We start from the raw sequence: 193805 nt of genomic DNA on the forward strand, positions 1-193805 counted from the left end.
GGCCAAAAACCGGGAATAGCCTAGCTCCCCTTATGGTCCCAAGGCCGGCCGGGAAGGTTCGTAGAACCTCACCTGCACCCGGGTGCCCGGAGCAACCTCCGTACCCGGTACCGGACTCTGCTCGGCTGCCTGGCCGCTACCCTCGGGTACCAGGGTCAGCCCGTAAGCCTCCAGTACTTCGGCCGCCTCGGGGATACGGAGGCCCGTCACATCGGGAACCTGCGGTTTACCGGGTTCTCCCTGAAGGTAGAGGATCACCCTGGTGCCCTGAGATACCACCACCCCGGCCTTGGGTACCTGGGCCACCACCACGCCGCCCTCTCCTTCTACCCGGCTGTCCAGTCCGGCGGCCTGCAGCCGGGACTTGGCCTCTTCCAAGGTCAGCCCCACCAGTTCGGGCACTTCCACGGCCTTCTTTTCTTCCGCCTGCTCCGAAGAGGAATACTGGGGGGCCACCTCGAGATAGCGCAAAGTATCGGCCACTACCCTCTGGAAGATAGGCGCGGCCACCGTCCCCCCATAGTAAGGATAGCCCTGGGGTTCGTCCACTACCACCAGCGCCAGAACCCGGGGATTGTCGGCCGGCGCAAAGCCGACAAAGGAAGCCACATAGCGCCCTTCCATGTAGCCGCCCGGGCCCGCCTTCTGGGCCGTTCCCGTCTTGCCGGCCACCCGGTAGCCGGGTATGTAGGCATTCCGCCCGGTCCCTTCACTTACCACTCCCTCCAGAAGCTTCCTCAGGGTTTCGGCCGTGCCCGGAGAGATCACCTGGCGCTCCACCTTGGGCTCCTGGCGCCATACGGTGTTACCTTCGGAATCCAAAACTTCCTTAACCAGATAAGGCCGGACCAGCTTACCGCCGTTGGCCACCGCCGCCACCGCGGTAGCCAGTTGGATAGGAGTGACGGCTATACCTTGACCCATGCTAATAGTAGCCACGTTAATGGGCTTTAACTCCTCCCGGGGGATTAAAATCCCCGTCGCCTCTCCCGTAAGATCGATACCCGTCGGGCTGCCGAAGCCGAAGGCCTCTATATAATCATAAAAAGTACCCGGCTTCTTCTCCTCCAGGCGCAGCGCGATGCTTACAAAAACAGGATTGCAGGAATTCTTTACCCCCTCCGCAAAAGTTTCACTGCCGTGGCCCATGGGCCAGGCCCAGCACCGGACCGTGTCCGGGCCCACCTTTATATATCCCGGATCATAGAACTTCTCCTCAGTCCGGACGACTCCCTCCTCCAGGGCAGCGGCGGCCGTAATGATTTTGAAGGTGGATCCCGGTTCATAGGCGTCCCGCACCAGCGGGTTGCCCCACGTCTCCTGGGGGTAAGCCGCAAAATTATTGGGATCAAAGGCCGGGCGGCTGGCCATAGCCAGGATTTCCCCGCTCTGGGGATCCATAAGCAAGATGCTTGCCTTGCGGGGGCTGGTAGGACTCGCCATTAGCTGGTCCAGTTCACGTTCGGCCATAAACTGGATGGTCTGGTCGATGGTCAAAACAAGGCTATGACCGTCTTGGGGTGGTACATACCGGTGAGTAGCCTGGGGAATCTCGTGGCCCAGGGCATCGAATTCCCGTACGATCTGACCGCGAATCCCGCTCAATTCCTTATCGTACATGGCCTCCAGCCCTTCGAGGCCCTGGTTATCAACGCCGGCAAAGCCCAGAACGTGGGCCGCCAGCAAACCGTGGGGATAATAACGGCGGTTCTCCGGTACGACTACTATGCCGGGCAGCTTCAGCTCCCTGATCTTTTGCGCCCGGGCAAAGTCCACCTTGCGGGCAATATATTCAAACCCCGTAGGGCGATTAAGCTTCTCCAGGATATCTTCCACCGGAAGGCCCAAGATTGAAGCCAGCTGGTGAGCAACCTCTTCCTGACGGCCCGAATCCCTTACTTCGGGTGGAAAGGCTCCTATGTAGTCGGCCGTTATATTTACGGCCAGCTCCCGTCTATTACGGTCATAAATTATACCCCGCTGGGCCGGTACCGGCACCGGTGCCAGCCTGTTTTCCAAAGCCTTTTGCTGCAGCTCCTCTCCTCGTACCAGCTGTAGCCAGGCCAGCCTGAAAAGGATAACGCCCAGCCCGGCCGACAAGATTAAAAAGATCAATACCAGCCTCTTTTTAATATTAATATTGCCGTACATGCCTTCCGCCCCTCGGTAGGTACCACGGTACCACCCGCTTATCTGCCGGAAGCGGCCCCCTTCAAGCCCCCCTTACCTGAACCACCATCCCCACGTTTTAGCTAGGCGTCATTGAGGTCCCCCTCGGCTCAAGTCGCTCCTTTACGAGCTAAGTCGCCCTCTTAAAAAGGGGGATACATCGGCCCCCTTACCGCTGGGCAGCTTGGGCCGGGTTGATTCCCAGCCAGTGCTGGATGGCCTGGGCGACTCCACGCCACAGAGGATGGTGATTCACGGAAGGTTCTGGAGGAGCCTGGTGCTCCTGGGCTACTTGGAGGGGCTCCTCCTCACTAGACGGCAAGAACCGGATGTCCTGAGAGGTGGGCTTGACCATCCCTAGTCTGGTGGTGGCCACTTGGGCCACGTGCTCCGGAGACTTGAGCCGGGCTACCTCTAATTGTAATCTTTCATTGGCCTGTTGCAAAGTGCTTATCTCTTTTTTCAGCCGGTTCAACTCGTATCCCTTTAAAACCAGGCCGATGGACTGGGACGTCCACAAAAGGCCGAGGACAAAGGCCGCCAGGATCAGCGATACGGTAACCACCTTGCCGCGCCTTAAGGCCTTCTTCCTTTTCGGCCGAGTTTCCGGCGCCGTGGGCTGAGGGGGCAAGTAAAGCTTTTCCCTCGCTTCTACTATCACAGCTTATTCACCCACCCTTTCTTTTAGAACCCGCCGGGCAGCCCGTAACTTGGCGCTCCGAGCCCTCGGATTCCGGGCTATCTCTTCCGGGGCCGCCACCACCGGTTTGGGCGTCAAAATTTCCAGCACCTGAGGACTTAAACTCTTGAAGGCTTCCTTTACCAGCCGGTCTTCCAGTGAATGAAAAGATATAACCGCCACCCGTCCCCCGGGCCGCAGTACCTTCGGCAGCCGGGACAGAAGGCGCTGCAACTCTCCGAGTTCATCATTGATAGCAATCCGGAGCGCTTGGAAGGTCCGCTTGGCGGGATGGGGTCCGGACCTCCTCGCCCTGGCCGGAATTGCATCCTTAATTATCTCAACGAGCTCTCCCGTAGAAGTTATGGGCCCGCGCCTGCGGGCTCTGATTATGAAGCGGGCGATACGAAAAGCCCAACGCTCTTCACCGTACTCCCTTATAATGCGGGCCAGTTCCTCTTCAGGCCAGGTGTTGACGATGTCAGCCGCCGTTAAGCCTTCCTCCCGGCTCATACGCATGTCCAGGGGCCCGTCCACCTGATAGCTGAAGCCGCGTTCGGGGTTTTCCAACTGGTAAGAGGACACTCCCAGATCCAGGAGGAGGCCGTCTATTCCCTCTAATCCCTCTTGAGCCAGAAGGTCGGGAAGCCGGCTGAAGGAGGCCCGGACGAGCTTTACCGCCGCCCCGAAAGGCCGGAGTCTCCAGGCAGCAGCCGCCAGGGCCTCCTCGTCCCGGTCCAAACCCAGCAGCAGGCCGCCCGGCAGCAACCTTTCCAGGAGGGCAAAGGCATGCCCTCCTCCGCCTACCGTGCCGTCGGCAAAAACCTCACCTGGTTTGGGGTCCAGGAACTCCACTACCTGGGGTAAAAGGACCGGTTCGTGTTGAAATTCCAAAGGAGGCACCTCGGTCTAGATGTTGAGATCCACCATTTTCTCGGCCAGCGCCTCGTATTCCGCGGCCGTTGCAGCCAAGTACTGCTCCCAGAGTTCCCGGCTCCAGATCTCTACCCGGGAAGAAACGCCGGCAATGACCACATCCTTTTCCAGCCGGGCATATTCCCTTAAATTGGCCGGCACCAGTATTCTCCCCTGGCGGTCCAGCTCACATTCCGTAGCTCCGGAAAAGAAAAAGCGCACGAAGGCGCGGACATCGGCCCGGGTAAAGGGCAGGCTCTTCAGTTTTTGTTCCATCTCTTCCCAACCACGGAGGGGGTAGACAAAGAGGCAGTTATCCAGGCCCCTGGTAACGATGAACCTTTCTCCCAGTTCCTCCCGGAAGCGGGCCGGCATAATGAGGCGACCCTTATCATCAATGACATGGTGGTATTCTCCGATAAACAACGGGCCCTGGCCCCACTTTCTACCCCTTATGTACCACTATTCACCACTTCCTACCACCATATATTCTCCGTGGGAGATAAAATTCCTGCTATATACAAAAGAAACTCCTCCCTTTTCGGGGAGGAGTTTCCTCCGGGTGCTAATCAGTTGGCGCCTCAGACGATCTGTTGCATATTTGCGGCCACTTCCGCCGTCAGGCGGTATATATGTTTTGCCAGGGGCTCCGCCAGGGTTCCGGTGCCGCAGGAGGGAGTTACCAGGCCCTGGCGATAGAGTCGCTCCCGGTCTACTCCCCTCCGGACCATCTCCTCAAGACAGCCTTGCAACCGGTCCCGTAGGCTACTGCCCGTCTCCTGCCATGCTCCCTCATAGGTCGGGACGATGCCCCAGGCCAGTATCCCTCCCCCGGCCAGGAATTCGTCTACTTCTCGGGGGAATACCTGGAGAGAAGTAAAGTAATTGTAAGCATCGAAACTCACCACCCGGAAACCCGCCTCAAAGAAAATGGGCCATTCCACCCCGCTGCAGGAGTGGGCTCCGGGGATACCGCCTTCCTTCTCTATCTCCTCGGCCACCGCGGCCAGGGCCTCTACCACTGCCTCCCGCCCGAGGGCCACATGGGCCGAACTTCCATAGGCGGACGCGGCAGGGTCGTCCACGAAAATCATCACGGGAAGACCGAAGCTGCCCAAAACCCGGGCCTGCCAGCGGGCCTGCAAGGCCGTAGTCTTTACAATTAGATCCCTCAGTTGGGGTTCGTAAAAGGCGTAATGTCCCGCCGCGTCCGTCAAATAAAGACCGGCCGTCAAGGGGCCTGCTACCTGCCCCTTGAGAAAGCGGGCCCCACCCGCCCCCCCTTCCTCCAGCCAGCCCTTAAAGGCGTAAAACCCCACGCCGGCTTCGGGAGGGATGGCGAAGGCTGCGAGGGCCTCCCCTTCACCTTCCGCCGCCCGTAAAAACAGGGTATAAAAGGCGGTCAGCTTCTCCGCCCAGTCCGGCGAATCGGTGGCAAAATAGGCCGTAGCACCGGGTGGTTCCTGGATGAGCCCCAGCTTTACCAGGGGAACCAGGCTCTGGTAGAGAAAGTGTTCCACGTGTCCCCGCCGGGGCAGCTGGGGCCAGTGGGGTATCTGGGGCAGCGTGGCGACAATGAGTTCCAAGGCCGCCTGCGGGTCCAAGTGGGGTAGGCTGCCGATACCGCAGGCCAAGAAGTTGCCCGGCAACTGTACTTGTGTACGGTCTCCCGTCACTTATCCAACTCCTCTCCGGTAAACATTAAAGGCACCTCGGCCAAGACACCTCAGCCGGAGTCAGGCCCCTGGAGGGTGCAGGGCCGAATAGGCCGCCCCTATAAATCCGGCATCGTTGCCCAGTTGGGCCGCCAGGATGGGTACGGGGTTAACCTGCCAGGCCCCCAGGGCTTCGGCGAAAGCCTCCCGGATAGGTGTCAGTACGACGTCACCGGCTTGGGCCACCCCGCCTCCTATTATGATAACGGCCGGCCCCACCAGGAGGGCAGCGTTGGCCAGGGCCGTCCCCAAATAGTGAGCTGCCGCATTCAAAACCTCCCGGCTCAAAACATCTCCTTTAGCCGCCCCTTCCACAATCTCCCTGGCCTCCAGACGCGTGCGGCCCGACAATAGGGAGGGATATCCCCTCTCCAGTTCGCATCCGGCCAGGCTTACCATAGCCGTAGCCGAGGCCAGGGTTTCGAGGCATCCGCGGCCTCCGCAGCGGCAAAGGGGTCCGTCTTTTAGCACCTTTACATGTCCCATTTCAGCCCCGTAGCCGAAAACGCCGCGGTGTACAGCGCCGTTGAGGATCAGAGCCGATCCAATGCCCGTACCCAGGGTAATCATAAGTATATCCCGGTATCCCCTGCCAGCCCCCTGCCACATTTCTCCCAGGGCGGCCATATGGGCATCGTTATCGACGATCACCGGCACCTTAAGGAGATCTTGCAATTTCTCCCGCAGGGGAACATCCCTCCACCCTAGGTTGGGTGCCAGGCGCACGAGCCCCCGGTCCACCTCCACCGACCCCGGTACGCCTACCCCCGCGGCGGCCAGCGGCAGGCCGTCCGGGCCAGCCTGGGACCTGAGGGCGTCCACCAACTTCGTTACACGGTCCAGTACACCGGCAACTCCCGCTTCCTTGGCCGTGGGGATTTGGGACTTGGCCAGGACCCGGCCTTCCCGGCTCACGATGCCTGCCTTAATGCTGGTACCTCCTATATCGATGCCCAAAAAACCCAACTTTGCTTCTCCTTTCCATGGGGGGAGGAATCTTTGGATTGCATCACGAAGTTATTATTAAGCCTACATGAAAACGTCGGGTAGGGGGAAGAATATCATTCCAAAACGACCCGTATGTTAGGAGGAAGGCTCCCATGAAAATCGCCCTGGTTGCCCCGGCGTGGCACGACCCCCTGTGGGAAAGCGAGCAGGAGAAAGCCATTTTCCCACCCTTAAATCTCATTACCCTCGCCGCTCTAACCCCCGCGGAGCACGAAGTAGTGGTCCTGGATGAGAGCTTGACCAGCATTGACTTCGACGAAAAATACGATCTGGTGGGGATTTCGGCCATGACGGCCCTGGCCCCCCGGGCTTATGAGATAGCCGACGCCTTCCGCCGTCGCGGCGTACCAGTCGTCCTGGGCGGTATGCATCCTTCAGCCCTGCCCGAAGAAGCTAAAGCCCACGCCGACGCCGTCGTCATCGGTGAGGCCGAGGGCCAGTGGCCCCGCGTCCTGGAAGACCTGAAAAGCGGAAACCTGAAACCGTTCTATCGCCACACAGAGGTCCCCCCCTTGGAGAATATGGCCGTTCCCCGCCGCGACCTACTCTGCCGCAGCCGCTATCTCGTACCGGACACCGTCCAGACCACCCGGGGCTGTCCCTTTGCCTGTTCCTTCTGCACGGTCAGCCAGTTCTTCGGCCATAAGTTCCGCTTCCGGCCGGTGGAAGAGGTATTGCGGGAAGTCCAGGCCCTGGAGGGAGAAGTCATCGCCTTTGTAGATGATAACATTATCGGCAATCCCGTCTACGCCAAGCGCCTCTTCCAAGCCCTGGCCCCCCTGAAGATAAAATGGTTCAGCCAGGGTTCCCTCAACATCGCCCGGGACGAAGAGCTCCTCCGCCTGGCCGCCGCCAGCGGCTGCATCGGCCTCTTCATCGGCTTTGAGTCCCTTTCTCCCTCTAATTTAAAGGCCGTAGGTAAGGCCGTAAACCGGGTAGAAGAATACAGGGCGGCCATCAAGAAAATACACGATTTCGGCATTGCCATCGAAGGCGCCTTCATTTTTGGCTTTGATGATGACGATGAGGGTATCTTCGAGCGCACCGTAAAATTCGCCCAGGAAAACCGTCTGGAGGCGGCCCAGTTCGGCATCCTTACTCCCTTTCCCGGGACCCCCCTGCGCGCCCAGTTGGAGAAGGAGGGCCGCATCATCAACAGCGACTGGCGGGAGTACACCATCAACAAGGTGGTTTTCGAACCCAAAAGAATGAGTCCCCGCACCCTGCAGGAAGGTTTCAACTGGGCGTGGCAGGAGTTCTACTCCTTGGGCTCCATATCCCGTCGCCTGGGCCTGGTGAAAAAGCATGCTTCCATCCTCTGGGCCCTGAACTTAAATATCCGCAAGCGCTTCAATCATTTCGCCGAACGCCTCCGCACCGCAGGCTTATCTTTTCCGTCCCCTTCCCCCCTTAAACAATGAGTTCTCGGGGTAGGCAGGGTTTTTATCCCTTCTTTTCCAGGGCTCCCGGGGAAGCTCCCTCCCGGACGTCTGTTTTATCATCTTTCTCCGGCCTTTATCCATTGCCCCCGGAAGGAGGATTTTCTGCTTTCTTCATTTCCTCGGCCTGCTCGATGAACTCCCGTACCTGGTCGGCCAGCTCAGGTTCGGGGTTGTTCTTTAGAATCTCCTGCCACTGGGCAATGGCGCCGTCATAGTCCGATTTGGCCATGGCCAAGAACATGGCGTAGGACATGCGGGCATTGTTGTCGGCCGGATCGGCGGCTACAGCCTGGCGGTAGTTGGCCTCTGCCCGATCGTTATCTCCCAAGAAAACCGCAGTATTGGCTATACGCAGATATACACCCTTCTCTGCCGGGTCAAGTTTCTGAACCTTCTCGTAACTCTCCAGAGCGGCCTCAAAAGCCCCTTCGGCCTTGGCCCCGTCGCTTTCCGTCAATAGATAGAGGGAACCCAACGCATAGCGGGTATCTCCCAGCTTAAGCCATAGGTCGGCATCCTGGGGCTTATCTTCCAGTTGCTTTTCTAACTCCGCAATTTCGGCTTCCCGCTGGCTTATCTGGTCCCGGACTGCCTTCTGCCACTCCTCCACCTGTTTGGCCGGATCGACCTGTCCTTGCGACTGGGGGGATATACCGGCAGGGGGCGTCCAGACGGCATAGCCGGCCAGTAACCCCACCACCAGGACAATGGTTAGGCCTATCCCCAATGCCGGCCGTCGGCGTCCGAGGCGCCGCAGGGAGCTCATGAAACCCATAAAAACAACTCCTTCCCCTTCGCAACTACCAAGCATTGTACAACTTATCAGGGCAAATAGCAAGGCATAATAAAAAAGCCCCCTTCTTTCCCCAGGGGCACCCTTAATTATAGTGTCGCGAGGGCCACCGGCTCCCGATTCCTAGCCTCAGCTAAACCGGCTGCCGGCAGGGGAAGCACACCCTCCACCGCTGCTCCCTCCGGCCAGGATCGTTATTCCCGTGAAAAGCTGCTGTAACCGCCGCCCTCCGCAGGAAGGGCAGGTGGCCTTGTCCTTCTCCTGCCAAGAAAGCCGCACGGTAAAACGATTCCCGCAGTCCTGACAACGGAACTCGTAGGTCGGCACCCTATCACCTCCTGAGGTTTTTACCGCATCTTCCGCCGTCTCCTATTTTACTATCTACATCTTTCGCTGTCAATAAAAATGACCGGTCTGGACCGACCTCCCTTTAGCCAGGCGCGATTAAGCTCACGTCCTCACCCCTGACCTCATGGATCAAGAGTGAACAGCTCATCCGCCTTCCGAGCCTCAGGAGGGAAAACAAAATAAAAAAACCCCAAAGGCCGGGGCCAGGGCTACACCTACAAGCCTAACCCTGTTCTTCTACCTTTTCTACCGTGATGCCCAGCCACTGCAACCGTTCCAGCCAGGCCTCTTGGGATAGATCGCTATAGCTACCCATTTCCCTGTCGTGATTCATCCTTCACCCTCCTGAACCGGACGTCGTGTGTGATTTACTGCTTATTATTCTATAATCCCTTACAAGGTTTTCGCAAGAGCTTTAGTTTAAAAGGTAGTTTAACAGGCCCGGGCAGTCGGTTGGCGGGGCTAAAAGGCCTAAATCCAGGCTTTGAGCTGTTCGGGATCCACGATGGTAATCCGCTGTCTCTCCATCCTAATGGCCCCCAGGCGGCGGAACTCGCCTAAAATACGGGCCACCGTCTCCCTTGAGGTTCCTATGAGGTTGGCCATCTCCTGCTGGCTGAGGGTCAGGTCGATTACTATTTTACCCCCCTTCTCCCTGCCGTATTCTTCGGCAAGCTGCAGCAGGGCGCTGGCCATGCGACCGTAGGCCCCCCTCAGGGCCAGATCTCGAATATGACTCTGGGCCTGTCTCAGGCGGCGGCCCATAACCTTCAGGATTTTCACCGCTATTTCGCCGTTGCGGCGCAGCAGCTCCTCCATGTCCCGGTTGCGAATGCAGCCTACTTCCGTGTCCTCCAGGGTTTCGGCGGTGGCGGGGTACGGCCCGCCGTCAAAGAGGACGACCTCGGCAAAAATTTCCCCCTCCCGGACAAAGTGCAGAATCTTTTCCCGCCCGTCCTCCAGAACCTGAAACAGCTTGATGGCCCCTGACTTTACAAAATAGAAGGCCGTCCCTGGCTCGCCCTCCAGGAAGATGTACATGTTCTTGCGGTAGCGCTTGGTTATGGCCAAATCGGCGATCTTTTTCAGTTCTTCTTCGGTCAGGTCCGCAAAGAGGGGAATCTGGCGGAGATAAGTCCAGGCTTCTTGCACGCGCCGGGTAACCTCCTTAGCCCATGGCTCCTCGTCTAAAAAGTACCTAAAGTTATTTCACCTTCGCTGCTAAGGTAAGCCATAACCCGATGCTCTTCCCCGTCGATCTGGCGTATCCGCCTGCCTATCTGCAGCACACAGTTAGGCCACAGCTTGCCCACCTTGATGGTTCTCCCCTCCGCCACCCTGACAACCGTCCTAGCGCCCCCGCTGGAACCCATTTCCTGGATGAACACATTCCCCTCGGCATAAAGATTTCCGGCCCGGAAAACGCCGTTAATTTCCACATTGCCGCCCGCCACTATTTCCGTGTTAAAGCAGCCGCGCCCCACAATCTTGACGTCGCCCTGGGCTTGGATTTTGGTGTTCAAGGCGTAATTAACCGTGACGTGGCCGTTATCTTCGGGCACCTCGCGACAGTACAGGGCCATCTCCTCCACGGCAGCTGCCATTTCCTTTAAAGAAAGGAGGGTCAGACTCTGGCGAGAGGCAGGCGAGCGGAAGGATTGTCTCAGGGTCTGGATGAGCTTTAGCAGCCTTTCCGCCTCTCCATCTCTTCGGGTATTAATATTTTTGGATGCAGCGTCCAGTTTGATTATCAATTCCGGTACCCTTTTAAACTTGTTTTCAATCAGCACGTTTATTACATACCCATCCCGGGATTCCACGAGATTCTCTAGCTGGGTTAAGGCTTGCACAAGGCGGGCCAGCTGTTCGCTCAGGTCGGACAGCAGGGGGGCCATTTTGACCAGGAGGGACCCCGTATCACCGGCCACTAGAGTGCTCCCAATGGCGTTACGGCGCACAAGGATGGATCCCCCCGCCTGGACTGTAGCCTGGGTAACATCTCCGTTGACCTCCACGTCTCGCGTGGCCACCACCGTCATAGTCTCGGTGATGCTGCCGCTGATAACGATATTGCCTTTAAATTTAAGGTTCCCGGAGGCCAAATTCACATCTCCCTGGTGTACCAGGACGGGGGTTACTTCTACGATTACCTTCGAACCTCGCCTGATGGCCACCGGGCGCCCCTCGGCAGTGGCCACGCAGCGCCCGCCGTCATCGCTCAAGGCAGTTCCTCGCCCGGCCACCAGGACCTGTTCCTTGGGGGGACGCGGCAGGATAGGTTGGCCGGTCACCGTAACGCCCGCCTCTCCCGGCTGACCGGGGTGCCAGATAGCCAAGACATCCCCCGCCTGCACCGAAGAACGCACCACCAGCTCGCGGTAATCGACCCTTTCCTCTTCCCCTACTTCCCTCCGGCTGGTTTCCCTTAAATCGAAGAAGTACTCTATCCAGGCGTCCTGCGGGGGAAGGGCTGGCTTCCCCCGGGCTATAACCACTTCCCCGGGGTCTACCCGCCGGCAAACTTCCTGCAGGGCCTCATAATCCAGGCCGTACACTATATTCTGCCGCTGGAGTTCTTGCTGCAATTGCTCCCACGTCACGGGGGGCAAGAGCTCCTCGGAAGCCTTACCCTTTAATTCCAGTCTCCGGGAGGGAGGTTGGTCCACAAGCTTCCAGACGCGCTTGCGGGTGGGAAAAAGGGAGACAACGGCCACCAGCCCTTCCTCCCGAACGGCTATCTGCCACTTGCCTTGCTCCCATTCCTCTTTCCCTTTAATCTCGACGGCATCCCCGGCGGTCACCTGGGCCTCCCCTTCCACCAGCTGTCCATTAACATAAAGCTCGAAATGGGGATTGGAGACCAAGACCACCGGAGCTCCGCCTTCCAGCAGTAGCCGCCCATCCTCTATCCGGCCGTATCCCTGGGCTTCCTCCTCGCGTTCCGGCAAACCCTGCTGATCCTCTCCTCCTTCGCCCTTTTCCTGCTCCTCTTCCTTCACCTTGAGCCAGGCGCGTATCACTGCGGGCCGGCGTCCCAGGCCCCAGAACCCCCTGGCGCCCTCGTCAAGAACTTCCACTTCCAAATCCTCCCGGGAAGCACCCAGCAAGTCCGTGGCCCGCCTCAAGGCCTCTTCTACCGTAGGAGCCTCTACCCTAACCGGTGTTCGCGCCACAGCCCGCCCCCCCTATTTGCTCCTCCTATCGTCTATTCTTGGTCAACTGCGCCATCCCTTAATCCCCCGGTCACCATCACGCCATTTTGTTTTTCTGGCAGCGAGGGCATAAACCGTAAAATTCCAACCTATGATAGAATACCTCGCCTGCGCCCGCTTCCTCAGCCCTCTCTTCCAGTTCCGGCAGCGCCGGCATATCCACGTCATGGACGGCGCCGCAATTTACGCAGACGAAATGGTAGTGGTTCCGCGGATTGCCGTCGTAGCGGCTGTAGGTGCTGCCGTAATTCAGCTCCATAATCTCGCCGTCTTCCTTTAAGACGTGGAGATTCCGGTATACGGTGCCCAAGCTGATGTCCGGCAAGACTTTTCGCGCCTGGGCATAGATCCAGTCGGCCGTGGGGTGCGATGTGGTGCTGCGGAGTATTTCTAAAATGGTCTTTTTCTGCTTAGTCATGCGCCTGGCCGCCCGTTTTACATGGCTTTCGCGCTCCACTTTATTTCACCTTGCTCCCTTTTCAATTAACAATAGTTATTGTTTAGTTTGCTTATTTTACCCCCTTTTGAGTACCGGTGTCAATGCCCACGGGTCCTGGCGTATTCCCACTTTTTGGCCGGGCGTGATTTAGCTCCCGCTCGCTCCCTGAGCCTCGCGGACCAGGACTGACGCTCAATTTTCGGACGCCCCAAAGGTAGGGATGTGCCCGCCGTGTCCCCTGCTGGTTTCGTCTGCTCCCGTTTCCGAGTCCCGGCTCCTCTTTAAAATATTCGCTAAATATTTCCTTTTTCCTGCATAAAACGGGTTATTCCGCCATACGCCTGTTCTGCTATCTGTCATCAAGGTTACTCGTACCTCGCCTATTCTGGGTGCACAACATTAAGGGAAGCATATAGGAGCTTCCCTTATAAGAATAATCTCTGTTTTTAATACCTCTGGTGTATAACGCAATTTTTAATCCTTCGCCTTGTTCCCAGCTCCTTCTCTTATGTAGCGACCGAGTTGGAAGCGAGCCCTACCGGGCCTCATCACATCGTAAACGCTGAGGTTCCTGTCTTCCAAATGGTCAAAGGACTGCAAGCTGGTCATGCCGCCGTAAATATACTTCAGGGCATCCCTTTTCAGTGTGGCGTAGATTATCTCTTCGGCGCACCGCCCCTGGGCGAGCTTCCAGCCGTTGGGTGCTATGATCATGCTGTGGCCGAAGTAATAATTACCGCCTGCGTCGCCCCCGACGGCGTTCACGGCAATCATATAGACGTGATTGTCATATGCCCTGGCGAAGTTGGTAGCCCACCAGTGCTCGTATGTGCGAAGCAGCGCCGAGGGGCGTACTATCACCTCTGCTCCCTTCAGGGCCAACGTGGTAGAAAGATCCGGGAAGTCGCCATCGTAGCAGATGATTATGCCAATGGTACCCAGATCAGTCTCAAATACGTCAGCCTTATCGCCAGACGTTGTCCAACCGCCGTACTGCACCATCTCTTTTCCAAAAGGATGGGTCTTCCTATATGCACCTATAATCTTACCATCTCTTCCGATTAAGAAAGCGCTGTTATAGAGTACGCCCCTCTCCTCCCCACGCTCATAAGTAGGCCACACGACGTAGACCCTATGTTTAGCTGCTGCTTCTTGGATCTTCTCCGTGGTCTTGCCAGGTACAAAGTCCACCAAATCCCACAGCTCTTCCTTGGACAACCCGGTCTCAAAGCCTGTCGTCGTTGTTTCTGGAAAAATAACAAGTTCGGCACCAAGGTCAACAGCTTTAGGAAGCCACACCAGGGCTTTGTCCAAGTTGGCTTCCACGTTATTACTGACGGGGGCGAGCTGGATACCTGCGGCAATAAATTCCCTCACGCCAATCCCTCCTATTTAGTTCTCAATTAGTTTTAGTTATCAATGTTACATTATTCCTAATATGCCATTCCTTCCCTCAGGCTTTGGCAATTCTCCCCCACCGATAGACTGGCACTTTCTCACCGGAGGTAGGTATACTCTGGTGGATAAAATGGCATAGACGTCTCCGGTGGCCATAAGGATTGTTCTAACTTTTTATCGAGCCTGGCTCCTATTCTAAAGGGCATTCGCTTAAGCATAGCATCAGGTGGAGGCAAACTTAAGGCGGGGTGAAGACCCCGCCTATTTTAGTGGGTACTCCTTATCTCGGTGCTTCCTGATTGGCTATCTTTAACAGCAGGTATTTCTTCATTTAGGAAACCAAGGCTGTTAAATAAATAAGCCACCAGGCTTATAACAATGCCCACAACTGCGGCCAAGGCCATGCCTTTCAGCTCCACAGTGCCCAGCATCACCTTGGCCCCGCTAACGCCGAAAGTAAAGACTACGGCCGAAAGGACCAGGTTAAAATTCCGGGAATAATCTACCGCTTGCTCCACTAACATCCGGATACCGGCTGCCGCTATCACACCGAACAGCAAGATACATATACCACCCATAACCGGTGCAGGTATAGCCTGGATAAGCGCCGCCAGCTTACCAACTAGCGAAAGGAGTATAGCTATAATAGCTGCACCCCGGATTACCCAAACAGAATATACTCTCGTGATGGCCATTACCCCGATATTCTCTCCGTACGTAGTATTGGGAGGCGAACCAGTAAAGCCAGAAAGCATATTAGAAAGGCCATCGCCTAACAGTGATAAGTGCAAGCCGGGGTCTTTAACCAAGTCACGCTCTGTAATATTAGCTGTTACAATGAGATGCCCGATATGCTCGGCCAGGACTACCAGGGCCGCAGGGAAAACTATAGCAATAGCATTAAGGTTAAATACGGGCGCATGGAAAGTAGGTATCTTAAACCATGGAGCATTAGCTATAATACTTACGTCTACCATTCCCCAAGCAAAAGCTAAAATGTAACCTGCAATCACCGCGATAAGGACGGGGATGACCTGAAGAAAGCCTCGAAATATCAGAGATCCGAATACTCCTACCCCTAAAGTAAACAGGGAAACAGTTATGGCCTTAGGATCTACCTTGTCGCCCACTAAGCCAGCCATCTGGGCGGCCACGGGCGCTAGCTCCAAACCTATTACCGCCACTACCGCCCCCATAACAGGAGGTGGAAGTACCATATCTATCCACTTGGTCCCTGCCCACCGGACAATAAATGAAACAATAACGAAGAATAGGCCAAAGAATATATAACCGGACTGGGCAGCATTATAACCGTATTTGGACATTATCAAAAAAGTAGGTGCAATAAAGGCGAAACTAGAACCTAGGTAAGCCGGTATTTTACCCTTGGTAACAAAACTATAAATCAAAGTTCCTATTCCGTTCATAAGGAGCGCAATAGCCGGATCGAGCTTGAACAAGAAGGGTACGAGGACAGTGGCACCAAACATAGCGAGCAAGTGCTGGAGAGAAAGGGGGATGGTCTCTACAATAGGCAATTTTTCCTCGATCTGGATAATGCGTCGTGCCATCCTTCAATTCCTCCTTGCGTTTTATTCTTTTTTTAAATTGTGGAGGTAAACACAGTTTCTAAAAGGTTGTCTCCCCCCCTTTTTGTCCCCCCTTACTCACTGGTAAGATTCTAGATTAATCAAGGAACACGGTGGGAGTTAAAAGTTTCCCAACCCACCGTGTTCCCCAATGATTACTGGTTCTCCTTTTCTTGCCAGGCAAGATAAACCTTCTCAGCAGTTAAAGGCCCCTCTAGCATCTCGAGCCCAATGGCACTGGCCAGGGCATTGGCTACGGCTGGTGCAACAGAGATCATGGGGTGCTCCGCCACGCCTCTCGCCCCGTAGGGGCCATCAAGTTGAGGAGTCTCCACAAAGTACGCTTCCATTCTGTGCGGCAAATCCTTAACAGTAGGTATCTTATAGTCCACCAGGTTCCTTGTTAGAAGCCCACCCTGTTCATCATAGATTAGATGTTCGGAAAAGACGGTCCCTAATCCCTGGACAATACCGCCAATGACCTGCCCCCTTACCAGGGTTTCATTCAAGACTTTCCCAACATCAAAGGCAGAGACTACTTTAAGCACCTCAATATCGCCAGTGTTGATGTCCACTTCAATTTCTACCGCATGGGCGCCGTAGGTCCAATCCAGTGCAGGTAGACCCTGTCCGGTCTCCGGGTCGAGAAAAGTTAGCCCCTGGGCTATATATTTGCCTCTCCCGATAAGGGGGCCACCCACGGCGTTCCCGTTCTCATACGTGTAACCGATGGCTAGTTGACGGTAAGTCAGTCGCTTTTCCGGGTGGTGTCTTAAGAATATTTCTTCCTGGCCGAACTCTAGCTCGTCCTCGCTACAGCGTAATATAGAAGCTCCCAGGCTCCGCATTTGGGCCAGTAGATCATCGCAAGCCCGGATAAGGGCATTCCCAGCCATAACGGTCAGCCGGCTGGCCACCGTCTGCCAGTCATAGGGCGCTGTCTCTGTGCTAGTTTCCCAGACCATATGGACTTTCTCCAAGGAAAGATGCAACCGTTCCGCTACAATCTGGGCCAAAGTAGTGTAAGTGCCCTGCCCGTAGTCAATGCCGCCTACTAGGACGTGTACCGAACCATCTTCGTTCATCTTTACTATGGCAGAAGAAGCTGTCGATGGAGGCATGGCCGGCGCTTTATGCAATACCGCTACACCTATACCCCGGTATTTGCCTGTCTCCTTTTCCTTAAGTTTTTCTTCTTCTGATTTAACCAGCGGCCAACCTATTTTTTCCGCCACCAAGCCTAGGCACTTATCCACCCGGCCTGTATTTTCGTGAATTTTCTCTCCGGTGATAGTCACTGAACCTGGCTTAAGCAAATTTTTCATACGGAATTCAACAGGATCCATACCCAGTTCCTTAGCAATGAGATCCCGCTGGCGTTCTATCGCCCATAAAAACTCAGCATGCCCGAAGCCTCGATAAGCCGTACCGAAGACGTGGTTAGTATAGATGGTGTAGGAATCTATCTTCACGTTCTCCACTTCATAAGGCCCTACACCTGAGTATCCAGCTGCCCGCCCGATGTTTACGCCATAATCAGCGTAGGCTCCAGCATCCCACAGGTATTCGATCTCCTCCGCTATAATCCGGCCATCTTTAGTAACACCCGTCTTTATCCTCGCTACCAGACCCTGGCGGCAGGGTAGCGAAGAGCACTCTTCCTCCCTAGTGGCCGTGAGCTTAACAGGCCGGCCGCCGGTTGCTTTAGAAAGGCAAGCCACCAAGGCCTCTAAATGAATCCCCGCCTTCCCTCCGAAACCGCCACCTACATAAGGCACAATAACTTCAATTTTATTCCGGGGAATACCCAAAGCTATACTCATCAAGTCCCGCACAGCGAAAGGGGACTGGGCGCTGGTCCACACCTTTATGCGATCCCCTGCCGACCACTTGGCTATGGTTACATGGGTCTCTAAGGGAACATGGAAGACCTGGGGTTGGCAAAATTTGTTTTCCACTATCAAATCTGACTTGGCAAATCCTGCCTCAATATCTCCTTTACGAACTTTAAAATGATTGGCTATATTAGTTCCCGGCTTAGGAAAATAAACGCCTTTAATCCAAGAATAGGTCCCCAAGTCTTCATGGACTAAAGGAGCACCCTCTTTTATGGCTTCCTCTACATCTAATACAGCAGGTAAGGGCTCATACTCTACTTCAATAAGGTCTACCGCTTCTTGGGCCGTATCTAAGTCCACCGCAGCCACCGCCGCTACCGGTTCGCCAAAATAACGCACCTTGCCCACAGCCAGGACAGGGCGATCGATCATATAAAGCCCTAATTTGTAGGGAACGTCCTGACCGGTAAGGACCGCTTTCACGCCAGGTAGAGCTTGGGCTTTACTAGTATCTATACGTTTAATGCGCGCGTGGGCATAGGGGCTGGTCTTTAGCTTGGCATAGAGCATCCCTTGGATCTTGAGATCATGCACATAAAGGGCTTCTCCCGTTACCTTTTCTACTCCGTCGATCCTAGGGACCCCAGCTCCAATTAAGCTTTGGCAGGTCATTTTCTCGCCTCCCTTGCGGCAGCAGCTTTAATGGCTTCTACAATGGGTACATATCCAGTACACCGGCATAAATTTCCTTCAATAGCTTCTTTGATCTCTTCCTCTGTAGGATTAGGGTTGCGGTTGAGGAGCGCCCTTGCGGCCATAATCATGCCCGGTGTACAAAAACCGCACTGTAAAGCGTTATGCTCAATAAAGGCCTTTTGCAACTCAGAAAGTTGACCGTCCTTAGCTTCGCCCTCGATGGTATATACTTCGGCTCCATCGGCTTCTACAGCCAGCACCAGGCAGGAATTTACTGCTTTCCCGTTAAAAATTACTGTACAGGCACCGCACTCCCCGGCGCCGCATCCCTCTTTTGTCCCCGTTAAATTTAACCCTTCGCGTAGGAGCCATAAAAGAGTCTTGTCAGGTTCCACCCCTACAGTAACTTCTTCCCCATTAACTTTAAGCGTAATAAGTCTCTTCATAAACTTAAAACCTCCTCGCTGAGCATCGCCAGCGCCTGGCGCAGCAAATACCTGGCCATGGCCAGCCGGTATTCCCTGGAAGCCCTCTGGTCACTAATGGGATCCACTTGCGCCATGACCTGCTCAATGATGGCCTGGGCTTTTTCTTCCTGTTGCAAATCTTCCCGACGGTAAATATCTAAGCCCCGGGCCAATACCGGCGTAGGAGCCATGGCTCCAAGGGCTAAACGCAAGTCACCCTCCTGGCTCAAAAAACCAGCTACCCCTACTTGTGCCAGGTCATGGCCTTTGATACGGGATTTTTTAAGATAAATACCTTTCCCTTTAACAGGAGGTATTTCCACCCTCACCACCAGCTCGTCCGGTTTTAAGGCATTCTGTTTAACACCGGTAAAGAATTGGTCTACCGGTATCTCCCGCCATCCTGCTTGAGATGCAACGACCACCCGAGCTCTCAGGACTAGGCTTGCCGGAGCCATATCAGCAGCCGGAGAAGCGTTACAGAGATTGCCCACTAAGGTCGCCCGGTTACGTATTAACGTGTTGGCTAGGGTTTTACCCGCCTGTGCCAAGACAGGATAATGATTTACTACAGGCTTAGCCTCCAAAAGTTGATTGATAGTTACTGCCCCGCCAATGATTAGCCCCCTTGCAGGGGTGTAGCTTAACTCTTGCATCTCCGGAATCTTCTTAATATCTATCAAATACTTGACCTGCAAGACCTTATCCCTTAAATTCACAATGATATCTGTACCACCAGCGATTATCCTGGCCTCATTCCCGTACTTATACTTAAGCTCAATAGCCTCTTCCAGGCTGGTAGGCCCAAAATATTCTATCCCGGCCAATTTTCGCACCCCCTGTCTATCAAGGCCAGTTGCTCAAATTGTTATTTCTTCTTTAGGTGCAAGACAACCTTCATAATAATCAACAAAAATGCTAATCGTAGAACTAGATATTTTCACCAACAGTAGGTAAAAAGAAAAAAGCCCCCTATAGTTTTAAAAATGGGGGGCTTGTGGGCCCTGAACAAAAGGAAAGAACGAAGTCAAAAGTTAAGTGCTACTTAATAGAACCCGCTCCCTATTTTCTCGACTTCTCCTCCGCTTCTACTCCGTTTTTGCCCTCAATTTCACAATTAAGTATGATTTAAATGCGACACCACATGAGCCAAAACCCGGAGATTACTTCTGACCGGTAAATGCCGCTGTGTCGGGTACTATACTTTTATCTCCTAAACGATAAAACTCTGCCTGTTGCCGGCCGGGTCAATAAGCCAATACTCTCTGACACCAGCAGCTTCGCCCCCCATACTTTTCTCCCTTCCCCCAAATAAAAAGCCCCCTCTCTATGTACGACAGGGGGCTGCACCTTTTCTATCTAAGGAGGGGGTCTTTTAACACGAAGAGTTAGTATGAGGGGTTACTCTCATTTTACTTCTCGTCAAAGGCTACAATCCGGCAGATAGAGGACTCGCCACCCACAAACCTCCAGGGGAAACAGCCAATGATGACTCTCTTATTCAAAATCTGGTCGATGTCTCCCCCTACATTTTCGGCATGGATTATATCATAGGGGAAAAGGGCGATATGCATGACTTGGTAATCTTCCGGCGGGAAGAAGTCGTCCAAGCCCTTGCCGTATTTCTCCCGCAGGTATTTGTCCGCTTCCCGGGCCTGCACAGGCATCCACTCGCGGATTTTGGTGTTCATAGGATGGTCGGCCGAGCCGCAATCCACCCCCAGCCACTTGATTTTCATCTTTAAACACCACTCGGCAAACTCCCGCGTAGGACCCGGGTGCTTGATCATATAGCGCACTTCATCGGCTTCCGGCTGGTCCCAGGCATAATGGTGGTATCCTGTATGGATGATCAAGATATCCCCTTCTCGTACTTCCACCCGGTCCATGATATCCTTAGAAGTATAGATCCCGTAGTCCTCGGCTATGTCGCTCAAATCTACCACTACCCCCGGCCCTACCAGGAAATCTAAAGGTAGGCTGGCGATGTCCTTGCCGTGGGTGCAGAAATGCAACGGCCCATCCAGATGAGTACCCACATGGTTGGAAGTGGTAATGAGCTGTCCGTTGGCCCCATTAGGGGCTAACCGCTTGAAAAACTTGATCTGCAGTGGTTCATAAGTTGGCCAAGGCGGAGTAAGATGGCTCAAAGGCTGGGTTAGATCATACATCTTTACCTTGTCCCAGAAGGAAAGCATAAGGTTAACCCTCCTTAGGATGTTTATTTAACGTAGTCCCTACAAGAGCCTTATAGCTTTTGCTAAAGCCTCCGGCCCCCATAGTAACCAAAAGCAAACCTCAAGAGAAACTCTCCCTCCAAAGCGTTGGGGTCCCTCTACAATAACCGAAATTAGTTTAAGCATACAGGCCTTTCTTACTTCGATTCTGCTTAGGCCTTCCCCAACCACCCGAAATTTTTAAGATAGCTTTAAGTGTACTGTTCGGCAAAAGCCAATAAAGCCTTCTCAAAACATTCCCAGGGTGGATTCACTAGCCCCGCCCCCACCTGGCCTATGCCCGGTTCCTTATGGGCGATCCCGGTATTGATCTGGGGCAGGATGCCCGTCTCTACCACCTTACGTATATCTATCCCGGTGGCCGTACCCCGGAAACCTAGTACGGGAAGAGTAAAGAACCTGTTTTCCCCTGCCGTGATACTATACATCCTGCGGGAAAACTCCAGAGCATCTTCTGGAGTGCCGCCTACAAACTGTACTATAGGAATGGCCGCCGCCATGGCGAAGCCACCCAAACCTGCCGTCTCCGTAATGGCAGAATCTCCGATGTCAGGGTTAGCCTCCTCCTCGGTAAAACCTGGGAAATAAAGCCCCTTAACCCTTTGAGCAGGCCCCGTAAACCACCGGTCGCCTAATCCACTAACCTTGATTCCGAATTCTGTACCGTTGCGGGACATGACCGTGACTATGGTGCTCTTGGGGATCCCATGAGCTGCCTCCAGCATAGCCTTGGCTGCTGGCATGGAAAGATTAAGGAAGAAGTGGTCGTTCCCGTTCATAAACTCTAGAACCCGCCGGAGATCGGAAAGGGGGTAACCTGTCTCCAGAATATACGGAGCGATGGCGCGAATAAACAAAGAGGTGGCTGCTTTGTTACGGTTATGCACTTCATCCCCCATGTAGAGGGCCTGGGCGATAAGGGACTTTAGATCCACCCCCCCAGCTAGTTCTATGGCTTTACCGAGTACAGGGGCCAAAACATCACCCATCCATTTAAGCCTCTCCAAAACCTCAGGACTATAGGCCCCATAACGGAGAACCTTCCCGAGACCCTCGTTCAGGGGACAGTAGGCGCGGTTACCATGGGTCTTATTTTCGACTATAAACACAGGCATGGAGGGTGAGACCACACCGGCCATGGGACCGACACTAGCATGCTCATGGCAGGGCGAATATTCTATCTCCCTAGAAGCTAGCCTTTCCGCTTCCTGCGGAGTTTTAGCCCATCCTTCAAAGAGGATGGCTCCTATTATAGCTCCCCTTAAAGGCCCTGACATCCTATCCCAGGTTATGGGGGGGCCGGCATGGAGGAGCATATGTTCCTTAAGGCCCGGTATAACCTCTCTTGCCCAACCGATGCCTATGAGCACCGGTTGGGCGGCATGGTAGCGCTCTAAGGCTTGGCGGTTAGCCTCCTCAATATCCTCCCGTCCAATTAGCCTGTCTAAAATCTTTATAAGTTCCACCTTGCCCCGGGCCGGCGGCTCCCACCTCACTTGGTAGACAGTCGCTCCCTGTTGGCGCATAGACCTGGCAAATACTTCACTGCCCAGGTTAATCACTTTAAGCGCCGGCGGCCAATTGGCTAGGTATGCCATTTTTTGTGTGCCTCCCCAAGACAGTACGTTGCTTTGTTGCACTTTCGTCTAAGAAAAACATTTACGCAAAAAAGGATTTGAGGTGATTGATGTCCCATAGGTTTAGCCTGACAAGGAGCCCTGGATAAGTCTTGCTACTAATTGGGCTGCCGCATAGTTAGAATAGAGTACAGTGGCACCCGCTTCGCGCAATACTTTTTCCTGCTCCCGCAAACCCTGCGGATCTCCTTCCGTCCCTACCAGGACAGCTATCTGGATAAGCTGCCGTCCCGCTTGCCTGGCTATTCTCGCAGCCTCCCGTACAGCCTCTGCGGTTACTCCCGCTGGGTCAGGATGACATCCAAAGCCTAAGACTACATCGAATAGGAGTATAGCTACTTCCTCGTCCTGGGCCTCCTTAAGATAACGCGGCACCCTTAGACCAGGCTCCAGCATAGGATGGGGTCGGCCACGGGTAAAATAATCATCTCCCAAATCCAGGCAGGAGTGGGCCCGGCTTTCTTCTGGACTTTTAAGCAGAAGTTCTGGCTCCCAAGCTACATTGGAGTAGACCGGGATCCCTTTATGAGCTAAAAAGGTCAGGGTCTCATCACACAAAGTACCCCCGCAGTACAGGCCCCGCAGATACCCCCGTACTGGCCGGCCACCGGTAAGTTCCCGCGCTAGTTCCTCAATATCCTTTTCTTGGTAATATAAACTGCCTTCCTTCCCGGAAACTATAGAGCAGGCCAGAACTGCTGCCTCCTCTAGGCTCCCGGCAAACTTAACTTTACCTCTATCCTCGCCACCCATCTCGCCCATAAAGCATACAACCGCGGGCTTAGTCCCTTCCTCCAGGGCTCGGACCACCTTTTCCCGCACCTCAGGCGCCGGTGGCTTAGAAATAACTACTTTAACCTTGGTATTCTCATCCTGCTCTAGCATTTCCAGGGCGAGTGAAGTTGTTATACCGCCCACTTCCTGCCGGAGATCGCGGCCGCCGGTACCTATGGCATGGGTAACCCCTTCGCCCAGCCGATCTATTACTGTTAAAACCTGCTGGAGCCCTGTCCCCGCGGCAGCCACGATCCCTATGTGACCGGCCCTGACTTTATTAGCAAATCCTAAGCCCAGTCCTCCTATAACTGCCGTCCCGCAGTCGGGGCCCATAACGAGAAGCCCTTTTTCTTGGGCCAGCTTCTTCACCATTACCTCCTCTTCCAAGGAAACGTTATCGCTAAACAGGAACACATGGAGCCCATGTTCCAGTGCCTTTCTCGCTTCACGCGCGGCATAGACCCCGGGGACGGAGATAGCTGCTATGCCCGCCCCTTCTAGTACGGCTTCTTCCAGGGAATTATATATCTCCGCCTGTCCCGCGGCCCGGGACCGAACCCTTGGGGACAACTTCTCCTCAATCAATTCTTCCGCTTCATATAAAGCTTCTTCGCTTTCTGCCCCTAAGGCGATAAGAAGGTCTGTGGCCGCAGCCTTCTCTACCTCGGGGGTATAAAATCCCATCCCCTTTAAACTCTCTTTATTAAGATCTGTAGCCATGCCCACCAGGGCTTCCCGGATGCCAGGCAATTTCTGTATTTCCTGGGTCAGGCTCATTAAGGTTACGGAATCATAATAACTGTTGTAGCGAACCGTTATTCGTTTAAACACCAGTTGTCCCTCCTCTGCCACTCAAGGCCGAAGTACACTCCTAAGGCCATATCAAAGCCCGAACTTCCTCCTACCCCTAAAAGCTTTTTAACTGCTTCTCCCATCTCCCTGGGAGTTTCCCCCACCGCGCAGGCCAGAACCTTTTCAATAAATTCGTGTCCCCGTCCTTGCAGGGCCTCCTTTAGAAAAAAAGCGCTTAAAGGTAACGTGCGTCCCAATAAAGAAGCCACCTTCTTTTCCCATATTCCTTCCTGCAACCCGTAAGCTTTTCGCCAGATGGCCCGGGTAAGGCTTAAGCCTAAAACAAAATCATCTCCGCTGGGTGTAAGCCCAGGGCCCCAGCCTATCAGTTCCTCTAACGCTTCTTCTACACCTGCGGGGCCTTGCAGCAATAGAGAGGACTCCCATTTGCGTATTAACAGTGCTGGCTGGCCTCTGGCTTCTTCCAACATTAATTTAGATGGTGAAGCCACAGCGCTTGCCTTTAATGCCGCCCACAGTAACTTCAGGGCTTCTTCATCTATAGTTAAAGGCGCCTTAATTCCCTTTAAGGGGCTCTCCCAAGGGAGGCTAAAGCTAAAGTCAACTAAAACTTTAGGGGCGAGCCTTACCCGGTACCCCTTCTCTACCTCCACCTGGTAACCTGGAAAAAGGCCCAAGCCGGTAAGGAAAATGTTCCTGGATATAGCTAGGGTAGCGTAGCCCTCACCGCCACCTCGTTCCTGGGGCAACAGCCCAAGGAAATGTTCACCGCTGAACAGGTTTATAGCTCGGTCAAAGAGGCTATGAATATAAAAGGGTTGTTTACCCTCTAAGAGAAGGAAAAAGTCTTTTCCCCGGCGAACAACCGGCAGATAATGAAGTATGCCCCTATCTTCACTGCACAATAGCCGTCCCTGCCTGCCCCTGCAGATCTTCCCGGGCTTCTTCCAGAAGGCCCACGCCTAACGCCACTAACACCGTCTCCATTTTCTTCCCCCACTCTTGAAACGGAAGTTTCCTAGAACTGATATAATTTCTTCGAGAGGACCCAGCTGAAACCTTTGTAGAAGAGCTATAAATTTTATGCGTTGCCTATTATTAAAAGATAAAACCCCTCGCCCGCCAGGGAACGAGGGGAGAACTTTAACTTTACTGCTTCTACTTTAGAAAGATGATTCTTTGTTAAACATCTTGAACAGCCTTAAAGCCGCTTGCAGAGTAAGCCTTTGTTCGGGATCATCCGGATCAAAGCCGGTGATCTGCTTAATTTTAGTTAACCTATATAGAACAGTGTTATAATGGGTAAACAACAGCCCTGCGGTACGCTTAATGTTGCAATTTGTCTGGATATACACCTCTAACGTCTTTAAAAGTTCCCCACCTTTAGAGGTGTCATATTCGTACAACGGCCCTATGATTCTTAAAGCGAAAGATTTCTGCTCTTCTGGCCCTGGCTGGGCAAGAAGAAGGCCGTAGATCCCCAGGTTGTCATAGTAGATATCTTCCCCCGCTCCAAATATAACCTGGCCTAGCTCAAGGGCTACCCTGGCCTCGTAATAACTTTTTTTGAGTCCAACAATACCCTTGCCCGGCCGACCTATACCGATGGTGACCGACCAATGGGAGAGGTTTTGACGTAACTTTTTAACTATCTCTTGGGTCCAAGAGGCACTCTCCCTCGGGTCCCCACCTTGAGGGTTCAGGCCAAGGAGGATACCCGAAGAATGGCTAGCTAAAATATGTTTTAAATTATTCCTCCGGCAAAAGTCCTCAATCAAAGTAATCGCCCTGCTTTTTACTAGCTGGGATATCCTTTCATTTTGCGTCAGATCTTTCGTTTTTTTTACAGGTGTTACATTAAGCAATAAAACTATATATTTCAGGGTAAGGTCCCAGCCAAAGATTTTGCCTCGGGTGATGAAGCCATCTTCATCCGAGATATTTTCACTCATAAGCAACTGATCCAAAAACTCTGTTTTATATTTTTGCTCCACCTGGGCAATATCATGGTAGCGGATTATGTCCAAAGCTATAAAGAAGCATACCCGGTCTAAGTTCAAAAGGTCTAGAAAAGAAAAACTATCGTCGAACTTAAGCGCTCTTATACAACCGTAATGCTCGTTGCTTACTACCAAAGGTACCCTTATCAGTTCGGCTTGATGTCCTTCCGCTTCTATCCGTCCCCTCTCGAAAATCATTACCAGGCCTTCTATCTTATCTTTCAAGGTTTCGGTCACGGACAGATCCGTTTGTCTTTCAAGAAGACTTAAGGCCAGGTTTTCTGCCCCTTTAACCCAATTTAGCCCTGCAAGTTCCCGCCGTAAGTTTAAAGCGTCTTCCACAAGGACCAACGCCTTAAGGAGTTTAGCCAAAGCATTCCCCATCTGCTTCAGAGAGCCGCCTCCTAAAATCAGGTTGGCAAATTGCCGGTGGACTCCCATGCTCCGCCTTAAGAAGCGAGCCTGGCGGTTGACGATCTGGGCTAAGACAGCGGACATGAGATCCGAAAAGCTAGCTTCATACGGTAGTTCTAAAAGGGGCAAACCACAACTGTTAGCCGCCTCCACCATATGGGAGGGTACCGTGTCTATATACCGTTTCGGTTTAAAGGCTAAGGCTGCCAAGCCCTTGGCAGCAAGTTTAGGCACGAGTTCCTGCTGGGCGTTGAGATTATCCCGAATAGCATAGCCCGTAGTTAGCAGAAGATCCCCTTCCCTCACCCAATCTAGGATGTCAGGTACTTCCATAACATTGACATTGGTCACCACGCGGTGCAGTCCTTGTCTTCCGCCTGCTACTTTGACATTTTTAAATTCCGTAAGGCTAAGGATTTCTTCCACGGTAATACCTACTTCGTGGAACATAGGAATAACACCCGATTTCCCCTAATTTTAGGGCCTTAATCTTAGGGTCTCAGGGTGGCCACGCCACGGGCCGACCCCTTAATTTGGGACATCGTCTGCCCCCCTAACTTTAATCTACCAGACTCAAGTCTTCTTGTCCAAAGTAGTTAGTTCTCCCTGAAAAAAATCAGGGTTAGAAGCCATAGTGTCTGAGAAAACCGGAGGATATTTAACAAAAGGGAAGGAGTTACCATCCTCTGGATCGACCCCTGCAAGTACGAGCAAAAAAGAGAAGCCAGAAGAAGGAACTCCTATACCTAACATGCACCAACCCCTTCCCTTCCTGCGGGTTATCCCAGGTTAAGGTTCAGGGGTGGGCTGGTCACCCTGCGGGATGCCCCGTTGCCAACTGACCTGAAAGTTTTTGCGGTTCGGGGAACAACAACTAATGCAGTCCCCTCGGGTAAAGGACGTAAACTTGCCCCGGTAATGGATTTTCCCACCCTTCCCTCCGCCGGGCCGGCCCGCTCCTTACCTGCCACCCCTCCTTATAAAGTTGATGCCGGGGATTATCCGTCCAGGGGAACGGGTATCAACTGCCGGCCCTTGAAAGTGGCCAGATGGGTATAGCCCACCCCCCGCACCAAGGCGAGGCCCTCCTCCCGCGCCCGGCCCACCTCCTCGGGGCTGTGGGCGTCGGAGCTAACCGTTACCGGGATACCCAGGGCAAAGCAGCGCTCCAGGAGGTCCCGGGAGGGGTAGATTTCTCCCACCGGTTTAAACAGGCCTGCCGTGTTCACCTCCACTGCTGCTCCGGCCTCCGCTATGGCCCTTAAAGCAGGTTCGGCCAGCTCCACCACCGGCCGGGTCGGCCGGTGGCCGTAGATCTTTATGAGGTCCAGGTGCCCTATAATCTGAAAAAAACCGGTCCGGGCTGCCCGGGCCACCAGGTCAAAATAGCTAAGGTAAAGTTCGTCCGGGTCCCACTCATCAAAGCGGGCTTCTTCCCCCGGGGCATCGAAGGCCCAATTGCCGATATGGTGAACAGAGCCGATGAGGTAGTCCCAAGGTAGGGCCGCGATATGCCGCAGGTCCGACCTGGTCGGGTGGAAATCGATCTCGATCCCCTGGCGCACTGGCAACGGCGCAAGGCGCCTCAGCTCGGCAAAAACACCGAATTCCAGGCCGTTAAGATAGCGGTCGTGTTCGGCAAAGCCCATCTCGTCCAGGCCGGCCTTCCGGGCCGCCTCTACATAAGGCCACAGCTTCTCCACTGTATGAGGCGGACCTCCATGGGCCAGGCCATGGAGGTGATAGTCCGCCCCTTTCCCCCCTCCCACTTGCTCCGGTCCCCCCTCCCTATTCGCTAGTGAGCTTCCGGTAGCTCTCGGCATCTAGCAGGTTGTCTACTTCGGAGGGGTCGCTCATCTCGATCTCGATCAGCCACCCCTTGCCGTAGGGATCACTGTTTATAAGCTGCGGGCTGTCCAGTAGCGCCTCGTTTACGGCCACCACTTTGCCGGAAACAGGGGTGTAGACATCGGAAGCCGACTTAACGGACTCCACTACCCCAAAGCTGTCCTGGGCCGTCAGCTCGTCTCCTACCTGGGGAAGCTCCACAAAAACAATATCTCCCAGGGACTGCTGGGCATAATCAGTAATACCTATGCGGGCACGGTTGCCTTCCACTTCCACCCATTCGTGGTCCTTGGAATAACGCAAGTGAACGGGGATCTCCATTTTCTCCGCCCTCCTCCTCAATATTCGTTGGGCATTTCCTTCAGTTGGGCCAGGGTAAAGACCGGCCCGTCTAAACAGACGTAGCGGCTGCCCAGATTACACCTTCCACACTTGCCTATGCCGCACTTCATGCGCATCTCAAGGGTAGTAACGATCTGGTCATCCCTGAACCCCAGCTTCTCCAGAGACTGGAGGACGAACTTGATCATAATGGGGGGGCCGCAGGTCACGGCTACCTTGCCTTCGGGTGACGGGTTTAGCTTTTCCACAAAAGCCGGTACGAATCCTTCGTGACCCTTCCAACTCTCGTCACCCTTGTCCACCGTAACGTCCACCCGACAGTTCTCCACCCGGGGCCAGTTTTCAAAGAGGTCCTCTTTGAAGCACAGGTCCGCCGGGGAGCGAGCGCCGTAGATAATCCAGAGGTGGCCGAACTGCTCCCGGTGTTCGATGCAGTAATTGATTAGGGAGCGCACGGGGGCGAGACCGATACCCCCGGCAATAAAGAGAACATCCTTCCCGTAAAACATATCCAGGGGAAAACCATTGCCGTAGGGGCCACGGATTCCCACTGTCTGGCCTACCTCCGCCTCGTGGAGGGCTTCGGTAAGCATGCCCACCCGCTTGATGGCTATCTCCAGGTGTTCCGGTCCCTGGGAAGTAATGGAAAACATGGCCTCTCCTACATCGAAGAGGGAGAGCATGGCCAGTTGCCCCGGCATAGGGGTGAAGGGCTTGCCCTTTTCCGTTGTCACGTGAAAGGTCTTCACATCGGGGGTTTCTTCCACAATTTTGATGATCCGGCCCGTCGTGGGCACCAGGGGGTTGACCCGTGCCTCTACCGCCATTACAGGGTCACCTCCTTGACCTCGCGGATTACCCGGGTAATGTCGACATTGACGGGGCAGCGGTCCAGGCACCGGCCGCACCCCACGCAGGCGAACTTGCCGTACCGCTCGGGGAAATACTGGAGCTTATGCAGGAAACGGTTGCGCAGGCGCTCCTTTTTCGACGGCCGCGGGTTGTGGCCGCCGGCCATCCGGGTATACTCGGAAAACATGCAAGAGTCCCAGCACCGGAACTTGTAGCCGGTGTTGCCGAGATTCTCGCTCTGGATGTCAAAGCAGTGGCAAGTAGGGCAGAGATAGGTGCAGGCGCCGCACCCCAGGCACTTGCGGCTGAGGGCCGTCCAGTAGGGGTGCTCGAACATCCTCTGGAGTTTCTCCACCACTCCGCTGACATCCACCTCAAGTTTGGGCGCTGCCACTGCCACGCCGTGAGTACCCGCAATAAAGCCTATTGCCGATGCCGGCAGGGGGGCATTACCCGCTTCTTCCAGGAGGTCGCCGGCCTGCCTTAGCAACTCCCGCCCGGCTTCGGTAAAGGCCTCCAGGAGATAGCCATCATCCAGCGGCCACATCTGGACATCAACTCCTTCAGCCCGGCCGGGATCAAGGCCGAAGGAAGTGCAAAAGCAGGTGGGAGCAGCTTCCGTACAGGCCAGGGCCACTACGCGGGTATTTTCCCGCCGCCGGCGGTAGAATTCGTCCACGTAGCCCTTGGTCAGGAAAACATCATCCATAATGGCGAAACTCCAGGCATCGCAGGAACGCACCCCCACGAGGACCATCTTTTCCTCGAAGGAGGGGACCTCTGTTATCTCGGCCTCCTGGCCCTGCACCTGGTAGCGATACATGGTTTCCGTCCGGGGGAAGAAGAGATCTTTAGGCGGCTCCAGGGTATTGCCTTCACCCAGGGTAAGCCTGCCCTTCCCGTCCCAGGGGAGGAAGGCACTGGTGCCTCCTCTATCCTGAGGTGTAAACACCTTGGCTTCTGCCGCCCAGGCCTGCAAGAGTGCCGGCAATTTATCCTTGGCGATCTTTAGCATGTCCCCACCCCCCTCCTAGTGAAATTCGTCCGGGTCATCGAGTTTGTACCGGCCCAGGGGCGGCAGCTCCTCCAGGTCGATTCCGGCCTCATACTCGCCGAAAAGGTCGTTGAGGTCCTTGATTATCTTCTTGTTGAGGGTCATGATGGGTATCCCTTCGGGGCACACCCGCTCGCACTCCCCGCATTCTATACAGCGGCCGGCCACGTGCATGGCCCGGGTGATGGCGAAGAACATGTTTTCGCTCCGGTTCATCTGCTTGCCGCACCAGCCCGACTGAGAACGGTCGAAGATGCACTCGCGGCAGTTGCAGGCCGGACAGACATTCCGGCAGGCGTAACACCGGAGGCAGCGGTCGTAGGCCGAGGTCCAGAAGGCGTAGCGCTCATCCGGAGACATGGCTTCTACCTTCTCCACTTCGGCAAAACGTCCCTCGGCCGTAGCCGCCGCCTCCCGGACAGCCGCCCCGGCGTCCTCGCCCAGGAGCTCGTCGAAGATGACCGGCTCCGGATGGGTGCAGAAGCGGCACTTTTCGGCCAGCGGCGCTTCCGCCCGCCTTTCTTCCCCTAAGGCGGCGGCCCGGCGTCCCTCTTTCATGCCGGGGCATTTAATGCCGATGAGGTAGATCCTTTCCCGGTCGATCTGGTTGTCCTGGAGGAGGCGCACTACACCCCGGGCATCGCACCCCTTGACGAAGAGGGCGATTTTGTCTTCAGTGTGTTTGTAGTCCAGGAGATACTTGGCCAGGTTATTGGTACAGAACTCGTCCCACACCAGGCGGTCGCATTCCGCAGGATCGGTGACAAAAACCGGAGGCGAAAGGTACCAGAAGGTGCCCTTCTCCCAGCCGATAACCATTTGGACGGTGCCCTGAGTCAAGAGTTCCCTGGCCCGGGCACGCATTTGTTCCTGGATGCTCATCATGCGCCATCCCTCAGCTTTCTGTTAGGCCCCAGGGCCCGGATATCTTCCGTCATCTGGGTGATGATCTCGGCAAAGCGCGGCCCCTCGGAACCCGATACCCACCGGGCCTGAAAGCGCTCCGGCTCCAGGCCCATGAACTGCAGAACCCGCTGCATCAAGAGGAAACGGCGGCGGGTGAAATAATTGCCACTAACATAGTGGCAGTCGCCAGGGTGTCACCCGGCCACCAGCACGCCGTCGGCGCCGCGCTGGAAGGCCCGCAGGACAAACTGGGGGTTCACCCGGCCGGAACAGGGGACCCGGATAACGCGGACGTTGGCCGGGTACTGCAACCGGTTGAGGCCGGCGAGGTCGGCGCCGGCATAAGCGCACCAGTGGCAGCAGAAGGCAACTATCTTGGGCTCCCAGCCTTTCCCTTCGGCCGCTACAGGCATACTGCATCCACCTCCGCCAGGATTTGTTCGTTGGTAAAGCCCTTTAGATTCATGGCGCTGGACGGGCAGGCCACCGAGCAGGCACCGCAGCCCTGGCAGAGGCCGCTATTCACCGCCGCCACCCGGCGGGTGACCTGCCTGCCGGCCACCCGTTCGGTTATAGTCTTCATGGAAATGGCCTTGTAAGGACAGATCTTCTCACACATGGCGCAGCCGGCGCAGATGCTCTCGTCTACCGCTGCGATCATGGGGTCGGTGGCCATTTCGTCTTGGGCAAAGAGCTGGCACACTTTGACGGCCGCGGCGCTGGCCTGGGACACCGTGTCGGGGATGTCCTTGGGCCCCTGGCAGGCGCCGGCCAAAAATACGCCGGCCGTAAAGGTTTCCACCGGCCTGAGTTTCGGATGGGCCTCCTGGAAGAAGCCGTCCTTGTCCGTCTGCAGTCCCAGCATCTTGGCCACCCGTTCCCAGCCGGTGCTGGGTACCATGGCCGTAGCCAGGACCACCATGTCGGCCGCCACTTCCACCTGGCGCCCGAGGAGGGTATCCTCGCCCCGGACAATGAGCTTGTCGCCCTCCTGGAAGACGCGGCTCACCCGACCCCGGACGTAGACGGCCCCTTCGTGGACGGTCCGCTGGAGGAACTCTTCGTAGGCCTTGCCCGGGGTACGGATGTCCATATAGAAGACGATGGCCTGGGCTCCGGGAATCTTCTCCAGCACCTGGTGGGCGTGCTTGGCCGTGTACATGCAACAGGCCCGGGAGCAGTAACTTTTACCCTTGGCGTCATCCCGGGAACCCACGCATTTAATGAACACCACCGTCTTCGGCTCTTTGCCGTCCGAAGGCCGAAGGATCCTGCCGCCCGTAGGCCCGGAGGCATTGTTCAGGCGCTCGAAATGCATGCCCGTTATTACGTCGGGGTATTTGCCGTAACCGTACTCCCCGTAAACCTCTTCCCATTTAAAGAGCTCATAACCCGTGGCCACTACGATGGCCCCGAACTTTTCGGTGACAATTTCATCCTGCTGCTCGTAATCGATGGCCTTGGCCGGACAGACCTTCTGGCAAACGCCGCATCTCCCCTTGGTGAACTGGCGGCAGTGCTCCCGGTCGATAACCGGCACCGCCGGCACCGCCTGGGGGAAGGGCAGGTATATGGCTTTACGCTTGCCCAGGCCCAGGTCGAATTCGCTGTCCAATTTGGTGGGGCACTTCTCCCAGCAAGTGCCACAGCCGGTGCACTTGGCCGGGTCCACCGAGCGGGCCTTCTTGCGGATGGTCACTTCAAAATTGCCCACATAACCGGCAACATTCTCCACTTCTGCATAGGTCATCAATTCAATGTTGGGGTGCTGCGCCGCAGCAACCATTTTCGGCGTGCTTATTCAAGCCGAACAATCCAGGGTCGGAAAGGTCTTGTCCAGCTTCACCATGTTGCCGCCGATGGTCGGCTCGCGGTCTAAAAGCACCACTTTATAGCCGGCGTCGGCGATGTCCAGGGCGGCCTGCATGCCGGCAATGCCCGCACCGATGACCAGGGCTCGCTTGGTAATGGAAATGGTACCCGGCGAAAGGGGTACGTTGCGGCATACCTTGGCCACCGCCGCCCGCACCAAATCGACGGCCTTGCGGGTGGCCCCTTCTTTATCCTTGGCATGCACCCAGGCGCACTGCTCGCGTATATTGGCCATTTCAAAAAGGTACGGGTTTACCCCCGCGCTGGCACAGGTTTTTCTGAAGGTAGGTTCGTGCAGCCGGGGTGAACAGGAAGCCACCACCACCCGGTCAAGGCGGTGCTCTTTAATGGCCTTCCGGATCAATTCCTGGCCCGGGTCGGAACACATATACTGGTAATCGGTGGCGTAGACCACTCCGGGAAAAGACCGGGCGGCCTCGGCCACCCCTTTGACATCCACTACCGACGCAATATTAGTGCCGCAGTGGCAGACAAAGACGCCTACTCTTTTCATGCCCTCTCCCTCCTTGTGGCAGGATGCCGCAGGACGTCCTTGGCCTCAAGCAGCGGCAGCGGGTTGACGAAATGGGTGGTCAGCCCCAGGTCTTTGGGCGCGTAACCCAGGGCTACGCCCATCAGTTCGGTGAAGTAAAAGATGGGCAAATTGAGCCGGTCTCCCTGGGCCGCTGCCGCCTGGCCCTGGCGCATATCCAGATTCAGCATACACAGGGGACAGGCAGTAACAATGGCTTCCGCCCCGGCATCCCGGGCTCGGCGCAGGATCTGGTAGATCATCCGCGCCCCGATGTCGGTCCGGGCCGTGGCCAGGCTCCCGCCGCAGCATTCCGTCTTGTAAGACCAGGTAACGGCTTCGCCTCCCAGGGCTGCCACCAGGCGGTCCATGGTCATGGGGTCTTCCGGGTCGTCAAAGGCCGTAAGTTTGGGCGGCCGCACCAGAAGACAGCCGTAATAGCACGCGAGTTTAAGGCCCGTCAAAGGCTTGACCACCTGTTCCCCTATCTTTTCCAGGCCGACCCCGTTGACCATAACGTCTAGGAGGGCCCGGGTCCTATTGGTGGCTCGGTAATCGCGGCCGATGATTTCACCGATGGTCGCCCGCATGGCCTCCGATTCCCGTACGGCCTCCTCGGCGGCCCGCAGCCGGTTGAAACAGGCGGCACAGGGCACAGCCACGTCCAGCCCCTCGGCCTCCGCCAGGGCGAGATTCCGCGCCGGCAGGGCCAGGGACAAGAGGTGATCGTTGTTGTGGGCGGCAGTGGCACCGCAGCAGCTCCAGTCGGGAATCTCCCAGAGCTCAAGTCCCAGGTGCCGAGCCACTATCTTAGCCGACTGGTTATACTCCTTGGCCGTGGCCTCCAGAGAACAGCCGGGATAATAGGCGTATCTCAATGCCCGTCACCTCCCTTGGCCCGTACCCGGGCGAAGATTTCTTTGACCTCGGCGACGTTTTTGATCTTGGCCGGAAGGGGACTTATCTTGCCCTTTAGGAGTAAGGGCGGAGCCAAAAGGGCGTCCTTAAAGGGCTGGCCCGACTGCAGGTTGTACTGAATTATCAGGCCCATCTCGTGGGCACGGCCGTAGCGCTCCACACTCTGCAAGAAAGCCCGGTCAAAGATATCCACCTTGCGGTCGTTGACCATACCTCGGCGGCGGGCCTCCTGTCGCACGGCTTCCATGAGCCGCGGCAGGTTCACTTCCCGGGGGCACCGGGTATAGCACGCCTGGCAGCTGGCACAGAGCCAGGGAGTACGGCTTTTCAAGGCTTCTTCTCCCAGGCCCAGCTGCAGCAAGCGGATCACCTGGCGCGGCGTGTAGTCCATCCAGGCGGCCACCGGGCACCCGGCCGAGCACTTGCCGCACTGGTAACAATCCTCTATGTGCACGCCGCTGGCCCGTTCCACCCTTTCCCTGAGCTCCCGGCTACTCTCCAAAGCGGCGCTCAATTCTAAGGGTTCCAACCTCTCCCACCTCTTTTCCTTATAATGTAAAAAAGAATTATCCCTCTCCGGGCCGGGCCTGCTACGGCAAATAAGTGCAAGAACAAGCTTCTAACTTTTATTCTTTTTTGCCGGCCAAAATCCTCTTTTCCCTCGAAGAAATGAGGGGTCTAAAAACCCCACCCCTGCCGTAGAGATTTTATGGTGGGAAAATGCTGAACCATCTGGTGCAGTTTAACATCGGCATCGCCCTGCTCCTCCTGGGAGTACAGTTGTTGCGCCACGGGCTGGTAAACTGGGGCCACAGCCAGCTGCAGCGCATCCTCCGCCGGGCCACCAGCACCCCTTTAAGGGGCTTCTTCTGGGGCACCCTGGCCACGGCCCTGGTGCAGTCCAGCACGGCCGTTACCGTGCTGGCCGTGGGCCTGGTGGACGGCGGGGCTATTACCTTTTACCAGAGCCTGGGGATTGTACTGGGGGCCAATGTGGGTACCTGCGTAACGGTCCAGTTGCTGGCCCTGGATCTGGAAGCCCTGGCCCTCCCTGCCCTCTCCGCAGGAGCCGTCCTGACCCTGGCCCGCCGCTCCCGTGCGGTCGGAATAGCTTCCCTGGGATGCGGCCTCATCTTTGGCAGCCTGGGCCTCATGGGCGCCGTCCTTTCCTCCTATGAAGGGAGCCACAGTCTCCGCGGCTACTTATCAGCCATGGCCGCCACACCCTTACAGGGTTTGGTGGCCGGCACCCTGCTCACGGCTTTTCTCCACTCCAGCAGTGTAGTTACCGGCGTAGCAATGGTGCTGGTTTCCCAGGGAGTGATATCCCTTCTCCCCGCCCTGGCCTTGGTCCTGGGGGCCAACATAGGTACCTGCATCACTGCTATTTTGGCCGCCCTTCTTTCCTCCTGGGCTGCCAAACGCACGGCCATGGCCCACCTTTTCATCAACGTCACCGGTGCCTTCTTAATCCTCCCCTTCTTGTCCCTGGCCGCTACCCTGCTGCCTCTCCTCACTCCGGATCCCGGCCGTCAGGTTGCCCACTTTCACACCCTGTTTAACCTCTTTTCTTCCCTCGCCGCCCTGGTGGTTATCAAGCCCCTGGCCCTGTTCTTAACCTGGCTGGTACCCGATGGAGGTCCTAGCGGAAAATCCGGTACCTGGCCTTAAGATACAGCCACAGTTCAGGATAAGTCCGGCTCCCCAGCAGGACCTCGACCAGCCGGCGGGCCACCTCGGGATTAGCCCGTACCAAGCGGTGGATTACCGGCGTCAGGGAGTACACAACTTTAGCGATCCGGCCGGCGTGGTACAGGGGCGAAAGCAATTCCTTCTGTACGCTTTCGGAATAACTGCCTAAGTCCCCTTTACCCTCGAGGAAGGAAACCACTGCCCGGGCGGCCAGACGCCCGCTTCTCAAGGCATAATAAATCCCTTCTCCGGAGAAGGGATCCACCAGACCCGCGGCATCGCCCACCAGTAAACTACGGGAGGTGTGGAGAATCGCCTCGCCGGACGCGGCCGAAGGAATAACGGCCGCCCGGAGGTAACCCGGGGAGGACGCGGGGAGGCCCAACCGGTGGCAGAATTGTTGAAAGAGGGCCCGCAAACCCTTCACCTGGCGGCCAAAAGAGCCGATTCCCACCGACAAGTGGTCTGCCTTGGGGAAGACCCAGCCGTAGCCTCCGGCTATGCTTCCGTAGCTCAAAAGCAGCCGGTGCCGGTACTGCTCTAACACCGAGGGGGATACCGGCAGTTCAGCCTCCAAGGCCACTCCCAGGGCCCGTGAGGGCCGGAAGGGCAGCTGGCGTGCGACAAGGCTTCGGGCACCGTCGGCCCCAATAATCACCCTGGCCGGCAAAACCCCTTGCCCAGTATGCACCCGCACCTCCCGCTCTTCTTCCACTACTCCTTCCACCCGGCATCCGTCCCGCACCTCGGCCCCGGCAGCAGCGGCCTGCTCCACCAGCATCTGGTCAAAACGGTCGCGCATGACCAGCTTGACCACCGGCCGGTCAAAGGCTACCTCGACGGGAGCCTCCTCCCGGTGATAAAAAACAACCCGCAAGGCCCCCTCTTCAACGGCATCTTCCCACCCGGGTTCCAGTTCGGACCACACCTTGCCCGTCAGCCCGCCGCCGCAGGCTTTATAGCGCGGCAGTTTCTCCTTTTCGCAGAGTAACACCTTTGCCCCCTGCCGGGCCAGTTCCCGGGCTGCGGTAGCGCCGGCCGGGCCGGCACCGCAAACTACCACATCGTAGCGCAAAGGCCCAACTCTCCCCTCAAGAAGCCGGCAGCCCACCGGCCTTTCCCAAGAGCCTAAAGTGCTACCGCACATTATGGCCGGTTATTTTAGTTGATCTTAAATACATTTTCAATTTTGCAGTATATTGCCCGGTCTGTCAAGGCAGGTGGCATCTGGCGTATCCCCGCTTTTTGCGGGAAGGTCCTACCTTGGCTTGAAAGCGAGCGACTAAACCCGAGCGGCTGCCAAACTTCACGAAGTCGAAAGCGGAGGCGGACCCGAGGCCACGGACGGCCGAGGCCGGCAACTGAGACAGGAGGTCGAATTTGCCGGGAAGTCCGCCGGAGCTTGAGACTGAGTGATAGATAGTTTGGCCCGCGAGGGTTTCTGGAGCGAGCGAAAGCCAAGTAGGCCTAGCCTCGAAAGTGGGGATACGCCAGAGGCGTTATCCCTGCCTGCAGGGAAAAGTTCCGGAAACTATTACTTCCCCGGCCACCGGCCGGGCAGCCGTATATAAGGCTGGTAAATGTTAAATAATAAGGACGACCCAAATAAATAAAATTTGAAGGAGGCTGGTAATCCTTGGTCAAAACAGTAATAGGGGTCTTCAGCAATGAGCGAGTTGCCAAGGAGGCGGTTGACGACCTGCGGTGGGCAGGTTTTGAAAAGGAGATATCCATCCTGGCCCGGGACAAGGGGCGTCAAGAGGGAGGAGCCGCTGAAGGTGGGCTTACCATGGGCATGGGCGGCGAGGGAGACATCGGTGACGGCGTGACTACCGGCAGCGTGCTGGGCGGGCTGGCCGGCCTAGCCGCCGGAGCCGGAGCCCTGGTCATTCCGGGCATCGGTCCCCTGGTAGCAGCCGGGCCCATCGCCGGCCTGCTTTCCGGAGCGGCCACCGGCGGCGTCGCAGGGGGATTGCTGGACTGGGGTATTCCGGAGGCCGAGGGGCGCCGTTATGAGGAAGACGTTCGGCAGGGCAAAATACTCGTTTCCGTGCGCTGCAGCGGCGACCGGGCCGATCAGGCGGCCACCATTCTCCGCAATCACGGGGCCGAGAATGTGCGCACCCACGGCTAACAAAACTGCTTCTAGCCGGGTAAAGGACCCGGCTTTATCTTTTTTGTCCACCCATCAAGAGGCAAAAAACACTAGTATGGAAGATAGCTCTTAAAGGGCAACCTTTAAACAGGTGGTGCAGCACAACTTAAAAAGGGGGGGCCGTAATCCATGGCTAGGAGAAGGCCGGTCATGTCCGAAGCTCTGAAGTATGAACTGGCTAAGGAGCTCGGAGTGTATGACATTGTGGCCACCGAGGGATGGGGCGGCGTACCTTCCCGGCAGTGCGGTAACCTGGTACGCCTAGCCATTGAGAAAGCCGAACAAGCCCTGGTGAATAACCACCTTTAGTGCTGCCCACCCCGGCCGGGGCCCTGACCCCGGCCCTCGAATTATACGCGGCTCCGCAGATTATTGAGGCGCTCGTAGGGATCCAGAATATTGGTGATCCGTACTCCAAAGCTTTCGTTCACTACTACCACTTCTCCCTGGGCTATCAGGGTTCCGTTCACCAGGATTTCCACCGGTTCATCGGACATTTTTTCCAGCTCCACTATGCTCCCCGGCCCTAGATTCAAGATCTCTTTAATGGGCTTAACCGTCGTGCCCAGGACCACTTCAATGTCCAGGGGAACATCCAGAATGAGCTCCAGATTCCTGGGGGTAGCCCCATACACCTGGGGCGGCCTGTTGGACTCTCCGGAAGCTGCGGGCGCTCCGGCAGTATACGGTGGGGCCTCTTCATGGGCCCCAGGAGCCGCGTTTACCTGCTCTTCATCTTCGGGAGATTCCCCGGATGGAGAAACGGCAGATGAGCTAAGGAGCATTCCTACGGCTTCTTTAGCCACTTCTACCGGCATCACCTGCATTATCTCGCTCTCCACCAGCCCCTCTATTTCCATGCGGAAGGATACCACGGCAATAGGATCCCCCGCTGGCCAGGGGGAGGCAAAGGATTCCAGGGTGAAATTTACAGGCGTTACCTGGGGTGGCGATATTTTTACACTCCGGTTAAAAATGGTGGACATGGAGGTGGCGGCGGTACCGATCATCTGGTTCATGGCTTCGGCCACGGCGCTCTTTTGGAGCTCGTCCAGCTCCTGCTGCTCCACCTGGCCGCTGCCGCCCATCATGAGATCGGCGATAACGGCCGCGTCCCGGGTCTTAATGATCAACAGGTTGGAACCCGACAGGCCCTCCGTGAAATTGACCTCAATAATTACATAGGGCATTTGAAAGGACGCGAAAAGTGCCTCCGGGGTGGTCACCCTGGTGTTGGGGGTAGTAATCAATACTTTGCGGTTCAGGATCTGAGACAAAGCCGTAGCCGCACTCCCCATGGATATGTTACCGATCTCGCCCAGGGCATCTTTTTCTTCTTCGGTTAGGTCTGCCGGAGGTGGACTACCGGCAACACCTGCCCCCAACAGGGCATCGATTTCTTCTTGGGATAGGAATTCCGACATTTAGACTACCTCCATTATCTGCACGGCCCTCTTATTGCCTACCAGACCCGCCTGAACCCTGAACTTGGGGTAGCCGTCCACATAAAGTTCGAGGTCGTCCTTTATACTGCGGTCTAAAGTGATAACATCTCCTACCTGCAGCTGCAGGAAGTCCCTTACCTTCAAGCGGGCGCGGCCGCAGTAGGCTATCAATTCTACCGGCACTTCAAGCAGAATCTTGGTCAAGCCCTCCCGGAAGCCGACGCCTTCCTCGGCCTCCCCCGTGCCCGCAAACCACTGGGTGGCGGAAAGGCGCGAAATAACGGGTTCAAGGAGCATGTAGGGCAGGCAGATATTAATTAGACCGTCGTTCTGGCCCACCGTGGTGGCCAAGGTTACTACTGCCACGATCTCGTTGGGAGAAACGATCTGAACAAACTGCGGGTTGGTTTCCACGGACTCCAGTTTAGGCGTGACCGGATAGGCATCGGCCCAAACATAGCTGAGGTGCTCCAGGATCCTGCTGTTCAACCTCCGCAGCACATGGAGCTCGATCTCGGTGAGCTCTCGGCTCCGCACCGGGGTTTCTCCCCGCCCGCCGAAAAGCAGGTCAATGATGGGAAACACAAAGGCCAGATTCGTTTCCAAAAGGGCTGTCCCTTTTAAGGGCTCCAGGGTAAAAAGAGATAGCAGGGTGGGCGTGGGGAGGGACACGATGAAGTCCTCGTAGGTCATTTGCTCCACCGAGGCTATCTTAACCTGGATATTGGCGCGCAAATAGGCCGACAGGAAGTTACCCACCAAGCGGCCGTAGTTCTCGTGAATCATGTAAAGGGTGCGCAAGTGTTCTTTAGATAGCTTATTGGGCCGACGGAAATCGTATTTCTTGGCCTTAACCTCCGGTTTTTCCTCCTTTAACTCTTCCGCCTTGATTTCTCCCCGGCTTAGGGCCGCCAGGAGGGCGTCGATTTCGGCCTGGGACAAAACCTCAGCCATAACCTCTACCCCTTTTTCAGCCTAAAACCTTCTTTAAAGCTTGCAACACCCGTTCCTGCTGGAAGGGCTTCACAATAAAATCCTTGGCCCCCGCCTGAATAGCTTCCATCACCATAAGCTGCTGGCCCATGGCGCTGCACATTATAATCTTAGCCTCGGGATCCATCTTCCTGATGGCCTTGACGGCGGCGATGCCGTCCATTTCCGGCATGGTGATGTCCATGGTCACCACATCGGGCTTGAGTTCCTGGTAAAGCTCCACAGCCTTTGCGCCGTTTTCCGCCTCCCCGGCCACCTCGTACCCGTTTTTGGTAAGGATGTCTTTAATCATCATGCGCATGAAAGCCGCGTCGTCCACCACTAAAACTCTTTTCCCCATGCCAAAACCTCCTTGGCCGCAAAGTACCCTTAAGTTTCTAAACCGGCTACGTCTCCGTAGTCAAACCCAAGGCCTGGAGTATTATGTTGAGGGACTCTCCTTCCGGAATAAGGAAGAAATGCCCCTTGATTGTCACCTCGGCGTCGTAGAACTGAGTCTCGATGACCAGAGCCCGGTCGGCAAAATATCCCCCTTCCAAAAAGGCCGAGCTCAGGACGGCCCCCAGCATATCAAAGGCAAAGGCCGGTACCGAGGGAATAAATTCCAGGCGGCAAAAATCGGCAAAAGCGTTAAGAAAGGAGCCCGTTAAAATGTTGCCTACTTCGGTCAAAACGGAGATCCCCATGTCGTCTAAGGCTCCGGTAGTACCCGGAGGCTTGCCCAGTAAGAAGTCTACCAGGTAGAAGGCGCTCTCCTGGGTAAGGAGCAAGAAAATTTTGCCTGGCGCCCTTCCGGAAAGGTTGAATTCCACACAGGCTACCGGATCCTCTTCGTGGCCCACCAGGCGCGTAATTTCCGCGAGGGGCAAGACCCCGGCGCGCGGAACAGTCATGCCGATGCGCCGGTTAAGCATGCTGGCCAGGGCGGTGGCCGCATTGCCCGCGCCGATATTGCCTATTTCTTTAAGAACGTCCAGGTGAAAGGCATTCAAATCCTCCCAGGCTTCCAAGTTTACCCCTCCTCCGGCCGGCGGTAAAACCAGGGTGAAAGCTTGCTAAACCCTATCTCCCGGTACTGGAAGATGCTTTCCGTGGCCCCGATAAACAGCACGCCTCCCGGCGCCAGGGCCTGGTAAAACTGGCGGTAAAGCCTGTCCTGCACCTCGGAAGTAAAGTAAATAGTAACATTGCGGCAAAGGATGAGGTCGTAATCCCGGCCAAAGGGGTCCCTCAGCAGGTCATGGTGGCGGAAGGACACCATCCCTTTTATCTCTTCCCGCAAATGGAAGGCTTCCCCTTCTCTCCGGAAATACCTCCGGAGGCGTTCCGGCGTCACGGCCTGGACGGCACGGGCCGGATATACGGCCCGACGGGCTGCCTCCAGAGCGCCCGTATCCACATCCGTCCCTTCGATATGGTGCCAGGTGGAGGGCGTCAATTCATTGAGAATAATGGCCACCGAATAGGGTTCGGGACCGTCTGCACAGGCTGCGCTCCAGATTTTAAGGCTTCTCCGCCTCCGCAGGAGCTCGGGCAAAATATCCTTCTCGAGGCGCTGAAAAATATCCGGGTTACGGAAAAATTCCGAGACGTTGATGGTTATCTTATCAACAAACTTCTGCCACATCCGCCCGTCGGCCTTAAGCAGGCGCCACAGCTCATCGTAGCTGCCCGCCCCCACGGCGTTCATGAGGCTTTCAATCCGCCGTTTGAGCTGGGGTTCCTTGTAGCCCTCCAGATAAAGTCCGAAATGGCGGTGCACCATCTGCTTGAGCTCTTGAAAATCCATGTCTTCCTCCGGCTAAATCTCCTTTAAGGGACGCCCGATGGCGCGGATATACACCTTGCCGCTGCCGGTGTCCAGGATCATGGTCCTGCCGTAGTTGCCCCCGGTGTCCTGGGCCAGCACCGGGATCCCCAGTTCCTGCAGGACGCTGGTGGTTGCCGCCACATTGCGCTGGCCGATATTGAGATTAAGCAGGCGCCGGTCGGCGGAAGCGAACATCTGGGCCCCCCCTGCTATCTTCGCCACCAGGCTACTTCGCCTGGCACCCTGTTTTAGCATCGCTTCCAGCAAGTCGGGTATGGCCAGGTCTGCAAACTTGGCCCGGTTGGAAATTTCCTGGAACTGGCGGCTGTCCGGCAGCATAATATGAGCCAGCCCGCCCAGGAAACTTCGGGCGTCAAAGATGGCAACTCCCACACAGGAGCCCAGTCCCAGGGTAATTAACCTTTGCGGCTGCCGGGCGATCTTCCATTCCCCTATGCCGACTTTCAGTTCTTCCACTTCTATGTACTCCTAGACCGGGTATTATGTTTAATAATCCATATTTTAGCACGGGTGCGGCAGCTTTACAATTCCTAACCCCCGGGCGCATCCCCACTTTCGAGCCTAGTCTGCTTGGCTTTCGCTCGCTCCGGAAACCCTCGCGGGCCAAACTTTCACTCAGCCTCAAGCTCCGGCGGACTTCCCGGCAAATTCGACATCCTGTCTCAGTTACCGGCCTCGGCCGTCCATGGCCTCGGGTCCGCCTCCGCTTTCATCTTCGTGAAGTTTGGCAGCCGCGCGGGTTTAGTCGCTCGCTCTCAAGCCAAGGCAGACCTCTAGCCCAAAAAGTGGGGATGACCCAGTCACCCCAGCATAGAGACCCTCTGCGGGGCTACCTCCCGGCCGCCCAGAGTCTTAGTTCGTCCCCTTTAAGGTCGAGCCGTCTCGCCCGGAACCCGTCTTTAGCGTCGCAAGTTGTTGGCCAGGCTCCACATTTCATCGGCCACCCGGGCGGCCAGGGAGTTGCTGCTATAAACCCTCTGGGCCAGGAGCATCTTGGTCAGGGCTTCGGCCATTTCTACGTTAGCCACCTCCAGGTATCCCGGCAGCAAATATCCGGCCCCTCCCTGGCCCGGCTCCACCGCAACCGGTTCCCCGCTGGCCGGGGTAGCTCGGAAAAGATTATTACCCACGGCCTCTAACCCCTGGGGGTTGGGAACAAGGTATAATTCTATTTGCGCCAACAGGGTTTCTCCCTCCCCCTCCTCTCCGCCGGCCAGCACCCGTCCGTAACGGTCGATTCGCAACCGGCTCTCCTCTCCGCCTGTGGATATGGAAGGAAGCAACCGGTAGCCGGAGCTGGTGTGGACGACCTCCCCCGAACCGTTCACGTGAAAGGCGCCATCCCGGGTGAGGTAAAGGCCCCCATCCGGCCCCTCCACTGCCAGAAATCCTCGGCCCTGTACGGCCACGTGGAGGGGATTCCCCGTGTTCACCAGAGGACCCTGGGAGAAATCCTTCTCGGCTGCCGCCAGGCGAACGCCGGAGCCAATGGCGGGTTCTTCCGGGCGGCTGACCGGCATGCCCCGCTCCTCTACTGCCCTATAAACCAGGTCGGCAAAGGCCGCCGAACTCTTTTTATAGCCCGCGGTACCGGCATTGGCCAGGTCGTGGGCGAGGAGGTCCACCTGAGCCGCCTGGGCCCCCATCCCGCTGGCGCTGTTCCATAAGGCCCGGATCATTTAAGCCACCCCCATATGGCGGATGTTAGCGCAGGGATCCGATTTCGTTAACGCATTTGCCCAGGAGCTCATCCTGGACCTGGATAACCTTCTGGCCGACTTCATACGCCCGCAGAGCCGCCAGCATATTTACTATTTCGTTTACCGCATTAAGGTTGGCCTTTTCCAGAAAACCCTGCTTCACCTCGGTTGCAGCCGCCTGGGGAAGCAGGCCCGGAGGGGCGACAAACAAAAGACCTTCTTCCCGCTCCAGCTGATGGGGGTCGTCAAAGGTTACCAGCAGGAGGCGGTCCACCAGGGTACCGCCGACCCACACTCCACCCTGGCTATCAACATACCACCCTTCCTGCCCCACCACCACCGGCCCCTGCTCTCCCAAGACCGGATAACCGTCGTGGGTCTGCAGCTCACCCGCAGGACCCAGGGTAAAATTGCCGTTGCGAGTGTAGCGGGTCTCCCCCTCCACCAGCACCGCAAAAAAGGCCGGAGGGCTCCCCGGACGATCCACCAGGGCCAGGTCGGTGGGGCGGCCCGTTTCCTCCAGAGGGCCGGGAGAAAAATCCGTTACCAGTTCGTCCACCAGCACCCCGGGGCTGAAAGGACCGACGGGCGTATTCGGCACCCCAGCTTCCATCCTGGCCAGGAGCAACTCGGGAAAAGAACGCTGGGGGACGGTTTCAGCCTTGAAGCCGGCCGTAGAGGCATTGGCCAGGTTATGGCTTATGACTTCCTGGCGCATCTGCTGGGCCACCATGCCTGTGGCGGCCAAATGCAGGCCTCGCAACATTGCTCTGCCTCCCTTCACCATCAGTTTGTCAGACGCTCGAGTACACCTGCCACATCACCCTTGGGCAAGTAGTGGGAGCCCGCCCTCAGCCTGCCGGTAACGCCTGCCCGGCGCACCTCTGCTTCAAAAAGGGCTTTATCCACTATGCCTTTTTCCTCCAGGAGGGCCGCAATCTCTTCCAGGGTTGACCCCGGAGGAATGGTGACCAGTACCTCACCCGTGTCCACTGACGGCTCCGGGAGGGACGCGGGCTGGGGCTCCGGCGCCGGCCCGGCCCTTTCCGTATCCAAGGGAAAGGGCACGACCTCTTCCCGGAAAACCATACCGTAGCCGCGAGCCCGGTCTATGATTTCCTCCTGGCTGGGGCCGGGTGGAGGAAACATTAAGAGGAGGAGCCCCGCCAGCAGGAAACCCACTCCCATGCCCAGGCCCACCAGCGACCATTGGGGACCTACCTGGATCCGCTCCTTAAGCGCCTTAAATTGAGGACTAATTCTATCTCCCCCTTTCCCCGGCCGAAGCGTCTGGCCACACTCTCCAGGCTTTCCCCTGAATCCACGGCCTGGATGATGGCCTCTAGCGGCAAGGCCTCGGCACCCCGGCCGTCCGGCAAGGACTCGGAGGCGTCCAGGGCGTCCCGGAGATACCGTCGAAAGGTGGGATGGGGGCGCGACCCGCCCGGGGGCCCGGCGGCCTCCGGGCCTTCCGCCTGAGCTGGGAAGGTCTCCTCGTCCTCCTGCTCACCCACCGCATATCCTTCCCCCTCCGGTTCGGGCCAGGGAGGCCCTTCCTCCAAGCCGGGCAGGCCTGCTTCCCGTGCCTCCCGCGGGGTACCTGTCGTCCGGCCCAAGGAGCGCCAGGAGAATATTATCAAGATCAGGCCCAAGAGCAAGAAGAGATAAGCCGTAGCCATTCCCCCTTTTAGAGATAATCGGCCAGAAGCCGCCGCAGGTTAAGGATAGCCCGGCCGTGCAGCTGGCACACCCTTGATTCGGATATGCCCAGGACCTCCCCTATTTCCTTCAAGGTCAGCCCTTCGTAATAATACAGGCTCAAAATCAGGCGGTCCCTTTCCTTTAACCCGCCCAGGGCCTGCTTCAGGGCCCTGCGCAGCTCTTCCTGCTCCACGCGCTGTTCCGGTTCGGGACTCTGGGGGTCGGCGGTCACTTCTCCCCTCCGGACCGTTTCTTCCCCTTCCTCGTTGAGGAGAAATTCTTCCAGGGAGATCAGGGCCATTTGGGCGCCTCGTTCCAGGAGGTCCTGAAGCTCGCCTATCTCCAGTCCGGCGGCGGCCGCCACTTCCTCATCCCGCGGCTCCACCCCTTGCTCCTGCTCCAGCCTCCGGTAAACGGAGCTCACCTGCTTAAGCTTTTCTATCAGGGTGCGGGGAGCCCAGTGGGCCCGGCGCAGGGCGTCCAGGACCGCACCGCGGATGCGCAGGGCGGCGAAACTCTCGAAGTTAACCCCCCGGGAGGGGTCGTAGCGGTCGATGGCCTCCAGCAAGCCTACAATGCCGTATCCGATGAGGTCTTCCTGGTCCAGAAAGGGGGGCGGCTTAACGGCCAGGCGGCCCACGATGTACTTAACCAGGGGCAGGTATTTCAAGGCCAGTTCCCGGCGCGCCTCCTCTTCACCTCTATTGATTAAGGCCTGCCAGAGTTCGCTGTCCTTCACGGCCATCGGCGTCTACCTCTCTTGACGTCTTTCCTCGCGCAACCGCCGGAAAACAAACTTTACCAGACGGTCTTCATCCTTTTCCGCCAGGTTTTCAAAGGATACGCCCACCTCATACCGCTCCAGCCCGTCGATCATCCTGGGGACCACCCGCCTTACCCGTCCCTTGAGGATTAAGGGACCTGCCTTCCCGTCGGGAAGGGGGAGGCTCAACAGGAGCAGGCTGCCGGGTTCCGGTTTTTCCTTCAGGACCAGCTGGGCCCCGCCGCCGCTCAAATCTACGGTATAGCCCTTGCGGTCGGGACGGGGCAGTGCCCCGGCTTCCGCCCCCTGACCCTCCTCCGCCAGGGGTGCGTACTGCACTTCCAGGGCCACCTTGGCCCGCACAAAACTGCGCTGCTGTATCCGCCTGACTTCCTGGGGATACCGGAAGTAGTAGAGATAGACGGGGTCGAAGGCCTGCCTTTTAAGGGTGGTTGCAAACTCGTATTTGGCCTCCGGGGCGGTAATAACGGCCTTCACCCTCTCCCCCACCGCCAGGGCCACCTCGCCGACCTCCGGAGCCAAAACGGCGAACTCTTCCGGCCCTACCTCCTGGATTACGGTAGTAAAGCTCCGGCCGCTGTCCGGTTGGGTGATAACGATCTTGCGGTTAATGCGGAGGAAGGGATAGCGCGCCATTATCTTCTCCCCCTGTTCCCCCAGAGTAGGCTCAAACGCTGCCAGAATCCGCCCCTGCCTACCGGCGCAGAAGGCGCCCCGGCCAGGCGGGCGGCCACCTCTTCCAAGGCCCGGGCCGCCGGGGAAGACGGGTAATGGAGCACCAGCGGTTTCTGCTCCCGCACCGCCAGGCCCACCGCCCGGTCCTCGGGTACGATGCCGAGGAGGGAAATCTCCACGGCCAAGAAGCGCCTGGCCGTGGCCTGCAGCCTGGCAGCCGCCTCCCGGCCGTCGCCCGCCGCCAGGGCCCGGTTCACCAGGAGGTGGATCTTTACTCCCAGCCGGGAAAGTCCTTTGATGAGGCCATAGGCATCCGTGAGGGCCGTCGGCTCCGGCGTGGTCACGATAATGGCCTCCCCGGCCGCCGCCGCAAAGCTCAGGACGTGGCGGGATATGCCGGCGCTGGTGTCAATCAAGAAGAAGTCCGTTCCCTCCGTTACCCGGCTCAAGCCCTGGATTAAACCCTCCCGCTGCTGGTTGCTCATATCCGCCAGTTCGCTGACCCCGGATCCTCCGGGAATAAGGCGCACGCCTGCCGGGCCTTCGACCACTATTTCCTTTAGCTCTTTCTCGCCCCGCACCACCTGGCTCAGGTCCCAGCGGGGCACCAATCCCAGGAGGATATCCACATTGGCCAGGCCCAGGTCGGCGTCCAGGACCATAACTCGCTTCTGCCGCCGGGCCAGGGCCAGGCTCAAATTGACCACAATGTTGGTCTTGCCCACCCCTCCCTTGCCGCTGGCCACGGCCAGGCTCCTTACTCCGCCCGAAGAACTCCCCCGTACCAGCTCACGCAGACGGGCTGCTTGATCCATTCCGGGTCACCGCTTTCCAGATAAGCTGGGCGAGGCTGTAGGGATCGGCTTCCTCCAGGTCATCCGGCACGTTCTGCCCGGCCGTCACATAGGCTACCGGCACTCCTGCGGCCCGGACCACCCGGGCTATCACCCCGGGGCAGGAGGTCTCGTCTAACTTGGTAAAGATAAGGCGGTTGAACTGCAGCACGCGGTACTTTTCCACCGCCCGGAGGAGATCGCTGCTCCTGGTGGTCCCGCTCAAAACCAGATACACATCTAAGGGCTCGAGGGAGGAAAGAAACCCCTGGGTTTCCGCCAGCTGGGCCTGGTTTTCCGGGGGCCGACCCGCCGTATCCACCAGGATCACGTCGCACTGTTCCAACCTGGCCACGGCCTCTTTGAGCTCCTTGGGGGTCATGGCCACTTCCAGGGGCAGGCGCATAATCTCGGCGTAAGTTTTGAGCTGCTCCACGGCCCCTATCCGGTAGGTATCCAGGGTAATGAGCCCCACCCGCTGGCGGTGGTAAAGGCTGTAGCGGGCCGCCAGTTTGGCCAGGGTGGTGGTCTTCCCCACTCCCGTGGGGCCCACCAGGGCCCGGATGCGCTCCTGGCGTCCCTTATCGCCGGCCGGGGGATCCATATACTGGGCCAGGCGGGCCAGGATGGCCTGCCCCAGCACCTCCTCGTCGATTTGGCCGTCGAGGCCGGCCAGTAGGGCCTCCGTCAGCTCCTCCCCCATATCCTGCTCCAGGAGGAGCCGGCGATAAGCCGCCAGGGACCCGTCCTCCCCTGCCGGGGGCGAGGCCAGCTTCTCCAGGGTCTTCCGTATCTCGGCCAGTTCCCTCTCCAGGGCCTTCTCCCGCGGGGTGGCCTTGGAGCCGGAGCCGGCTTCTGCCGCCGCCGTCACCTCCAGGTGGGGCGGCTGGAAGAAACCCTTGAGGCCGGGCCGGCGGACCCGGCGCGTAGACACGATCACGGCGTCGGGTCCCAGCTCGCGCCGGATGGCCAGATAAGCCTCCTGCATATCCCTTACCAGGTACCGCTTAATCCTCATTTGACTTCACCGCCTCCACCACTTCCACTTCCAGGGCAGGATCCAGCTCGTTATAGGAGAGCACGGGTACATGGGACAAGGTGCGCTGGAGGAACCTGCGCAGGGGCAGGCGGATCCGCCCCGAGCAGAGGATCACCGGCTGCTGGCCCTGCAGGGCCACCCTGGCCACGGCCTGGCCCAGGCGCTCTACCAGGTCCCGGCCCCTTTCAGGGGGCAGGACGGGAAAATGCCCCTGGGCGGTGGGCTGAACGGAATCCGCGATCTCCTGCTCCAGGCGCGGGCTGAGGGTAACGGCCACCAGCTTTCCCCGGGGAGCATGCAATTTGCCCAGGGTGCGGTACAGCCCCCGCCGTGCCGCCTCGATCAAAAAATCCAGGTCTCTATTTACCCGGGCCGCATCGGCCAGGGATTCCAGTATGGTGACCAAATCGCGAATGGGTACCCTCTCCTGGAGGAGGTTCTGCAGCACCTTCTGGACCTCACCCAGGGACAACAAGTTGGGTACCAACTCCTCTACCACGGCAGGGTTGGTTTCCTTTACCTTGTCCAGGAGCTCCCGGGTCTCCTGCCGTCCCAGGAGTTCATGGGCGTGGGCCTTGATAAACTCCGTCAAGTGGGTGACCAAAACGGTGGGGCAGTCTACCACGGTGAAGCCCTTCAGTTCGGCTTCCTGCCGCTCCTCCGCGGTAATCCACCACGCCGGCAGGCCGAAGGTGGGCTCCCGGGTCGGTATCCCCCCGATTTCCCCTTCGCCCGCCGGGTTCATGGCCAGGTAATATCCCGGCACGAGCTCTGCCCGGGCGGCCTCTACCCCGCGGATTTTAAAGACATAGCCGTTGGGAGGGAGTTGCAGATTGTCCCGTATGCGAATGGGCTTGACGTAAATGCCCAGCTCCAGGGCGCACTGGCGGCGCACCGCGGCCAGCCGGTCCAGCAGATCGCCCCCCTGGCTTTCATCCGCCAAGGGTACCAGCCCGTAACCGATTTCTATCTCCAGGGGATCCACTTCAAAAAGGTTGAGGACGTTCTCCGGCTGGCGCCTTTCTCCCTTGGCCCGGGCGGCCGCTTCCCGCCGCTCGCTCTCCTTAGCCTTCTGTTCCCGGGCCAGGGCATAGGCCGCGTAACCCACGCCGGCGGCCATAACGAAAAAGGGCAGGTGGGGCAGGCCCGGCACCAGGCCCAGGAGGAACAACACCCCCGCCACCAGGCCTATACCCCGGGGAAAGCCGCTCACCTGCTGTACTACCTCATGGCCGAAGTCGGCCGTAGCCCCCGAGCGGGTAACCAGGATACCCGTCCCCGTGGATACCAGGAGGGCCGGGATCTGGGTTACCAGCCCGTCGCCGATGGTGAGGCGGGTGTAGGTCTGCAAGGCCTGGTCCAGGGGCATTCCCAGCTGCCAGACACCGATGGCAAAGCCCCCGAGGATGTTGATAGCCGTTATTACCAGGCCGGCGATGGCATCGCCCCGGACGAATTTGCTGGCCCCGTCCATGGCTCCGTAAAAATCGGCTTCCCTCTGCAAGAGCCTTCTCTTTTCCTTGGCTTCTTCTTCGGTGATCAGGCCGGCGTTGAGGTCGGCGTCAATGCTCATCTGCTTGCCGGGCATGGCATCTAGGGTGAAACGCGCGGCCACCTCCGCCACCCGCTGGGCACCGTTGGTGATCACCACGAACTGGATGATGGTGATAATGAGGAAAATTATAAAGCCCACTATGTAGTTATTGCCCACCACAAAGCTGCCGAAGGCCTCGATAACACGGCCGGCGCTGGCCTGGCTCAAGATCAACCGCGTAGAAGATATGTTCAGGGCCAGCCGAAAGAGGGTGACCACCAGAAGCAAGGCAGGGTACACGGAAAACTGCAGGTTATGGGTGGTAAACATGGTGGTCAGGAGTATTATCATGCTCACCGTGAGGTTGGTGATGAGCAGCAGGTCCAACACCAGGGGCCTGATGGGAATCACAATGAGCATGACTATGGCCAGGACCAGACCGGCGATGATCAGGTCGTGGTAGGGCGTCAGTCTTCGCAAGGCCGCCAGCATACCGGGGGAACGGGGTAGGGCCATTCTCCCTCACTCACCTCCTAGAAAACAACCTCCCACCCTCCTGAGCTGTCCCCACTTTTTAGCCAGGCGTGATTTAGCTCCCCGCTCGCTCCGCGAGCCTCGCGGACCAAACTAGCACTCAATTTTCGGCCTCCGGCGGGGTTCCCGGCTCATTCGGCCTCCGTGCCTCAGGAGCCGGCTCGGCCGTCCATGGCCTCGGCCCCGCCTCCGGCCTCAATTTCGCTAAGTTTGGTCTTCCGCTCGGCTCAAGTTGCTCGCTTACGAGCTAAATCACCCTTGTAAAGCCGGGGATAGCTCAGGCCATCTTCCTAAGCAAAACCTCCACTAATACCTCTCACCCGGCCTTCCCGGCTCAGGCGTTAAGTGCATAAACCGGATCAAAAGTGTCCCTGCAGCCGGTAAATATGGGCCAGGATCTCGGCCACCGCCTGGTAAAGCTCCACCGGAATTTCCTGGTCGAGTTCCACCTGCCGGTAGAGGGCCTGGGCCACCGGCGGGTTCTGGACCACCGGCACCTTGTTTTCCCGGGCAACCTCCACAATGCGCCGGGCTATGCTCCCCGCCCCCTTGGCCACTACCCGGGGAGCTCCTTCCTCTTCCCGGTATCTCAAGGCCACGGCCAAGTGGGTGGGGTTGGTGATGACCACCGTGGCCCGGGGCACCGCGTGCATCATGCGGTGCCGGGCCAACTGGCGCTGCTTTTCCCGGAGCCGCGAGCGCACCAGGGGGTCGCCCTCCGTCTGTTTGAGTTCTTCCTTTAGCTCCGTCTTGGTCATGCGCAGATTCCGCAGGAATTCCCTCTTTTGAAAGACGTAGTCCAGGACGGCAATGGCCAGGAAGACAGTAACTGCGGCCAACCCCACCTGAAATACGAGACGGCTCACCGTCTCCAGCACCTGGACCAGGCTCATGTCCATGGTAAAGAGGAGGTCGTAAAACCGGCCCTTTACCACCTGCCATACTACTAGACCGGTGATGAACACCTTGCCCAGGCCCTTCACCAGCTCCACCAAACTTCGCCGGGAAAAAAGTCGCTGCAGGCCTTTAATGGGATCCAGGTTCTCCAGCTTGGGCGATATGTTCTCACCGGAAAAGAGAAACCCCACCTGGACGAAATTGGCCGCCACTCCCACCGCCGCCGCCACGCCGAAGAGCAGGGCCAGCATGCCTCCTATTTCCCGAAAAGCAGGGTAAAGGATGGCCGCCAGGGAGCCGGCATCCAGATCCTGGCGCGGCCCGGCTATAAAACCTCCCACCAGCCGCGCCATGCCCTCCAGGAAGGCCTCCCTTTGCCAGTATAGAAAGGGGATTACTGCCAGGAGGACCAGGGCCGTCGAGAGGTCGTTGCTGCGGGCCGCCTGGCCCTTGCGCCGCACCTCCTGGAGGCGGTGAGGCGTGGCTTCCTCGGTCTTCTCTTCGGCGAAAAGCTGCAGATCGAAGAACTCCATGGGCTTCCCCTCTGGCGTATTCCCACTTTGGAGCCTGCGTCTGCTTGGCTTTCGCTCGCTTATGGCTTCCCTCGCTTCAAGCCAAGGCAGACCTCTCCCCCAAAAAGTGGGGATAACTGAGGCTTCCCCTACCGCGGCCATTCCTTTAAGATCAGGGCCAAATCGCGCTCCATCTGGGCTACCAGATTTCCCACGGCGGTAGCCAGGAGGGGCAGAAAAACAATGAGGGTAAGGAGTCCCAGGCCCACCTTCAAGGGAAAACTTAAGATGAAGACGTTGAGCTGGGGCACGGTGCGGGCCACCAAGCTCAAAGAAATATCGGCCACCACCAGCACCACCAGGACGGGCAGTACCAGACGCAGGGCCCACAGGAACATGCTGCTCCAGAGCCCCACCACATTTTCTACCAGCTCCTCCGTGAAGGGCACGCCCCCAAGGGGTAGAAGGCGAAAGCTCTCCCTCAGGGCCAGGAGCAGGGCGTGGTGACCGTCCAGGGCCAGGAAAAGGAAGAGCCCCAGGAGGGCGAAAAACTGGCCCAAAAGGGTAGAGGGAGCCGCATTCTGGGGATCCAGCAAGTTGGCCATGGCCAATCCCATGTTGAGGTCCAGTATTTCGCCGGCCACCCGCACCGCCGTAAAGAGCAAATTGGCTATGTATCCCAGGGCTAGGCCGGCCAGGGCCTCGTTGACCACGGCCAGGGAATAAACCAGAGGGGTCCCCCAGGCCTGGTCCCCCTGAACCGCCGGTAAAACGGCCGGAAAGAGAAATACGGCCAATAGGGCTCCCCATCCGGCTTTAGTGAGGACCGGCACGTTCCTTATACTGAAAAAGGGGGCCGTCATCATAAAAGATGTCAGGCGCACCAGGACCAGGAAAAAGGCCTCGACCTGGGCCAACACATCCTGGAGAACCACCGGCGGACGCTTCCTCCTTTCAGCGAACCATGGACCCCAGATTCCCGAGGAGCTGGCCGGAAAACTGAAGAAGAACGCCCAGCATCCAGCGCCCCAGGAGCAGGATGGCCAGCATCACCGCTATAATCTTAGGTACAAAGGTGAGGGTCTGCTCCTGGATCTGGGTAGTAGCCTGCAAAATGCTAATCCCCACCCCCACCACCAGGCTCAACACCAGGGCGGGCGCCGCCACCAACAGGGCCGTGGTGAGGGCATCCCGGGCAATGTTTAACACCAGTTCCTGCGACATGGGCCCTGAAAGGGTCACCTCCCTTTGTGGCCGGGGCTAAAAGCTTTCCAGCAGGGATTTCACCACCAGGTACCACCCGTCCACCAGGACAAAGAGCATTAATTTAAAGGGCAGCGAAATCATTACCGGCGGCACCATGAACATACCCATGGCCATTAAAATGCTGGCAATCACCAGGTCTATGATGAGAAAGGGTATGTAGATGAGAAATCCCATTTGAAAAGCCGTTTTCAACTCACTGATGACGAAGGCCGGTATCAGGACGTACAGGGGGACATCGTCCCGCGTACGCGGCTCCGACAGTCCGGCCATGCGGATAAAGAGGGCCAGATCCTTTTCCCGGGTCTGCCGGTACATGAACTCCCGCAAAGGCCGGGACCCCCGGGCCAGGGCTTCCTCCTGGCTTATCTGCCCCGCCAAATAGGGGTCCAGGGCCTGAACCTTCACCTCGTTATACACCGGCGCCATAATGAAGAAGGTCAGAAATAAGGCCAAACCTATCAGGACCTGATTGGGAGGCACCTGCTGGGTAGCCAGGGCACTGCGAACGAAGGCCAGCACTACGACAATCCGGGTAAAGGACGTCATGAGCAAGAGAATGGCCGGCACCAGGGCCAGGATGGTCAGCAGGACGAGGAGCCGGACGGTATCCACCACCCCTTGGGGGTCGTCGGTAGGCGTGAGGCGCAGCTCCACTCCCGGCACCGGTTGGGCCCATGCTGGCCGTATTCCAGCATACAGCCCTATGGCGAGGGCCAGGGTCACCCCTAAAAGGATAATCCAAGATTTCTTCAGTCCCGGCTTCCCTTTCTGAACCTTTCCTGCCAAGTATCCCACCAGCTCGTCCCCTTTTCCTCCATCTGCTCCCCCGCCTCACCTTCCGCGTAGTCCGGCAGTTCTGCCAGCAGGGCCGGCGGGCCTTCCCCTACCCCGATGAGAAAATAGCGCTTGCCGCAGCGCACCACCAGCAGGGCGGCCTTGGGCCCCACCGGCAGCCGGGCCACTACCTTCAAGCCGTCGGCCGCCGGGGTGAGGGCGCCAGCCCTGCCCAGGCCGTAGCGCACGGTCACATAGGCCAGCAACAGGACCAGGGGCAGGAACAGGAAGAGGCGAAGGAGGGCCAGGACAAGATCGCGCTCCATCCGCCCTCAGGTCTCCTCTTCCGGGACTTCAGCCAGGTTCCCCAGCCGGACACCGAAGGCGTCATTGATGACTACTACCTCCCCCTGCCCCAGGGGCCTACCGTTGACCAGGATGTCCACCCGGTCTCCTGCGGTCCTGTTGAGGACTATCAATGAGCCTTCCTCCAGCTCCAGTATCTCCCTCACCCGCATTTTGGTCCGCCCCAGCTCTACGGAGAGCTTGAGGGGAATATCCAGGAGTTTGTCCAGGCTCGCCCCCTTTTGGGGCTTTTCCACCGGTTTCAGCTGAGCAAAAGAGGCCTTCCGGATGGCGGGTTCGGGTTTGGACCCCTCCAGGGCTTGGATTAACTGCTGGATTTGCTCATCCGTCAACGGCATGGGCTCGTTCCCTCACTGGATAATGAATTCTTCAAAATAGAGTTCCTCCACCTGGCCTCCCTCAAGCTGGGAGTTGATGACGGCCAGCAGCTCCCTTTTTAAAGCGTCTTCCTGGCTCAGCTCCCCGGTTTTTTTGCTCCGCAGGACCCCGATGACGGCGTCACGGACCCGATGGATCTTCTCGTTGAGCTCCCTTTCCAGCCGGCTGTCGGAATACTCCAGGGTTATCTTCGTCCGCAGGTAGCGCCGCAGCCCCGGGTCGGACAGGTTTACCACGATATCCTCCAAAGTGAGTTTATGTATCTGGGCCGGCCGTCCGTTTCCCCTGGCCTCCAGCCCGGCCGCGGCATGCCCGCCTGTAAGGTAGAGATAGACGAGCCCCCCGCTCATGATGACCAGAGCAGCTACCAGGACGATTACCAGCCACGGTTTGGGTTCCTTCCCCTTGACCGCTTCTTCTTCCTCGGCCTTGCCTCTTTTAGGGGCCACTGTTGTACACCTCGCTCTCCGTCAACGTACCCGAGTTCCGGGATCCGATAAGAATTATCACGCGCCGGTTCTGGGCCATGTGCTCGGGGCTGTCATTGGGAACCAGGGGCCGGTACTCCCCGTAACCCACCGCGGTAAACCGGTGCGGCTCCAGCCCGTGCCTTTCGATGAAATAGCGCACCACCCGTATGGCGCGAGCGGCCGACAGTTCCCAGTTGGAGGGAAACTCCGGCGTATTAATGGGCCTGTTGTCTGTATGCCCTTCCACCTTTATATTGTTGGGCAGCCTTGCCAGCAAGGTAGCCAGCTTGTCCAGCACCTGCCTCGCCTCCGGCTTAAGGTCCGCCTTCCCGGAGTCAAACAGGATGCGTTCTTTGATATCCAGGGCCACGCCGCCTTCCTCATAGCGCACTTCCACCATGTCTTCCAGGCCGTGTTCCGCCAGGAAATTCTGTATGGACTGGAGGGTTTCCATCATCTCACGGGCCTGGGCCAGGGCCTGGGACTCCAGGGGCGACTGGACGACCTCTACCTCAGCGCCCGGAGCGGGTTCGGCCGGGGCCACAATACCGGGCCCGCCGTCGAGTATCCCCACTCCCTGGAAGGAGGCTATAAACCGCTGGAACTTCTGCTGGCTGAGGACCGAAAAGGAAAAAAGCAGGACAAAAAACACCACCAGCTGGGTCATCAGATCCGAGTAGGTGACCATCCAGCTGGGGCCGTCGTCCCCCTGCCTCTCCCTGCCGCGCTTTCTCCTTAACAGCATGTTCCCTACCCCATTTTGCCCTTTCCCTAAGGTAAACGCTACCCTCCGCTAAACCCTGCTGCCGAAATAACCTTCCCCCACTTCGGCCCGGCCTTCTTCCCTTTCCTTGGACTGCCGAAGCTTAGGGGGAAGGAAGGAATACAGCCTTTCCTCCAAAATGCGGGGATTAACCCCCGACTGGATAGCGATAATGCCCTCCAGCATCATCTGTTTCAAGAGCATCTCCTGTTCGCTGCGCAGGGCCAGCTTGCCCGCCAGGGGGATAAAGAGCATGTAGCCCATAATGGCCCCGTAAAAAGTAGTTATCAAGGCCAGGGCCATGCTGGGCCCCAGGGCTTCGGGCCGGTCCAACTTGGCCAGCATCTGAACCAGGCCGATCAGAGTGCCGATCATACCAAAGGCCGGTGCAAGGTTCCCCCAAGTTTTAAAGATTCGCTGGCCGATTTCGTGGCGTTGGGCCATAAAGGCCATATCTGTTTCCAGTATTTCCCGGATCATTTCCGGCTCCATGGCATCCACTACTAGTTGAATACCCTTGGCAAAAAAGGGGTCATCCAGGCGCTGGGCATCGTCCTCCAGGGCCAGCAGCCCCTCCCGCCGGGCCTTCCGGGCCAGGTCGGAAAAAATCTGAATCAATTCCCGGGGGTCCATTAAATCGGTGGTAAAAGCCTGTTTCACGGTGTGGAAAACATTTTTCATTTCTTCAAAGCCGAAGTTAATCAGAATAGCCGCCAGGGAACCGCCTACGGTCACCATAAGGGAACGGACGTTCCAGAAAAGACCAGGGTTGCCCCCCAACACCAGCGCAGCGCCCAACAGGCCTATTCCTGCCAAGATACCTATTATCGTCATCGCGTCCAAGCGCCGCAAATTATTTCACCTCATCTTGCTCGCCCAGGGGCCGGGCTATCAGCCGGCGGTAGGCGATCACCTTGGCAATTACTTCATCCAGGGTGTGGGTCACCAGGACCTTTTTCCCATTGGTCAGGGTTATAACGGTCTCCGGTATACTCTCTACCCTCTCTATCAGCTCGGCATTTAAAGCGATCTCCCGCTTATCCAGCGTGGTAACCTTTATCATTGCCTCACCTGCTTCCCGTCGGCCCGGCGGGCGCAGCTACCCGCTACTTTAACGCTTGAGATTTACCAGCTCCTGCAGCATTTCATCGGAGGCCGTAATGACCCGGGCATTGGCCTGGAACCCGCGCTGGGTGACGATCATGTCGCTAAACTCCTGGGCCAGCTCCACGTTAGACATTTCCAGGGCCGAGGGGATGATGATGGTGTTGGCGAAATCACCAGTACCAGCGGTACCTTCCTGAACGTCTCCAGCGGCGGCACTGGTAACATAAAGGTTGCTCCCCACTTTTTCCAGACCGGCCGGGTTGGCAAACTTAGCCAATTTAATGGTGCCCGCGTCCGTTAATTGACCGTTCGTTGGATCGATATACTTAACGGTTCCCGTCCGATCTATGGTGTAACTAAGGGCATTGGTAGGAATTGATATGGGATAACCATTTTCATCCACCACATAAAAGCCATCCGGATTGACCAGATACACATTATTTGCATCATTTTCATCAGGAGCGAAGTGAAAGGCGCCGGCACGGGTGTAATATTCGTTTCCGCTCCCATCTTCTACTACAAAAAACCCGTCTCCCTGGATCATCAGATCCGTCCCGTTGCCGGTAGGCTGGGCCGCCCCCTGGGTGTGGACCACGTCGATGCTGGCCAGGGTAACGCCCAGGCCGACCTGCTGGGGGTTGGTGCCGCCTATGTCCCCGGTACCGGCCGAACCGCCCCTCAGGGTCTGGTAAAACACGTCCTTAAAGGTAACGGCGCTTCTCTTAAAGCCCACCGTGTTCACGTTGGCTATGTTATCTCCGATCACATCCATGCGCGTCTGGTGGGTGCGTAGGCCGGCAACGGCCGAAAAAAGCGAGCGCATCATGGCTGAACATACCTCCTTTAAAGCCAGTCTGTCTTCCTTACGAAGGTTCGGGATCGACGGGTTGGCGGATCTCCCGCAGTTGGGTCCAGGACAGCTCCCGCCCCCCAACCTTCAGGATAATGTCGTTGCCCTGGAGCCGTACCGCTTCCACTATCCCGGTAACCGTTTCATCGGCGACTACCGCCGTGACCTCCCGGCCGATCAATCCCTGGGCCTGGATAAAGGAAGCGTAACGCTGCTGCTCTACCATTTCATACAGCTGTTCCAGCACGGTAAACTGGGCCAGCTGGGTAATAAACTCCGTATCCTTCATGGGCTCCAGAGGGTTCTGATACTGGAGCTGGACGGCTATGAGCCGCAGAAAATCGGTCTTATTCAGGGTTTTCTCCCAGGTAACACCCGCTTCGTAGCCCGCAGCGCTGCCTACGTTACTTACCTGCACGGCCGTGTTCACCTCCTCTTGCTTAAGCCAGGTAATCCAGCCGATATGGGACGTCCCAGGGAGGGGGGGGTATATCTTCCTGCTCGCCCCCTGCATACCATCGCCACTCCCGGCTACCGGGGCCGGGCCACCCTTCCCTTCCGGCCGGGCCTTCCCGGTCTCCGGAGTACCCCCCATTTACCTGCACCTGGACCTGGTCCAGGCTCAGCCCCTGGCCCTGGAGGGCCTGCCGCAGCTCGGGCAAGGACAACTGGAGCACCCGCCCGGCCTCCGGGGTTTCTACCACCATGTGCACGGACAGCCGGTTGTCCACCAGTACGGTATACAGGCGCATTTTGCCCAGACCGGGGGGCTTAAGCTGGAGTTCCAGCTCTTGCCGCTCCGTCCTGCTCCCCCGGGTCAGGGAAATTATCCTGGCCGCCAGCTCGGCCGTGGGCACCCCCGCCGGTCCTGAAGGGACGGCAGACTTTTCCCCCACCGGGGCAGCACTGCCTGCCGCGGTACCGGTAACCCTGGGCGAAACACTCCCCCCGACATGGAATCCCTCGTTAGCCTCTAGGTTTACCGCAGGCCCTCTTCCCTCTCCCATCCCCGGCTTTTCTCCGATCTTCTCCGACACTACACTATACCTGACAGGTGCACCGTCCTCCTGCAAGTGACGTACACCATCCGCCCTGACCGGTACTGAACCGCTACCGGCGGCCGGAGACGGGCCGGAACTCCTTGTGCCTCCCGCCGCGGCAGGGGCCTCATGCGCTTCCGGCACCTGGTAAGTCCTCACTCCTCCCTCAGCCTGCTCATGCCCATGAGGGCCACCCGCCAGGGCAAGAACCGCCGCCCCTTTATCCCCGGCCGCCGCTAGCCCCGGGGTCCTGGGGCCCGAAGGTGGCGTCCCCCCTCCCCGGCCCTGGGCTCCTACCGGCAGAACCGGCTCGGCCTGGTTCCTCCCTCCGGCTATAACGGGCGGTGGCTCAGGGGTCGGCGGCACCGCGGCCCCTTCCGGGGTTACCGTCGGCTTAGGGCCCCCGCTCCACTCGTCCATCTGCGCCTCTACCAGCCGGACGGTCAACGCCGCACCCGTGGCCCCCCCGGGCGCCCGGTTGGTTCCCTCCCCGGCGGCGGACCAAAGGTCACCGGCTACACCCGCAATTAAATCTGCAACCTGCCCAACGGGACCCGGGCCGACACCCGTCTCCCCTTCTGCCGGTGCAGCAGGATTTTCCGGGCTCCCCAGCCGCGGGCCCTCCTGGACCGGGGTACCCTGGATATGGAGGACCAGGCCGGCCAGGCAGGCGGAAAAGGGAGGGGTGTCGTGGTCCTTCTCCTGCCTGGTAACTCCCGGTTGCGCCTTAGCCTGTAACTGGAGCTTGCCGATGGGGTAAGGGCTCACCGGTTCACCTCCTTTCGGGAAATTAATTCTCCGCCCCTCGCCGGTTGAAAGCTACTACCGCCACATCATCCAGTTGCTTTTGCTCCTCCCGGGCGGCCGTGTAGTTGTAAACCGCCTGCTTCCGCGCCTTCAACCGTTCGAGGACCTTGCGCTCCCGCATAGCCTCCCTTACCAGGTCCTGGCACTCCTTTACTGCAGCCGCCGCCCGGATCACTCTCTCCGCCTGACCGTCGATCCTCGCATTCAATATCTGCAGGTAAAGGTCCCTCTGCCAGAATTCGCCCAGGCTGGCCTCTTCCGGTCCCCCGGCCCACCTGTCTTGGAAGGCCTCCCTTTCCTCCACGTACACCCGCAGTCGTCTCTCCTCTTCCTCCTGTCGCAGCCGGGCGCCGGCCAATTCCCTCTTGCGGTGTTCTTCAACCGCCTGGCGGTAGTTATGTACTTTTTCCAGGGAAAAGCGGAAGGGCCGCAACCTGGCTTACCTCCTTCACCGGACTTAATCCTTTAGGGCCGAGGCCAGAAATTCCATGGTTTGTTCGTAGGAAAAATACTCTTCCTTGTCCTGGCGCAGGAAAGCCTGAATAGCGTCGTAATATTTCAGGGCCGCGTCCACCCGGGGGTTGGAGCCCGCCTGGTAGGCGCCGATCTCAATGAGATCGGCGGCCTCGGCATAAGCGGCCTGCAGATCCCTCAGCCTCCCGGCCAGTTCCCGCTGGCGGGCGGGGGTGATCTCCGGCATAAGGCGGCTTAAGCTCGCCAAGACGTCAATGGCCGGATAATGATTGCGGGCCGCCAGCTGGCGCGACAGGACGATATGGCCGTCCAGAAGCCCCCTCACCGCATCGGCCACCGGTTCGTTGAAATCATCTCCCTCCACCAGAACGGTATAAAGGCCGGTGATGGAACCCCGGGAGCTGTTGCCCGCCCTCTCCACCAGCCGCGGCAGCAGGGCAAAAACCGAGGGCGTGTAACCCCGGGTGGTGGGCGGCTCTCCTATGGCCAGACCCACCTCTCGCTGGGCCATGCACAGCCGGGTGAGGGAATCCATCATCAACAGCACTTTAAGGCCCTGGTCGCGAAAATACTCGGCAATGGCCGTGGCCACGAAGGCCCCTTTGATCCGCACCAGAGCAGGCTGGTCCGAGGTGGCCACCACCACCACCGACCGCTTGAGGCCCTCCTCTCCCAGGTTGTCCTCCAGGAAATCCCGCACTTCCCGTCCCCGCTCGCCGATGAGGGCGATGACGTTGATGTCCGCCGTGCTGTGGCGGGCGATCATACCCAGCAGGGTGCTCTTACCCACGCCACTGCCGGCAAAAATTCCTACCCTCTGGCCCAGCCCGCAAGTGAGGAGGGCATCGATGGCCTTGACACCCGTCGTAAGGACCTCCTGAATGGGCTGCCTCTCCAGGGGCTGGGGCGGTGAATTGTTGATGGGATACCCGGTCCCCACGACAGGCCGCCCGCCGTCCAGGGGCCTGCCCAGGCCGTCCAGCACCCGGCCCAGGAGCCCCCTGCCCACCGTCACCTTCAACCCCTGTCCCGTGGCCATTACCCGGCAGCCGGGTCCTATGCCCTCCAGATCTCCCAGGGGCATGAGCAAGGTCACATTCTCCCGGAAGCCTACCACTTCGGCCACCACAGGAGAGCGGCCGTTATTGTATATGTAACATACTTCTCCGATGGCCGCCTTTAGGCCCCGCGCCTCCAGGGTAAGGCCGGTAACCCTGGTGATCTTACCCCCCTGCTTCCATAGGTCGGCCCGGCGCAAGGCCTCAAGGACTAGAGCCTGTCCGCCCATTCCTTACCCTTCCCACCCGCCCGCAGGAGCCGGCGCACTTCTTCCAGCTGGCTCTCCACCGTAGCGTCTATAAATCCGTTTTCCGTCTCCACCCTGAAACCCCCGGGCTGCAGGGCTTCATCCGCCACGATCTGCAGCCGGGCGCCGGCGCTCATATCCTGCAGCAATTCCTCCCGGCGTTGCCGCAGGAAATCGGCGTCGGCGGGTGCGGCATATATGGTGTAAATTTGACCTTCCGCCACCCGTTGCAGGGCGCTGCGGGTGATGTCCAGGACCACTTCCGGCGCCAGCTCCACCTGCCGTCTGATTATCTTGGCCGCGACCTCCAGGGCCAGGCCCAGGATGTCCTCTTCTGCCGCCCGCAGGGTATCCCGGTAGGCCGCCCGGGCTTCCTCCAGAACCTTGCCCGCCTGCCGGCGTAAACCCTCGGCTTCCTCCCGCAGGGCCTCCGCCTCGGCCGCACCAGCTCGGAAGCCGGCCTTTCGCCCTTCCTCCCAACCGGCCCGGTACCCTTCTTCCCGGGCCCTGGCCTTGAGCTCCTCGGCCTCCTCCCGTGCCGCCTGCAAAATAAGGTCGGCCTCGCGGCGAGCATCTTCCAGGAGGGCAGCTGCCCTCTCCCCGATCCGGGGGTCTTCCCCGCAGCCGGACCCTTCCCCGTCCTCCCGCCACCACCTGGACATCTCCCGCACCGGAACCTCGTATTCTCCTCCCGGCGCGGCGACCTCCTTGATAACCCTAGACCACCACAGCATCCTGTCCACCCCTGGCGATAATAATCTCCCCGGTTTCGTCCAGGCGGCGAATGATCTGAACTATCCGCTGCTGGGCAGCCTCTACGTCCCGCAGCCGGGTAGGACCCATATACTCGATGTCCTCTTTGAGCATTTCCGCCGCCCGCTTGGAAAGGTTGCGGTAGATGCGGTTGGCCACTTCTTCGCTGGCCGTCTTCAGGGCCAGGGCCAGGTCCTTCATGTCCACTTCCCGGAGAACCCGCCGGATGGAATTGTCGTCCAGGACAATGATGTCCTCAAAGACGAACATGCGCTTGCGTATCTCGTCGGCCAATTCGGGATCTTCCTGCTCCAAGGATTCCAGTATGGTGCGCTCGGTGGCCCGGTCCACCCGGTTAAGGACGTCCACGAGGGCCTTTATCCCGCCCGCCACGGCGAAGTCCTGCCCCACCACGGAAGAGAGGCGCTGCTCTAGAATCTGCTCCAGTTCCCGCACCGTTTCCGGAGAGGCCCGCTCCATGAGGGCCAACCGCTTGGCCACATCGGCCTGGAATTCCTCCGGAAGGGAGCTTAGCACCACTGCCGCCTGTTCCGGCTCCAGGTAGGCCAAAATTAGGGCGATGGTCTGGGGGTGCTCGTTATAGAGGAAATTCACCAGCTGCTTGGGGTCTGCCTTGCGAATGGTGTTAAAGGGCCGAATCTTGGACGTAGCCATCAGCTTCTTGATAATCTCGGCCGCCCGGGCGGGACCTACCGCCCTCTCCAGCACCTCCCGGGCATACTTTATGCCGCCCTGGATAATGTACTGCCTGGCCTCATGGAGCTCCCAGAATTCATCCACGACATGCTGTTTGGTCTCCGGGTCTACCGTGGTGGTGTTGGCGATCTGGTAGGTAACCCGTTCCATGTCCTCCTGGGGCAACTGTTTTATGACCAGGGAGGACAATTCGGGACCCAGAGTTATGAGAAAAATGGCGGCCTTCTCCAGGCCGGTTAGTTGCCTCTGCCGCGCCACTTTTACAGTTTACTCCTCCCTCAACCATGCTCTAAGGAGCTGGGCCACATCTTCCGGATGCTGCCGTACCAGCTCCCGCAGCTTCTCCTGGCGGGCCCGGCGTTCTATCTCCTCCCGTCGCTCTTCTTCACTGACGGCGACCTGTTCTTCCGTCACCCGGGCACCCGGGAGGGGCAACTCCACCCCCGCCAGGGGCTCCGCGACGGGTGCCGCCCGGCGTCGCCGCCATACGATGAGGAGTACTATGAGGAAAATCAGTAGGGTCAACCCGGCTGCCGCCAGGCCGGCATATAAGAGGATCTGGTGCCGGCGGCGCTCCGCCTCCTCGGCAGCCGCCATTTCAGCCGCAGCCCTCTCCTGCCAGGTGTTGTCGAAGGCCAGGCTCAAGACCGCTATCTGGTCGCCCCGTTCAGGCTGGTAGCCCACCGCCGCCTCCACGATCTGGCGGATCTGCTCTTCCCTGGCAGGGTCCACCGGCCCGTTGACGGCTACGGAGGTGGAAAGCCTCCTTATCTGGCCCGGAGCGTATACGATGCGCGTCTGGGTTTCGTCCAGCTCGTAGTTACGCGTGATGTCGGATTTCTCGTAAGTGCTGTTTTCCGGCATTACCACCGCGTAACCCGGCGGCTCCCTGTTGGGATCGCCCGCCGGCCCGCCGGCCGCACCGCCGGTGCCCTGCTCGGTTATAACTTGCTCACTGCGGAGGGCTCCCTCGTCACCCCACTCCTTACGGAAGACTTCCTGCTGGTTAAAATCAAGCTCCGCATTCACCATCACTACGGCCTGCCCGGGACCCAAAATCCTGGTGAGCATGTTTTGAATCCGCTGCTCGAGGTCCTTTTCCAGGGCCTGCTTGAGCTCCTGTTGCTTTTGCTGCTGGGCGGTGATGGGGCCGCTTTCACCCTCGGCCAAACCCGCGCTCAAAACATTGCCCTGGGTATCAATGATATGCACATTTTCCGGTTTAAGACCTTCTACGCTGGCCGCCACCAGCTGCATTATGCCCTGGACCTGCTCGGGCCGGAGACGGGCCAGGGGTTTTAGCTTCAAGACGATGGAGGCCGAGGGCGGGGCCTGCTCCTCCAGGAATACGCTCGGCTGGGGCAGCACCAGGTGAACCCGGGCGTCCTCCACTTCTTCCAGGGAAGTAATGGTGCGCTGCAGCTCCCCCTGCAGGGCCCGCTGGTAGTTAATGTGCCGTTCAAAATCGGTCATACCCAGTTTATTCTGGTCGAAGAGCTCGAAGCCCAGGGTCTGCCCGCCCAGTACACCGGCGCTGGCCAGGTCCAGGCGCGTCTCGTAGACTCTGTCCTGGGGCACCAGGATGGTGGTCCCCTCATCGGCCAGTTGAAAGGGGATGTTCATCTCCTTCAGCTTGGCCACCACCGCGGCCGCATCTTGCTGGTCGAGGCCGGTAAACAAGGGTGCATACTTAGGCCTTATTAACCACGTGATAAATAAAGTGCCGGCCACCAGGCTTGCTACGACCACCACCAGCAGGGCCGACCGCCTGGAGGGTGTAAGGTTGCTCCAATAACCGGTCACTTTTTGCGGTAGGTCCTGGAACTTCATCCCCCAACTCCTTACAACTGCATCCGGAAGATTTCCTGGTAAGCTTCCAGCACTTTATTGCGCACCTGCACCGCCAGCTGGAGGGATAAACTAGCTTCTTCCAGGGCGAGGGTCACCTGGTGGAGGTCCTGCACCTGCCCGGCCAAGTACTGGAAGGTAAGCCTATCGGCCTGTTTCTGGCTTTCTTCCAGCTCCCTTAATTTGGCGGCCAGTATCTCGCCGAAGGACGCCGCCAACTGCGCTGCGCCGGACCTGGCAGGGCCTTCCTCGCCGGGAACGAGCTTTCCCGCCATGGGCATGAGCATGGAGACTTGACTGGATAACACGGGTGCATCCCCTCTCCTCGGTAAAGCCTTCTATCCCAATTATACGCGGCCGATCTCCAAGGCCTTCAGGGAAATACTTTTGGCGGCGTTGAGAACCGTGGCATTAGCTTCATAGGCCCGCGCAGCGGTAATCAGATCTACCATCTCGTTTACCACGTTGATGTTGGGGAAGGCCACATAGCCCCGGGCGTCCGCATCCGGATGGGAAGGGTCGTATACCAGCCTTGGGGGCGTGCTGTCTTCCACAATGGCCGCCACCCTTACGCCGCCACCCGGCCATTGGGTCCTTTGCGGGGCCATAGCCGCCTGCAGGCGCTCGGCAAAAACGGCAACCCGCCGGCGGTAGGGACCCCCCCCGGCCGTGCGGGTGGTGTTGATGTTGGCCAGGTTACCGGCTATCAAATCAATGCGCAAACGCTCTGCCGTCAGTCCCGAAGAGCTAATGGCCAGGGCGGGAAGAAGTTCCACCCCTATCGCCTCCCTTCGCTAATAACATGCCGCAGCATCCCCAGGCGGCCGTTTAGCTGGTGTACCAGGAGGTTGTAGTTGAGGGTGTTCATGACCAGCTCCACCATTTCCCGATCCACGTCCACATTGTTGCCGTCTTCCCTCATGGAAGTGGTCCGCTCCTGTTCGACCCGCGGCTCCAGGGAAAGAGCGTCCTGCGGAAGGTGCCGGGGATGGGTGCGGTAGAGGGGCAACCCACCTCCGCCGTTTAAAGCACGCCGTAGTTCGTCCTCAAAGGTCACGTAATAACGCTTGAACCCCGGCGTGTTGACATTGGCGATGTTGTGGGCAATAGTTCGCTGCCGCAGGGCGGCAGCGTCCAGGGCTTTGCCCAGTACCTGCAGGGTAGGCGTCATGAACACCTAAAATCCCCTCTTTTTCTTTTTTTTTCGTCTTTCTCCGCCTAATTTAGTTTAATAAGAAATTGGTAAAATGTGTATCCGACCACCGTCCTAATTTTCTCTGGGACTACGGTCCCCAAGAAGGGCGCCTTAGTAAAAAGGCCTGCTCCTCCCAAGGGCAGGCCTTTTCTCCCACTCCAGGAACGGCAGCCTGGCGATCTTAGCCCCTTGCTTCTTTAAGGAGCCGGGGCCGTAGACCCATGGCTTTGCGCGCTTCCCCTTTCGGAGAGCTTGCCCTTGACATAAACTTCCTGGAGTAAAAAACTCTTACTGTTTGACTGGATAGATTCAACATCTATTGGCAAAATCCTGCACCGTTCGCCAAATTTTAGGTAAAAAATTTTGGCCTCAACCGTATATGAGGGCCTCTTTATCCACGTACAGCTCGCACTCAGCAGCCTCGTTTCTTAGGCCCTCTACTTGTCCCAGGGTCTGGATGCGGTACATGGCCGAACGATACCAATTGATGCGCGGGGGGAACTTTAGGAAGGGAAAGGTCTTCTTAAGGCTGGGAAGAAGGTAATCCCAGTTCACGTAGTGGTTGAAATCCTCGATAATGTCGGTGATGGTGACTTTAAATTTGCCCACCAGAAGCTGCTGGAGTTCATTCCATTTCCTGAGGGAAGACTCCGCATGGGTAAGGCCGAAATAGCCGGCACACCCTTCTCCCCTCAAGCTGAGAAGCCCCCGACCTAAACAGACCTCGAGTGCCTCCAGGGTTTCCGGGGGATCGGTAGTAAAGGTATGGAAGGAGCCTACGTACTCCTCGGGCAGCTTTTGGCGAAAGTCGTACCTCCGGGCCTTTACCGGGAGCCGGTTTTCCTCCGCCACCTCGTTAATGAAGTCGATAAGCCGGTCGTCGATTTCCAGGACGACCACTTCCTCGGGCATCCCCGAGAGCCCGGCGGCCAAGCTTACGAGATCGTCATCGCCCAACACCAGCAGCCGTTTCCCCGCCAGGTCCCCCCGGTCCGCCATAAGGGCTATTCTGCTCACCGTGGTTTCCGCCGTCACAAAGCCCTGATCGTATTCTTTGATGGGCTCCGGACGCCGCCCCGCAATTTCTACGAAGCGCCGGTATAATCCCTCCAGGTCCTGCCACGACACCCCCCGGCCCAGGCAGCCAGGGCAGACAAAATCTTTCTCCGGTTCTATTCCCTCCCTGACCGCCATATCCTTTCCTGCGGCAGTAAAGGTAAGGGAGCCATCACCCTCCATTTTTACCCAGCCCCGCCGGTGGAACAGATCAACGGACGCGGCCACCACGTTAAAGGGCAGGCGCGACCTCTGCACTACCTCCCAAAAGTGGGACGTCACCAGAAGGCTGGAAATAATCCCCTCGATATCCCTCTCGGACACCGGTATCCCCGTCTCTTCTTCAACTTCGCGAGCAATCTCTTCCTTCAGATCCATAATCTTCCCCCTCTCTCCCAAACATCAAAAAAGGGAAGCCCGCGTAGTGCCTCCCCGTTTTTTCAGTACACCAAAGTTTTAACATTTACAGGCCGCATCCGTCAAGCGCCTTCAGGAGAGATTACGGCCTTCCACCTTTATTTTGCCAACCCTTTTATTCTCCACCGCGCCTTCCCCCAGAAAGCTGTCCAGGACGAGCCTGCGCAGTACCACCTTGTCCCCCTGAACTTCAACGGCCACATGGTCCCCCGCCTCCCAGGCCAGTAGTTCCCTGATCTCCTTGGGTATCACTATCTGCCCGCGGCTGGACAGCTTGGTGATGGCAATGTGACTGGCCACTACTGACGCCTCCCATCCCACGCGCAGCCCTAACTTCCTTTAATCCCCGGCCGTATTGCTTCCCGTCAAGGGGTGTCCTAACCCCCTCTTAGAGCAGCTCCCTCGGCACCCCGCTTCCCTGGCCGGCTAGCCCTGCAGGTTCAGGTTGCCGGCCTGGGTATCGGAACTGCGACTCTGGCCTTTCTTAACTGCCTCTTCCCAGGCATCCCGCAACCCCTGGAGCAGTTCGATAACCTCTTCTACCATATCGGCCTTTTTGTTTATGTTGGCCTGGACCAGGTACCAGTGCATGAACTCGTAAAGCCGGTAGAGCTGGCGGGCCACCTCCCCGGCTTCAAAGTTCAAACCGGCCATGAGCTCCGCCAGTATCTCCTGGGCACGGATTAAGTTCTCGTTTGCTCTTCCGTAATCCCTGTCTTTTAAGGCTGTCAGGCCCTGGCGGCAAAACCTGAGCCCTCCATCGTACATCATAAGGACCAGCTTTTCCCGGGAGAGGGTAAACACCTGGTTTGTTCGATAGGCCTGATAAGGGTTGTTGAGGGCCATCTCCTTCACTCCCCACCGAATACCTGATGAGAGGCCTGCGCCATGACCGTCCGGCCGCCCAGCGCCGGCCCTTCCCCTCCCCAGACCGGCCAACCTCTGTCGCCCGTCTCCGGCACGCCGGCGGGCTCTTTTATATGAGGGCGTCTATAATGAGCCCCACCACTTGCTGCATGCGGGAGGCCGCCTCCAGTATGTTCTGGGGAGGTATCCTCCGGATGACTTTCCCTTCCCCGTCGATGATATAGACGTACAATTCGCCGTCCTCTTCGTTGAGTTCAAAGCGCAACTTGATATTAAAGGCGTCAACCGTCTTGTTGACCTGGTCCACCGCCTGGGCTACCCTTTCATAAGGGTAACTTCCCAGGTTCCCCCGCTCTTCGTGTTCTTTGCGTTCGGTGCTTACCCTTATCCCCTTGGCCGTCTGTACTTGCCGGTTTGAGGTTTGTCCCTGAACCTGGCCGATGATTACCGGGTCCACACCCTCGATGCGCACGGCAACACCTCCCCCCTGCACCGCTTCTTGTTTATTGCACTTTTATTGCCCTCGAGCCTCAACGGGCCTTATCCAGGAACGCCCCCTGCACGGGGCAGTCTGGAGCACCGTAAGCGGTAAATAATTGCCTTGCCTGCTGCACCTCCGCCAGTTTGTCCATGATTTGATCCCTGAGGCGCCCGGCCACCTCTAAAGAAGCCCTCTCCGTCTCCCCCACCTGCTCCACCAGGGCCCTAATTTCCCCCTCCAGGGCTTCCAGTTCCCCGGAATAATCCCCGTCACCGGGTGCCTGGCCCTCGCGCAAATATTCCCACCTTTTCTCCAGCTCTTCCAGTTCTCCTATAACTTCGTCTTTGCGGTCCAGGACGGCTCCCAGCTCCTCAAGGCTGCCGAGGGTCAACAGGCGGTGTTGTTCGGCCACGAGGGCATAGTACCGCTGCCATAAGATTTTTCTTTGTTCCCCCAGCCTGCGCAGCTCGCTCTTCACGGGCTTTCTCTCCTGCCGGTGTATATGATTAAACTCTTCACCCGGGTGCAGGCCTGACGTTTCCCCACTTTCGAGCATAGGTCTGCTTGGCTTTCGCTCGCTCCGAAAACCCTCGCGGGCCAAACTACCACTCAGTCTCAAGCTCCGGCGGACTTCCCGGCAAATTCGACATCCTGTATCAGTTGCCAGCCTCGGCCGTCCATGGCCTCGGGTCCGCCTCCGCTTTTCGTCTTCGTGAAGTTTGGCAACCGCTCGGGTTTAGTCGCTCGCTTTCAAGCCAAGGCAGGCCTCTCCTGCAAAAAAGTGGGGATACGCCAACGTGCAGGCCCGTTGCGGCCTACTGCCCTCCGGACATAAAGTTCTGGGCCAGCCACATGCTCTGCATATTCATGCGGTTTATGGCCGTCTCCAGGGCGGTAAACTGCCTCCAGTAACGGTCTTCCAGGCGGGCCAGCCTTTCTTCGTAATCTTCCAGGCGACGGTCGTATTCCCGGAGGAGCCGGCCGATGTAGCTGTTATCCACCAGGGCCCCCGCCGTGCCGGCCTGGGAGGTTATGCGCTCGATGCCCTTATTTATGGCTTCATACAGTTGCTGGGCGATACCCTGCCGGGCAGCCGGCAGCTCGTTGCCGTTCTCATCCCGGGTCCTGGTAAAGAGGGCCATCACCGCCTCGGGATTGGACTCCAGGGCCTCCCGCAGGCGGCCTTCATCCAGGTAAAGCTTGCCGTTTTCCGTGTAGGGTCCGGTAGTTATGCCTATGACGCTCAACCTGTCGGCCGCCACGTCCTGCTTCTGGCCACCTACCGTTACCGTAACTTCTTCGTTTAAACCTTCCACCACCCCGCCCAGGACCCTCCGCATGGAATCCAGCACACTCCTGAGGAGGGGGTCGTTTTTCAAGATCCCGCTCCTGGCCTTGGCCTGCCACTGATCGATCTGCTTTTCCGTCAGCTTGCCTTCCTCTATTTCGGTTTCCGTAAGGGGCCGGTAGTCGGGATAACGAGCCTCGTTGAGCTTGGCGTTGATTAGGGCGATGACCTCGTTGTATTTGTCCACGAAGTCCTTGATGGCCTTCACCGCGGCATCCACATCGTAGTCCACGGTGACCGTAGTAGCCGTTCCGTTGAGGCCCCCCGCGGTGATACCGGTGAAGTTGAAGGTAACCCCGTTTACCGTGTAGGAATTGGTATGGCTGGTAAGTTCCAATCCGTTTATGCTAAACTTGGCGTCGGTCCCGCCTTGCTCATTGGCTTCATTGAGGAATAAGACCTCCGTCAAAAAAGCGCCGTCGAGCTGTATTTCAGCATCGCCATCCGGGTCGCCAGCCGGATTCCGGTCGCCGGTGTAAGTGGTGGCAATAGCCACCTTGTCGGCCACGGGATCGTAGAACATGGTCACTCCGGCTTCCTTGGTGGCGTTGACTTTGGCGATAATAGTGTTCAGGCTGTCCGTTGCGGCATCGACGGTAAATTCCTGACCGTTGATGGTAAAGGAAAAACTCGTATTGTTCTCATTGAGCCCCAGGGCGTTTCCGCCCTTCAATTTATCTAATTGGGATAGGAGGCTGGCCGAGGGATCAATCTTATCGCCCTCCGGCTTTGAAATACTCTCGGTACTCACGTTGGTGGCCGCCGTGGCCAGGCTTTCCACCTTAACCTGGTATACGGTAGGCACCGCACTGCCGGCGGCCGCGGCGGTGACGATACTAGAATCGGAAGACGCCGCCGTCTTGGCCGTAAAGGTGGCCTGGAGGCGCAGGTTGAAGACTACGTTCCGCAGGGCCAGGAGGCTTGAATTTAGGGAACGATAATCCTCCTGCCGCCACTGCCAGATCTCCTTGTCCTGCTTTATTCTATCCAGGCGCAGGCGCTGGGCCTTCATGAGGTCCGATATGATCTGGTCTATATCCAGGCCCGAAGCAAGGCCTCCCACGCGGTTAACCGTACCAGCCATCTTCAGCCACCCCATCGGCAATAAGTAAAGACTTTAAGAAAAACCCCTTCGTCCTCATATATCGGCTGCCGGGGGCCGCTACTTAACAACCGGAAATCCTCCTTGGGGACAGATTTTGGTTGCCAAAAGTGCCCCCCGCCCCCCTGCCGTAGGCCTCCCCATGGCAGGGGCGGCTTTTTCAAGCCTTCCCATCTCCGCCGCGACCTGGCCCCCGGGCCGATCCGGCCGCCAGGAACTTTAGGCCCTCCAGGCTCGCTCCGGAGGCCAGGGCCGCGCGGTTTTCCTCCTCGAGGGCGCGGTAGATTTCCTCCCGGAATACGGGAACCTGGAGCGGAGCTTCCACCCCTAGGCGCACGTATTCACCGCTGACTTCCACCACCACTACCCGTATGCCGTGCCCTATGACCAGCCCCTGTCCCTTCTTCCGGGTGAGTACCAGCACTAGCAGCCCTCCCCCTTGTCAGCCGGGCTCTCACCTTCCGGGCATGAAGTTTCCAGCCCTAAGGGGAGGGGATGCCGCAGGCCGTAGCGGGAGTCGGCCAGCACCACCTGGCGGGCCACTCCGGTGGCCACGTTGACCACCACGGGGGCCAGCAGGTTCACCGTGGCCGCCTTCGGACCCCGGGACGCATTTACAATGCAAAAGACGGCGACCTCTTCTGCCGACGACACTCCCAGGGCGTCCGTCTCGTCCCGGGGCAGGTCGAATTCGTAATGGGGGAAAAAGAAAAAGGGGTTTACCAAGATAAACCCCACCTTGTCGTCCTGGAGGGACCGCAGCAAATAAAAGGGGGCATCCGCTGCCAGGGCCACGAGCTCAAACCTAGTAAGCTCCGGCGGGAGGCCCGGGAGTGACGAAGGAAAGGAAAGAATTCTACCGTGTATCTCAGTCAAAGTGAACACCGACCTTTTCCAACCTTCGTTTTTCTTTATCTTAAATATATCATAGGCTAGCCCAAGACGCACACTTTTCTCGCCCACCAGCAGGAACTATTTCTTTTTAAGAGTGACCGAGAAAAAAGAAACCCAGCCTGAATATGGACTGGGACGCCAAATGTCGGAAGCTGGGCATGGGAAACCTGCGACCTGAAATGGGAGATTAGGCAAACATCGGGTAGGAAGGAGCAGCTAACCACCGTCCCCCACACTTTTCAACAGTATTCGTCAGAACCGTCAAATCCTACTTGACAGGTCCTGAAGCTTCTCGGCTAGCTGGGTAAAGGAATCTATTACTCCTACCATCTCTTGCACCGCCGAGGTTTGTTTGGAGCTTAGTGCTTGCAAATCAGCCACCAGGGTGCCGAGGCTACCAATCTCCTTATTAATTTCTTCCAAATATTTCCTTATCTCCTGTACAGAAGCAGCACTTCTAGCCGAAAGCTTTCTCATTTCATCAGCCACAACGGAGAATCCTCTCCCGTACTCCCCTGCCCTGGCTGCCTCTATCGCCGCGTTGAGTCCTAATAGGTTCGTATTGCTTGCGACGTCCTCCACGAAGGCCAGTATCTGGTTTGTCCTGTCCAATCCCTTGATCATGACGCTACTTAGCCGACGGAGTTCTTCCACCCGATTATAGAGGTATGAGGCACTCGCCGATAGCTCCTTACTGGAGGCCAGAATGAATTGCGAGGAACTTACGAGGGTCTGAGCAGTTTCCTGGAGCATTTCCTGGTTCTCCAGACTAAAGCCAACTCCCATCGCTCCCACAACATTCCCTTCCTCATTCATAATGGGGATACTAATGTTTTTGAAGGGAAACCCCCACTGCTCTCTGGGTATGACGCTTACTTGAATCTCCTTCTCATTAACTGCCTCCCATAAGCCGTCGCCCGGTCGAACAGGTTTACCTACCAGAGATTCGATCTTAACTTTGGCGCCAGGAATATAGTAAACGAACTTCTGCGTATCGGACACAGCTATCATGCAGTCAAAAGGGTACACCTGTTTAAAAAAAGGCAATACTTTAATAAGCGATTCTAGCACCTTATCCATAACCCGCATCATCCCCCTTTACCCAAGTTTTTCGGGACGCAGTTGTCTGAGGCCGGTTTAGTCCTTACTGGTTTACCCCTTGCCCCGGTATTCTGACTGTCCTAAGAGAAGTGGGGATCAAGTATTCTAGATAGCCTTTAAGGTTATTTTCTAGAAAGTACCTCTCCCTTCGTCTAATATCGGGCTCCAGCCGCTCAAAACCCCGCAGCAAAGGATCCCGGCTAAGCAACTCGTTCCCCAGGAGCGACAACCATTCCCTTTCCTCCCGGACTCTTACACGCCGACAGGTAGCTATGATTATTGCTTCCCAGCGATATAGTTGTTGGCGAGCAAGGTTGAGCATTGTCTTACCTCTGGACGCCCAGCCAAAATGGCCGAAGCAAATGGTAGTATCATCACCCGCTAACCGTAGAAGGGTCTCCAAAGACAAGACCGCGGTTTCGAAGGAAAACTTCGTGGGAGTGGACGGCCTCAGGTAGAATCCATCCCCCATGTCCAAATAGACTCCAGCGGCTTCGCCGGCGAAAAGAAAATTCCGCCACAAAAAGCTCAAATGGTACGGGGCATGACCAGGTGTTTCTATGACCCTTATTTCGGGTACCTGTTCAACAAGTCTCTCAGCAGGTACCGGCTTCATCGGCCCAGAAAAGTAAGTGAGCTCACGCAGAACCTTGACATTGCTTTCCCACAGCCGAGTAGGACTCTCCAAAAATTCTCGAGCCCTAGGATGGGCGAATACGGCACTTTCCGGAAAGTAATCCAACAAGCCCCCCACCGCTCCGGCATGGTCTAGGTGAATATGGGTAAGAAGGATGTAATCTAACCGATTGGTGCCTAACTCGCGTAGGGCGGCTACCAGGAACGGCAGCCCAACAGCCGGACCCGGGTCCACTAAAAGCCGCCGGTCCCCAATCCTTAGTAGCCACGGGCCGATAAATTTGCGGAAGCCCTTACCTCCCACAGCTAATTCAATAAGGTAGAGTTCGCCATCGGAAAAAGCGCCCACCAGCCTTATCACGGTCAATCCTTCCCGTCCCTATACTTCTTGTTGTTCCTCGGACAGCTAAGAAGGGTGCCCATATTAGGGCATGACATGGCCTTATATTGTAATCGCTTAATTCTAATAGCTCTGTTTGGGCCCCTAAGTTCCGTGCTTCCTGCAGTACGGCTTCCAGCATTCTAGCTGTATTGTGGCCTTTGCGATGGCCGTCGTTAATGGCCAAGACCTTTATGCCACATTGCTCCTATTAAGTTTTAGACTATCTTAACAGCGCTAGAAAAACTCCAGCCGCAGTAGCAGTACCTATAACCCCGGCAACATTGGGTCCCATGGCGTGCATGAGGAGGAAATTGGCCGGATTCTCTCGCTGGCCCATTCGTTGCACAACACGTGCGGCCATGGGCACTGCGGAAACCCCTGCCGCACCGATCATCGGGTTAACCTTACCGCCTGTAAGTACGCACATGATCTTACCTAGCAGTACCCCGCCCACAGCACCGAAGAAGAAGGCGACCGCGCCCAGAATGATTATTTGAATGGTGCGCAGGGTCAGGAAATTGGCGGCGTCCATAGTAGCACCCACGGACGTAGCCAGGAAAATAGTGACGATATTTATCAGCTCATTCTGGGCCGTTTTAGATAACCTGTCAACTACACCACATTCCCGCATAAGGTTACCTAGCATGAGCATACCCACCAACGGCGCAACAGGCGGCAACACCAGGACCATAACGGTGGTGCACAATATGGGAAACAATATTCTTTCGAACTTAGAAACCGGGCGAAGCTGCTCCATGACTATTTGCCTCTCACGCTTGGTGGTCAAAAGTTTGATGGCCGGCGGTAAAATCAGCGGCACTAGCGACATATACGTATAGGCGGCCACGGCGATGGCTCCCAGGAGATGAGGAGCCAGCTTCATTGTTAGATATATGGCCGTAGGGCCATCGGCCCCGCCGATAATGCCGATGGAGGCCGCCTCTTCAATGTTGAACCCGACAAGCCCTGCCAGGTAAAGGGCTACCAACACGCCCAACTGAGCTGCAGCGCCCAGCAGAAGGGTCATAGGATTGGCAAGCAGGGGGCCAAAATCGGTCATCGCGCCTACGCCCAGGAAAATAAGGCACGGAAATATTTCCTTTTCCACGCCGAAGAAAAGATAGCGCAACAACCCCCCTTCGGCCATGATACCGCTACCCGGCAAATTGGCCAGGATACAGCCGAATCCTAATGGCAATAACAGCAAGGGCTCAAAGCCCTTAAAAATAGCCAGGTACAGAAGGACGCACCCCACGCCGACCATAATTAAGTTTCCCCACGTAAGTTGTACGAAGCCGGTGGTGTTAATAAGCTCAAAAACCCTCTCTATGACATCCATCCCTAATTCTCTCCTTTTCAGGCTTTATTCTAGGGAGATCAGGTGGTCACCCGTATTTACCGACTGCCCCACTGTTACGCAAATCTTTTTGACCGTCCCGTCTCTGGGCGCCACAATCTCGTTCTCCATTTTCATGGCCTCCAGAATCAGCAGCACTTGGCCGGCTTTGACATGTTCCCCTTCTTTAACTTGGATACTCAGGATATTGCCCGGCATGGGGGCGGTAATGTTATCGCCTGTTGTAGGCCCTCCCGACGCCGCGGATCCTCGAACGGAGGATGCCTGACGGGGAACCTGCGTAGGCATTGACACCGCGCTTGCAGTTCTAGTTTGAGGGTTGGTAGCCCCTCCCTTGATTTCCTCCACTTCTACCACAAGGCTCTCTCCGTTAACAGTAACTCGGAATTGCCGCATTTTCTTTACCTCCCGTTCTTCAATGTAAGCGAAGACATGGTGTTTTCCAGACGGCCGGCTTGTACCCAACGTTCAGAGGAGCCGAGCCTCCTTATGCTGACCACTTCGAAGTTTTCATCCGCCAGACAAGCCGCCACAGCAGCGCAGGCGGCAGCTATCTTGGTCGAATTCAGCTTATCGGCCTCCCCTGCCACCCCCTCCACTTCGCTTGCTGCCCCTTGAGGGACCTGCTTCTTGACCTTACCCGCCGCCCCCAGGGCGTCGGCCAGCGCCTTAATGACTTTGATAACTACTGCCAGAAAGAATAGGACGACAAACACGATACTGAGGTTAACTATTGACAGCACGATAGGGCTCATCTGATTTTGCAACATAAATCACCCCTTCTGAGCTACAGCGGAATGTTGCCGTGCTTCTTGGGCGGCCGGCTCTCTCGTTTGGTCACCAACAGCTCTAGAGCCCACACCAGGTACCGCCGGGTTGCCCGCGGATCTATAACTGCGTCGATATAGCCTCTTTCGGCGGCCACGTACGGATTCGCAAACAGCCGCCGGTACTCGGCGATTTTTTCCTGCCACGCCTTCTGCGGATCTTCCGCCGCTTCGATTTCCTTACGGAAAATGATATTGGCCGCCCCCTCAGGTCCCATAACCGCAATCTCGGCACAGGGCCAGGCAAAAACCTGATCCGCTCCCAGGTCCCGGCTGCACATCGCCAGATAAGCTCCGCCATAAGCCTTGCGAATAATTATGGTGATTTTGGGCACCGTCGCTTCGGAATATGCGTAAAGCATCTTGGCGCCGTGGCGGATAATACCCCCGTACTCTTGGTTGGTGCCCGGCAAAAATCCAGGTACATCCACAAAGTTAACTATGGGTATGTTGAACGCATCACAGAACCGTATGAACCGCGCCGCCTTGTCTGAAGCGTTGATGTCCAGACACCCGGCCATTACCGCCGGTTGGTTGGCTATGATCCCAATAGGACGGCCGCCAAGCCGAGCAAAGGCGGTGATGATGTTGGGCGCATATAAGGGTTGTACTTCAAAGAAGCTACCTTGGTCCACCGTCGGGGTTATAATATTCCGCATGTCAAAGGCTTTGTTCGGATTGTCGGGCATAATGTTAAGCAATTCATCTACTTCTCGGGCCGGATCATCCCCCGTGTCCAGCACAGGAGGGTCTTCGAGGTTGTTGCTGGGAAGATAGCTCAAGAGGCCGCGAATAAGTCTAAAACAATGATCCTCATCTTCTGCCGCAAAGTGGGCTACACCACTTACCTGGTTATGGGTCAGTGCCCCGCCGAGTTGCTGACCGCTGACTTCTTCCCCTGTTACGGCTTTTATCACTTGGGGGCCGGTAATGAACATTTCGCTGGTTCCTTGGACCATGAAAACAAAATCCGTGAGAGCGGGGGAGTACACCGCTCCTCCGGCACACGGTCCCATGATGGCTGCGATCTGGGGTACTACGCCCGAGGCCAAGGTGTTGCGACAAAAAATCTGGCCGTAGCCGCTCAGGGCATCAACTCCTTCCTGAATACGAGCGCCACCCGAGTCATTTAGTCCGATTATAGGCATGCCTACTTTCATGGCTAGGTCCATAATCTTACATATCTTTTTGGCATGCATTTCCCCCAGGGACCCGCCCAATACGGTAAAATCCTGAGCAAAGACGGCCACGGGCCGACCGTCAATAGTGCCGACAGCGGTAACCACTCCTTCCCCCGGTGCCTCAGTCTTGTCCATGCCAAAAAGGGTACAGCGGTGGGCAACAAAGGCATCCATCTCTTGGAAGCTACCCGCATCCAAAAGGGTCTCGATACGCTCGCGCGCCGTCTTTTTCCCTTGCTCGTGCTGTTTGGCTATGCGCTTATCGCCACCGCCCGCTTTGACTTTGGATAACCGCTGTTCTAGTTCTTGCAAGAGTTCTTGCATAACCATGTCTCAAACCACACTCCTTTCCATATTTTGCGCTCTGTTTCCGCGAGGGCTAAGGCATAGCCTCGGGATAGCCAGAAGGGACAAAGCCGCTCGTTCCGACGGTCGTACAATCCTTGGTCAACTCAGCCGCCACAGCACTAGACATAACCCTGCTGCGTAGTTCACCCCGCGGAATTCATTTTTCCTGCATTGTCTTGATCCACCCCCTCCCAAACCCAGAAAACCAAGGCCCATACTGTTTCTTGCTGCCCGGCTTATAATTACGTCCCGACAAATCGCTCGCCGGCATCGGCGTGTGCCTAAGAAAATAAAAACCTGACTAAGAAGAGACTCCTTCTCCCTAAGCCAGGTCCTGCTTGCTACTCAGCGAGTAAGGCCGACTTACTCACCCGCAAACAAAATGGCTCTACCCTCTGTGCTTACTTCTTTCTTCGATTTGTTGTAACGGCCTGCCCTCTCGATAGGCCCTATATTTATCGTAGATAACACGAAATGCAATAATCACGTCCTTGTGCGTATTACCACAATAACGCCTCTCTATTTCTTTTATTAACCCTTCAATGCCGTCACTTAACTTGTACCCTATCGCAATTTCTTTTACAACTCTACGGGCTACTATAGTGGGTAAGATACAGTCAACATCAATTATTTCACCGTCTTCGGGCCTAACTTCCACGGCCACTGCCACAACCTCATAAAGTTTGGACGCGGCAATGGTAGATGGTAACTTGGCGTAGCCCGTTATCAGCAGCGTATCCTCCTCCTTTCCCCGCGTTACCTGCCGCAACCTCGTTCCGTTCACTCCTTCCTGCTCTGTGGCTCTTACAGGTTCCACGTAACCTTCACCGCTCCCCTGAATATATATCATGGGCATTACGGCCTACAGGACGGCAGGTAAACGCAATGGCGTCTCGTACACATGAAGTTGCTTGCACCGAATGGGACGAGAGCCCTCGGCACGTCGGCTTAACGGCGCAACAGGAGGCTAGATCCTGCTTGCCCTCACATATGTCTGCTTTGCGCCCACAGTGGTAAGGAAACTTGCCGCGGAAATCGGTGCAGGGGGGGGTGTGGGGCCACCTTAAAACAATCTCACGTGGCTGAATCAACAAACCTTATTTAGTAGTTCGGCAAACCTCTTAAGGTCTTCTACTCGGACATCAAACCGGCTGTCCCGTGGAGCTAAGCCCTCCATCCGCATAAACTCGGGCAAGTCGTTACCTTCCTGGCTAATGCCTGCCGTACTGTTGAACCTCACCTCGTCTAGAAGTACCATTTTACCTAGCTCTAAAAGCCTACCTTCGCTCCATGCACCGCCTACCACCACTTCGACCAGCCTGGCCAATATATCGAGGCGCGGGCCAAGTCCTGCCGAGGCAAAGTTACACAGGCCTACCGTATCCACCATAGCTGCCCTTACTTGCGCACGCAAGGAGGCTTCTACCTGTGCGTTAGGATCAAGGTGATCAATATTCATCCGCAGCGTTATCCCTGCCGTATGATCGGCCCCTTGGGGTGAAGTCGCGTAAGTAACACCCAGTCCCTTGAGCGATCTCGGATCGTACGCTGCCATAGCTTGCCCTTTAACCGCTGGTACCCTGCTCACGTTGAGCACGTTTCCGGTGGCAACTGCGCCCGCTCCTATCACCAGGCTGAGTAACTCTCTTCGTACTATGCCTTCAATTACCTTATACATTCCTTGCCAATCGCCAAAATCCAGTAATCCGGCCTCCATAGCCACTCCTAATGCAGCGCCTACTTCGATCGTATCAACCCCCACGTCATTGCATAAGTAATTAAGCTGGGCTATGGCATCCAGATCAAAAACTCCACAGTTTGACCCTAACAGGCCAATTGTTTCGTATTCAAGAGGGGCAACCACCTCTCGTCCTTCAGTGTCAACATAAACGTTGGAGCAGCCTATGATACACCCGGGCATACACCTATGAGATGGTAAACCCCCTCGTTCGAGTATAATCTGCCTCAACCGGTCACCACCAATCTTATCAGCAAGTTCGGTAGAACCCACGCTGAAATTGCGTATCGGCAAGCAACCTAAAGCATTACACAGCGCCAGGTTGCCTGCCGTACCGTACTCCCGGTAAGTCGTCGTAACCGGATTACTTCTGATAGCATCTACGTACTCCTTAATAGCACTCGTCAGCCGCGGACCACGGGCACCTCTCGACTTAGCTCCTCTGGCGTCAACTACGACTGCCTTAATCCCCTTACTGCCCATTACCGCACCGAGACCGCCTCTTCCGTTCACCCGCGTTGGTCTACCTTCCGGATCCAGATTGGCGATACAGGCAGTCCTTAGGCCCAACTCGCCCGCCGGGCCTATCACCATGAGGCTAATTTCCGCGCCGTACTCCTCGCGCAGCCTGGCAGTAGTGGCATATATACCTAGCCCCTTTAGTTCGGGCTTCGACACTAACCTACACCCATCTGCAGTAACTTCCAGTATCTGCAGCGTCTCGGTAGCAGGCTTGCCCTCCAGAACAACAGCCCTTATCCCCAGGCGAGCCAGAGCGCGACCCGTAGTCCCCCCGGCATTGCTCTCCTTTATGCCGCCCGTCAACGGGCTCTTTGCACCAACCGACAAACGGTCGGCCGACGGTATGTTGTATCCCCCCAGCAGTCCGGGAGCAATTATCAGCTTGTTCTGGTGGCCCATCGGGTCACAATGGGCATCGATTTCGTTTATCGCTATCTTTGCTATTAACCCGCGTCCACCGAGGCACCTATACTCCTCCGCCAACTCTTCACGGGTTATCGTCCCCGTAGAAACGTCTACTCTAACCAGAACGTTACCCACTTAGTCCGCCTCCCTGGGGATGAACAGATTGTCACCCGACCTCGAGCTAGCGCCCGAAGTGCAGGGGCCTTCCCACCGCTATTAACGCAGCCTCGCGAATGGCCTCACACACAGTCGGGTGTCCCTGCACGGTGTCTGCCATCTGGTCAATGGTCAGCTCATTGGTAATAGCTAGGACACCCAGCCCGATTAATTCCGTAGCAAAGGGACCCACCATGGTAACACCTAGCACTTCGCCGTACTTCCGATCGGCAACTATCTTAATGAATCCGTCTTGGCCGCCCTCATCCTCGATTAAAGCCCTGCCGTTACCCCTCAAGGGATACTTACCCACGATTACCTTATCGAACTGCTTCCGAGCCTCCTCTTCGGATAGGCCAACCTGGGCGATCTCGGGGGTAGTGTAAACACACGACGGGATTGCCCTCCAGTCTACGGAGGCCTCCTCGCCACAGGCCACCCTCGCGGCCACCTCTCCTTCCAAGAAACCGGCATGGGCCAACATAGGATTACCTATTACATCTCCCGCAGCATATACACCTTTTGCGGTGGTCCTCATTTTGGCGTCCACCTTGATGCGACCGCCTTCTACCTGAACACCCGCCTTGTCCAACCCAAGGCCATTAACATTGGGTGCACGTCCCACCGCCAGCAGAACCTTATCGGCAACAAACTCTTCAACACCATTGCCGCCCTCAAGGGAAACACGAACCTTACCCTTGGCCTTCTCTATTTTGGACACCTTGGCCGACAGCCTGAATTCGACGCCCCGCGCCTTTAAGATCTTCATTAGCAAAGTACTAGCTTCCTCATCTATCCCATACAGGAGCCGAGGCAGGGCCTCAATTACAGTCACCTTGACACCCAGAGAGTTAAATATATTGGCAAACTCTAGGCCAATCACGCCGCCCCCGACGATTATCAGGCTAGACGGTAACTCCGCTAGTTCCAGTATTCCCGTGCTAGACAATATATCCTTCTCGTCAATAGCACACGGAAAAGGATTCTTTACCGTAGATCCCGAGGCGACGATGATAGCATCACCTTCCAGGGCCGTGGCCTTCCCAGACGCGTCAACTACCTCCACTTTACCGCCGCCCTGTAAGGTTGCCCTCCCACTTACAACGGATATACCAGCGCCCTTTATCAGGCCCTGCAGGCCACGCCGCAGCCCATCCACAATGGACTTCTTTCTCGCCATGACGGACGCCCAATCTACCCCGACGTCGGAGCTACGGATCCCAAATTCCTTGGCGCCCTTCAGCAGGGAGAATACGCCCGCCGACTTAGCTAGTGCCTTTGTGGGAATACACCCGCGATTTAAGCATGTGCCACCGAGTTCTGCTTCCTCAACAAGGATCGTCTCTCGACCTTTTCTAGCAGCGGTGAGGGCGGCCGCATAACCGGCCGGCCCTCCCCCTATTACAATCAAAGGACGCATTCCTCCATCCCCTTCCGCGCACAATCTTCCGCAGACCTCAGTCTAAACAAGGAGATAGGGCTCCTCCAATAACCTTCTGACCTCCGACAGGAACCGAGCTCCCAAGGCTCCATCCACTACCCTGTGGTCCAAGGTAAGCCTCAGAGCCACAAATTTATACTCTTCGACCCTTCCGTCTATCAATGCTAGCGCAGACTGGGTCTGACCTACCGCAAGTATACCGGCCTCGGGAGGATTGAGAATAGCTTTGAACTCATCTATGCCCAACATGCCTAGATTGCTAACTGTAAAGGTTCCGCCCGTGAGCTCGTCGGCAGAGAGAACTCCCTCGCGGGCCCTCTTGACCAGTTCCCGCCTTGCTGCTGCAATCTCACGAAGAGCCTTTTTGTCTGCATCCTTAACTACAGGGACAATCAGGCCTTCATCGATAGCTACCGCGATTCCAACATTAACCCGGCCTTTAAGCAGTATTCCTTCTTCGGTAAAGGTGGCGTTAACCTGGGGATACGCCCTAAGGGCCAAGGCACACGCCCTGACTATCATGTCTGTCACGGTAATGCGCTCTTCCTTGGGAAGAAGCTGGTTAACGCGGTCGCGGAACTCCAGGAGGCGGTCCACCTTGACATTTACACCGAGCCAAAACTGCGGAGCCTCGAGAACACTTTGGCACATCCGCTGCGCTATGGCGCGCCTCATCCTCGTCAGTTCTACGACTTGGTCCCCTTCCTCCTTGGCCACGGGCCGCGGAGCCTGAGCACTTGCTGGCCGACGGGCTTCCGCAGGAGGTTGCGCGGCCTTCTTCCCTTCAAGATATGAGAGGACGTCAGCCTTATTAATAATGCCGCCGGCACCGCTGCCCTTAATATTAGCGAGCTCTTCGTTGCTCAGGCCTGCCTCCTTGGCAATCCTTCTCGCAAGGGGAGTGATCCGGAACTTGTCTCTACCAGCCTTCGCCGGTTCCTTCTCTCCTACCTTGGCGTCAGGCTCCTTCTCCGCCTTTGTCCCTTCCCCTTGACCTGCAAGGGCCTTCTCCACCTTGCTTGCCGGAGATACGGAGGAGATATCGGCGTCCGGACTGTCTGCTATAAGCGCTACGACGCGGCCAACCTCTGCCGTGGCACCGTCTCCAACGTCTATTCTTACCAAGAAGCCGTCCGCTGGTGCCTCGACCTCCATGGTGGCCTTGTCCGTTTCAACCTCGAAGAGAGGTTCCCCTTTAGTTACCTTTTCTCCTACCTTCTTTAGCCACTGTATGATTTTAGCCTCAGTAGTGGTAATACCTACCTGGGGCATTACTACCTGCGCAACCATTCCTCTCCACCCTTCCTATAATGCCCTTAAGAAGAAAGTCCCTTCAAATATTCTCCCGAACCAAGGTTCGTGCCCTCTCCACAATGTCCTCAACCCTGGGTACCACTCTGTCTTCTAAGGACGGGCTAAAGGGTATGGGTACTTCCCACGCGCCTAGGCGTGCAATGGGAGCGTCCAGGCTATAAAGGGCTTTCTCCGCTACCTGCGCGGCTATCTCAGCGCCAAATCCACAGAAGGTGGTTGCCTCATGTACAATGAGAAGCTTACCGGTTTTCTGCACGGAGGCTATAATCGTATCTATGTCGAGGGGTCTCAAGGTCCGCGGATCAACGACCTCCGCCTCAATACCCTCCTCGGCAAGGGCAGATGCCGCCTGCAAGGCCCGCTTGACCATGAGGGAGGTAGCTACTATGGTCACGTCCCTACCCTCTCGGGCAACTTTCGCTTTACCTAAAGGAACAAGGTACTCCTCCTCGGGTACCGGGCCCTTGTCGTTGTACAGCATTTTATGCTCAATAAAGACTACTGGATTATCATCCCGGATGGCAGCCTTCAGAAGACCCTTGGCATCGTAAGGAGTGGCCGGCATGACGACCTTAAGCCCTGGTACGTGGGCTACCCACGCTTCTAGGCTCTGGGAATGCTGAGCACCGGTGCGCCTCCCCGTTCCCGTCGGGGTTCGAACTACCATGGGAACCTTCAATTTTCCACCGCTCATGTAATGCCATTTGGCCGCCTGGTTGACCAGTTGGTCCATGGCAATAGTCAGGAAGTCCACGAACATAATCTCGGCCACTGGCCGCATGCCAACCATGGCTGCACCGACGGCAGCGCCTGCAATGCCAGCCTCAGAAATGGGGGTGTCCAGCACGCGCTCCTCACCGAATTCAGCCATTAGGCCGGCTGTTACACCAAATATACCACCAAAGACTCCCGCGTCTTCGCCCATTACAAAGACCTCGGGAGACCTAATCATTTCTTCTCGAAGCGCTTCTCGAAGGGCTTCCCGATAGGTTATCTCTCTCATTGCTAGTTTGCACCTCCTGCGGATAATCGATTCTACGCGTACACATCCCTAAGGGCCATGCTCTCATCAGGATAGGGCGAGCTTTCGGCAAACTTGAGGGCTTCTTCTATCTCTTTATCCACAGCAGCTTTTATGGCCTCAAACTTATTATCACTGACTCCCTTAGACCGGAGATACTCTTCGCAACGCTTGATGGGACATTTGGCCATCCATTCTTCGATCTCTTCCTTGCTCCGATATCTTGCGCCCCTATTGGGGTCGCCCTCATGGTGTCCACGCCAACGGTAAGTGTTGCATACCAGTAACGTGGGCCCCTCGCCTTTCCGCGCCCGCTCTACAGCCTCCTCGGCTGCCTGCCTCACCGCCAGCACATCGTTACCGTCGACCGTAACGCCCGGCATACCATAGCTCGCGGCCCTCACGGCAATATCGTCTATCGCCTGGTGGCGCTTCTTAGAAACAGATATGCCATAGTAGTTGTTTTCGCAGACATAGATCACCGGGAGCTTCCACAGTCCTGCCATATTAAGGGATTCGTGAAACGCTCCTTGGTTGCTCGCACCATCGCCGAAGAAACAGGCGACAACCTCTTTCCCTTTCCGCAGCTTAATAGCCAAGCCGGCACCGGTGGCTATGGGTATTCCTCCTCCGACAACACCGTTAGCGCCAAGGATACCCTTTTCGAAATCGGCAATGTGCATGGACCCACCTTTGCCCTGGCAGTACCCGGTCTCCTTACCAAAGAGCTCGGCCATCATCGGGCCAAGATCCGCGCCCTTAGCAATAACATGGCCGTGGCCCCTATGGGTACTGGTAATATAGTCGGTGGGTTCGAGGGCATAGCACACACCAGTGGCTACCGCCTCTTCGCCGGTGTACAGGTGGGCCAATCCCGGCATAATGCCCTTAGCATAAACTTCGGCTACCTTTTCCTCAAAGTGCCTTATCCTTACCATGCACTCATACATGGCTAGGACCTCGTCTACAGACAGCTCCCGCATAGTACCAATACGCCTCCTTACCACAGGGTAGTGTCTAGAACTCGAACACATAGTGTCCCCTTGGCCTTTCACCGTCAAGGCACATCGTCGGGTTGCCTAGGTCACACCTTCCCGTCACCTACCGGGGATAGGCCCGGGCATTCATCGGGCTCTATTAGGGTGAAAGGGTTTATGGCGTCACCTATCCCTTTCCACCACGTGCCCGCGGCAGCATCCTACAAATTGCCGGGACCGCTTGGTGCTGGCCACGAATTGATGTGCATGCAAGTTTCGTGCCAGAAACTGATTTCCCTAGCATCCCCTAGCGGTCCCGGCTACTCTTACTTAATTCCCTACACTTTTTGTCCAGTCTATTGACACATGACGTGTAAACTGGTTACAGGGGGGCATTCGCCCCCCAGGATGCCTGAGGAACTCCATCAGCAGGCTTATTCCGGAACTAGGCTAACCATTCTAGGGCCACGCCTATACATATTGCCATAATTATGGATGCGACCAGGACAGCATACTCGTGGCTAGTCGGTCTGTAGGAACGCGGCCTCCCCGCTATAGCTCGCGCCGGGTAGGTTGCCCCGAAGCTGTCTACTGCGCCTAACTTGGAGACGAGGCCATGGATCAATATGACCAAGAGGGCTAGGCCTGCCACAGCCGGATTGGGGTAGGCCTTGTACAAGAACAATAGCACTGCCTCAACAATCCCTACAACAAGCTCACCAGGAGCAACACTATGGGCCAGCTCCACCAGCACCCTAGCAATTGCGATAACAACCGCAGCCAAAACGAGGGGTTCTGGTACAGCGCCGGTATGGAACAATTGGACCGCAAATAATACGGCAAACCCGTTCATCAGGCCTTCCAGTACATAGGATAGCCTGTCTGCCCGCTGCCCGGCATACTGGTACTGTACAAAAAGTCTAGAGTGCACCAAGAAGGCGCCTACGCCGACGACAAACATCAGGCCAGCCAGGGGCATACCGATCGCTGCCCGAGCAACCAGCGACCCAATAGCAATAACAACAACTGCCGCGCACAGGTAGAGGTCCCACACCAAAAGGGAAGCAGGGTTCCCCACCAGCATGGCCGGAAGCCTCAAGGGCCGGCCCAGGTCGAATACGATCAGGAGTCCAGCGGCAACCATAAAGCCCACGACATAGGCTAAGGCCCGAGTAAGGCTAGCCATGCCCGGTTGAAAAAGCAAGGATACTGCTAGGATGCACAGCATGCCTACGGCAATGCTTCCCAGGTAGAAGAAGCCTACTATATACAGACCCCAGGGGGAATCGTTCGAGAGCTTTGTTCCGGCAAGTCCCCCCTTTCCCACGTGGGCCCAAGCAATAAAGGCCAGTAGGACACATGCAATTACAAGGGCAACAATATGGGCCACTGCTTTCCCTCCCTGTATAACAGTGATGGCTAAAGAAACTAGTTCTCAGAGAACGGGCCTATTCGACGTCAATATAGTATACTGCCGGCTTCGTTCCGAGCTCTGGATAAAGGGGTTTGGCCCCAGTCTTGACCAGCATGCGCACGATCTCGGACCGAGGGTCATCAAGGTCCCCAAAGGTACGTGCTGCCGCCGGGCATGTATCCACACATGCCGGCTGCCTGCCGGCCTTTACCCGCTCGAGGCAGAAATCACATTTAATTGCCGTACCGACACTATATCCCTGGGACTTTATCTCCTCATAAGGGGTCATCTTCTGGGTTTCCCCGTAATACACCTCCTTCTTAAACAAGAAGCTACGACTCCCGTACGGGCAGGCCACCATGCATGCTCTACACCCTATACATTTCGAGCTCTCTATAATTACCGTCCCAGAATCCAGCTTCTTAGTAGCACCAGTCGGACAGGCCTTAAGGCACGGCGGATCGTTACATTGCATGCAGAGCAAGGGGAGGAACCTCATCCTCGCTACTGGATAACGACCGGTTTCGTACCTTAGGACCCTTGACCGGTGGGCACCAGGAGGTGTACCATGCTCGGCGCGGCAAGCCACCACGCATGCCGAACATCCCACACATCTACGAAGGTTAATTATCATACCGAACCTCATACCAACAATGTCCTCCTCGGCTAGGTCTGATGGGAATCAACTTTTTCCAGGGGCAAGGAGTCGCCACGCGACAATCAAGGGCGTTCCCTTGTTCTGCCGCCATACTACGAGAGCCCGCCCACACAGGACCGGGAGAATACTACAACAGCGGTCCTCCCTGCCGTTAGGTGGGTGGGGGCCCGTCGGGGCCCCTGCTAGGTGGCCCTACGTATGCCGCCGTCCCGCCTACTGCTCCACCTTAACGATTTTGACCCTAGGACCTATTTCGATGCCGCAGCTTATCGAGTCGAAGGTCTCCTCGTCAACAGACAGCAGGGAGTTAAAATGCGGGCCGTGGCGGTGCCGCGGATTTGATTGAACCGTTCCCGGCCCATAAGCACCGGGTACACCAATCACCTCAGGATGTATAAGCTCGGTCACCTTGAGGACACCCATGGTCCACCCGTACCTGGACTCAATTCGCACCAAGTCTCCATCTTTGAGCCCCTTTCTCTTGGCCGTCTCGCTATTAATCCAAATCCGCTCCTCGTAGGGATCATCCTTAGTCAGTTCCCTCAACCACGGATTTCCTTGGACATCTCCGACCGAATTTGTGAAGAAGGGCGTTTTGAAATTTATGGCGTACAAATCATATTCCTCCGGGGCCCTAAGCTCGGCATTCTCTACCCAAATGGGTACGGGTTTGTACAACTCGAAGACACGCTCCTCGTCCTTTACGCCGGGGAAGGAGATGCCGTGCTTTCTAAGGCCCTCACGGAGTTTTTCTGCGCTCTTTTTCAGTCGATAGAAATAGAAGGGATGTCGTGTCTTGTTTTCAGGGAAGTAGTAGTAGTTGTAATGGTATTTGCGCGAGAGCTGGTAACCGTAGTAGCCAACTTCCTTCAGATAATCAAGACCCTTATCGTCACCGATCCAACTCTTAACCATGTGATCATAGATTTCCTCTATGGAGTACTTCCGGTTAATATCAAGCTTGTAGGGTTCCTTTAATACCAGCCCCTCATCGCCAACAATATAGTCCGTTAACTCGTTGAGCTGATCGTACACACCGCCCGGTCCCAACAGAATCCCCATGCGGTCTGCAATCTCCATAAAGATCTCGTCAACATGCTTCGTATTGTAAAGGGGTGGCACGGGCTCACGCATGCTTACCATTTTGAGGCTCTGGGTCTCCCCGGCTGCTGCCTGGTGTTCCGGCCAGAACACAGCCACCCGGAGCCGCTCCAAGAAGCTATGTTCGGGAAGAACCACATCGGACATAATGGCCATCTCATCCATGTGATAGCCTATGGTTACCACAAAGGGTATCTTCTTTAGCGCCTCCACGAAAAGCTGTGGCTGGGCAACCATCTTAATGGGATTACCACCGATGGTCAGCCATGCCCCGATCTCATAGCTCAAGTGATACTTCTCCGGCTCCAGAATCGCCTTGGCGATCATTTGAGGCGTGGTATGCCTGTGCGGATAGAACTCGGCCATATCCGCATGAAGTGGCGGGAACGTAAAAGGAATACCTACCGCTTCGTATGAGGGCTCAACGGTTCCATCGTCTCCCGGCTTCAAAACGGGCCCGCGTTTGCCACAACCCAGGCAAGATCCTGGAACCTCAATAGCTCCCACCAGCATATTGATTATCTTCCCGACTAGGTCGGCGTAAGTGCCACCGCGGTGGTTCATCACATTCCTCTCGCAGTTCAGCGACACCGGCCTAAAGGGAAACTCGGCCCCGTCGATAAGTATCGTACTCCCTATCTGGGCGGCTTCTACAAACTCCCGGGCGATCCGCCGGACCGTCCCGGCCGGAATAGTAGTGATGCCCTCTTGCCACTCGGGCGTATAACTTGCAAAGCCGCGCCTCACGGCTTCAAAGGCCGGCTCACACTTCTTCCCGTCAACTACATACTCCCCTCTTAGCGCGACATCCTTAAACTCGGAGTTCCACGGCTTCGCCCGCCCCTCCTCGGGGTCCCACATTAGGGGAGCGCCACTAACCTTATCTCTGACGTACTCTCCGGCCTCGTCGATTAGATACGGTGCGTTCGTACGGTTCTTCAAGAACCATTCGTCGTATTTCTCAATCTCATAGAACATAACATGGGCCATTGCCAGGAGGAAGGCGAGGTCTGTACCGGGCCGTATGGGTACCCACTCACCCTTGCTGGCCTCCGGCGAGCACCGCGGGTCCACCACGACCAGCTTCATGCCACGGTCCAATGCCTGCGCAAACTTCCGAATGCCCCCCGTAGTCGCGAAATTAGGCCCGACCGATCTGCCGAGTGTAACGTGATACTGGCAGTACTCCAGATCCACTACAGAAATAGGAAAATTCGAATGTACCAGGTCGGTACCCAGGTGAACGGTGCATAGCACACCATGCGACCCTACCTCGTTCGGTGTCCCGAACGCCTTCTCAAACGGCACCCTAAGGATACTTTCCCTGTTGCCCCAGCCCTCACAGACTACTAGACCCCGTGCATCTCTCTCCCTAACTTCCTTAAACCGTTGGGCCACAAGCTCCAGGGCCTCCTCCCACGATATCTCCACCCAACCCGGATCCACGTCTAGGCCCTTTTGAGGATTAGTCCTTTTCAACGGGTTCTTTATTCTATACGGGTTGTACAAATTCATCACTGCCGAGTTGCCCCGGGGACACAAATTGCCAAAATTGGGAGGAACGCCGGGCCTACCCTCAACCCGGGTGACCACTCCCTCCTTTACGTGCACCAAGGTGAGGCAATCCCCCTGCATACACATCCTGCAAATCCCATACAAAAGCTTCTCCCGAGCACCCCCTTCCGCACTCCTTCGCTTTTCGGAGCCGCAGTTCCCCCACGCGGTCACCAGATTCGAATCGCGTACTTCCCGATTGTCGGGCGCTAAACAAGACATAAACATGCCCCCCAAAAGCTGCATATCTCAACACTTCAAGACGTTCACCATAAAGAAGGTATACGGTCGGACGATCTTTCGTCCGACCATATACCGCACTCATCTTCAGGATGCGCCCCGTGTTAATCTGCTAAATCAGAGCTATGCGCTGCCCTTTTTTCTGCTATATCCAACAACTGCAAAGATGCCGTACAAAACCATCAGTCCCACTATCATACCCATCCACAGATTAGTTAATACCGCTTCGCCCACCCTTCATCCCTCCCAACTACCGCTCTCCACCGGAGGCTACCCGACTCAGTACATCGGCGACGACAACGATTGCAAAGATGACCACCAACGTGGTTAAGAAAACTTTCCAGAAAAACATAGCTTGTACCTCCCCACTCGAACAAGACTGCCCTATTGCGCCTGGGAAAGACCAGACGCAAATCGACCGCCGCGGTTTCGGAACAGCCCTTTTTCGCCCGGTAGAACCGCGGTCAGGATTATGCCAAGCACACCTGTGACGAGACAGGTAATATACACGTTATGCACACTCTGCCAACCTAACACGGAAGGTAAAGAGGTAAAGGACCATACGCACGTCGCTATCCAGGCCGCAATAGTAGTAATAACGGCGGCCGCAGTCGAGCGCTTCCAGAACAGACCAAAGACGACAAACCAGAAGACAGGCACTAGCCAGGAAAAAAGCCACAGTATCGCCCCAACTATTGGAGGAAGCGTGGCAGCCGGCAGAAGCGCAAGAAGTCCAAGAACTAGAACCACAATGCGTACCATACGCGTCTGTTCAGCCTCCGACGCGTTAGGATTATAAAGAGGCACATAAATGTCCTTGACGAACAGGGTGGCAGGCGCTAAAACGGAGACCGCATAAGTAGATAACACAGCACCTAGGAAGGACGCCAGCAACCAAGCCGCTAGCCACCACGGCAGCATCTCTGCAAGCATTGTTGGAGCAGCCAGCTTTGGCCCAAGCGCATTAAATTCAGGCATACTCTTAGCTGCCATGCCCATAGATACTGTAAAGACCCCAAACAGCCCGTTGAGCGGTGCTGCGATCCAAAGGGCTTTCCGCACGGTAGCCTCATCCCGTGCTGCCAGGGCTCCCGATAGCCCTTTTTGGCTGATACCCTGAAAGAACGTGACGGCGAAAACGTTGCTAAGGCCAAATGCTAGAAATATTTCCCAACTTCCAAATACACTGGTATACTCCGGTCCCGAGGTACTCACGTAATACTCCGCAACTCCATCCCATCCAGCCGGTAATCCAAAGGTGAGAAATGCTGTCGCAACAATGACGCCCGCGTACATTACCGCTATATTGGCCAAGTTGACGGCGCCAATCTCCCGCATGCCCGCGATGTATACATACAGAACTCCAAAGATGGCACCTATTATTGCCCCTTCCCTAATACTCACGCCGGTTAGTGTTGATAAGATAATTCCGGCCCCCTGAGTTTCAAGGGTCAGGATTCCCCAGATAAGCGGTGCCATGGCACACGCCACCAACGTTCGATAGCCCTTACTCTTAAACAAAACTTCCAGCAGCTCGGGTATAGTCGAAACCCCCGTCCTCCGTACCCAGCGGCCCGTGGCCACGCATATCACGGCTAAGGTCGTTACATGCGCAATGGAAAACCATATGGAAGGTACTCCCATAGACCATGAGTGTTCGAACAACCCTAATATGTGGACGGTACCCAATATAGTCAGTGCCAGGGTGGCTCCCACCTGGAATAAAGGCATATCTCGGCCCGCAAGCATAAAATCATCTTTTCCTTTTCCCTTTGACTCAGCCTTCTTCGCTACGTAAAGGCCTATTCCCACGATTACGATAAGCTCGTAGGCTATCACCAGGGCTAGCAACAATCCGCGCATGCCCTTCACTCCCTTCAGCTCTGCTTCGGGTGCTAGTGTTCACATTCCGTATTTACTCCGCTAGTCATACATACTTGGTGGTGGGCAGGCAACCGGGCCCCCTTGCCCGTTTGTCCCGCCCACCGCAATACATATATTGCTTTAGTTAAGTCAGCCCAGTTACTTCTTGTATAGTTCTTTGCGAGCAGGCGTAAAGGTCACTATCATGCGCAGTGTCTCGTTGCCGACTACATACATTTCATGCTTCGAGTTCCTGGGGATAAATAGCGCATCGCCGGGGCCAAAGTCAAACCTCTCACCTTCGACAATAGAGTAGCCCCGACCGGAGATAAAGAAGTATACGTGGTCAGCTGTGGGATGTACGTCCTGCAACGCTGCTCCGCCGGGCCGCATTTCCGTCAGGAATATCTCGAGGTCCTCACACCCTAGGCCGGGGTTTGCCAACGGCCAAGAATCCGCGTTCTCATGCTTCGGCGGAACTCCAGGCGTAATGTCTTTTACACTCCTTACAAATGCCTTTGCCATCGTAGCATACCTCCTCTTATTAATGATTTAAGAATTTGATTTTAGGAATAAAGATGCTAATGCGGATACTCCGCGATCCGCCCTATTGAGTAATGCCGGCCATCTCCTCGGCCAATAACACCAAAGAGGAGAAGTCAAGCTCGCCCTTGCCAGTCGCCCGGGCAGAGGCCAGGAACTGGCGAGTGAGCGCTGTAATAGGCAGGGATACATCCATACTCCTCGCTATCTCCAGCGCAAGATCGAAATCCTTTTCCATCAACCTGGTTGTGAATGCAGGTGTGTAGTCCCTATTGGTGAGAGGCTTGGCCTTATAATTCACGAGCGGCGACCCCACTGCGCTGCCCGCTATAACCTCCAGCATTTGGCCCCAATTGAGTCCGGCCCTCTCGCCAAATACCAGGGCCTCGGCCAGCATCTGACATGTAGTGCCCACCATAATATTTAGCGCCAGCTTCATGTAACGGGACTCTTCGCCCCCACCCAGATAGAATTGGTTCTTGCCCAGTATCTTAAATAGCTCGAGGGTCTTCTCGTACGCCTCACGGTCCCCTGAGCACAGGATACCTAGTGTCCCGGCGGCAGCCAAAACGGTGCTTCCGGTTACAGGCGCCCGGAGAAACTTGCATCCCTTGGCTTCCACAGCTTCATTTACTTGTAGCGATGCTTCAGGAGACACGGTGCTATGGTCAATCACTATGCCCCCGGGCTTGAGCCCCTCGATTACCCCGTTCTTCCCAAGGCATACTTCTATGAGGGACTTGGAGTCGGCAATGGTAATGAACACGAATTCGGATGCCTCTGCAACTTCCTTGGGACTGCTGGCAAGCTTTGCCCCCTTACTTACCAGTTCCTTGGCCTTTTCGGCCGTACGGTTGTAAACGGTCAGCGGGTAGCCGGCCTCCAGAAGCCTCGTAGACATCGGTTTCCCCATGTTTCCGAGGCCTATCCACCCAACTCGCGGCTTACTCATTCTGATCAGCCTCCTCACTCAGGGTTTGGTAGTTCATACCCAATAGTACGCCTTGCTACCGGGTAAACCGCAAGATATCAGCTCGTCACAAGGATACTTGGTTATTACCTCACAGCCGGTACTTGTAACCACCACCTCCTCCTCTATCCGAGCGCCTCCCTTACCGTCAGCCGAGGGACAGTAGGTTTCAAGCGCAAAAACCATGCCCTCTTGGAGGGTGAACGGATGGTCCAGCGAGAAGAGCCGGGACACAACGGGTTTCTCCCAAATGCTAAGGCCTATCCCGTGACCAAACTGCAAGAGGAAGGCTTCCTTCTCGTCCTTGAGGCCGATTTCCTGCGCCGTAGGCCAGTTCTTGGCGATGTCGGCAGTAGTCGCTCCGGGCTTGACCGCCTTGATGGAGTTATAGAGCCACTCGTAGGCCTTCGCATAGGCCTCCTCCTGGGCCTCGGTCGGCTTGCCACAGACAAAGGTACGGTAATAACATGTGCGGTACCCGTTATAAGAGTGCATTATGTCAAAGAACACCAATTCCCCAGGCCGTACGATCCTGTCCGAGAAAACATGGGGATGGGGCTGAGACCTGGGACCAGAAACAACGTTTATACATTCCACTAGGTCTGAACCTAAGGTGTAAAGAACCTTGTTAGCTACAGCAACCAGATCATTTTCCCTAATACCGGGTCTTATGTGCCGCACGATCTCCGCGTAGGCAGCATCGGCCATGGCAGCCGCCGTCTTTAAGAGTTCAATCTCGTCCTTGGTCTTAATGATACGGGCATCGAGCATGGCTTGTTGGCCGTCGACTACTTCGATTCCCCTACTCTCCAGGGCCCTTATGAGGGGAACATCCATAATGTCTACGCCTAAAGGCCTCTTGTTCACGCCGTATTCAACTAAGACTTGTTCAATCTCCCGGGCCACTTCCTCTACGTTACCAACCTCAGGAGGTATAGAGCCCCTCATGGAACCCACGGCTGGCCGTACCCTATCAGCTATCCAAGGAGCAACCAGCCTTTTCGCCGGCGCCGCAGGATCGTACAGAATAGGATCGGCACCATCCGGCAAAATGGTAAATCTGTTCATCTTATTACGGCACCATTCGCCAACATGGGTGCCAGTGATATAACGAATGTTATCGAAATCAAAGCATAACATGGCACCCAATCCATACTCCTTTATCTTCTGTCTCGCCCTCTCCAGCCGGTCTTTACGGAGGCGTTCGTAATTAACCCTTTCTTCAAAATCAACCCCCATTTGGCCGAATCTCATTAAGAGTTCCTCCTTCCATTTGTTGTCTACTGCCGCCGAATCGTAGTGTTTTGGGTGCAGCAGGCCACTGTGAATCGATAATACAAACTTTGCAAATAACGTGCCAATCCTTGTCGACACATTGTTTCTACGGACCTGCTCACACCTCGCTAGGGGCTACTGTAAACAAAGTGTTCAACTTCTTGTTAACCCCCAAGGCATTTCAGGTCAATCAACGAAGGATCTGTTAAGTTTTTATACAGTCCCGGAAGCCCTTGATTTATATAAGCTGCTTCCTTTAATTGGGGGAGCCTTAGGACGGTGGTATAGGCCCACACGGAGAAAGGGGGCAAAGGGCTAAAGAACCTTGCGCGTCTGCCTGGCGAAGCACTACATTATCTGATACGAATATCGTATTGCCGCATCTTCTTATAAAGAGTTGTTCTACTGATACCTAGAGCTTTTGAGGCCTTGGAAACATTACCGTTAAAACGAGCTAATGATCGTACTATAGTTTCTCTTTCAAGGGTTCTTAGTGATTGAAGCTCGCCTGGCGGCGTACTCCGGCGTTCGCTTTTTCCCTGAAGAACTTCACTAGGAAGGTCTTCAACTCTGATAATATTTTCACGGGCGAGGGTTATGGCGCGTTCTATACAGTTTTCTAGTTCACGCACATTTCCAGGCCAATGATAAGCACACAAAACATCTATTACATCTTTGTCAATCCTACGTATTTTCTTGCCCAGCTTCCTGGAAATCTTCTCTACTAAATATTCAAATAAAACCGGAATATCCTCCACCCTCTCCCGCAAAGGAGGAATTCTAATGACTATTACATTTAACCGATAATAAAGGTCCTGGCGAAACTCCCCCTGAACAACCAACTCTTCTAGCGGTGTGTTGGTAGCAGCAACGATTCTAACATTTACCGGAATTACTTCATTACCACCCACTCGGATGATTTCATTTTGTTGAAGCGTCCGCAACAGCTTGGCCTGCATGTCCCAGGGCAAGGTACCTATCTCGTCTAGAAACAGAGTACCGCCATTTGCCAGCTCAAACTTGCCGGGTTTGCCTCCCTTTTTCGCACCGGTGAAGGCACCCTCACTGTAGCCGAAAAACTCACTTTCAAACAGTTCTCGCGGCACCGCACTGCAGTTAAGTGCAACAAACGGGCCATTTCGCCTCGCACTTCCGTTATGAATGGCCTGGGCAAATAACTCCTTTCCGGTCCCGCTCTCTCCTTCAAGGAGGACTCGTACATTTAATTCTGCTGCAGCCCTGGCCATTTCTACCGCCTTTCTGAGACTTGGACTGTTGCCTATGATGTCATCAAAAGTGAAGTGTGCCGTATAACTTCTGTGGTTTTTGGATTGAACACCCTTCATTCTCGATAAGACAACTATGTTACCCAACAATTGGTTGTTTTCAAGCGCTTTTATCGGTTTTGCCTTAGCAAGATATATTTCACCTTCTGGACTGCCGGTCAGGTAAACCTCTTTAGGTCTCTTGGAATCTGATTCGACTAATTCCGTGAGTTCGCTTCTGTTCAGGGTTCCCAACTTCTTACCTATGACGTTTTTCCCAAAGCAATTCATTATAGCAGAGCTAACATATTTAATCACACGTTCACAATCCATTACAAGGAACTCTTCCGTAATGTAATCTGCCAGTGTCCTAATAATCTCTTTGTGGAATATCAATTCTTTCTTAATTTCCTTAATATACCATTCTCTACTAATTACGTTAGCCACTAGAGAAACCAGGCCAAGCAAGTAATTGACATACGAAGTCTGGTTTATACGCTTTAAGTCGTAACACCACAGACCGACCAATCCCTCAATCTTACCGTTTTGGCTAGTAATAGGAGCACAAAAAGACGACCATTCCTTTAAATGTTGGTTATAATGATTCTTTCCAATTACGCAGATAGGTTTCTTATGGATAAGTGCAAGGGCATAAGCGTTGGTCCCGGCGACCTCTTCACGCAGGTCAACACCCACTGTAATTCCGGCTTCCTGTAGTTTAGAAAGGGCCTTAATAGAACCTTGGAGATCTACTGCAATACCATGCTTGTCCGCTAATAATACCACCAGATTATCGCCTGACGCGAAATTTAGTAATTTCAATATTGGTGCGCAGAATTCCTTAATAACTTGTTTATTAATCGTGTCTGTTTTCGCCGACATTAGTTTTGTATTGGCATCAAGATTACGTTTCTTACACCGAACCAGCGATTCCTTTATTTCTTCCTGGAAGACATCAGGACATCTTTGTAAAGAAGGCAACTGCAACCCCTGGGTTCCAAGGGCTTCGCCTTTCATATCATTACCCCCCAAAAACTCTCCTTGCACCTACTCTTCCTCGCTAATTACAGAGGCTAATGGTGCGAAAGTGAGTTAAAGAGTCCCGTCCGCCATATGCTCATCCTCAAGTCGTTTTTTTAGCTCCAAGAAATGGTTACGTATCAGGCTTTCTGCTTCCTGCAAGTCCCGTTTCTTAATAGCCTCTAAAATCGGTTCGTGTCTCCCTACCAACTCCTTAGCCTTATATTTCCAGACGGAAACACTCAAGTAAGTCCATAGATATACACCGATCGATTCCCAGAGGTTAATAAGTATATTGTTGCCCGAAGCCTCCACTATTACATTATGGAAGTCAATGTCAGCCCGCACCTGCAATTTTAGATCCTGTAGAAAGTTAGCACGATGCATTTCTATAAGCAATTCTTCCAGCCTTTTAATGTCTTCGATGGTGATTCTAGAGATAGCCTCACGTATAGCCAGAGCCTCCAGTTCGGCCCTTATAACATATACATCTATAAGATCCTTATAGTTGTACTCACGAATAAACGTCCCGTAGTAGGGAACTGTTATAGCTATACCCACCCGTTCAAGATCCCGAAATGCTTCTCTTACCGGCGCCTGACTAACACCTAGTTGTTTGGCTATATGCGTTTCGACTAACCTGTCACCGGGCGCGAATTTGCCCTCTAATATTGCATTCATGATATATTCTTTCACTTGTTCTCTCAAGACGTGTTTTTTCAGGTATTCTGCATTCTCGTCGTTCAATATGCTTTTTTTCAGATGTGGTAAACTTTGGTCCATTAGCCTCACCCATAATCGATAATCAAATATCGTTTATCTATAATAATTATAATCTTGTCCCCTCTTCATTGCAAGACAATCTTGCTTCTTACCAAAAAAATATGGATAAGGCAAGCGAAATTAAAAAAGAGGAAAAATAGGGTCCCGCATATTCTACACTGGAGAATGCCTCGGTAAAGGAAGTAGGCCCGCTAGGAATGAAATCATACTGCGGTAGAGGTGGGCTTTATGCTGTGAGGAAGTTGCTCCCGTAGCCCTCTGCCCCTCACTTCTAAACACGCACCAGACACAACAGTAAGTAACATGGTAAGTAACATGCTGTCCCTCGGCCGTCGCAGGGGGAGAGCCACGGGAAAATCGAAACAAAGTTTTGCTTCTAGTTAGCGCAGGTAGTGGACCAGGCTGGGCTGGAGGACCATGGCCGCCGTGGCCAGGGCGGCCTCCTGACTTTATCAGATGAGAATCTAGAAGCCGCATAAAATCTAGGAAGATAGAAACCAAGGCGTGCATTTTGCCACTACGCCTGGCCCTGCCAGCGAGAAGCAAACTCTTCTACACGAGTGATATTGGCAGGGGGAGCGATTCGCATCAGGCGCAGGATCTTTTTGCTTAACTCTGTACCCTTGGTCTTAATAAAGAAGGTTTCTCCTTCGATTTCCACCTCGGCAAAGTTGAGGGAGTTTAACGCTTCCCGGATCTCTACCGGCGAGGCGTTTTCTCCAGCTTGCCGGAGCTTGGATTCCAGGGTGCGTTCGAGAAGAAAGGCCAGGAAACAGATTACAAAGTGCCCCTTAATCCGCCTTTCGGTCCAATGGAAAACCGGTCGTACTTCCAGGGTGCTTTTCATGACGCGGAAGGATTCTTCAATCCGCCACAGGTTGTGGTAAGCATCCAGAATGTCTTTGGCGCTCATCTCTTTCTCGTTGGTCTGGATGCCGTAGTAGCCGTCAAATTGTTGGTCCCAGTTAATTGCTTCTTCGTCCAGCACCCAGGTGCCGGTACAATCTACTTCTTTGAGGTATTTCTTGCCGCCGCGTTTATTGCTGGCCCGGATTTTAGCCTTGCTTTCTAAAAGGCTTTGGGCCTTCTCGATTAACCTTTCCCGGTCGGACCGGTCTTTCTCCGCCCGCCGGCTGGAGTAGGTGACGATCAGTTTTTCGGGTAATTGGTATTTTTCTCCTTCAGCGGTGAACTCGTTTATGTATTCGATAACCTTGTAGCGAAGGACTTCTCCTTCTTCGTCGTCCTTGATCTCCTGATAGCCGTCTTCGTCCAGGATCATATCGGTAATCTCTTTCTTCATCTTCTTAATGCGGGCGGCAAAAATGTAGCTGTAGTTACGTTCTACTATGCGCTTTAAATTGAGCTTGCTGTTAATCCCCCGGTCCGCCACGATAATTACCCGGCGCAGGCCAAAACGTTTTTCCAGCTTTTCTAAGGCTGCTTCCAGGGTTTTACCGTCAAAGGTATTGCCGGGGAAAAGCTCATAGCCTATGGGCCGACCTTCGCAATCAATAAGTAAACCCAGTACCACCTGGACTTCGTTGTACTTGCCGTCTTTACTGAAGCCAAAATCTCGTAAAGTATCGGCTTTGACGCTGGCAAAGGAAAAGGTCGTTACGTCGTAAAATACCACATCTACTTTCATGTTGAAAAGGTGGCGGTTCTTCCGGAACATCTCTTCTTCCAGCAATTCTTTGTGCTCACTGAGTAAATCCAGGGAGCGATAGAGGTGGTTCAAAGCCACGTCGGGCAAACTGGCATAACGTTGCTGGTGGTTGTAGGTGCCCAGTTTGCTCCTGGGCTCAAGGAGGTGCTGGACGACCATCAGAAAACTCGCGTCACTTAAGCTGAATTGGACCTTGTGTTTGGCACTAATCTCTTTCAGCAGTTCGGGTAGTTCAAATTGGTTCCAGATCTTCCGGTAGACCACATAACCCCAGTTCTTGATCTGCGCCTCAGAGAAGTTCGCTAAACTGGTCACCTCCCTGGCCTTGGACAATTCTAAAAGGCGCTTTCCCAATCTTTGAAAGCTGGGGTTGTTTTCAATCTCATCCAGGCGGCCGAGATTTAAAAGGACCTTGTGTTTGACAACACCGTTTTCCCGGTAAGACCGAACCAACTGAACGTACTGGTGGTCCCTAGATTTAGTTATCTTGATGAACATGTTTTTATGATACCACTATTTACACCTATTGTCTAGCTATATAACCATTATTACCGCTAATGTTGCCACTACACTTTTCGCTTTCTGACCGGCTTTGAGCCCGCAAACCTAGATTTTATGCGGGTCCCCGTTTCGAAAACGAGTTGTAACTGATAAAGTCAGGAGTAAGTAACATGGTAAGTAACATGCTGTCCCTCGGCCGTCGCAGGGGGAGAGCCACGGGAAAATCGAAACAAAGTTTTGCTTCTAGTTAGCGCAGGTAGTGGACCAGGCTGGGCTGGAGGACCATGGCCGCAGTAGCCAGGGCGGCCTGGTAGACGTTTTCCGCGTTCTTGTAATACATGACCGTTTCGGCCAGGTCGATGTCCTCCAGTTTGGACATGGTTTCCGTCAGGCCGATTTTAGCTACAAAGAGACGCTCCTGGGCCATCTCCAACCGCCTGCTTTTGGCCCCCAGGGTGGCCCGGATGTTTAAGAGATGGTCGATGGCCTGGTCGAAGTCGGCGATGGTGTCACCCACCGCGGAATGATCGTTGCCCACCAGGGCATCTTTCAACTCAAAGAGGAGCTTGAAAACGCTCTTCTTCGATCCCTCGGGCCCCACGGCTTCCATGAAGACCTTGTTCCCGTTCTCGTTAACGGTAATGGTTACCCCCTGGGCTACTTCCCAATCGAGGGAACCGGTGTTGCCGTTGTAAGAAACTGTCTCTTCTGTGCCCTCAAACGTGCGCTGAAAAGGTGCGGAAGTAGTTACGGTGCCGCCGAAGAGGAACCTTCCCCCGTAGGAAGTGTTGGCCGTCTGGACCAGCTCGTCGATGAGCTGGTCCACTTCGGCGGCCAAGGCCTGCATAGAGGCCTCCGGCATGGTGCCGTTGGCCCCGTACACCGCCAGCTCCCGGGCACGCTGCAAAGTAGCCGTGGCCATGTTGAGGGCGCTTTCGGAAGCATCCAGCCAGCCCCGGGCATCGGCCATGTTCTTGTCGTACTGGTCCTGCTGGGCCAGGGCGGTCTTAAAGGAAAGGACCCGGGCCACCACTATGGGGTCGTCGGAAGGCCGGCTCACCCTCTTGCCCGAGGACATCTGTTTCTGGGCCTTGCTCATATGCTGCAGGTTGTTGTTGATGTTGGTGAGGACGTTACTTATAAGCATGCGGTTGGTAACCCGCATCCTTCATCCCTCCCCGCGCCTCCAGGGATCAGTGGGCCGCCATGCGGTTAATGAGGGTGTCCAGCATTTCGTCCAGCACCGTCATGACCCGGGCGGCCGCCTCATAGCCCCGCTGGAACTGGATCATGTAAGTCATTTCTTCGTCCAGGGCCACACCGGAAATGGATTCCCGGCGGCCCGCCAGCTGGTCCACGAGGGCCTGCTGATTCACCACCATGCGCCCCGCCTCGTGGGCCGTCACCCCCAGCCGGGCGGTAAAGTTCTTGTAGTAGTCGTCAAAGGTGGTGCCCAGACCTTGTATTATCTGGTGTTGGAGCTGGGCGATTTTAAGGGCGTTGCTGCCGTCTCCGGGAGAAAGGGTGACGGTATATTCTCCATCCCCAGGTGAGGAACTACTGATGGTAAATGTGATACGCTCACTATTATCGCCCAATGTGACTGTCGTGGTGCCGTCCCAGGTATTTACGGTGACGCCACTACCTATACTTGTCCATTTCGTACCGCCATCGGTTGATTTTTGAAGTTCCAGTGTGTTGCCGGAGACAAGTATCTTGTACTTAGTGCCCGGATCGAGGCCTTCGCCAACGGCGTCGGAGCCGAGTTCCTCAGGAATACGCACACCGTTGCTGTCCGCTGCGATGAGCATGGGGTTTTCTTGTAGTTCATCCTTCACCGAAATGTTGCCGGCGTTTATATTGCCCCCTCCTGCAGGCACGAAAAAGTCCCGCTGGGAAGAACCGTCAAGGCCGTATCCTTCTTTATGAATTTGGTTGACGGCTCCGGCCAGTTCTTTCGCCAGGGTGTCCAGGTCCTTGCGGTACCCCTCTACCAACTTGTAGGCTTCACCCAAGCCGAGGAGCTCGCCTCCCTTGATGGTAATCTCAAAGGAGGTAGACCCGCCGTTCCCTGTATCGTCCACCGTAATTGTTAACTTAGCCTGGTGGGTGGCATCATCCACTTGAAGCGTCAAACTGTTCCAGCTGGCGGGGAGCTCTACCCGGTCTCCCTCTACCAGGGAAGTCCCCCCAACTTTTATATTAATAGTACCATCGGAATTATGCTCGACCGTAAAATCGAGGATTTTGCTCAGCCGGTCGAGGAGGAGGTCCCGCCTGTCCAGGAGGTCGTTGGGCCGGTCTCCTGCCGCGACGACGTTCTTAATCTGCACGTTGAGATCGGCGATCTGACGGCATAAGGAAGCTACTTCCTCGACCTTCAACTCGATGGCGTCCTCGATGTCTCCTTTGATATTCTCCAGCTGGCGGGCGCTGTGGTTAAAGGCTTCGGCCAGAGCCACGGCCGTTTCTATCACAGTCATTCGAACGGGGGAACTCTCGGCATTCTTGGCGAGCTCCTGCCAGGAGGCCCAGAACTGGCTCAAGAGGGTGCTGAGGCCTGTGTCGGAGGGCTCGTTGAAGACGATTTCCACCTGTTCCAGGACGTACTTTATCTGTTCCCACCGGCCCAGGGTACCGGTTTCCCGGCGCACCTGGCTGTCCAAAAACTCATCCCTTATGCGCCGTATCTCCTGAACGTCCACCCCCGTGCCCACCTGCCACCCCTGGCCGCCGGGGCGGTTCATGGCGGGTACGGGATAGGCCAGGGTGGGTACCATGACTACCCGCTGGCGGGTATAGCCCTCAGTGCTGGCGTTGGCTACGTTGTGGGAGGTAGTCTGCAGGGCCCTCTGGTGGACCATAAGGCCCCGCAGGGCCGTATTGATACCGAAAAAGGTTCCTCCGGACATAGCAATCACATCCCTTTCTGAGATCGCCCGGGGTGCTATACGCTCTTATCGAGCACCGGCGGGCGCTGCTCCAGGTAAGGGGTCAAAAGACCCAGCATCTTGCGGGCGTAGGCCAGAGACTGGCCGATGAGCAAGGAATTGGTCTCGTTTATCTCACGGAGCTCCGCCACCACCGACCGCATTTTCTCGCCCAGGGCAGCCATTTCCCGACTTCCGACGCCGGCCTCAAGGAGCTCCCGCAGGCCCGCCTCCGGGGAAATACCAGCAGCCGCGGCGAGCTCGTGGTGGAGGCGCTGCCGCTCCCCCTCGAGGACGCTGATTTCCTTGATAAGCTGCTCTTTGACAACCACCATCTCTTCTATTCCTTCAAGGTGGTCCTGCCGCAGATATTCCTGTTCCTTAAGCGAGGCATCCCGCAGCCGCAACAGAAGGTCCAGCTCCCGGGTTAGGACCTCGGCCAGGTCTTCTTTCATGATTTCAACTCCCGCCAAAGGCTTTCCGCCAAATCCTCCAGGGAAACGCGGTAATTCCCCGAGGAGATTTTAGCCCTCAATTCTTCCACCTTGTCCGCCCGCACCGCGGGCAGCTCGGAAATAAGGCGCACCAGTTCCTGCAACTGGCGGGCGCGGGGAGAAATTTCCGCCCGGTCGCACCCCACCTCGGGCTCCTTGGCCTCAGGCCTGGCGGGCCGGCGATAGGCCTCCAATATGAGGGGTAAGTTGATGGGGCTCTGTCCGTTAATCTTCAAGGGCCGTTCACCCCAGTTCGCTAGTCTCCAGCAAACACGCTGCCGTTATTCTTTTATCGTCAACGGCGGCAAAAACTTGAGGGGCCATTAGAAGCAAAAGGGCCGGTAGTACCGGCCCCGGTGGCCCCGGCTAACTGGCCAACTGCCTTTCTCCCGCAGTTCCCAGGTGCTCAATCAGGCTATGGATGTCCAGGATTAAGGCTACCCGCCCGTCGCCCATGATGGTGGCCCCGGCAATACCGGGTATCTTGCCGATGTAATTGCCCAGGGACTTGATGACTATCTCCTGCTCGCCGATAAGGGAATCCACGATAAAGCCTACCCGCTTTTCGGCCAGGCCGACGATAACCACTGCGGCCTTGTCCCCCGGCACCGCCCGCTCTCCCTTGAGGCCCAGGGCCGCCGCCAGGTGTACGAGGGGCAAAACCTGGCCGCGGACCACGGTCACCTCCCGGTTCTGGACCCGCCTCACCTGGGAAGGCTCCACCTCGATAATTTCCACCACATTGGCCAGGGGGAAGGCGTAGACTCGGTCGCCCAGGGTCACCAGGAGGGAACGGTTGATGGCCAAGGTTAGGGGTAGCTTAATGGTAAAGCGCGTGCCCTTGCCGGGGGTGGTCTGAATATCAATGGTACCGTTGATTTTCTCCAGGTGGGCCCGGACGATATCCATGCCCACCCCGCGGCCGGAGACGTCGGTAATCCGGTCGGAAGTAGAAAAGCCCGGCAGGAATATGAGGTCCAGGGCCTCGCGTTTGGTCAGCCTGGCCGCCCCTTCCGGCGACAGCAACCCCTTCTCCACCGCCCGGCGCTTGAGCTGTTCGGCATCCATCCCCCGGCCGTCGTCTTCCACAATGATTACTATCTGGTTTTCCTGGTGAAAGGCTTTGAGGACTACCGTGCCGTAACGCGGTTTGCCGAGGCGTACCCTCTCCTCCGGTTCTTCGATGCCGTGGTCAATGGCATTGCGGAGGAGGTGGATGAGGGGATCCCCGATCTCTTCGATGACCGTGCGGTCCAACTCAGTCTCCCGGCCCTCAACGATAAAGTTGATCTCTTTACCCGCCTTTTGGGCTAGGTCCCGGACCATGCGGGGGAAGCGGTTAAAGACCTGGTCGATGGGAAACATGCGGGCCTTCATGATCTCCTCCTGCAGGTCGGAGGTTATCCGGCCGATGTGCAGGGAAATCTCCTCCAGCATCTCCACGAGCTCTTCGTTGCCCAGGCGCACCTTCAGGTTATTACCGACCTCCGCCAGGCGGGTGCGGTCGATAACCAGCTCGCCGACCAGGTTCATCAGGGACTCCAGGCGCTGAACGTCCACCCTCACCGTCTGGGTAACCCGGCGTTCCGGAGAACGCTGGATGCCGGGCTCGGCCTCTCCGCCCTCCGGTAAGGGTATGGCGCCGGCCGCGGCCTCCCGCCTTTCTTCGACCTGGGCCACCCCTTCCTCCAGGCTCAGCGGCCGCACCGTAACGTCCTTTATCTCCGATATGGACTTGATTACGTTGGCCACGGTGTCGGCATCTTCCTTGCTTAAAAAAACCAGCCGAAAGGTATTCCCGAATTTCTCCGCTTCCAGCTCCTGGGTATGGGGCTCGCTCTTGACAACTTCACCCAGATCTTTTAAGTTGTTGAACACCAGGAAGGCCCGGGCCCCCTTCATGCGGCAGTCGGCTTCCAGTTCCACTCTTATCTCGTAGGCCCGGTAGCCCCGGATCTCGGCGGCCCGGACGACGTTTTCTTCTACGTCGTCCAGCCGCAGGGGTTCAAAGGCGGGCGAGGGTGATCCATCGTCCCCTCCCCTTTCACCCGCCATCATCTCCTCCAGACGCCCCACCAGGTCCGAAGTATCCACTTCTCCCTCATGGCCGCTTGCCAGCTGAGCCTTTAGCTCTCTCAGTTTATCCAGACAGGCCAGCAGGAGATCGATGGTACCGGACGTTACCCTAAGCTCCCCCCGGCGGAGGGCATCGAGGACGCTCTCCATGCGGTGGGTGAGGGTGGCCATCTTTTCAAAACCCATGGAAGCCGACGAACCCTTGAGGGTATGAGCTATGCGGAAAATCTTGTTGAGCAACTCCCGGTTGTCCGGGTCCTGCTCCAGGAGAACGACGGCCTCATCCAGCTGCTGGAGCTGCTCCTCGGTTTCGTCCAGGAAAATGCCCAGGTACTGGGACATGTCGAACCCGCTCATGTTTCGGCCACCCCTGCGGCAACCTGTTCCTTAAGCTGCTCGTGTTCGCTTTCCCGCAACACCCGTTCCAGGTCGAGGAGAATGATGAGTTTATCCCCCCACTTACCCACGCCGCGCAGGTAAGCCACATCCACTCCCTGAATTATAGGCGGCGGGGGCTCAATGTTTTCTTCTGGCAGGCGGACTACTTCCGAAACAGCGTCTACGATCATCCCTACGGTTATTCCCTTTACATCCACGACCATTATCCGCGTACTGTTGCCGGCCTCGGCCGCAGGCAGGCCGAAGCGCTTATGTAAATCTATTACTGGTATGATGCGGCCTCGGAGGTTGATGACCCCTTCCACGAAATCAGGTGTACGCGGGACCTCCGTAATAGGTTGTAGGCGGATGATTTCATGGACATGGGCGATATCCACACCGTAGGTTTCTCCGGCAAGCTGGAAAACTACCAACTGTTCCACCGGCGCACCCCCTTTAGAAATTCAATGCTTCCAGGGCTCTCCCCAGAGCGTGGTGCCGGCCGCCCCCGGGCAGACCGGCCTCCCGGCATTTTAAACTATCCTTCAGAACTCCCGGCACTTCGAGCAGCATGTAATGTATTTCCCATGCCCAGGCTAAAATCCTGCCGACGCGGCGAAAAAGTTATAATTTGAACTGCCCTACCGCTGCCTCCAGGGCGCCTGCCGCCTGGGCGAGGTTGGCGGCAGCCTGGCCGATCTTTTCCACCCCGGCGGTCTGCTGGGCGGCAGCGGCCGAAACCTCCTGGGTACCCGCCGCCGCCTCTTCCGTACCCGCGGCCAGGCTTTCGGCCGCCTCTTTGATTCTACGGGCTCCCTCCGCCATTTCCTCGGCCTTCCGGGTTACATCCCGAATCTTGTCGGTAAGCTGGCCGATGGCTTCCTCGATGGCGCTGAAGGCCCGGCCACACCGCCCCATTACCTCTGTTCCTCTGGCTACGTCCTGGACCCCTTCCTGCATCTCGCGGACAACCCTGCCCATTTCCTTCTGGATCTCGTTCACGAGCCCAACTATCTGTTCACTGGCCTTGGCCGACTGTTCGGCCAGCTTCCGCACCTCCTCGGCTACCACGGCAAACCCGCGCCCCTGCTCGCCGGCCCTCGCTGCCTCAATGGCCGCATTGAGGGCCAGGAGGTTGGTCTGCTCGGCTATGCCGGAGATGACGCCTACAATCTGGCCTATCTCGGAAGAGCGCCGCCCCAACTCCTCCACGGTACGGGACAGGCCTTCCATCCGCCGGGCAATGGCTTCCATCTGGCGGTTGGCCTCTTCTACCGTGCGGGCCCCCTCCCCGGTCTTCTCCACCACCAGCCCGGAAAAGGTGGCCATTTCCTCAGCCTGGTTGTGGACGCTTTCCACCCTGCTAGCCTGGCCCTCGATGGCCGTGGCCGTCTCGCTCACCTGCTGTGCCTGGTGCTCGGCACCCCGCGCCATTTCCTGGGCGGTAACCGCCACCTGCCGGGCCGCTTCCCCCAGCTCCTGGGACATCTGGGCCAGGTCCTGGCTGGAGCGGGCCACTTCGGTGGACATAGCCCTGGCCTGGCCGATGAGCTCTCGCAGTTTGGCCACCATGGCGTTAAAGGCCCGTGCCAGCTGCCCCAGCTCGTCGTCGGATTTAACGGCTAAGGCGGCCACGGTAAGATCCCCGTCCGCTACCCGGTCGGCGTAGGCTGCAATTTGAGCTATAGGACGGCCGATAAGGCGGGTGAAAAGGAACGCCACCGCCATACCCATGAGGAAGGCCAGTATGAGGCCCGTCAGGAGGGTGGACCTAGTATAGATAATGGCGGTATGTAACTGATTCTGGGCCTCATCCCGCCGGACGGCCATTTCCTGCTTTAAATGGCTCCCGACGTTGTTGACATTGTCCACCGCAGCCCCCATCTGAAAACTCAAGATAGGGAGAGCCTGCATCCGATCTTCGCGGCTGGTTTTGAGGATGGTTCCTTCAAAACTATCTCTAAAACTCTTGGCGGCCATGGCCATGGCGCCCAAAAACCCTCGGGCCTGGTCGTCCAGTTCCATCTGGTCCAGCTGGCCCTTGGCCTCGTCAAACCGCTCCATGGAGTCCTGGAAACTCAAAACATGGGTCTGGGAACCGTTGATAATGTAGTCGGTAGTCCGCCGGTAACTATCCCATATGGCATTGGACATTTCGGTAAATAACTCATGTTGCTCCTGAAGCTTGACGACTTCCTCGGCCACCTGGGAAATGCGCTGGAGATTGAAGTTAACAATGATAACGACGGCCACGAAGACGGCAATGACCAGAAGGAAGCCGCCCATTAATTTGGTACGCAGCTTTAGCCGGGCCAGGAAAAAACTTCTTTTTGCCTCCTTGCCCTTCACCTCCCCCTTGTCCTGCCCCGCTCGGCGACGACGCAACGACAACCTTGCCACTTCCCTTTTACCTCCTTAAACCTTATGAACTACTTCATTTAATTTAATTTATAATAAAAAGGGGCTACGAAACACTGCGGGTAGCCCCGGTCCACCCACGGCAGCTGGCTGTCATAGCCGCCACAAAGACGGCCTTAGACCCTGTAGCTTTGCGCCCCGGCCTTTCGGCCGGTTTGCCTTTTTCGGGGAAATTCTGTCAATTTCGCCTTAATTATACTTGAATCGGGCCTCAATAGGCAAGATGTTTCTGGGGATCCCGGTAAAACTCGAGTATCCGCTGTAACGCCTCCACCCCTACTCTTTCGAAGCGATAATACTCCTGGACGTACCGCAGGGCATCACCCAGGGCTTGCCGGCCCATGCTTTCCTCCCAGCGCAGCCAGTAAAGAACCCCCTGGCGGTAGACAATGCGGCGGTAATCTTCTTCCGATGCATAGGCGGTCAAAGGTAAGTCCGCGAGCTCAAGTTCCCTCCCCGCCACGGAAGCGATCTCCTCCTTGCACATCCGGTAGTAGTCGGGGTCCGCGAAGCTGTAGTAGAGCAAGGTGCTGTATTCCGCCAGCCCTTCGTCGATCCAGGCCGCCCGGATACTGTCGTTCCCCACCAGGTTATACCACCACTGATGGGCCACCTCATGGACGACCACCGGCGGGCTGTACCCCTTTAAGGTGCTCAGGAAGATCAGACCGGGATACTCCATTCCCGAAAGCCCCTCCAGGGGAACCTCTACCAGGTGAAGATAGGAATAGGGATAGGTGCCCCAGTACTCTTGAAAATACTTTAAAGCCTGAACCGCCGTATCCAGTATCTCGGGGGACGGCCGACTGCGGGTGGCCACCACCAGCTCCACCGGCCCCACCCGGCGGCCAGCGAATTGCCACCCGGCGCCTGCGGCAAAGGCGAACTCCCGGATGGGATGTTCACTGCTGAAGGACCAGCCGGTCCAGCCACCACCTTCTGTGCGGCCCGTAACCCGGCCGCTGGCCACCACTACCAGGTGGGAAGGCACCCGGAGATCCACCTGGTAGTAGGCTGCGTCGGCAAAATAAGGTTCGCCAAAGCTCGCCCCTTCTGCCATCCCCTGCCAGGCTCCCTCCTGCCGCGGCGCTAAAAGGGGATACCAGCCGGAAACCATGGTAACCCCGTCAAAGACTCCCAGCCGGGCCGCTCTATCCGGTATATGGGTGGAGAAATCTATTTCTACTACCAAGGTTTGCCTAGAAAAGAGGGGCCGGTTCAAGGGCACCTCCAGCCTGGTGCCTTGAACCATAAAGGCGGCTTCTATTTGATTTATTTTAACGCGGTGAACGGTCAGGGAATTTGCCGCCTCGGCCATGCCATTGGCCGGGAGATTGAATTGGAGCTCGGTTAAGGGGTAAAAATAGGGGTTTTGGTAGGCCAGCAAGAGCTTGCCCTGCAGGAGCTCTCCGGCGAGGTCTAGCCTGGCCTGGATGTTATATACGGGGTGAAAGCGATAACGGAACCGGCCCGACCAGCCCCCGTCCGGAACGGGGAGCTTCACTTCCCGGGGATCAACACCTGAAAACGCCAGACCCCAGGCATCCAGGGCGGCATCTAAGGGGAGATACTGCCCGGCAGGAGACGCAGCGTACCCCCGTCCGGCGGGGGAAAGATAGCGGGCCGGGATAAGGATTTCTCCGCCCATTTTCACGGGGGGCGGGTCCAGCACCACCCGGTCGTAGCCGACCAGGTTCGGACCCACTTCCCGGGGGGAGGAATGGAGGACGCTTTGGAGTCCGCAGGACCAAAAGGCCAGAAAGAGCCCCGGCAACACCAGAAGAAGGAGCTTTTTCCTTTCCATGCAACTTCTCCCTTTGAGGCGAACTCCGGGTTAATTCGACAAAACTGGAGCCCTTTCCTGCTTTTTTCCTGTTCCGGGCGAGGAGGTTCCTTCCCAGTTTACGGGGGTACACCATAAATGGGGCCGGAAGGCCCTTATAGGCGGGTTCATGTTGGCTACGTGAAGGGCCGTGCCCGACGGCGGGGATAAACCGGGGCGGTCGGCCTAGGTGAGAGCTGATAAGGCGCGCTGGTGGGAACAGGAGGGGCCCCACAGGAAGGGCCCCCACTACTCCCCCACCGGTTGCTTACCAGGTCGACGGTTTTTCGGCCAGGGTCACCGTTACGTTTACCCGGCCGCCCCGGCGAAAGATCACCAGCTGGATGGTCTGCCCTATCTGTTTCTGCTGAATCAGTTTGACCAGCTCGGTGGCCGAATTGACGGCCTGACCGTCCACCTGGAGGATGACGTCGCCCGTACGGAGTCCGGCCTTGGCCGCCGGACCGCCGGAGACCACTTCCCTTATTAGAACTCCCTGGACGTTACTGATTCCCAGGTAAGCGGCTATGTCGGGCGTCATATCCTGTAAAAGGACTCCCAACCACGGCCGGCTGATCTTACCCTTGGTCATGAGGTCGTTCAAGACCGGCTGGACGGTGGTGCTCGGGATGGCAAAGCCCACGCCCTGGGCATCGATCTTGACGGCCGTATTGATGCCGATGACCTCACCCCGGAGGTTAAGTAGAGGCCCACCGCTGTTGCCGGGATTAATGGAGGCATCGGTTTGGAGAAGATTTTCATAGTGGCGGTCCTGGGTGTCTACAGGACGGCCCTTGGCGCTAAGCACGCCCACGGTGACGGTATGGTCCAGGCCGTAAGGGTTCCCGATGGCTATAACCCACTCCCCTACCCGGGCTTGGTCTGCATCTCCCAGTTTGAGATAGGGCAGGGGCTTGCCCACGTCCACCTTAAGTACGGCCAGGTCCAAATCCCGATCCGCACCCACTACCCTGGCCTTGAACCGCTGGTCAAAGCCGACAATGGTAACCTCTACTTCCTCGGCGCCCTCCACTACGTGCTCGTTGGTCAAAATATATCCGTCAGAAGAGATGAGAAAGCCCGAACCCAGACCCTGCTGCTGGCGCCCGTCGGGTATGCCGAAGAACTGCCGGAAAAAGGGATCGTTGAAGGGGGCCTGTAGCCCGCCGCTCGTAGTATCAATCCTCACCACTGCCGGGCTGGCCGCCTCTACAATATTGGCAATGGCGTCGGGTCCGAGCCCCGGGGGGAGACTCGTGGCACCGGCCTGGTTGGCGCTCACCTGCTGTGGCCTATTTTCTTGCTGGGGCGGCAAGGCAAAGGCCCGGGAAGCCCCTCCCAGGACGAAAAAGGCCGATGTAACGGCTACCCCGGCCAGAAAAACCAAAAGGAGCAACCATCCTAGACTCCGTCTGCCATTTCGGTCATACATGGACCTTCCCTCCTTTAACCTTCAATGTAGAAGCTACTCACCGTTCATTTTACTACGGTAAGGTAAAGAAAGTATTAAGAAATCCTGAAATAATTATAAGTTCCGGAGGAGCACCGTTGCAAGGCTGTCGGGCCTCTGCTATACTGACCCTCGAGGGGGGAAAGTATGAAAAAGGTTCACCTCGTCCTCTTTTTAATCTTCTGGCTCATCCTGGGGCTTGCGGTGACCGCCATCAACAGCCACGGCGCCGGCGCAGGAGGTCATGAACCCGCCGCCGCTGAGGTAAGCCGACATTAGGGGGACGGAAAAACGCTCCCATGGAGAGCCTTTCGTGACCATGTTCGCTCCATTCCCATAAGGAAAGGTGGACTCCCTTGCTGGCAGAAGCCATCTTCACGGGCACCGAACTCCTCCTGGGCCAGGTGGTAAACACCAACGCGGCCTTTCTGGCTGAACAGCTGGCCGCCGCGGGCATTAGCCTCTTTCGCCAGGTGGTGGTGGGCGATAATCTGGAGCGCATTAAGCAGGCCATCCTGGAAGCAAAGGGGCGGGCGGACCTGGTCATCATCGGCGGTGGTATGGGTCCCACTGAAGACGACCTGACGCGGGAGGCCTTGGCCTCCGCCCTGGGCCTTCCCCTGGAGGAAGATCCCCAAGCCCGGGAACACATCCTGCGCTTCTTCACTGCACGCAACCGTCCCATGCCGAGCCAAAACTTGAAACAAGCCCTCCTTCCTCGCGGGGCCCGGCTCCTGTCCAATCCCCTGGGTACGGCCCCGGGAATCTTTCTCCCCCATCAAGCTAAACTTTACGCCTGCTTGCCCGGACCGCCGGGGGAATTTCAACCCATGCTCACCCAGGAGCTCCTGCCCCTGTTAAGGAGTTACCGTCGGGAAGAGGAGGTCATTCTTTCCCGGGTGCTTAAGGTTACCGGGATGGGAGAGTCGACCGTAGAAGAGAAGGTTCGCGACCTCCTGGCCGGAACTAACCCCACCCTAGCCCCCCTGGCCAAAACCGGAGAAGTACACTTGCGCTTAACGGCGCGGGCTCCCGATACCGAAGCCGCCCTCGCCCTTATAGAGCCCGTGGAAAGGGAAATCCGGCGGCGCCTGACGGATTACGTCTACGGCGCCGATCACGAGACTCTGGAAGAGGTAGTAGGCCGTCTTTTAGCCGCCAGGGGGTGGACCCTGGCGGTAGCCGAGTCCTGCACCGGCGGCCTGCTGGCCCACCGGATTACCAACGTTCCCGGTAGCTCTATCTATTTCCGCCAGGGTTTGGTGGCTTACGCCAACGAAGCCAAAGTACGGCTCCTGGGAGTACCTCCGGAGGTGCTGGACCGCCAGGGGGCAGTGAGCCGGGAAGTGGCCCTGGCCATGGCCCGGGGCATAAGGCACCTGGCCGGTACCGACGTGGGGGTAGGGATTACCGGTATTGCCGGCCCGGGCGGCGGCACGCCTACTAAGCCGGTCGGACTGGTATATGTGGCCGTAGATTTGCAGGGAGACATCCAGGTGCGCCGGGAGCTCTTTCAGGGGGGGCGGGAAGAAGTTAAATGGCGGGCCAGCCAGAGCGCCCTGGACTTGCTGTGGCGAAGGCTGAGGATAAAAGCCCGAGAAGAAGGGTAGTTTAGTATTAGAGTACTGTATCTCTGGAGGATAAAGACCCTTGGAGAGGCGGCAGTGGCTGCATATACTGCTCAACACGGTTCGAACATGGCAGCGGGAATGGCCCCCTCAGGGGCGGAGATGGTTGTTTGCCCTGGTACTGCTCGGGTTAATCCTTATCCCGGGCATCCAGGCCCGGCCCTTACCCCCACCGGCGGCGGGGAAACCGCTCCCCCCAGGCCTGCCGGCGGAAGAGATCAACCTGCTGGCCCGGCTGGTAGCCGCCGAGGCCAAGGCGGAACCCTATATCGGCAAGGTGGCCGTTGCGGCCGTGGTCCTAAACCGCACGCGCCACCCCGACTTCCCCTCCACCATACCCGGGGTTATCTTTGAGCCTTGGGCCTTTGAAAGCGTAATGAACGGTACCTTCTGGGAGGCCAAGGTGGAGGAATCCGACTACCGCGCGAGCCAGGATGCTCTGGCGGACTGGGACCCCAGCGGAGGTGCCCTCTACTTTTTTAATCCCGCTACTTCTACCAGCCCTTGGATCTGGACCCGGCCTCAGATCACCGTCATCGGCCGTCACATCTTTGCTCTTTAAACACGACCAGGTCGGCCACCTTCTGCCGGAAAAGGTCTACGGCAAAAAGGGGAATCTCCGCCTGTAAATGGACTTCCCAGGGGCCGTAGTCTGCAGTTACCATTCGTCCCCCGCAGGAATTTATATGATAGAGTACCCGCTCCAGAGCAGCGTAGGAACAACTAAGGGCCAACGGCCGCGTGACCACCTTTTCTATCTGCCCGGCTTCCTCCAGGACCCGCCGCGCCGTTTGGCCATAGGCCTCGATAAGGCCGCGCACCCCCAACTTCTTACCGCCGAAGTAGCGGGTGACCACCACGGCCACATTGGTCAAGCCCAGGCGGGAGATGGCTCCCAAGATGGGCCGCCCTGCCGTACCGGAGGGTTCCCCGGCGTCGCTGTAGTACGTTATTTCGCGGGGCGGCAAGCCCAGGCGGTAGGCAAAGCAGTTGTGGGTTGCCCCGCGGTGAAGCTTCTGGCGCGCGGAGATAAAATCTGCGGCTTCGGCTTCCGTTGCCACTTCTTTGGCGCAGCCTATAAACACCGAGCGTTCGAACCTGAGCTCAACTTCGGCCTGGCCGGCTACGGTAGTAAAGGTGTCCCTCCCCTGCATGCCTTTACAGGCGGAAGGCACCTTCGCCCAAGCTCAATACCCAAACCTCTGTCTCCGCCGGCAGGCCGGCCTTATCAACCTCCACCTCGCTACGGCCCAAGTGCCGCACGTTGGCCCGGCCGGAGGTAAACTCGTCCACTCCGGCGATGGGGAAGCCGCGCATACCGGGTGTCAAGTAATGCATGGGCAATACCAGCCGGGGCCGCAAGCTTTCTACTATCTGCCAGGCCTCTCCCGCGTCAATGGTAAAGTAGCCGCCCACAGGCACCATTAATATGTCCGGCTGCCCGATCTTCCGGCATTGTTCCGCGTCCGGGAGGTGGCCCAGATCGCCCAGATGGGCCAGGCGCAAATCGCCGATTTCCAGGACAAAAACGGCGTTCTTGCCCCGCTTCTCTCCCTGAACCTCATCGTGGTAAGTAGGGACGGTGTAAGCGTGGACATCCTTGAAGGTAGTGTCCACTTCATTCCACCCTTCCCCTTCCGAGGTTAACCCCCGCAGTATTACGGGGTCTCCCTTAACGCCCTTTAAGTAATTATGATCCCAGTGTTCGTGGCTTACGGTCACCAGGTCGGCCTCAACTTCCTGGGCCGCAGGCGAAACGTCGGGCCCATAAGGGTCGGTAACCACCCTCACTCCTGCCGGAGTGGTGAGATAAAAACTTGCATGACCAAGCCAGCGTATCTTCATGGCTTACCCTCCTCAGCGGTTAGATCTATCCATTACTACCGTAAAGTCAATATTATCACATAATGGAGAAACGTGCAAGAAGAGGGGGGCTGACGTATCTTCACTTTCGAGCCTAGGCCTGCTTGGCTTTCGCTCGCTCCAGAAACCCTCGCGGGCCAAACTATCACTCAGCCTCAGAGCTTAAGGCGGACTTCCCGGCAAATTCGACATCCTGTCTCAGTTGCCGGCCTCGGCCTTCCATGGCCTCGGGTCCGCCTCCGCTTTCGGCTTCGTGAAGTTTGGCACCCGCTCGGGTTTAGTCGCTCGCTTTCCAAGCCAAGGCAGGCCTCTCTCTCCCATAAAATGGGGACACGTCAGGAGGGGTTCCTGAGCCGTTCAGTTCAAAAACTCGATGTTACCTCCCTCCAGGCTGCCGATCTGCACCAGGGATTCCACCCGCATGCCCTGGCGGCGCAGGTAGTCTCCCCCGCTCTGGAAAACCTTCTCAATCACTATGCCGACCCCTGCCACCTCGGCGCCGGCTTGTTCCACAATCTCCAGGAGCCCCCGGGCGGCTTCACCCGAGGCCAGGAAATCGTCGATAATCAGCACCCGGTCTCCCGGGCCCAGATAACTGCCGGCAACCACGATATCCACTACTTCCTCCCTGGTAAAGGAACGCACCTGCCCTCGGTACGCCCCGGAGCCGATGGTGGAAGGCTGCCGCTTCTTGGCAAAAACCACCGGAACCCGCAGAACCAAACCGGTCATCAGGGCAACGGCTATTCCCGAAGCCTCCACCGTCAGCACCTTGTTTATTACCTCTCCGCCAAAGCGCCGGGCAAACTCCTCTCCCACCTTGAGCATAAGGACCGGGTCGATCTGGTGGTTCAAAAAAGAATCCACCTTGAGGATATCTCCCGAAATCACCTTCCCTTCCCGGCGGATCTTCTCTTTGAGGAGTTCGATAACATCAATCGGCAAGCTATTCACCCCGTCCGCGGCCATGGGCCTTTTTTAGGAGAGAATTCGCTTTGCCCTCGGGAAATTCCTTCTGCCAACCCAGGAAGTCCGGGCTTACTCCGGGGGGCCGAGAACTTTTTGGGCCAGGGGCTCGAAGAATTCCATTAAGGCCTGGGAGGGGAAGGAGAGGTGGCGGCCGAAGGACCAAGGGATGGCCAAGGCCAATCCCAGGAGGCATAGCCCTGTAAAGATGAGAAGAGTCCTCCAGTCCCGGCGCCGAATAAGGGGAATACCCTCCACCAGAAAAACGGCTCCATATAAGGTGAGGACCACCAGCAACCTTAACACCGGTTGTTCCCCCTGTTCCCCATCAAAATGAGTGCGGCCCTTTACCGGGCCCCGGGTTGCCAGGGTTTCAAACTGAGGCCCGTTCGCCTTATTTTAGCTTCTACTTGAACCGCTATCGGCAGTTTCTTGAACTCCTCGGGCCACCGGGCCTTTAGCTGCTTCCACAACTGGGGTTCCTGGCGGTAGAGGGCCCCGCCGAAGTCAAAGACGTCGGCCCCTGCTTGTTTGGCCTGGGCCACCGCACTGTTAATTTCCCCGGCGATAGCCGCTGCCGCCTGGCTTTCCAGTATCCTCAGGACCTCTACGGCGGTTAGATCATGGAGGCACTGCTGCTCAAGGAGGTTGCCTTCTACCTTTACCGTGATTATACCCTGAAGCTCGCCCTTTGAAGTCTGGATTTGGACCTTGCCCTGGGAGTCAGTTATTTCTACCGAAACCTTTTTCTTGTCCTCCGGGCACTCGAGTTCCAGGATAGCCCGCCTCACCTGATTCCTGGCCCAGGCCCAGCCGCGGGTCTGGTGCTCGTCCAGCCACCCTACCAGGCGGTCCTGATGAAAAAGACCTGCTCCCTTTAAACTTACCGTCCTCAACATTTCGGGGTCAGGTACCCTTACAGCCCCTTGTTGACCACTCCCCCCGGAAGCAGCATTTCCGCTCGTTGCCGCTCCCGGAGAAGGTGGCAGGGGCTGGGCGCTGATCTCTAACACCGGGATAAGGGCAGCGGAGGCGCCTGCCGATAACTCTACGATTACATCATGAATGGTGGGTACGATGCCGAAGCCGCTGGTCCTTACCCACCTGCTCAGGCCGGTAATCTCCCGGCCCAGGGTGGCCTCCAGCCCTCCCTGAGCCGCCACCAAAACATCCCTGGCCGAGCCCCGGGTGACCAAAATGTACGCAGTACGCCTGAATTCCTGATGCCGTTCCAGGTGATCCAAGACTTCCCTCAAACCCCTGCGGGCCAGTTCCTCCCCCACCAGCACGGCATCGGTGTGGGCCACATACGTGCGGCGGGGAAGCCTTAAAGCGAGCCTTCTTCCGGCACCAAAGAGGGTATCTCCCCGCTCACTGGCCAGGATTACGTTGCGCTGGGGCAGGGCGGCACCGGTGCCCCCTCCCCCCCCGCCCTCTCCCCCTCCGGCCACAGCAGCCGGCCTCACAATTTCCGCCGTGGCGATGCGCTCCTCCCCCTCAACATCAAAGGCGAAACAGGAGGTAAAGGCCAAGTCGTTGATTTCGCGGCGATCCCAACAGCCGGTCGTGAGCATGAGGAAAAGGCCGGCGGCCAAGAAGGCCGTAGCGCGCTTTAGCATCAATGCCTCGGCCTCCTAGAAGGCCCTTTGCCGCGAGGCCGGTTTCCTTCCCCCATCATGGTTTCTATTTCAGCCTCCGGGGGTTCCGCCCGGGGCGGCACAAACTTCTTGTTGCCGGGTTTGGTCCGAATGAAGTTCCTCAAGCCGCCCTCCAGTTTGGGCCGGGTCACCATGAGCCACCAGGGGGCCCGGAAAACCACATCCTTCTGATCTTCCCAGATAAAGGGGGCCACAGGGGCGAGATAGGGCAAGCCCAGGCTCCTTAAAGTAACCAGGTGGATTAAAATGGCTAAAACACCGGCAAAAATGCCAAATATACCCAGGGAGCCGGCCAGGAAGATCATAGGCAGACGCAGCATCCGTATGGCGGTGCCCAGGCCGAAGGTGGGATTAGTAAAGGAAGCGATGGCCGTTAGGGACACCACAATTACCATGGCGGCCGAGGCCAGCCCGGCCCTGATGGCCGCCTCGCCGATAACCAGCGCCCCGACAATGGTCACGGCCTGGCCCACGGGCCGCGGCAGGCGTAGACCGGCTTCCACCAGTATTTCAAAGATTATTTGCATCAGCAAGGCCTCCAGAAAGGCCGGGTAGGGGACCCGCTCCCGCTGGGCCGCTATGGCCACCGCCAGGACGGTGGGTATCATCTCGTGGTGAAAAGTCGTGAAGGCCACATAAAGGGCCGGAAGCAGCAGGGCAACAAAAATGGAGATAAAGCGGTACAACCTGATAAAGCTTACAACCCAGCGCTCATAAAGGTCGTCGGCGGCCTGCAGTTCAGTAAAGAGGTTTATGGGCAGGGTAAGGACGAAGGGAGAACCATCGGTCAAGATGGCCACCCTCCCCTGCAGGATGTCCGCCACTACCCGGTCGGGCCTTTCCGTACGGGCAAACTGGGGGAAGGGTGAAAAAGGACAATCCTCAATCATTTCCTCTATGTAGCCGCTTTCTAGGATACCGTCGGTATCAATCCTCCTCAGTCTGCTGCGCAGCTCCTCCAGAACCTCTTGGAGGGCCAGGCCCTCGAGGTAACTGATCACCACCCGGGTATGGGTGGCCCGGCCCAGGTACCAGGTTTCGAAGCGCAGGTCGGGAGTCCGCAGGCGTCGCCGGATCAGAGATATATTCGTAGGCAGGTCCTCGGTAAACCCCTCCCGGGGGCCGCGGATCACCGTCTCTACCTCGGGTTCGGTCACCGCCCTCTTCTCCCAGCTGTCGGCCCCCAGGAGTAGGACCCGCCTAGATCCATCCATTAACAAGGCTACCTGGCCGTCGAGCAACCCGTAAACTACATCCCCCCACCGGTCTTGCTCCTTCAAGTGACCTATACTCAAGTTATCCCGCACTAAGGTGACCAACTCCCGGGCGGAGTAGCCTCCCTCTCTCCCGAGCTTCATTAAGGACGGCAAAACATCCCTCTGGATTACGTCGCGGTCCACCATGCTTTCGAGATATGCCAGGGCCGCTCGTCGTTCTTTTACCGTTACTTCCCTAATAACCAAATCCTGGCTATAACCGAAGGTTTCCTGCAAGTAACGGACGTTGGCCTTGAGGTCCGGGGACAGGGGCGCCTGGCTCTTCCCCTTCCCCGGCACGGTCTGGGAATGCCTTTGTCTTCTAGCACGGGTTCGCTTCCACAGGCGGTGCAACATCTTGAGCAACAGCCGGTCATCCCTTCCCACCGAGATAATAACTCCGGCGTTTTCTGCCCGCTAAAGTACCTACCCTTAGTGTGGCGCCCGGCTGCCATTTTATACTGCCCTTACATATGAATGGGCCTGGCGGGAGATATTAGCATCGGGGAGGTGCCCTCCGCCATGCGGGAGGAAGGTCGGATCTCCAACTGGCAGTTCTTTATGCTGGTAATGGGTTTTCTCATCGGTTCTTCGCCCCTGATCATACCCACGGGGCCGGCCAAACAGGATGCGTGGATCTCGCACCTTTTGGCCGGGGCTTTGGGCGTGGGAGCTGCCTATCTTTACTCCAGCCTGGGCGGAAGGTTTCCGGAAGAAACCCCCATCCAGTACGCCCCGCGGCTCCTGGGGAGATTCCTGGGTACCCTGTTAAACCTCCTTTTCCTCTGGTACGCCCTGCACCTGGCGGCCCTGTTGTTGCTCGACTTCAGCGAACTATATGTTGTGGCCATTATGGTTAGCACCCCCCTGCCGGTTTTTGTGGGCATCATGGCCGGCCTGGGGGCTTGGGCAGTCCGCGCCGGCCTCGAGGCCCTGGGCCGCCTCGCCGAACTGGTAACCCCTTTCCTTATCATAAGCATTATCCTCCTGGGCTTACTGACCCTGATCACCCCGGGGTTACCCCGCTGGGAAAACCTCCGGCCCATTATGGCCGAAGGGCCCCTCCCTCCGCTCCGGGGGGTGCTGCCCTCTTTTGCCTTCCCCTTCGGGGAGACCGTCTTCTTCCTAATGGTTTTTCCGTTCCTCATCAGTCCCGGCAAGGGCCACCGCCCCTTCGTTCTGGCCGTGATTCTAATTAACCTTCTCCTCGCCACGGTCCTCGTGCGCAACATCATCGTTTTAGGTCCGGCGGAAGCTGCCAGGAACAGTTTCCCCAGCCTGACCGCCATACAGCTTATTAATGTAGGTGATATTCTGCAGCGCGTGGACCCCCTAGGTATTTTCATTTGGACCTTTGGCGTCTTTCTAAAATTCAGTACGGTTTTCTACGTCTTCACCTTGGGCACCGCCCAGCTTTGCAACCTCCAGGACTACCGTCCCCTTGTGTTGCCCACCGCCCTCCTGCTGACCTTTTTGGCCCCCACAATCCATGAGAACCTGCCCCAGCTGATCCGCTTTGCTTCCCGCACCTGGCCCTTTTACTTTTTCCCGGCCTACTTCCTGTACCCTGTGGCGTTAATGGCAGCAGCCAAGATCCGCCGCATTAAAGGCTAAGGCTACCAATGGCTGCCGTACCAGCAAGGGTGTCCTTTAATTCGCGCATCGGTGTTAAAATAGAAGGGGAAACAGCCGTGGGGGGCGGGTGAATTGCTTCCCTGGAGACAGGAACCTTTACCCTATGGGTTTTTTGCCCGGGATACGAAGATTGTAGCGCAGGAATTGCTGGGAACCTACATGGCCCACTTTTCTCCGGAAGGCCTGACGGTGGGGCGGGTGGTGGAAACCGAGGCATACCTGGGCCGGGATGACCCTGCCTGCCATTCGGCCCGCGGCCCTACCGAGCGCAACGCCGTCATGTTCGGTCCCGCGGGTTTTCTCTACGTCTATTTAATATACGGTATGTACTACTGCGTAAATGTAACTACGGACAGAGCCGAAGTCCCGGCAGCCGTGCTTTTGAGGGCCCTGGAGCCGGTGGCCGGCGTGGAACTCATGAGGCGAAGGCGGAGCACTTCCCATGACCGGCAACTGTGCAGCGGACCCGGCAGGCTAGCCCGGGCCATGGGCATCGACCGGAACCTCAACGGTGAGAGTGTAGTGGAGGGCGCAGTCCGCTTTTACCCTCCTTTACCCGGCGAGGCCCGGCCGGATATTGTAACCGCACCTCGCATAGGCATCAGGGAGGCTGCGGACTGGCCCCTGAGGTTTTACTTCAAGGATAATCCCTATGTGTCCCGCCGGTGAATTCCCTTGGCCGCGGCCGCCTTTCCTGTACGCCCACCATCCCCACGAGTATCAGGGCACACCCCAGTATTTGCCTGGGGCCCAGGATCTCACCCCCGAAGAGGCAGGCGATGACGGCTCCGAAAACCGGCTCGGTGGCCAGGATAACGGCCGTGGCCGAAGCCGATAGGTAGCGCTGGGCCCTGACCTGGATGAGGTAGGCCGCCGAGGTGGCCAGGACGGCCGTCACCACCAGGGCCTCAACGACCCTGGCCGACCAGACGACCCGGGACGGTTCCCAGGGCAGGAAGGAGGCACTCAAGAGGCTTACGGTGACCAGCTGGATCAAGGCCAGCTCCGTGGAGCCGTGGAGACGGGTGACCCTGTCGATGAACACTACATGGCCGGCAAAACAGAGAGCACACAGAAAGACCAGCCAGTCGCCGTAGGATAGGGCCAGGGAACCTTCGAGGGACAGCAACCCCAGCCCGGCGGCCGCCAGGGTGGTGGCAACCACTATCCTGATAGGAGGCGCTTTTCTCTTTATGGCGGCCTCCATGAGGGGTACCATGACCACCGACAGGCCGGTAATGAAGGCCGCTTTGGAGGCAGAGGTGTATTGGAGGCCCACCGTTTGGAAGGCGTACCCGCCGAAGAGGAAGAGGCCGGCCGCGCAGCCGTGAAGAAGGGCCCTTCGGTTCCGAAACAGCCGGGCCTTCCGGGCCCAGGGCAGCAGAGAAATCCAGGCGGCCATAAAGCGGTAAAAAAGAAAGTGGAAGGGGAGTATGTCCTGGAGGGCTTCCCGCACGAAATAAAAGGTTGCGCCCCAGACCGCGGCAACACTCAACAGCCCCAAAGCTGCAACAAGTTCCTTACCCACCCGAACCACCAAACTTGATTTTCCCACGAGCAACACTGCCTGTCAATGAAATTTCCTTCCCCGGCAGGAGTTCTGCCCCTTTTGGCGAATATCACTGTCGTTTGGGGTTTACGCAGTAAGCCTACCAAAGGAGGAGGTCGGAAAGTGAAGACATCTTTTAGGACTTTACTCTTTTTAGCCGTCGCCCTACTGCTGGCCGTGACGGCCGCTGGGTGCGGGGGCTCCACCTCAGGCCAATCGGAGCAACAACCTAGCAGTGCAGGAGAGGGCGCATCGAAGCCCAAATACGTGGTGGCCACGGAAGCCTCCTTCGCTCCCTTCGAATTCCGGGATCAGAATAGCGGCGAATTCGTGGGATTCGACATCGAGCTTTTGAAGGCTGTGGCGGAAGTGCAGGGTTTCGAAGTAGAGTTCAAGGACATGGGCTTTGACGGGATTATTACGGCGGTGACCACCGGAAATGTGGATATGGCCATCTCGGCCATCAGCATTGATGACGACCGCCGGCAGCAGGTAGATTTCTCCCTGCCCTATTACCAGTCCGGCCTCTGCGTCGCCGTCCGGTCGGACAACGACACCATCAAAGGTTTCGCCGATCTTAAGGGCAAGAGGATAGCCGCCCAGATCGGTACCACCGGGGCCAAGTACGCCAAGAACAACATAGAGGGTGCGCAGGTAACCGAATATAACACGGTTAACGATGCCTTTATGGAGTTGATCAACGGCGGCGTGGATGCCTTTGTGAACGATTATCCCGTTTCCGTCTACTTTATCCAGCAAGGTAACAACAAGGAAAAGGTAAAGATCGTGGGGGACCTGGCCAACAGCGAGTTATACGGCATTGCTATCCCCAAAGGGAATACCGAGCTCCTGGAAAAAATTAATGAGGGCCTCAGGAAACTCAAGGAGAGCGGGAAGTTCGACGAGATTTATCAACGGTGGTTCGGGGAGGCACCGCCCGAATTTCTGCCTGGAGAACCGCCCAAGTAAATCAAAAAATGGCGCTTTCCATCGGTTAAGTTTATGGTAGTATATAATGCGTAGTGGCCGGTCAGGCCGGTGCTACGCATATTTTATGTCCTACGGGCGAGGTGGCACTTTTGAATCTGATCCTCAATTCCTTTCCCTATCTCCTCGGGGGAGCCCTGGAGACGATAAAACTGGCCTTTTTGGCCGTATTAGTAGGATGTATACTAGGTCTCATAGTAGGGCTGGGGCGCCTGTCGAGGCAGAAGATCATCCGTTCCCTGGCTACCTGTTATGTTGATTTCCTGCGCGGCACACCCCTTTTGGTGCAGGTCTTTATTGTCTACTTCGGCTTCCCCCAGATTTTGGAGCAGCTGGGCTCTCCCGTAACCCGGATCCCCCCCTTTTGGGCCGCCCTCATCGCTTTCAGTCTAAACAGCGGGGCCTATGTGGCGGAGATCTTCCGGGCCGGCATCCAGTCCATTCACCGGGGGCAAATGGAGGCCGCCCGGAGCCTGGGCATGACCCACGGCCAGGCCATGCGGTATGTTATTCTACCCCAGGCCTTCAGGCGGGTTATCCCTCCCCTGGGTAACGAATTCATTGCCCTCCTCAAGGACACCTCGTTGCTCTCGGTCATCGGCATTACGGAGCTGACCCGGCGGGGACAGATCATCATAGCCAGCACCTTCAGGCCCTTTGAAATCTGGTTCACGGTAGCTCTGATCTACTTAGTCCTGACCTTCTCCATTTCGCGCCTGGTAGATTTCCTGGAAAGGAGGTTGGACGTCACCGATGATAAGGGTTAGGGGGTTAAGAAAGCGCTTCGGCCGCCTGGAGGTTTTGCGGGGTATCGATTGCGACGTTGCCCCGGGAGAAGTGGTGGTAATCATCGGCCCCAGCGGGTCGGGCAAGAGCACCTTCCTCCGCTGTCTCAATATGCTGGAAGAACCTACGGAGGGCTCTATCATTATCGACGGGACAGAGCTTACCAGCCCGTCCACGAACCTCAACCTGGTCCGGCAGAAGGTAGGTATGGTGTTTCAGAGCTTCAACCTGTTTCCCCATAAGAATGTGTTGGAGAATATTGCCTTAGCTCCCATAGTGGTGAAAAGGCTGGACCGGGAAAGGGCGGAAGAGCTGGCTTACGAGCTCCTGCGCAAAGTGGGACTAGAAGATAAGGCCAGGGCGTACCCGGATCAGCTTTCCGGCGGCCAGCAGCAGCGGGTGGCCATCGCCCGGGCCCTGGCCATGCAGCCTGCCGTTATGCTTTTCGATGAGCCGACCTCGGCCCTGGATCCGGAGATGGTGGGAGAGGTGCTGGAAGTGATGCGGGACCTGGCCCGAGATGGGATGACCATGATGGTAGTAACCCACGAGATGGGCTTTGCCCGCGAAGTGGGTCACCGGGTAATGTTCATGGACGAAGGCAGGATCGTGGAAGAGGGCCCCCCGGATAAGGTTTTCAACCGGCCGGAAAATCCCCGGACCCAGGCCTTTTTAAGTAAGATCCTTTAACCTGCACCCGTGGAGGGGTCTGGCGCATCCCCGCTTTTTGCCTGGGCGTGATTTGGCCCTCGCTCGCTCCCTGAGCCTTGCAGACCAAACAAGCGCTCAATTTTCGGCCTCCGGCGGGGTTTCCGGCTCATTCGGCTTCCGTGCCTCAGGACCGGCCTCGGCCGTCCATGGCCTCGGCCCCGCCTCCGTCCTCAATTTCGCAAAAGATTATCTTTCGCTCAGCTCAAGTCGCTCGCTTACGAGCTAAATCACCCTCATCAAACCAGGGGATACGTCAGGGGAAAGGTCCCTTGCGCTTCAGCAGGGCAGACGGGCAAAGGCCGCCCCCCCCCTATTGCGAAAAGGAAAAGGCCGTAGCCGGAGGATAATTCCGGAGCTACAGCGAAGGTGTAGTCTTTTTCACTCGTATTGGATGCCCGGCCGCTAGGAGACGCCATCTCCGCGGTCCTGAAGATGTATACCCTCTCCTGCAGCCTTCGTAGGCGCTAGAAATCGCCCAGTTTCCGGGGATAGGCGGCGAAGAGCTCCCTGGCTTCTTCCAGGGTGGTGTCCGGAGCAGGCAAAACCAGGTCGGATTCTACCAGCTCCGTATCCTCTACTTTGGTGCCCCGGTCGCGGATTAATGTCAGCACCTCGCAGAAACGGCGGTTGAAACCTTCTTCGTCGTTGTTGGCAATAGCCTCCAGCAGCTCGTCGTCTAATTTGTCCAGTTCGCTAAGGGCCTCATTTTTCAGCCGGTACTGGCCTTCGGTGAGGATGCGGATAATCACTCCTTCCTCACCTCCTTCTTTAGCCGGGCCAGTTCTTCCCGGACTTTACTCGCCGCGGAAACACGACGGAGCTCTGCTTCCAGGGGGTCGGCGCTTTCCAGGGCATCGTCCAGGACTCCTCTGGCCACCAGTTCATCAATGGCCTGTGCCCGCGCCCGCATCTTCTCGGTCTTTTCTTCCGCCCGCTGGATGGCCAGGGAAACGTCGGCCAGTTCTTCCGATAGGCCGGTGGCTGCCTCGCTGATCTTTACCTGGGCCTGGGCCGCCGAGTACTGGGCTTTGATGACTTCTTTCTTGGTGCGGAAGGCTTCCACCTTGGCCCGCAATCTCGCCTCGACCGTGGCCAGCTTTTCCTGTTCCTGCTCCAGCCCCTTAATCTGCTCTTCCAATCCCTCCAGCTGAGCGGCCAGCACTTGCTTGCGCTCCAGGGCGGCGGTGGCCAGATCTTCCCTTCCCAGCTGTAACGCCTCCTTGGCCTGCCCCTCGAGCCGCCCCATATTTTCCTTTAGGCGCACCACCTGCAGTTCCAGGCGCTTCTTAGAGGCCACCACATCGGCCAAGTTGCGCTTCACCTTCTGCAAGAGCTCCAGCTGGCGCTGGTATGAATATTCCAGGGTTTCGTGGGGGTCTTCGGCTGCATCCAGGATCTTGTTAAGCTTGGCCTTAAAAATGGTGGACATGCGGGATAGGATACCCATTATTTTTTCACGCTCCTCGTTACAGGTTACCGGACCTTAAACAGGGTTGTTCCATAAAGGGTACCACCGGCTCAAATCTTTCTCCAGGGGAAGTTCCTTTTCCAGAAGGGCGAAAAGCCGCATCTCGCCTGCGGTATCCCGCTCCTTCCCCTTATGATCTACGGGAATAAAGGGATAAAAGGAGCCCCGTTTGTAATTAAAGATAAGGTAGAGGACGGGAGTGGTAGTTTCCCTTTGCTCGAGGCGAAAGACGGCGGCCAAGAGCCGATCGCCGTATCCCTGTTCCACCAGGGTCTGCCCGGCCATGTGGGTTAAGGCCACCAGGTCCTCCCAGTCCCGGTCGTGAAACACAAACCAGGTGTAACCGTACTCGTCACCCTCTACCTGCACCCGGCTGCCCAGCTCCTGGGACGCCAGCCCCACCAGATCCCGGGCCTCTTGAGCGGCGGCAGCAAAAGCGCTATCCTCGGCAGGCCGCAATACTAAACCGGCCCTGCCCGCCGGTATCCACCCTGACATGGCTTCCAGGGTAAGCCGGGCGGTACTCAGGGTAAAGAGGGGCTCGGTTCGGGCCGAAGGCACGCGGCTGCGGCCCAGCAAAACATCCCATAAGCCCATGTTAGCGCCCCTCCATTTCCCTTTCCAGCCGCCGCAGGTATTCCAGCCTCCGTTCCAGGGAAGGGTGGGTGGAAAACAGCTCCATCAGGCTTTCCCCCCTCAAGGCGGGGACGATGAAAAAGGCGTTGAGGGCTTCGGCCTGGCGCAAGTCCCGGGTGGGAATGCGCTGCATCACGCCGCTAATCTTCACCAGGGCGGAGGCCAGCTGGCCGGGGGCTCCCGTCAGCAAAGCCGAACCCCGGTCGGCGGCGAACTCCCGGTAACGGGAAAGGGCGTTGATGAGGAAGTAGCTGATAATCCAGACCACCAGGGATACCAGGTACACCACTGCGGCCGCCCCGCGTCCCTCGCGACCCTCCCGGTCACCATACCCCCATCCCCAGTAGTAGAAGTGCTGGACCAAAAAAGAGGCCACGGTGGCAAAGAAGCTGGCGAGGGTCATGACCGCGACATCCCGGTGGCGGATGTGGCTCAGTTCGTGGGCCAGGACTGCTTCCACCTCAGGAGGATCCAGCCGCTCCAGCAACCCCGTCGTTACGGCTACCACCGCATGGGCCGGGCTGCGGCCGGTGGCAAAGGCGTTGGGTACCGGGGTACGTACGATGGCCACCCGCGGCTTGGGAACATCCGCCAGGATGGCCAGCCTTTCCACCAAGGCGTGGAGCTCGGGGGCCTCTGCAGGGCCGACTTCTCTGGCGCCCATGGACCACAAGACCATCCGGTCGGAGAAATAATACTGGGCTAAGAGCATGCCACCGATAACGACAGCCATGCCCGTGTAGCCAACCCCTGCCTGCCACAGGACCAGAGCGAAAAAAAGGTACAGGGCCGCCAGGAGAAACATGGTTAAGAACATACGGGCCTGGAGGCCCTTATCGGTTTTTATCTGCCGACGCAAGAACCCTCCCCCTTCGTCTGCAAACTTTCCTGGGCTTGCTCGCTTTTCCTCGCCCTGTGCTAGCTTTTTCGAAGTCCTTTACCTCCATGATAAGTGGCTGCCTTCCAGGCTGTCAAGGCAATCTCCAAAGTTGCCGGGGATTGACCTCCGGTCCTATTCTACGCCCGCCATGGTAAAAACATACATGTTGCAGCTGTCGCGGGTACGGCGGAATATAAATTTGTAGGGCAATAAGTAGGGGAGGAGGCACAGAGAATGCTAAAGCCGCGACCGCTAGAGCCTGGGGATTCCATCGGCATAGTAGCGCCGGCCGGACCTTTATGGGATGAAGCCTACCTGCTGCGGGGGATAGAACGGCTGCAATCTTGGGGGTTTAGGGTAGTGTTAAACCGGCCCCTCCAAGCGGGCGAGGGGTACTTGGCCGGAAGCGATGAGGAGCGCCTGGCCGAACTGGAAGCCATGTTCGCTTCACCGGAGATAAAGGCTCTAATCTGCCTGCGGGGAGGTTACGGCAGCCTGCGCCTTTTGCCCCACCTCCATTACGCTCTTATACGGTCCCATCCTAAAATCTTCGTCGGTTACAGCGATATTACTGCGCTGCACCTGGCCATAGTACAGGAGGCAGGGCTGGTTGTCTTCCACGGGCCCATGATTTACCCGGAATTGGGCGGCCACTTAACATCCTATACCAAAACTTCTTTATTAAGCATGCTAACAGGTTCCCCCGGTTCTTTCACGGTACGCCCCCTCCCGGGAAAGGCCCTCGCCGTCAGCCCCGGCCGGGCCAGGGGACGCCTTATCGGCGGCAACCTCTCCCTGCTGGTATCTACCCTAGGCACTCCCTTTGAGATAGATACCCGGGGAGCCATCCTCTTTTGGGAAGAAGTGGATGAGCCTGCCTACCGCGTGGACCGCATGCTAACCCAGCTCCGCCTGGCCGGGAAGCTCTCGGCCGCCGCCGGTATAGCAGTGGGGGAATGCATAGGATGCGGGGACCTGGAGGAACTCCTGAGGGATCGCCTTGCTCCCCTGGGGATTCCCTGCCTTTACGGCCTCCCCTGCGGCCACGGTACCGACATAGCCACCCTGCCCCTGGGTGTTTACGCCACCCTGGATGCCGACCAGGGGTACCTCCGGATAGAGGAACCCCCGTGGGCCCAGGCTTGAGAACTATTGATTTCCCGTACTATCTTTGGCAGCCTTAACAAGGGCACGAATGTTCTCTCCGGGTGTTCCCGGGGAGGTACCGCCTCCGGCCGATAGTATAATTCCTGCCTTACTACCATATTTTTTTAGACAATTCCTTGCTGCTTCCTCTACATCTTCGGGGGTGCCGCTGGTAAGTACCTCCAAAGGCGGGATGTTCCCCAGAAGGCATACCTTTTCACCCACTAACTCTCTCACCTTACCGATATCTTGCAGGTGAGTAAAGTTGAAAATATTTACGGACAAATCTTCCAGGTACTTAAAATACACTACGTTGTCCGCATCGTTATGATACATCTTGATACAGTGGGGAAAAGCAGCAAAGATCTCTTTCAGGTAAGGGTGGGCAAACTCCAAATAATCATCGTGGGAGAGGAACCCAACAATATCATCTAGAACCATAATGCCCTCAACTTCGTCTAAGACTTCTGCCTGGGCTTCTAGCCAATTCTTGGTAAGTGTAGTAGTCTTGTGTAGCAGTTTGTGGGTATTAGCTGGATCGAGCTTTAACCCCATCAGAAAATTGGTAACGCCCATCAAGTGAGAGGCGATAGTTAAGGGCCCCCTGGCCGCTACTACTTTTATACACCGGCCGAGATCCCTCACCCTGGGTTCTATATTCTTATAGACACTTAACACAAAGGGCATCAATCCGTCACTTCGGGGATCGGGAACAGGTATATCTTCTGCCTCCTCAGGAGAGTTGATTATATGATTTATCGTTGGCGTCCTGTCGGGATAAAAATTAATTTTGCAGCCAAAGCCGGACGGTTCGGTTGCCATACCGTATTCCACCCAGAAACCGGGCAGAAAGATCACTTCCGGAAATTCCCGTATAACTTTCATGTTGGCCTCCAACCATTTCTCCGGCAGCGCAAAGTAGTCTGTGGTTGATATGCCTACATAACCAGGGATCCAGGGGCTGTCTACGATAAGCCCTATAGGTACTTCGGGCAATTCTTCCATGGCGGCACACTTCTTGATAATCGACCATTGAGAAGGATTCATAACCTGTTCCTCCTTCACAATTTAGTAATGCTCACTTCATTAAGCCTACCAGGGCCAAACTAAGCTGGGGGAAGGCGATCAATAGGCCAGCAACGATCAACAAAGCAATGATATAAGGTATGCTTTCTTTAATAAAGGCTTCCACCGGAATATTACCAGAGAGCAGACTGTATACATGTTCACTCCTACAGGCGGGGTAAGGCCCCCTAACTGGATCATCACCTGGAATATTATCCCAAAATGGACCGGATCAAAACCGGCATTGACTACAATGGGTAAGAACAGGTGGGTCAACAGCAAAGTGTTGACCGTCCCTTCCATCAACATACCCGCTACCAGGAGAAAAACTATAATAACGGCCATAAGGCCATAGGGACTGTGAGCGGTCCCGAGGACCAGATTGGCCATTTTTACAGGAAGTTTTTCGTAAGCCAGGGCATACCCGAGAATAGCAGCCATGGAAACGATCAGCATTATTATCGCATTATCCTCGGCAGCGTTCCGGAGCGCCTCTATCAACTTCTCTCCGTCAAGCTCCTTGTAAATAAACTTGCCTACCAGGAACGCGTAGGCCACAGCGAAGGCGGCCGCCTCTGTTGGAGTAAAAACTCCAAATCTAATGGTTACCAGTAGGAATATGGGAAATAAGAGAGCCCATACACCTTCTTTGGTAGCTACCAGAATCTCCTTCCAGGATTTCTTTCGTCCCTTGTATTCAAGGTCATACCGCCTGCGGATCGCAATAACATGAGTCACTAGCATAGTGGCTAAGCCCATAACGATCCCCGGGATCATACCGGCAATGAGGAGCTTGCCAATAGATACCTGCCCGGCAAATCCGTACAATACCAGCCCGATACTGGGCGGAATCAAGGCTGTGGTCAAGGTGCTGCTGGCAATCACTACGCCGGAAAATCCGTCGTTATACCCTCTCTTTCGCATTTCAGGCAGCAGGAGGCGGGTTTCCAGGGCGGCATCGGCATTGGATGATCCCGTCACACCCCCTATCAACATAGCCAAAACTGTTGCCACTTGCGCCACAGCTCCTGGAAGGTGCCCAACAAGGGCATCGGCGAGCTTTATCAGCCGTGAGGTGATGCCCGAGGCGTTCATTATGTGGGCAGCCAGGATGAAGAAGGGCACGGCAAGAAGTGGAAAGGATTGGGTGCCCGTTACCAGCCGCTGTACTACAACCGGAAGGGGTATGCTGGTCTGAACCAAGAAGTACATAAGTCCCGAGATTCCAAGGGTAAAGGCTATGGGTACGTTGAGCTAAAAGTAATACAATAAAGGTCAGAGCTACGAGGAGCACTATTTCTCACCTCCGAGGGCTGCTCTTATTTCAGGGCGACCTTAACCATCCCTTCTCCACAGTTTCGTGGGCAAGGGAGTAGCAGACGGGGTTAGCGCTCTCCTCTTAGCTGATGGAATTTAGCCAGCAACTTGGCCACTACGGTAACAGACATTAAGATTGCCCCTACCGCCACAGAAGACGTAACCCACGAATAGCTGATGGGTAGATCCTCGATAATCCTGCCGGTATGAGCGGTAGCTAAAGATACGGCGACATAGGCCACGAGGATAAGAAAGGCAAGGACAATTAACAGGACCGCCACAGACAATCCGTGCTGTATTTTTTCCGGCAGGCGCCTGGTGAGCAAGTCCACTCCCAGGTGGGCTTCCTTTCTTAGAGCCCGGTCAGCCGAAATATAGATGACCCAGACAAAGATCACACTTGCTATAGTGCTCGACCAGTTAATGGGGTATCCCAAATAGCGCAAGAGAGACGAGAAAAACACCAAAATCGTCAGGAAACCCAATAATACCATGGATACAATTGCCTCAATCTTGTCTAAAGTGCGCATTAACCGTTCCATGACGGTCCTCCTTCTCTTCGAGATTGCGGGGTGGCACGCTGGAACAATCAACGTGCCACCCCAACACCGGCAGCCCTCATTTACCCAATACTTTATTGACCTCCTGGCGCAGTTCTTCATAGTTCAATTTGGTATAGACTGCCTCGGTCCTTTCCTTGAAGGGTGCCAGGTCCACATCATTGATTACGGCGCCTTCTGCTATCATCTTGTCTTCCAGTTCCTTAAGGTTGGCCAGGAGCTTATTAGTGGTGAAATCCCCTGCCCTAATGGATTCCTCTATTAAGATCTGCTGGTACTCCTCTTTGCGGCACCCAGACTCCCAACCGCCCGGCGTCCGAATTGACTCCGACATCTCCTCCTAGCACGGCTTGCTCCAGTAAGTCCTCATCGGCGCCTAGTACACCTCCAGGGTAGAGTTCAACCGACACTTTCCCATTAGTTCTGGCCTCTACACCCTTTTTGAATTCCTCATACCCCTGATATACAGGATCGTCTTGGGTAATCACCATACTGATGCGGAGCTTGTACGTCTGGTCTTGCGTCTGGTCGGCCTGCTGTTGTTTTTCGCCTGCCTGCTGGCCGCACCCGCCGATAAGAAGCATTATCAGTATAAGCAAAGGAATGATCAATTGTCTCTTCATTAGTGACATTTCGCGTAGTACCTCCTTTTTACAATCTTTTATTAGTTGCAACCTCCTCACACTTTACTTTCCACATCCATAACCCCAGATCGCCTATACGCCTATCACCCCCATTCTAAGCCCGGGCTACCGCAGGGCTTCCTTTACTCACCGTAGAAATCCAGCCTGCCCTCAAACAGGGCCTGTAAGGCTACTGCGCAACCGCCATAAAAGCCGGTATCCTCTTGCATGGCCGAGAGCTCTATCCGGACCTCTTGCACCAATTCCGGGAAGGCATGCCGCTTTACGCTCTCGGTCAAGGGGTCCATCAGCAGCGACCCCGCCGCCGCCAGAATCCCTCCTACAAATACCGCTTCTAGATCGCAGAGATTAATGATGGTAGCTATGGCCCTTCCGATATGCCATCCCGCCTGCCTGATCAACCTGGCAGCATAGCCCTCCGGGTAAGAAGACCAGGTTAGCAGATCATCAATGGATATTTCTCCCTTTTCTCGCCAGACGCTTCTAAGGGGTTCTTCTTCTCCGCACAGATAAATCTCACTGTTCGCCCGGCGTACCAGGGCCAGGGCGGAGTACAAGCTCTCCAAGCACCCATTATTACCGCAGTTGCATAAAGGCCCGTCCTCGTCTATCACCATGTGTCCTAGCTCCCCGGAAAAGCCCTTTTTCCCGTAAACAAGCGTCCCATTTAGTATGATTCCGGCGCTGATACCCTCCCCCAAGTTAATGTAAGCCATATTAGGAACTCCATTACCCTTGCCGAAATTATATTCTGCCAGGGCGGCAGCATTGGAGTTGTTCTCTACAAATACTTCCATCCCGAGGAGCTCCTGCAACCAGGCCTTTACCGGGACATCCCGCCACTTGTCCCCTAAATTGGGGGAGCGTTTCACAGTATGGGTAGACCTATCCACCAGCCCAGGATAGGCCACCCCCATCGCAAGTATCTTCTTGGGTTCTACGCCAGAGGACATGATGAGGTTGCGAGTTTCCTCCGCCAGCCTCTCCAAGCCAAGCCGGGGTTCTTCCATGGCAATGGAGAGACGCTTGATCACCACCGGCTGGGCACCTAAGTTGACTATTCCCACGGTGGTCCTTTGACGCGTAATCTCGACACCTACTACGAAGCCAGCACTGGGATTAAATTCCAGCCTTACGGGCCTCCTCCCCCTTGCTGATTTCCCCAATCCTATTTCGGTAACGTACCCTGTTTCCACCAACTCTCGTACGATACCGGTCATGGCCGCTGGCGTAAGACCAATCAATTTAGCCAACTGCTTGCGCGACAAAGAACCGTGTTGCCTTATGGTGTTTAGCACTACCAAGCGATTAAGCTTCTTCAAATGCTGCAGGTTTCCCGCTTCGTTACGCTTCAATGTTTGCTCTTCCTCCAGAATAAATGGTATTCAGGACAAAACTTACTGTGTTGTGAGGCCGCTAGAACGTCCAGTAACAAAGTTCCAGAAGTTATTTCTAAACAGGCGTTCCACATCCCCTTTGATGGCTTCCTCGGTCAACCTCCACCCAGATTGCCAGAGCTCCAGGTATTTCTTCGTTAAGAGGGATACCATGATTTTTCTGAAACGGGCCCACTTATAAATCAGGTGTTCCAATACCCGGGCATCCGAATGCTGGGGAATGAAGGACAATCCTAAAAGGTCCAACCTCATGGCCGTGATCTCTTCGGCTAGGGTAGGATTGTTCAAGAACCACCAGCACCCGAAGACCATTAGATTATTAAATTTGCGAGCCGTCACCGCCAGTTCGTGCTGGTTTTCCCGGGACAACATAGTCACGAGAAATCGATTGTCTAGATAGGTCGAACACAGGTATTCGATAACCCGGACGTCAGCCGTGCCCAAGGAATCTCCTGCCGGCCCCAGCCGGGGGTTAACCGACCTCCTGACCCCTATCATGAGGGCCAAGGGCACATTAAACTCCCTGCATACCGGAAGTACGGCCTTCTCCAGTAAGGGGGAACGTACAGTATCCTCGGGAATTTTAATATCAGGAGGCAAGGAGACCGCTACGTACACAGCCTGGGTTTTATGCATCCAATATCGTAAGAAGCGTTGAATCTCCTTTATTGTACTCGGTTCAGCAGGGCTTCCCAGCAGGTAGCCCTCCTTGGCCAGGTGGGCGGATGCATTTTCATAGTGATTTAAGAGGACATCGAGCCTCAAGGCAGCTTTAAATCTGGGATCCCTGTTGCCCACCTTTTCCCATAAATGCCTTTCCTGCGGGTTGAAGGGATCGTTAGTCATTACCACTTCTTTTACTCCAGCCAGACCAAATATTTTATCTACATATTCGCTCAGAGAGGTAATGTTAAACTGTAATCTCAATTCCTCCAATTCCCCCGCAGCACCGGCGAGCCCCAGTTCCTTAAGTATGGTGAGGAAGCCCCTTTGGGCCTCGCTCAGGGGAGAATTATCTCTAAATAAGGTTTTATATACCAGGTTGGCTTGCCGATCTTTAGGAGGCTAAAGAAATCTTCATACTTAAGGCCGGAATAACGGAAAAACTCCGCTACCAGGTAATGATAAGTTAATAATTCATCTACGCCGTAGAGCAGCAGGTCGCCAAAGGCCGGCGGATAGAGATGGGTATGCATGTCCGTAACCTGTATCCGAGCCATTTCTCGTGCAACGACTGCTTCCAGAGCGGCCCTGTCGGTAATAACCCCCATAGTCCCTTCCTCCTGGTCTCCCCTGCTTCTTAAGGCATCAATAAACTACCATACCCCCGTTGACATCAATGGTCTGGCCTGTAATGTAATCAGCATAATCCGAGGCTAAAAACAAAACCGCTCCTACTACGTCTTCTGGTACGCCAGCGCGCTTAAGAGGGATATTGCGGGCCATATCCTCGAACATTTCCGGGGGAGTAATCTCCGGTTTATGGAAAGGTGTACGGATCAAACCAGGTGCCACGGCGTTGACCAGGATATTATCCCCGGCCAGTTCCTTGGCCAGACCGCGGGTGAAGGTAGCTAAGGCCCCCTTAGCAGTAGCATAAATAAGCGCTCCCGGACCGCCGCCCGTCTTGACCGCCACCGAAGTGATGTTTATTATCTTGCCCCTGCCCTGAGCCTTCATCATAGGGAGAACGGCCTTAGTCACCATAAAGGCGGATTTCAAGTTGGTATTCATTACACTTTCCCATAACTCTTCATCGGCTTCTTCCAGGCGGGCTCTCTTTATCATTGATCCGGCATTGTTAACAAGAATATCGAGCCGTCCGAAGCTCTCTTGGATTTCCCTGACCATCTCTTCCACGTCCTGACCACAGGAAACATCCCCTTTAACCAGCAGCGCCCTTCTCCCCATATTTTCCATTTCTTGCACTAAACTAAAGGCTTCGGCAGCGCTATTTCTATAATGGACTATTACGTCTGCACCGTGGCGGGCAAAACCACGGGCTATCGCCCGCCCTATGCCCGTGCTACTTCCTGTAACCCATACTACTTTACCTTGAAAGTTGTACATGGTAAGCCTCCTTACCCCTTGACCATCTTAAGGCGTACGAAATGGTTTTTAGGTTAACTTCCAGCCAGGTTCCAACCTTTCCCCCGGTCGTCCCTTATTAACGATACCTTGTCTCCATTTTACTAATGGCTTCCCACAGACCGTTTAGGTAAGCTATGCCCAAGGCCCGGTCATACAAACCATAACCTGGTCTACCCACTTCATTCCAAATCATCCTGCCGTGGTCGGGTCTGAGGTAGCCTGTAAAACCGATATCATAATAAGCTTTCATAATCTCAAACATATCTAAGGAACCATCAGAAGATAAGTGAGAGGTCTCATCAAAATTGCGTAGCGAATGAATCTTGATGTTTCTTACATGGGCGAAGTATATCCTTCCTCGCGCCCCAAAATACCGGATCAGAGCTGGAATATCATTATTGGGATCGGCCCCCAGGCTACCGCTACACAGGGTAAGACCGTTATAGGGGCTATCCACGAGATTGATTATTTTTTCTAGGTCCTCCTTAGATTTGGCAACCCGAGGCAGCCCGAAAACAGACCACGGCGGATCGTCGGGGTGAAGGGCCATCTTTATGTCAACTTCTTCGGCCCCAGGGATAATGGCCTTTAAAAAGTACTCCAGGTTTTTTAAGAGCTTGCCTTCATCTACATCGTGGTATTGGGCGAACAGATCCCTTAAGTTACGCAGCCTTTCGGGTTCCCACCCCGGTAATTCAAAACCGTGGGAATTGGTCGCTATTTCTTCTACTAGCTTCCGGGGGTCTATCTTCTGTATCTTTTCGTCTTCGTAGGACAACGTCTTAGAGCCGTCCGGCAAGATCTTCGCCAAGTCCGTGCGCGTCCAGTCGAATACGGGCATAAAGTTATAGCAGACTACCTTAATGCCGCACCGAGCCAGATTTTTTAAGGTTTGAATGTAATTATCGATGTACCGGTCCCTGCTGGGAAGCCCTAGTTTGATATCCTCATGGACATTGACACTCTCTATGACTTCTAATTCCAGTCCCGCCTTTTCTACAGTCTCCTTTAGTTTTTTGATTTTTTCTAGGGGCCATACTTCACCGACTGGCACATCGTAAAGGGCACCAACAATACCAGGTCTGCCTGGTATCTGCGCAATTTGCTCGAGAGAGATATGGTCATGGCCTCCTCCAAACCATCTAAAGACCAGTTTCATGGCCTTATCCCCCCGTAAAGCCGCAATTTTATGCGAGAATTTAGGCCGCAGAAGAACTAAATTAACTCCACTACAACTCTTCTTTAGGCACTTATAAATACTTTTGTAGGGTAGCCCGTACAGCGTAAGCTCCTGAAATCATTTCCGCAAAGTAACCCTCAATCTTTTGCCCCAACCCCACTTTATAAAGGTCTAAACCAAAAATGCCTTTGTTGGATAAAATAGGTTTTAAGCTATCGCCTAAAGAAGTAATATCACCCATCCGTACTCCAGCAAGGCATGACTGTAGGAACGGAAGCATCGGATCGGGACTGAGCTGCATGGGATTACCTTTATCATCCAATCCCATTAAATACCTGCACCAGCCGGCAATTACTAAAGGAATATAAGTAAGACTTGCCGGATCCAACTCTGCCCTGTCCCGGTAGGCTTTGATAGTCTCGCCAAATCTTATACTCATTTTTTGGGAGGTATCGGTCATAATCCTCTGGGGTGTATCGGGAATGTACGGATTGGGCAATCTCTTTTCGATAACTTCTTGAAGAAAGGCTTCGGGGTCCAGGATCCCCGGATCTACCACTACAGGCAAGCCTTCTTCGTATCCGATTCTTTCTACTAATTTCTTTAGATGAGAATCCCTCATTTCTTCCGCAATGTAGTTGTATCCCAATAAGCATCCGAACACCGCCAATGCGGTATGTAAGGGATTTAAGCAGGTGCAGACTTTCATTTTTTCCACCCGGTCCACGGTCTCCCTGTCGGTAAAGAGGACCCCTACCAGCTCGAGGGGCGGACGTCCGTTGGGGAAGACATCCTCCACTACAAGATACTGTGGGCCTTCGGTGTTTACAAAAGGCGCCACATAAGTGTTTTTTGACGTACGAATAATCTCTGTATCACCGAACCCTATAGCCTCTAGGGCTGCTTTCACATCCTCCGACGGCCTCGGAGTAATCTTATCGATCACCGTCCAGGGGAAGCTCACTTTATGGGTATCGAGTACGTATTCCAGAAACCCCTCCTCCACTAACCTGTTATCCACCCATCTTTGAACAATAGTTTCAACCGCTTTCTTTAGTTTCGTCCCGTTATGAGAACAATTGTCCAAGCTTACCAAAGCTACAGGAAGCTGCCCGTTCTTATACCGAGCGTAGAGTAACGCACCTACTTTAGACATAACATGTCCGGGCTGGTCGGGCCCTTCTTCCATATCCCGCTTAACTTCTTCTAAGTACTCTCCGGAGGCATTTCTTAGATTATAGCCTTTTTCAGATATGGTAAAGGTAACCATTTGCAAGCAGGGCTTAGTAAATATTTCTTTTAAACGGTTCCAATCGTGCTGCCGCGATATATCTCCGATTAGACTTTCACTTATGCTGGCTACAACTTTTTTGTCCAACGTTCCGTCGGAATGTAAGGTAACTACGAGGCCCAAATTGCCATAGGGTGTATAGACGCGCTCTATAATCTCGAAATCGAAAGGTTCAACCGCAACAATACCCGTACGAGCTGCTCCCAAGTTGAGGAGCTCCTGCTGTAGCATAGCGATAAAGGCCCTAAATATATTACCCGCTCCAAAGTGCACCCACGTCGGGTTTTCTCGGGTATTTAACATCATTTCGTCATGCTCGAATTTAGGCAACTTGATCCCGGCTTTCTCCCATACTGCCCTATTCTTTAGCGCCTCTCGAGTTAAGCTCAGCATCCTGACGTTTATCCTTTCCTTGACAAGCTTATTAAGTTAGACCTTATCTTCATCTCTTCAACGCCTTCAACCTGGCGGGCGAATTTTACTGCACCTAAAACCATTACAAAATACTTTATTTAGTTAAGTTTATATTTACTAGAATTTAACCCTTTATCCCACGCCCTTTTATGAGCCTTTTCAGGGATAATACCTCATTATTATTTAACGCTGTTTATTATTCTACATGAAATTTTAAATTCCTGCCGGCTCGAAAAAGATTTTCTCCGCAAATTTTGGGACCTCCAACTAACGACTACTGGTATCCGGGCCGTCCGAACTCCCACCCGCAACCCCTTGCCCATGCCGGGCGCATAAAAGAAAAGCGCACGATGTTTGCCAACCGTGCGCTCTCCAAGTCGCATAGATTGTTTAAATTGCTCATGTATATGCTATACACCGGCGTGCCTACTAGGCCACCCTTGGGCGGCTCCTTTCCATCTCATCCTGCCCTGTGATTTCACGGTACCAGCGGCCGTGGTGCTCCCGGGCAAAGGTTTCCGAAACGGTGCCCCAGATCATTCCCTTAATGGACTCCCTAGAGCCGGGGTGGCCCAGGGCGAGATAGACATGCCCTATCAACACGGCTCCCATTAACAAGGCCCCCGCCGAGTGGAGGGGAAGGGCCCAGGTCACCACTTCAGGGGACAACCTATCCCTTAAAAGGAGTATCCAGCCCGTGGCCATCATCCAGACGGAACCGAAGACGGTGAGAAGGGAATTCAGTTTTTCTCCGGCATTGAATTTCCCCTGTTCGGGCAGTTTCACCGGGAGGCCGAAGAATTCCCGGGGAAAGCCCTGGAGGAACTTCAGGTCTTCCTTCCTCCAGGTAAAGCATTCTTTGAGCCACTGGAAGGTCGTCCGGGGAGTTCCAAGGAGAAGGATGAGAACCGTCAAGAAAGTGAAAGGATAAGCCATGGCGTGATGCACGTTCCGGGCAGCCTGCAATACTTCCGGACTTAAGAGGCCGCTTAATCCCCGGAAAACCAGCCCTAAGCCCGTAACCAGCAGTAGCACGAAGGTTACCCCGTGGCTCCAGTGCCCCAGCCGCTCCGCCAGGTTAAAACGCTCAATCCTTCTTTCCGGCATGTTCCTTACCCCCTTTGGCAATAGTGTTGATTAACAGACTGGTAACTACTGCCGCCGCCGCAAGGCCCATGGCGGCCTTGCCCGCCGGGTGAACGATGTCCTGCCACAACCGCACCGCCCCCGGCTCCTCAAGGTCGGGGGGAAGAAGGGAACGGTCCAGCTGCAAATTGCGGGGAGGTACGTAAGCCACCGCGGTGCCGGATATTTTAACGGCCTTTTTGCTGCTTATGGCCTGGCTTATTTCGCTCCCCGGGTCCTCCAGGTCGCCGAAAATCCTCGCCCCGGCCATACAGGTCTCCACGCAGGCCGGCTGTTTGGCTTCCGCCAGCCGGTGGTAGCAGAAGTAGCACTTTTGCGCGATGTTGCGCTCGCGGTTAAAGGTACGGGCATCATAGGGGCAGGCCGATTCGCAGTAGCGACAGCCGATGCATTTTGTTTCGTCTACGGTAACCACACCATCGGGCCTCTTTTGGGTCGCGCCCGTGGGACAGACTTTAGCGCAGGGGGGATCGTCACAATGCATGCACTGGGTAAGAACCACGCCTCCCCGCACTGCGGGAAAGGTTCCCACCTCATAGCGGTGAACGCGGGTGAAGTGTTCCTCCGGTGATAGCCCCCACTCCGCCTGGCAGGCCACCGTACACCCATGGCAGCCTATGCATCGGTTAAGATCTATCAGCATACCGAGACGCGCCATTGTTTTATCCCACCTTCCGCACCGTAACCAGGGTTTCGCACTGGGCGGTCACCCCTGAGATAGGGGCCACCCTGATGGGGATCAGGAGGCTGCCGTTAGCCCCCCGGTTGTAGGCTAGGCGCCTCAAGGGTACACCGCAGCCAAAGCCGTGGGCCAAGAAAACGGCCTCGGGGTGAATACCCTCGGTCACGCGGGCTTTTACCGTAACCTTGCCCACCTCGGAAGCTACTTCGACTATATCCCCGCTCTTAATGCCCAGCCGGCTTGCCGGGCCGGTATGGATCCACAGCTCGTTTTCCGGCATGAGGGAGACCAGGTAACTGTTGTTGTCGGTGGTGGTATGGGTATGCATGGGGACGTGCCCCTGGATGAACCGGAAATTGCCTTCCCCGGGCTCCACCAGCGGCGGCTCCCAAGCCGGGGTCAAAGTGCTCCCGGCCCGGACAAAGGCGGGGCAGGCCAGCTCGATTTTGCCGGAAGGTGTCTTGAGGCGGGTATAATCCGGCTTTTCGGCCTCTACCTCCGCTACCCCTTCCCGCTCTAGCTTATCCTGGGTAAGGCCTAGAGGAGCCAGCAGGGCATTGTTATACTGTTCGAGGGTAAAATTAAAGTATTCGCCCAGGCCGGCGGCGCGGGCCAGGCCTGCAATGATTTCCTCCGCCCCTTTGGTGTTGAAAAGGGGACGCACGGCCGGCTGGCGCAAAATGATCTTGTTGCCCACGGTCATTAAGGGGTCGTATCTTTCCAGGTAGGTGGACTCCGGTAAGATGTAGTGGGCATAGTAGGCCGTGTCGTTCATTTGAATATCGATGGCCACTACCAGTTCAAGCCGCTGCAACGCTTCGATGAAGGCCTGGGAATCCGGACACGACCGCACCGGGTTGAGGTGATAGATTACGGCACCTCTAATGGGATAGGGCGCATCCTCCTTCACCCGCTGGGGGAAGAGCTGCACTATTCCGTGGGCTTTGATTAAAGGCCATTCCTCGCCGCCCGCCCCATCCCAGCGGGGAGCGGTGATCTCCGGGGTCTTGGGCCCCATAAGCCCTGAGGGATCGCCCAACTTTACCCTGGTGGGGAAGCTCAAACCTCCCCTGGCGCCGAGGTTGCCCAGGAGGGCGTTAAGGGCGGCTACCGCCCTGGCGGTCTGGAGGCTGTTGTAGTACTGGGAGCCGGTTACGGCATGCCATCCCGGATCTACCACTGAGGCCGGCTTGGCCTCCGCCATTTCCCGGGCGATGCGGGCGATGGTAGGCGCGTCAATACCCGTTATTCCCGCCGCCCACTCCGGGGTGTAATCCCTCACGCCCGCTTTTAACTCGTCAAAACCTATCGTACGCTCGGCGACAAAGGCGGCGTCGTACAGGTTCTCGTTGATGATAACGTGTATCAGGGCAAGAACGAGGGCCAGGTCGGTTCCCGGCCTGATGGGAAGCCATTCGTCGGCAAAGGTGGCAAAATCGCTCAGGCGCGGGTCTACCGCCACCAGGTGGGCGCCCTTTTCCTTGGCGGCCGTGATCTTCTGGATGTCTGGATTTTTGATGCCGCCGGTGAGATTGCGGCCCAGGGCCATATAGTAGCGTACGTTGGCGTAGTCCACGCCCGGCACGGCGCCGTACATCTGCTCAAAGGCCACATTGCGGGCGGTATAGCAGGTCGGCGCGTGGCCCGTGTAGTTGGGGGAGCCGTAGGCGGCCATGAAATGCCTCTCGAAGGGAGCAATGAGCTCGGGGTGGGCCAGCCACACCAAAGACTCGGGGCCGTAGCGGGCCTTGAGCTCCTGCAGTTTTTCGCCGATCTCCCGGAAGGCCTGGTCCCAGCTTATGGGCTCGAACTTCCCTTCCTCCACCCGCTTCAGGGGTTCCTTTAAGCGGTCGGGGTCGTAGAGGGTTTTCATGCCTGCGTTCCCGCGGGCGCACAGCCGTCCGGACGCCTGGGGATCTTTCGGGTTGCCTTCTATCTTTACCACCCGTTCCTCCCGCACCCGCACCAGGATGCCGCATTTAACACCGCACATCTCGCAAATACTCGGTACAACCCGTTCCGCTTCAGCCGCACTCGCCGGTAGCCCCCGGCCCGCGACAGTGAGGCCGCCATTAAAAGCAGCCAGGGCCCCTGCTGCCGCGGAAGCTTTAAGGAATGTACGCCGGCTGATTTTAATCGGCGACATCGGCCACCACCTTCCTTATGGAATAATGCTTACATTGGGAAGCTTTGTTATTGTCCCAACACATTGTTTTCCTTCCGGCCGTCACTCGCCCTTGTATTGTAGCGCACTTTCACATTAAGATTTAGCCGTTACCGGGTTTATTCCTGCCGCCGCAAAAGCCCCCCGGATCGGGCTGGGGGGTCACCCTTTGGCCCCCCAGCCCTTGATATTCCTAAATTTAACCGCCCCCATCCCCGAGCACCACCTATCGATTCTTTCGAAGACTTCCAATACTTTCGATAGGCCGGCCTCCCTGCAAGATAGGTGTTCACCGCATATCGTCCAGGTCCATCCCCTCCCGTAAATCCTTTCCCCCCACCATCGCCCCTCCGTACCGAAAAGCCCGGAAAGAAGAAAGAGGATCGGGCCATCCTTTGTCGAAAGCTATTTAATAGTCTGCCTGGCGTGGAGGTAAGGCTCATGAATCTGTCTCATATCCGGGCCTTTTGCACGGTGGCCCAGGTAAAGTCCATGTCGGAGGCCGCCCGCATCCTCCATATATCCCAATCTTCCCTCAGTTACCAGATACAGCTCCTGGAGAACGACCTGGAAGCCGAGCTCTTCACCCGGACTAACAAGGGCGTTGAACTGACCGAACTGGGAGAAATCGTTTATGAATACGGTCAAACCCTGCTGCAGCTCGTGGAAAATATGAAGCGGGACCTGGCCAACTGGAAGAGCGGCCACGAACGCCTCATCGTAGGAGCGAGCAGCACTATCGGCAGTTATGCCCTGCCCTGCACCATCTACACCTTCAAAGAAAAATACCCGGAGGCCAACATCCGGCTGCTGGTGGCCAACCGGGAAGAAACCATCCGGCGGCTCCTGGAGAGGACCGTGGACCTGGGACTGATCGAGGGGCCCGTGGAAGTGCCGGGCCTGGTCACCCGGGGCGTGGCGGAGGACGAACTCCTCCTCATCGTCCCCTCCTCCTGGCCTAGCTCGGGATCTATCGGCCTGGAGGAACTGCGCCGTTTGCCCCTGATAATAAGGGAAGAGGGCTCGGGAACAAGACAGACCATAGAAAAAGCCCTCGGCGAGCACGGCCTCTCCCTACGGGATCTCAACATAGTCTTGGAGCTTAACAGTAACGACGCCATTAAGTCTGCCATCCGGGCCGGGCACGGAGTAGCCCTGCTGTCCCGCTTGACGGTCCGCGCCGAGCTGAGCACGGGGGCCCTCAAGGCCCTTAAGGTAGAGGGTATTTCCTTCCGCACTACTTTTACCATTGTCTATCCCCAAGGGAAGCCTGCCAGTGACCTGCATAAAAAGTTCTGCCGTTTTATCCTCTCCAATCGCCGGGCCTTCTGTTAGATCAGTGGCACTTTTCTATGATAATCTCCCATAGCCCGTTGTCCACGCTCTGTACCTCCGCCTTATGCCCCATCTTGTGGACCGCCTCTACCAGGGCCTGGGTAGTACAGCTGTGGTCTGTCTCCACAATAAGGATATCCCCCCGGTTGAGGCCCTTCAGGCGCACCTTAGTTCGCAAAATGGGAATGGGACACATCTCCCCGCATACGTTGAGCCGGTAGACGGCCACTTTATCACCGTCCCTTTATCTTCCTAGTCCGGGGATCCAATTCGCCATCCCGGTTCCCTTTCCTGCCCCCGGAAGGGGCGGCACCAAAAAAGGGGGCGCCAGCGAAAGACGTACAGGGTTTCTTCCTGCCACGGCTCAAGCTCAGCGTGCGGCAACAAAAAGGGGTGCGCCCTTCACAGGCGCACCCCGGTCGTGCCCTTCCTATTTTCCTATGAACTCTTGCACCCAGTAATGGCCGTAGCTCCCACCACTCGCGTAGCCCACCCCGATGTGGGTAAAGTTAGGATTAAGTATATTGGCCCGGTGACCGCTGCTCCCCATCCAGGCTGCCACCACCGCTTCCGGCGTCCGGTAGCCCGCGGCGATGTTCTCCCCGGCTGTCCGGTAAGTAATCCCCAGACTCTTGAGCATCTGCGCAAAGGACCCATAAGTGGGGGAGGTATGGCTAAAGTAGTTGTGGTCCCGCATATCCTCCGCCTTCAGCCGGGCTGCCTTGCATAGCTGCCCGTCCACGGCCAGGGGCTTGAGGCCGGCCTTGGCCCGCTCGGCATTGACTAGCTCCACGACCTGCTCCTCGTACTGGTGAAGCTCATAACTGTTATCAGCCTCCTCCGGCGGGGGGCTGGGAGCAGGCTCCGGTGCCGGCTCAGGCTGGGGTTGAGGCGCGGGAGCCGGCTGCGGTGACGGAGCAGGCGAAGGTGACGGCTGACGCCAGAAAAGCCACGCCCACCATTGTACGGGGGTCGCCTGAGGGTTCGAGTTGGTCTTCAGATAGTAAATGTACTTTGGGCTATAAGAGGTACCGGCCCCGGCCGGATTCGCCAGAACAAGGGCGGACGTAAGGGCCACCAGCAAAGCAACGAGGGACAAAATCAACCGCTTGCGCCGCAAAATCAACATTCCTCCCCTTCATGGTTTTGCCCTCATACTCGAGGGCCAAAAACCCCTCCTTTTACACGTTAAGCTCCTAGACATTCCCTTACGGCAGGCAGGAACGCTAATTTAAAGGAAGGGTACCTTCATGTTACCATACAGGGAGGCGTTAGTTAACATAAAATTTTTACCAGCCTATCCCCGCCCTTAAGCATCCCCTCCTCGAAAACCCAAGCGGCGGGATATTTCCCGGCCGGCCCACCGCACCAACCCGCCCAATTCTGGTATCCTCTCCTCCGTTACGTGAACTTCCGAGCCGGAAATGCTTAAAGCCGCCACCACCCGGTTCTGATAATCGAAGATGGGGGCTCCAACACAGCGAATGCCTTCTTCATTTTCACCGTTATCCACAGCATAGCCCCTTTGGCGGATCCCTTCCAGTTCCTTTGCTAGTTCCGTCCACTCGGTAATGGTGCGAGCCGTAAAACGGGGCAAGCCCTTCCTGGCCAATAAGTCCTGTACTTCCGGCCAGGTAAGATAGGCCAGGATAGCTTTGCCCACGGCCGTGGAATGGAGGGGCACCCGGCGGCCGATCTGGGAGTGCATGCGGATAGTCCGGTTTCCTTCGACTTTGTCGATATAGACGGCCTCGTCTCCGTCCGGTATTACCAGGTGGGCCACTTCATTGCTTTTAGCTGCCAGCTCTTCCAGAAAAGGGTGGGCTATGGTGCGCACGTCTATCCGGTCTAGAATTTGCCCGCTTAATTCCAATATCTTTAATCCCAGGCGGTATTTGCCGTGGTCGGCCTCCCGTTCTACATAGCCGTATTCCTTAAAAGTCTGCAGGAGGCGATAAACAGTGCTCTTGTGCAGTCCTACCCGGCGGGCCACTTCGTTTAAGCCCAGTCCTTCCTTCTCTCCGGCTAAAGCCTCAAGGATGGTTAAAGCCCTTTCCAAAGCCTGGGTGTTTGCCGTTCCGGACATCTCTCTCCACCCCGTTGCTCCTGCAGGCCATTCTCATTAAATCCTACTTTAATTATATCACCCGTTCTCCCTCGGCCTTAAAGGCGCCACCGGTGGACCCCCTACCCCCCTCAAAAATTAAAACCCCGGGCCGCTCCTGTAAAAGGACCCCGGGGTTTTCGCCCACCTTTGGGGGCTACATAGCCGGTTGGCTCCGTCTAGCCAGCCCCGGCCCCTTGCCGCCGACCGTATGGGCCGCAATAAGGCCTGTAAGAAGGACCGCAGCCCTTTTTAACGCTGGACGCGGCCCGAGGCGTCCCCCTTCATCAGGGTTTCTACTTCCTCCCGGGTTACGTGGTTAAAATCGCCGGGAATGGTATGTTTGAGGCAGGAGGCGGCGACGGCAAATTCCAAGGCTTCGCGCGGTGGGCATCCCTCCAGCAGGGCATAGATCAGGCCGCCGGCAAAAGCATCGCCCCCGCCTACCCTGTCTACAATATGAATCTGGTAGCGGCGGGATCGGTAAAACTCCTTTCCGTCATACAGCAAGGCCGACCACCCGTTATCAAAGGCAGAAAAGCTCTCCCTTAAGGTTATGGCTACCATCTTTAAGTTAAACCTGCGGGCCAGCTCTGCTGCCACCTGCCGGTATCCTTCTTCACTGATCTGGCCGGCAGTTACATCCGAAGCCGCTGCTTTAATCCCAAAAACCTTCTCGGCATCTTCTTCGTTGCCAATGGCAATATCCACATAAGCCATGAGTTCGGTCATGGTAGCCCGGGCTTTTTCCGGCGGCCACAAGTTCTTGCGGTAGTTTAGATCGCAGCTCACCGTGAGGCCCAATTTCTTGGCCGCCTGGACAGCCTCTAAAGTTACCGCCGCTACGTTATCCCCCAAGGCCGGGGTAATACCAGTAAAGTGGAACCACCTTGCCCCTTGCAGGATCTCTTCCCACGCAAATTCTCCCGGCCGTACCTGGGAAATGCTGGACCCCTTGCGGTCGTATACGACCTTGGAGGGCCGCTGGGAGGCTCCTATCTCCAAAAAATAGATGCCCAGCCGTTCGCCCCCGCGCAGGATATACCGCGTATCCACCCCGTAGCGCCGCAAATGATTAACAGCCGCCTGGCCTAAAGGGTTGGCCGGCACTTTGGTTACAAAAACGGCCTCACCGCCGAAATTGGCTATGGAAACGGCTACATTGGCTTCTCCTCCGCCGTAGGTAACGTCCAAGGAATCCGCCTGCACCAGACGGCTATACCCGGGAGGCGAAAGCCGCAGCATAATTTCGCCGAAGGTTACCACTCTGGCCATTAGGGCCTACCTCCTTCATAAATAAAATTCCAGGCCCCTCCTTTTCAGCCACTTTCCCGGTCGGCGAGCCGTCTCCCCTTGGGCAGGTTTCTCGCCGGAAAAGGAGGGTACTGGGGATTACGAGGAAGCGGCCTGCCGGCGCGCCTCCCTTATGGCCTCTACGAACTTCGCGGCCGTTTCCGTTACCAAGGCGTAGTTCCCGGTCTTGGCTCCTTTGGTCAGTTCCCCTCCCACACCTACTGCCTCACAACCGGCCTTGATCCATGCGGCTACATTGTCCAGGCTGACTCCCCCCGTAGGAACAAGGGGTGCCTGGGGAAGGGGACCTTTAATAGCTTTAATTACTTCCGGCCCGAAAAGGCTACCGGGGAAGAACTTGACAAAATCCCCACCCGCCTCCATAACCTCCACCACTTCGCGGATGGACATGGCCCCCGGCATGCTGACCTTCTGGTAGCGGTTGCACACCCTTACCATGTCTACATTCAGGCTGGGGCTCACAACGAATTCGGCGCCAGCCAGTATAGCCAGCCGGGCCGTCTCCGCATCCAGCACGGTGCCCGCACCTATGAGGATTTCGCCCTTCCGGTAAGTGGCAGCCAGCTCGCGTATGACCTCCACCGCGCCGGGTACGGTCATGGTGATCTCAATGGCCTCCACCCCGCCGGCCTTGACCGCCTCGGCGATTTTCAACGCCTGTTCGGGATTTTCCGCCCGCACCACCGCCACAATGCCGCACTGGATAATGCGCTCCATGGTCTCCAGCTTTTTCATGGGGTCCTCATCACCTCTGGTTCATATTGTGAAACTCTGGTTTACTATATGATAATAATTCGCCACGGCTGGCCAAATCCCTCTTATCTCCACCCCCTAAATTGCAATTTTTGTGGCCAAGCCTTCTCTTCCTTTGCGGCGGGTTAAAGCCGGGAACCCTCCTGTTCTTCCCCATCGGTGTCCAAAAAGCCTGTCCCTCGGGGACAGGCTCTCAAAGCTTTACAAAAGGGTCTGCCAGAATGCCTTCAATTCATTGAGGGAGGATGTCACAGAGTAACGCCCGTTTTAAAAATGGCTATTTCCCTGGAACCCATCTCTTCGTTGCAAGCGCGCTTCCGACCCGCAGCCACCGCCATAATAAGCTTCCACAGCTCCTCTGTTAATTGGTCCAGGGTTTTCCCCGTCAATAGAACACCCGCATCAAAATCTATCCAGGCCTTTTTGCGCTGATAAAGCTGGCTATTGGAAGAGATTTTCAGGGTGGGCACACAGGTGCCCAGGGGTGTCCCCCGGCCGGTGGTAAAAAGGATTAACTGGCAGCCGGCCGCTGCCAGGGCGGTAGAGGATACCAGATCGTTTCCCGGCGCACTCAACAGGTTGAGGCCCTTTTCCCTGCATCTCTCCCCATAGGCCAGGACGTCTACCACCGGGGCCGTGCCTCCCTTCTGCACGCAGCCCAGGGACTTTTCTTCCAGAGTAGTGATCCCCCCTTCTTTGTTGCCTGGCGAGGGATTCTCGTACACTGGCTGGCCGTGATCTAAATAATATTGCTTCCAGCCATTGATTAGGCCTACTATTTGCCAGAAAACCTCCTGATTCTTAGCCCTTCCCATGAGTATCGTTTCGGCCCCGAACATCTCCGGCACTTCAGTAAGGACGGCCGTCCCCCCGCAGGCCACCAAGCGATCGGCCACTTTCCCCACCAGAGGGTTGGCGGTAATCCCCGAGAAGGCATCCGAACCCCCGCACTTAAGGCCTATTTTGAGCTCACTTACCGAGCAAGGTTCCCGCCGGAAGAGAGAGGCATATTCTGCCAGCTCTTTTAGCGAGGTCAAACCCCGGGCCAGCTCATCTTCTGCTTCCTGAGCTACCAAAAATTTAATCCTTTGGTTGTCCCTTTGCCCCACGACTTCTCGGAACTCCTGGACGTTGTTGTTCTCGCAACCCAGCCCTAAAACCAGTACACCGCCGGCGTTGGGATGAAGGCATAAAGAAGCCAGTAGCCGCTGGGTATTGCGGTGGTCCTCCCCCAATTGGGAACAGCCATAGGGGTGCTTAAGGGCATAAAAGCCATCCACTCCGGGCACATCTCCTAAGCGCTCCTGTGCCAGGCGGGCCAGATTCTCTGCCAGTTGGTTAACGCAGCCCACTGTCGGTATAATCCAGATTTCGTTGCGCACTCCCACCTGGCCGTCGTTCCGCCGGAAGCCCGGGAAAAAGGAGCCCTCTTCCTCTGGGAGGCTAGTTGGAGCCTGGGGCCGGTAACTGTACTCCTGGAGGCTTCCAAGCTTGCTGTGTAGATTGTGGCTGTGCACCCATTGACCTCGCTGAATAGTAGTGGTAGCCGTACCAATGGGAAAACCGTATTTAATAACGTCCGCTCCAGCGGGTATATCCACCAGGGCAAATTTATGCCCGGCCTTTACGGCTTCCTGCAAGCAGATCTCGTTCCCCCCTGCCCTCACTGTAGCGCCGGCAGGAATAAAGGTTAAAGCTACGGCCACATTATCCTTTTCATTCAACTGTAAAACCTTATTCATATGCTCCTCACTCACAGTTTAAGACTTTTTCCAGGGCTCGCTCCATTCCCAGGTTTATAATCGTTTCTAGATGCTTAGCCAAAAGCTGGGTGAGGCCGGCAATAGTAGTTAAGTCCTGGCCCCAAATTCTCTCCCGGCGGAGAATAAAATTTGCCACCTCTTTTGTACTTTCAGCCGTCCCCTGGTATCTCTGCCAGGCGGCCTGCCAGAAAGCCAGAGCCTCCGGGTCATCTTCCAGGGTAAAGCTACCCTTCCCGCGGTGTCCCAAGAAGTTCCGGTCCTGTACTTGTCCATCCTTGAACAAAAAGGCCAGGGCCGCCAGGGAGAAAATTAACCTTGAAGGTAGGGACCGTTTCCGGTCAATATAATCCAGGATAGAGGGCAAAACCCGGGTTTTATATTTAGCTGTAGTATTGAGGAGGATGCTCTGCCAGTAGTGGACAATATAAGGATTATGAAAACGCTCCAGGACTTCTTCAGCAAAATCTCGGAGCACCTCGGGGTCACCATCTAACGAAGGAAGGATCTCCTCAAAAATGGTCTCCTGCATGAAACGGCCCAAGAGAGGGTGTTCCACTGCTTCCCTCACCGTATCGATCCCCGCCAAGAAGGAAAGGGCTGCTGTAGCCGTGTGAATTCCGTTTAAAATGCGCACCTTCCTGGTGCGATAAGGTGTGAGGTCATCGGTCCAGACCACATTGAGCCCGGTCCGGTGGAAAGGCAATTTCTCTTTTATCCACGCCGGGCCTTCAATTACCCAGAGATGAAAGAGCTCTCCCACTACCATCAATTCGTCCTGGTAACCCAGCTCTTGGCTTAGCTGAGCGGCTTTGTCGCGAGGGTAACCGGGTACTACGCGATCAACGAGAGTGTTGAGAAAAAGGTTGGATTGGTCAATCCATTCCTGGAATCCAGGTGATAGTCCCCACTCCCCGGCCAACTGCAAGACTATTCTCTTGAGGTTGTCCCCGTTGCGGTCGATAAGTTCACAGGGAAGAAGGATCACCCCCTTATCGCGACCGCCTTTAAAGTGCTGGTATCTCCGGTAGAGAAAAGCCGTTAATTTGCCGGGGAAGGAACGGGGAGGCCTAAGATCCAGGCTGTCTGCCGGGTCATAGGCGATGCCGGCCTCGGTGGTGTTGGAAACCACAAACTGGATTTCGGGATTGGTGGCGCATTCCAGTACCGCCTCCCATTCTGTGTAGGGATTCAGGCCCCGGCTGAGGCAGGTTATTATCTCTCTATGTTCTATTGCTTTACCTTCCCGGTAACCATATAAGAAGAGAGTATAGAGGCCGTCTTGCTGGTTTAACTTTTCTACCAGGCCCTGGGGCAAAGGTTGGACCACTACCACACGGCCCTTAAATAAACCTTCTTGGTTTAGCCGGTGAATCATCCAGTCTACAAAGGCTCGTAGAAAATTACCTTCGCCAAACTGGATTACCCGCTCCGGAAAACCAGAACTATCAGCGCCTACTTTAAGGTTAGGGGGAAAAGGAAAGTTATTGTGCAGCAGGGTTTTATTCAACGCCCGCACTTTTTTCTCCTCCCTTCTAGAATCCTATTTTCTAAGATCCATGGTGGGTGGCTGCTTCCTTCTGGTCGGGACGCCGTGGAACCAACCAATGACTTTTCCGTACTAGATTCCCGCCAGCAATCTTTTAATATATTTTAAAGCCCCCGCTGCCGCTTCTTCAGGAGAAGGATAGGGCAAACACTCCAGGGCGATATACCCGTTATAGGCGATGTCCCTTAAAGCAATGATTATTTCTTTAAAATCGATATGCCCCCGACCCGGGTAAAGCCTGTTGCTATCCGCAAAATGAACATGGCCCAGGGCTTCCCCCGCCTTTTTTATACTCTCGCTAAAATCTACCTCTTCGATATTCATGTGAAAGGTATCCAGGTGAAGCTTAAGGTAGGGGGAATTAAATCTAACCAGGAAATCTAAACCTTCTTCTGCCGTGTTGAGGAAATTAGTCTCATACCGATTTATGGCTTCCAAGAAAAGGGTGACCCCGCATTCTTTAGCCTTTTCCAGGCAAAGGGCCAAACCTTCCGCAGCATATCCTTCGTATTGCTTAAACTGGCCGGCTTCACCAATCACCCCCCTCATGGACCCGATTATTACTCCAGCTCCCAAGTACGAAGCAACTTCGATATGGTCTAGCAGGCGCTTTACCGCTTCCTGTCTCACCTTAGCCTCGGGATGGGTAAGGCTTAATTTATCTACCACGTATCCCAGCCCTGTGCCCAAGGTAGAAACGGTCAACCCTTCCTCCCGGCAAACCTTTAAAATCTGTTCTATCTCCAGTTCCCGAGGGTCTCTTACGTGGATCTCTACAGCATCATATCCCAGGGCAGCAGCCTTTCTAAGGCTATCAACATAAGGCCCCCTCAGGACAAAGGGGGCAGGTGCAGGGGCATTTTGGGCAATGGATACGCTTAGTTTCATGTTTCTAGACCTCCACCAGAAGGTGAATTGATGGGGATGGGCCTACCTTCGAGCAAAGATTTCTTGGCGGCTAGGCCGATCAACACCGGCTGCAGGCCGTCCATACCCGTAACGGGCGGTGCTTTATCGTTTAATAGGCAGTCCACAAAAGCCTTTATCTCTTCTATATAAGCCTCCCGGTACCTTTCGATAAAGAAGTTTTGGAGTTTGTCGCTTAGGAAGCCCTCTTCCGTGCTTAAAATCGTATGGGTTAGAGGATCATTTCCTACCAGTATACACCCCTTAGACCCCAAAACCTCTACCCGCTGGTCGTAACCATAGAGGGATTGGCGGCTATTATCTATCACTCCCAGAGCGCCGTTGGCAAATTTTAAGGTAACGATGGCGGTATCGATATCTCCCACTTCACCGATGGTTTTATCCACCATCACCCCCCCTGCGGCGTACACCTCTGTCACTTCGCTCCGCGACAGGTACCTGGCCATATCGAAGTCGTGAATGGTCATGTCCAGGAAAAGCCCGCCGGAAACCTTTATATACTCCAACGAAGGAGGTGCAGGATCCCGGGAGGTTATCTTTATAACCCGTATATCACCGATCTTCCCTTGCCCTATCAGGTCATAAGCTTTCTTAAAGCTGGGATCAAATCGCCGCTGGAACCCGATCTGGAGCTTGACCCCTGCCTTTTCTACCGCCTGCAGGGCCTCCTGGATCCGGTTCAGGTCGAAATCTATGGGCTTTTCACAAAAGATGTGCTTGCCAGCTCGCGCCGCCTGTATTATCAAGGCCGAGTGGGTATCCGTAGAAGAGCAGATTAAGACGGCGTCGATGGCTTCATCTTCCATAATCTTTTGACTATCGCCAAAGATGTGCTTGATACCCAGATTAGATGCCCAGTCTTTTATTCTATCGCTGTAGAGGTCGGCGACGGCCACCACTTCCGCATCCGGGATATTAAAACGTATGTTTTCGGCATGTACCCTCCCGATGCGTCCGGCGCCTATAAGACCCACCTTTATCTTCTTAGCCATACCTTTGTCTTCCCCCCGGGTTTAAAAGTTGACTTCTCTGAAACACGCAGTTGCCCGGAGGCTGGCGCCGGCTCCTAATAGATAGCGCCAGCCTCCCTGGTACTGAAGGCAGCAAAATTATAGCTTGTGGAAGGGCCCTATCAGGGGCAGTTCATATACCGACTTCCAGCCTTCGCTCAAAGGCTCTTTCAGGAAGGGCCGCATCTCTTCCTCGGTTCGCAAGGTTACCTTCTCTACCGGCGGTACGGTGCCGGGCGGGAAGGCCTCCAGGATCTGGTCATGCAACAAGGTGAGATACTTCAAAATTGCGGCTATAGGCCGCTTAGCCTTCTTGGCAGAAGCCTGGCTGGGTTTGCCCACCACTCCCTGGGGAGTGGCCGCCCGCTCGATGGCCATGTGTCCTTCGCCTTCGGACCAGCGGTGGGGCCGCCGGAAGGGATCTACAGCCGTATCAAAATGACCTGCCGGCAAGAAGCCTTCGGGTTCCGCATCCTCCACCACGCTCATATCTATCATGCCCGGGAAAAGAAGGAGGGCTATGGAAGTCTCTGCCTCGTCGGCATGGACAAAATGGGTTTCCAGGCTGTCTTCCCTATCCACGGGGAAGAAAAATTCCCTGATAGCCCGGTGCCAGTCGAGGACCTGGAAAATGCCCGGCAGGTGGAATCTCTTCATAAACTCCTGGATCGCCGATTCCAGCATCCACAGGTGGCCGTGATTGTTTACCAGGATAATCTTGCGGAATCCATCATTCCACAGGCCCAGCATGGTATATATGACGGTTTCCTCTACTACTTCCTTGGGCATGATAACCGTTCCCGGCATACCCACATGGTGATAGGGGTGCCCACCGTAATTCAAAGGTGGGAAGGCCAGGCTCACTTCCCGGCCCTGCTTGGCCGTATAGCGGCGCACACCCTCCAAAATCTGGGTTACCATGAAGGTATCCAAACCGCTGTTAGCGTGAAGGCCGTGGTTTTCCGTGCACCCGATGGGCACAAAGACGATATCGTTCTTCTTGCGTTTTTCAATTACCTTAGCCCGGGGAGTATTCTGGATATAAGTGCCGGGTTTGCCCAGCTCGGGTTCCGAAGGGATCTCGTATTCTTTTAAGATAGCATCGATCTCTTCTTCCGAGGCATCCCAGATTTGTTTCTTGAGCCGGCCCACGGTATTGTCTTCAAAGACAATGGCCGGGTGCTCAGTCAAAAGCCAGCCCTTAACTGCCTTCTGCTCCATAGGTTTATCAACTCCTCCTTGAAGTGCGGCTGATACTTCTCCTGGATTCTCCATGCCGGGATGCGTGTGCACCGGACCGTGGCCCGGCACCCCGGCCCGCCCCACCGGTGTTTAATCCATAACGCAGGTTATCTTGCATTCCTTCCTGTCAGTCCGAAGCAACACGAGGTTTTCCGGTACCTCGTCCAACTTTATTTTCTTGGTGATCATGGGCGTCATGTCCATCCCGGCAGCCATGCTCTCGATAACCCGCGGGAAGGTGCCATGGCCGGAGTGACCCTGGGCGCCTATAATCTGCGCCCGCCTCACCTGGAGCACCTCGCCGGTAACCGGCATCTTGGCGTCCGCCCTGGCTACAACTATTACCCTGGCATTTAGGGTTCTGCCTTCCCAGATCACTTGTTCGATCTGGGGATATACCACAGTCGGCAGTCCAGTGGCCTCCAAATACAGGGCCGCCCCATACCCGTGAGTTAGCTCCAGCACCCTTTGCACAAAATCTTCTTTAAGGGGATTAATCACATAATCAGCGCCCATCTTTAGCCCCAGCTCTGCCCTGGCCGGTTCGGGCTCCGATAAGATTACCCTGGCCGCCCCCTGGCGTTTTAGAATAGCGCAGGCCGCAATGCCTACCGGTCCTCCTCCACAGATAACTACGTTGTCGCCAGGCCTTATACCGCCACCGCTCCTCTCTATCACAGCGTTATAGGCTACTGAGGTGGGTTCTACTAAGCTGCCCGCCAGGAACAGATCCAAACCCTTATACCGGGATTTCAAAGGCTCCAGGCTCCATACCAAGCGAGCTGGTACCTTCACATACTTGGCAAACCCACCATCTACGTTGAATCCCAGCTCATCCAAACGCTCGCAATGGTTGGGGTATCCATCGGCGCAAGGCTGGCAGGACCCACACCATACCATCTCCTCGGTGCACACTTCTTCCCCGCCTTTAAACGGCTTATTGGTGCGCTTATCGAAAGCCCCCGGCCCTGCCTCTACGACCACGCCCGCGATTTCGTGGCCCAGGACCACCGGGAAACCAGTCAACCCGGGATACAGGATATACCCTTCCTCATCCGGCTGGGCCATGTGCACATCGCTTCCGCAGATGCCGCAAGCCTTAACCTCGATCACCACTTCGCCCGGGCCAGGCTTGGGTATCTCCTTCTCCTCAACAACTACCCGGGGATTCCGCCACACCCGGCTGCCTAAGTAAGTCTGCTTTCCCTCGACATCTTTGGCCCCCAGCTTGAAGCCCGGCCGGGGTTCCCAGTCGGCATGGAGAACTACGCAACGCATGGTGGACATAAGTGCTGCTACCTCCTCAAAGCCTCGTTTTGTGGTAAGCGCTTTCAAAATTCTCCCTTAAAAATTTCATCCATTAAAGCTTCACCCGCAGGTCACCCCCCCTTCTGGGTTTCAACCGCCCTTTAACCCGGCTAGATAATACCCATCACTGCTTGAGCAATACTTACGCTGTGAAGATTAAGGCGTAAGAATTGATTGATCAGTTCCATATGAACCGAGGTTGTCTCTAGACTTAAACGGTTCTCTTGCTGTAGCCTCTGAAAGTGAGAGCAACGCAGGTCTTTTTCCAACCGTAAAATCTCAGGGTGACGACGGATAATCTGTACCGCCGCACCTTCATCGTTAGTCGCAAAAGCTTCTACCGCTGCATTGAAGTTCTCTCGCACCTTTTCAAACATCTCGTGTAACTCCGTCTGCCCCTGGGGTGAAAACTCTACACCAGTAGTTTCGATCTTTTGCCACTGGTGAGCCATCTCTACCAGGACATCCCCTATATGTTCCAGGTCGCTGGCTATATACAGCAGCTTGATTTTAAGGATCGACTGCTCTTCGGAGAGATTCGTTTCGGGTATCCTGATTAGGTAGCGGGCAATAGCGTGATAAAGATAGTCTAGGAGATTGTCTAGACCCTTCAACTTTTCCAGTAAATCGACTTCCCGAGCTGCTAAGGGTTGCATGACCCGGGGAAACATTTCCCGATTTATAACATTAGCCATACGTAGGAGCTCCCTCACTACGTTGGTCAAAGCAACTTCTGGTACCTCCACCACAGTAGAATCGAGGTATTTGGCTACCTTCTCCTCCTCCGGAGCGTCCGGTAAGATTCTTGTGGCAAGTCTACCCATCCATGGGGTGAACCAAATAAATATCAACATGTTAATAACATTGAACAAGGTATGGCCGTTGGCAACTTGCCGCGCAATGTCGGGCGATGTTGTCTCGGCCAGCCAAGTATAGAGGTTTAGAAGGGGCAAGAAAATGAACACACCACCGAGTTTAAACAAAAAGTGTACCAGGGCCACGCGCTTAGCTTCACGGGAATGGGCCAGACTAGAGATAAAAGCGGTAGCCGTAGTGCCCAAATTTGCTCCCAGGACCATGGCCAGGGCCGACGGCAGAGAAAGGCTGCCTTGGGACGCCAAGGTCATGGCCAGCACCACGGTGGGAGTGCTCGCCTGTACCAGGGCCGTAAAAAGGGTGGCTACACCAGCCATAAGCCAGGGGAAGGAAGCCAGACGGTCCAACAGAGCAATGAATTCCGGGAGCGACTTTAAAGGAGCAGCCGCCTGGCCCATCACTCCTGCACCATAAAAGATAAGACCAAAGCCGATCACGGCCTCCCCTAAATGGCGCCAGCGGAGGCGTTTGGAGAAAAGATAGGGAATGAGACCGGCAACCACCGCCCAAAGGGCATAGTCACCAAGATTAAAGGCAATGAGTTGAGGGGTCAGGGTAGAACCTATGGCTGCACCTAAGATTACTCCCAGGGCCTGGCTGAGATTCATGAGGCCTGCACTAACAAAGCCCACCAATAAAACAGTGGTTACAGCACTGGTCTGGAGGATAATGGTCACCAAGAGGCCGGCCAGCATACCGTAGAAGCGGTTTCTTGTTACATGGCCTAAAATATATTGAACTTGGCGGGCTGCCGCCTTATGCAGCCCGTCGGTAATAAGATGCATGCCCAGAAGGAAAAGAGCCAACCCGCCCATGAGGGCCGTCACCGAAATAAATAGCATTTGCCACTCCCTACCAGCATTTCATAGTAAGAGGCCGGCCGTGAAACCCGGCCACCCAGCTAACCTTCCCTTGCCAGGAGGTCCTGGACTTTCCTTAACACTACCTTCAGGGACGTCCAATAACGCGGATTAATTTCTAGCATAAAAACTCCCCGGTAATCGGACAGCAGAGGAAAGATGGAACTGTAGGGGATACGGCCGTACCCAGGCGGAAGATGTAAATCGCCGAGGCCGAAGGGGAGACGATCGATATATTTCCTGTTCTCCTTGCTCTCCATAATACCGAAGTTGTCATGAACATGGATATGTTGCAAGAAGGGCAAAACTTCCCTTACTTCTCCCAGTAAATCCCATCCATTACAGGAGGCCGTAAGAAATCCATGACCGAAGTCGTAGGTAATGCCTATACTGGGACGACCTATTTCCTCCACTACCCTCACCAAATCCCGGGCCCGGATTCCGTAACTTAAGTCCGTCTCGCCCTTTAACCCCATACCGTTTTCAATACAAATCTTAATTCCTAACTTCCCCGCCCGTTCGGCTAACCCCTTTAAAATACCGATTTCCTGCCGTAACAGCTCTTCGTACGAGGCCCCTATAGCTTTCAACTTCCGTGGTTCTACCCGCCCGGCGTGATACACTAAAACTCGAGCACCTATTTCTGCGGCGATTTCGAGGCAAGCTTCAAATACCTCTGCATGACTCACCTTGCTCCAAATATCCATCAAGTTTAGATAGTCGGGAGCGTGAGCGGTATATTTGAATCTGTGTTTAGAAAGCAACTTCTTAACAGCGGCTAGGTTCCCCGCATTAATCTCTCCGGCCATGATCAAATCCAGTCCATGGAGGGGTAGTTCGACGTAATCGAAGCCAACTTCCTCATAAAAGGCGAGGGTGCGTTCTAAGGTGTCGAGGTCACCGTCGAGGGCCACCGAATCGGCATTTATGCCCACACCTGAGATGAGCATGTAAGCTAATCTCCTCCCAAAAATCCTTCATACGGTAGGACTCGGGGGGAGGGAAGGCTCCCGGCCCAAAGTGGAGCTTTCCCTCCCTAGTCGGTCCACCGGTTTTTAGTTCTTAGTTCTTTAGGCCTCTAGCTCCCGGCCACATTTTTTAGCCATAGCTCATTATATTTTTCCTTATATTGTGGCAGTCCCCAGGGTTGGCGCAGTTTTCTAAATTGCTCAAGGGGCAACATTTTCTCTGCCACGGCTGGCGGAATAGAAATGTCGGTACGAGCAGGATAAACGTAGTTTGTTTCCACGAATTTACTCTGTATATCAGGTTCTAACAGAAAGTTAATCCACAAAAGGGCAGCAGCCTTATTCTTCGCATTTGCCGGTACAGCCAGGTAATCGGCTCCTCCAATATAACCGGGTTCTAAGAGTATAGACTTAACGGTTTTGGGCAACTGGCCTTCGTTCATTGCAGTAATTACCATGTCCTCCCATGCCGCCGCCATAAATACTTCGCCCCGATTGAGCTTATCTAAGGCATCGTTGTTATTACTGCTATATACCACGTAAGGTTCAATTTTGTTTAACCACTCCCAAACCGTTCCCCAAGATTCTACCTTCTGCTCATCGTACTCCCCTAAGTATTGATCCGCACCTCCGGTTAACCAATAAATCACAGAGTTGACAAAAGCTTGACCAGACCCGCCACGGTTGGGATCGCAATAAGTGAACTTTTGGGGATTTTCCTCAACCCATTTTTCCAGTTCGCTAAAACTTTTGGGAGGATCGGGCACCTTGGCTGAGTCATAGGCAATAACCGCCTGATTGAGACGCAACGGTAGAGCATATCCTTCTATCGGGGTACCCTCAGCATACATTTTGGCAGTCGGTTCCAAGTATTGGGCATTGGGAATGGCCATGTCAATGGGGCCGAAAAGTAACTGGGCGCTCTTGGCTTTATCTACTTGGGACGCCTGCATAAACCAGGCATCTATAGTGCCCTGAGGGTTATTTTGTTCCGCCAATACCTTTTGATAAGTCGGATTGGCTTCCGCCAACACTACATTAACCTTGATCCCGTATTTGCTTTCAAACTCACTTGCTATCTCCGTAAAAATATCTTTATAAGTGAAGGTATAAAAGGTTATTTCTGGGCTTTCCTTGGCCATCTCTTCAATTTTCGCCCAGTCGGTCTCGCCGCTCAGTAGTATTTCCTCATTATCCGGGGGCGCCTCAGCTTGTTGCTCACCACCACCACACCCAAAGCTCAAGCTGGCTAAAAGAAACGCCGCGAGAAGTAAACCTATCCATTTGTACTTTTGCATCGCTCCCAACCTCCTAAAAGCGTTTTTTCACCCCGTGTGTTCAGAGCCCTCCTACCCTTGGTCGGTCAAATTCCCTATTTCCCACCCCCCCTCCTGGAGGAATTAAAGAGACATTAAAACTTGCCGAAACCGGAAGAAAGGTACTCTGCCTTTAGAAATTTCTCAGCCAAGAATAATGTGAAGATAGTAGGAACTAAAATTATCAAACTTATGGCCGAAGCAAGAGGCCGGGAAAAGTAGTAACCTAGGTATGAAAATAGCAAAGTAGGCACTGTCTGGTAAGTAGGGGTAGCGATAATGAAAGTCAAAACAAACTCTTCTATACTGTAAATAAACGTAAACACTCCACCGGCAAATAACCCGGGCATTACTAAGGGAATGAGGATATATTTAGCTACCTGTAACGGACTTGCGCCCAAGTCGTACGCTGCATCTATCACATCTTGGGGTATCGCCTTAAAAGTAGAGGTCACCGTACGGATCATATAAGGCATAACTACTAACATGTGGGCCATGATTATACCGGGGATAGTTTGGGAAAGGCCCAGCCTATTGAAAATGGAACCTAAACTTATGGCCACGGTAATTCCCGGAATTATGATGGGAAGTAAGACCATAATTTCTATCAAACCTTTACCCCAAAAGCTTTTTCTACCCAATACATAGGCTGTAGGTAATGCCAAAATTCCGGTCAGAATTGTAACAACGGGTGCTATAGTAAAGCTCAGTGCCATAGCCCGGGGCACCTCCTCCAAAGATAGGAGGTGTCGCCAAAAATGGAGGGAAAACGCCTTGGGATAAAGGTCCGGATATTCCCAGCCTACTTGGGGATCAATCAGCGACCACAACACCATCACAATGAGGGGCACTACAATGCTTATCAACAATAGGGTAATAAAAAGCCAGACGAATAATCTACGAAATCCACCTTGTTTTAAAAACCACAGGTAACGCGCACCTCTCCTGGTATCCATTGGCTTCCCCCCGACCCTCCGGTGTTAAACTAGATCAGCCGTGAACTTTCTGAGATAAGCGATTGTACCCGGCAATTACCAATATGGAAGTAACGATGATCACTGTAGCCAGGGCTCCGGCCAGCCCCCAATTCCCATCTTCCATGGCGCTCCTGTACATGAGAACAGGGATCGTTGTCGGATAAACAGGACCAATAAGCAAGGGTATTTCGAAACCACCAAAGGCACGAATAAAAACGAGAATTAGGGCTACCAGGATTCCGGGCATTGATAAGGGAATCAGTATATGCCGAATGATGGACCAACTGCCGGCCCCGAGATTCCGCGCCGCATCTATCAGTTCCTTGTTGATACTTTCCATTACCGCTAAAATGATGACGGCCTGAAACGGGACATTCTTCCAAATTTGAACTAACAGTATCCCGATGCCCCATTTATCCTGGATCAACTGTAGGGGCTTATCTATAATGTTGAGTTTTAAGAGAACAAGGTTAAAGAGACCGTGGGGAGCTATGACAGTCATAAGCATATAAGTGGCAATTAAAGCAGGTATTACTAAAGGGATCTTGAAGAGACTATTAATAAGCTCTTTGCCCGGGACTTTTTCCCGTATTATTAAGCATAGCGGCAGGGCTATCATAAGAGAACCAAAGGAAGACCCGAGGCCGATCCATAGTGAGAAAATAAAGGCCACAGAATAAAAGTCCTTTTTCAGCTCACTATAATGAGCAAGGGTAAAACCACTTTCTCCCGCAAAGTTTATGAGGCCAAAACTGGACAAAACAGTTGCTATTAAGGGCAGGACGAAGAAGGCTAGGATAAACCCCGCGCCGGGTAACAGTAGGAGTAAAAGGGCTATCTTCTCTTTCAGCATCCTGGACATAGGCCGCTCTCCCCCTGCAATGCCACAATTCCGCATTTTTCAGGTGGCAGGTAAACATTGACTATTTCCTCCGGTTTAAACTTCCCTTCGCCGCTTTGCTGTGCCCTTAACCGCGTCCCGCCGATGTCCAGGTGATAGTCCGTGATACTACCCATGTAGGTCCGAATGGACACCCTAGCTTTAAACAAATTTTCCGTTGCACTATTCGGTGAAAGGATTATGTCTTCTGGTCGTATATAGGCAATAACTTCGCTTCCTTTTTCAATTTTGCCAGAGATCCTTTCAACCTTTAGATTGCCTATAGGTGTCTCTAATAAGCAGCCCTTCTCATTCACTTCCTCTACTGTTCCCTTTATGAAGTTCGCCAAACCGATAAAGTCAGCCACAAACTGGGAGTTTGGCCTTTTATATATTTCCTCCGGGGCCCCTACCTGTAGGAGGTAACCTTGCCTCATAATGGCTATCCTATCAGAGATAACTAGCGCTTCTGCCTGATCGTGGGTGACGTAAACAGTAGTAATACCTAACCTTTGTTGCAGTTCCCTAATCTCGATACGCATCCTTTCCCTGAGCTTAGCATCTAAGTTGCTCAAGGGCTCATCAAAAAGGAGGATCCTGGGGTGCATAACCAGAGCCCTGGCCAGAGCCACCCTCTGTTGCTGGCCGCCGGATAATTCCCGGGGAAGGCGGTCTTCTAACCCGCTTAATCCCACCAGATTCACGGCCCATTCTAGTCGTTCGTTAATAATCTTGCGGGGTACTTTTTTCATTTTTAGACCGAAGGATATATTGCCTTTAACCGTCATATGGGGAAATAAGGCATAGCTTTGGAAAACCATTGCCGTATCGCGACGGTTTGGAGGCAAATCGTTTACCCTTTGATCGTCGAAGTAGATATCCCCTTGATCCGGATAAACAAATCCCGCAATTATGCGTAAGAGGGTGGTCTTGCCGCAGCCCGAGGGGCCGAGAAGAGTGAGAAACTCCCCCTCCTTTACATGTAAAGAAAAATCATTTATGACCTTAATTTTACCAAAGGCCTTGCTAATATTTATCAGCTTGAGCTCTGCCATATCTTCAACTCCTTCTTAGGGGTTGGTATTTTTGCCTTAAACTCCCGATAGTTAACTTAGGTTCCTTTAAACTTGGTGGTAGAATTCCTGACAACCAATTTAGTAGGTAAAACGATTTTTGTAGCCGCTTCTTCCTTGTTGCGGATCCTATTTATCAGCTTCATTATGGCCAGCTGCCCCATTTGCCGCATAGGTTGGGCTACACTCGTTAATGGCGGTTCAGCTATAGAGGCAAAAACGGTGTCATCAAAACTCACGATGGAAACATCTTCAGGAATGTTGATTCTCAATTCCTTCAATCCTCTAATTACCCCGATGGCCAGGACATCATTAGTTGCGAAAATGGCGGAGGGACGGGTCTTCCAATAAAAACTTTTTATTTTCTTATAGGTCTCTTCTAAGGTCTTAAATCCGGTAAGGATAAGGTGCTCAACTATCGGAAGTCCCGCATCCTTTAGGGCCTTTTCATATCCCGCAAGACGTTCCTGGGTGGATTTAATTGTTAAAGGCTCCCCTACGAAGGCAATGGTGCGGTGGCCTAGTTCGATTAAATACTTCACACCTTCGTAGGCCCCTTGAACATTATCGGCTAGCACTACATCCACTCCGCTGCCCTCAACTTCTCTAGCAATTAATACCATAGGAAATTTCTTTTCTTTCAACATAAGAATGTTCTGGTTCACTATTTCTGATGTAGCAAAAATCAAGCCGTCTACACTTTTTTGTAATAACAGATTGATATATTTAGTTTCTTTTTCGGAATCATTATCTGTATTACAAATAATAGTATTAAAGCCAAATTTGTTGGCTGCATCTTCTGCTCCACGAGTTATCTCTGCAAAAAACGGATTGGAGATATCGGGTATAAGTAAACCTACCGTGTAAGTAACCTTTTTCATCAGGGCAGCCGCCAATATGTTGGGGGAGTAGTTGAGCTCCTGCATAACTTGCAACACTTTTTCCCTGGTCTTTTCGGATACAAAGGGATAACCGTTAATCACCCGCGAGACGGTAGCTATGGATACGCCTGCAGCCTTAGCTACATCATAAATAGTCGGCACACACATTCACTCCCGGTCGGAAGCGCTTACAGGGACGCCCCGGAATAATGGTTCTAAACCAAATCTGCTAGCCCACCTCAACCGGTTCTAGTTCCCCACACATAGTCAGGTTTCAGTTGTAAAACTGTTCTATGTAACTCCTAACCTCGTCCGTTGTCCCTCTAAAGGGACCGGGTGTCTCCATTTTCAAGGAAACCAACGCACTCGCAAAGAGGAGGGATTCTTCAATCCCCGCTCTTAGCCGCCTGGCTGTATAACTGCCAAAGCAGGTATCGCCTCTCCCGGTTCGCCCCGACAAATTCCGTGGTTTTAAGGGCTGGGAATAAAAACTTTTGCCGTCATAAACCAAGACTTTGCCGTGTTGAGTAATCATTATCTCCTTCGCACCCCACAAGTGAAGCAACCGCGCCGCTTCATGGGGCAAACTACACCCGGTAACAACTTCAGCTTCTACGGCATCCGCCTTAAAGAAATCAACGAGCGGTAAGTATTTCTTTTTTAGGGGCCAATCCCGAAGAACTATACGCCCATCCTTCTCCACCTCACGCAAAATTCCCTGGGCATCCAGGGCAATCCTCCCCTGCCCCGATAAGTTCTCTAACATGGTAAGTTGAAAATCACCAGCAATTAAACCCGCAAAATAATAAATTTTGGCAGCAACGTTCGGCAGGTCTTCCATGGTAAAAGGATCCGCAACAGCCAAAGCCGTAGAAATTCTCTTTTCTCGATCTTCCGAAAAGTATTCATTTCTAATAGAGGTTGTTTGGGAAGAATATACACAATAAATATCCTCTTTGGGTAAATTAAAGACATCCAGCAGGCCCTTATCTTGTTCCGAAACCTTAGTTAACACCCCTATCTTACTCCCGCTAGCCGCCGCCGCACAGCCGGCATATATAACAGCACCGCCGATAAGTTCCTCCTTCGCACCTTTAAACACGATTTCATCTTTAGAAATATGTCCAATGATAAATACCTCATAATTCTTAGTCACGACTTTTCCTCCGTGTTTTGTAATTCTGTTTTATTTTATACCATACCGGAGTTCACAAAATACCGGTTTCTTGAAAGCGCTTACACCAGGTACTTGTTTAATATATTTCGCCGCCCGGATCAGAAATCCTCCTACATCAATTTAATTTTTTTATTCACTTATCCAACAATACTTCGTTGCTTCTTGTTCTTTATCTCACAATCGACCCGTTAGAAGCCTTCCCTGCACTCCTCCTTCACCATCCCCCTTTCCGCCGCATATTTCTATTAGTAAAAGTCTAAAGGAGAGGTTACCATGACTGATTTCCGCCAAATACCTCCCTGCCCTGAAGGGAACCTCTACACCATTCGCCCAGGAGACACTCTATTCGCTATTGCCCAGAGGTTTGGCATATCCGTCGATGATTTAATAGAAGCCAATCCGGGCATCGATCCCAACAATCTGCAAGTAGGCCAGATCATCTGCATTCCCCTGGCCGTTCCTCCTCCGGTGTGTCCCCCGGGCTCGACTATCTATACCATCAGGGCGGGCGACACCTTCTTTAGTATTGCCAGGCGTTTCGGCATCAGCGTGGAAGACTTGATCAGGGCCAACCCCGGGATAGACCCTGAAGCCCTGCTGATAGGCCAGCAAATTTGTGTCCCGGCCGCCCCACCGCCAGGTGTATGCCCTCGTGGGACCTTTGCCTACACCATCCAGGCCGGTGATACTTTCTTCCGGTTGGCCCAGCGCTTTGGAACGACGGTAGAAGCCATTCAGGAGGCCAATCCCTTTGTCGACCCCCTTAATCTGCAAGTGGGCCAGCTGATCTGCATCCCCACCGGTCGGAGATGTCCTGCAGGGTCCTTCCCTTATGTTATCCAGCCCGGGGATACTTTTTTTAGCCTGGCGCGGCGTTTTAATACCACTGTGGCAAGCATCCAGTCGCTAAACCCCAATGTGGATCCTAACAACCTCCAGATCGGGCAGGTGATATGCATCCCCCGTGAAGTTTAGGCCCCCGTCTCGATCCCTTCCCGGGTCCGTAAACAAGGTTCACTGTATCCGGTAACTCAAGGCCGGAACCCAGGGAAAACGTACAAGCCCGGGGATAAGAAACGGCCCTTCCCCTTTTTTAGTGTGAGCAGGAAGGGCCGCGTGTTTTGGGCTAAGGAAATTTAAATTCCGGCTCTAGCCGCAATTTCCCCCAGTCGCCGTTTGGTTTCAAAGAGGATCCTCTCTTCATCCAGGGTAAGCACTTCTCGATCCTTCATCACCACTTTGCCGTCGATGATGACATCCCTGACGTCATTCCCCGTCACGGCCTCCACAAGGGTATTGATAAGGTTATGGGTGGGGGCAATATGGGGCTGGTCGATGTTGATTAAAATTACGTCGGCTTTCTTGCCTACCTCGATGGTGCCGATTTCGTGGTCTAACTGTAGGGCCCGGGCCCCGCCTAAGGTTGCCATTTTAATTAACTCCTTGGCCGGCAGGACCACCGGATCAAAAATGGGAAGACCCCAAAAGGCGTGGATGCCCGAACGGAAAACTCTAATCTCGTCAAACAGGCTCAGGCTGGAACCGGCCGCCCCGTCGCTCCCGATACCTATCGAAAGGCCAAGGCGTACCATCCGCGGGGTCTTGGGAAAACCGTGGCTTCCGAAGTTTGCGCGGGGGCAGTGAACTATCTTAACATCCCGCTCTTTAAGGAGCTCTAACTCATTTTCTGACAAGGCTACATTATGGGCGGTCAGTAGGTTCGGACCCAGGGCCCCCAGCGAATCTAAATATTCGGCCGGTCTTTTTTGGTATTTTTGAAGGCAAAAACTAACTTCATCCCGGTGCTCGGCCAGGTGGGCATGGATGCCCGTGCGATATTCTCTGGCCTTTTCTCCAACCAGCCGGATCAGCTCTGGTGAACAGGTCATAACTTGCCGGATGGCAAACCAGATGTGGATCCTGCCGCCACCCGCGCCGTGATAACTCTTATACAGCTCTTCGGTTTTCCGGATGGCCTCTTCGGGCGTGTCTTTCATGCAGTCAGGGATAAAGCCTCCCATGTCCATGGTGGAACGGCTGATGGCGGCCCTCATTCCCGATTCCAGGACGGCCTCTACTACCCTGGGCATATGCACGCCGCCGGAGTCGGCAAAGGCCGTGGTCCCGGACTTGATCATTTCCAGGCAGCTGAGCTGGGCACTATAATAGACGTCATCCTCACTTAAGTTGCTCTCAAAGGGAACCAGAATGCGGGCCCATATCATGGGATATTCATCCATAGTTCTACCCCGCAACAACTGCTGGCACGTGTGGGTGTGGGCATCTACCAGCCCGGGCATGAGGAGTTTGCCTTTTCCCGCTATGACGGTATCCCCTTCGTACTTGCCGTTTAATTCACGGCTGGGGCCGATAGCCGCGATCCTCGTATTGTCAATTGCCACGGTTTGGTCTTCAACTATTTCAAAGTCGGGGGTCAACAAGGCACAATCCTTTATGAGAATATCGCACTTCACTTTTAGAACCCTCCGTTGTTTTTTAGATGGCACCTGTTACACTCAATACCGCCTGAGCCACTAGAGCCGACAGGACAAAAGTACCGGTAAACACCAGGATGGCTACGATCACCATCCTCCAACTCTGCTCCTTGAAGCTGTGAAGGTCCTTGCCCATCGAGATACCGGCCAGGGCACCCACTACGGTGACCGGGGCCATAAAGGAAACTTTCGCGGTATAGTCGATCACCGCCTTGGATACCGGGGAAATAGGGCTGGCCAGGAGCAATCCCAGCAAGGAAACGTAAAAGATCGTCGGCAATTTAAAGGGAATAACGTTGGCCAGGACCACCCCTGCCAGGGCAATACCAGCCAGGATGAGGACGCCGGGGACGGCTTCCAGAACGGGTATTTTATATCCGACCCAGTTAGAAATGAGAGTCAGCACAGAAGTAAGGGCCAGTAAGAAGATCCAATCCCGATACTTCATTTTTCCTCACCTGCCTTTAATTTCTTGGGGCTTAAGATGGGCTCCAGCCAATGGTACAGTTTGTTGACCAGCGGCAAGGCGATAAACAGGCTTACGTAAACGCCGTTAATGCCGGTCAGAGTGTCGCTGGCCCCCGCCAACATCAGGATGTCGTCGGCCAAATCCGGATACACATGGGCTAGGGTACCCGAAGCGGCGGCCATCATACTACCGCTGCCTACGCCAGAGGCCATACCTAAAGCGTAGGGATGGAACAGGTTGGTAGAAGCTATCAAACTGGCCAGCAGGCCCATGTAGATGGGACCTATGATGTAGCCGATGACATAGATTGAAAGGGTCCCCCTCATTTCCGCGGAATCGGGGCCATAGACGTGGCTTATTACACCCAGGCCGCTTTCCCGGCAAACGGAGAAGGTGGCACCCACGGCTTCCCTCTTAAGGCCCAGCAAGAGGGCTACCGGCAAAGCAAAGACAATAGTCCCCAGATTGCCTAACTCCTGCAGGATGAGGGCCGGACCCACCGATACCAATTTCGGCAGGTCTGCCCCGGCCAGCACCCCCAGTTTGGCCATAAAGGGGGAAATGGCCACCAGCACCAGGGGAGAAGCAGCTTTTACCTCCTCCATCTTGAAAAAGCCTAACACTTGGGGACAGAGCAGGGCGCCCAGGATCAATCCATAAAACATGGGGAAGATTACCATCATGCCCGGACCGATTTTGAACCTGTGGGTGCCTATTAATTCAGCAACGATCACTATTATTAGGGCGGCTATATAGATTCTGTACTCCTCCCGCAACCGGTCTCCCAAGGTACGCTCCTTTACGCCCGACACAGTCATCCCTCCTCAAAAATTTTTCTATTTTGACTACATGATGGAAATCTGATATCCCTAAAAGGCCCGTCACCTCCCCTGTTGTTCTTATATGCGGTACTTCGTTCTGTTATTGGAGTAAAAAAATTATAGGCCACCCACCTGCCGGGAAATTTCTTCGGCGGCATCCCGGCAATAGGACAAAAATTCCTCCACCCGCTCCCTTATCCTGATTTCCGGTCCCACTATGCTCAAAGCGGCTATCACCCTTTTTTCATGATTCCAAATAGGGCATGCTATCCCCACGGAGCCGATATCCATTTCTCCCCAGGAGATACAATAGCCCTGTTGCCGAATGACTGCCAACTGCCCCAGCAGTTCGTCGGGGTCCACCACCGTTTGCTCGGTAAACCTTTCAAGGCCCTGGCCTATTATTTTATGGATTATTTCTTCCGGCAAATACGCCATCAAAACTTTGGTAGGGGCGCCGGCGTAAAGGGGTACGCGCTTACCGACCTGGGAAGTGCACTTCATGCTCTGGGGGCTTTCCACTTTTTCAATGCATAACCCTTGAAGCTCATCCACTACTTCCAAAAGGACGGTTTCCCCTGTTTTAGCGGCCAGTTCTTCCATTACTGGTTTGGCGACCTTGCGCAGATCCATCTGACTGGCCACCACCATGCCCAGTTCAAATACTTTTATACCCAACCTGTACTTCTTGGTTGCCGGATCCTGAGACACAAACCCCCTGCTCTCCAAGGTCACCAGCATACGGTGCACAACACTCTTGTACAATCCCAGCCTTTCGCTCAGTTCTGTAACTCCCCATTCGGGCTTATCAAAAGTGAAGCACTCCAAAAGTCTCAGAAGCCTATTGCCTATTTCCAGCCTCGCCGTCTTCTTGCTGGCCATGGGATGGCTCCTTCTTGGGTGTCTCATATAAGAACGCTGTTCTTTCTTATAAGAAAGAATTCTACATTCATCGCCCCTTTCCTCCATAACTTATAAAAAATTTCTGCTTTAGATTTTGGTAACAGTTTTTCTCACTATGGACAGGGCTGTTTCAATATCCTCCCGGGAAATATCCTTATGGGTTACGAACCGCAGGGCATCAGGCCCCAGGACATTACATTTCACGCCCTGCCGGGCCAGCTCTTCGGCCAATGCCGCGGCTCCCGGCCGTCCCACTACTTTTACCACTACTATGTTGGTCTGCACTTGACTCAGGTCTACGTGTAACCCCGGGATTTCTGCGAGCCCCTCGGCCAGGAGGCGGGCGTGGGCGTGGTCTTCGGCCAGGCGACGAATATTCTGCAGGGCCACCAAACCCGCGGCCGCTAAAATACCGGCCTGCCGCCATCCCCCGCCTAGCGCTTTACGGTAGCGCCGCGCCTTGTCAATGAACTGTCGGCTGCCCGCCAGCACCGAGCCCACCGGGGCGCCCAATCCCTTGGAAAGGGAAAACATTACGCTGTCGCAATAGCGCGTGAACTCCCTTGCGTCGCAGTTCAAGGCTACGGCGGCATTAAAGATCCTTGCGCCGTCCAAATGTACGAAAAGCCCTCGCTCCTTGGCCAGGTCATATATTTCTTTACTAACCTCACGCGATATAACGGTCCCGCCGCCCCGGTTAAAGGTATTTTCTAAGCAGACCAGCCTGGTAATGGGAAAATGGATATTGGCCGGGCGGAAGGCCTGGCGCAAGACTCCCGGCCCGGCTTCGGAATTCAAGCCTTCCAGGGGCTTTAGCTGCAGGCCTCCCAGCATGGCTGCAGCGCCCACTTCGTAGTAGTAAATATGTGATTCCGCATCGACAATTACCTCATCGCCCCGTTCTGTGTGGGCCAGGAGGGCGATCTGGTTGGCCATGGTGCCACTGGCTACGAAAAGGGCTGCTTCCTTACCCAGCAGCTCAGCAGCAGCTTGTTCCAGCTTATTTACGGTAGGATCTTCTCCGTAAACATCGTCGCCTACCTCGGCGCGGGCCATGGCAGCCCGCATTTCCTCGCTGGGTACGGTGACCGTGTCACTGCGCAGATCGATGATTTTCATACTCTTGCCTCCATGTTGGAAACTATACCTCTTTTACTATACTGGCCCGAGGTACCGTGGTCAAGGACAACAACCGAGTGATACTCTCGCGTCCCCGACGGTCACCGGCAGCCATTTCGGGCCACCTGTCCAGGGGGAAGAATCTGTGGATAGGACCACGTCTTGAAAAACAGGCTTTCACTTCCTCCGCGGGTCCCCGGGGATTAAACAATTCCGCTGATTACTCATATCCACCTTACCTTCCCTCTAAATTATTATATCCCTTAACTGGCCCAAACCTAATAGGTGTAACCGGTGCAGTCCTTTACGGGTGGTTTTTGCATCTTGAAGTAAAGGAAACTCCTATATCGACGGCGTCAGCCCTTGTTCGGTAACTAATTTCAAGGGTAAACCCGGGGCTTTTCTTCCCCCCGGAGTACCCGCAACGCACCCTCCACCATGGCCCGCATTTCTTCCTCGCCCGGGTATACAAGGACAGGGGCAATCCATTGGGTCCGTTCGCGGACCCATCCCGTGAAGAGTTCCGAGAAGGCTAGGCCGCCGGTAAGCACAATGTAATCCACCTGGCCGGCAAGGACGCAGGCCATGGCGCCGATCTCCTTGGCCACCTGATAGGCCATAGCCTCGAATACTAATCGGGCCTGGCCATCGCCGGATTTAACCCGTTTCTCGACCTCGGAGGCATCGTTGGTTCCCAAATAGGCCACCAGGCCGCCTTGACCCACCAGTTTACGGTCCAGCTCCCTGGCGGTGTACTTGCCGTTATAACACAGCTGTACGAGCCTGCGCACAGGCACGTGACCTGACCGTTCCGGTGAAAAGGGCCCTTCCTCGGTGGCGTTAGTGCCGTCGATGAAACGGCCACACCTGCTGGCCACCACCGAAATGCCGCCGCCGAGGTGGGCTAAAACAAGATTCAGATCTTCAAATTTCCGGCCGACATCACCCGCCATCCGGCGGCCTACTGCCTTGAGGTTGAGGGCGTGCAGTATGCTCCGGCGTGGTAATTCGGGCAGGCCCGAGAACCTGGCGAGGGGCTCAAATTCATCGACCGATGGCGGATCGACGAAAAAGGAGGGGACGCCGTGCTTATCGGCAATACCTTTGGCCAACTGCACGCCGAGATTGCTGACATGCTGGCCCTGAACACCGATGAGCGCGTCCTCGATGACGCGCTCATCAATGAGGTATACTCCACCCTCAATGGGTTTGAGCAGACCACCGCGGCCAACTACGGCCGACAATTTCGCCAGGTCAAAGCCCGATTGGGCCAGGCATTTCAGGACTTGCTCCTTCCGGTATTCGTACTGGGCCGAAATGTCCCCGCCAAAAGACGCCAGTTCCCGAGCTGAATGATACACGGTTTTTTGAAAGAGGGGTTTTTCGTTTTCGTAGACGGCGAGTTTCGTCGAAGTCGAGCCCGGGTTGATGGCCAGGATATAGAATACAGTCTTCAAATGCGCTCACCTTTCTGGGCAACCGCGGTACCGCAGGCCAGGGCCATCTCAATTCCCCGGTTCAGGGCCTTTTCATTGAGGGGGATAAGGTCCTGCCGATGTCCAGGGATCATGTGTCTAAGGGCCTCCAGGACCGAGGCCTTAGATACGCAGCGGGTGGCGCCCAGGAAGGCGCCCAGGGCTACCATGTTGGCCACCCGGGAATCGCCGAGTTCCACGGCCGTCTCGTTGGCGGGCACCTCAAGCACTTTGACGTCCTCCCGTTTAACCTTGCGGGGGATAAGGGAAAGATTGACTACTATGAGTCCCCCCGGCCGGACGCTGCCCTCGAATTTATCCAGAGAAGGCCCATTCATGGCTATGATCCCGGTAGGCTCGGCTACAACCGGCGACCCCACTTCCCGGTCGGATACCACCACCGAACAGTTGGCTGTACCTCCGCGCATCTCCGGTCCGTAGGACGGCATCCACGAGACGTTTTTGCCCTCCAACATACCGGCATAAGCCAGCAGTTCGCCAATTAGCATGACGCCCTGGCCGCCGAAGCCGGCTATAATGACTTCATGGGTCATCAGGCCGGCACCTCCCCGCCACCTTTAAACTCGCCCAAGGGATAATAGCTGATCATATTCTCCTTAAGCCACCTCAGGGCTTCTAAGGGCGTCATACCCCAGTTGACCGGACAGGTCGATAAGACCTCCACCAGGGAAAAACCCTTGCCTACGAGCTGAATTTGGAAGGCCTTCTTAATCGCCCGTCTGGCCTTAGCCACTGCGGCCGGGTCGGTGACGGTGACGCGCGCAGTGTAGGCCGTGCCGTCCAGGGTGGCGAGCATCTCGCATACTCGAATCGGATAGCCGTCCCGTCCTGTCTTTCGGCCACCCGGGGTAGTAGTGGCCACCTGGCCCACGAGGGTGGTGGGGGCCATCTGGCCGCCGGTCATCCCGTAAGTACCGTTATTGACGAAAATAACAGTGATATTCTCACCCCTGGCAGCGGCATGGACGATCTCCGCCGTGCCAATGGAAGCCAGATCCCCGTCCCCCTGATAGGTAAAAACCACCCTGTCGGGCAAGACCCTCTTTATGCCCGTGGCAACGGCCGGAGCCCGGCCATGGGCTGCCTCTTGCATGTCTAAATTGAAATATCTGTGAGATAGAACTGAACAGCCTACGGAAGCTACACCAACGGTCCGTTCCTGCACGCCCAACTCTTCTATGACCTCAGCTACCAGCCGGTGAATAATGCCGTGGGTACACCCCGGGCAGTAATGGGTATGGGCGTCCGTAAGAGTCCGGGGCTTGGCAAAGACAGTTCGCATTAGTCGTTAACCCTCCCCAGGAGCTTGCGCACTTCTTCAACGATGGCGGCAGGTGTCGGCATCATGCCACCGGCGCGGCCGTAAAATGCCACTTGGCCCCGGCCGCTGATTACCAGGCGGACGTCTTCCACCATCTGGCCGTAATTCATCTCCACCACCAGAAACTTCTTAATGCCCAGGGCCAGGGCCTTCTCAAAGGGCTGTTCAGGAAAGGGCCAGCCGGTTATGGGCCGGATAAGACCCATCTTCAGGCCCGCAGCCCGTCCTTTTTCCATGGCACTACGGCAAATGCGGGCAGCGGTGCCGTAAGCCACCAGGGCCACATCCGCATCATCAAGGTTGACAGTCTCCCACCGTTTCTCGCGGGCCGAAATCTCGGCGTATTTTTTCTGCAGCCTCAGGTTAAGCTTTTCCAGCTCCTCCGGCTCCAGGTAGAGAGAGTTAATGACGTTGCGCGGCCTGTCTCCCTTCCACCCCGTGGTAGCCCACGGCCTAAAAGGCTTTTCGGTAACAGGCTCATCCACAAAACTCACCGGCTCCATGGCTTGTCCCAGGACTGCATCGGCCAGAAGCATTACCGGGTTGCGGTACCGGTCGGCCAATTCAAAGGCCAGCCGGGTCAAATCGACCATTTCCTGGATGGAGGCCGGTAGGAGGACAATCAGGTGATAATCGCCATGACCGCCGCCTTTGGTGGCCTGAAAATAATCGCCCTGAGCCGCCTGGATGCCCCCCAGGCCCGGCCCGCCCCGAGCCATATTGACGATGACCGCCGGCAATTCGGCGGCAGCCAGGTAGGATATGCCCTCCTGCATAAGGCTGATCCCCGGGCTGGACGAGGAAGTCATCACCCGGGCACCGGCGCCGGAGGCCCCGTAAAGCATGTTGATGGCCGCAACTTCACTTTCCGCCTGGACAAAGGTGCCGCCTACTTCAGGCAGCCTACGGGACATATATTCCGGAATTTCATTTTGGGGCGTTATGGGATAACCCGCAAAGAAACGGCAGCCGGCCCGAACGGCCGCCTCTGCCAAGGCTTCGTTCCCCTTCATTAATCTTCTATCACCCATTGGCGCCACCTGTCCCCTCCTGACGGTATACGGAAATGGCCACATCCGGGCACATCTGGGCACATAAACCGCAGGCCATACATTGGTCCTGCTCGGTTACCTTGGCCGGGTGAAAGCCTTTGGAGTTCATCTGTTCTCTGGTCAGGTAGATGATCTTCTTCGGGCAAAAGGCCACACATAGCCCGCAGCCCTTGCAGCGTTCTTCATCGAACTTGACCGGCATTTGGCTCCTCCTTTTCCGCATCCTTTCCGGCGACCCGCCAGGGCCGTTAGCCTAACCGTCGGCCGGCAAAAGAGACGGAGAGTCCCTCCCTAGGGTGCCGATACCCGGCACCCAAGACTGTCCGGGGTTAACGGCAGGCCTCGTGTGCCTCCACCGTTATCCCCGGCTTATTCTACCGGTGCTACCGCGGAATGAAAGTACGATGGACGCCGTGGATGCGCGCGATCCGTTCTTCGGCCATACGGTCGGCGGCAATGTAGGTAGGAATGTTCTGTTCTTCGGCTATCTTAAATACCTTGAGGACCCTGTCGTAGATGCCGGCGGCCTTCTTGAGGGCCCGCTCCCGGTCGTATCCCCGCAATTCCTCGGCAATATTGATTACCCCGCCGGCGTTCACAATATAGTCCGGGGCGTAAAAGATGCCCTTCTCTCGGAGGATGTCACCGTGTCTTTCTTCCTTAAGCTGGTTGTTGGCCGCCCCTACAATAACCTTGCACTTGAACTGGGGAATAGTATGATCGTTTATAATTCCGCCCAGGGCGTTCGGGGAAAAGATGTCGCAGTCGACCCCGTAGATATCCCCGGGGGCTACGGCAGTAGCCCCAAATTCTCCAACTACCCTGTCTACTGCTGCGGGATCGAGATCAGTCGCGATGAGCCTCGCTCCTTCCTCCGCCAGGTAGCGACAGAGAGCATAGCCTACGTGACCGAGGCCCTGAACGGCCACTACCTTGCCTTTAAGAGAATCATTTCCCCAGACAACAAGGGCGGTGGCCTTCATACCCATGTAGGTACCGTAAGCAGTAACCGGCGAGGGGTCGCCGCTCAGCCCGGCCAGGCCGGCGACGTATTGCGTCTCCATGCGGATGTACTCCATATCGTCTACGCTCGTTCCCACGTCTTCAGCCGTAATGTAGCGACCGCCCAGGGTATCGACGAAGCGGCCGAAGGCTCGGAAGAGTTCCTCACTCTTATCAGTCCTGGGATTGCCGATGATAACCGCCTTCCCCCCGCCGAGATTGAGACCCGCGGCGGCGTTCTTGTAGGTCATACCACGGGCTAGCCGGAGGGCGTCTAACACCGCTTCGTCCTCACTGGCATAGGGCCACATGCGCAATCCCCCCAGGGCAGGCCCGAGGGTAGTGTCATGGATGCAAATAACGGCCCTAAGACCGCTGATCCGGTCGTGACACATTACTAGTTGCTCGTATCCGTATTGTTCCATATACTTGAAGACTTCCATATGGTTCAACCTCCGTATAGGTATGGCTACCGAAGATCTGCCCACAGTTAACAGGCTGACGACGGCGCTCCTTTGAAGCCACTGGAGGCTCCATTTATACCTCGGTCCTATGTCATTGCCATAAAAATCTCAGAAAACCTTAGGGTTTGACACCTTCTTAGAGAACTTCCCTCAGGTCATAGAAAGGTATTCCTACTGCCTCGGCTACACCCTTGCACGTGACTTTACCGTCGATTACATTAACCCCTGCTGCCAAACACGGGTTATCCTGTATAGCCCGTAAGTACCCCTTGTTGGCTACTTCTAAGATATAGGGCAGGGTCACGTTGGTAAGGGCAAAGGTAGAAGTGCGGGGAACCGCACCCGGTATATTGGCTACGGAGTAATGCACTACTCCGTGTTTTATATAGGTGGGTTCAGCATGGGTGGTCACCCGGTCGATGGTGGCGATGCACCCACCCTGGTCTATGGCCACATCTACGACCACGGACCCGGGTTTCATGGCTTTGATCATTTCCTCTGTCACCAAGCGGGGCGCCCGAGCGCCGGGGATGAGCACTGCCCCGATCAGAAGGTCAGCCCCTTTCACCGCATCCGCCAGGTTGTAGGTATTAGACATAAGTGTCTCTACGCGGCCCTGGAAAACATCATCCAGGTATCTCAACCTTTCGGCACTGATGTCCAGGATAGTCACCCGGGCCCCCATGCCTACAGCAATCTTGGCAGCATTGGTACCGACCACTCCCCCACCAACTATGACCACCGAGGCCGGAGGAACGCCCGGAACACCGCCCAAGAGCAACCCGGCACCACCACTGTGCTTTTCCAGCAGCCGGGCACCAATCTGCACCGCCATCCTCCCTGCCACTTCGCTCATGGGGGTAAGCAGGGGCAGGCTCCCATCCGGTGCAGTCACCGTTTCGTAAGCTATAGCTACTACGCCCTTTTCGACCAGGCACTTGGTCAAAGGGGCATCCGCCGCCAGATGAAGGTAGGTGAACAATATCTGTCCTTCCCGGAACAGCGGATATTCCGCCGGCAAGGGTTCTTTCACCTTAACAACCATATCTGCCCGCCCATACACTTCTTCATGGGAGTCAACAATTTCGGCCCCAGCTCTGGTGTATTCCTCATCGGTTATACCGCTGCCCAACCCAGCCGACCTCTCTACCAGGACCCGGTGCCCTGCCTGCACTAAGGCCATAACGCCGGCTGGAACTAGGCCCACCCGGTTCTCGCTATTCTTAATCTCCTTAGGAACTCCGATAATCATTTATCCTTCCCGCCTCACTCAAAAGTAGTGTGAGGTGAGGCCACCTGCTGGCCAGGTGGACTCACCCTTTCAACTTTAACTTTGTGCCTGCTAACCCGGTTACGGTTTTGGGTAACTTATGGACTTACCTATATTTACCGTACTCTTCCCAAGCTTCCCACATGGCCATATAATTCTCGGGCGGAACGTCCGGCTGGACATTATGCACAGGTGTAAAGATAAAGCCGCCCCCCGGCGCCAGATCTTCAATCCGCCGCTTAACTTCATCCTTCACCTGCTGAGGGGTACCAAGGTTAAGTACCTGCTGAGTATCTACGCCGCCACCCCAGAAAGTTAGCACATCTCCGAATTCCTTCTTGAGCCTCTTAGTGTCCATGTTCTTAGCGCTCACCTGGACCGGGTTGAGAGCATCTATCCCCACCTCGATAAGGTCGGGAATGATTTCATATACGGCACCGCAGGAATGGAAGAAAATGTAGGCTTTGGAGTATTTCTTAATGGTACCAAACAACTCTTTCTGCCGTGGCTTGATATATTTCCGGTAGGTTTCCGGTGAAATAATCATACCGAATTGCGAGGCAAAATCATCCGCTTCTACTACAACGTCCACCAGGTCGCCCAGCTTGGACAGGGCCACCTCCCAATACCTGATCTTTATCTGTACCGTCTTATCCAGGATAGCGTTTGCCATCTTGGGATCACAGGCCAGATCCACAAAGAAGTTTTCGTATCCCCTCAGCCAATAAGCCATTTCTAGGAAGCCCGCCGATACTCCGGCTAGACATAAAGCTGCTCCGGTAGTCTCTGCCAGGCGCCGGGCCTCTTCTTCTACTCCCTCAAGGCGGCTCGGATCGGCCGGGTCCGGTATCTTGTAGTTAATCACTTCATCCGGGGTAGTAAAGTTAGCCAAGGGGTGGGTTTCCAGGTCAAAGTAAAGCCCACCGTCCCTGGGCATCCTCCATCCAATACCCCACTGGTCCTTGAACCGGATGTACTGGCCGTCTTCCTGAAATTCAAGTTGCCACCCGCGAGGCGGTCTAGAGAATACCGGCCGGAAGTCCACCTTGAGCAGCTGCAAAATGTCCTCATGGACTACGGCCAGCTGCTGGTGAATTTCTCCAACCTTAACCTCGTAATCCTTTTTGCCAAGGTAATCCAGGAGGTTACGATAGGCGATGCGGTGAATACCGGTAGTAACAGTACCCCACAGATCAAATGGTACCCGGTCAGGCTCCTGATGCCGCAAAGCCATTAGAGCTCGTTCCCTCGACTGCATGATATTGCACCTCTCCTTTTACAGGTTATCTAAGCAATAATCTGCCTTCCTTAATTACAACCTCTCCGTCCACCTCCACGGTCGGGTTCAGGACCAGCCCGTCCAGGTGGATGCCGGCTTCAACTGTCCCGCCGAAACCTCTGTTATCTCCAAAGGCAATATGGACGGTTCCAATAGCCTTCTCGTCTTCTAAGATGTTGCCGCTCACGATGGCCTTCTCATTGGTGCCGATACCCAGTTCGGCCAGAGCCGTGCCCGCCTCCCCGCACTTGGTGAGGGACTCCCACAGCCACCTCGCGGCCTCACCACCCTCCGCCCGGACCGCTAAGCCTTTCTTTACCTCGATGATTACGGGCTCCTCCAGGCGACCCCAGCCGGCCAGGGAACCATCCAGCACTAATATCCCTTCAGCCGATCCTTCCAACGGAGCTATATACGCTTCCCCTGCGGGAAGGTTGCCCGAAGCCCCGCGCTGCCGCAGTTCACCGGCATCCATGACCCCGATACGACCGGTGAGCTTCATGGTAATATCCGTCCCCGCGGGAGAGGTTACGCGGGCCACCTGGCCGGCAGTTAGCACCTCGGCGTATTTCTTGGTCAAGGAGCGCATGGCTTCATAGTCCACTGCCAGAGCCCGCGTCATCATCTCGGCGGTGATCATCGGCATACTGGCTACCCGGGCCCCGGCCTCGCAGGCCTTCCGGCGGGCCCTGGTGTGGGAAAGGGACTTGGAGGTGGGGAGCAACAACACGTCGGCCGCGGCCATGGCTGCGGCCACCGCTGCAGGCGGCTCTTCCCCGTGCCGGGAGCGCGGCGGGAATTCTACAAAGATGGCCTCGCGCGCCAGTTCCCTAGCCGCCTGCCAGAAGGCGCCCGCTACCTCTGGCACCAGTCCGTCGGTTACCACCAGCGCCGTCTCGGTGTCTTGTAGAGCCAGGCATTCTACAAGGGCCCGACGGGCAATTTCTTTTAAGTCTACGTGGTTCAACACCTTCCACCCCCATCAACCGCCTGCCAGATACGGCACAAAGACTACCATGTCGCCATCCTTGACCACCGTCTCCAGGCCGTCCAGGGTATAGATACTGCGGCCATTCACTATCACTGCTACGGGCATCCTCCCTCCCGGCCCTTCTACCGCCGGGCCATCCAGGAGTTTAACGATCTGCCTTATTGTACTGCCGGGCTCTATTTCCAGTTCCTCCACCGCCTTACCAAATTTGGCCCTACTGTCCCCTGCGAACCGCAAGTGAATCTTGGCCATCCCTTCCCTCCCTCCGGGTTTAGAGGACATACCCCTATAGTAGTTCAATAGGCGTATATTCCACCTCCGGATGCCCGTATCGGGCTCCACTGAAGGCCCGCGCGCCCTGAGGCGTCTTCATGCTTTCCCGCAGCCGTTGGTGGCACGGTACGCCCACCAGGGCCATGGGCTGGCCTTCCTCTATCTCAACGCTCATAATCCCCCGACCCGATTTCGGGTCCAACATGCATACCAGATCGGGGAAGACCGCCTTGAGTTGGTCCTTTATCCACAGGACCATGGTCTCATTCTTGATGACCATATGGGCCCGCGCACGACCGCAGTCGTCCTCACCGCTCAACCAGACGTTGGTAAGGTAAAAGCCTCCCCTATCTTCTCCTTCCACCTTCTCCACCGTCCCGCGGAAGAGGAGCTTCCCACCCATTACCTCAGCCACCCTCTGGACGGGATCCTTACCTTCATTCCTGGCGGCGATGACCGCCCGGCCGATCTCCAGGGCTTTGCTGATGGTTCGCGGGATGACAGCCTGCTTCAGTTGAGCCCCGGACATGGGGTAATGGTTGTTAGCACCCAGGCCGCCCCCTCTGGTGACCATCCAGCGACCTATCTCGTCGGCGAACACCGGGTCTACCTGTTCGGCCACGATGATGGTGTTGCCCTCGGCGTCTACCAGAGGCATAGGGGTCAAGGAAACCCCGTGGCCCAGGAAACTGGTCATCTGGGTCTCCGGAGCCGACCTCCCCAGGGCATCTCCATCCACGGTGGCGATACCCAACCGCGCGGCCAGGGAAAGCATTACGGGGGTATTGAGACCGCCTACCTCAAAGGGTACTACATAGTCCACCCGGCGGTTTAAATACCTCTCCATGGCCCTGGTGGCTTCCAGCAGTTCAAATTTCTTCTCCCACCGGTCGAGCAGGTCATGAATGCTCCACTGCTCCAGGGTCTTCACCGAGCCCATAATTCCGCCGCAGACTACCAGGGAATCGTCTGGTACCTGGTCGGGATCGACCAGCACCAACTCCCTCCCCTCGGCCAGGTCCTTCTCCAGGATGGCGCGTCCCCACTCGGGGTTGCCTCCCCCACCGGTGCCCAGGATGGCGAGGCCCTCCAGGAGGGGATCGATATCTCTCGCTGTTAGCCGATAGCTTGCCATAATAACCTCTCCTTCTTTACTCGGGAAGAAGTCTTCCCATAGCTTCCAGTTCCCTGGCTACTCCATCCAGCCCCAGCTCTACCAGCGTTTCCCGCTTGGGCCAGCTGGTCTTCGGATCCCAGTTATGCAGGGTATAGTAGGCATCCAACATTTCGTCCAGCTTTTCCTGGGAAAGCACGGTAGCTCCCTCAGGAAGGTCAGGAGCTGGCTCGTTCAGAAGCCGCCAGGGTGCGGTATCATCCTGCCGGGTAGCCCCTTCTCGAACGTTAAAGGCTTTTTCGATGTTAACTATCCTCCGCCCGGCCTTCATAATCTCATCTTCCGACATTTCCAGGCCCGTAGCGGCAGCGAACAGCCGGGCCATACGGTCAGGGGTAACCCCAAAGAGGGCCGTGGTGGTGAAGGCGCAGAATCCAAGGGAGTCCGTTACCGCGTAGCAGTCTTCATGCCGCCGGACGATTTCGGCCCTTTTTTCTGTCAAGTAAGGATTGGCATATTTTTCATCCCCGGTGATGTCTTTAATAATCGCCCTGGCTTCCGGGCTAAGGCCAAATTCCGCAAAGGTCTCGGTGTGCAGGTGGTCGGCCCCTCGAGGGTTGACTGCAAAGGCCAGAGCGTAAGCCATGGCCTTCCGCGTGTCCACTCTGGACTGTTCCAAGCCCTTGACCTCTATGGCCCACTTCCAGGAATCCTGGCCTACTTGCTGGGCCGCCCGCCGGACACCCTCGGCCAGCAGATTGCCTAAACCCTCCCGGAAGGCGATTTGCCTGACCATCTCCACTACGGCTTCGCCGTTACCCCAGGTAAGCTCCAGACCGCCGGTATCCTTTTTGGTCAGAACCCCGCGTTCATAACATTCCATGGCCCAAGCTATTACATTACCCACGGAGATGGTATCCATTCCGTAAAGGTTGCAGAGTTCATTGCCCTTCAGGATATATTCCCACTCATACACGCCGCACCCGCAGCCCAGGGAGCCCAGGGTTTCCAGCTCCGGTCCTCCGGAATAGCAGCCAGCATATTTGCCATGGTCCAGCTCCGTGTAACGGTGACAGCCTAGAATGCAGCTGTTGCAGCCTACCTTACGCTTCAGGTACCGTTCAGCCAGGATTTGGCCGCTGATTTTTTCTAGATTGGGATGGGAACCCCGACGCCAGTTGTCGACGGCAAAGCCCCTCAGCTCATTCAAGGGGAGCACAGAACCCGAAGTGCCGTAGGCGTGCAGACCGCTGGAGCCCGAATCTGCCAGGAGCCCCTTCACGCACTCCTGTACTACCTTCCAATAGGTTACCGGGTCCTTCAAGGCTATTTCGCCGCTGCCTTTGACTGCGATAGCTTTGAGTTTCTTGGATCCCATCACGGCACCCCCGCCTCCACGAGCTGCCGTGTTGTAAATGGAGCACATGACCCCGGCCATCTTGACCAAATTCTCCCCCGCCTGCCCGATGCAGGCCACCTCGATTTCCTCACCGAGCTCCTCCCGCAAGATCCGGGTTGTTTCGCGCACGTCTTTACCCCACAGATGGGCGGCGCTCCGTACTTCCACACGATCGTCTTCGATGTATATATAAACTGGCCGGGCGGCCGCCCCGTGAACTACTAGGTGGTCGTAACCGGCGTACCGTAACTCTGTTCCCCAGTGCCCGCCTGAGTTGGCCTTTAAGTAGAGACCGGTAGCCGGGCTCTTGCAGGTAATGGTGGTCCGGCCGCTGGAAGGAGCGCCGGTGCCGCTGAGTTTGCCGGCGCCAAAGATAAGCACGTTCTCGGGCCCCAGGGGGTCGATACCCGGTTTAACCAGGTCCCAGAGGAGCTTAGCATTGATCCCCCGCGAGCCGAGAAAGGCGGCTTCCAGTTCCTTAGAGATCGGCTCAGTCCACGTCCTCCCCTCCGACAAATCCACATGCAGAATAACCTTGGCCTTCGTCATAGCTCCCCCTCCTTTTGCCTTAGCTCTCGTACCGAATGGCCTGCGGGAGCTGGCACATGGTGACGCACGCAGGCTCTCCTCCGCACAGGTCGCACTTAAAGGCTACTCCCTTTTCAGCGTCAAAAAAGATGACGCCGTACGGGCATGCCTCAATACATGCCTGACAACCGGTACATTCGTCGCTGAAGAGAAGGACTTCGTTTCGTTCATTTCTCCGGATGGCCTCCACAGGGCACGCATCCATGCAGGGTGCCTCATCGCATTGCCGGCACACCACCGGGGTGGATTCCTCAATCTCCTCTTTCTTTTTGATCCGGATACGCGCCCGGCGATAGCTGGGCGCTTTTTCGTGCACCAGGGAGCAGACCATCATACAGGCTTTGCACCCCGTGCAGTTTTCGGGAGTCACCACAATCTTTCCCACTGTTACGACCTCCTTTGTCTGGTTCTTTATCCGCGCTCAAAGCGTCCGCCACCCGCCGGGGAAGCCGTCCCGTACTTAACCCTGAAGGCGATCCAGGAAAGGACGGTAAATAGGGTCTTGCTTCAGCCGTTCGCTTAACGCCTGGCCGCCCGCCTTGATGATCATGGCCAGTTCGGCCGCCCTGCGGCCGATGGTAGCGGCCCCGCGCAGCGCCACCCTCATGTCCAGACTCCCTGCATTCTCCTTACTCTCCAGCACATTCCGGCCCCCTTCATTGTACGTCCAGGCCGCAGCGCCGATATAGGCCTCCCACATGTCGCCCGTCACCGGCACGCATCCCATGACAAGGGCGTGGTTGATGAGGTCGGTAATGGTATGCTCCTGGCCGGAGAACAGGTGGCACCCCTGGGCAATGGCACCTACAACCTTCATGCTTTTGGGCAGGGTAGCCTCCCCCTCAAAAAGGCCGGCGTAGCGGCCGAACAGGCTGTTGCCCAGCCGGTCGATAAAGGCCTTGAGCTGGGCCGGAATGCCCATATGGTACACCGGTACCGAATAGATAATGGCATCCGCCTCCAGCCACTTTTCCCGCAGCTCCTGGAAATCATCTTGGAAGATGCACTCGCCCTGCTTTTCGCCGCAGCGGGAACAACCGATGCAAGGGGCAAATTTCTTCCCCCGGATGGAGTACAGTTCGGTTGCCACTTCACCTGGTGCCACCTGCTGTGCAGCTTCCAGGGCTTTCTCCAGGAGATACTGGCTGTTCCCCTTTCTAGGGCTTCCACAGATACCTAAAACCTTTATCATTCGTTCCCCTCCTAACCGAAGATAAACATACCTCTTCTTAAATTAACACCGGTGTCTCAGAAAATCCCCTAAAGCTTCCAGGAAACTTTCGGCGGCTTCCAGGGTGGCCGTAGCCCCCATATGACCTACTCGGAAGGTGTCTTCCTTGTGGGGACCCAGGCCTCCGCTTATATAAATGCCGTGTTTCTCTTTGAGGAAAGAGACTATATCCTCAGCCTTAACGTCGGGAGGGCATTTCACCGCCGTAACTAAAGGAAGCGGTTCTCCCTGGGCCAGCGTTTCCAACCCCAAAACAGCGACTCCTTCCCGGATATGCCGGGCAACTTCTTCATGGCGCCGGAAGCGCTGCTTGAGCCCCTCCTGGTACATCTGGTCCAGGCTAACCTTCAAAGCCCGTACAGTATTGACCGCCATAGTGATACCGTAAGGCTGGAAACGGCCTTGTTTCTTCTCGAATTCCTGCCATACCCGAAGATTCAGGTACCATCCTACCGGAGGGGATTGGCGGGCCACCAGGAATTCTTGTGCTTTTTGGCTAACAGCGATTACGGCCAATCCCGGTGGTGCCGAAAGGCCCTTCTGGGAAGCAGTTACACACACGTCCACTCCCCAGTCATCCATTAAGAACTCCATTCCTCCCACCGAACATACGGCATCTACGAAAAGAAGTACGCTCCGACGGCTGGTAATCTCTCCGATCTCTTTAACAGGGTTAACCACGCCGGTAGAAGTTTCACCATGAACTACTGCTACCGCCTTTACATCCCTTTCTTCTTTGAGAACCTTGTCTACCAAAGCCGGATCCACCGGCTGGCCCCATTCTCCTTTTACTCGCACTACCCCAATGCCGTAGGTCTCGGCGATCCACGCTATCCGTTCGCCAAAAAAGCCGTTGTCCACTACCGCTATTCTTTCGCCCGGGGCTGCCAGGGTATTTACGGCCGCCTCGACGCCCGCATGGCCCGAACCCACGGTTAAATACACTTTTCCTTTAGTACCCAACAAAGGTTTAAGGCTGTCCCTTGTTTCGTTGTATTCCCGAACCCACTCTTCCCCGTAGTGAGGAACTATCGGCTGGCTCATAGCAGCCCGCACCTCTTGGGTTAGAGCGCAGGGGCCCGGTATCATCAACAGCGGCTTTTCCATCTTATTTACCTCCTCAGGGGAACCTGCCCCCCTTAGCCCTGGCGGTACTTTAATCATCCTTTGGCCGGCTGGTGGCAGTCAGGGCAACAGCCGCCAGGATGATAAGTCCCTTAAAAATATCCTGGAAGAAATACTGTGAACCCGCATGAACAGCTACGCCGAATTTCTCATACCCTAACCGCCACCCCTCCTGCCCTCTCCACGTAATACAGCCCAATTTTCCTGGCTCCGACGGCGGTAGACATCTCCACCGTTTCATCATCCAACATTACCAGTTTGTCTTTGACCTCCGGTTCCTCCGCTAGCAAAGTGTAGAGGGCCAGCCTCAGGGGCAACGGGCCGCCTATCACGATCTTGTCCTGCCCGTTAAGGGCACAGGCCCTGCTGTTTTTCATGGCAATCAAATCCTGCCCTAAGATAACCCCCAGAAGGAAATTAGCCCTCTGTTCCCCATCCGTGGGCATAAACTGGCTCATTATCCTGGTGGAAAAGCAGCCCCGGGTGAGGCCCACCTGGCGCGATATGGCCGCACCCCTGGAAATCATCTCCGGGTCCACCCGGGAAACAAGGTTTGGCGGAATAGAGTCGGCCAGGATGGTCTCAGTGGCCAGGGTACTAAATATCTCCCCTGCCATGGTAGTGAGGCAGCCCGCAATCTGGTTACGTTCATTTATCTTTATAATCTTTGTGTGCGAGCCCGGTAAGATCATGGTGAGGGGTCCCCTTAGGGACAGGAGTTCAAGAATGCCCAGGGCTTCCGTCTCCTCTCCCCGCATAATGTCCATGGCTTCCAGATTCTCAGCTTTTTCCCCGACGTGACAATTGTTCTTAATCCCCGGAATAAAGAGGATGGGGACATCCATAAGTTCTGGAATCTTCACCAGCCGGCTCCCCGCGGCCAGTTCTTCTACGCCGGCCGGAGTACTTATATGCGGTACTTCATAGATTCCGACGTTGGAGGTTATCATGCCCGAGGCGGTCACCAATTCCAAATCTTTTTCTTTGATACCCACCATTTCCAGGGCCTCCCGCGTGGCCCGGCGCAGACCGTCAAGAAGAGTATCTTTACTTCCGCTGATAGCCGTGTTGCGCACCCCTACGGGCGCACAGGCCTTACCTATTACTTGGTCGTTGCTCAAGACTCTCACTCTGGTGTTGGTGGTGCCACCATCTATCGTCATCAGCAGCAAGGTCTACCATCCTTACCTCTTGCTTAACGTTTCTGGAGCATTAGCCTTGTTGTTCACTTACTACTTGCTTAAATCGGCGCGCGATGGCGGCGAGCCTCGGCCAGTCGCTTTTTGCCAGGATGTCTCGGGGTGTCAAGGAGGAACCGACCCCAAGAACCTTAGCTCCCGCCTCCAAGAAGGCACGCCCATTTTCCAGAGTAACCCCGCCCACCGCAGCTAAAGGTATTTCGGGAAAAGGCCCACGCATTTCCCGGAAGAAGGAGAATCCCAGGGTACTTGCCGGAAAAACCTTTACAAGGTCCGCTCCCAACTTGTAGGCCTGGTGGATCTCCGTAGGCGAAAAAGCACCCGGTATAACGGCTACATCCAATTCCTTACAGATCTCCACTACCTCAGGCAACATGGTGGGTGTCACGATAAACTTCGCTCCGACCTCGATCGCCTGCCTGGCCGCTTCGGCCGAAGTAACCGTGCCGGCCCCCAGCAGCATGTCTTCGCCATGCCTTTCCACTAGTTGCGACAACAGGCTAAGGGCCGCGGGACTGTTCAGGGTCACCTCCGCTACTTTTATCTGCGATTCCAGGAAAATATCGGTAACTATTAAAAGTTTTTCTTTCTCGATGTTCCTAAGTATTGCTATCAGTTTCTCCCGTAAAATCATTTGGGTTATTTCTTCCTTTTTCCCCAGTCTTGCCATCCTCTCCATCTCCTCCTCATCGTCGATATTACCGCCCACTCTGTTGCATCTAACGTAACATTGTTGTTCATATAGTTCGCCGACTAGCGCCTTCCCGCTGTGCAGGCCGTCCCTCTATTACCCACAGGTCCCGGCACTGATTATATAGTTTTGCACACCCGGACTGATTGCGTTGCATACTGCACAACACTGTTGCTCAGCTATTATAAGAATTCAACGTCCATCCTCAGAATCCTTCTGAACCTGGGTAAATTTTTTTGTATCATGAAAGCCAAACGCGGGAAGATGCAATTTAACAAGATGCAATTCAAAAAGAGGGTAACAACGTCCTCGATATTGTAAGACCAAAAAGCCTCGGCAAGAGTCGTCGGGGCTTCTTTGTTTAAGCAAGCGTTCCCCTTTAAACAGGTTCTTTTAAACAGGTTCTGCCCCAGAGTACGGTGCAGGAAGGTGTCTTTAAACCCCAACCGAATTAGAATTTCGACGAGCGTCCTGTCTTTTCTTTTAAAAACTCCTACTAAAAGTTCTTAATAATCGCAGGTAATGATTTGCTTCCCTCAGTACATGGTCAGCCAATAAAGGTAAGATAATAGATCTTATTTTACATACAAGAATACCCTCCGTGCCTTGTCTCTTGAAATCCCTTATCTTTTCGGTTTCCTTCAGGCTTTCTTGGGTAACCTGGGGTAAAAGGGTAATCTGACTGTGCAATGCCAGCGCCTTATCAGTAAGCACGTCAAACTCTTTACCAAAATTATTGGCTGTTTGTAATAAGGTCTCTTCGGTGGGATCTAAAAGTCCCCTGATAAATTTTGCATGTTCGGCCATAATTTTGTTCCAGAAAGATTCCTGCTCAACTGCAAATCTGATCATATCCACTATAAGCCTGTTTTGTAATCTCGTGAGTAAGCTTACGAACAATATAGCTTCCCTGCGAATGTGGTCAATCAAAAGCGGATAGTTGAATGTAAATACCCTGCAAGCCAGAACACTGTCCAGCACTAAGGTCTTAAAATTAATTAAAGATCGTGTAACCGCAGTTACCCTCTGATTTAACTCAGCAACTCTTTCTGCCAGCATTCCTGTATTTAATTGTTGTACACCTTTAACCAGGGAAAGTTCAGCCGTGGTGATGCTGGTGTCAATTGGAATGCCGGTATAAAACTGAGTTGCCCTTTCAGCATTAAGTGTAAAATCGGTAACTATTTCTCCTGAAGATGCTACGTCGGGACCAATAAATCCATCCGCAAGTGATACAGCCTCTCTTAGTAAGGCCTCAAACTGTTTCATAAGAGTATCTGCCTGACGCGCCAGGTCTGAATTAACCGGGGTGAAGGCCCCTTCTAAAAAGAAGGAGTGTTCCTTCATAATCCTTAAAAAGAACAGGTTTAAATCCAGCGACTGCCTAACAAAATCTTCAATTGACAGCATTTTTATCCCCCCCTTGTACAACCCTCGAGATACAAATTGCCACGTTGTTATATTTTTATGTTGCAGCCAGAACAGGTGAGAAGGCGGCCTGGCGGGATTGCAAAATGGAGCAATAGAAAGAGTATGGCCCACTGAGTGAGACATAACTCCACTCAGTGGGCCATAACTTCGGTTGGTAACACGTAATCTACAATAATAGGACCGTTGAGCAAACCTGTAAGCCGAGTTCTGTCGAGGGTGGTCATCTATCTAGGATGCCAGTTGCCTGGCACCTCCAGCGACCTTACCCGGGGACGGAGCGGGCCACTCCATTGTCCCCCTATTCGGTCTTGCTCCAGGTGGGGTTTACCTAGCCGGTTAGTCGCCTAACCGCTGGTGAGCTCTTACCTCACCTTTCCACCCTTACCCCAGGGGCTAAGGCACGTGTACCTTAACCCTTGAGGCGGTCTGTTTCTGTGGCACTATCCTTGGGGTCGCCCCCACTGGGTGTTACCCAGCACCCTGCCCTGTGGAGCTCGGACTTTCCTCAGGAGGGAAGACCCTCCTGCGACCACCCGGTTTACTCAATCGTCCTATGTACGTAACTATTCTACCACACTTCCGCCTCTGATTACAACACCCGCCAGGGTTCCCTTTCTTTTTGCGCCTCCAGGACCATGACTTCCCGCTCCTGAAGCTCCTCCTGCAGGTAGGCCACCAGGGCGGGCACGATAACCCTTTCGGTGGCAAAATGACCCCCATCGATAACCGCCAACCCCAGGTCTAGAGCCCGCCGGGCCTCATGATATTTGAGATCTCCCGTAACCAGCACGTCTGCTCCCTTGGCCACGGCCTTCTCCATAACCTCGCTCCCGGCCCCTCCGCAAACAGCCACCTGCCTTATCTTGCGGTCGGGATCGCCGACTACCGTTATCCTCTCACACCCCAGTTCTTTCTTAACTGCCAAGGCCCACTCGTGGAGGCTCACGGCCTGGGGAAGTCTTCCCAGGCGCCCGATCCCCTGGGCCGGGCCTTCGTTGGCCAGGGGATAAACGTCGTAAGCCACCTCTTCGTAGGGGTGAGCGTTGATTAACGCCTGCAGCACTTCCGGGAGCCGCTCCCGGGGTAATATGGTTTCCAGGCGGTATTCCTTTACTTCTTCCAGTTTCCCCTCTTGACCGATATAGGGGGAAGTGCCGGCCAGGGGGAGAAAGGTTCCGGTACCTAAAGTGCGGAAGGTGCAGTGAGAGTAGTTGCCTATCCATCCGGCTCCCGCTGCTCCAAGGGCATCCCTAACCCGGCCTTCGGCTTCCTCTGGCACAAAGGTCACCAGTTTGTAATATTTTTCCCGGTAGGTGGGCACGAGTATTTCTATATTTTCCAACCCCAGTCTGACAGCTAGGTGATAGCTGACCCCTAGATTGGCCGCGTCAAGATTAGTATGGGCGCTGTATACCATAATGTCCCCTTGCACCAGCCGCCGCACCAGGTCGCCGGAGCTGCGATCAAAGCGCAAATGCTTCCACGGCCGGAAGAAAAGGGGATGATGGCTGATGATCAAATTGGCCCCGCGGGCCGCAGCTTCCTCTGCTACTTCATGGGTCACGTCAAGGGCGACGAGAACCCTCCGCACTTCCTTCTGCGGGTCACCCAGTAACAGACCCACATTGTCCCACTCGGCGGCTAACTCCGGCGGTGCCAAGGCTTCCATAATGGCTATGATTTCCCGGCAGGTGGCAGGCATATCATGACCTCCTGTAGCTCTCGGATCTTTTCTTCTATTTCCCGGCGGCGGGCCACTGCTTCCGGCCGCCGGCTTTGGGCTAGCCCCTCCCGCACCCTCTGCAGCTGCCGGAGGCGGCCGTCCAGATAACCGGGCAGCAAGGGATGTCCTTTGGCCATTAGGAGAGGGCCAACCTCCCACTCCGCCCGGCTGAAGGCAGGGCTGGGACCGGGCTCCCAGGCCAGGACGACATAATACCTCTCCCTATCCCAAATGAGGTCCTCATCCACCAGCCGCCAGCCCGTACCTGCCAGCCAACGCCTCAAATTCTCTTCCTGGCCCTGGGGCTGAAGGATCAAGTGCCGGATGGTGTTTAGTATGTCCGGCGAAGCGGAAAGTATAGCCCGCATGGTGCTGCACCCCAGGCCGGCCATGGTAATTACCTCTACCTCCCCGGGCTTCAGGGGTTTAAGACCCCATCCCAGCCTGATATCAATGCGGTGGCTGAGCCCCGCAGCAGCTACGTTGGCCAGGGCATTCTGGTAGGGCCCAGGGCGGCTTTCTATCCCCACGGCCCGGGGTGAATGCCCCTCCCCCACCAGGTAAATGGGAAGGTAGGCGTGGTCCGTCCCGATGTCGGCCAGGGCCTTTCCCCCGGGCACCATAGCGGCTACGCCTTGCAGCCGGGGAGAAAGCCCTGAATTAAAAAAGGCCAGCAGTCCCGGCCACCTCCCGACCTCCGACTCTGACCTTTGGATAGTCTTCAATTGGTGGGCCCACTAGGATTCGAACCTAGAACCAACGGATTATGAGTCCGCTGCTCTGCCGTTGAGCTTCCGAACCCTTGTGGCGCTTAGTTTTCCCCTTACTGGCTGTTTTTAAGAACAGCGGATTTACATTGATAATTTTAACACGTTTTATGACGTAATGCAATATCTAAGGTATGCTTTTGAGTTATATTTGTTATAACTGCTTTATCCATATTTGGCATGACGTGACGATTATAGAGCGATTATGGCCCTAGCCATCATGTTCCAGTTAAGCGCTTATCTCATAATTCGGAGCTAGATCCAGTCAATAATGAACAAAGCTGCTAGCGAACGATTTACCGATCGAAAGTATTGTTAAAATGACAATACCTAACCGCAAGAGGTGGCTTATTCTCGACACGTTATCATTTCAACTCCTGTTATAAACGAAAACTTATCCTATTGCCTTCCAACCCCCTATCTTTACTCCAAAGGCTTAGCCTGTACGCAGTTAAGGCACTTAGAAATTCACTCTAACCCCTGGAGGGGGGGATAGCAGCTGCATGACGGAACAGATCGCCAGAGCCAAAATTCTTGCCTGGATTGAAAAGGAAAGGCGATTTATGCGATCTACTTTTACACGTATTCAATCCAAAGGTACTAACACTAATAGTACCATGCTCCTTGGATTTGCGGTTTAAGCGAATGTCACTACTGCCATTGTTTTATATGTGCTAAGGTCACGTAATTCAACTGCGGCAAGTTGTTCGTTTTCATAAATATAAAAGTACATGGTTTTAGTAACTGTCGTTCCAGGAAGCAAATTGTGGTGGTATATACACAGGAGCTATGCCAAGCAATGTTGCAG

General features: G+C 55.6%; 191 protein-coding genes, 1 tRNA gene, 1 other RNA gene and 2 riboswitches. Of the genes, 15 read left to right on the forward strand and 178 right to left on the reverse strand.

What is annotated here, in order from left to right; genetic code table 11:
- Nucleotides 1–30: 30 nt before the first annotated feature.
- From TAMC210_RS12070 to TAMC210_RS12095, 6 genes are all read right to left on the reverse strand, one after another.
- Nucleotides 31–2151, reverse strand: coding sequence for a stage V sporulation protein D (locus tag TAMC210_RS12070; protein WP_173299042.1), 2121 nt, complete (start codon nt 2149–2151; stop codon nt 31–33).
- Between the two features lie 187 nt (nt 2152–2338).
- Complete coding sequence (locus tag TAMC210_RS12075) at nt 2339–2830, reverse strand: septum formation initiator family protein (protein WP_173299043.1); 492 nt, start codon at nt 2828–2830, stop codon at nt 2339–2341.
- A 3-nt stretch (nt 2831–2833) separates the two neighbouring features.
- Nucleotides 2834–3742: a 16S rRNA (cytosine(1402)-N(4))-methyltransferase RsmH gene (gene rsmH, locus TAMC210_RS12080; RefSeq protein WP_173299044.1), complete on the reverse strand. Its 909-nt coding sequence runs from the start codon at nt 3740–3742 to the stop codon at nt 2834–2836.
- A 15-nt stretch (nt 3743–3757) separates the two neighbouring features.
- Nucleotides 3758–4189, reverse strand: coding sequence for a division/cell wall cluster transcriptional repressor MraZ (gene mraZ, locus TAMC210_RS12085; RefSeq protein ID WP_173299045.1), 432 nt, complete (start codon nt 4187–4189; stop codon nt 3758–3760).
- Nucleotides 4190–4344: 155 nt separating this feature from the next.
- The gene (locus TAMC210_RS12090) at nt 4345–5439 is read right to left on the reverse strand and encodes a hypothetical protein (protein ID WP_173299046.1); all 1095 of its coding nucleotides are present in this window, start codon (nt 5437–5439) and stop codon (nt 4345–4347) included.
- A 60-nt stretch (nt 5440–5499) separates the two neighbouring features.
- Entirely contained in the window at nt 5500–6444 is a 945-nt protein-coding gene (locus TAMC210_RS12095; protein ID WP_173299047.1) for an ROK family protein, read from the reverse strand.
- Nucleotides 6445–6578: 134 nt separating this feature from the next.
- Here TAMC210_RS12095 and TAMC210_RS12100 point away from each other — a divergent pair, with 134 nt between their 5' ends.
- Nucleotides 6579–7907, forward strand: a complete 1329-nt coding sequence (locus tag TAMC210_RS12100; protein ID WP_173299048.1) for a B12-binding domain-containing radical SAM protein — start codon at nt 6579–6581, stop codon at nt 7905–7907.
- 94 nt (nt 7908–8001) lie between these two features.
- Here TAMC210_RS12100 and TAMC210_RS12105 read toward each other — a convergent pair whose 3' ends face one another.
- The 24 genes from TAMC210_RS12105 to TAMC210_RS12220 form a co-directional block, all read right to left on the reverse strand.
- Nucleotides 8002–8703 carry a tetratricopeptide repeat protein gene (locus tag TAMC210_RS12105; RefSeq protein ID WP_173299049.1) on the reverse strand — a complete coding sequence of 234 codons (702 nt, stop codon included), beginning with the start codon at nt 8701–8703 and terminating at the stop codon, nt 8002–8004.
- A 147-nt stretch (nt 8704–8850) separates the two neighbouring features.
- Nucleotides 8851–9048, reverse strand: coding sequence for an FmdB family zinc ribbon protein (locus TAMC210_RS12110; RefSeq protein ID WP_173299050.1), 198 nt, complete (start codon nt 9046–9048; stop codon nt 8851–8853).
- A gap of 492 nt (nt 9049–9540) precedes the next feature.
- Nucleotides 9541–10221 (reverse strand): Crp/Fnr family transcriptional regulator, encoded by a 681-nt coding sequence (locus TAMC210_RS12115; RefSeq protein ID WP_173299051.1) that lies wholly within the window; start codon nt 10219–10221, stop codon nt 9541–9543.
- A gap of 35 nt (nt 10222–10256) precedes the next feature.
- Nucleotides 10257–12242, reverse strand: a complete 1986-nt coding sequence (locus tag TAMC210_RS12120; RefSeq protein WP_173299052.1) for a flagellar assembly protein A — start codon at nt 12240–12242, stop codon at nt 10257–10259.
- Nucleotides 12243–12318: 76 nt separating this feature from the next.
- On the reverse strand, nt 12319–12699 hold the full coding sequence (locus TAMC210_RS12125) for a Fur family transcriptional regulator (RefSeq protein ID WP_173299239.1): 381 nt from the start codon (nt 12697–12699) through the stop codon (nt 12319–12321).
- Nucleotides 12700–13194: 495 nt separating this feature from the next.
- On the reverse strand, nt 13195–14097 hold the full coding sequence (locus tag TAMC210_RS12130) for a carbon-nitrogen hydrolase family protein (protein WP_173299053.1): 903 nt from the start codon (nt 14095–14097) through the stop codon (nt 13195–13197).
- A gap of 287 nt (nt 14098–14384) precedes the next feature.
- A complete protein-coding gene (gene uraA / locus TAMC210_RS12135) occupies nt 14385–15689 on the reverse strand; it encodes a uracil permease (RefSeq protein WP_173299054.1) in 1305 nt (434 codons plus the stop codon).
- 173 nt (nt 15690–15862) lie between these two features.
- Nucleotides 15863–18217: a xanthine dehydrogenase family protein molybdopterin-binding subunit gene (locus tag TAMC210_RS12140; RefSeq protein WP_173299055.1), complete on the reverse strand. Its 2355-nt coding sequence runs from the start codon at nt 18215–18217 to the stop codon at nt 15863–15865.
- Nucleotides 18214–18687 carry a (2Fe-2S)-binding protein gene (locus tag TAMC210_RS12145; protein ID WP_173299056.1) on the reverse strand — a complete coding sequence of 158 codons (474 nt, stop codon included), beginning with the start codon at nt 18685–18687 and terminating at the stop codon, nt 18214–18216. Before TAMC210_RS12145 ends, TAMC210_RS12140 begins: the two co-directional genes overlap by 4 nt.
- Complete coding sequence (locus TAMC210_RS12150) at nt 18684–19535, reverse strand: FAD binding domain-containing protein (protein WP_173299057.1); 852 nt, start codon at nt 19533–19535, stop codon at nt 18684–18686. Before TAMC210_RS12150 ends, TAMC210_RS12145 begins: the two co-directional genes overlap by 4 nt.
- Before the next feature lie 585 nt (nt 19536–20120).
- The gene (locus TAMC210_RS12155; RefSeq protein WP_084666734.1) at nt 20121–20906 is read right to left on the reverse strand and encodes a cyclase family protein; all 786 of its coding nucleotides are present in this window, start codon (nt 20904–20906) and stop codon (nt 20121–20123) included.
- A 230-nt stretch (nt 20907–21136) separates the two neighbouring features.
- Nucleotides 21137–22543 (reverse strand): DUF1116 domain-containing protein, encoded by a 1407-nt coding sequence (locus tag TAMC210_RS12160; RefSeq protein WP_173299058.1) that lies wholly within the window; start codon nt 22541–22543, stop codon nt 21137–21139.
- A gap of 102 nt (nt 22544–22645) precedes the next feature.
- Nucleotides 22646–24190, reverse strand: coding sequence for an acyl-CoA synthetase FdrA (gene fdrA / locus TAMC210_RS12165; RefSeq protein WP_173299059.1), 1545 nt, complete (start codon nt 24188–24190; stop codon nt 22646–22648).
- A complete protein-coding gene (locus TAMC210_RS12170) occupies nt 24175–24582 on the reverse strand; it encodes a DUF2877 domain-containing protein (RefSeq protein WP_173299060.1) in 408 nt (135 codons plus the stop codon). The genes fdrA and TAMC210_RS12170 overlap by 16 nt, the downstream gene beginning before the upstream one ends.
- A gap of 753 nt (nt 24583–25335) precedes the next feature.
- The gene (locus tag TAMC210_RS12175) at nt 25336–27036 is read right to left on the reverse strand and encodes a PucR family transcriptional regulator (RefSeq protein ID WP_173299061.1); all 1701 of its coding nucleotides are present in this window, start codon (nt 27034–27036) and stop codon (nt 25336–25338) included.
- 548 nt (nt 27037–27584) lie between these two features.
- On the reverse strand, nt 27585–28355 hold the full coding sequence (locus tag TAMC210_RS12180) for a histidinol-phosphatase HisJ family protein (protein ID WP_173299062.1): 771 nt from the start codon (nt 28353–28355) through the stop codon (nt 27585–27587).
- 19 nt (nt 28356–28374) lie between these two features.
- Nucleotides 28375–28755 (reverse strand): glycine cleavage system protein GcvH, encoded by a 381-nt coding sequence (gene gcvH / locus TAMC210_RS12185; RefSeq protein ID WP_173299063.1) that lies wholly within the window; start codon nt 28753–28755, stop codon nt 28375–28377.
- Between the two features lie 17 nt (nt 28756–28772).
- On the reverse strand, nt 28773–29603 hold the full coding sequence (locus TAMC210_RS12190; protein ID WP_173299064.1) for an FAD/NAD(P)-binding protein: 831 nt from the start codon (nt 29601–29603) through the stop codon (nt 28773–28775).
- On the reverse strand, nt 29603–30643 hold the full coding sequence (locus TAMC210_RS12195; protein WP_173299065.1) for a 4Fe-4S dicluster domain-containing protein: 1041 nt from the start codon (nt 30641–30643) through the stop codon (nt 29603–29605). Before TAMC210_RS12195 ends, TAMC210_RS12190 begins: the two co-directional genes overlap by 1 nt.
- 15 nt (nt 30644–30658) lie before the next feature.
- Nucleotides 30659–31564, reverse strand: a complete 906-nt coding sequence (locus TAMC210_RS12200) for a 4Fe-4S dicluster domain-containing protein (RefSeq protein ID WP_254388660.1) — start codon at nt 31562–31564, stop codon at nt 30659–30661.
- Nucleotides 31564–32001 (reverse strand): hydrogenase iron-sulfur subunit, encoded by a 438-nt coding sequence (locus TAMC210_RS12205; RefSeq protein ID WP_173299067.1) that lies wholly within the window; start codon nt 31999–32001, stop codon nt 31564–31566. The genes TAMC210_RS12200 and TAMC210_RS12205 overlap by 1 nt, the downstream gene beginning before the upstream one ends.
- Complete coding sequence (locus TAMC210_RS12210) at nt 31992–33974, reverse strand: CoB--CoM heterodisulfide reductase iron-sulfur subunit A family protein (RefSeq protein WP_173299068.1); 1983 nt, start codon at nt 33972–33974, stop codon at nt 31992–31994. The genes TAMC210_RS12205 and TAMC210_RS12210 overlap by 10 nt, the downstream gene beginning before the upstream one ends.
- Nucleotides 33971–34870 (reverse strand): CoB--CoM heterodisulfide reductase iron-sulfur subunit B family protein, encoded by a 900-nt coding sequence (locus TAMC210_RS12215; RefSeq protein WP_173299069.1) that lies wholly within the window; start codon nt 34868–34870, stop codon nt 33971–33973. The genes TAMC210_RS12210 and TAMC210_RS12215 overlap by 4 nt, the downstream gene beginning before the upstream one ends.
- Nucleotides 34867–35439: a 4Fe-4S dicluster domain-containing protein gene (locus TAMC210_RS12220; protein ID WP_173299070.1), complete on the reverse strand. Its 573-nt coding sequence runs from the start codon at nt 35437–35439 to the stop codon at nt 34867–34869. Before TAMC210_RS12220 ends, TAMC210_RS12215 begins: the two co-directional genes overlap by 4 nt.
- A 191-nt stretch (nt 35440–35630) precedes the next feature.
- Between TAMC210_RS12220 and TAMC210_RS12225 the strand changes: the two genes are divergently transcribed.
- Nucleotides 35631–36581 carry a Na/Pi cotransporter family protein gene (locus TAMC210_RS12225; RefSeq protein ID WP_173299071.1) on the forward strand — a complete coding sequence of 317 codons (951 nt, stop codon included), beginning with the start codon at nt 35631–35633 and terminating at the stop codon, nt 36579–36581.
- On the opposite strand, the gene TAMC210_RS12230 is transcribed toward TAMC210_RS12225, so the two are convergent.
- Nucleotides 36553–37677 (reverse strand): geranylgeranyl reductase family protein, encoded by a 1125-nt coding sequence (locus tag TAMC210_RS12230; protein WP_173299072.1) that lies wholly within the window; start codon nt 37675–37677, stop codon nt 36553–36555. The genes TAMC210_RS12225 and TAMC210_RS12230 overlap by 29 nt on opposite strands.
- 561 nt (nt 37678–38238) lie before the next feature.
- Between TAMC210_RS12230 and TAMC210_RS12235 the strand changes: the two genes are divergently transcribed.
- Both TAMC210_RS12235 and TAMC210_RS12240 read left to right on the forward strand, forming a co-directional pair.
- Nucleotides 38239–38736 (forward strand): hypothetical protein, encoded by a 498-nt coding sequence (locus TAMC210_RS12235; protein WP_173299073.1) that lies wholly within the window; start codon nt 38239–38241, stop codon nt 38734–38736.
- A 150-nt stretch (nt 38737–38886) separates the two neighbouring features.
- On the forward strand, nt 38887–39066 hold the full coding sequence (locus TAMC210_RS12240) for a small, acid-soluble spore protein, alpha/beta type (protein ID WP_173299074.1): 180 nt from the start codon (nt 38887–38889) through the stop codon (nt 39064–39066).
- Between the two features lie 41 nt (nt 39067–39107).
- Here TAMC210_RS12240 and fliY read toward each other — a convergent pair whose 3' ends face one another.
- The 76 genes from fliY to TAMC210_RS12625 form a co-directional block, all read right to left on the reverse strand.
- Nucleotides 39108–40181 (reverse strand): flagellar motor switch phosphatase FliY, encoded by a 1074-nt coding sequence (gene fliY, locus TAMC210_RS12245; protein WP_173299075.1) that lies wholly within the window; start codon nt 40179–40181, stop codon nt 39108–39110.
- On the reverse strand, nt 40182–41156 hold the full coding sequence (gene fliM, locus TAMC210_RS12250) for a flagellar motor switch protein FliM (protein ID WP_173299076.1): 975 nt from the start codon (nt 41154–41156) through the stop codon (nt 40182–40184).
- Nucleotides 41157–41172: 16 nt separating this feature from the next.
- The gene (locus tag TAMC210_RS12255) at nt 41173–41535 is read right to left on the reverse strand and encodes a response regulator (RefSeq protein ID WP_173299077.1); all 363 of its coding nucleotides are present in this window, start codon (nt 41533–41535) and stop codon (nt 41173–41175) included.
- A 46-nt stretch (nt 41536–41581) separates the two neighbouring features.
- Nucleotides 41582–42205 carry a chemotaxis protein CheC gene (locus TAMC210_RS12260; RefSeq protein WP_173299078.1) on the reverse strand — a complete coding sequence of 208 codons (624 nt, stop codon included), beginning with the start codon at nt 42203–42205 and terminating at the stop codon, nt 41582–41584.
- 2 nt (nt 42206–42207) lie between these two features.
- Nucleotides 42208–42984 (reverse strand): CheR family methyltransferase, encoded by a 777-nt coding sequence (locus TAMC210_RS12265; protein ID WP_173299079.1) that lies wholly within the window; start codon nt 42982–42984, stop codon nt 42208–42210.
- A gap of 12 nt (nt 42985–42996) precedes the next feature.
- A complete protein-coding gene (locus tag TAMC210_RS12270; RefSeq protein ID WP_173299240.1) occupies nt 42997–43488 on the reverse strand; it encodes a chemotaxis protein CheD in 492 nt (163 codons plus the stop codon).
- 437 nt (nt 43489–43925) lie between these two features.
- Nucleotides 43926–44705, reverse strand: coding sequence for a flagellar hook-basal body protein (locus TAMC210_RS12275; RefSeq protein ID WP_173299080.1), 780 nt, complete (start codon nt 44703–44705; stop codon nt 43926–43928).
- Nucleotides 44706–44730: 25 nt separating this feature from the next.
- Entirely contained in the window at nt 44731–45492 is a 762-nt protein-coding gene (locus TAMC210_RS12280; RefSeq protein ID WP_173299081.1) for a flagellar hook-basal body protein, read from the reverse strand.
- 20 nt (nt 45493–45512) lie between these two features.
- Nucleotides 45513–45914 carry a hypothetical protein gene (locus TAMC210_RS12285; RefSeq protein ID WP_173299082.1) on the reverse strand — a complete coding sequence of 134 codons (402 nt, stop codon included), beginning with the start codon at nt 45912–45914 and terminating at the stop codon, nt 45513–45515.
- Nucleotides 45915–45943: 29 nt separating this feature from the next.
- A complete protein-coding gene (locus tag TAMC210_RS12290) occupies nt 45944–46405 on the reverse strand; it encodes a hypothetical protein (RefSeq protein ID WP_173299083.1) in 462 nt (153 codons plus the stop codon).
- A gap of 8 nt (nt 46406–46413) precedes the next feature.
- Complete coding sequence (locus TAMC210_RS12295) at nt 46414–47172, reverse strand: sigma-70 family RNA polymerase sigma factor (RefSeq protein ID WP_173299084.1); 759 nt, start codon at nt 47170–47172, stop codon at nt 46414–46416.
- Nucleotides 47173–47178: 6 nt separating this feature from the next.
- Nucleotides 47179–47847 (reverse strand): flagellar brake protein, encoded by a 669-nt coding sequence (locus TAMC210_RS12300; RefSeq protein ID WP_173299085.1) that lies wholly within the window; start codon nt 47845–47847, stop codon nt 47179–47181.
- Nucleotides 47847–48701, reverse strand: a complete 855-nt coding sequence (locus TAMC210_RS12305; protein ID WP_173299086.1) for a MinD/ParA family protein — start codon at nt 48699–48701, stop codon at nt 47847–47849. The genes TAMC210_RS12300 and TAMC210_RS12305 overlap by 1 nt, the downstream gene beginning before the upstream one ends.
- On the reverse strand, nt 48676–49737 hold the full coding sequence (gene flhF / locus TAMC210_RS12310) for a flagellar biosynthesis protein FlhF (protein WP_173299087.1): 1062 nt from the start codon (nt 49735–49737) through the stop codon (nt 48676–48678). Before flhF ends, TAMC210_RS12305 begins: the two co-directional genes overlap by 26 nt.
- Complete coding sequence (flhA, locus tag TAMC210_RS12315) at nt 49727–51808, reverse strand: flagellar biosynthesis protein FlhA (RefSeq protein ID WP_173299088.1); 2082 nt, start codon at nt 51806–51808, stop codon at nt 49727–49729. Before flhA ends, flhF begins: the two co-directional genes overlap by 11 nt.
- A gap of 377 nt (nt 51809–52185) precedes the next feature.
- Entirely contained in the window at nt 52186–53256 is a 1071-nt protein-coding gene (gene flhB, locus TAMC210_RS12320) for a flagellar biosynthesis protein FlhB (protein WP_173299089.1), read from the reverse strand.
- 128 nt (nt 53257–53384) lie between these two features.
- Nucleotides 53385–54170, reverse strand: a complete 786-nt coding sequence (fliR, locus tag TAMC210_RS12325; RefSeq protein WP_173299090.1) for a flagellar biosynthetic protein FliR — start codon at nt 54168–54170, stop codon at nt 53385–53387.
- A 19-nt stretch (nt 54171–54189) separates the two neighbouring features.
- Nucleotides 54190–54459: a flagellar biosynthesis protein FliQ gene (gene fliQ / locus TAMC210_RS12330; protein WP_173299091.1), complete on the reverse strand. Its 270-nt coding sequence runs from the start codon at nt 54457–54459 to the stop codon at nt 54190–54192.
- Between the two features lie 36 nt (nt 54460–54495).
- Nucleotides 54496–55296, reverse strand: coding sequence for a flagellar type III secretion system pore protein FliP (gene fliP / locus TAMC210_RS12335; protein ID WP_277997720.1), 801 nt, complete (start codon nt 55294–55296; stop codon nt 54496–54498).
- On the reverse strand, nt 55251–55601 hold the full coding sequence (fliO, locus tag TAMC210_RS12340; protein WP_173299092.1) for a flagellar biosynthetic protein FliO: 351 nt from the start codon (nt 55599–55601) through the stop codon (nt 55251–55253). Before fliO ends, fliP begins: the two co-directional genes overlap by 46 nt.
- 6 nt (nt 55602–55607) lie before the next feature.
- Nucleotides 55608–55979, reverse strand: coding sequence for a flagellar motor switch protein FliN (gene fliN, locus TAMC210_RS12345; protein ID WP_173299093.1), 372 nt, complete (start codon nt 55977–55979; stop codon nt 55608–55610).
- A gap of 12 nt (nt 55980–55991) precedes the next feature.
- The gene (locus TAMC210_RS12350; protein WP_173299094.1) at nt 55992–56468 is read right to left on the reverse strand and encodes a flagellar basal body-associated FliL family protein; all 477 of its coding nucleotides are present in this window, start codon (nt 56466–56468) and stop codon (nt 55992–55994) included.
- Nucleotides 56458–57234 carry an OmpA family protein gene (locus TAMC210_RS12355; protein ID WP_173299095.1) on the reverse strand — a complete coding sequence of 259 codons (777 nt, stop codon included), beginning with the start codon at nt 57232–57234 and terminating at the stop codon, nt 56458–56460. Before TAMC210_RS12355 ends, TAMC210_RS12350 begins: the two co-directional genes overlap by 11 nt.
- 48 nt (nt 57235–57282) lie before the next feature.
- Nucleotides 57283–58104, reverse strand: coding sequence for a motility protein A (locus TAMC210_RS12360; protein WP_173299096.1), 822 nt, complete (start codon nt 58102–58104; stop codon nt 57283–57285).
- 1 nt (nt 58105) lies between these two features.
- A complete protein-coding gene (locus tag TAMC210_RS12365; RefSeq protein WP_173299097.1) occupies nt 58106–58315 on the reverse strand; it encodes a flagellar FlbD family protein in 210 nt (69 codons plus the stop codon).
- A 48-nt stretch (nt 58316–58363) separates the two neighbouring features.
- Nucleotides 58364–59185 (reverse strand): flagellar hook-basal body complex protein, encoded by an 822-nt coding sequence (locus TAMC210_RS12370; RefSeq protein WP_173299098.1) that lies wholly within the window; start codon nt 59183–59185, stop codon nt 58364–58366.
- A 37-nt stretch (nt 59186–59222) separates the two neighbouring features.
- Complete coding sequence (locus TAMC210_RS12375) at nt 59223–59627, reverse strand: flagellar hook capping FlgD N-terminal domain-containing protein (protein ID WP_217267378.1); 405 nt, start codon at nt 59625–59627, stop codon at nt 59223–59225.
- A 22-nt stretch (nt 59628–59649) separates the two neighbouring features.
- Nucleotides 59650–61017: a flagellar hook-length control protein FliK gene (locus TAMC210_RS12380; RefSeq protein WP_173299100.1), complete on the reverse strand. Its 1368-nt coding sequence runs from the start codon at nt 61015–61017 to the stop codon at nt 59650–59652.
- 22 nt (nt 61018–61039) lie between these two features.
- Nucleotides 61040–61489, reverse strand: a complete 450-nt coding sequence (fliJ, locus tag TAMC210_RS12385; RefSeq protein ID WP_173299101.1) for a flagellar export protein FliJ — start codon at nt 61487–61489, stop codon at nt 61040–61042.
- A gap of 24 nt (nt 61490–61513) precedes the next feature.
- The gene (gene fliI, locus TAMC210_RS12390) at nt 61514–62818 is read right to left on the reverse strand and encodes a flagellar protein export ATPase FliI (RefSeq protein WP_173299102.1); all 1305 of its coding nucleotides are present in this window, start codon (nt 62816–62818) and stop codon (nt 61514–61516) included.
- Nucleotides 62800–63570 carry a FliH/SctL family protein gene (locus tag TAMC210_RS12395; protein WP_173299103.1) on the reverse strand — a complete coding sequence of 257 codons (771 nt, stop codon included), beginning with the start codon at nt 63568–63570 and terminating at the stop codon, nt 62800–62802. Before TAMC210_RS12395 ends, fliI begins: the two co-directional genes overlap by 19 nt.
- Nucleotides 63554–64564, reverse strand: coding sequence for a flagellar motor switch protein FliG (fliG, locus tag TAMC210_RS12400; protein WP_173299104.1), 1011 nt, complete (start codon nt 64562–64564; stop codon nt 63554–63556). Before fliG ends, TAMC210_RS12395 begins: the two co-directional genes overlap by 17 nt.
- A gap of 9 nt (nt 64565–64573) precedes the next feature.
- The gene (gene fliF, locus TAMC210_RS12405) at nt 64574–66136 is read right to left on the reverse strand and encodes a flagellar basal-body MS-ring/collar protein FliF (RefSeq protein ID WP_173299105.1); all 1563 of its coding nucleotides are present in this window, start codon (nt 66134–66136) and stop codon (nt 64574–64576) included.
- An 11-nt stretch (nt 66137–66147) separates the two neighbouring features.
- Nucleotides 66148–66462 carry a flagellar hook-basal body complex protein FliE gene (gene fliE / locus TAMC210_RS12410; protein WP_254388662.1) on the reverse strand — a complete coding sequence of 105 codons (315 nt, stop codon included), beginning with the start codon at nt 66460–66462 and terminating at the stop codon, nt 66148–66150.
- A 39-nt stretch (nt 66463–66501) separates the two neighbouring features.
- Nucleotides 66502–66930: a flagellar basal body rod protein FlgC gene (flgC, locus tag TAMC210_RS12415; protein WP_173299106.1), complete on the reverse strand. Its 429-nt coding sequence runs from the start codon at nt 66928–66930 to the stop codon at nt 66502–66504.
- A 2-nt stretch (nt 66931–66932) separates the two neighbouring features.
- Nucleotides 66933–67325: a flagellar basal body rod protein FlgB gene (flgB, locus tag TAMC210_RS12420; protein WP_173299107.1), complete on the reverse strand. Its 393-nt coding sequence runs from the start codon at nt 67323–67325 to the stop codon at nt 66933–66935.
- Between the two features lie 187 nt (nt 67326–67512).
- Nucleotides 67513–67616: riboswitch (cyclic di-GMP riboswitch) on the reverse strand.
- Nucleotides 67617–67718: 102 nt separating this feature from the next.
- A complete protein-coding gene (locus TAMC210_RS12425; RefSeq protein WP_173299108.1) occupies nt 67719–68783 on the reverse strand; it encodes a bis-aminopropyl spermidine synthase family protein in 1065 nt (354 codons plus the stop codon).
- Between the two features lie 111 nt (nt 68784–68894).
- Nucleotides 68895–69122, reverse strand: coding sequence for an AbrB/MazE/SpoVT family DNA-binding domain-containing protein (locus tag TAMC210_RS12430; protein ID WP_173299109.1), 228 nt, complete (start codon nt 69120–69122; stop codon nt 68895–68897).
- Between the two features lie 126 nt (nt 69123–69248).
- Nucleotides 69249–69668, reverse strand: coding sequence for a flagellar export chaperone FliS (gene fliS / locus TAMC210_RS12435; RefSeq protein ID WP_173299110.1), 420 nt, complete (start codon nt 69666–69668; stop codon nt 69249–69251).
- Nucleotides 69669–69798: 130 nt separating this feature from the next.
- The gene (locus TAMC210_RS12440) at nt 69799–70161 is read right to left on the reverse strand and encodes a flagellar protein FlaG (protein WP_173299111.1); all 363 of its coding nucleotides are present in this window, start codon (nt 70159–70161) and stop codon (nt 69799–69801) included.
- 58 nt (nt 70162–70219) lie between these two features.
- On the reverse strand, nt 70220–70648 hold the full coding sequence (locus TAMC210_RS12445; protein ID WP_173299112.1) for a hypothetical protein: 429 nt from the start codon (nt 70646–70648) through the stop codon (nt 70220–70222).
- Nucleotides 70649–70985: 337 nt separating this feature from the next.
- On the reverse strand, nt 70986–72602 hold the full coding sequence (gene fliD / locus TAMC210_RS12450) for a flagellar filament capping protein FliD (protein ID WP_173299113.1): 1617 nt from the start codon (nt 72600–72602) through the stop codon (nt 70986–70988).
- A 178-nt stretch (nt 72603–72780) separates the two neighbouring features.
- Nucleotides 72781–73044 (reverse strand): carbon storage regulator CsrA, encoded by a 264-nt coding sequence (gene csrA / locus TAMC210_RS14020; protein WP_173299114.1) that lies wholly within the window; start codon nt 73042–73044, stop codon nt 72781–72783.
- The gene (gene fliW / locus TAMC210_RS12460) at nt 73044–73505 is read right to left on the reverse strand and encodes a flagellar assembly protein FliW (RefSeq protein ID WP_173299115.1); all 462 of its coding nucleotides are present in this window, start codon (nt 73503–73505) and stop codon (nt 73044–73046) included. The genes csrA and fliW overlap by 1 nt, the downstream gene beginning before the upstream one ends.
- A 270-nt stretch (nt 73506–73775) precedes the next feature.
- Nucleotides 73776–74594 (reverse strand): methyl-accepting chemotaxis protein, encoded by an 819-nt coding sequence (locus TAMC210_RS12465; RefSeq protein WP_254388663.1) that lies wholly within the window; start codon nt 74592–74594, stop codon nt 73776–73778.
- Nucleotides 74595–74658: 64 nt separating this feature from the next.
- Nucleotides 74659–75612, reverse strand: coding sequence for an MBL fold metallo-hydrolase (locus tag TAMC210_RS12470; protein ID WP_173299117.1), 954 nt, complete (start codon nt 75610–75612; stop codon nt 74659–74661).
- Complete coding sequence (locus tag TAMC210_RS14025; protein WP_217267379.1) at nt 75563–75817, reverse strand: NAD(P)H-dependent oxidoreductase; 255 nt, start codon at nt 75815–75817, stop codon at nt 75563–75565. The genes TAMC210_RS12470 and TAMC210_RS14025 overlap by 50 nt, the downstream gene beginning before the upstream one ends.
- 36 nt (nt 75818–75853) lie before the next feature.
- A complete protein-coding gene (locus TAMC210_RS12480) occupies nt 75854–76972 on the reverse strand; it encodes a sodium ion-translocating decarboxylase subunit beta (protein WP_173299118.1) in 1119 nt (372 codons plus the stop codon).
- Nucleotides 76973–76996: 24 nt separating this feature from the next.
- Nucleotides 76997–77386, reverse strand: coding sequence for a biotin/lipoyl-containing protein (locus TAMC210_RS12485; protein ID WP_173299119.1), 390 nt, complete (start codon nt 77384–77386; stop codon nt 76997–76999).
- Nucleotides 77387–77391: 5 nt separating this feature from the next.
- Nucleotides 77392–77760, reverse strand: coding sequence for an OadG family protein (locus TAMC210_RS12490; protein WP_173299120.1), 369 nt, complete (start codon nt 77758–77760; stop codon nt 77392–77394).
- Nucleotides 77761–77777: 17 nt separating this feature from the next.
- Nucleotides 77778–79328, reverse strand: coding sequence for an acyl-CoA carboxylase subunit beta (locus TAMC210_RS12495; protein ID WP_173299121.1), 1551 nt, complete (start codon nt 79326–79328; stop codon nt 77778–77780).
- A 406-nt stretch (nt 79329–79734) separates the two neighbouring features.
- Nucleotides 79735–80196, reverse strand: coding sequence for a DUF3870 domain-containing protein (locus TAMC210_RS12500; RefSeq protein WP_173299122.1), 462 nt, complete (start codon nt 80194–80196; stop codon nt 79735–79737).
- A gap of 237 nt (nt 80197–80433) precedes the next feature.
- On the reverse strand, nt 80434–82146 hold the full coding sequence (locus TAMC210_RS12505) for an aldehyde ferredoxin oxidoreductase C-terminal domain-containing protein (protein WP_173299123.1): 1713 nt from the start codon (nt 82144–82146) through the stop codon (nt 80434–80436).
- Between the two features lie 46 nt (nt 82147–82192).
- Nucleotides 82193–83587 (reverse strand): dihydrolipoyl dehydrogenase, encoded by a 1395-nt coding sequence (gene lpdA / locus TAMC210_RS12510; RefSeq protein ID WP_173299124.1) that lies wholly within the window; start codon nt 83585–83587, stop codon nt 82193–82195.
- A 42-nt stretch (nt 83588–83629) separates the two neighbouring features.
- A complete protein-coding gene (locus TAMC210_RS12515) occupies nt 83630–84898 on the reverse strand; it encodes a dihydrolipoamide acetyltransferase family protein (protein ID WP_173299125.1) in 1269 nt (422 codons plus the stop codon).
- A gap of 43 nt (nt 84899–84941) precedes the next feature.
- Entirely contained in the window at nt 84942–85925 is a 984-nt protein-coding gene (locus TAMC210_RS12520; protein ID WP_173299126.1) for an alpha-ketoacid dehydrogenase subunit beta, read from the reverse strand.
- Between the two features lie 32 nt (nt 85926–85957).
- The gene (locus tag TAMC210_RS12525) at nt 85958–86926 is read right to left on the reverse strand and encodes a thiamine pyrophosphate-dependent dehydrogenase E1 component subunit alpha (RefSeq protein ID WP_173299127.1); all 969 of its coding nucleotides are present in this window, start codon (nt 86924–86926) and stop codon (nt 85958–85960) included.
- 439 nt (nt 86927–87365) lie between these two features.
- A complete protein-coding gene (gene nrfD, locus TAMC210_RS12530) occupies nt 87366–88310 on the reverse strand; it encodes an NrfD/PsrC family molybdoenzyme membrane anchor subunit (RefSeq protein ID WP_173299128.1) in 945 nt (314 codons plus the stop codon).
- A 58-nt stretch (nt 88311–88368) separates the two neighbouring features.
- The gene (locus tag TAMC210_RS12535; protein WP_173299129.1) at nt 88369–88980 is read right to left on the reverse strand and encodes a 4Fe-4S dicluster domain-containing protein; all 612 of its coding nucleotides are present in this window, start codon (nt 88978–88980) and stop codon (nt 88369–88371) included.
- A 225-nt stretch (nt 88981–89205) separates the two neighbouring features.
- Complete coding sequence (locus TAMC210_RS12540) at nt 89206–91893, reverse strand: molybdopterin-dependent oxidoreductase (RefSeq protein ID WP_308791943.1); 2688 nt, start codon at nt 91891–91893, stop codon at nt 89206–89208.
- 378 nt (nt 91894–92271) lie between these two features.
- Nucleotides 92272–93750, reverse strand: a complete 1479-nt coding sequence (locus TAMC210_RS12550) for a sodium:solute symporter family protein (protein ID WP_173299131.1) — start codon at nt 93748–93750, stop codon at nt 92272–92274.
- A gap of 159 nt (nt 93751–93909) precedes the next feature.
- Nucleotides 93910–94275, reverse strand: coding sequence for a cupin domain-containing protein (locus TAMC210_RS12555; protein ID WP_173299132.1), 366 nt, complete (start codon nt 94273–94275; stop codon nt 93910–93912).
- Nucleotides 94276–94357: 82 nt separating this feature from the next.
- Entirely contained in the window at nt 94358–95245 is an 888-nt protein-coding gene (locus TAMC210_RS12560) for an NAD(P)-dependent oxidoreductase (RefSeq protein ID WP_173299133.1), read from the reverse strand.
- 33 nt (nt 95246–95278) lie between these two features.
- On the reverse strand, nt 95279–96517 hold the full coding sequence (locus tag TAMC210_RS12565; RefSeq protein ID WP_173299134.1) for a M24 family metallopeptidase: 1239 nt from the start codon (nt 96515–96517) through the stop codon (nt 95279–95281).
- A gap of 374 nt (nt 96518–96891) precedes the next feature.
- The gene (locus TAMC210_RS12570) at nt 96892–98820 is read right to left on the reverse strand and encodes a sigma-54 interaction domain-containing protein (RefSeq protein ID WP_173299135.1); all 1929 of its coding nucleotides are present in this window, start codon (nt 98818–98820) and stop codon (nt 96892–96894) included.
- A gap of 75 nt (nt 98821–98895) precedes the next feature.
- Nucleotides 98896–99606, reverse strand: coding sequence for a GntR family transcriptional regulator (locus tag TAMC210_RS12575; RefSeq protein WP_173299136.1), 711 nt, complete (start codon nt 99604–99606; stop codon nt 98896–98898).
- Nucleotides 99607–100123: 517 nt separating this feature from the next.
- A complete protein-coding gene (locus TAMC210_RS12580) occupies nt 100124–101773 on the reverse strand; it encodes an IS1634 family transposase (RefSeq protein ID WP_173297029.1) in 1650 nt (549 codons plus the stop codon).
- 250 nt (nt 101774–102023) lie between these two features.
- Nucleotides 102024–102941 carry a flagellar hook-associated protein FlgL gene (flgL, locus tag TAMC210_RS12585; protein WP_173299137.1) on the reverse strand — a complete coding sequence of 306 codons (918 nt, stop codon included), beginning with the start codon at nt 102939–102941 and terminating at the stop codon, nt 102024–102026.
- 28 nt (nt 102942–102969) lie between these two features.
- Nucleotides 102970–104688, reverse strand: a complete 1719-nt coding sequence (gene flgK, locus TAMC210_RS12590; protein ID WP_173299138.1) for a flagellar hook-associated protein FlgK — start codon at nt 104686–104688, stop codon at nt 102970–102972.
- Between the two features lie 35 nt (nt 104689–104723).
- Nucleotides 104724–105161 (reverse strand): flagellar protein FlgN, encoded by a 438-nt coding sequence (locus TAMC210_RS12595; RefSeq protein ID WP_173299139.1) that lies wholly within the window; start codon nt 105159–105161, stop codon nt 104724–104726.
- Nucleotides 105158–105436 carry a flagellar biosynthesis anti-sigma factor FlgM gene (flgM, locus tag TAMC210_RS12600; RefSeq protein WP_173299140.1) on the reverse strand — a complete coding sequence of 93 codons (279 nt, stop codon included), beginning with the start codon at nt 105434–105436 and terminating at the stop codon, nt 105158–105160. The genes TAMC210_RS12595 and flgM overlap by 4 nt, the downstream gene beginning before the upstream one ends.
- 130 nt (nt 105437–105566) lie before the next feature.
- Entirely contained in the window at nt 105567–107633 is a 2067-nt protein-coding gene (locus TAMC210_RS12605) for a chemotaxis protein CheA (protein WP_173299141.1), read from the reverse strand.
- Nucleotides 107630–108097 carry a chemotaxis protein CheW gene (locus tag TAMC210_RS12610; RefSeq protein ID WP_254388664.1) on the reverse strand — a complete coding sequence of 156 codons (468 nt, stop codon included), beginning with the start codon at nt 108095–108097 and terminating at the stop codon, nt 107630–107632. Before TAMC210_RS12610 ends, TAMC210_RS12605 begins: the two co-directional genes overlap by 4 nt.
- A 181-nt stretch (nt 108098–108278) precedes the next feature.
- Nucleotides 108279–110054, reverse strand: a complete 1776-nt coding sequence (locus tag TAMC210_RS12615) for a methyl-accepting chemotaxis protein (RefSeq protein WP_173299142.1) — start codon at nt 110052–110054, stop codon at nt 108279–108281.
- Between the two features lie 96 nt (nt 110055–110150).
- Nucleotides 110151–110242: riboswitch (cyclic di-GMP riboswitch) on the reverse strand.
- A gap of 41 nt (nt 110243–110283) precedes the next feature.
- A complete protein-coding gene (locus TAMC210_RS12620; RefSeq protein ID WP_173299143.1) occupies nt 110284–111876 on the reverse strand; it encodes a M1 family metallopeptidase in 1593 nt (530 codons plus the stop codon).
- A 286-nt stretch (nt 111877–112162) separates the two neighbouring features.
- Nucleotides 112163–113326, reverse strand: a complete 1164-nt coding sequence (locus TAMC210_RS12625) for a S1C family serine protease (protein WP_173299144.1) — start codon at nt 113324–113326, stop codon at nt 112163–112165.
- A gap of 165 nt (nt 113327–113491) precedes the next feature.
- On the opposite strand from TAMC210_RS12625, the gene TAMC210_RS13710 reads away from it, so the two are divergent.
- The 3 genes from TAMC210_RS13710 (at nt 113492) to TAMC210_RS12635 (ending at nt 115534) form a co-directional block, all read left to right on the forward strand.
- Entirely contained in the window at nt 113492–113623 is a 132-nt protein-coding gene (locus TAMC210_RS13710; protein ID WP_256366500.1) for a hypothetical protein, read from the forward strand.
- A gap of 77 nt (nt 113624–113700) precedes the next feature.
- Nucleotides 113701–114954, forward strand: coding sequence for a competence/damage-inducible protein A (locus tag TAMC210_RS12630; RefSeq protein WP_173299145.1), 1254 nt, complete (start codon nt 113701–113703; stop codon nt 114952–114954).
- Between the two features lie 40 nt (nt 114955–114994).
- Nucleotides 114995–115534: a cell wall hydrolase gene (locus tag TAMC210_RS12635; protein ID WP_173299146.1), complete on the forward strand. Its 540-nt coding sequence runs from the start codon at nt 114995–114997 to the stop codon at nt 115532–115534.
- Here the strand turns inward: TAMC210_RS12635 and TAMC210_RS12640 are convergent.
- The 6 genes from TAMC210_RS12640 to TAMC210_RS12665 form a co-directional block, all read right to left on the reverse strand.
- Nucleotides 115506–116147: an IMPACT family protein gene (locus tag TAMC210_RS12640; RefSeq protein WP_217267380.1), complete on the reverse strand. Its 642-nt coding sequence runs from the start codon at nt 116145–116147 to the stop codon at nt 115506–115508. The two genes, TAMC210_RS12635 and TAMC210_RS12640, sit on opposite strands and share 29 nt — an antisense overlap.
- Complete coding sequence (locus TAMC210_RS12645) at nt 116131–116817, reverse strand: MBL fold metallo-hydrolase (protein ID WP_173299147.1); 687 nt, start codon at nt 116815–116817, stop codon at nt 116131–116133. The genes TAMC210_RS12640 and TAMC210_RS12645 overlap by 17 nt, the downstream gene beginning before the upstream one ends.
- 375 nt (nt 116818–117192) lie before the next feature.
- The gene (locus tag TAMC210_RS12650; protein ID WP_173299246.1) at nt 117193–117765 is read right to left on the reverse strand and encodes a xanthine phosphoribosyltransferase; all 573 of its coding nucleotides are present in this window, start codon (nt 117763–117765) and stop codon (nt 117193–117195) included.
- Nucleotides 117766–117873: 108 nt separating this feature from the next.
- Nucleotides 117874–118107, reverse strand: coding sequence for a hypothetical protein (locus tag TAMC210_RS12655; RefSeq protein ID WP_173299148.1), 234 nt, complete (start codon nt 118105–118107; stop codon nt 117874–117876).
- Between the two features lie 41 nt (nt 118108–118148).
- Entirely contained in the window at nt 118149–119420 is a 1272-nt protein-coding gene (locus TAMC210_RS12660) for a Ger(x)C family spore germination protein (protein WP_254388689.1), read from the reverse strand.
- The gene (locus TAMC210_RS12665; protein ID WP_254388666.1) at nt 119420–121102 is read right to left on the reverse strand and encodes a spore germination protein; all 1683 of its coding nucleotides are present in this window, start codon (nt 121100–121102) and stop codon (nt 119420–119422) included. Before TAMC210_RS12665 ends, TAMC210_RS12660 begins: the two co-directional genes overlap by 1 nt.
- 135 nt (nt 121103–121237) lie before the next feature.
- On the opposite strand from TAMC210_RS12665, the gene TAMC210_RS12670 reads away from it, so the two are divergent.
- Together TAMC210_RS12670 and TAMC210_RS12675 are read left to right on the forward strand one after the other, a co-directional pair.
- Complete coding sequence (locus TAMC210_RS12670) at nt 121238–122329, forward strand: GerAB/ArcD/ProY family transporter (protein WP_173299150.1); 1092 nt, start codon at nt 121238–121240, stop codon at nt 122327–122329.
- Nucleotides 122330–122422: 93 nt separating this feature from the next.
- The gene (locus tag TAMC210_RS12675; protein ID WP_173299151.1) at nt 122423–123019 is read left to right on the forward strand and encodes a DNA-3-methyladenine glycosylase; all 597 of its coding nucleotides are present in this window, start codon (nt 122423–122425) and stop codon (nt 123017–123019) included.
- Here TAMC210_RS12675 and TAMC210_RS12680 read toward each other — a convergent pair.
- Nucleotides 122988–123887, reverse strand: a complete 900-nt coding sequence (locus TAMC210_RS12680; RefSeq protein WP_254388690.1) for a DMT family transporter — start codon at nt 123885–123887, stop codon at nt 122988–122990. The two genes, TAMC210_RS12675 and TAMC210_RS12680, sit on opposite strands and share 32 nt — an antisense overlap.
- 135 nt (nt 123888–124022) lie before the next feature.
- Here TAMC210_RS12680 and TAMC210_RS12685 point away from each other — a divergent pair, with 135 nt between their 5' ends.
- The 3 genes from TAMC210_RS12685 to TAMC210_RS12695 all read left to right on the forward strand — a co-directional run bounded on the left by TAMC210_RS12685 (nt 124023) and on the right by TAMC210_RS12695 (nt 126362).
- The gene (locus TAMC210_RS12685) at nt 124023–124868 is read left to right on the forward strand and encodes a basic amino acid ABC transporter substrate-binding protein (RefSeq protein WP_254388667.1); all 846 of its coding nucleotides are present in this window, start codon (nt 124023–124025) and stop codon (nt 124866–124868) included.
- Nucleotides 124869–124978: 110 nt separating this feature from the next.
- Nucleotides 124979–125653 carry an amino acid ABC transporter permease gene (locus TAMC210_RS12690; protein ID WP_173299154.1) on the forward strand — a complete coding sequence of 225 codons (675 nt, stop codon included), beginning with the start codon at nt 124979–124981 and terminating at the stop codon, nt 125651–125653.
- Nucleotides 125640–126362, forward strand: coding sequence for an amino acid ABC transporter ATP-binding protein (locus TAMC210_RS12695; RefSeq protein ID WP_173299155.1), 723 nt, complete (start codon nt 125640–125642; stop codon nt 126360–126362). Before TAMC210_RS12690 ends, TAMC210_RS12695 begins: the two co-directional genes overlap by 14 nt.
- Nucleotides 126363–126847: 485 nt before the next feature.
- Here the strand turns inward: TAMC210_RS12695 and pspAA are convergent, their stop codons facing one another.
- From pspAA to htpX, 4 genes are read right to left on the reverse strand one after another with little or no spacing between them, the layout of a single operon-like run.
- A complete protein-coding gene (gene pspAA / locus TAMC210_RS12700; protein WP_173299156.1) occupies nt 126848–127132 on the reverse strand; it encodes a PspA-associated protein PspAA in 285 nt (94 codons plus the stop codon).
- Nucleotides 127129–127830, reverse strand: coding sequence for a PspA/IM30 family protein (locus tag TAMC210_RS12705; RefSeq protein WP_173299157.1), 702 nt, complete (start codon nt 127828–127830; stop codon nt 127129–127131). The genes pspAA and TAMC210_RS12705 overlap by 4 nt, the downstream gene beginning before the upstream one ends.
- Nucleotides 127831–127866: 36 nt before the next feature.
- Complete coding sequence (pspAB, locus tag TAMC210_RS12710; RefSeq protein WP_173299158.1) at nt 127867–128448, reverse strand: PspA-associated protein PspAB; 582 nt, start codon at nt 128446–128448, stop codon at nt 127867–127869.
- Nucleotide 128449: 1 nt separating this feature from the next.
- A complete protein-coding gene (gene htpX / locus TAMC210_RS12715; protein WP_173299159.1) occupies nt 128450–129346 on the reverse strand; it encodes a zinc metalloprotease HtpX in 897 nt (298 codons plus the stop codon).
- Nucleotides 129347–129601: 255 nt separating this feature from the next.
- Here htpX and TAMC210_RS12720 point away from each other — a divergent pair, with 255 nt between their 5' ends.
- Nucleotides 129602–130513 carry a S66 peptidase family protein gene (locus TAMC210_RS12720; RefSeq protein WP_173299160.1) on the forward strand — a complete coding sequence of 304 codons (912 nt, stop codon included), beginning with the start codon at nt 129602–129604 and terminating at the stop codon, nt 130511–130513.
- Between the two features lie 3 nt (nt 130514–130516).
- Here the strand turns inward: TAMC210_RS12720 and TAMC210_RS12725 are convergent, their stop codons facing one another.
- From TAMC210_RS12725 to TAMC210_RS12785, 14 genes are all read right to left on the reverse strand, one after another.
- Nucleotides 130517–131560 carry a uroporphyrinogen decarboxylase family protein gene (locus TAMC210_RS12725; protein ID WP_173299161.1) on the reverse strand — a complete coding sequence of 348 codons (1044 nt, stop codon included), beginning with the start codon at nt 131558–131560 and terminating at the stop codon, nt 130517–130519.
- A gap of 96 nt (nt 131561–131656) precedes the next feature.
- A complete protein-coding gene (locus TAMC210_RS12730) occupies nt 131657–132790 on the reverse strand; it encodes a TRAP transporter large permease (RefSeq protein ID WP_217267382.1) in 1134 nt (377 codons plus the stop codon).
- A gap of 173 nt (nt 132791–132963) precedes the next feature.
- On the reverse strand, nt 132964–133437 hold the full coding sequence (locus tag TAMC210_RS12735) for a TRAP transporter small permease (protein ID WP_173299162.1): 474 nt from the start codon (nt 133435–133437) through the stop codon (nt 132964–132966).
- 76 nt (nt 133438–133513) lie between these two features.
- Nucleotides 133514–133789 carry a hypothetical protein gene (locus tag TAMC210_RS12740; protein WP_173299163.1) on the reverse strand — a complete coding sequence of 92 codons (276 nt, stop codon included), beginning with the start codon at nt 133787–133789 and terminating at the stop codon, nt 133514–133516.
- Nucleotides 133701–134087, reverse strand: a complete 387-nt coding sequence (locus TAMC210_RS14030; RefSeq protein ID WP_173299164.1) for a hypothetical protein — start codon at nt 134085–134087, stop codon at nt 133701–133703. Before TAMC210_RS14030 ends, TAMC210_RS12740 begins: the two co-directional genes overlap by 89 nt.
- Nucleotides 134088–134221: 134 nt before the next feature.
- Nucleotides 134222–135454 carry an ROK family transcriptional regulator gene (locus TAMC210_RS12750; protein WP_173299165.1) on the reverse strand — a complete coding sequence of 411 codons (1233 nt, stop codon included), beginning with the start codon at nt 135452–135454 and terminating at the stop codon, nt 134222–134224.
- Between the two features lie 42 nt (nt 135455–135496).
- Nucleotides 135497–136423: a glucuronate isomerase gene (locus TAMC210_RS12755; protein WP_254388668.1), complete on the reverse strand. Its 927-nt coding sequence runs from the start codon at nt 136421–136423 to the stop codon at nt 135497–135499.
- A gap of 74 nt (nt 136424–136497) precedes the next feature.
- A complete protein-coding gene (locus TAMC210_RS13610; RefSeq protein WP_254388669.1) occupies nt 136498–136767 on the reverse strand; it encodes a hypothetical protein in 270 nt (89 codons plus the stop codon).
- A gap of 37 nt (nt 136768–136804) precedes the next feature.
- Nucleotides 136805–137566: an SDR family NAD(P)-dependent oxidoreductase gene (locus TAMC210_RS12760; RefSeq protein WP_173299166.1), complete on the reverse strand. Its 762-nt coding sequence runs from the start codon at nt 137564–137566 to the stop codon at nt 136805–136807.
- A 97-nt stretch (nt 137567–137663) separates the two neighbouring features.
- Entirely contained in the window at nt 137664–138746 is a 1083-nt protein-coding gene (gene uxuA / locus TAMC210_RS12765; protein ID WP_173299167.1) for a mannonate dehydratase, read from the reverse strand.
- Nucleotides 138747–138837: 91 nt separating this feature from the next.
- On the reverse strand, nt 138838–140451 hold the full coding sequence (locus TAMC210_RS12770; RefSeq protein WP_277997721.1) for a mannitol dehydrogenase family protein: 1614 nt from the start codon (nt 140449–140451) through the stop codon (nt 138838–138840).
- Between the two features lie 450 nt (nt 140452–140901).
- Nucleotides 140902–141579: a formate dehydrogenase subunit gamma gene (locus TAMC210_RS12775; RefSeq protein WP_173299168.1), complete on the reverse strand. Its 678-nt coding sequence runs from the start codon at nt 141577–141579 to the stop codon at nt 140902–140904.
- Entirely contained in the window at nt 141560–142276 is a 717-nt protein-coding gene (locus tag TAMC210_RS12780) for a 4Fe-4S dicluster domain-containing protein (RefSeq protein ID WP_173299169.1), read from the reverse strand. The genes TAMC210_RS12775 and TAMC210_RS12780 overlap by 20 nt, the downstream gene beginning before the upstream one ends.
- A gap of 4 nt (nt 142277–142280) precedes the next feature.
- Nucleotides 142281–144446, reverse strand: a complete 2166-nt coding sequence (locus TAMC210_RS12785) for a molybdopterin-containing oxidoreductase family protein (RefSeq protein ID WP_173299170.1) — start codon at nt 144444–144446, stop codon at nt 142281–142283.
- 459 nt (nt 144447–144905) lie between these two features.
- On the opposite strand from TAMC210_RS12785, the gene TAMC210_RS12790 reads away from it, so the two are divergent.
- Nucleotides 144906–145799, forward strand: a complete 894-nt coding sequence (locus tag TAMC210_RS12790) for a LysR family transcriptional regulator (RefSeq protein WP_173299171.1) — start codon at nt 144906–144908, stop codon at nt 145797–145799.
- Nucleotide 145800: 1 nt separating this feature from the next.
- Here the strand turns inward: TAMC210_RS12790 and TAMC210_RS12795 are convergent, their stop codons facing one another.
- From TAMC210_RS12795 to TAMC210_RS12885, 19 genes are all read right to left on the reverse strand, one after another.
- A complete protein-coding gene (locus TAMC210_RS12795; protein ID WP_173299172.1) occupies nt 145801–146028 on the reverse strand; it encodes a sulfurtransferase TusA family protein in 228 nt (75 codons plus the stop codon).
- Nucleotides 146029–146229: 201 nt separating this feature from the next.
- A complete protein-coding gene (locus TAMC210_RS12800; protein ID WP_254388670.1) occupies nt 146230–146919 on the reverse strand; it encodes a CAP domain-containing protein in 690 nt (229 codons plus the stop codon).
- Between the two features lie 189 nt (nt 146920–147108).
- Entirely contained in the window at nt 147109–147885 is a 777-nt protein-coding gene (locus TAMC210_RS12805) for an IclR family transcriptional regulator (protein WP_173299174.1), read from the reverse strand.
- Between the two features lie 270 nt (nt 147886–148155).
- Entirely contained in the window at nt 148156–149178 is a 1023-nt protein-coding gene (locus TAMC210_RS12810) for a sugar kinase (protein WP_173299175.1), read from the reverse strand.
- Nucleotides 149179–149295: 117 nt separating this feature from the next.
- Entirely contained in the window at nt 149296–149952 is a 657-nt protein-coding gene (locus tag TAMC210_RS12815; protein WP_173299176.1) for a bifunctional 4-hydroxy-2-oxoglutarate aldolase/2-dehydro-3-deoxy-phosphogluconate aldolase, read from the reverse strand.
- A 266-nt stretch (nt 149953–150218) separates the two neighbouring features.
- Nucleotides 150219–151712 carry a UxaA family hydrolase gene (locus tag TAMC210_RS12820; protein WP_173299177.1) on the reverse strand — a complete coding sequence of 498 codons (1494 nt, stop codon included), beginning with the start codon at nt 151710–151712 and terminating at the stop codon, nt 150219–150221.
- Nucleotides 151713–151719: 7 nt separating this feature from the next.
- Nucleotides 151720–153249 (reverse strand): tagaturonate reductase, encoded by a 1530-nt coding sequence (locus TAMC210_RS12825; RefSeq protein WP_173299178.1) that lies wholly within the window; start codon nt 153247–153249, stop codon nt 151720–151722.
- Nucleotides 153250–153351: 102 nt separating this feature from the next.
- Entirely contained in the window at nt 153352–154167 is an 816-nt protein-coding gene (locus TAMC210_RS12830; RefSeq protein ID WP_173299179.1) for a sugar phosphate isomerase/epimerase family protein, read from the reverse strand.
- Nucleotides 154164–155198 (reverse strand): inositol 2-dehydrogenase, encoded by a 1035-nt coding sequence (gene iolG / locus TAMC210_RS12835; protein WP_173299180.1) that lies wholly within the window; start codon nt 155196–155198, stop codon nt 154164–154166. The genes TAMC210_RS12830 and iolG overlap by 4 nt, the downstream gene beginning before the upstream one ends.
- 117 nt (nt 155199–155315) lie before the next feature.
- Nucleotides 155316–156437 carry a 3-dehydro-scyllo-inosose hydrolase gene (iolN, locus tag TAMC210_RS12840; protein ID WP_173299181.1) on the reverse strand — a complete coding sequence of 374 codons (1122 nt, stop codon included), beginning with the start codon at nt 156435–156437 and terminating at the stop codon, nt 155316–155318.
- Nucleotides 156438–156548: 111 nt separating this feature from the next.
- Nucleotides 156549–157736, reverse strand: coding sequence for a scyllo-inosose 3-dehydrogenase (gene iolM, locus TAMC210_RS12845; RefSeq protein WP_173299249.1), 1188 nt, complete (start codon nt 157734–157736; stop codon nt 156549–156551).
- 140 nt (nt 157737–157876) lie between these two features.
- Nucleotides 157877–159484 carry a Na/Pi cotransporter family protein gene (locus TAMC210_RS12850; RefSeq protein ID WP_173299182.1) on the reverse strand — a complete coding sequence of 536 codons (1608 nt, stop codon included), beginning with the start codon at nt 159482–159484 and terminating at the stop codon, nt 157877–157879.
- Nucleotides 159485–159543: 59 nt separating this feature from the next.
- Nucleotides 159544–160452, reverse strand: a complete 909-nt coding sequence (locus tag TAMC210_RS12855; protein WP_173299183.1) for a sugar phosphate isomerase/epimerase family protein — start codon at nt 160450–160452, stop codon at nt 159544–159546.
- A gap of 128 nt (nt 160453–160580) precedes the next feature.
- Nucleotides 160581–161768, reverse strand: coding sequence for an extracellular solute-binding protein (locus TAMC210_RS12860; RefSeq protein ID WP_173299184.1), 1188 nt, complete (start codon nt 161766–161768; stop codon nt 160581–160583).
- Between the two features lie 113 nt (nt 161769–161881).
- Nucleotides 161882–162742, reverse strand: a complete 861-nt coding sequence (locus TAMC210_RS12865; protein WP_173299185.1) for an ABC transporter permease — start codon at nt 162740–162742, stop codon at nt 161882–161884.
- 34 nt (nt 162743–162776) lie between these two features.
- Nucleotides 162777–163625 carry an ABC transporter permease gene (locus tag TAMC210_RS12870; RefSeq protein WP_173299186.1) on the reverse strand — a complete coding sequence of 283 codons (849 nt, stop codon included), beginning with the start codon at nt 163623–163625 and terminating at the stop codon, nt 162777–162779.
- Nucleotides 163610–164698 carry an ABC transporter ATP-binding protein gene (locus TAMC210_RS12875; RefSeq protein ID WP_173299187.1) on the reverse strand — a complete coding sequence of 363 codons (1089 nt, stop codon included), beginning with the start codon at nt 164696–164698 and terminating at the stop codon, nt 163610–163612. Before TAMC210_RS12875 ends, TAMC210_RS12870 begins: the two co-directional genes overlap by 16 nt.
- Nucleotides 164699–164754: 56 nt before the next feature.
- Nucleotides 164755–165759 carry a LacI family DNA-binding transcriptional regulator gene (locus TAMC210_RS12880; protein ID WP_173299188.1) on the reverse strand — a complete coding sequence of 335 codons (1005 nt, stop codon included), beginning with the start codon at nt 165757–165759 and terminating at the stop codon, nt 164755–164757.
- 112 nt (nt 165760–165871) lie between these two features.
- Nucleotides 165872–166753, reverse strand: a complete 882-nt coding sequence (locus tag TAMC210_RS12885; protein WP_217267384.1) for a PfkB family carbohydrate kinase — start codon at nt 166751–166753, stop codon at nt 165872–165874.
- 294 nt (nt 166754–167047) lie between these two features.
- On the opposite strand from TAMC210_RS12885, the gene TAMC210_RS12890 reads away from it, so the two are divergent.
- Nucleotides 167048–167749, forward strand: a complete 702-nt coding sequence (locus tag TAMC210_RS12890; RefSeq protein WP_173299189.1) for a LysM peptidoglycan-binding domain-containing protein — start codon at nt 167048–167050, stop codon at nt 167747–167749.
- Between the two features lie 161 nt (nt 167750–167910).
- Here TAMC210_RS12890 and TAMC210_RS12895 read toward each other — a convergent pair whose 3' ends face one another.
- From TAMC210_RS12895 to TAMC210_RS13025, 27 genes are all read right to left on the reverse strand, one after another.
- Nucleotides 167911–169248, reverse strand: coding sequence for an amidohydrolase family protein (locus TAMC210_RS12895; RefSeq protein WP_173299190.1), 1338 nt, complete (start codon nt 169246–169248; stop codon nt 167911–167913).
- A gap of 22 nt (nt 169249–169270) precedes the next feature.
- Complete coding sequence (locus TAMC210_RS12900) at nt 169271–169717, reverse strand: hypothetical protein (protein WP_173299191.1); 447 nt, start codon at nt 169715–169717, stop codon at nt 169271–169273.
- Nucleotides 169714–170550 (reverse strand): DUF3100 domain-containing protein, encoded by an 837-nt coding sequence (locus TAMC210_RS12905; RefSeq protein WP_217267385.1) that lies wholly within the window; start codon nt 170548–170550, stop codon nt 169714–169716. The genes TAMC210_RS12900 and TAMC210_RS12905 overlap by 4 nt, the downstream gene beginning before the upstream one ends.
- Before the next feature lie 126 nt (nt 170551–170676).
- Nucleotides 170677–171441, reverse strand: coding sequence for an IclR family transcriptional regulator (locus tag TAMC210_RS12910; protein ID WP_173299193.1), 765 nt, complete (start codon nt 171439–171441; stop codon nt 170677–170679).
- Nucleotides 171442–171549: 108 nt separating this feature from the next.
- Nucleotides 171550–172581: a low-specificity L-threonine aldolase gene (ltaE, locus tag TAMC210_RS12915; protein ID WP_173299194.1), complete on the reverse strand. Its 1032-nt coding sequence runs from the start codon at nt 172579–172581 to the stop codon at nt 171550–171552.
- A gap of 380 nt (nt 172582–172961) precedes the next feature.
- Entirely contained in the window at nt 172962–174038 is a 1077-nt protein-coding gene (gene buk / locus TAMC210_RS12920) for a butyrate kinase (RefSeq protein WP_173299195.1), read from the reverse strand.
- The gene (locus TAMC210_RS12925; protein WP_173299196.1) at nt 174035–174610 is read right to left on the reverse strand and encodes a 2-oxoacid:acceptor oxidoreductase family protein; all 576 of its coding nucleotides are present in this window, start codon (nt 174608–174610) and stop codon (nt 174035–174037) included. Before TAMC210_RS12925 ends, buk begins: the two co-directional genes overlap by 4 nt.
- A complete protein-coding gene (locus TAMC210_RS12930) occupies nt 174610–175359 on the reverse strand; it encodes a thiamine pyrophosphate-dependent enzyme (protein ID WP_173299197.1) in 750 nt (249 codons plus the stop codon). Before TAMC210_RS12930 ends, TAMC210_RS12925 begins: the two co-directional genes overlap by 1 nt.
- Nucleotides 175359–176429 (reverse strand): 3-methyl-2-oxobutanoate dehydrogenase subunit VorB, encoded by a 1071-nt coding sequence (locus TAMC210_RS12935; protein WP_173299198.1) that lies wholly within the window; start codon nt 176427–176429, stop codon nt 175359–175361. The genes TAMC210_RS12930 and TAMC210_RS12935 overlap by 1 nt, the downstream gene beginning before the upstream one ends.
- On the reverse strand, nt 176422–176652 hold the full coding sequence (locus tag TAMC210_RS12940) for a 4Fe-4S dicluster domain-containing protein (RefSeq protein ID WP_173299199.1): 231 nt from the start codon (nt 176650–176652) through the stop codon (nt 176422–176424). Before TAMC210_RS12940 ends, TAMC210_RS12935 begins: the two co-directional genes overlap by 8 nt.
- 181 nt (nt 176653–176833) lie before the next feature.
- Nucleotides 176834–177895 carry a Glu/Leu/Phe/Val dehydrogenase gene (locus tag TAMC210_RS12945; protein WP_173299200.1) on the reverse strand — a complete coding sequence of 354 codons (1062 nt, stop codon included), beginning with the start codon at nt 177893–177895 and terminating at the stop codon, nt 176834–176836.
- A 157-nt stretch (nt 177896–178052) separates the two neighbouring features.
- Nucleotides 178053–179168: an alanine dehydrogenase gene (ald, locus tag TAMC210_RS12950; protein ID WP_173299201.1), complete on the reverse strand. Its 1116-nt coding sequence runs from the start codon at nt 179166–179168 to the stop codon at nt 178053–178055.
- Nucleotides 179169–179292: 124 nt separating this feature from the next.
- Nucleotides 179293–180444, reverse strand: a complete 1152-nt coding sequence (locus TAMC210_RS12955) for a uroporphyrinogen decarboxylase family protein (RefSeq protein WP_217267386.1) — start codon at nt 180442–180444, stop codon at nt 179293–179295.
- Between the two features lie 25 nt (nt 180445–180469).
- Nucleotides 180470–181435 (reverse strand): aminopeptidase, encoded by a 966-nt coding sequence (locus tag TAMC210_RS12960; RefSeq protein ID WP_254388671.1) that lies wholly within the window; start codon nt 181433–181435, stop codon nt 180470–180472.
- Between the two features lie 12 nt (nt 181436–181447).
- Nucleotides 181448–181708, reverse strand: coding sequence for a MoaD/ThiS family protein (locus TAMC210_RS12965; protein WP_173299202.1), 261 nt, complete (start codon nt 181706–181708; stop codon nt 181448–181450).
- Nucleotides 181709–181742: 34 nt separating this feature from the next.
- Nucleotides 181743–182864, reverse strand: coding sequence for a DUF917 domain-containing protein (locus TAMC210_RS12970; RefSeq protein ID WP_173299203.1), 1122 nt, complete (start codon nt 182862–182864; stop codon nt 181743–181745).
- Nucleotides 182865–182880: 16 nt separating this feature from the next.
- Entirely contained in the window at nt 182881–184791 is a 1911-nt protein-coding gene (locus TAMC210_RS12975; RefSeq protein WP_173299204.1) for an aldehyde ferredoxin oxidoreductase family protein, read from the reverse strand.
- Nucleotides 184792–184810: 19 nt separating this feature from the next.
- Entirely contained in the window at nt 184811–185215 is a 405-nt protein-coding gene (locus tag TAMC210_RS12980) for a 4Fe-4S dicluster domain-containing protein (RefSeq protein WP_173299205.1), read from the reverse strand.
- A 75-nt stretch (nt 185216–185290) separates the two neighbouring features.
- The gene (locus tag TAMC210_RS12985) at nt 185291–186022 is read right to left on the reverse strand and encodes a flavodoxin family protein (RefSeq protein ID WP_173299206.1); all 732 of its coding nucleotides are present in this window, start codon (nt 186020–186022) and stop codon (nt 185291–185293) included.
- A 42-nt stretch (nt 186023–186064) separates the two neighbouring features.
- Entirely contained in the window at nt 186065–187168 is a 1104-nt protein-coding gene (locus TAMC210_RS12990) for a pyridoxal-phosphate-dependent aminotransferase family protein (RefSeq protein ID WP_173299207.1), read from the reverse strand.
- Between the two features lie 167 nt (nt 187169–187335).
- Nucleotides 187336–188349 (reverse strand): 2-dehydro-3-deoxygalactonokinase, encoded by a 1014-nt coding sequence (locus TAMC210_RS12995; protein ID WP_254388691.1) that lies wholly within the window; start codon nt 188347–188349, stop codon nt 187336–187338.
- Nucleotides 188350–188398: 49 nt separating this feature from the next.
- Nucleotides 188399–189055, reverse strand: a complete 657-nt coding sequence (locus TAMC210_RS13000; protein WP_173299209.1) for a bifunctional 4-hydroxy-2-oxoglutarate aldolase/2-dehydro-3-deoxy-phosphogluconate aldolase — start codon at nt 189053–189055, stop codon at nt 188399–188401.
- 504 nt (nt 189056–189559) lie between these two features.
- A complete protein-coding gene (locus TAMC210_RS13005; RefSeq protein WP_173299210.1) occupies nt 189560–190486 on the reverse strand; it encodes a DUF2935 domain-containing protein in 927 nt (308 codons plus the stop codon).
- 201 nt (nt 190487–190687) lie between these two features.
- An RNA gene (gene rnpB, locus TAMC210_RS13010) (RNase P RNA component class A) lies at nt 190688–191052 on the reverse strand.
- Between the two features lie 44 nt (nt 191053–191096).
- Complete coding sequence (locus TAMC210_RS13015) at nt 191097–192209, reverse strand: Nif3-like dinuclear metal center hexameric protein (RefSeq protein ID WP_173299211.1); 1113 nt, start codon at nt 192207–192209, stop codon at nt 191097–191099.
- Nucleotides 192182–192955, reverse strand: a complete 774-nt coding sequence (locus tag TAMC210_RS13020) for a tRNA (adenine(22)-N(1))-methyltransferase (RefSeq protein WP_173299212.1) — start codon at nt 192953–192955, stop codon at nt 192182–192184. Before TAMC210_RS13020 ends, TAMC210_RS13015 begins: the two co-directional genes overlap by 28 nt.
- Before the next feature lies 1 nt (nt 192956).
- Nucleotides 192957–193032: transfer RNA gene (locus TAMC210_RS13025), tRNA-Ile, on the reverse strand.
- Nucleotides 193033–193805: the final 773 nt, after the last annotated feature.

The organism is Thermanaeromonas sp. C210 (genome assembly GCF_013167955.1).
In the GTDB taxonomy this organism is placed as follows: Bacteria; Bacillota; DSM-521; order Neomoorellales; family Neomoorellaceae; genus UBA12545.

Coding starts and splice junctions, on each gene's coding strand:
- TAMC210_RS12070 (WP_173299042.1), bottom strand. CDS start 2,151: ATGTACGGCAATATTAATATTAAAAAGAGGCTGGTATTGATCTTTTTA.
- TAMC210_RS12100 (WP_173299048.1), top strand. CDS start 6,579: ATGAAAATCGCCCTGGTTGCCCCGGCGTGGCACGACCCCCTGTGGGAA.
- TAMC210_RS12105 (WP_173299049.1), bottom strand. CDS start 8,703: ATGGGTTTCATGAGCTCCCTGCGGCGCCTCGGACGCCGACGGCCGGCA.
- TAMC210_RS12125 (WP_173299239.1), bottom strand. CDS start 12,699: ATGACTAAGCAGAAAAAGACCATTTTAGAAATACTCCGCAGCACCACA.
- uraA (WP_173299054.1), bottom strand. CDS start 15,689: ATGGCACGACGCATTATCCAGATCGAGGAAAAATTGCCTATTGTAGAG.
- TAMC210_RS12140 (WP_173299055.1), bottom strand. CDS start 18,217: ATGACCTGCCAAAGCTTAATTGGAGCTGGGGTCCCTAGGATCGACGGA.
- TAMC210_RS12145 (WP_173299056.1), bottom strand. CDS start 18,687: ATGAAGAGACTTATTACGCTTAAAGTTAATGGGGAAGAAGTTACTGTA.
- TAMC210_RS12155 (WP_084666734.1), bottom strand. CDS start 20,906: ATGCTTTCCTTCTGGGACAAGGTAAAGATGTATGATCTAACCCAGCCT.
- TAMC210_RS12160 (WP_173299058.1), bottom strand. CDS start 22,543: ATGGCATACCTAGCCAATTGGCCGCCGGCGCTTAAAGTGATTAACCTG.
- TAMC210_RS12175 (WP_173299061.1), bottom strand. CDS start 27,036: ATGTTCCACGAAGTAGGTATTACCGTGGAAGAAATCCTTAGCCTTACG.
- gcvH (WP_173299063.1), bottom strand. CDS start 28,755: ATGGAGATCCCCGTTCACTTGCGTTATTCCAAGGACCACGAATGGGTG.
- TAMC210_RS12190 (WP_173299064.1), bottom strand. CDS start 29,603: ATGGCGGTAGAGGCACGGGTCAACCCCCTGGTGCCCACGACGGGCCGG.
- TAMC210_RS12195 (WP_173299065.1), bottom strand. CDS start 30,643: ATGCTAAAGATCGCCAAGGATAAATTGCCGGCACTCTTGCAGGCCTGG.
- TAMC210_RS12200 (WP_254388660.1), bottom strand. CDS start 31,564: ATGAGCATCCAGGAACAAATGCGTGCCCGGGCCAGGGAACTCTTGACT.
- TAMC210_RS12225 (WP_173299071.1), top strand. CDS start 35,631: ATGCTGAACCATCTGGTGCAGTTTAACATCGGCATCGCCCTGCTCCTC.
- TAMC210_RS12240 (WP_173299074.1), top strand. CDS start 38,887: ATGGCTAGGAGAAGGCCGGTCATGTCCGAAGCTCTGAAGTATGAACTG.
- fliY (WP_173299075.1), bottom strand. CDS start 40,181: ATGTCGGAATTCCTATCCCAAGAAGAAATCGATGCCCTGTTGGGGGCA.
- fliM (WP_173299076.1), bottom strand. CDS start 41,156: ATGGCTGAGGTTTTGTCCCAGGCCGAAATCGACGCCCTCCTGGCGGCC.
- TAMC210_RS12255 (WP_173299077.1), bottom strand. CDS start 41,535: ATGGGGAAAAGAGTTTTAGTGGTGGACGACGCGGCTTTCATGCGCATG.
- TAMC210_RS12265 (WP_173299079.1), bottom strand. CDS start 42,984: ATGGATTTTCAAGAGCTCAAGCAGATGGTGCACCGCCATTTCGGACTT.
- TAMC210_RS12275 (WP_173299080.1), bottom strand. CDS start 44,705: ATGATCCGGGCCTTATGGAACAGCGCCAGCGGGATGGGGGCCCAGGCG.
- TAMC210_RS12280 (WP_173299081.1), bottom strand. CDS start 45,492: ATGTTGCGAGGCCTGCATTTGGCCGCCACAGGCATGGTGGCCCAGCAG.
- TAMC210_RS12285 (WP_173299082.1), bottom strand. CDS start 45,914: ATGGGAGTGGGTTTCCTGCTGGCGGGGCTCCTCCTCTTAATGTTTCCT.
- TAMC210_RS12290 (WP_173299083.1), bottom strand. CDS start 46,405: ATGGCTACGGCTTATCTCTTCTTGCTCTTGGGCCTGATCTTGATAATA.
- TAMC210_RS12295 (WP_173299084.1), bottom strand. CDS start 47,172: ATGGCCGTGAAGGACAGCGAACTCTGGCAGGCCTTAATCAATAGAGGT.
- TAMC210_RS12300 (WP_173299085.1), bottom strand. CDS start 47,847: ATGGCGCGCTATCCCTTCCTCCGCATTAACCGCAAGATCGTTATCACC.
- TAMC210_RS12305 (WP_173299086.1), bottom strand. CDS start 48,701: ATGGATCAAGCAGCCCGTCTGCGTGAGCTGGTACGGGGGAGTTCTTCG.
- flhF (WP_173299087.1), bottom strand. CDS start 49,737: ATGAGGATTAAGCGGTACCTGGTAAGGGATATGCAGGAGGCTTATCTG.
- flhA (WP_173299088.1), bottom strand. CDS start 51,808: ATGGCCCTACCCCGTTCCCCCGGTATGCTGGCGGCCTTGCGAAGACTG.
- flhB (WP_173299089.1), bottom strand. CDS start 53,256: ATGGAGTTCTTCGATCTGCAGCTTTTCGCCGAAGAGAAGACCGAGGAA.
- fliQ (WP_173299091.1), bottom strand. CDS start 54,459: ATGTCGCAGGAACTGGTGTTAAACATTGCCCGGGATGCCCTCACCACG.
- fliO (WP_173299092.1), bottom strand. CDS start 55,601: ATGGAGCGCGATCTTGTCCTGGCCCTCCTTCGCCTCTTCCTGTTCCTG.
- fliN (WP_173299093.1), bottom strand. CDS start 55,979: ATGCCGTTGACGGATGAGCAAATCCAGCAGTTAATCCAAGCCCTGGAG.
- TAMC210_RS12355 (WP_173299095.1), bottom strand. CDS start 57,234: ATGCTGTTAAGGAGAAAGCGCGGCAGGGAGAGGCAGGGGGACGACGGC.
- TAMC210_RS12365 (WP_173299097.1), bottom strand. CDS start 58,315: ATGATAAAGGTTACCACGCTGGATAAGCGGGAGATCGCTTTAAATGCC.
- TAMC210_RS12370 (WP_173299098.1), bottom strand. CDS start 59,185: ATGATGCGCTCGCTTTTTTCGGCCGTTGCCGGCCTACGCACCCACCAG.
- fliI (WP_173299102.1), bottom strand. CDS start 62,818: ATGGGCGGACAGGCTCTAGTCCTTGAGGCCTTGCGCCGGGCCGACCTA.
- TAMC210_RS12395 (WP_173299103.1), bottom strand. CDS start 63,570: ATGCTGTGGTGGTCTAGGGTTATCAAGGAGGTCGCCGCGCCGGGAGGA.
- fliF (WP_173299105.1), bottom strand. CDS start 66,136: ATGAAGTTCCAGGACCTACCGCAAAAAGTGACCGGTTATTGGAGCAAC.
- flgB (WP_173299107.1), bottom strand. CDS start 67,325: ATGACGCCTACCCTGCAGGTACTGGGCAAAGCCCTGGACGCTGCCGCC.
- TAMC210_RS12425 (WP_173299108.1), bottom strand. CDS start 68,783: ATGGATCTGAAGGAAGAGATTGCTCGCGAAGTTGAAGAAGAGACGGGG.
- fliS (WP_173299110.1), bottom strand. CDS start 69,668: ATGGCCCTCAACAACCCTTATCAGGCCTATCGAACAAACCAGGTGTTT.
- fliD (WP_173299113.1), bottom strand. CDS start 72,602: ATGGCTGGTACGGTTAACCGCGTGGGAGGCCTTGCTTCGGGCCTGGAT.
- TAMC210_RS12465 (WP_254388663.1), bottom strand. CDS start 74,594: ATGGATAAGGTGCTAGAATCGCTTATTAAAGTATTGCCTTTTTTTAAA.
- TAMC210_RS12480 (WP_173299118.1), bottom strand. CDS start 76,972: ATGGATGTCATAGAGAGGGTTTTTGAGCTTATTAACACCACCGGCTTC.
- TAMC210_RS12485 (WP_173299119.1), bottom strand. CDS start 77,386: ATGCGGCAATTCCGAGTTACTGTTAACGGAGAGAGCCTTGTGGTAGAA.
- TAMC210_RS12490 (WP_173299120.1), bottom strand. CDS start 77,760: ATGTTGCAAAATCAGATGAGCCCTATCGTGCTGTCAATAGTTAACCTC.
- TAMC210_RS12495 (WP_173299121.1), bottom strand. CDS start 79,328: ATGGTTATGCAAGAACTCTTGCAAGAACTAGAACAGCGGTTATCCAAA.
- TAMC210_RS12500 (WP_173299122.1), bottom strand. CDS start 80,196: ATGATATATATTCAGGGGAGCGGTGAAGGTTACGTGGAACCTGTAAGA.
- lpdA (WP_173299124.1), bottom strand. CDS start 83,587: ATGCGTCCTTTGATTGTAATAGGGGGAGGGCCGGCCGGTTATGCGGCC.
- TAMC210_RS12515 (WP_173299125.1), bottom strand. CDS start 84,898: ATGGTTGCGCAGGTAGTAATGCCCCAGGTAGGTATTACCACTACTGAG.
- TAMC210_RS12520 (WP_173299126.1), bottom strand. CDS start 85,925: ATGAGAGAGATAACCTATCGGGAAGCCCTTCGAGAAGCGCTTCGAGAA.
- TAMC210_RS12525 (WP_173299127.1), bottom strand. CDS start 86,926: ATGCGGGAGCTGTCTGTAGACGAGGTCCTAGCCATGTATGAGTGCATG.
- TAMC210_RS12535 (WP_173299129.1), bottom strand. CDS start 88,980: ATGAGGTTCGGTATGATAATTAACCTTCGTAGATGTGTGGGATGTTCG.
- TAMC210_RS12540 (WP_308791943.1), bottom strand. CDS start 91,893: ATGCAGCTTTTGGGGGGCATGTTTATGTCTTGTTTAGCGCCCGACAAT.
- TAMC210_RS12550 (WP_173299131.1), bottom strand. CDS start 93,750: ATGCGCGGATTGTTGCTAGCCCTGGTGATAGCCTACGAGCTTATCGTA.
- TAMC210_RS12555 (WP_173299132.1), bottom strand. CDS start 94,275: ATGGCAAAGGCATTTGTAAGGAGTGTAAAAGACATTACGCCTGGAGTT.
- TAMC210_RS12560 (WP_173299133.1), bottom strand. CDS start 95,245: ATGAGTAAGCCGCGAGTTGGGTGGATAGGCCTCGGAAACATGGGGAAA.
- TAMC210_RS12565 (WP_173299134.1), bottom strand. CDS start 96,517: ATGAGATTCGGCCAAATGGGGGTTGATTTTGAAGAAAGGGTTAATTAC.
- TAMC210_RS12570 (WP_173299135.1), bottom strand. CDS start 98,820: ATGAAAGGCGAAGCCCTTGGAACCCAGGGGTTGCAGTTGCCTTCTTTA.
- TAMC210_RS12575 (WP_173299136.1), bottom strand. CDS start 99,606: ATGGACCAAAGTTTACCACATCTGAAAAAAAGCATATTGAACGACGAG.
- TAMC210_RS12580 (WP_173297029.1), bottom strand. CDS start 101,773: ATGTTCATCAAGATAACTAAATCTAGGGACCACCAGTACGTTCAGTTG.
- flgL (WP_173299137.1), bottom strand. CDS start 102,941: ATGCGGGTTACCAACCGCATGCTTATAAGTAACGTCCTCACCAACATC.
- flgK (WP_173299138.1), bottom strand. CDS start 104,688: ATGTCCGGAGGAACCTTTTTCGGTATCAATACGGCCCTGCGGGGCCTT.
- TAMC210_RS12595 (WP_173299139.1), bottom strand. CDS start 105,161: ATGAAAGAAGACCTGGCCGAGGTCCTAACCCGGGAGCTGGACCTTCTG.
- TAMC210_RS12605 (WP_173299141.1), bottom strand. CDS start 107,633: ATGAGCGGGTTCGACATGTCCCAGTACCTGGGCATTTTCCTGGACGAA.
- TAMC210_RS12620 (WP_173299143.1), bottom strand. CDS start 111,876: ATGGAAAGGAAAAAGCTCCTTCTTCTGGTGTTGCCGGGGCTCTTTCTG.
- TAMC210_RS12625 (WP_173299144.1), bottom strand. CDS start 113,326: ATGTATGACCGAAATGGCAGACGGAGTCTAGGATGGTTGCTCCTTTTG.
- TAMC210_RS13710 (WP_256366500.1), top strand. CDS start 113,492: ATGAAAAAGGTTCACCTCGTCCTCTTTTTAATCTTCTGGCTCATCCTG.
- TAMC210_RS12645 (WP_173299147.1), bottom strand. CDS start 116,817: ATGAAGATACGCTGGCTTGGTCATGCAAGTTTTTATCTCACCACTCCG.
- TAMC210_RS12660 (WP_254388689.1), bottom strand. CDS start 119,420: ATGCTAAAGCGCGCTACGGCCTTCTTGGCCGCCGGCCTTTTCCTCATG.
- TAMC210_RS12670 (WP_173299150.1), top strand. CDS start 121,238: ATGCGGGAGGAAGGTCGGATCTCCAACTGGCAGTTCTTTATGCTGGTA.
- TAMC210_RS12695 (WP_173299155.1), top strand. CDS start 125,640: ATGATAAGGGTTAGGGGGTTAAGAAAGCGCTTCGGCCGCCTGGAGGTT.
- TAMC210_RS12705 (WP_173299157.1), bottom strand. CDS start 127,830: ATGGGTATCCTATCCCGCATGTCCACCATTTTTAAGGCCAAGCTTAAC.
- pspAB (WP_173299158.1), bottom strand. CDS start 128,448: ATGGGCTTATGGGATGTTTTGCTGGGCCGCAGCCGCGTGCCTTCGGCC.
- TAMC210_RS12720 (WP_173299160.1), top strand. CDS start 129,602: ATGCTAAAGCCGCGACCGCTAGAGCCTGGGGATTCCATCGGCATAGTA.
- TAMC210_RS12725 (WP_173299161.1), bottom strand. CDS start 131,560: ATGAATCCTTCTCAATGGTCGATTATCAAGAAGTGTGCCGCCATGGAA.
- TAMC210_RS12730 (WP_217267382.1), bottom strand. CDS start 132,790: ATGTACTTCTTGGTTCAGACCAGCATACCCCTTCCGGTTGTAGTACAG.
- TAMC210_RS12735 (WP_173299162.1), bottom strand. CDS start 133,437: ATGGAACGGTTAATGCGCACTTTAGACAAGATTGAGGCAATTGTATCC.
- TAMC210_RS12740 (WP_173299163.1), bottom strand. CDS start 133,789: ATGTCGGAGTCAATTCGGACGCCGGGCGGTTGGGAGTCTGGGTGCCGC.
- TAMC210_RS14030 (WP_173299164.1), bottom strand. CDS start 134,087: ATGTCACTAATGAAGAGACAATTGATCATTCCTTTGCTTATACTGATA.
- TAMC210_RS13610 (WP_254388669.1), bottom strand. CDS start 136,767: ATGGGGGTTATTACCGACAGGGCCGCTCTGGAAGCAGTCGTTGCACGA.
- TAMC210_RS12760 (WP_173299166.1), bottom strand. CDS start 137,566: ATGTACAACTTTCAAGGTAAAGTAGTATGGGTTACAGGAAGTAGCACG.
- uxuA (WP_173299167.1), bottom strand. CDS start 138,746: ATGAAACTGGTCTTTAGATGGTTTGGAGGAGGCCATGACCATATCTCT.
- TAMC210_RS12770 (WP_277997721.1), bottom strand. CDS start 140,451: ATGCTGAGCTTAACTCGAGAGGCGCTAAAGAATAGGGCAGTATGGGAG.
- TAMC210_RS12775 (WP_173299168.1), bottom strand. CDS start 141,579: ATGCCGGAAAGAAGGATTGAGCGTTTTAACCTGGCGGAGCGGCTGGGG.
- TAMC210_RS12780 (WP_173299169.1), bottom strand. CDS start 142,276: ATGGCGCGTCTCGGTATGCTGATAGATCTTAACCGATGCATAGGCTGC.
- TAMC210_RS12785 (WP_173299170.1), bottom strand. CDS start 144,446: ATGTCGCCGATTAAAATCAGCCGGCGTACATTCCTTAAAGCTTCCGCG.
- TAMC210_RS12790 (WP_173299171.1), top strand. CDS start 144,906: ATGAATCTGTCTCATATCCGGGCCTTTTGCACGGTGGCCCAGGTAAAG.
- TAMC210_RS12805 (WP_173299174.1), bottom strand. CDS start 147,885: ATGTCCGGAACGGCAAACACCCAGGCTTTGGAAAGGGCTTTAACCATC.
- TAMC210_RS12810 (WP_173299175.1), bottom strand. CDS start 149,178: ATGGCCAGAGTGGTAACCTTCGGCGAAATTATGCTGCGGCTTTCGCCT.
- TAMC210_RS12815 (WP_173299176.1), bottom strand. CDS start 149,952: ATGAAAAAGCTGGAGACCATGGAGCGCATTATCCAGTGCGGCATTGTG.
- TAMC210_RS12820 (WP_173299177.1), bottom strand. CDS start 151,712: ATGAATAAGGTTTTACAGTTGAATGAAAAGGATAATGTGGCCGTAGCT.
- TAMC210_RS12830 (WP_173299179.1), bottom strand. CDS start 154,167: ATGAAACTAAGCGTATCCATTGCCCAAAATGCCCCTGCACCTGCCCCC.
- iolG (WP_173299180.1), bottom strand. CDS start 155,198: ATGGCTAAGAAGATAAAGGTGGGTCTTATAGGCGCCGGACGCATCGGG.
- iolN (WP_173299181.1), bottom strand. CDS start 156,437: ATGGAGCAGAAGGCAGTTAAGGGCTGGCTTTTGACTGAGCACCCGGCC.
- iolM (WP_173299249.1), bottom strand. CDS start 157,736: ATGCGTTGCGTAGTTCTCCATGCCGACTGGGAACCCCGGCCGGGCTTC.
- TAMC210_RS12850 (WP_173299182.1), bottom strand. CDS start 159,484: ATGCTATTTATTTCGGTGACGGCCCTCATGGGCGGGTTGGCTCTTTTC.
- TAMC210_RS12855 (WP_173299183.1), bottom strand. CDS start 160,452: ATGCTCATCTCAGGTGTGGGCATAAATGCCGATTCGGTGGCCCTCGAC.
- TAMC210_RS12860 (WP_173299184.1), bottom strand. CDS start 161,768: ATGCAAAAGTACAAATGGATAGGTTTACTTCTCGCGGCGTTTCTTTTA.
- TAMC210_RS12865 (WP_173299185.1), bottom strand. CDS start 162,742: ATGGATACCAGGAGAGGTGCGCGTTACCTGTGGTTTTTAAAACAAGGT.
- TAMC210_RS12870 (WP_173299186.1), bottom strand. CDS start 163,625: ATGTCCAGGATGCTGAAAGAGAAGATAGCCCTTTTACTCCTACTGTTA.
- TAMC210_RS12875 (WP_173299187.1), bottom strand. CDS start 164,698: ATGGCAGAGCTCAAGCTGATAAATATTAGCAAGGCCTTTGGTAAAATT.
- TAMC210_RS12890 (WP_173299189.1), top strand. CDS start 167,048: ATGACTGATTTCCGCCAAATACCTCCCTGCCCTGAAGGGAACCTCTAC.
- TAMC210_RS12900 (WP_173299191.1), bottom strand. CDS start 169,717: ATGAAGTATCGGGATTGGATCTTCTTACTGGCCCTTACTTCTGTGCTG.
- TAMC210_RS12910 (WP_173299193.1), bottom strand. CDS start 171,441: ATGGCCAGCAAGAAGACGGCGAGGCTGGAAATAGGCAATAGGCTTCTG.
- ltaE (WP_173299194.1), bottom strand. CDS start 172,581: ATGAAAATCATCGATCTGCGCAGTGACACGGTCACCGTACCCAGCGAG.
- TAMC210_RS12925 (WP_173299196.1), bottom strand. CDS start 174,610: ATGACCCATGAAGTCATTATAGCCGGCTTCGGCGGCCAGGGCGTCATG.
- TAMC210_RS12930 (WP_173299197.1), bottom strand. CDS start 175,359: ATGCGAACTGTCTTTGCCAAGCCCCGGACTCTTACGGACGCCCATACC.
- TAMC210_RS12935 (WP_173299198.1), bottom strand. CDS start 176,429: ATGGGTGATAGAAGATTAATGAAGGGGAACGAAGCCTTGGCAGAGGCG.
- TAMC210_RS12940 (WP_173299199.1), bottom strand. CDS start 176,652: ATGCCGGTCAAGTTCGATGAAGAACGCTGCAAGGGCTGCGGGCTATGT.
- TAMC210_RS12945 (WP_173299200.1), bottom strand. CDS start 177,895: ATGGAAGTCTTCAAGTATATGGAACAATACGGATACGAGCAACTAGTA.
- ald (WP_173299201.1), bottom strand. CDS start 179,168: ATGATTATCGGAGTTCCTAAGGAGATTAAGAATAGCGAGAACCGGGTG.
- TAMC210_RS12955 (WP_217267386.1), bottom strand. CDS start 180,444: ATGCAGTCGAGGGAACGAGCTCTAATGGCTTTGCGGCATCAGGAGCCT.
- TAMC210_RS12965 (WP_173299202.1), bottom strand. CDS start 181,708: ATGGCCAAGATTCACTTGCGGTTCGCAGGGGACAGTAGGGCCAAATTT.
- TAMC210_RS12970 (WP_173299203.1), bottom strand. CDS start 182,864: ATGGCAAGCTATCGGCTAACAGCGAGAGATATCGATCCCCTCCTGGAG.
- TAMC210_RS12975 (WP_173299204.1), bottom strand. CDS start 184,791: ATGACGAAGGCCAAGGTTATTCTGCATGTGGATTTGTCGGAGGGGAGG.
- TAMC210_RS12985 (WP_173299206.1), bottom strand. CDS start 186,022: ATGATAAAGGTTTTAGGTATCTGTGGAAGCCCTAGAAAGGGGAACAGC.
- TAMC210_RS12990 (WP_173299207.1), bottom strand. CDS start 187,168: ATGGAAAAGCCGCTGTTGATGATACCGGGCCCCTGCGCTCTAACCCAA.
- TAMC210_RS12995 (WP_254388691.1), bottom strand. CDS start 188,349: ATGACGATAGATGGTGGCACCACCAACACCAGAGTGAGAGTCTTGAGC.
- TAMC210_RS13000 (WP_173299209.1), bottom strand. CDS start 189,055: ATGGCAAGACTGGGGAAAAAGGAAGAAATAACCCAAATGATTTTACGG.
- TAMC210_RS13005 (WP_173299210.1), bottom strand. CDS start 190,486: ATGCTGTCAATTGAAGATTTTGTTAGGCAGTCGCTGGATTTAAACCTG.
- TAMC210_RS13015 (WP_173299211.1), bottom strand. CDS start 192,209: ATGCCTGCCACCTGCCGGGAAATCATAGCCATTATGGAAGCCTTGGCA.